A 229,164-nucleotide genomic window follows, 5' to 3' on the forward strand; every position below is an offset into this window, starting at 1 on the left:
CCGCAAGGCGGCGATGGACCTGCTGCCGCATCTGATCGAATGGCAGAAGAAGACCGGCTATGTGATGCGGCTTGCCTGCGAGGCGACGCTCAATATCGCCAAGCGTCCCGAGATCCTCAAGAAGATGCGCGAGGCCTATTTCATCACCATCTTCTGCGGCATCGAGACGCCGGACCCCGACGCGCTGAAGGCCATGCACAAGGACCACAACATGATGGTCCCGATCCTGGAGGGCGTGCGCACCATCAACTCCTACGGCATGGAGGTGGTGTCGGGCATCATCATGGGGCTCGATACCGACAAGCCCAACACCTCGGAGGCGCTGCTCGCCTTTGTCGAGGAATCGCGGATCCCGCTGCTCACCATCAACCTGCTTCAGGCGCTGCCGAAGACCCCGCTATGGGACCGGCTGGCGCGGGAAGGGCGCCTGATCGATGACGAGGGCCGCGATTCCAACGTCGATTTCCTGTTGCCCTATGACGAGGTCGTCGCATCCTGGAAGCACGCCATGGGCGTGGCTTATGAGCCCGAGAAGGTCTATGCGCGCTTCCAGTATCAATGCGACCACGTCTATGTGCATCGCCTCAAGACGCCGGTGCCGGAGGAAATGAAGACCTGGGCCAACATCCGGCGTGGCCTCGTCATGCTGCGCAACATCTTCTGGAAGGTCGGCGTGCGCGGCGACTACAGGCGCGTGTTCTGGAAGTTTGCGCTGGGGCGCCTCAAGCGCGGCGACATCGAGGGGCTGATCGGCTGTACCTTGATCGCGCATCATCTGATCACCTTTGCCCGCGCGGCCTCCAGCGGCAAGCAGAACGCATCGAACTATTCGATCCGGCTGCGCGAAGCGTCCGTTCCCGCCGAATGAGCGACAAGCCCGTTCCGGCGCGCCCGACCGTCGACCTCAGATCGTTCACGCCGGCGCGCGTCGCGCTCGGGCGAAGCGGCGCAAGCCTGCCGACCGGACCGCTGCTCGATTTCACGCTGGCCCATGCCCGCGCCCGCGATGCCGTGCATGCCGCCTTCGATTCGCGGCGCCTGGCGGCCGCGGTGAGGGCGCTTGGTCTCGATGTCACCGAGGCCAGCAGCCGGGTCGCCGATCGCAGGGACTATCTGCGCCGGCCGGATCTGGGACGGCAGCTCGATGCCGGCTCCGCCGCGGCGTTGGCCCATGCTGCCGCCGCGCCGTGCCAGCTTGCGATCGTGATCGGCGACGGATTGTCGGCCGCCGCGGTTCATGCCCATGCGGTCGCGCTGCTGCAAACCCTGCTGCCGCTGCTTGGGGAAGGCGAGGCCGTCGCGATTGGCCATGCCGTCGTCGCCTCAGGCGCGCGAGTCGCGCTCGGTGATCAGATCGGGGCCATTCTCGGGGCCCGCATGGTTGTGATGCTGATCGGCGAGCGGCCGGGCCTGTCCGCCCCCGACAGCCTCGGGGCCTATCTGACCTTTGCGCCGAAGCCCGGCCTGACCGATGCGGAGCGCAATTGCGTGTCAAATATCCACAAGGCCGGTTTGAGCTACGACGAGGCCGCGCTCAAGCTCGCCTGGCTCGTCCGCGAGGGATTGGCGCGCCAGGTCACAGGCGTGGCGCTCAAGGACGAAAGCGCCGACCGCCGACCGCGTGGAATTGGCACAGCTCTGCCGCAATAACGGGAATTCCGGCAAATCGCCGCATCTTGATTGATCTGGAGTCCTCCCGGCGTGCTTGCGAGAAGGGTGATTGACCTGCTAAACCGCTGCCGGCGATTTTCCGCGCATTTTCAAAGGGCAAGCCTCCCATTGGCAAGCCTCCGATTGGTATGGCGTTTTCAAGCCGTTCGCAGGGCGCGCGCACTAAGCTCATAGACCGAGCCGATTGAGGAATTGGACAAGGCATGCTCGAAAAGCACCGCGAGAATGAGGTTCATGTCGACAAGGTCGAGCAGGGGCCTGCCTCCTCCATCGCCTTCGGGCTGGAGCGTCTCGGCCTGATTGCGGTCCGGGCGCCGATCGTCTCCTGCATCATCCTGCTCGCGCTGATCGTCGGCGCGGTGTTCGGTATCCATCGCATCAAGATCGACGATTCGCTGTCGCAGCTGTTCCGCTCCAACACCCCGGAATTCAAGCAGTACGAAGAGGTGACGAAGAAGTTCCCGGCCGAGGAATTCGACGTCCTCGTCGTGGTCGAGGGCAAGACTCTGCTGGCGCGGAACAACCTCGAGAAGCTGCGCGATTTCGTCACCGACATGCAGCTGGTCGAGGGTACCCGCGGTCTGGTCTCGCTGTTCTCGGCTCGCCAGGCGCCGGCGCCGGGCAAGCTGCCGGCCGCGCTGTTCCCGGCCGAACTGCCCGAGGGCGCGGCCTATGATCAGTTCATCGAAACCGTCAAGAACAACGAGATCATCCGCGGCAAACTGTTGTCGGAGGACGGCACGCTGGCGCTGATCGTGCTCTCGCTCGATCCGGAGGTGGTCGCCTCCAGCAAGCTCGGCAAGGTCGTCGGCGACATCCGTGCGCTGATGAAGGAGGATCTCGGTGACACCGGGCTCAGCGTGCAGCTCTCCGGCGTACCGGTGATGCAGCTCGAGATCCGAAACGCGGTCGAGCGCGACGGCCTCACCTACAACATCCTCGGCATTCTCGCCGGCTGCATCATCGCGATCATCTTCTTCCGCAAGATCTCCTTCATGGTGGTGGCGGCGTTCCCGCCGATGATCGCGATCCTGATCGCACTCGGCGCGCTCGGCTGGGCCAATTTCAATCTCAACATGTTCCTGAACGTGATGACGCCGCTCATCATGGTGATCAGCTTCTCGGACTCGATGCAGCTGACCTTCGCCGCCCGTGACCGGCTGATCGCGGGCCAGGACAAATTCACCGCGTTCAAGAATGCCGTGCTGGTGGTGGGCCCGGCCTGCGTGCTGACGCATGGCACCGCCGGCATTTCCTTCATCGCGCTGCAATTCTCGGATTCCGACCTGATCCGTAAGTTCGGCGAGGCGGGCCTGGCGGCCACCATCATCGCGCTGATCACGGTGCTGTCTCTGGTGCCGGTGTTCGGCGTGTTGTTCGTGCGCAACGAAAAGGTCTTTGCGGTCAAGTTCCAGAGCGCGGATGCGGGCGTGCAGGCGCTGCGCAATTTCTGCTACTGGATCGCGGTGCGCATGGTCGGCCGGCCCGGCCTGTTCAGCCTGATCGCACTGCTGTTCGTCGCCGGCCTGGGTGTCGTCTATGCCAATCTGCAGCCGCGCTACCGGCTCGCCGATCAGGTGCCGGACAAGCGCCAGGCGGTTGCCGCCAGCAACCGGCTCGATGCCAAGCTGACGGGCGCCAATCCGGTCAACGTCCTGATCCAGTTCCCCAAGGGTGAAACGCTCTACTCGCCGGAGACGCTGCAGACCATCGCCGACGTGCACGCGACCGTGGAGAAGGCGGCGGGCGTCGGCAACGTCTGGTCGCTGGAGACGCTGCGCCGCTGGCTGGCGGAGAAGGCCGGCAGCGATGACGTCGCGACGCTCAAGGAATATGTGAACGTCATCCCCGAGCATCTGGTGCGCCGGTTCATCGATGCTCAGCAGGATGCGGTGGTCGTGGCCGGTCGCGTGCCGGACAAGGATTCCAGCCAGCTCCTGCCGATCGTCGACAAGCTCGATTCCGAGCTCGACTCGGTCCGCAAGAAGCATCCCGGCTACGAGATCGCCGTCACCGGTCTCGCCGCCATTGCCGCTCGGAACTCGGCCGGCATGATCGAGAAGCTGAACCGCGGCCTCACCGTGGAATTCGCGCTGGTCGCGCTCTTCATTGGCCTCGCCTTCCGCTCCTGGGTGGTGATGTTCGCCTGCATCCTGCCGGGTATCTTCCCGGTGGTGATGTCGGGGACGGTGCTGTGGGCGATGGGCGAGGGCCTGCAATTTGCCAGCGTCGTCGCGCTCACGGTCTCGTTCGGCCTGGGCCTCTCCGCCACCATCCACTTCCTCAATCGTCTGCGATTGGAGAGCAAACCCGGCGTCGGCTCGGCGCTGGCGGTGGAGCGCGCGACCGTGCTGGTCGGCCCGGCGCTGATCCTGACCACGGTGGTGCTGGCCTGCGGCCTCGTCGTCACCGTGTTCTCGGACCTGCCGTCGCTGCGGCTGTTCGGCTGGCTCAGCGCCTTCTCGATGGTGGCGGCGCTTGTCGCCGACCTCTTCATCCTGCGGCCGACCGCGATGTGGCTGATCAATCTGCACGCCAGGCTTCACGGCCCCGACAAGCCGGCGATCTGAGCGAGGTCAACAAATTCCCGGCAGCAAAAAGCCCCGGTTCGCGAGAGCCGGGGCTTTTTTCTTTCGAGGAAGAGAGGACGATCAGCCCCTCGTCATGGTGATGTTGACGCCGCGGATCTCGCCCTTGGACGAGATCTGCACGGTCTGCTTGGAGCCGTTGGTGCGCAGCGACAGATTGGCGGCAAAGCCGTTGGCCTCGACGAACACGTCGATCTGGCCGCCGCCGGCGGTCCCTTGCAGATTGCCGAAGATGTTGCGGTTGGACTCGCTCCAGTTGCCGGAGATCCGCTCGCCCTGGCTGGTCACGTCGCTGGTGAGGTCGAACTTGTAGCTGTCGGATGCGCAGTGCAGCGCCTGCTTGAGGTTGAGGCCGGTGCCGGCGACCTTGTAGTCCGCCTTGCAGCGGATGCGCTCGGTCGAGCCATCGGACAGCGACACCGTGCCGGTGCCGGTCCATGCCCCGTCGAAACCGGCGAAGGGACCGGACGACTGAGCGTGGCTTGCCGCAACTGAGAAGAGCAGCGCCGCGCCAATGCCGGCCGCCTTGATTGCCAGTTCAGATCGCCCAAAGAATTTCATCATCAATATCCCGTTTTGGAACGACGCCTGCTTCATCGCAGATCGTCTCGCCACATCGAACGTTTAGTGTTGTGAGGCGGGGTCAGGTTCAAGAGGCTGGGCCGAGCGGTCTTGCAACGGTCCGTGCCTGGATCCCCTCTGTTTCCATGTGTTTCCGGCCGGAATGGCCGATCTGACAGATGCAGCTCTGCAACAGGTCTGCCGTAAAACGCCGTGCCTCAGAATTTCGACGTAGTATCAAACCCTTACCTCTGCCAATGAAGATCGGGGGAAGACCTGATTTGGTACGCGCGGCGCCAATTTGGCCGCATTTACCAGCGCTTGTGGCCTTCTCCGGTGCCGCTCTCATCCCGCGGTAACTTGCCATCAGAACAATCCGTTCCCGTCGTCTGCCCTGTGCTGTGCGGGATTGGTGCGATTCTGCCGTTAGAATGAAGGAATACAATGCGTAAGCTTTTCGTCGCTCTCACCGTGCTGTCGGCAACCCTGTCCACGGCTGCGTTCGCCCAGCAGGGCGGCCGTGGCACCGAAGCCGAGCAGAAGGCCTGCACGCGCGATGTGCAGAAGTTCTGCCGTCCGGTTATTGATCAGGGCGATTTCACTGTCCTGGCCTGCCTCAAGGAGAATCGGGCCAAGATCTCGCAGGCCTGCGACCAGGTCCTGAAGAACCACAACCAATAAGCTCGGCCACTGGCCCACAAAGGCGGCCCCCAGGGGCCGCCTTTTTCAGGCCGGATCCGCGGGGCTGCCATCGCGAGACAGGATTGGTTTTGCGGCCGTATTCCCCTATATGGGGGCCGCGGCAGCGCCGGCATGAACCCGCGCGCGCGAACAAGCCCTTCCTGTCCAAACGATTGTTGATCAGCCCTCGATGACCTCTGCGAGCGAATTGCGATCCGGCAAGGGTGACCGCGACGAGAATTTTCCCGTCGCGTCCTGGATCATTCACCCGCGTCATCGCGCCCTGATCCTGGCCTATTACAATTTCGTCCGCACCGCCGACGACATCGCCGACCACGCGAGCCTGCCGGCCGAGGAGAAACTTCGTTATCTCGACCTGCTCGAGGCGGAACTGCTCGGCAAGGGCGATACCCAGGCCGAGGCCGTCGCGCTGAGGCGCGCGCTGGCCGATCGAGGCATGGCGCCGCGCCATGCGCTCGACGTGCTCATCGCCTTCCGCATGGACGTGAGCAAGCTGCGCTACGAGACCTGGGACGAGGTCATCCACTATTGCCGCTATTCGGCCATGCCGGTCGGCCGCTTCATGCTCGACGTTCATGGCGAGGCGACCTCGACCTGGGCCGCGTCGGATGCGCTGTGCGCGGGCCTGCAGATCAACAACCACCTCCAGGATTGCGGCAAGGATTTCCGCGAGCTCAATCGCGTCTATCTGCCGCGCGATGCGCTGGCAGCACACGGCGCCACGGTCGAGCAACTCGGGCTTGCACAATCGCCGCCGGCGATGCTGGCCTGCCTTCATGGCCTCGCCGTGCGCAACGAAGCATTGCTCAACGAGGGCAGGTCGCTGGCTGCGGAGATCCGGGATGCCCGCCTCGGGCTCGATGTCGCGGTGATCCAGGCCTACGCCGATCGTATCGTGCGCCTGTTGAAGGTACGCGATCCCCTGCGCGAGCGCGTGCATCTGAACAAGTTCGAACTGCTCATGTTCAGCCTCGCCGGCATGATCGGCGAAGTCGGCCGCCGCGCGATCGGCCGCAAGGCCCTCTCCAATCCGGGGGCTGCCCATGACGCTTGAGGCGACCGCGCCCGGCGCCGATTATGGCTCGTCCGCATCGAACAGTTCCTTCTACGCTGCGATGCGCATCCTGCCGCGCAACCAGCGCGAGGCGATGTTCCAGATCTACAGCTTCTGCCGCCAGGTCGACGACATCGCCGATTCCGACGGTCCGCGCGAGGTGCGGCTCGCCGCGCTTCAGCAATGGCGCAACGACATCGACGCGCTCTACCGGGGCAATCCGCCGCCGCGGCTGAAGGACTATGTCGCGTCGGTGAAGACCTTCGGGCTGAAGCGCGAGGATTTTCTCGCCATCGTCGACGGCATGGAGATGGACGTGCCGCAGGATATCCGCGCGCCCGACATGGCGACGCTCGACCTCTACTGCGATCGCGTCGCCAGCGCCGTGGGACGTTTGTCGGTGCGGGTATTCGGCCTGCCCGAGGATGACGGCATCCAACTCGCTCACCATCTCGGCCGCGCGCTCCAGCTCACCAATATCCTGCGCGACATCGACGAGGATGCGACGCTCGGCCGCCTCTATCTGCCGCGCGAGGCGTTGCTGCATGCCGGCATCACCTCAAACGATCCGAACCGCGTGATCGCCGAGCGCGCGCTGCCGAAAGTCTGCCTGCCGCTGACGCAGCGCGCGAAGGCGCATTTCGAGAAGTCGGACGAGATCATGAACCGCAACAGGCGCCGCGCGGTGCGCGCGCCGAGGATCATGTCGAAATACTACCATTCCATTCTGGACCTCCTGATCGCGCGCGGCTTCAACGCACCGCGCGAGCCGGTGCGTGTGTCGAAGGTCACGCGCTTCGCGATCCTGCTCCGTTACGCTGTCATCTGATGCAAAACACAGCTCACATCATTGGCGCCGGCATTTCCGGCCTCTCCGCCGCTGTGCGGCTCGGCAATGCCGGCTACAGGGTCGCCGTGCACGAGGCGACGCACCAGGCCGGCGGCCGCTGCCGCTCCTATTTCGACGGCGCCACCAATCTCATGATCGACAACGGCAATCATCTGCTGCTGTCGGGCAACAGCCACGCCCGGGCCTATGCGCGCGCGATCGGCACCGAGGCGGGCCTGGTCGGGCCTGACAGTGCGCAGTTTCCCTTCGTCGACGTCAAGACCGGACAGCGCTGGCAGATCGATCTCGGCAATGGCCGCTGGCCTGCCTGGGTGCTCGACGAGAGCCGCCGCGTCCCTGACACGGGTCTGACCGATTATCTCAAGCTGGCGCCGCTGATTTGGGCGTCGGAGCAGACGCCGGTCGGCAAGTCCATTCCTTGCGAAGGCACGCTCTATCATCGCCTGGTGCAGCCGCTGCTGCTCGCCGCGCTCAACGTCGATCCGCCCGAGGGCTCGGCCGGGCTTGCCGGCGCGATCGTGCGCGAGACGCTGCTCGCGGGCGGGCAGGCCTGCCGTCCGCTGATCGCGCGCGATGGCCTGAGCACCGTTTTGATCGAACCGGCCGTGAAATTCCTGACTGAGCGCGGGCACACCGTTCAGCTCGGTCATGAGCTGCGCTCCTTCGTCACCACCGACGGCAACGTCAGCGCGCTCAATTTCGGCGGCGAGGACGTGGTCCAGCTTGCCGCGGGCGATGTGATCGTGATGGCGGTGCCGCCCCGCGCGGCGACGAGCCTGCTGCCGGGCCTGACTGCGCCGACCGAATTCCGCGCCATCGTCAATGCGCATTTCCGCTTTGAGCCGCCGCCGGGTTCGGCACCGATCCTGGGCGTGATCGGCGGCGTGGTGGAATGGCTGTTCGCGTTCCCCAACCGGCTGTCGGTCACCATCAGCAATGGCGACCGTCTCGTCGATATGCCGCGCGAGGAACTCGCGCAGGCGATCTGGAATGACGTCTGCGCGGCGGGCGGCGTCTCCGGCGAGCTGCCCCCATGGCAGATCGTGCGGGAGCGCCGTGCCACATTTGCGGCAACGCCGGCGCAGAATGCCCTGCGTCCAGGGCCGGTCACCGCGCTGAAAAACCTGTTCCTTGCCGGCGATTGGACTGCTACGGGATTGCCTGCAACCATCGAGGGATCGGTCCGATCGGGTGATCGCGCTGCCGATCTGGTTCTGGCCGCAAAGCGGCCCTGACGGGCAATGTCCCGGTCATTTTCAATCGACGCCAGGAGCAATCGAGCGACATGGATTCCGTGAACGCGACCAGCCGCGAAGCTTTGGAATCGAGCATTGCGTCAGCCACGCAAGGCGTCCTCGCTTTCCAGCAACCCGACGGCCATTGGGTATTCGAGCTCGAGGCCGACTGCACCATTCCGGCCGAATATATCCTGCTGCGCCATTATCTCGCCGAGCCGGTCGACACCGCGCTCGAGGCCAAGATCGGCAATTATCTGCGCCGCGTTCAGGGTGCTCATGGCGGCTGGCCGCTGGTGCATGACGGCGAGTTCGACATGAGCGCCAGCGTGAAGGCTTATTTCGCGCTGAAGATGATCGGCGATTCCGTGGATGCCCCGCACATGGTGCGTGCGCGGCAGGCGATCCATGCGCGCGGCGGTGCCGTCAACAGCAACGTGTTCACCCGCTTCCTGCTCGCAACCTTCGGCGTCGTGACCTGGCGCGCGGTGCCGGTGCTGCCGATCGAGATCGTGCTGCTGCCGTTCTGGTCGCCGTTCCATCTCAACAAGATCTCTTATTGGGCGCGCACCACCATGGTGCCGCTGATGGTGATCGCCGCGCTGAAGCCGCGCGCGAAGAATCCCAAGGGCGTCGGCATCGACGAGTTGTTCCTGCAGGATCCGCGCTCGATCGGGATGACCGCCAAGGCGCCGCACCAGAGCATGGCCTGGTTCGTGCTGTTCCGCGCGCTCGACGGCATCCTGCGCGTGATCGAGCCGATGTTTCCGAAGCGCCTGCGTAAGCGCGCGATCGATGCCGCGCTTGCCTTTACCGAGGAGCGGCTCAACGGCGAGGACGGGATGGGTGCGATCTATCCGCCCATGGCCAACATCGTCATGATGTACGATGCGCTCGGCAAGGACGAGAACTTCCCGCCCCGCGCGATCACGCGCCGGGGCATCGACAAGCTGCTCGTCGTCAAGGGCGATGAGGCCTATTGCCAGCCCTGCGTCTCCCCGGTGTGGGACACGACGCTGACCGCGCATGCGCTGTTGGAGGCCGGCGGCGACAAGGCGTTGCCTGCCGCCAAGCAGGGCCTGGACTGGCTGATCCCGAAGCAGGAGCTCGAGGTGAAGGGCGACTGGGCGGTGAAGCGGCCCGACGTGCGTCCCGGCGGCTGGGCGTTCCAGTACAACAATGCGCATTATCCCGATCTCGACGACACCGCCGTGGTGGTGATGTCGATGGACCGCATGCGCCGCGAGCACGGCGTCGCCGGCTATGATGCCGCGATCGAGCGCGGCCGCGAGTGGATCGAGGGCATGCAGAGCGACGACGGCGGCTGGGCGGCCTTCGACGTCAACAACCTCGAATACTACCTCAACAACATCCCGTTCTCGGACCACGGCGCGTTGCTCGATCCCCCGACTGAGGACGTCACCGGGCGCTGCATCTCGATGCTGGCCCAACTCGGCAAGACCGAGAAGACCAGCAAGCAGGTCGCCGATGGCGTTGCCTATCTGCGCAAGACCCAGCACCCCGAGGGGTCCTGGTACGGCCGCTGGGGCATGAACTTCATCTATGGAACCTGGTCGGTGCTCTGTGCGCTGAACATGGCCGGAGTTCCCCACAGCGACCCGATGATGCGCAAGGCGGCCGGCTGGCTGGCCTCGATCCAGAACAAGGACGGGGGCTGGGGCGAGGACGCCGTCAGCTACCGGCTGGACTACCAGGGATGGGAGCCGGCCCCGTCGACCGCCTCGCAAACGGCATGGGCCTTGCTTGCCCTGATGGCTGCAGGCGAGGTTGATCACCCGGCCGTCGCCCGCGGGGTGGAGTACCTGATTGCAACACAGAACGAAAAAGGACTGTGGGATGAACAGCGTTACACCGCCACAGGCTTTCCCCGCGTGTTCTATCTGCGGTATCATGGTTACCCGAAGTTCTTCCCGCTGTGGGCGCTGGCGCGATATCGGAACTTGCGGAACACCAACAGCAGGGTGGTAGGGGTCGGGATGTGACGACGGGGACGGGGGACTATGTGACCGCGGGTCAAGCCATTGATCCGCGCCCGATATTGATTGTGACCGGACTGGTGCAGGAGGCCCGCATTGCGGCAGGGCCCGGCATGGCCGTCATTTGCTCGTCGAGCAGCCCGGCCCAGTTGCGGGCGCTGCTGACGGTGGTGGATCCTGATACGATTCGCGGCGTGATCTCGTTCGGCGTGGCCGGCGGGCTCGACCCGAGCTTGCGCTCCGGCGACGTCGTGGTGGCGACCGAGGTGCTCTCGGGTGATGACCGCTGGGGCGCCGGCCTGTGGCTCAGCGACGACCTCATCGAGAAGCTGACATCCGGCCGCCGCCGCGTGGTGCGCGGCAGCCTCGCCGGTGCCGAGGAAGTGGTCACCGGTTCATCGTGCAAGGCGGCGCTGCATTCCGAGACCGGCGCCTTCGCCGTCGACATGGAAAGCCACATCGCGGCTGCCTACGCCGCCGAGGCCGGCCTGCCGTTTGCCGCGGTCCGCGTCATCAGCGACCCCGCGCACCGTGCGCTGCCGGCGATCGCCCGCGCAGCCATCAAGCCGAACGGCCAGATCGACCTCGCCGCCGTCCTGCGCGGCATCGTGCGCAATCCCGCGACGCTGCATGCCCTGGTCTCCACCGGCATCGACTTCAACCGCGCGCTGCGTTCCTTGCGCGGCTGCCGCGATTTTCTGATCGGGACGGAGCTCGTGGGCAGCGAGGCGCTCGCCGCTGAAGCGGCCTGAAGGGCGTCTTCGAGCTGAACAACACAAAAGGCCCGGTCGCGGTGCGATCGGGCCTTTTGTTTTGAGCTGCGCGATCGTCGTCATAGGCGGGCGGCATACGCACGAGGTGGTCTGCGCAGTGCCGCCGGGCAGCTTGAATGCGAACCGATCCGCACTGTGCCCCCCGCTTTGATTGTTCCTCCGCCATGCGAGAACAGAACGATTGGAAAACGTTCGCGGCGGCGAGCACGCTTCTACTGTGCATGGGGTTGTTTTTCACATCTCGCATAAGTGCGAGGAGGCGAGGGGCGTCGCTTCGCGTATCGTTCCGTCCTGGCGGACCCTCGCGCCGAACAAAAGAAAAAGGCCCGATCGCGATCGGCGACCGGGCCTTGTTCGTTTTCGCCGGCTGACGCCCCTACGCGGCCGTCGAAGCCTTCCGCGCGGCCTTCGCCGCGGCGGCTTCGGCCTCGTCCTTGCGGATCTCGGAGAGCTTCTTCTGGACCTGCTCCGAGAAGATGTACTGCGCCGGGCGCTGCTTCGACATGTCGATCTCCGGCGCCATCGGGCCAGTGGTCTTGATACCGCGCAGCGACACCCACATCGCCTTGATCGGGTTGTTGAGGGCTGCGGTCGCTGCCGTCGGCTCGTAGCCGCAATGGGCCATACAGTCGGCGCACTTCTCGTACTTGCCGGTGCCGTAGGTCTCCCAGTCGGTGGTGTCCATCAGCTCCTTGAAGGTTTTGGCGTAGCCTTCACCGAGCAGGTAGCAGGGCTTCTGCCAGCCGAAGATGTTGCGCGCGGGCATGCCCCACGGCGTGCACTCGTATTCCTGGTTGCCGGCGAGGAAGTCGAGGAACAGGCCGGAGTGCATGAAATTCCACTTCTTGCCCTTGCCCAGCGCGAAGACGTCGCGGAACAGCTTCTTGGTCTTGGCGCGGTTGAGGAAGTGCTCCTGGTCCGGCGCGCGCTCATAGGCATAGCCGGGCGACATCGAGACACCGACGCCGAGCTCGACGGTGAGGTCGAGGAATTTCGCGATCTCCTCGGCCGGATGGCCGTCGAAGATGGTGGCGTTGACGTTGACGGTGAAGCCGCGGGCCTTCGCCGCCTTGATCGCGGAGACGGCGCGGTCGAACACGCCCTGCTGCGACACGGCCTTGTCGTGATGGTCCTTGAGGCCGTCGAGATGGACGGAGAAGAACAGGTATGGCGAGGGCTCGAACAGGTCGAGCTTCTTCTCGAGCAGCAGCGCGTTGGTGCAGAGCGACACGAACTTCTTGCGCGCGACGAGGCCGCGCACGATCTCGCCGATCTCCTTGTGGATCAGCGGCTCGCCGCCGGGAATCGCCACCATCGGGGCGCCGCACTCGTCGGCCGCGTCCCAGCACTCCTGGGCGGTCATGCGGCGGTTGAGGATCGCATCCGGATAATCGATCTTGCCGCAGCCGACGCAGGCGAGGTTGCAGCGGAACAAGGGTTCCAGCATCAGCACGAGCGGATAGCGTTTGCGGCCAAGCAGTTTCTGCTTGAGCAAATAGCCGCCGATACGCATTTCCTTGAAGAAGGGGATTGCCATTACACGTTTCTTTCTGGGCTTCAAATTCGGGTAGGTCAGCTTGCAGCCAGTTCGGCCGGAAGCCGGAATTCGATGTTTTCCTCGCGGCCGGGGAGCACCGAAACCGTCACCGGTCCGATCCGCCGCAGCGCTTCGATCACGTCATCAACCAGCACCTCGGGCGCCGAGGCGCCGGCCGTGAGGCCGACCGACCTGGCACCATTCAACCACTCGGGATTGAGCTCGCTTCCATCGGCGATCAGATAACTCGCGACACCGGCCTCAGTGCCGATCTCGCGGAGCCGGTTCGAGTTCGAGCTGTTGGCGGCGCCCACCACCAAGATCACGTCAACCAGCTTGCTCAAGTCCCTTACCGCAGATTGGCGGTTCTGTGTCGCATAGCAGATATCCCGGATGTCCGGGCCTTGAATATCTGTAAATCTTGCCTGGAGGGCGCCGATAATATCCCTGGTGTCGTCGACCGACAGGGTGGTCTGGGTGATGTAGGCCACTGGCGTATCCGCCGGCAGCGCCAGGGCCCGGGCCTCTTCGACGCTCTGGACCAGCAGAACGGGCCCGGGAACCTGGCCCATCGTGCCCTCGACCTCGGGGTGGCCGGCATGGCCGATCAGGATCAGGGTACGGCCCTTGGTGATGTAGCGCTTCCCCTGATTGTGAACTTTCGTGACCAGCGGGCAGGTGGCATTGAGCACCGGAAGGTCGCGCGCGGCGGCCTCTTCCTCGACACTGCGGGCGACGCCGTGAGCACTGAATACCGTCACGGCCTTCGGCGGAACCTCGGACAGCTCCTCGACGAAGATCGCGCCCTTGTTCTTCAGGCTCTCGACGACGTATTTGTTGTGCACGATCTCGTGGCGCACATAGACCGGCGGGCCGTATTTCTCCAGCGCGCGCTCCACGATCTCGATGGCGCGCACCACGCCCGCGCAAAAGCCTCGCGGCTGCGCCAGATAAACTTCCATTGGACGTCCATCACGCAAATTGCACCAATCCGCTCAATTGTCCCGGGGCACTCTGATAGGGCGCGTGCTGCAATATCCGCACCAATGTTTCGCGACCTCGGCAGGTTGCCCACCCGTGGGTTCCGATGCATGCAGGCGCAGCACTTTGTGTCAAAAAATCGGCAATAAGGGAAGTGTGGGTGACCCGCAGGTTTGGGCGGGACCGGGCGCGGGTATTATAATGCGGTCGTCCGAGTGAGCAAGTCGGCGATGACTGTGCTCACCCCTTCGTCACTTTACCGCCTCAACTCGGCGGCTGTACCGCTGTCCCGCATGCTTTTTGCCATGGTCCTTCGCCGTCTACCTCGAACCTTGTTCGAGCGAGAACGACCCAAACGGCAATAGGTTTCGCCTGGGAACTCCGCTAAAGAGCGGGCGTTTCCGGCAAGCTGTTAACCGCAGAAAGAAAAGAAGTGCTGCAAAGCGTAGTCGTTGCCATCGTCAGGGCCTGTACCCGGTTTGCCTCTCTCGTCGTCGTTCTCGGGCTCCTGCTGGCGGTGGGGGCGGGCTATTACACGTCCCGGCACTTCGCCATCAATACCGACATTAATTCCCTGATCTCGCAGAAACTCGACTGGCGTCAGCGCGACCAGCAGTTCGACCGTGCCTTCGACCGCGATGCGACGATCCTGGCGGTCGTGGAAGGCGCGACGCCGGAGCTGACGACGGCGGCGGCGGACGCGCTGTATGCCAGGCTGAAGGACGACAAGGCCAATTTCGTCGCCATTCAGCAACTCGGCACCGGCGAGTTCTTCGAGAAGAACGGCCTGCTGTTTCTTCCGACCGAAGAAGTCGGCAAGATCACCGGCCAGTTCGAATCCGCGGCGCCCCTGATCGAGATCATGGCCGGCGATCCGTCGATCCGCGGCCTGACCGGTGCGCTGGAGACCGGGCTCGCCGGCGTCAAGCGTGGTCAGGTCAAGCTCGATAGCACCGAGCGGCCGTTCAACCTGATCTCGCAGACGGTCGAGACCGTGCTCAACAAGGGCAACGCGACCTTCTCCTGGCGTGAACTCGTCAGCGACCAGCCGCTGCAGGATTCGGACAAGCGGGCCTTCATCGAATTCAAGCCGATCCTTGACTACAACGCGCTTGAGCCCGGCAAGGACGCCACTGACGCGATCCGCAAGGCGGCGGCGGATCTCGATTTCGCGACCAAGTACCACGCGCGTGTGCGGCTGACCGGTCCAGTTCCGATTGCCAACGAGGAATACGCGACCGTCCAGGAGGGCGCCGTCGTCAACGGCATCGGCACCGTTGTGGTCGTGCTGTTCATCCTGTGGCTGGCGCTGCATTCAGCGAAGATCATCTTCGCCGTATTCGTCAATCTCTTCGTCGGCCTTGCGGTCACCACTGCCGTCGGCCTGATGATGGTCGGCTCACTCAATCTGCTGTCGATCGCGTTCGCGGTGCTGTTCGTCGGCCTCGGCGTCGATTTCGGCATCCAATACAGCGTCCGCTACCGCTCGGAGCGTTACAAGGTCAATGATCTCGGCAAGGCGCTGGTGCTTGCCGCCAGACGCTCCGCAATCCCGCTGTCGCTCGCCGCGATGGCCACCGCGGCCGGCTTCCTCTGCTTCATCCCGACCGACTACAAGGGCATCGCCGAGCTCGGGCAAATCGCCGGCGTCGGCATGCTGGTGGCGTTCATCTCCTCAATCACCGTCCTGCCGGCAATGCTGAAGCTGCTGAACCCGCCCGGCGAAAAGGAGCCGGTCGGCTACGCATTCCTCGCGCCGCTCGATCACTTCCTGGAGAAGCACCGCGTGCTGGTCGTTGGTGGCACGCTGCTGCTCGCGGTCGCCGGCCTGCCACTGCTCTACTTCATGAAGTTCGACTTCAACCCGATGAACCTGCGCAACCCGAACGCCGAGTCGATCGCGACCTTCCTCGACCTGCGCAAGGATCCCAACACCGGCGCCAATGCGGTCAACGTGATGACCACGTCTGAAGAGCAGGCCAAGCAGGTCGAAGCGAAGCTCGAGAAGGTGCCGGAGGTGCTGCGGGTGATGTCGCTCGACAGTTTCGTGCCGGAGGACCAGCAGCCGAAGCTGAAGCTGATCGCGCAGGGCGCCAAGATCCTGAACCCCGCGCTCAATCCGGATCAGATCGACGCGGCGCCGTCGGATCAGGAGAACGTCGATTCACTGAAATCCTCGGTCGACAATCTGCGCCGCACGGCAGGTGACGCAAAGGGCCCTGGCGCGGTCGCCTCGCGCCGCCTAGCGGACGCGCTCGAAAAGCTCGCCAATGCCGACGAATCGACCCGCAACAAGGCGCAGGACGTGTTCGTGACGCCGATGAAGATCGTGTTCGACCAGCTCAGGAAGGCGATGCAGGCCGAGCCTGTCACCCTGAAGTCACTGCCGCCCGATCTCGTCAGCGCCTGGAAGAGCAAGGATGGCATCATCCGCGTCGAAGCTCAGCCGAAGGGCGATCCCAACGACAACGACACGCTGCGCAAGTTCGCGGCGGCCGTGCTCGAGGCGGAGCCGACAGCGATCGGCGGACCGGTCTCCATCCTGAAATCCGGTGACACCGTAGTGCGAGCGTTCATCCATGCCGGCATCTACGCGCTGCTGGTGATCAGCCTCCTGCTGTGGATCACCCTGCGCCGCCTGGTCGACGTTGCGATGACGCTGGTGCCGTTGCTGGTTGCAGGCGCGGTCACGCTCGAGATCTGCGTGCTGATCGGCCTGCCGCTCAACTTCGCCAACATCGTCGCGTTTCCGCTGCTGCTCGGCGTCGGTGTCGCGTTCAAGATCTATTATGTCGTGGCGTGGCGGTCCGGCAGGACAAACCTGCTTCAGACCAGCCTGACGCGCGCGATCTTTTTCAGCGCACTGACGACGGCGACCGCATTCGGCAGCCTGTGGCTGTCGAGCCATCCGGGCACGTCCAGCATGGGCAAGCTGCTCGCACTCTCGCTGGTGACGACGCTTGCCGCAGTGCTGCTGTTTCAGCCGGCCCTAATGGGCAAACCCCGCAATCTCAGGGAGTAGGCAGATGTCGCCGACGGGATCGGGGGCACCTTTCTGACCGGGCTTGGCCGCGGCGGCACTCTTTGGAGCCGCTGTCATCGGTGCAGGTGCTGCGGCGCCCGACGCGGCCTTCGGCGCCGCCCCCGTGGTTTTTGGCCCGCCCTTTGCCATGGCGTTGGCGGGGCTCGAGGGAATCGGGGGACCGACGCGGGTCCAGGTCTCGCCGCCGCACAGGAAGCCCAGCACGCAGCCCTTGATCTCGAGCTGGTCAGCGCCGACAGGCGTGATGGTCGCACTATACATCTGGCCATCCTTGGCGTTGTAGACCTGACCTTCCCACTGCTCGGCGCCGCCCACTTTCTTCATGTTGATCAGGGTCGCCATGCCTAGCGTAGGCCTGTTCTTTTTTGAGACATCCGGATTGTTCTCGTCGCGGCCGCCGGGTTTCTTTTCCCAGGAAACGGCGCCCCACATGCTGCCATTGCATTGGGCGACTCGGATATTGGCGACGCCGTCCGCGACCCGCCAGTCGCCGGTAGGATCGGCCGCGAGCGCTGGTGTCAGGCCGGTGTAACCGCCTGCCAGTATTAGTCCGGTGTAAATAGCCAAACGCATGAGTGTTCCTCGGCAGTGCAACATGGTCTAAAGCTGTGCTTGCGAAGATGGTCCGAAAAAGGGCAAAAGGCCGCACAGAGCGTTTTCCGTTCGCTGACCGTTTTCAGTTGACGAAGCGGCCCTCAACCGAAGTATGTAGCGGATGAACAGTCCAAATCCAGACATGTCCCAGTTGTTCGCGGACCGTCAGGCCCAGCGCAACACCCTGCATAATAGGTACCTGAACGAGCAGTTCGTCCGGGTTCTCAAGACCATCGGCTACGATGTCGGGTTCCAGAAAGGGCAGGGGCAGTACCTCTACGATCGCGAGGGCGCGCGCTATCTCGACCTGCTGTCCGGTTTTGGCGTGTTCGCGATCGGGCGCAATCATCCGGTGATGCGGGACGCGTTGAAAAGCGTGCTCGACGCTGATCTGCCCAATCTCGTCCAGTTCGATGTTTCGGTGCTCGCCGGCGTCCTCGCCGAGCGGCTCCTGAAGTATGTTCCCTATCTCGACAAGGCGTTCTTCGCCAATTCCGGCGCGGAATGCGTCGAGGCCGCGATCAAGTTCGCCCGCGGCGCCACCGGCCGCCCGGGCATCGTCTATTGCGCCCACGGCTACCATGGCCTGACCTACGGCGCGCTGTCGCTGACAGGGGATTCGAACTTCCGCACCGGCTTCGAGCCGCTGCTGCCGGGTTGCACCCCGGTTCCGTTCAACGATCTCGCCGCGCTCGAGAAGGCGCTGGCCTCGCGCGAGGTCGCGGCCTTCGTCGTCGAGCCGATCCAGGGCAAGGGCGTCAACATGCCCTCCGACGAGTTCCTGCCGGGCGCGGCCGCGCTTTGCAAGAAATACGGCACGCTGTTCGTCGCCGACGAGATCCAGACGGGCATGGGCCGCACCGGACGCTTCCTCGCGGTCGAGCATTGGAACGTCGAACCCGACATGGTGCTGCTGTCGAAGTCGCTCTCGGGCGGCCACGTGCCTGTTGGCGCCGTGCTGACGCGCAAGAGCATCTTCGACAAGATATTCAACCAGATGGACCGCGCGGTGGTGCACGGTTCGACCTTCTCCAAGAACGATCTCGCGATGGCCGCGGGCATTGCCACGCTCGATGTGATGGAATCGGAGAAGCTGATCGAGTCCGCCGCCAAGCGCGGCGCCGAACTTCGCCTGGCACTCACGCGTATGGTGCCCGGCTATGAGCTGCTGAAGGAAGTCCGCGGCAAGGGCCTGATGATCGGCATCGAGTTCGGGCCGCCGAAATCGCTGCGGCTGCGGGCCTCCTGGAACGTGCTGGAAGCCGCCAACAAGGGCCTGTTCTGCCAGCTCATCACCGTGCCGCTGTTCAAGGATCACAAGATCCTGACGCAGGTCGCCGGCCACGGCAGCCACACCATCAAGCTGCTGCCGCCGCTCACCATCACGGAAGAAGACTGCAGCTGGATCGAGCGCGCCTTCGACGACGTCATCGCGGGCAGCCACAAGGTTCCCGGTGCGATCTGGTCGCTCGGCAAGACGCTGGTGGACAACGCGGTGCGGCGGTCGGCTTGATCTCTTGCCGCGGCATCGGCAACGACGGCGAGACGACTACCCCTCCACATTCGCCTTGATCGCCGCCTCGAACTTGTCCACGAACTCGGTGAGCTCGTCGCCGCCGATATCGCTCACGGCCCAGAAGTTCAGGCCGCGCTCGCCCCAGCGGCGGCAGTTGAAGCCCTGCATGGTCTGCGTCTTCGGGGGCCGATGCTCGATGCTCGCGGTCTGCGCCACGAACAGGTTGATGATGTGCTGCCGGCGCCGGTAGACGACGGCACCGATGGCGCGGGCATCGACATAGTCGAGCCGGCCGCCGACCAGCGTAAAGCCTTGCGCAGTGAGGTCGATGACGGGCGGGGCGACGTCGAGCTTGCCGTTGAACCAGGGTTTGACGGTGTGTTGGTCGGTCGAGACGACGTCGATGAGGTGGCCGGCCTGGAGCGAACGCAGATGCGCGGAGACGACCTCCGAAAGGATGCGCTGCTGGTCGTCCTGGCGCAGCACCACGGCAAAGACGCCGGAGGCGGCGAGCGCAGAGACCGCCGAGCCCATTGCGAAACCACGCAGCACGGAACGCCGGCTCGGCTGCGGCCGCGCTTGCGGCATCGACGCCTCGATACGGGCACGCAGACTAGCCGGCGCACTGTAGCGCAGCTTGGTGTCGGCCAGCACGCGCTTCATCTCGCGTTGTGCTGCGAATTCGGCCGCGCAGCCCGGACAGCCGGCGAGATGAGCTTCGACCTCGCGCGCGTGGCCGGCATCGAGCTCGTTGTCGAGCAGAGCGTGAAGCAGCATCTTTGCTTCGTCGCAGGTCATTTCGAGTGCTCCTCTTCCGCCGTCCAGGCCGCGCGCAGCATGGCGCGGGCACGAGCGAGGCGGGACATCACGGTGCCGACGGGGACGCCGACGGCTTCTGCAATTTCGCGATAGGACAGGTTATTGATCTCCCGCAGCACGAAGGTCTCCTTGAACGGCTCGGCGAGTGCGTCGATCATGTTGCGGATGGCGCCGGCGTCGCGGTTACGCAAGACTTCCGTCTCCGGGCTCGCCTCGTTCTCCTGCCACATCGGCGTCTGGTCGGTTGCACCGGGCGTGTCCTCGATCGCGGCGGGCGAATGCACGCGCCGGGCATATTCGGCGTTGCAGACATTGCGCAGGATCGCGAACAGCCACGGCTTCATGGCCGGGCCTCGATAGCTGTCAAAGTGCTTCAGCGCGCGCAGATAGCATTCCTGCACCGCGTCCTCCGCGTCGGAGGCGTCGCGCAGCAGATAGCGTGCGAGCGTGTAGACGTCGTCGAGATAGGGCAGGGCCGCCTCGCGGAAGCGCTGTGCCTTCTGGAAATCGTCGCTGACGGGCATCGCCTCTCGCTTTGCCTCTTGCTGCGTTTCGTCCGGGGTTTCGCCTTTGGGCCTGACCGCAGGCACGCGCGCCCGGCCGGCGTGGGACCACCGGCCGGGCAAGACAGAGATGCCTTGGTTGGAGACGTTACTCAACCTTGATCATCCCGGTCATATGCGGGTGCAACGAACAAAAATACTTGTAGTCGCCCGCATCGGTGAAGGTGAACGTGAACTTGTCGTCGGTGTCCAGGGCCTTGGACCTGAACTTGCCGGCCGACACCACGGTGTGCGGGATGTCGTCCCGGTTGGTCCACGTTACGGTCGTGCCGACCTTGATCTTGAGCTCCGCCGGCTGGAAGACGAAATTGTCGATATGCACCTCCATGTTGGTGTCTTCGGCACGGGCGGTTGTGAGCGGCAGCAGGATGGCCGCGGCCAAAGTGAGAAGGTCGCCCCCGAAGTCGCGGCGAGTGAGTGTCTTCATTGGTCTGCTTCCGATCAACCCTGGAGCGGCGTGTCGATGATCGCGAGCCGCTGCTCGTTCTGCTTGAAGTTGATGCTCGCGACCCCGAGCATCGAACGGAGCTTGGCGTCCTCGACCTTCATCGGTCCGGGGGAGGGGGCGGTGCCGGGTGCCGGCTGCGGAAAGGCGGTCGACCGCGCGGTGTGGAAGGTGACGTTGCCCTCGACCTTCTGCATCACCTGGTGGATGTGACCGTTGAGCACGGTGACCGAACCAAAGCCCTTGACGTATTCGAGCGCGCGGCCGCCGTCCTCTGTGCCCCAACCCCATTCCGGATAGACGGTCCAGAGCGGAATATGCGCGAACAAGACGATAGGCGTCGATTTCGACTTGCCACGGAGATCGTCCTCGAGCCAGGCGAGCTGCTCGGCGCCGAGATTGCCGAGGCCGCCGGCCTTGAGGTCGACGACGTTGACGAGGCCGACGAAGTGCACGCCGCCGGCGTCGAAGGAATACCAGCCCGCCCCCTTGGTGCCGCGGCCGTAACGGTCGCGATAGAACTTCACTTCCTCGTCGAGGAAATCATGCTCGCCCGGCACGTAGTGCACGTCCAACTTGGACTGCGAGATTATGCGATCGGCGTTGTCGAACTCGGACGCCTTGGACAGATGGGTGATATCGCCGGTGTGGATCATGAACGACGGCTTGGTGGGCATCGCATTGATCTTGTTGACGGCTTCCTCCAGCGTGCCCAGCGCGTTCGGGTTGGCCGGCTTGTCGAAGCCGACATGGCTGTCGCTGATCTGGAGGAAGGTCATGCCGGGCGCGGCCGCCGTCGCGGCCTCCGCGGAATCGATGATGCCGAGCGAGCGCGGGACGCCGCCCGTGATTGTCCAGAGCACCCCGGTGCCGGCCCAAGTCATGCACTCGAGCACCTTGCGACGGCTGACGCCGTCTTCCCCGTGATCGTGTCCGCTCATCGCACGTCTCCTTTGGCCCGGAATTGGGCTTCGGGGGAGTTGATCGGGGAAGGAGTCGGTTTATTCGCGGGGAGCGATGACGTTTTCGTGAGGTGGGATCGACGGAAAAGCGGTGACTGATCATGATGACGGGAGGCTACCTCGCATCCTCCAGGATCATCGCCGCGCCCTTCTCGGCGATCATCGCGGTCGGTGTGTTGGTATTGCCCGAAGTGATCGTCGGCATGATCGAGGCGTCGACGACGCGCAGACCGCCGAGCCCATAGAAGCGCAGGCGCTCGTCGACCACGGCCATGGGATCGCTCACAGCACCCATCTTGGCCGTGCCGACCGGATGGAAGATCGTGGTGCCGATATCGCCGGCGGCTTTTGCGAGCGAGGCATCGTCGTCGCCGACGGTGGGGCCGGGCAGATATTCGCTCGGCCGATATTTTGCGAGCGCCTTCTGCTGCATCAGGCGGCGCGTGGTGCGGATGGCGTCGGCGCCGACCTGGCGGTCATCGTCGGTCGACAGATAGTTTGGCGCGATGATCGGTTTCTCGTCCGGGATCGACGAGCGCAGCCGCACGGTGCCGCGCGACGTCGGCTGGAGATTGCAGGCGCTGACCGTGATCGCAGGGAAGCGGTGCAGGGGATCGCCGAACTTGTCGAGCGACAGCGGCTGCACGTGAAACTGGATGTTGGCGCGCGCGCGTGTCGCATCGGAGCGCGTGAAGATGCCGAGCTGTGACGGCGCCATGGTCAGCGGCCCACGGCGACGGAAGGCATAGTCGAGGCCCATCAGACCGCGGCGGAACAGGTTGTAATAGGTCTCGTTCAGCGTCCGCACGCCTTCGACCTTGTAGATCGCGCGCTGCTGGAGGTGGTCCTGCAGATTGCGCCCGACGCCGGGCTTGTGCATGACAATGTCGATGCCGAGCGGCGACAGCCAGTCGGCCGGGCCGATGCCGGAGCGATGCAGCACCTGCACCGAGCCGATCGAGCCGGCCGACAAGATCACCTCGCGTTTGGCGCGCGCCTCGACGATCTCGCCGTTCTGGATGAAGCGGGCGCCGACGGCGCGGCCCTGCTCGATGATCAGACGGTCGACCAGCACGTGCTTCTCGAGCCGCAAATTGGAGCGCTTCAACGCCGGCTTGAGGAAGCCTCGCGCCGACGACCAGCGCCGGCCGCGCTTCTGGTTCACGTGGAAATAGCTGGTGCCTTCGTTGTCGCCGGTGTTGAAGTCGGGGATGCGCTTGATGCCCATTTCTTCCGCGGCATCGCCGACCGCATCGAGAACCTCCCACGACAGCCGCGGCGCCTCGATGCGCCAGCCGCCGCCGGCGCCGTGATGCTCGCTTGCGCCGAGGAAGTGATCCTCGAGCCGCCTGAACAGCGGCAACACGTCGTCATAGCCCCAGCCGGTCATGCCGAGCTGGCGCCAGTGATCGTAGTCGGCGGCCTGGCCGCGCATCGAGATCATGGCATTGATCGCCGAGCAGCCGCCGATCACCTTGCCTCTGGGGTAGGCCAGCGAACGGCCGTTGAGGCCCGGCTCGGCCTCGGTCTTGAACATCCAGTCCGAGCGCGGATTGCCGATGGCGAAGAGATAGCCGACCGGAATGTGGAACCAGATCCAGTTGTCGTCACCACCGGCTTCGAGAATAAGGACGCGGTTTTTGGGCTCCGCGGAAAGCCGGTTGGCAAGAATGCAGCCGGCCGTGCCGGCGCCCACGACAATATAATCAAACTCACCTTCGAGCCGCCTTGGCATTCTGCTTCCACCCGGATGATCTCTAAACGTTCCACCCTAATAGGCAGACGGAGACGACCGGGACAAGCCCGGCCATGTCGCACGGGCAGGGCTAGACCCGATCTCGACCAGTTGGGTGGACTGGCGCTTGCATGGTAGACAGGGCTGTATTTTCAACAAAGCTTGAGACCCTCCATGCCCATCGTGAACCGCGTCGCCGACCTTCAACCCGATATTCAGGCTTGGAGACGGGACATCCACCAGCATCCCGAGTTGCTGTATGACGTCCATCGCACCGCAGCATTCGTCGCGGATCGCCTGCGCGAATTCGGTTGCGACGAGGTCGTGACCGGTATCGGCCAGACCGGCGTGGTCGGAGTGATCAAAGGCAACAAGCCGGCCGGGGAGGGGCTCAAGGTGATCGGTCTGCGCGCCGACATGGACGCGCTGCCCGTCGAGGAACAGACCAATCTGCCATACGCCTCGAAGACTCCGGGCAAGATGCACGCCTGCGGCCATGACGGCCACACCGCGATGCTGCTGGGGGCTGCGCGCTACCTGGCCGAGACCCGCAACTTCGCCGGCGATGCGATCGTGATCTTCCAGCCGGCCGAGGAAGGCGGCGCCGGGGGCGCGGCCATGGTCAAGGACGGCATGATGGAGCGCTTCGGCATCGAGCAGGTCTACGGCATGCACAACGGTCCCGGCATTCCGATCGGCTCGTTTGCGATCCGGCCCGGTCCGATCATGGCGGCAACCGACGAGGTCGACATCAATATCGAGGGCCTCGGCGGCCACGCCGCGCGACCGCATAAATGCATTGATTCCGTTCTCGTCGGTGCGCAGGTGATCACGGCGTTGCAGTCGATCGTTGCGCGCAGTGTCGATCCCTTGGAATCAGCGGTGATCTCGATCTGCGAGTTTCACGCCGGCAATGCCCGTAACGTCATTCCGCAAACCGCGACCCTGAGGGGCACCATCCGGACCCTGTCGCCGGAGGTGCGCAAGCTCGTCGAGAAGCGGGTGCGCGAAGTGGTTGCGGGGGTGGCGCAGATCACCGGCGCCAAGATCGATCTACACTACAAGCGCAACTATCCAGTCGTGAACAACCACGCCGCGGAAACCGAGGTGGCAACGCGCATTGCCAAGCAGGTCGCCGGCGAGGCCAACGTGCATCAGATGCCGCCCCTGATGGGCGGCGAGGACTTTGCCTACATGCTGGAAGCGCGTCCCGGCGCGTTCATCTTCTGCGGCAATGGCGACAGCGCCGGCCTGCATCACCCCGCCTACAATTTCAACGACGAGGCGATCGTGTTCGGCACGTCCTACTGGGTCAAGCTGGTCGAGGAACAGCTCGCGGCGTCGTGAGGCGCTCAAGCGAATTTGCAAATGAAAAGGGCCCGTGCATCGCGCGGGCCCTTTTTGTTGTGGTCCGTGTCGTGGCTCAGAACACGTGCGAGAACAGGAAATAGAGCACGCCCGAGATCAGCATCGCGGCGGGCAGGGTCAGGACCCAGGCCATCGCGATGTTGCGGATCGTCGCCCATTGCAGGCCCGATCCATTGGCGGCCATGGTGCCGGCGATGCCTGATGACAGCACATGCGTGGTCGAGACCGGCAGGCCATAGACATCGGCGGCCGCGATGGTGGCGGCCGCGGTGATCTCCGCGCAGGCTCCCTGCGCGTAGGTCAGGTGGGTCTTGCCGATCTTCTCGCCGACCGTGACCACGATGCGCTTCCAGCCGACCATGGTGCCAAGGCCAAGCGCGATGGCGACCACGATCTTCACCCAACCGGGAATGAACTTCGTGGCGCTGTCGAGTGAGCCCTTATAGGCGTTGAGCACGGTGACGTCGGCAGCACTGAGTTCGGCTTCCTTGTCCTTCATCAGGAAGCGCAGCGCTTCCGAAACGAGGTACATGTCGTTGCGGGTGTTGCCGACGAGGTCGGCGGGCACCTTGGCGAGCGAGCCATAGCTCGCCACCTGCCTGGAGATGTCGCGGACGAGCACGGCGAGCGACGGGAATGTACCGGCGTTCACCTCGTGCTGCGCGACATAGTTGGTCACGGCGCGGCGCGGATTGCCGATCACGCTGTAGCCGGCGGCCTTGGCTTCGATGATCTTGCTGGCAGCCTCCGAGTTCTGGCTGAATGCCACGATCTGGCTCTCCGGCAGCGCGCGGTTGAGCGCGTAGGCGGTCGGCACGGTGCCGATCAGGATCAGCATGATCAGGCCCATTCCCTTCTGACCGTCGTTGGAGCCGTGGAAGAAGCTCACCAGCGTGCAGGTGAGGATCAGGATGCCACGGATCCACCACGGCGGCGGCTGGTCGCCCTTCGGCTCGCCGAACAGGGTGGGCGTGACGCGCAGCAGAACGGTACGCAGGATCAGGAGCAGGCCGGCGGCAAGCGCGAAGCCGAACAGCGGCGACAGCAGCAGCGCCTTGCCGATGTTGGTGGCCTGGCTCCAGTCGACGCCGGTGGTGCCGTTGCGGCCATGCAGGACGGCGTTCATGATGCCGACGCCCATGATCGAGCCGATCAGCGTGTGCGAGCTCGAGGCCGGCAGGCCGAAATACCAGGTGCCGACGTTCCAGATGATGGCGGCGATCAACAACGCGAACACCATCGCGAAGCCGGCGCTGGAGCCGACCTGGAGGATCAGCTCGACCGGGAGCAGCGAGACGATGCCGAACGCGACCGCGCCGGAGGACAGCAGCACGCCGAACAGGTTGAACATGCCGGACCACACCACGGCGACGTGGGCGGGTAGCGAGCGGGTGTAGATCACGGTCGCGACCGCGTTGGCGGTGTCGTGGAAGCCGTTCACGAACTCGAAGCCGAGTGCGATCAGGAGCGCGACGAAGAGCAGGAGGAAGGGAGCGAAGGTCTTGACCTGCGCGCCTGATGCATCGACGTCGACCCAGATGCTGTAGGCGACGAAGAGAAGTGCGGCGGCGATCACGCCCATGTAGATCACGCCGGTGAGCGGGTGGAATCCGCGGTTGAGGTCTGGCCCCTTACTCAAGGCCGGCTCGATGGAGCCCGGCAAAGCAACGTCACTCATTGGAAATTCTCCTGTCCCAAGGCCCCGATTTTGCGCGTGGCATGTGACAGGCGGTTGAAATGGCGGCAGGCAGTTGAAATGATGGAGCTTATCCGCGCTCTGTCGCTGAGCGCCGGCAGCGTCTCAGGCGGCGTGGGCCGACTTCTTCTGCACGCCGGCCGCGATCGTCAGGTCTTCGACAAAACGCTGATATTCCTGCACCTTCGCCTGCGGATCAGGGAGCCGCAGCAGGTAGGACGGATGCACCGTCACCAGAGCCTTGCGTCCGTCGGGGAGGTCTATGAGCCGGCCGCGGGTCTTGCCGATGGGTGTGATCTTGCCGAACACGCTCTGCGCGGCGGTGGCGCCCATCGCGACCACGAGATCGGGCTGGATGACTGAGACTTCCCGCTCATACCATTGTCGGCATGCCCGGATCTCGGACGTGTTCGGCTTCTGGTGCAGGCGGATTTTTCCGCGCGGCACGAATTTGAAGTGTTTGACCGCGTTGGTGACATAGACCTTCCTGCGGTCGACGCCGGCCTCCTCCAGCGCGCGATCGAGCATCTGTCCGGCCGGCCCGACGAAGGGATGGCCGGAAAGGTCTTCCTTGTCGCCGGGCTGCTCGCCGACCAGCATGATGGTGGCGCTCTTGGGGCCTTCGCCGAACACGGTCTGTGTCGCGTCCTTGTAGAGCGGGCAGGCGCGGCAATGGCCGGCCTCCTCGCGAAGTGCATCGAGAACATTGGCGGCGTGTTTGCGGCTCATCGGGGCCTCCGGCCGCTTCTGGGGCTTGTGCGGATCCGTTGCGGCGTTGGCGATCATGGCGCCGGTCATGCGTTCGGCGTCCTCGATCAGGGGTTTAATGATCGAAGCCTCGGGCAGGTTCCTCCAGTATTTCTTCGGCATCTCCGCCTGCATCGCCTTCACCTTCAACCGCGCCGGATTGAAGATGCTGGCGTAGTAACGCCGCCAGGTTTCCTCCAGCCGGTCTTCGCCCCGTGCTTCGTTCTTGCTCGCGCCCGGCGTGAACGAAAGCGCGTGGCCATCCCAATGCGCGCAGAGATCGGGCGTCAAAATCGACCACGGCATGTCGGCAAAGCGGCGCGCGAAAAACGGCGCGGCGAGCTCGACGATATGATGCTCCGGCTCGAACCAGGCGACGTAATGGGCGGCACGCTCGCGTCCGATTTCGCGAAAACGAACGAAGGCGTGCATCTTGTGCTCGTCGCGATGAACAGCTCTCGCCATGGCCGTGACCAACGCGACGTCGGTATCCATCGCGACTTCGATGAGGTCGTGATTGTCCTTCAATCGCCAGAGCAGGCGATAGAGGATCGCAAAACGCTCGCCGTCGCGGTGCAGGATTGCCGCTTTCGCCAGCTCGATGAATTTTGCTGATACGCTGAAAGTGCCGTCGTTCACCTCGAGAATCGGAGAGGGCGCGGGCGGCGCGAACAGCTCAGCTTCGCCACCCCGCACGGCCCAGGTGACATCGGCGGGCGCCACGTGATGAAGCACGAGCGTGCGAGCAGCTTTGCGCCAGCCGCCGAAATCGGTCTCGGTGTCGAGGACAATGAACTGCATCAGAAGCCAAACCCCAATTGCGTTGCTTTCGGCTTGAACCGTTCGATCAACCGCGCCTCGTCCAGGCGTTGCGAGGAGGGCCGGTGATCGCTGAGGACGATGAACGGCAGCGCCTTGTGCTTGGGCACGTGCAGCCGCGCGAGATCGGACAGGCGGATCGTGGTGGTGCGCCGCGTCGCGATGATGCGCTCGACCGCCCTGGTGCCGAAACCCGGCACGCGCAGCAGCTGCTCGCGGCTGGCGCTGTTGACGTCGAGCGGAAAGCGGTCGCGATGCCGTAGCGCCCAGGCGAGCTTTGGATCGATGTCGAGCGGCAGCATCGCGGTCTCGTCGACGATCTCACCGACGTCGAAGCCGTAGAATCGCATCAGCCAGTCGGCCTGGTAGAGCCGGTGCTCACGCAGCAGCGGCGGCTGGACCAGAGGCAATGCGCGGCTCGCATCGGGGATCGGGCTGAAGGCGGAGTAATAGACGCGCCTGAGCCTGTAGGATCCATAGAGATTGGCGCTGGTGTGGAGGATGGTGTGATCGTTCGCGCCGTCGGCGCCGACGATCATCTGCGTGCTTTGGCCGGCCGGTGCGAAGCGCTGCGGTCTTGTCCTTGTCTTCGCGCGGCGATTTTCCTCGGCTTCGTCGAGCTTCAGCCGCAATCGGCCCATGGTGCGGCGGATCGCACGTACGTCCTTCTCCGGCGCGAATTGCTGCAGGCTTGTCGCCTCGGGCATTTCGATATTGATGGAGAGACGGTCGGCATATTTGCCGGCTTCCGCGATCAGCGCATCGTCGGCTTCCGGAATGGTCTTGAGATGGATGTAGCCGCGGAAGTGATGGTCCTCGCGCAGTTTTCGCGCGACACTGACCACTTGCTCCATGGTGTAGTCGGGGCTGCGGATGATGCCGGAGGAGAGAAACAGGCCCTCGATGTAATTGCGCCGGTAGAAATCGAGCGTCAGCTTGACCACTTCATCGATGGTGAAGCGGGCGCGCGGCACGTTGGAGGAAGCGCGGTTGACGCAATAGAGGCAATCGTAATTGCAGGCATTGGTCAGCAGCACCTTGAGCAGGGAGATGCAGCGTCCATCCGGCGCGTAGGAATGGCAGATGCCCATGCCGGGCGCGGTCGAGCCCATGCCCTTGCCGTCGCTGGAATCCCGCTTCTCGGTGCCGCTGGAGGCGCAGGAGGCATCGTACTTGGCGGCGTCCGCGAGAATTTCCAGCTTGCGTTGTACGTCCATTCCGGAATCCCTTTGATTTGGCTCATGAATTCGATCGAACGCAATTCGATTTGACTCTTCGGCTGCCGTTAGCTTTATATTAGAACATACCATGAACAAATAAGCCAGCCGTTGGTTTCTCTTTTGAGAGCCACCGGCAATCACCTCTGAGGAGCGGCGAGCATGAACGCACGCATGAGCGCGCTTGCGACCTTGCGCAGCCAGATCGAGCGGATCGAGACGGCGGAGGTCGTGCATCATCACGATCGTGTCGCGCTCGGTCACAGCGAGGTCGATCGCGCGCTGAAAGGCGGCCTCGCGCGCGCGGCGGTCCATGAGGTGTTTTGCGAAGGGCGTCAGGGTGCGGCCGCGACCGGTTTTGTCACCGCGCTGGCGGGTCGCGTCACGGTGCAGCGGCCGCTGCTGTGGGTGCGGCAGGATTTTTCGGAACTCGAAACCGGCGCGCTGTCGATGAGCGGGCTCGCCGAGCTCGGGCTCGATCCACGCCGCGTGGTTATGGTGCGCGCGGCCGATGTGGAGAGCGCGCTGCGGACCTCGGCCGATGCGCTCGCCTGCGATGCGCTCGGCGCCGTCGTGCTCGAGCTCTGGGGCGAGACGAGGCAGTTCGATCTCGTCGCGAGCCGCAAGCTGACGCTCGCCGCGCAATCATCCGGCGTTACCGGTTTGTTGCTGCGGATGGCAGCACAACCGTTGCCCTCGACAGCGGAGACGCGATGGATGCTGCGCGCGGCGCATTCGCCGCCGGGATCGGCTTCAATGCCTGCGGCGCCTTGGGACGTCTGGGGGGCGCCGCGCTTCGATGTCGAGCTGTTGCGCAATCGTCATGGCCCGTGTGGCCGGTGGATCATGGAATGGAAGTGTGATGAGTGCCAGTTCAGTGAACCGTCGGCGTATTCTCAGCCTGTGGCTGCCGCGCCTGCCCATCGACCGGATCCAGCGGTTTTTCAGCAGCGCCGGGCTGGGTAAAAATAATAATGGTCCGAGCATCGTTGTCATCAAGGACAACAATGCGCTGGTGATCCACGCACTGGATGAAACCGCCGAGCGCTTCGGGTTGCATATTGGTCAGCCGCTGGCGAATGCCCGGGCGATGTGCCCGGATTTGAAAGTGTTCGACGCCGATGTCGTGGCCGATGCGAAAACGCTCAGCGACATCGCCGATTGGTGCGATCGCTTCACGCCGCTGGTGGCGCTCGATCCGCCGCACGGGTTGTTCCTCGACATCACCGGCTGCGCGCATCTGTTCGGCGGCGAGGCTGCGCTGTTGCAGACGCTGGTCCGGGCGCTCGGCCGACAAGGCTTTGCCGTCAGCGCGGCGATCGCCGGCACCTCGGTCTGCGCGCGCACACTGACGCGGCAGGGCTCCGGGATCATCGTTGCCGACGGTGGGGAAGCGGCGGCAATCGACCGGTTTCCGGTGTCCGCGCTCGGTGCGGAGGAGACGATCACCACCGGCCTACGCCGCGCCGGACTGAAGACCATCGGCGATGTCGCCTCGCGCAACGCCTCCGAGATCACGGCGCGGTTCGGCGCGCGGTTCTCCACGCTGCTCGCGCATGCGCTGGGGCAGGGCGATGCGCCCATTAGTCCGCGCAAGCCGGTGCCTGACTACATCGTCGAAAAGCGTTTTGCCGAGCCGATCGCGACCGACACCATGATCGCGATGACGCTGTCGCGGCTGGCCGATACGTTGATCGCGTCCATGGAGAAACAGGGCAAGGGCGCGCGGCGGCTGGAGGCCGCGTTCTTCCGCACCGACGGTGTGGTGCGTGCGATCATGGTCGAGACCGGACGTCCCGTGACGCGAAGCAAAGTCGTCGATCGTCTGTTCCGCGAACGGCTCGATGCGCTCGCCGATCCGCTCGATCCCGGTTTCGGCTTCGACATGGTGCGGCTGTCGGCGAGCCGCACCGAGATCGTGGTGCAGGAGCAGCGCGATCTCGATGCCCATGTCCACGACAATGACGAACTCGCCGCGCTGATCGACCGCATCGCCGCACGCATCGGCGGAAAGCGCGTCGTCGTGCACCTGCCGCAGGATACCCATATTCCTGAGCGGGCGGTGCTGGCTGCCCCCGCCCAGCATCATCTCGCGGCTGCCATGCAGGCCAAATGGCCAGATCGTGCCGAGGGCGAGCCGCCGCTGCGGCCCCTGCGGCTGTTCGACAAGCCGGAGCCGGTCACCGTACCGTTCGCGACCGTACCCGATGGCCCGCCGCATCAATTCACTTGGCGCCGGGCAAAACATGCGGTGGTACGGGTAGAGGGACCCGAACGCATCGCGATGGAATGGTGGCGCCAGGACGGCAAGCAGCTGACGCGGGATTATTTCCGTATCGAGGATGCCGAGGGCCTGCGCTTCTGGATTTTCCGCGATGGTCTTTACGAAGGGGAGGTGTTCGACGCCGACGGCAAGCCTGCTCCCCCCAACTGGTATGTCCACGGTCTCTTCGCATGAACGCGCCTGCTTATGCCGAGATCGGCATCACCACCAACTTCTCCTTCCTGCGCGGCGGCTCGGATCCGCGCGCCTATGTGCATCAGGCCGCCAAGCTCGGCCTTCCCGTGATCGGCATCGCCGATCACAATACGCTCGCCGGCGTGGTGCGCGCCTGGAAGGAGCTCGACAATGACAAGGTGCTGCATAAGCCCAAATTGTTGGTCGGTGCGCGCATCGTCTTCATCGACGGCACGCCCGACATTTTCGTCTATCCGCGCGACCGCGCCGCCTATGGCCGGCTCTGCCAGCTTCTCACCAGAGGCAAACGCGGCGACGACATCACGCGGATCGAGAAGGGCGAGTGCCGTCTCTCCTTCGCCGATCTGCTGGAGTTTTCGGAAGGTCAGCTCCTGATCCTGACGCTGCCGCATCGCTTCGAGCCGGCACAAGCGTTGGATATTCTTGCAAGGTTGAAAGCAAGCCGCGCCGAGGGTGTATGGCTGGCGGCGAGCCTGACTTATCGCGGCGACGACCGGCGCCGTCTGGCGCGGCTGGACGATCTCGCCGAAAAGGCAAAAGTGCCGCTGCTTGCGACCAACGAGGTGCTCTATCACGATCCCGGCCGTCGTCCGCTTCAGGATGTGCTCACCTGTATCAGGGAAAAGACCACGATCGAGGCGGCCGGACGAAGGCTGCAAGCCAATGCCGAGCGTTTTCTGAAGACGCCCCGCGAGATGGCGCGGCTGTTCCGCGATGCCCCCGACGCGATCGCGGAGACCATGCGCTTTGCGGACAGGATCGACTTCACGCTCGACCAGCTCAAATACCAATATCCTGATGAGCCGGTGCCGCCGGGCAAGACCGCGCAGGGACATCTGGAGGACCTGACCTGGGCCGGCGTCGACAAATATTTCGGCGGTATCGAGAACATTGACGCGAAGCTGCGCGCGACGCTGAAGAAAGAGCTCGCGCTGATATCAGAGCTGAAATACGCGCATTACTTCCTCACCGTGCACGACATCGTCCACTACGCGCGCAGCCAGAACATTCTGTGCCAGGGACGGGGTTCTGCGGCGAATTCGGCCGTGTGCTACGTGCTCGGCATCACCTCGGTCGATCCGACCAAGGTCGATCTGCTGTTCGAGCGCTTCATCTCCAAGGAACGGCTGGAGCCGCCCGACATCGACGTCGATTTCGAGCATTCGCGGCGCGAGGAGGTGATGCAATATGTCTATCGCCGCTACGGCCGCCACCGCGCCGCCATCATCGCGACCGTCATCCATTATCGTCCGCGCAGCGCCATCCGGGATGTCGGCAAGGCGCTGGGCCTGACCGAGGACGTCACCGCGGCGCTCGCCGACACCGTATGGGGCAGCTGGGGCAAGGGCCTCAATGACATGCAGGTCCGGCAGGCCGGGCTCGATCCGCAAAATCCCATGATCAACCTCGCAGTCGAGCTGGCGACCGAGCTGATCGAATTCCCGCGCCATCTCTCCCAGCATGTCGGCGGCTATGTGCTGACGCAGGACCGGCTCGACACCTATGTGCCGATCGGCAACGCTGCGATGAACGACCGCACCTTCATCGAATGGGACAAGGATGACGTCGACGCGCTGAATATGATGAAGGTCGACGTGCTTGCGCTGGGCATGCTGACCTGCATCAGGAAGTGTTTTGATTTGATCGATCATCACAAGGGTAAACGATGGGTTCTGGCGAGCGTCCCGCAGGACGATCCGAAGGTTTACGACATGCTGTGTGCCGGCGAGTCGCTCGGCGTATTCCAGGTCGAGAGCCGCGCGCAAATGAACATGCTGCCGCGGCTGAAACCGCGAACCTTCTATGATCTCGTTATCGAGGTCGCGATCGTGCGCCCGGGACCGATCCAGGGCGATATGGTGCATCCCTATCTGCGGCGGCGGAACGGCCTGGAGAAGGTGACCTATCCTTCGCCATCGCCCGAGCATGGTCCCGCGGACGAGCTCTACAAGGTGCTGCACAAGACCAAGGGCGTGCCCCTGTTCCAGGAGCAGGCGATGCGCATCGCGATTGAGGCGGCGAAATTCACGCCCGAAGAAGCCAACGGGCTGCGCCGCTCGATGGCGACCTTTCGCAATGTCGGCACCATCGGCCAGTACGAAGAGAAGCTGATCGGCAACATGGTCGCGCGCGGCTATGAGGCCAATTTCGCCAGAAGCTGCTTCGACCAGATCAAGGGTTTTGGCTCATATGGCTTCCCGGAGAGCCATGCCGCGAGCTTTGCCCAGCTCGTCTATATTTCGTCATGGCTGAAATATCATCACCCTGATGCCTTCTGCTGCGGTCTCCTGAATTCGCAGCCGATGGGCTTCTACGCCCCGGCGCAGATCGTCGGTGACGCCCGCAAGAACGGCGTCGAGGTGCGCGACATCGACGTGTCCTACAGCTTTGCACAGAACACGCTGGAAAACACTGACGACAGATATTGTGCCGTTCGCCTGGGTTTTCGCCAGATCGACGGCTTTCACTGGCTAGATCCGGATGAGGAGTTTCTCAAAAGAGAGCAGGCGAAGCAGCAGGGCAAAGTCTATGTCACTCAGGAGGACTGGGCCGATCGCATCATCGCCGCCCGCAATCGTTGCCCCTTCACCTCGCTCGAAGACTTCGCCCGCGATACCGGCCTGCCCAAGCGCGCGCTGATCCTGCTGGCGGATGCCGATGCGTTCCGCTCGCTCGGGCTCGACCGCCGCGAGGCGCTGTGGCAGGTGCGGCGGCTGCCCGACGACGTGGCGCTGCCGCTGTTCGAGGCTGCGACTGCGCGCGAGCAGCCGGACGAGCAGGCCAAGCCGCTCCCGGTGATGCCACGTCCCGAACAGGTCGTTGCCGACTACCAGACCATCCGGCTGTCGCTCAAAGGCCATCCGATGGAATTTTTGCGCGAGGCGTTTACGCGCGAGCGCATCGTTGCCTGCAAGGAGATCAGTCACGAGAACGAGCGGCGTCGCGTCCGCTGCGCCGGCGTGGTGCTGGTGCGTCAGCGGCCGGGCAGCGCCAGCGGCGTCGTGTTCATGACGCTGGAGGACGAAACCGGCATCGCCAACGTCGTGGTGTGGCCCAAGGTCATGGAGCAGTACCGGAAGGAAGTGATGGGTGCGCGCCTCATCGAGGTTCAGGGCTATATCCAGAGCAGCCCAGAGAAGGTAACCCATCTGATCGCGCAACGCATGATCGACCGCTCGCACGATCTGGTCGGCCTTGCCGACGATGCCCTGAGCCGCAAGCATCCGCTGCCCGCAGGCGCCACCGTGGTCGAACCACTCAACGAGGACCCGCGCGCGCTCACGGACATGCCGGCGCAAAAAATCCGCCATCCCCGCAACGTCCGCATCCTGCCCCCGTCGCGGGATTTTCATTGAGGTGTGGCACGGGATGCCGCCACTCCGTCGTCATGCCCGGGCTTGTCCCGGGCATCCACGTCCTTCAGCGTGTGTGGTGGCGCCTGGATGGCCGGACAAGCCCGGCCATGACGGCGGAGCGGGGCTTCAGAAATTCACCCGGTTCGAGATCGCCCCGTCCACGACAAGATTGGCGCCCGTGGTGAACGCCGACACCGGGCTTGCCAGAAACACCGCCGCGCTCGCGATCTCCTGCGGCGTCGCCATGCGCCCCGTCGGATTTCGCTTCATCGCGTCATTGTAACGCTCGGGCATGTTCTGCTCGATCATGTTCCAGACGCCGCCCTTGAAGTAGACGGTGCCGGGCGAGACGACATTCACGCGGATCTTCTTCCTGGCATATTGCCGCGCCAGTCCCTTGGCCATGTGGATCAGCGCCGCCTTGATCGGGCCGTAGGAGCTGGCGAGATCGGCCTGCGCCGCCGAGATCGAGGAGATGATGACGAAGGCGGCATCGCCGCTCTTCTCGCCGCTGGCCTCGAGGAACGGCCGCGCCGCGTCGAATGCATGTACGGCGCCGAGCACGTCGAGCCGGAAATTCTGCTCCCACGATGCGGCATCGTGGCCTTGCGCCATGGCACCGGCATTGGCGAACAGCAGGTCGATGCCGCCGAGCTCCCTGGCCGCGCCCTCGACCCATGCCTTCAGCGCCGCGCCGTCGGTGACGTCAACGGGGCCGCCGGTGGCGTTGATGCCGCTCGCCTTTAATTCGGCAACGGTGGCCGCGACCTGCTCTGCATTGCGCGCACACACCGCGATATTGCTGCCTTCCGCGGCCAGCGTTGCCGCAATCGCTCGCCCGATGCCACGCGTGCCGCCGAGCACGATGGCGCTCTTTCCGTTGAGACCGAGATCCATTGGTTGGTTTTCCTTTTGATGATCGCTGCGGGAGTGTAGCTGCGTAACGACCGTCATCGCAAATGCAGCTGCAAGACCGTCACCCTGAGGCGCCGGAGCGTAGCGCAGGCCTCGAAGGGGGCGACAGCCCGGCTGCCACCTCGGCCGTTCATCCTTCGAGGCTCGACTTGCGATGCGTGGCATCGCAAGCCTCGCACCTCTGGATGACGGGACTCGCAGAAGACTCGGAGCAATTTCCAACCTTACTCCGGCGCAGCCCCCACCGGAGGGCCGCCGGGCGGGCGATGCAGGAAGGTCAGCGAGGCATAGGCGCCGACCCAGGAGCCGATCGCCGCAAAGGCGACATAGACGGCGTTCTCGGTGTAGCTGATCACGGCATAAGAGGAGAGCAGATACCAGATCGCGCTCCAGCTTGCGGCCGGTACGCGCTTGCGCGCGACCACGGCTGACGTAAACATCACATAGACAGCGTCGGTCGCCGCTGTTGCGACGAACACGGCGCCGGCGGTGAGGGGGGCGATGGCAGCCATTGCAATCCTTTCCGTGCTCATGGGATGGTCGCAACAAAGCTACAGCATGATCCGGAAATGTGCGCAGCGGTTTTCCGAAAAGATCATGCTCGCATGACACACAGAGGCACCAATGCAAAGCCCCACCGACATCCTCCGCGACATCTGGACCTCCGCTGGCGGCCACACGGCCGCGCTCGACGGCGTGCATCTCACGGGCGAGGAGCCGCAGATCCCGTCCTCGTTCCGTGTCGCCGTCGCGGGCCAAGCGACAATCGGCGCCTCAGGCCTTGCTGCCGCAGAGATCTGGCGGCTGCGCAGTGGAGAGGCGCAGGACGTGACGGTCGATATGCGCCACGCGGTCGTCGAATGCCGCTCGGAACGTTATCTTCGGCTCGACGACAAGCCGCCGCCACCCGCCTGGGACGCCATCGCCGGCGTCTACAGGACCGGCGACGGCCGCTTCGTTCGCTGCCATACCAATTTCCCGCATCACCGCGACGCCGTCTGCAACGTGCTCGGCTGCGTGCCCGAGCGCGACAAGGTGCAGGCCGCGCTGATGCAATGGAACGGTGAGGATTTTGAAAGCGCGGCCTATGCCGCCGGCGGCGTCGTCGCGCTGATGCGCTCCTGCGACGAATGGTCGGCGCTGCCGCAGGCACGTGCACTTGCCGAGCTGCCGCTGGTCTCGATCGAGAAGATCGGCGATGCGCCGATCAAACCCTGGCCTGAAGGCGATCGTCCGCTCGCGGGCCTGCGCGTGCTCGATCTCTCCCGCGTCATCGCAGGTCCCGTCGCCGGCCGCACGCTCGCTGCCCACGGCGCCGACGTGCTGCTGGTCTCCGGGCCGGACCTGCCGGCGATTCCCTGGCTGACCATCGACACCGGTCGCGGCAAGCTCACCACCTTCATCGAGCTGAAGAGCGAGGCGGGCAGGGCGCAAATGCGTGAATTGCTGAAGGGCACCGACATTTTCTCGCAAGGCTATCGGCCGCGCGCACTCGCTCACCTCGGCTTCTCGCCGGACGAGGCTGCGGAAATCAATCCCGGCATCGTCTACGTCACCCTGTCCGCCTATGGCCATGCCGGTCCCTGGGCCGAGCGGCGCGGGTTCGATTCGCTGGTGCAGACCACGACGGGCTTCAACCATGCGGAAGGAAAAGCAGCCGGTATCCATGGTCCCAAGGAATTGCCGGCGCAGATGCTCGACCACGCCACCGGCTATCTGATGGCGTTCGGCGCGATGATGGCCAAGGCGCGCCAGGCCCGCGAAGGCGGCAGCTGGCACGTGCGTGTCTCGCTGGCGCAGACCGGACGTTGGCTGTGGAATCTCGGCCGGCTCGAGGGCGGTCTCAGCACCCCGGATCTTACGGGTGAGGCCGTACATACTGCGTTCATGGAAACCATGTCATCTGGCTTCGGCACGTTGAGGGCGGTGCGCCATTCGGCCGTGTTGTCGAGGACGCCGGCGCAATGGAGCCGTCCGGCGATGCCGCTCGGCAGCCACCCGGCGCAATGGCCGGCGCGAAGCTGACGTGAAGCTGACATGTCGCAAAATTTTAACGCAAACCGAAGGACGGCCAGCGTTTTTTAGGTTGTCTGAAATCTCAATTCGGCACTATTAGCGCGACCGATGAGGCAGTCGTCTGCCGAGTTCGTCGCAGACACGACCGGGCCCCATGGTAGCTGAAAAGACCAAGCGATTGCAGTTGCTTACAAAACGACGGGTGATCGCATCCGTAGTTTTACTGGCGCTTGCCGGGGCTGGTGCGTACGGCTTCCTCTCTGCCGGCGCCAAGGACAAGAAGAACTCCGAAGTCTCCAGCCAGTCGCGCAAAAACGCCCAGAATTTCAAGCCGACGCCGTCCGAATGGGCGACGCTGACGATCGAGCCGGTCAACGCCAAGACCTTCCGCGCGGAATACGTCACAGAGGGCAAGGTCGCAGTCGATGAGGACCGCTCGACACCGGTGTTCTCGCCCTATGCGGGCCGGGTGACAAAGCTGCTGGCCAAGCCGGGCGAGACCGTGACCCAGGGACAACCGCTGTTCACGATCGAGGCCGCCGACACCGTGCAGGCCCAGAACGATTTCATCGCGGCGATGACATCGCAGAACAAGGCAAAGTCGGCACTCGAGCTTGCCGACATCCAGTACAAGCGCGCCAAGGATCTCTATGAAGGCCGCGCCATCCCGCTCAAGGATTATCAGCAGGCGGAAGCGACCCAGGTTCAGGCGCAGAACGACATGCGCTCCGCGGTGACCGCGCTGGAGGCCGCCAACAACAAGCTGCGTATCCTCGGTTTCACCGACGCGACGATCAAGGCGTTCCAGGACAAGGGCACCATCAACCCTGAAATCACGATCTATGCGCCGCTCTCGGGCACGGTCGTGCAGCGCAAGATCGGCCCGGGGCAATATGTCAGCGCCGGCGCCAGCGATCCCGTCTTCGTGATCGGCGATCTTTCCACGGTCTGGCTCACCGCCTTCGTGCGCGAGAGCGACGCTGCGCAAGTCAGCGTCGGGCAAGACATCTCCATCAACGTGATGGCGCTGCCGGGCCGCCCGCTGACGGCCAAGATCAACTACGTCGCCGCCGCGATCGATCCGAACACCCGCCGCCTGCTGGTTCGCGCCACCATCGACAACAAGGACGGCCTGCTCAAGCCGGAAATGTTCGCCAACGTCACGATCTATTCGGCCGGCGATCGCGCGGCGCCTGCAGTGCCGAAGCAGGCGCTGATCTATGAAGGCGACCAGGTCCGCATCTGGGTCGCGCGTGAGGACAAGTCGGTCGAGCTCCGCCAGATCAAGATCGGCCTCATCAACGGCAACCTCGTCGAGGTCACCAGCAACCTGAAGCCCGGCGAACAGATCGTCGTCAAAGGCAGCCTGTTCATCGACCGCGCGGCGTCCGGTAGCTGATCGACGCCCCGAGAAAACTGCGAAAACCTGAATGGACCGTCTCGTCGCCCTAGCCGTCAACCGGCGCTTCCTGATGGTCGGCATGTTCGTCGCCGTGTTCATCGGCGGCCTGATCGCGTTCAACCAGCTCAACATCGAGGCCTATCCCGACCCGACCCCTCCGATGGTCGACATCGTCACCCAGAGCCCGGGCCTCTCGGCGGAAGAGATCGAGCGCTACATCACGATCCCGATCGAGACCCAGGTCGCGGGCCTGAAGAACCTGACGACCATCCGAACCATCTCGCTCTACGGCCTCTCCGACGTCAAACTGCAGTTTTCCTTCGCCTACACCTATGAAGAGGCGCTGCAGCAGGTCTTGAACCGCCTGGCGCAGCTCGCCCCGCTGCCGGGCAACGTGCAGCCGCAGATCTCGCCGCTGAGCCCGATCGGCGAAATCTTCCGCTATCGCCTGGTCGGCCCGCCGAACTACAGCGTGCTCGACCTCAAGACCATCCAGGACTGGATACTGCAGCGCCGCTTCCGCTCCGTGCCCGGCGTGATCGACGTCACCGGGTGGGGCGGCAAGAGCAAGACCTATGAGATCCAGGTCGACAACAACAAGCTGGTCGCCAACGGCCTGACGCTGCCGCAGCTGCTGCAGGCGGTCAGCAACTCCAACGTCAATGTCGGCGGCAACACCGTCGATATCGGCCAGCAATCGGCCGTGGTGCGCGGCGTCGGCCTGATCCGCTCGATCGACGACCTCGCCAACACCATGGTTGCCCAGACCAACGGCAATCCCGTGCTGGTGAAGGACGTCGCCACCGTCACCGTCGGCCAGAAACCGCGACTTGGCATCGCTGGCCTCGACGATTCCGACGACATCGTGCAAGGCATCGTGCTGATGCGCCGCGGCGAGCAGAGCACGCCGACCATCAATCGCGTCGAGCAGCTCGTGAATCAGATCAACGGCTCGACCATCCTGCCGCCGGGCGTGCGCATCGAGCGCATCTATGACCGCAAGGACCTGATCGACCTCACCACCCACACCGTTCTGCACAACATGGTGGTGGGCATCCTGCTGATCGTGCTGCTGCAGTGGATATTCCTCGGCGATCTCCGCAGCGCGCTGATCGTCGGCGCCACGATTCCGTTCGCGTTGTTCTTCGCGGTGATCATTCTGGTGCTGCGCGGGGAATCGGCGAACCTGCTCTCGGTCGGCGCCATCGATTTCGGCCTGATCGTGGATGCCACCGTCATCATGGTGGAGGCGATCTTCCGCCGCCTGACGCAGACCACCCCGCCTTCGGAATCCGAGCACATGTCGCAAGAGACGCTGTTCGGCATGAAAAGTCACGCCATCCTCAGCGCCGCGGCCGACGTCTCGCGCTCGATCTTCTTCGCCGCCGCGATCATCATCGCGGCCTTCCTGCCGCTGTTCACGCTCTCGGGCGTCGAGGGCAACATCTTCGGACCGATGGCGCGCACCTATGCCTATGCGCTCGCCGGCGGCCTGCTTGCGACCTTCACCGTGACGCCGGCGCTATCGGCGATCATCCTGCCGGCGCATGTCGAGGAGACCGAGACCAGGGTGATGCAGGTCCTGCACCGGCTCTACATGCCGTTGCTGAACTGGGCCGTCGCCAACCGCACCATCGTGCTCGGCGGTGCCGTCGGCCTCGTGGTGATGACGATCCTCTTCGGGCGGCTGCTCGGCCTCGAATTCCTGCCCAAGCTCGAAGAGGGCAACCTCTGGATCCGCGCCACGCTGCCGCCGACCATTTCGCTCGAGGAGGGCAACACCTACGTCAACGAGATGCGCAAGCTGATCCGCGCCCGGCCCGAGGTCGAGTCCGTGGTGTCGCAGCACGGCCGCCCCGACGACGGCACCGACGCCGCCGGCTTCTTCAACGCTGAATTCTTCGCGCCGCTGAAGCCCGCGAGCGAGTGGCCCGGCACGCATGACAAGGAAGAGCTGACCGCGGAGCTGTTGAAGCAGCTCGACGATCGCTTCCCCGGCGTCGAGTTCAACTTCTCGCAATATCTCCAGGACAACGTCTCGGAGGCCGTCTCCGGCGTGAAGGGCGAAAACTCGATCAAGCTGTTCGGCAGCGACCTTCAGGCGCTGACCGACACCGCCAACAAGATCAAATCGGTGCTGGCGACGGTGCAGGGCATCACCGACCTCGCGGTGTTCACCTCGCTCGGTCAGCCGACCGTGCAAATCGACATCGACCGCGCCAAGGCCGCGCGCTATGGCCTGGCGCCCGGCGACATCAACGCCACCATCAAGGTCGCGATCGGCGGCGACACCGCCGGCGATCTCTACGAGCCGGGCAGCGATCGCCACTTCCCGATCATCGTTCGCCTTGCGCCGGAATATCGCCGCAGTGCGGAGGCGATCCAGAATATCAGGATCGGGGCGCCCGGGCCGAACGGCTCGATCACCCAGATTCCCCTCAGCGAGGTCGCTACGATCAACCTGGTCTCCGGCGCCGCCTACATCTATCGCGAGCAGCAGGAACGCTATTTGCCGATCAAGTTCTCGGTGCGTGAGCGCGATCTCGGCAGCGCGATCCGCGAAGCGCAGCAGAAGATCGCCGATCAGGTGCAGCTGCCGCCCGGCTCGCACATGGAATGGGTCGGCGAGTTCGGAAATCTCCAGGATGCGATCCGGCGCTTGTCGATCGTGGTGCCGATCTCGCTGGCGCTGATCGCCGTCCTGCTCTGGTTCAATTTCGGCTCGATGACTGACACGCTGCTCGCCATGAGCGTGATCCCGATGGCGATCTTCGGCGGCGTGCTCGGCCTGCTGATCACCGGCACCGCTTTCAGCGTCTCGGCGGCGATCGGGTTCATTGCGCTGTTCGGTATCGCCGTGATGGACGGCATCATCATCCTGTCGCAGTTCAACCAGCTGATTGATGAAGGCATGGACCGCCTGGGCGCGGTGATCCGTACCGGCGAATTGCAGCTCAGGCCGGTGCTGATGACCTGCGTCGTTGCCGGCGTCGGCCTGCTGCCGGCCGCGCTGTCGGGAGGTATCGGCTCGCAGGTGCAAAAGCCGCTCGCGGTCGTGGTCGTCACCGGCATGATGCTGGCGCCGCTCGTGATCCTGGTGACCTTGCCGGTGCTGATCTCGTTCTTCTCCCGCCGCGCGCGCTGACGCCGCCCTCAAAATCCGTAGAGCCGCGCCGGATTGTCGACCAGGATCTTCTTGCGCACATCGGCATCCGGTGCCCACACCGGAAGCTGGTTGAGCAGGCGGCCGTCGTCGATCTGGTGGAACGGCGCGATGTCCGTGGCCTTGCGGCCTTCGACCTGCGCCGAATCCGGATGCGGCCAGTCGGTGCCCCAGACGATGCGGTCCGGATTCGCAGCGATCAATGCGCGCGCATACGGCGCCATGTCCTGATAGTCGGGCGCGAGATGTGAGGAGCGATAGGCGCCGGAGATCTTCACATAGGCCTTGCCGGATTTGACGAGCGCGATGAGGTCGGCAAAGCCGGGCTGCGCGAGTCCGTGCGCAGCCTCGAGCCCACCAAAGTGGTCGAACACAGCGTGCACCGGTGAGGCCAGCACGAGATCCTTGATCGCCGAGATCATCGCCGGCGTGGTGTACAGCTGCACATGCCAGCCGCGGGCCGTCATGCGCTCGACCGCAGCGGTGAAGCGGGCGCGGCCGACATCGTGATTGTTGATGCCGTCGGTCGCCAGATTGATGCGGATGCCGCGAAAGCCGTCCGCATGCATCGCGTCGAGCTGGGCTTCCGTGGTGTTGTCGTCGATCACGGCCACGCCGCGCGCGGTGGCGCCGCGGGCCTTGATGCCGAACAGGCTGGCGGAATTGTCGGTTCCGTAGACGCTCGGCGTGACGATCACCACGCGCTCGATATGCAGCGCCTTGTGCAGCGCCGCCATCTCTTCCGGACTCGCAGGTCCCGGCGTATAGACGCGCCCCGCGAAGAACGGAAACTGTTCGACATCGCCATGGATGTGCGTATGGCAATCGCAGGCATGCGCAGGCATGTCGAAATCGACCGGCGTCGCGGGTTGCGCGGCTCGCGCGTAGATCTTGTCGGTCATGGCTGCTCCGGCGTTGCGACAGGCGCCGAAAGATAGCATATCAGCCTGGCCGTCCCGCCACGTCACTGCATAGCTGCTCGACCAGCTCCGCAACCGGCCGCGAACCGTCGACGCGGACGACCGGACGGGGCAGACCCGCAAGCCAGGCCTCATGCTTTGCGAGACTGCGGCCCTCGCGATCACCGGCTTCGTAGTGGCAGGCCCATTCGACGAAGTCTCCTCGCTCGACCCGAGGATTCGAAATTACTGCCCCGACGGCGTGCGCAGGCCGTGCCAGGCGTCGCGGACCTGATGGTAGTGCACCTCGGGCAAATAGTCCGGCGTGTTCAGGCTCAGCGTCTTGACGTCGAGATGGCCGACGGCGCTGAGCAGCGTGTAGGAGGCGATGACGCGGTCGCGCAGTGCGCCGATCAGGCGAGCCTTGGCCTGGATCAGGTCAGCCTGCGAGTTCAGCACGTCCACCGTGGTACGCTGTCCACCGGCGGCCTCGCGCTGCACGCCCTGGAGCGCAACCGTTGCGGCCTTCACCTCGGACTCCGAGGCGGACACCGCGATCTTGGCGCCCTCATTGGCGACCCATGCGCTGACAGCCGCGGTGCGCGCCTGGTTGCGCACCTGGTCGAGCACCAGGCGGCTCTGCGCCGTCACCTCCTTGGCCTGTCGCGTCTGTGAAGCGGCCTGGCCACCGTCATAGATGGGCGCGGTGACGTTGGCGACGATCGAGGCCTGGTCGGTGCCGAAGGTGCCGAGCGTCTGGTCGCTGTCGCGGCTGCGGCTGACGCTGCCCTGGAGGCTGGCGCTGGGCAGCAGCGCGCCTTCGGCCACGCGGATGTTGGTCGAGGCGACGTCGACGTCGAAGCTAGCCGCCATCACCGCCGGATGTTCGTGGATCGCCATCGCGATCGAATCCTCGCGGCTCTTCGGCAGATAGCGATCGACAACCTCGGCGGGCCGAAGTGCGGAGGGCGCATTGCCGATCACCTGCGAATAAGTCGCCTGGCTCACCGCGAGCGCGACCTCGGCGGCGTTCAGATCGGAAAGGCCTCGATTGAGGCGGGCCTCGGCCTGCGCGGTATCGGTCGGGGTGACGTCGCCGGCGTTGAGGCGGCGCTGGGTGATGGACAGCGTCTCGCGCAGGAAGGCGACGTTGGAGCGTTGCGCTTCAACCAGCGACTGGTTCGCCAACACGTTGGTGTAGGCGGTCACCGCGTCGAGCAGCACGCCCTGACCGACATTGCGCAGGGCTTCGCGGCCGGACTGCACCTGGAGTTCGGCAACCCGCACGCTGTTGGCGGTCCGGAAGCCGTTGAACAGCGTCTGCGACACCGTGACCCCGATGGTCCAGGGCTTCAGAGTTGCTGTCTGGATGGTGTTGTCAGGAAGCAGGTTGCGCACCGCCTGCAGGCCGGCGCTGAGGCTAGCCACGATCTGCGGCCGATAACCGGCCAGCGCCTGGGGCACGTTCTCGTCGGTGGCGCGCTGCCTTGCGCGCTCGGCATTGAGCTGTGGATTGGTCTGGTAGGCCTTGACCAGCGCTTCCGGCAGGGCCTCCGCACGGGCCGTCGCGGGCAGGCAGCAGAGCGCCAATGTCGTCCATGCCGCCAGGACAGGACCCACGCCCGATCGATGCCGCGTCATCACGCGACCAGCTCTGGCGGCACGCCCAATCATGTAATCCTGCAAAACCCCGGCTGTCCGCCCCCGCCGACGGCGGCTCTCTTAACTGTTTACCCAGCGGCGGTCCCGCAGGCAAACTGCCGCGGGGAAAACCTCCATGTATTCCGTGCTTGTTGCAGGTGCGTCACACACCCAACCCAGCCCAAATGCGCTATAGGGTCCCACAGTCCAATTCTGTCAGGTGCCTGTCATGCGGTCCGGACGCCACGGATGACGCCGACGTTCTTCTCCGATCCCGATGCGCTCGCCGAGGAGATCATTCGCGACGTCGGAACCGATCTGGTGGTCGGACTGCCGCTTGGCCTCGGCAAGGCCAATCATGTGGTCAACGCGCTCTATGCGCGAGCCTGCGCCGACTCTGACATCAAGCTGACATTGCTGTCGGCGCTGACACTGGAGAAACCAAGGCCGAAGGCCCTGATCGAACAGCGGTTCATCATGCCCGTGATCGACCGCCTGTTCGGCTCGTATCCCGATCTGGCCTATGCCGATGCGCTGCGCGAAAATCGGCTGCCGCCCAATATCAACGTCGTCGAATTCTTCTTTCTCGCCGGGCGCTGGCTGCACGTGCCGATCGCGCAGCAGAACTACATCTCGGCCAATTATACCCATGCGGCGGGCTATCTGCTGGCGCGCGGGATGAACGTGGTGACACAGTTGGTGGCCAAGCGCATCATCGACGGCGTGCCGCGCTACAGCCTGTCCTGCAACACCGACACGACGCTGGATGTGCTGCGCGAGCGCCGTGCCGGACGCGCGGCGTTCAAGCTGATCGCGCAGGTGAATTCCGAACTGCCGTTCATGCCGGGCGAGGGCGATCTCGCGGCCGACGAGTTCAGCGCCGTGCTGGACAGCGCAGCGACCGACTTTCCGCTGTTCGCGCCGCCCTCGGCGCCGATCTCGGATACCAAATATGCCGTTGGCCTCAACGCGGCGGCCCTCGTGCGTGACGGCGGCACGTTGCAGATCGGCATCGGGCAGGTCGGCGATGCGGTGGCGCAGGGCCTGATCCTGCGCCATCGCAACAGCACGGCGTTTCGCGAGATTGTCGCTCGGTTGTCTCCAACGCGACCAGCCGTCGCGCAGGAAGCCGGTGCTTTCGAGGCCGGCCTTTACGGCGTCAGCGAGATGGTCACGGAGGCGTTCATCGGCCTGATCGACGCCGGCATTCTCAAGCGCGCCATCGACGGCGTGGTGTTGCACGGCGCCTTCTTTCTCGGCCCCAAATCGTTCTATCGCGCGCTGCGCGAGATGCCGCCGGACCGGATCGCGGGGATCCGGATGATGCCTGTGTCGTTCACGAACGAGATCTACGGCGCGGAGGATGAGAAGCGGCGCGCCCGCGTCGATGCACGCTTCATCAATGTCACCATGATGGCGACGCTCCTGGGCGCGGCTGTGTCGGACGGGCTTGACGACGGGCAGGTCGTGAGCGGTGTCGGCGGCCAGTACAATTTCGTGGCGCAGGCCTTTGCGCTTCGTGGGGCGCGATCGGTCCTGACCTTCGAAGCGACCCGGCAGACCGGCGGCGCGCCGCAATCCAATATCCTCTGGCATTACGGACACGAGACGATTCCGCGGCATCTGCGCGACGTCTTCGTCACCGAGTACGGCGTTGCCGATCTCAGGGGAAAATCGGACGCCGACGTGATCGCGGCCATGCTGGGGATTGCTGACTCGCGCTTCCAGGACGAGTTGGTGCGGATGGCTAAGGACGCCGGCAAATTGCCGCGCGGCTACGAGATCCCTGCGGCCCGGCGCGAAAATCATCCTGAGCGGATCGCGGCAGCGCTCAAGCCCGCACGCGAGGCCGGGCTGCTGCCGTCATTTCCGTTCGGCTCTGATTTCACCGAGGTGGAGCAGCGCCTCATTCCGGCGCTGGAGATACTGCAAAACGCGCAACATTCATCGCGTGCGCTGGCGAGCCTGCTGTGGCTGGGGGTGATGCGAAAGCCTGATACGGCCGATCAGGCCTGTCTCGCACGCCTCGGCCTCGATCGCCCCAAAACCTGGCCGGAGCGCTTCTATCGCGCGCTGGTCAGCGCGGCCCTCGAGCAGAGCCGCGCCTGATCTCGGTGTCGTCCCGGCCTTCGGCGCGACGACGGAGCTATCGGTTCTTGTTCACCGGCTTGCGCTTCTCGATGAACGCGGCCATGCCCTCGGAGCGGTCTTCCAGCGCGAAGGTCGCGTGGAATAGATTGCGCTCCACGCTCATGCCTTCGGCCAGCGTGGTCTCGAAGGCGCGGTTGACTGCTTCCTTGGCCATCGCCACCGCGGGCCGTGACATCGCCGCGATCTTCTCCGCGGCCGCCATGGTTTCGTCCATCAGCCTGTCGGCGGGTACGATGCGGCTGACGAGGCCCGAGCGCTCGGCTTCCGCCGCATCCATCATGCGACCGGTGAGGCAGAGATCCATCGCCTTGGATTTGCCGATCGCGCGGGTCAGGCGCTGGGTGCCGCCGATGCCGGGGATGGTACCGAGCGTGATCTCGGGCTGGCCGAACTTGGCGGTATCGGCGGCGATGATGAAATCACACATCATGGCGAGCTCGCAGCCGCCGCCGAGCGCGTAGCCCGCGACCGCCGCGATGGTCGGCTTCCGGCAGCGCGCGATGCGGTCGCCGCCGATCGCGGCGAAATCCTCGGAGAACATGTCGATGAAGCTCTTCGGCTGCATCTCCTTGATGTCGGCACCGGCGGCAAAGGCCTTTTCGCTGCCGGTCACGACGATGCAGCCGATCGCGTCATCGGCTTCGAGATCGTCGACGGCCGCGGCAATCTCGCGAAAGACGCCGAACGAGAGCGCGTTGAGCATCTTCGGCCGGTTCAGCTTGATGAGGCCGACCGCGCCCTGGCTTTCGACGATGATGTGTTCGAACGTGCTCATGCTCCACCCACGCGTTTGATTGGGCGGGCAATGTGCCCGCTGGCGCGGATGCCTTCAAGGGGCTGGAACGCGCGAGGTGAGCGCGTCCCGAGGACTCAGGCCATGAACATGCGCGCGGCGGAGGCCAGCGTCAGCAGCGTGCCGACGCCGATGAAGATCTTGCCGATCAGGGAGCTCTGATCCCAGGCCGAGCTCGGCTGGCTGCTCGCCATCACTGGCGCCGGGCGCGGCTGTGCGTCGGTTGCTGCGATCACCGTCTTTTGCGCCCCCGGGTTGTCCTGTTGCAGGGCTCGGTCGAGGTCGTTGAGCTGATCGGCGGCCACGACCTGGTTCTCGGCGCCAGCCGCAGCGGGACTATCGGCCGCCGCCTGCATATCGTCGTTGGCGCGGCCAGTCATCGCCGACGCCGCGGCCGCAGGCGTCGTGTCGGCCGCGGCGACCTGCGCGTTGGCATTGGCAACTTCGGGCGGCATCTGGTTCGACGGCGGGGCGTCGGTGGCGGCCTTGTTGTCTGCCTGTTTGTCTGTCTTGGCCTCGTCCGCAGGGGGCGTCGCGTCCGCGTTGTTGGTCTTGTCGTCGGATTTCTGCGCCGTCTTGCTGTCGGTGTGGCGGCGAGAGGCGTGGTGCCGGTGCTTGCTTGGCTTGGCCGCATCGGTCTGTTTGCTCGCCCCTTCCGGCTTTGAGCCTGTGGCAGAACTCGGCGCGGCCTGCACTGCCGCTCCGAACAGCAGCAATAGTCCGGCCAAAACGATCCATGCCGCGCGCCCGCTGGCTTTCATCATGTTGACGATCTCCCCAATTCGCCCGTCCCGGTACCGAACAGAGACCCCGCTGCATGACGACAGCGGGGCAAAATATGGGAATCTTCGGGCCACACCGGGCAAATCCGGGGCAAACCGGCCGGCCGCGGCGGCCTGCCGGATGCGGGAGGCTTCGATCGGTGTTATGAGCCCTGACGCAGCTTCTGCGGCTGCTTCGGGGCAGGATCCGGCTATGATCACGACTTCGTGATCGTGCGAGCCGGGGCGTAACAAATTGAAAAAGCGGCCGAATTGCAATGATGAGGGGCGCGAGTGCGCGGACGTGAGGACGAATGGACCGGCCTGATGCGGTCGGCCATGGCAGGCGATGATGCGGCGTATCATCGGCTGTTGAAGGCGGTCACGCCGGTGCTGCGCGCCGCCGCGAGGCGCGGCCTGGCCCGGGCCGGGCAGCCCCCTGACCAGGCTGAGGATATCGTGCAGGAGATTTTGTTGGCGGTGCATCTGAAGCGGCACACCTGGGACAGCGAAGCGCCCTTCGCGCCCTGGCTGTTCGCGATCGCGCGCAACAAGCTGATCGATGCGCTCAGGCGCCGCGGTCGGCGCATCTTCGTCAACATCGACGATTTCGCCGAGACGCTGCCCGGCGAAGCGCCACAGGAGACGGCCTCGACGGGGGAGATCACCACGCAGCTCAACACGCTGCCGCAGCGCCAGCGCGACGTGTTGCAGTCGATCGCGGTCGACAGCGCCTCGATCAAGGACACGGCGGCGAAATTTGCGATGAGCGAAGGTGCGGTGCGGGTCGCGCTGCATCGGGGGCTTGCGGCCCTGACCGCCAAACTACGGGACCGCTAGGCATGGACACCGATCAACTCATTCGCACGCTCGCGGCCGACAACGCCCGCCGCGCCCCGCGCGTGGGCGCCTTGCTGACCACGGGACTGCTGGTCGCGGCGCCCTTGTCGATCCTGATCTTCGCGACGTTCCTCGGCGTGCGCTCGGACGTGATGAGCGCCATGCACAACCCGTTCTTCGACATGAAGTTCGCGGTCACGCTGTCGCTCGCGATCCCCGCGATCATCATCAGCCTGCATCTGTCGCGGCCGGAAGCCTTGATGCGCGGCTGGGGCTGGCTCCTGCTGCTGCCTGTGGGATTGCTTGCAGTCGCGATCGGCAGCGAGGCGATGATGGCGCCGGCCATGCCGATGGCGATGCGTCTCGTCGGCAAGAACTCGCGGGCGTGCCTGTCTGCGATTCCCGCAATGTCGCTGCCCTTGCTGGCGGGCGCGTTGTTCGGCCTGCGCCACGGCGCGCCGTCGCGGCCTGCGCTGGCCGGCGCGCTGGCCGGCCTGTTGTCGGCCGGGCTCGCCGCCACCCTTTACGCCTCGCATTGCACGGACGACTCGCCGCTGTTCGTCGCGACCTGGTACACTATCGCGACCGCGCTGGTGACCGCGATCGGCGCGGTGGTCGGGTCGAAGGTCTTGCGGTATTAGGCCGCCGACGTCGTGCCCTGCATGCGGTGGAAGCGCAGCACCTGCTGGGCAGTGGAGCTGCGCAGGCCCTCATAGGTGTCGCGCAGCGTCAGCATGTCGGCCTTCGGCCCGCCCGAGAGCTTTTCGCGCATGGCGATGATCGCGCGAACGCTCGCCCATTGCATGCCGGCGACCTTGGCGAGGATCATCAGACCCTCGACCTGGCTCTCGATCATCATGTTCTCGGCGGTCTCGACCGGAACGTCGGCGAGCGCCGCGAGCCCGGCATTGGCCTCGTCGAACTTGCCCTGCTCGGCGAACGTCGCGACCTGGATTTCGGTCAAACGGCCGTCGTCATGGAGCGATTTAACCAGCGCGCGTGCCATCTCGGTCTGCTTGGTCATGGCAGCGGCGCGGACCCGCTGCGCGGCCTCCTGGACCACGCTGGAGACTTCGTCCGCGAGTCCAGGATGGGCGGCCTCCAGCTTCCTGCGGACGCTCAGCGACGCCTTGGCGACCAGTTTCAGATAATGATGCCGCGGCAGGTCGGGCCGCAGGCCGATGCAGGCGGCAAGGTCGTCGTCGCGCTCGGCGCGGGTGACGAGATCGGTCAGGCTGCCCTGGGAGAGCCGCGCGCCCGGATTATTGACCGTCGACTGCACCACGTCTTGGTTGCCGCGCGTCACCAGCACGTCGGTCAGTGCTTCGGACAGCACTCGCCGCAGCGAGATCGCCTTGAGGTGGGCCTGGCTCTTGCGGCGCGCGATATCGATCAGGGTCGTTTCGTCCAGCCGCTCTGATTTCGACAGCACGGGACCTGCGACCTCGATGACGTCGTCGAGCGCAAGCGTACGGATGATCTGCGGCGGCGCGGCTGCGACCGGGGCGAGGCGGTCGGCGAGCAGCGCCCTCGCCGAGGTCTCGATCTGCTCGATCAGGCATTGGAAGACGTCGTCGAACACCCGGACATGGTCCTCGGTATAATCCGCCACGTTGTTGAGGAAGAGATCGGTGACCCGGCGCAGCGTCTCGACCCGTCGGGCTACGGTGCCGTGCGCGAGCGCCGACTGCAATTCGTCGAGGATGTTTTCTGATGATTTGACGGATTTGGATGTCATGGCCCTGTCCTGGAGCGTTCGGTCCGGCGCGTTCATGCCCGCCGGCAAAAAATGGATTGGTCAGCTCGTGGCAATGCGGTTGCGCCCCTGAGCCTTGGCGGAATAGAGCGCGCTGTCGGCGCGCGCGAGAAATGTGTCGGCAGTATCATTGTCGCGCAGCGTCACGACGCCGGCGGAAATCGTCACGCGCATGCCGGGCGAGAATGCGCTCCAGTCGAGATCGGCGACGATGCCGCGCAGCCGGTCGAGCATGTGCGATGCGGCGTTGCTCTCGGTGCCCGGCAGCAGGAGCAGAAACTCCTCGCCGCCATAACGACCGAAACGGTCGCCGGGGCGGATGTTGGCGAACATGGTGATGGCGAAGGTCCGCAGCACCTCGTCGCCGATGGGATGGCCGTGGGCGTCGTTGATGCGCTTGAACCAGTCGAGATCGATCAGCGCGATGGCGCATGGCGCGGCGGCCTGCCGCGAGTTCTCGATCTCAGCATCGAGAAGCCGCATGATGCTGCGGCGGTTATAGGAGCCGGTCAGCTCGTCGAGCTCGGCGAGCTCCTCGATGCGCCGATAGGCCGCCTTCAGCTCGATGCTGCGCCGATACAGGATCTTGCGGAGCGTGGCGCCGAACAGGCCGAGGAAGGCGCACTGGCCGATCACCAGCACGAAGCACAGCATCGACGCGATCCGTTCGAGCCGGGTCGCAACCGGCATGCCGATCGGCAGATCGGAGCCGAGGAACACGGCCGCAAGCGCGACCGTCGCGATTGCCCATGTCAGCATCGCCTGGGCCGGGGTCATGCGCAGCGTGCCGAAGGCGAAGATCAGGAACAGCACGCTGATGAAGGCGATCCCGATCGTCGGCACCGACACCAGGAAAATGAATTGCAGCGCCATGTGCGCCGAGATCTGGAAGACCGTGAGATAATGGTCGTCGCGCTTCTCGCCGACGCCGGCCTCCGACATCACGGTGAAGATGCCGATGATCAGGAGGCCGCCGACCCAGAACAGCGATGGAACGTTGATGTGGATGGCGCCGTCATAGGCATAGAGCAGCAGCACGGCGGCGCCGAGCGAATAGCTCACGGCCTGGCCGATATACATCTGGCGGCGCTGGCGGGCCCGGCGCGCCAGCACTGCCGGTGCGGCCGCCTCGGGCGCGAGGACGATATCCGCGACCTCTGCGGCACTCCTCTCCGGAAAGGACGTCGCGGCCGTGCTCATGGTCCTCGCCAAAGGGTGGATGTCAGCCTAAAAAATCTACGTGGCAAGCCTTTAGGTTTGGTATCCTTTTGCACCGAATCCCGGAGGCGCCGCGCGGAGAAGGGTCTTGTGGCAGCGCGGGATTCGGCGGTCATTAGGGCATCCCCAGGCGATATCGCCGGACCAAATCCGGCGCCGCGCGACAAATGGTTCACATGGCCGTGACGCATCGGCGCGATCGAGCCGTCCGCCTCGGCCACGGTGAGTCCGCAACAGAGTATTTCCGTATTATGTTACCGTCCTCGAGCCCCAAGACCGACCGCCTCCGGTACGACGAGAAAATCGCGCGCATGTGCGGTAGATCACACAGTTCCCGGCATGACTTGGATAGGTTGGAGAATTTCGCGCCTCCCGTCGAACCGTCCCCCGCCTCGACTCGACCAATCTTGCGAGACCGGCTTTGAGCGTGACACAGGCGGCTACGGACGAGGTCCTGATCGCCAGGATCGCCCAGGGTGACCGGCTCGCCATGCAGGTGCTGTACGGGCGGCACCATGTCAGGGTTTACAGGTTCGGGCTGAGGCTCGTGCGGGACGAGCAGACGGCGGAAGACCTCATCAGCGAGGTTTTTCTGGATGTCTGGCGTCAAGCCGGCAAATTCGAGGGCCGATCCGCCGTTTCCACCTGGCTGCTGGCAATCACCCGATTCAAGGCCCTCTCTGCGCTTCGTCGCCGAAAGGATCTTGAATTGGACGACGAGGCCGCCAATGCGATCGAGGATTCATCCGACAATCCAGAAACGGCGGTTCAGAAGAAAGATACCAGTGAAGCGTTGCGGGAGTGTCTGACGGGCCTCTCGCCGGACCATCGGGAAATCGTCGACCTCGTCTATTACCACGAGAAATCAGTGGAAGAGGTGGCCGAGATCGTCGGCATCCCGGAGAACACGGTAAAGACGCGCCTCTTCTATGCGCGCAAGAAATTGGCCGAACTGCTGCAGGCAGCCGGCATTGAGCGAGGCTGGCCATGATGGCTTTGAGCAAGAAGATGCTGGAGCGAGAGCCCGGGGAGATCGAGTTGCTGCTGCCGTGGTACGCCGCCGGAACGCTGAACCCGCGCGACACCCGACGCGTCGAGGAAGCGCTTGCCGGCGATCCGGAGCTCGCAAAGCAATATGCGGCGATCCGCGGCGAATACGAAGAGACCATCCACCTGAATGAGAGCCTGGGTGCTCCGTCGGCGCGCGCGATGCAGAAGCTGTTCGCCGCAATCGACGCTGAGCCCGCGCGGGCGACCCGTTCGTTGCCGCTCCCGGCGCGTATCGCCACGTTCTTCGCGAGCCTGTCGCCGCGCACGCTGGCCTGGTCCGCGACCCTTGGCGCGATCGCGCTGCTGCTCCAGGCCGGCATCATCGGCGCCGTCTTGATGCAGACCCAGCCCGCGACCTTCCAGACTGCTTCGCTCTCGACCGGTGCGCCGGTCATGCGCGAGCTCGGGGCGGCTACACCTTCGCGGGCGCTGGTGCGCTTCACGCCGGAGGCGCGCGTCGCCGACATCACCGCGCTGCTCGACAATTACCAGGCCTCGATCATCGGCGATGCCAAAGGCGGCATGTTCCGCCTCCAGTTCGACAAGGCGATGAGCCAGGACGAGCTCACTGCGTTGCTCGCCAGAATGCAGCGCGAGAAGTTCGTCAACCTCGCCGTCGCGGCGCCTTAAGGCCGCCCCTGCAGCGATGACGCGCAAGTCCCAGAGCCTGTTGCGAACCGGGGCCTATGCTTCGTCGCTCGGGGCCGCGCTCCTGCTTGCCTGTCCCGGTCTCGAGGTCGCCCACGCCCAGGCGATCATGCGCACGCCGACGATCAGCATTCCCACGCGTACGCCCACGATCTCACCGGGCGTCGCGGCGCGTGTCGCGGGAGGCGATCACGGTCCGCATGTGACGCCGCACGTGACGCCCACGGTTCATAGCATCGCGCGGATCGCCCCGAATTCCGTCAACCCCGTGCTGCCCTACGCGCGCTACTCGCCAAATCTCTATCCGGCCTGCTCTAACGCCTCTCGCGATGCCGATGGCGAGTGCCTCGGCCAGCCGAATGGCGGCGGCGACGGCTCCGGCAAGTCGGCCAAAAAGAGCGCCCGCAAGGGACGTGGCAACGCGACGCCGGTTGCCATGACCTCGCGCAGTTTCGCCAATGAATTCGTGGCCGAGATCGATGGCGCGCTGTCGCCGACCGAAGCCGACGAGCTTGCGCGACGCCACGGCTTGATCCGCATCTCTTCGGAGAATTTCCCGCTGATCGGGGCTACGGTCGGCCTGTTTCGCATCAGCGACGGCAGGCCGTACGAGACGGCGCGCCGCGAGTTCGCCGCCGATGGCAGCGTACGCTCGCTGCAGCCGAACTTCCGCTATTTGCTGCAGGACGAGAAGCCGGCGGTGCCGACCGAAGGCGATCCGGCGCAATACGCGCTCTCGAAGCTGCGGCTGCCGCAGGCGCACACGCTGGTGCACGGCGCCAACGTGATGGTTGCAGTGATCGATTCCGGGATCGACGCAAAACATCCCGAGCTCGCCAATTCCATTGCCGACGTCTTCGACGCGCTCGGCAGTGGCGAGGGCGCCCATATCCATGGCACCGGCATTGCCGGTGCGATCGTGGCCCATGCCAAGCTGATGGGCAGCGCGCCGGAAGCGCGCATCATCGCCATCAGGGCGTTCGGCGGCACTATCGGCGGTGCCGAGAGCTCGTCCTACATCATCCTGCGGTCGCTCAATTATGCCGCGGAGCACGGCGCCCAGATCGTCAATATGAGCTTTGCCGGTCCCAAGGACGCGGTCATCGAGCGCGCGATCGCGGCGAGTGCCGAGCGTGGCCTCGTGCTGATCGCGGCGGCCGGCAATGCCGGCGCCAAATCGCCGCCGCTCTATCCCGCGGCCAATCCCAACGTGATCGCAGTGAGCGCAACCGATCGGCAGGACAAGTTGTTCACCGCGTCGAACCGCGGCAACTACGTCGCGCTGGCCGCGCCGGGCGTCGAGATCTTCCTGCCGGCGCCCGACGGCAAATATCAGATCACGTCGGGTACCTCCTTCTCGGCCGCCTACGTCTCCGGCGTCGCGGCATTGCTGCTCGAGCGCAACTACGCGCTCAAGCCGGAAGCGCTGCGCATGACGCTGGCCAAGACCGCGCGCGACCTCGGTTCACCCGGGCGTGATGATCTCTATGGCGACGGCGAGCCCGATGCGTTTGCTGCGGTGATGGCCATTCCGGTCGACGGCACGACGCCGGTCGCCGCCGCGTCCGCTACAACTAAACGTGAAGATGCCGAGAAGCGTCGCGAGGACCCCGGCATCCGCGCCCTCGAGCAGCGGCCCTCGCTGTCGAATTCCGGCGATAAATCCACGATTTTTCAGGCGGATAGGCCGCCAGCGCAGTAACGGCCGCGACAACATTGCGCGTCGGCCCAGGGTCGAAAAATCGAACGCCGCATTGAACGTTCAGCGTGCTGCCACGACCAAATTACGTGGGAGCGGTCATCCCTCCCCATCAGTCATATCAGGCGCGAGCGCCCATCCACCCCAAGCGCCCATATGGCTCGACCCGTCCGGTTGTCCCCCCGGACGGGTCTTTTCTTTTGGGCCCATCCGATGTCTTGAAGTGCGATGTGCAAGCGCCAGGTCTGATCAGCCTGCGGTTGAGGCCGCAGCTGCGGTCGTCGTCGCAGGGCCGGCGTGGGACGCGGCAAGCCCGCTATGCTTGTTCGAAGCTTGACTCGCAAACCCCTGAGAACTCCGCACGACTACGGTATTTCGTGACGAGAGCCGTGGCGTTGCTGGACAAGTCAAAACTTTTCCACAAAATATTCACGTCGCGTCTAAATTGATTCGTGTGCGTTGCGTCGCGTCCGTATTTTCTCCTGACGGGCTGGTTTATGACACATCGCCAAAGCACGGCTGTTGACCGCGACCTTGCGGCACGCTGGTGCGTTCTTGCCGAACAGCGGCTGGAGCATCTCTCCGAAATGTTCGAGACCGGACGCTGGCGCCGCTACCATTCCGAGCTCGCATTCCTTGAAAACATTCAGGAAGCCAAGCGTGCGGTCCAGACCTGGCGCGCGCTTGCGAGTGGCGGGGACGTCGCCGCGGCTGCCGCGAGCGTGACCTCCGCATTCGGCTGGTCGCCGGCGACCATGCCGCGCGTGCTTCCGCGCGAGCAGGCTCAGACCGTGCAGCCAAAGGCCATGCACATCGCGCCCGAGACCACCGTGTCGGTCACGCTCGAGCCGACGCCGGGCGTGCTCGCAGATGTCGTCGAGGCGCCCATCGCACCGCTCGTCCCGATGGCGCCGCCAGCTCGAATGGCGCCGACTGCGCCGGCGGAGTCGATCGTCGCGTTCCTGCAGACCTTCGCGCCCCCCGCTGACAACATCGTCGCCGCCCCCGAACGCGTCGTCGAATTCACCTTCAGTCTCGATGGCATCGAGGCAAAGTACCCGCTGCTGCGCAATGCGTTCTAGGCTGAACGTTCCAGAGACCGCCGCGCTCTTCTCCATTCCGGCATCCTGAGGTGCGAAGCATGGGACGCAACGCGTCCCATGGAGAGCCTCGAAGGATGCACGGCCCGACTGCCTACGCGGCGCTACTGCCGCACCGCGTTGCCGCCGATCATCACCTGCGTAAAACGCTGCGCGCCGTCCGCCGACAGGTCCGAGGTCACGGCACGCGCGTGGTCCAGGCCGACGACGGCGCCGCGTGGGGTTTCCGAGATCATGTTGTTGTTGACGAGTGCGGCGCCGGCGCCCGGCGCGACGGAGACGCCGATGCCGGCGAGCGCCTTGCGGATCACATTGCCCGTGATCGCGACGTCGCGCAGATATTGGCCCCAGCCTGCGACGATGCCGTAGGACGGCGCATTCTCGATCACATTGCCTGTGACCGACGTGTCGGCCTCGACGTAAATGCCGATGCCGGCATCGTCATCCGGCGCCGTGCCGATCGGCCGCTTCGGGATCAAATTGCGGATGATGTTGCCCTGGACCACCGCGATGCGGCCGCCTTCGTTGAAATTGCAGACGGAGATGCCGACGGCCGCGCCATCGACCGTGTTGTTGGCGATCACTGCTGCCTCGAACGAAAACTCGGAATAGAGCGCGACCTCGCGCACGTCGCTGACGCTGTTGCCTGATATGTGGATGTTCGAAGCCGAGTTGCCGCGCACCGCGGAGTAGTCGCAATTCCTGATGCGGTTGCCGCGCACGATGACGTTGGCGGCGCGAAAGGCGTTGATGGCGTTGCCATACTGGCCGGAGCCGCCGGGGCCTGCCTTGATGTCCTCGATGCGATTGTCGGCGACGAGAGTGCCGTCGTCGCCGATTGCGGTGCGCAGGATTTCGATGCCGTTGTCGTTGGTGCCGGCGATGGTGTTGCAGGAGACGCTGAGACCCTTTGCGTCGAACGAGACCACGGCAGTCACCGCGATGTCGGTGAAGATGTTGCCGGCGATTTCGCCCGACACCTGCTCGAGCCAGATGCCGCTGCCGCCGGAGCCGGTGATCTCGCAATCGGTGATACGGACATCGCGGCCGCCCAGGACATGGATCAGCCCGCGCCGGGTCGGCAGTGGAATGCCGGCTCCTTCGAAGGTAATGCCAGTGAGGCCGATCGCGTCAGCGCCGTCGCTCTGTATCGCAGATGCTCCCCCGGTGAAGACGAGTTTCGTCGCGCCGCGCACGCCGATCAGTTGCGCTCCATCAGGCAGCCGCAACAGGCCAGTGCGATAGACACCGGGAGGCAGAGCAAGAGGCATCCGTCCGCGCGAGGCTTCGTCGATGGCCCGCTGGAGCGCGCGGGTCTGGTCCTCGCTGCTGCCGGGGCGCACGCCGTATTGGGTGGCATCGCGGCCGAGCAACGACGTCAGCGGCGCGGCGCGCGCGGCGTCGACCGGCATCGCGAGCGCGCCGGCCACGCCGGCGGTCGAAGCTCCAATGAGATGGCGGCGGCTGAGGTCCATGATGCGTCCTTCGGCGGACGCGGGATGTCCGCGAGAGTTAGGTAGCGCAGGGCGGAGGAGGCCGTGAGGATTGTTCGTGGTAGGGTTAAATGTTTACGCAACCGAATGTGCGTTCCTTGCGGGCCAAGTGCACCATCTCCATCAACATCGCTTCGCCGGCATCCACCAGTTCCTCGAGCGTGATCCGGGGCGCGCCCTTGCGCCGCACTGCGCCGCTGCGGGCAAGCAGCGGAATGTGGATGAATGCCGCCAGCCTCGGGCCGCCTGCCTTCACATTCTCGATCGCGCGCCAGCTCAGGTAATTGCAAAGATAGGCGCCGGCATCGCGCGAGGGCCGCGCATCGATGCCGGTGAGGCGCGCGGCGCGCAGCAGCCTTGCCGTATGCGGACCGAACGTCATGGCGTCGGCATGACCAGCGATGCCGCGCTTGCTCGACCGCGTGTTGGCGGCATCGGGCCACAGCATGGTGACGGCGTTACGCGCGCGGCTCTCGATGCGCAGGTAAGGCGTGCGTGCGGCGAGGCCGAACATCAACAGCGCATCCGGCTTCACCTGCGCCAGCACATCAGGCAATTGGCGGTCGACTGCGGCGTAGGTCACCGGAAAGATATGGCTGAAAATCTCGACGTCATCGAGCGCGGGACGGCGCAGTTGCGCCAGCCGCGTCACCAGGGGCCGGGTCGGATTGTGCGGCGCGCCCGGAAACGGCCCGAAGCCGGTGAGGAGAAGGCGGAGTTTTTCGCTCATTGCAGCAACTCCAGAATCCGCTCGGCGGCGAGCGCCGGGGTGAGATGGCCGTCGGCGACTTCCGCCTCGATCTTTTTGACCCTGGTGCGCACCGACGCCTCGCTCCGCAACCGCGACAGCATGCGGCTTTCCAGCATCGACCACATCCATTTCACCTGCTGGTCGCGCCGGCGCGCGGCGAACTCGCCGGAGGCATTCATCGCCGTGCGGTGATCCAGAACCTTCTGCCAGAGCTTTGCGATGCCGTCGCCGGTCAGCGCCGAATACGTCTCGACAGGGGGATGCCAATGCGCGGATCGGGGGCTCAGAATATGCAGCGCGCCGCGGTAATCCGCGGCCGTGATGTTGGCGCGCTTGACGTTGTCGCCGTCGGCCTTGTTGATCGCGATCATGTCGGCGAGCTCGACAAGGCCCTTCTTGATGCCTTGCAACTCGTCTCCGCCGCCCGGCAGCATCAGGGCCAGGAAGAAATCAGTCATGTCGCAGACCGCGGTCTCGGACTGGCCGATGCCGACGGTTTCCACCAGCACGACGTCGAAGCCGGCCGCTTCGCACAGAAGCATCGCCTCGCGCGTCTTGGCCGCGACACCGCCGAGGGTGCCTGATGACGGCGAGGGGCGGATGAAGGCATCGCGGGACGCCGCGAGTCGCGCCATCCGCGTCTTGTCGCCGAGGATCGAGCCGCCGCTGCGCGCCGAGGAGGGATCGACCGCAAGCACCGCAACCTTGTTGCCCCGTTCGATCAGGTAGCTCCCGAGCACATCGATGGTGGTGGATTTGCCGACACCGGGCGAACCCGTGATGCCGACGCGAAATGCCTTGCCGGTATCGGGCAGCAGCATCTGCACCAGCTCGCGCGCCTGCGCCTGGTGATCGCCGCGCCGGCTCTCCACGAGCGTGATGGCGCGCGCCAGCGCCGCACGATGGCCGGCGCGCAAGTCGCGGGCGAGGGCGGTGATATCAAGCGACGTCTTCTTCTCAGCCATGCCCTGCTTTACAACGGCGGAAGCGGGCGGGCGAGGGCCCCCAGACCTGGTAAATCAGGCTTTGGCAAAGCCGGCCGCCTTCATGGCCCGTCCCATCCGGCGATCCGCCTGGTCCATGAAGGTCGCGAACTGGCCGGCATCGCGCCAGACGGCGCCGAAACCGCGTCCGGTCATGAAGTCCTTGAATGCGGCGGAGTCGTATACCTTCTTCAAGGCTGCGGTCAGGCTGGTGGCGACATCGGGAGGCAAGCCCCTGGGTCCCCCGATGCCGCGCCATGAACTGGTGGAGTAGTCGACGCCCAGCGCCTCCTTCAGCGTCGGGACGTCGGGGAAGATCGGATTGCGCGCCGGCGCCATGATCGCAAGGCTCCGCGCCTGTCCGGCATCGATGGTCGCGCGCGCCTCCGGCACCGAGCAAGTGGTGAGATCGAGGCTGCCCGTGACGAGATCCTGCATCGCCGCTGCCGCGCCATTCGACGGCGACCACGCGACCTGGTTGGCCGGCAGTCCCATCGCCTGCATCCAGCCGACCAGCGCAAGATGCCAGATGCCGCCTTGTCCGGTTCCTGACGCCTTGAAGCGTCCCTGCGGCGCCAGTCTCATGGCCTCCATGAGCTCCTTCGCCGTCTTGTATGGCGAGGAGGTGGACACCTGGATGCCTGGCGGATCTTCATTCATCATCGCCAGCGGTTCAAAATTCCGCGGTGTCAGATGCGTCGCAGCCTGCCAATGCAGCATCGCGATTTCCACGGTCAGCATGCCGATCGTGTAGCCATCGGGCGGTGCGGTTGCGATCTCGGCGTGGCCGATGACGCCGGACCCGCCGATGCGGTTGACGACGTTGAACGGCTGGCCGAGTTCCTTCTCCAGCAGCGTCGCGATCATGCGCGCCGTCGCGTCCGAGCCGCCACCCGCGCCCCAGGGCACGATCAGGCTCACCGGCCGCGCCGGATAGGCTTGTGCGCGTGCACGCGGGAGAACAGCGGACGTGGCGGCAGCCACCGAAGAAGCCGCAAAAACGCGGCGGGTGATTCCTGGCATCAATAGTTCCGGCGGCGCCCTCGGGAATCGGGCTCGTGTCAATGCAATAAGCTACGCAGTTTTGCGCTGATGTCGCAAGCGGCCGTCCCGCGGCGCGGTAAGCAATGGTTTCCCTAGTGTTGCTCGTCAGCGTCGGCTTTGCGCCGCGCTCCGCCGAAAATGCGTGCGCCTTCCGGCGCGAGATAGGGCTTCAAAGTCTGCCACGGAACGAACGCGACATATTGCCCCTCGGCATAGGGGCCGACGGCATAGGGCGGGTAGTGAAACGTAAGACCGGAGCTCTTGTCCGGTTCGGTCGAGGGCGCGAGCGTCACCGCGCCGATCTTGGACAGGCTCGGCTCGACGCCCTTGAACCGTTCAGTGGTCGCGGTGTCGCTGCCGTCGCGCTTCTTCTTCTCGATTTTCAGTGAGGCGATGATGGCCTTTGCCATCGCTTTCATGGTTGGGCCGTTGTCAGCAGTCTCGGCGAAGAACGGCCGGATCGAGATCCGCTTGCTCTCGGACTTGTCCCAAAGAATCGTGTTCACGTCCGAGTTGGGATGAGCGCCATGGGTATCCATGTAGTCGTCGCGCAGCACGCTGACATAGCGATCGGCAACGACGGAGCGGATCGAATATTTGCGCTCGAAATCCCAGCCACCTGCCGTGAAGAATTGCGGATCCTGCTTGCCCCTGTTTGCACGATGATACGTCACGTCAGTATCCATCAACTCTCTATCCGAACGTCGTCGAGGCGCACGGACGTTTGCTTGAGCGCAACGATCGCAAGATGAACCAGCGCAGAACGCGCAGCGCGCACACCAGGACGTGATGATTGTCGCGACAGCACGCCTGCTGGTTTGATGCTGGGAGCCTGAAGGCGGCGGAATTACTCCGCCGCCTCGCTGTGCCCGAGCCGGGCATTCAGCTTGCGGATCAGTTCCTCGGCGGCATCAGCGATCACGGTGCCGGGCGGGAAGATCGCTTCGGCGCCGGCCGCGTAGAGCGCGTCGTAATCCTGCGGCGGGACCACGCCGCCGACGATGATCATGATGTCCTCGCGGCCCTGCTTTTTGAGCGCGGCTTTCAATTCCGGCACGGCCGTGAGGTGCGCAGCCGCGAGCGAGGAGACGCCGAGGATGTGGACGTCGTTCTCGACCGCTTGCCGCGCCGCCTCATCGGCGGTGGCGAACAGCGGCCCGATGTCGACGTCGAAGCCGATATCGGCAAAGGCGGAGGCGATCACCTTCTGGCCGCGGTCGTGGCCGTCCTGGCCGATCTTGGCGACGAGGATGCGCGGACGGCGGCCCTCTGCTTCCTCGAACGCATCGATCAGCGCCTGAACCTTGTCGACCTGGTTGCCCATGCTGGACGCCTCCCGCTTGTAGACGCCGGTGATGGATTTGATCTCGGCGCGGTGGCGGCCGAACACCTTCTCCATCGCGTCCGAAATCTCGCCGACGGTTGCCTTGGCGCGCGCCGCGTCGATCGCGAGTGCGAGCAGATTGCCCTTGCCTTCGCCGGCCGAGCGCGTCAGGGCAGCGAGCGCGGCATCGACGTCCTTCTGGTTGCGCTCGGATTTGAGCCGCGTCAGCTTGTCGATCTGCAAGCGCCGCACATTGGTGTTGTCGACCTTGAGGATCTCGATCGGCGCCTCATCCGTAGGCTTGTACTTGTTGACGCCGATCACCGCCTGCTTGCCGGCATCGATGCGCGCCTGGGTCTTCGCCGAGGCCTCCTCGATGCGCAGCTTCGGCACGCCGGCCTCAATGGCCTTTGCCATGCCGCCGAGTTCCTCAACCTCCTGGATGTGGCTCCAGGCCTTGGCCGCAAGATCGCGCGTCAGCCGCTCGACGTAATACGAGCCGCCCCAGGGATCGATGATGCGGGTGGTGCCGCTCTCCTGCTGCAGGAACAGCTGGGTGTTGCGGGCGATGCGCGCGGAGAAGTCGGTCGGCAGCGCCAGCGCTTCGTCGAGCGCGTTGGTGTGCAGCGACTGGGTGTGGCCTTGCGTGGCCGCCATCGCCTCAACGGTCGTGCGCATCACGTTGTTGAACACGTCCTGGGCGGTCAGCGACCAGCCCGAGGTCTGGGAATGCGTGCGCAGCGACAGTGAGCGGGGGTCTTTCGGGTTGAACGGCTTCAAGAGCTTCGCCCAGAGCAGCCGTGCGGCGCGCAGCTTGGCCACCTCCATGAAGAAGTTCATGCCGATCGCCCAGAAGAACGACAGCCGCGGCGCAAAGCGGTCGACGTCGAGCCCTGCGGCAAGCCCGGCGCGCAGATATTCGACGCCGTCGGCAAGCGTATAGGCGAGCTCGAGGTCCTGCGTCGCGCCGGCCTCCTGCATGTGATAGCCGGAGATCGAGATCGAATTGTACTTCGGCATCTTTTGCGAGGTGTACGCAAAAATGTCCGAGATGATCCGCATCGAGGGCGCGGGCGGATAAATGTACGTGTTGCGCACCATGAACTCCTTCAGAATGTCGTTCTGAATGGTGCCCGACAGCTTCTCCGGCGGCACGCCCTGTTCCTCGGCGGCGGCAACGTACAGCGCGAGGATCGGCAGCACCGCGCCGTTCATGGTCATGGACACGCTCATCTGGTCGAGCGGAATGCCCGCAAACAGCGTGCGCATGTCGTAGATGGAATCGATGGCGACGCCGGCCATGCCGACGTCGCCGCCGACGCGCGGATGATCTGAGTCATAGCCGCGATGCGTGGCGAGATCGAAGGCGACCGAGAGGCCCTTCTGACCGGCAGCCAGGTTGCGGCGATAAAACGCGTTGGAGTCCTCCGCCGTCGAGAAGCCGGCATATTGCCTGACCGTCCAGGGCTGGTTGACATACATCGTCGGGTAAGGACCGCGCAGGAACGGCGCGATGCCCGGATAGGTCTCGAGGAAATCGAGCCCGGCGAGATCAGCCTCGCCATAGACGGGCTTTACCAGAATGCCCTCGGGCGTCAGCCACGGCTCGGCGCTGCCCGACGGCGCAACGGTTGCGGTCGGCTCGAACGCGACATCAGCGAAATCAGGAATGCGGCTCATCGCTTCAACCATATCCTCAATCATGGTCCGGATGCTGATGGCTGACGATGGTCGCCATCTTCTCCGGCCCGTAGTTCTGCTGCGTGGTCTGGCTCGGCAGGTTGGAGATGCCGACCACCCAGCCGAGGCGGGACTCGGTGCCGAACTGACGCGTCGGCACCAGGCGATCCGGCCGGTCGAAAGCGCCGGTCATGATCTCGATCCGCTCGCCGTCGATGCGGCCAAAACTCAGCGGCGTGCCGCAAGCCGCGCAATAGCCGCGATCGGCGATCGTGGAGGAGCGGAAGAACGACGGCTCTCCCTTTGTCCAGACGAAGTCCGTGCGGTTGATGTCGGCGAAAGAAGCGAACGGCGCTCCGCTCGCTTTCTGGCACATCCGACAGTGGCAGATCGAGACCCGGTTGGGCGTGGCCGAGATCGCAAAGCGCACTGCGCCGCATTGGCAGCCGCCGGTGAGAACGGGTTTGCTCGCGTCGGTCATGCCTGCTCCATCCGCAAATAAGCGTCCTGCAACATGGCAAGCGCATCGCCGCCGGCAAACACGAAGCCGGTGACACCGGCGGCACGCAAGGCCGCCTCGGCTTCCGCGGGGCGGCCTGCCAGATAGATATGTCGCGCCCCCGCGGTTTGCAGGGCGCCGGCGGCGGCCTCGGCGTGTTCCGCATAGATCTTGTCGCTGGAACAAACGCAGACGAGTGGGGCGCCGGAGGCCTTGAAGGCGGCAGCCAGCGTGGCGGGATCGGCAAAACCCTCGCTGTCGATCGCCTGGATACCGCCGGCCTCGAAGAAGCTTTTTGCAAAGGTTGCGCGCGCGGTGAAATCCGCAGGCGTGCCGAGAGTGGCCAGGAACACGCTCGGCCGTGCGCCGTGCGCCTTCAGGATCGCGTCGGACTTATCGCGCAACGCCTCGAACGGTTGTGCCAGCCGGATCGGGGCAAGTGCGTCGAACTTGTATTTTGGCTCGCCGTAAGGCGCGAGCGCGATCGGCGTCGCCTTCAGCACCGCCGTCTCGTTCTCATGCAGGTTCGGAAACTCGCTCGCGCCGGTCAGCACGTCGCGGCGCTTGGCGATGTTGGCGTCGCGCGCGTTTCGCGCGGCTGCGACCTTGCCCTGGAACAGCCCCTGCCGAAGCGCGGCGAAGGCGCCGCCGGCTTTCTCCGCCTCCTGGAACAGCGTCCAGGCGGTGTCGCAGAGCTGCGCAGTCAGTGTCTCGACGCCGCCCGCGCCGGCAGCGGGATCACTGACCTTGGCGAGGCTGCTTTCCTCGAGCAGCAGAAGCTGGGTGTTGCGCGCGACGCGCCGCGCGAACGGATCCGGCAGACCAAGCGCCAGCGTATGGGGCAGCACGGTGACCGCATTGGCGCCGGCAAGTCCTGCGGCAAACGTCGCGATCGTTGCACGCAGCATGTTCACATAGGGATCGCGCTGCGTCAGCATGCGCCAGGCGGTATCGGCCGCAACGAACAACGGTTTTGGCGTGAGCCCACACGCGGCCTCGATGCGTGCCCAGAGCAGTCGCAGCGCGCGGAACTTCGCCATGGTCAGGAACTGGTCGGCGTCGGCCGCCAGCCGCGCATAGACCATGCCTTGCGCCTGCTCCAGCGGAATGCCCGCGCTTTCGATGACACGCAGATAAGCGACGCCACAGGCGAGCACGAAGGCGAGTTCCTGAACCTCGGAGCCGCCGGCGTCGTGGATCACGCGCCCATCGGCTGCGGCAAACGGCCCTTTGAAGCCGAGCGCGGCAAGGCCCTTGATGGCGCCGGCGACGGCGGGCGTGATCTCCTCCCAGGTGAAGGGGCTATGACCCCACACTGCGCAGGCCGCGAGCGGATCGAGTCCGAAGCGGATGTTGCAGGCGGCGGGATCGAGGCCTGTGCTCTTGACATATTCCGCAATATGGATCGCGGCCATCCGCGATTGCGGTCCGACCTGGAGCTCGATGCCGATGCCGGCGTCGAGGTGAATGTCCCTCAAGACTTTCGCGATCGCCTCGGCCGTCGGTTCCAGGCCGAAACCGTGGCTGCCGCTGCCGCCGGCGAACACGAGCGCGAGCCCGGTCGCACCGTTCTCGAGATCGGTCAGCGCTTGCGTATTGGCCATGCCTGCATCGGGATGATCGATCCGCTGGACGATCTGCCACGGCGCCGCTGCAGGCCGTCCCACCACCGGCGCGACGTCCTTGGCGCGGGGATAAAGTGGATCGATCTTCAATCCGTCATAGGTCTTGCCGACCAGCTTCTCGAACGGCCCGCCCTTCAACACGCCGTCGACCAGCTTGCGCCAGTCGTCAGGCGTCGCCTTGGGAAAATCAGCCGCCAGCGGCAGATCGTCGGTCACGGAGGTCATACGGCCAAGGGCTCCCAAACGTATCGACATTCGCAGGCGAAATTGCCACGGCGGAGCGCCCCTGCAAACGGTTGTTTTTGGTTAACCGGTATCCGAAAGCCGCTCAATGCCTTGCGTCGAGACGCTGGCGAGCCCGTCACGCACACGAATGCCTGAGATCACGCGGTCCGGCGCGATTTCGGCCAACGGCACCAGCACGAAGGCGCGCTCGAACAGCCGCGGGTGCGGCAAGGTCAGATCGGGCTTCGCCATCGACACATCGTCATAGGCGATCATATCGAGATCGAGCGTGCGCGGGCCCCAGCGCCGAGCCTTGCTCCGCGTGCGTCCGAATTTCTGCTCGACCTTCTGCATCACGAACAACAGCGCGTGCGGATCGAGATCAGTCTCGATCTCGACACAGGCATTGATGAAGGGATCCTGGTCCTCATCGCCCCAGGGCGGCGTCGTGTAATCCGACGAGCGCGCGATCACTGCTGCCTGCGCCATGCCGCAGATGTGGGCGATCGCCTTGGCGAAGGTCGTGCGGACATCGCCGACATTGCCGCCCAGTGCGATCAGCACGCTTGCCATATCAGGGATGCCGCGAGCGCGTCAGCACGACGCCGACGTCGTCGAAGATCGCGGCGATCGGCGCATGCGGCTTGTGCACGGTGATCTTCACGGCGCGGATGCGCGGAAAGTTCGACAGGATCGCATCGGCGACGGCGCCGGCCGCGCGTTCGAGAAGCTTGTAATTGGTGTTCTTGAAGGCCGCCGTCGTGGTCGCCACCACATCGGCATAGGAAACGGTGTCCGCGAGGCGGTCGCTGCGCGAGGACTCCGACAGATCGGTGTAGAGTTCGAGGTCGATGACAAACCGCTGGCCGACTTCGGTTTCGTGATCCAGCACGCCATGGCGCGCATGGATCGAGAGGCCGCTGACGAAGATCGTATCGGTCATTGCTTGCTCTCGATTGCGTGCGCCACCCGCAGGGCCTGCAAGGTCTCGGCGACGTCATGGGTCCGGATGATCCTAGCACCCTTTTGCGCGGCGATCAGATGCGCGGCGATCGAGCCGGCGAGGCGTTCCTTCGGTTGCGAGGGCGACACCGAAGCGATGAAACGCTTGCGCGAGGCGCCGACCAGGACCGGCAGGCCGAACATGTCCAGCTCCTGGAGCCGTGCAAGTGCGATCATGCTCTGCTCGGGGGTCTTGCCGAAGCCGATGCCGGGATCCAGCACGATCTTGTCGCGCGCGATGCCGGCCTTGGCGGCGATATCGAGCGAGCGCAGGAAGAACGCCTTCATGTCGGCGACGATGTCGATCGCAGGGTCCGCACTGTCGCGATTGTGCATGACGATGACAGGCACACCTCGCGCTGCGACCAGCGGCGCCATGTCGGTGTCGCGCTGCAACCCCCAGACGTCGTTGGCGATGGCCACACCCTGGTCGAGCGCGAAGGCTGTAACCTCCGCCTTCATGCTGTCGATCGAAACCGGCACGCCGAGCGCCACGATTTCAGCCAGCACCGGTTTCAGCCGGGCCAGCTCGTCCGCTACCGTCACCGGCTTGGCGCCTTTGTAAGGGCGGGTGGATTCGGCGCCGATATCGATGATGTCGACCCCGGCCTCGATCATTGCCCGCGCCCGCGCCAGAGCCTGATCCGGCGCGACGAAATCGCCGCCATCGGAAAAGGAGTCCGGCGTCACGTTGAGCACGCCCATCAGCACCGGCAGAGGCCGGCCCACGAGCGTCCGTAGCGCATCCGGCCCGGCCGAGCCGGCCGGCGGGACGGATGGGGAGGGCGAGGCGTTCATGCGGGTGGCTTTGCGCGGTCAGAGAGGGGGAGTCAAGACGGGATCGGCGGCTGAGCCAATGCCACGCCGTAGCGCCAGCCCCGCGCAATGACGAAGTCATTGTCGCTGGAGGTGCGAGTCTCTTCGGCGAGCCTCGAAGGACGACGCCCGGCTCTCTCCGTGCAGATGTGGCGGCGGCCGCGCATCGTGCAACGCTCCCGGCGGCGCGATGCATCGCATCGCGCCAATCGCACCTCCAGCGACAGCCGCTTCGCGGTTGCGCGGGATGTCGGATCAAGACGGCGCTACGATCAATAGGTAATCTTCGGCGGCAGCTTCTTGGCCTTGGCGATGATGTCGCCGACCGACTTCTCGGAAGGAAGAATGCGGACGAGCTTCTTCCGGTCGTTGGCCTCGCGCATGCTCTGAGCCAGCCTTGCCGGATTCCGATAGGCGAGCTCGCGCACGGTGGTCACGCCGGCGGCGCGGACCAGGCCGATCTTGGCCCGGCCCATGCCGGGAATCCGCATGTAGTCGGAGACGTTGGCCCACTCGAGGAGCTGCTGCTCGCTGATGCCGGTGCTGGCCGCGAGCGCCTTGCGTCCCTTGGCGGTGCTTGCGGCTTCCAGCAGCGCGTCGGTGGTGCGGATTCCCTGCGCCTTCAATTTGTTGGCAGCAAAGGCCGGCAGGCCCTGAATCTCGGAGATCGGATATGTCATGGTACTCGGCGTGAAATGACGACAGCTTCAGGCGAACTGGCTAAGGCCTGGCGTCCCTGCAATGATCTTGCCCATGTGATCCGCTCCGACTTTGTCTCGGCCATAGCGGAAAAGTTCACGGGCCACGTTCTGAATGTCGGACATGCCGAGACCAAGTCCCATCAGGCGCGTGCCGACCGCCATCAGACCGCCGCCCATCAGCCGCGACAGTCCGCCGCCGCTGGTGGACGCTTCGATCGCGCCTTCTGCACCAGGGATCTGGTCGATCAAGGCCTGCACGCTGTCGGAGGGACCTTCGCTGCGGAGGAATCCCAGGATAATGCCGACGGTCTTTTCAGCGACAGCACTATCTATACTGGCGCTTGTCGCCAGCCGTCCGATCAGCTCGTCCATATGGGCCTGCCCCTCAGCCGGTTCACATGCCGGAGATTATCTTCGAAAAATGATCTTGAGCCGGTGCGATGTGAAATTCAAGCGATGAACGCGCGCTACGTTCCGATTCATTCTCGAATACGGGAAAGGTGTTGCAGCAATGCAAGATCGAAGAAGAAATGGTTGCAAAGTTGCCGCGAGGCGAATGTATCGCTCCGACTTTCGACGCATACCGCGCGCGGTGTCTCCGACAAAGTCTTGATGTCAACGCGGTTTTTGAGCGGTTTCAATCGCCCTGCGACATGCGGTAGACTACGGAACTGGCGGGCTCGAGTTTCGATCCGCGAAACAACCATAGAGAAACTGATGACGGCGCAGGACAATAAGCTCGGCGATACCGACGACAAGATCTTCGTCGGCAAGGGAGACGAGCAGGCCTGGCTGACGCTGGCACTCGCCAATCGCCATGGCCTCGTCACCGGCGCGACTGGAACGGGCAAGACGGTCACGCTGCAGGTGATGGCGGAAGGATTTGCGCGCGCCGGTGTTCCGGTGTTCGCCGCCGACATCAAGGGCGACCTCTCCGGCATCTCCGAGGTCGGGCAGGCAAGGGATTTCATCATCAAGCGTGCCACCGAGATGGGGCTGAATTTCCAGCCGGACCAATTCTCGACCGTGTTCTGGGACGTGTTTGGCGAGCAGGGCCATCCGGTGCGGGCCACCATCACCGAGATGGGGCCGCTGTTGCTCGCCCGCATGCTCGATCTCAACGACGTGCAGGAAGGCGTGCTCAACGTCGCCTTCCGCGTCGCCGACGATAATGGCCTCGCCCTGATCGACATGAAGGATGTGCGAGCGCTGCTCGATGCCATCGTGCCTGACGGCGGCAAGAAGGGGCCGGACGCGGAGGAGGATCCGCTCGCGCCGATCCGCAAGGCAGCCCAGGGCTTCGGCAACGTCACCAAGGCGACCGTCGGCACCATCCAGCGCCAGTTGCTCGTGCTGGAGAACCAGGGCGGCACCAAATTTTTTGGCGAGCCGGCGCTGACCCTGAAGGACTTCATGAAGACCGACCGCGACGGCCGCGGTATGGTCAACATCCTCGTTGCCGACAAGCTGATGCAGAGCCCGCGGCTTTACGCGACGTTCCTGCTATGGATGCTGTCAGAGCTGTTCGAGGAACTGCCCGAGGTCGGCGACCTGCCCAAGCCCAAGCTGGTGTTCTTCTTCGACGAGGCGCATCTCTTGTTCAACGACGCGCCGAAGGCGCTGATGGACAAGATCGAGCAGGTGGTTCGCCTGATCCGATCCAAGGGCGTCGGCGTCTATTTCGTCACGCAAAACCCGATCGACGTGCCGGACCGCGTGCTCGGGCAGATGGGAAACCGGGTCCAGCATGCGTTGCGCGCCTTTACCCCGCGCGACCAGAAGGCGGTCGCCGCCGCCGCCCAGACCTTCCGGCCCAACCCGAAGCTCGATACCGCCAAGGTGATCATGGAGCTCGGCAAGGGCGAGGCGCTGGTGTCGTTCCTCGAAGGCAACGGCACGCCGGCGATGGTCGAGCGTGTCATGATCCGCCCGCCTTCGGCCCGCATCGGGCCGATCAGCCCGGAGGAGCGCAAGGCGATCATGGATGCGAGCCCGGTGAAGGGCAAATACGATACCGCTGTCGATGCCGAGTCGGCGTATGAGATTATCCAGAAACGGATCGCGGGCACCGCGGCGCCGGCCGACGCTCAGGCGGGCGGAAGCAGCGGCATCCTCGGCCAGATCGGCTCGATCGTGGGCACCGTCTTCGGCACCAATACCGGGCGCAACCGGCTGACGACGGGACAGCGCATCGCGCGCGACGTCACGCGTACGGTCACCGACAAGGTGGTCGGCGGCGTCGTGGCCGATCTCGGCAAATCGGTCGGCGGCCAGCTCGGCGGCTCGGTCGGCCGCGCGCTCGTCCGCGGTGCGCTGGGCGGCCTGCTGCGAAGGTAGGCAGCCGAGGGAATCCTTGAAACGGCTTTCCGCGCCGTCGCCGCTCACCTCGCGGCGTATGGGAGGAAGTGCGCACTTGCGGCATGTGTCTGTCTGGACATATACCGACGTTTCCCCCGGCCGCAGATTGAAGGCATTGTGACCGCATCCCGTCCGTCCAATAAGCCCGGCGCGCTCAGATCGCTGTCGCTGCGCGCGCCGCTCGATCTGCTTTTCCTGGCCTGCTGCGTTCTCCTCACCGCCGATGTTCTCGGTCCGGAGATATTCGGCCACGGCAAGACCAAGGATTATGCGCTGTGGTACTGGGCCGGGCAGCAGGTGCTGGATGGCGGCCCGCTCTATCCCCGCGACTTCCACGAATATTTCGAGTTCATCTATCCACCGCTGTCGGCGATTTTGCTCGCGATCCCGAGCTGGTTCGGCAAGATTCCGCTCTACCTCGTGCTGTCGGTGCTGAACGCGGTGGCGTGGTGGTACACGGGGATGCTCTCCAATGCCATGACCGGATCGGACCGCAAGCCCGGCCCGTGGCTCGAAGCCTTGCCTGCGCTCGTCACCGTGACCTTCGTGTTCGACATGTTCGATCTCGGTCAGCCCAATCTCGTTCTGCTGGCCATGACGCTCTATGGCTTCTGGTGCCTGCAGCATCAGCGGCCCTGGTTGGCGGGCTTCGCGTTCGCGCTCGCCACCGCCATCAAGGTGTTTCCGGTCGCTGTGCTGCCCTATCTGGTCTGGCGCAGGCAGTGGGCGGCGGTGGTCAGCATGCTCGCCTTTGTCGGCATTCTTCTCTATGTGGTGCCGGCGCCGATCCGCGGCTTCGAGCGCAACGCCGCCGAGCTCAACACCTGGTATCAGGGCATGGTGGGGTCGAGCTCGGAGAAGGGCTTCGGCCAGCGCGACGAGCAGAACTGGTCATGGGTCAACCAGTCCATCATCGCGATGACGCACCGTCTGGTCAGGCCGATCAACTACAATCAGGAGGACCCCAGTAAGCCGGCGCGCACGATGAATCTCATCGACGTCGACTACAGGACGGCGAACTGGATCGTGCTGGCGATGTCGACGTTGCTCGGGCTCGGCTTTGTCGCCGTCATGCCGCGGCAGGCGCAGCGAAATGCGCGCTCGGACGCCGAGGAGCTCGGCATCCTGTTCTGCCTGATGACGGTGGCCTCTCCGCTGGCGCGGCAATACTACTTCATGTGGCTGTTCCTGCCGTTGACGGTGCTGATGCATCGGGCCGCCTTCGATGTACGGCCGAAGGTTCGGCTGGGAACCTGGTTTGCGCTCGTCGCAGCCGGCATCCTCATGCTGCTGTCGCTGCCGCCGTTTCCCAATGTCCTCCAGGCCTGGGGCAATAATCTGATCGCCACGGCGATCCTTGCACTTTGCCTTGCCTGGCACATCAGGCATCCGCCTGATGCGGCTAGCTCCGACGCCGCGGCAGAGCTAAAATCCAAAGCAGCTCGAAACTCAAGCGGTCTCGAGACTCGAAACGTCAGGGAATCCGACCATGGCCAACGCGCAGCTTCAATCCGTGCTCGACCACATCGACAAGGACTTTGACAACAGCCTCGAGCGCCTGTTCTCGCTGTTGCGGATCAAGTCGATCTCCGCCGATCCGGCCTTCGCCGGCGATTGCAAGGCGGCGGCCGAGCATCTGGCCAGGGACATCGCAAGCCTCGGCGTCGCGACCGAGGTGAGGCCGACCGCCGGCCATCCCGCCATCGTCGGCAAGACCGCGGCCGGTGGGCGGCCGCATGTGATCTTCTACGGCCATTACGACGTGCAGCCGGTCGATCCGGAAAATCTCTGGCACCGTCCGCCGTTCGAGCCCGTCGTGACCGATCATGCCGACGGCCGCAAGATCATCGTCGCGCGTGGCGCCGAGGACGACAAGGGCCAGGTCATGACCTTCGTCGAGGCCTGCCGGGCCTGGAAGAAGGTGACGGGCTCGTTGCCGATCGACGTCACCTTCCTGATCGAAGGGGAGGAGGAGGTCGGCTCGAAGAATTTCGTGCCCTTCATCGAGGCCAACAAGGACGAGTTCAAAGCCGACTACGTGCTGGTCTGCGACACCGGCATGTGGGACCGCGACACGCCGGCGATCACGACGTCGCTGCGCGGGCTGCTCTATGAAGAGCTGAAGATCACCGCGGCCAATCGTGATCTGCATTCCGGCGTGTTCGGCGGCAGCGCGATGAACCCGATCCGGGTGTTGACGAAAATCCTGGGCGGCCTGTTCGACGACGACAATCGCATCACCATCCCCGGCTTCTACGACGGCGTGAAGGATCTGCCGCCTGATATTCTGGAGCAGTGGAAGAAGCTCAACCTCACGCCGGAGATGTTCCTGAAGCCGATCGGGCTGTCGATCCCGGCGGGCGAGAAAGGACGGCTGTTGATCGAGCAGGCCTCTTCGCGTCCGACCTGCGATGTCAACGGCATCTGGGGCGGCTATATCGGCGAAGGCTCCAAGACCGTGATTCCGTCGCATGCGTCCGCCAAGGTCTCGTTCCGCCTGGTCGAGGGGCAGGACCCGCAGAAGATACGCAAGGCATTCCGCGATTACGTCACGGCGCGGCTGCCCGGCGATTGCAAGGTCGAGTTCGGCGACCATTCCGCCGCGCCTGCGGTCGCGCTCGACTGGAACATGAAGCCGCTCGCCGCCGCCAGCAAGGCGCTCGCCGAGGAATGGGGCAGGCAGACCGTGCTGATGGGCTCCGGCGCTTCGATTCCGATCGTGGCCGATTTCAAGCGCACGCTTGGGCTGGACTCGTTGCTTGTCGGCTTCGGCCTCGACGACGACAACATCCATTCGCCGAACGAGAAGTACGATCTGCGCAGCTTCCAGAAGGGCATTCGCTCTTGGGCAAGGATTCTCGCGGCGTTGGCTGAGGTAAAATAGGGGCGAGCTGCGTAGGGTGGGTTAGCGAAGCGTAACCCACCAACTGCGCTACGCAATCGCCGAGGCGTGGTGGGTTACGCCTTCGGCTAACCCACCCTACGAAGTCACCCCCAAAATAAAAACGCCGCCCGGAATTGGGCGGCGTTTCATTCCATGACGTGCAGAGGTAGTTGATCGCTACCCTACACGAAATCCGCAAAATCTCAAGACCGGTAACCCGGCAGCTCGCGGTCGAGCTTGCGCAGCAGCGGCGGCCACACCAGCGTCGTGGAGCGCAGCTCGGCGCGGTCGCGGTTGGCAAGCAGCTCGGTGTTCTTCTCGATCGCGATCTCCTCGACCGGGTAGACCGGCGTGCCCAGCGCGCGTGTGCGCACCTGCATCGAGCAGGCGCGCTCGAGGTGATACATGCGCTCGAAGGCCGAGGCGACCGAGCGGCCGACCGTCAGCGTGCCGTGATTGCGCAGCAGCATGTGGTTGTGGTCGCCGAGATCCTTCTGCAGCCGCGGCCGCTCGTCGTGGTCGAGCGCGATGCCTTCGTAGTCGTGATAGGCGAGGTCGTGGGTGACGAGCTGCGCCGTCTGGTTCAGCGGCAAGAGGCCCTCGGCGCTGCTCGACACGGCGGTGCCGTCGAGCGTGTGGAGATGCAGCACGCAGATCGCGTCCTCGCGCACCTCGTGGATCGCCGAATGGATGGTGAAGCCGGCCGGGTTGATGCTGTACTCGCTCTCGGAGAGCTGGTTGCCGTGCAGATCGACCTTGACCAGGCTCGAGGCCGTGATCTCGTCGAACATCAGCCCATAGGGGTTGATGAGGAAGTGGTGGTCGGGGCCGGGCACGCGCGCGGAGATGTGGGTGTCGACCAGATCGTCCCAGCCATACAGCGCGACGAGACGATAGCAGGCGGCGAGATTGACCCGTTGTTGCCACTCGGCCTCCGTCATGTCAGACGGCACTTCCTTCAGGCGCGCTTCCGCTGGTGACATGGCATTTCTCTCCGAACCCAGTTGTTTCGGACAGGAGCCTAGTCTTGCAAACTGCTGGCCGCAAGGTGACGAGATCGCAGCAGCCAAGCGTAGCCCGCATGGAGCGCGAGCGGAATGCGGGTTGCCTCACGAGCGGTCCCGGATTTCGCTCCGCTCCATCGCGATCAAGAGAGAAAATTACTACGGCGCCGGGATCGACAGCAGGCTGGAAATGCTGCGGCCGCGGATGTCGTAGACCCGCGCGAACACCACGTCGTCGCGCTTGATCTCGACCATCACGGGCGCGGTGAGGCCCTTGCAGTAGAACTCGCCGAGCGTCATGGCGAAATCGGCCGCATGCGAATCCCAGCCGATGGTGAAATCGGGGCCGAGCGCGACCTGGGCCGGACGCTGCGGACCGCACACCGCGACCTTCCATTTGCGATTGCGCGGCGGCACTTCCTGCCGCTCGACCAATTGCTCGCGCAGGCCGTCGGAGGCCTGCTTCAGCGCCAGGCCCCAATAGTCCAGCATGAAGCGGTCGTCGGCGGCGCGCACGGTGCCGGCGATGTGGTTGAAGTGGGTGTATTGATAGGGATGCAGCCGGATCATCTCGGCGAGCGGCAGCGCCAGGCCGAAGCAGAAGAGGGCGAGCATCGCCGGCTGCCAGGCGCGATGCTTGGCGCGCAGGCGCTCCATGGTCCAGGCGAAAGCGACGCCGCCGAGCACCGCCATCGGCGGGATCACGAACACGAAGTGGCGAATGCCGTTGTAGAGCGCCGGACGCTTCACCATCGCGATCGCGAGCGGCAAGGTAGCCGCCAGCGTCACCATCAGCAGAATGGTCTTGCGGCGCGCCGGAACCTCGCTGCGCGCCAGCATCGCGAAGGTGCCGACCACGCAGCCGGCCATCAGCACCAGCATGACTTCGGGCAGCTGCAGCGCGAACAGCGTCGGCAGATACGACCAGGGCATGTCGGGCACGGAGACGATCGCGCCGTCGAACATCTCCTTCCAGGGCTTCTCGAAGAACTGCGAGAAATAGGTCAGGGCTTCGAAGGGATTGCCGGGCTTCATGATCGACCACGGCCAGATCAGGCCCATCACGAGGTAACCGAGCGCGAGGCCCGGCAGCAGCACATAGACGACATGGGCGAAGCGCCTGATGGCCTCGCGCGCGCCGCCGGTGCGCAGTTCCTCGAGGAACAGCGGGACGAAGCCGATCATCGCATAGACCAGCGCGAGCCCGCCGAGAATGCGCGTGCCGAGCGAGAGGCCGGCACCCAAGCCGACGATCAGGATCGTGCGCGGCGATGGTTGCGGATATTCCTCGGCAAGACGAACCAGGCCCAGCATCAGGATGATCATCGCCACCGCGAACGGCGCATCCTTCGGGTTCATGAACATGTGGCCGTAGAAGATCGGGCAGAGCGCGAGCAGCAGGAGCGAGCCGAGGCCCGCAAGAGGTCCACCGATGCGGCGGCCGAGCCGCCACGTCACGGCAAGTCCGATCACGCCGACGATCGCGCCGACCAGGCGTCGCGTCTCGAACAGCTCGAGCGGAATGACCTTGTGCAGGAGGGCGGCGATCATGTCGAAGCCGCCGCCATACATGTAGAGGTTGGCGAAGGAGAGGGCCGATGTGTCGCGGAAACCGGAGCCGTACATGCGCAGCAGCAGGTCGGCATATTCGGCGTGGGTGTAGTCGTCCCAGCCGAGACCGTAGTCGCGAAAGGTCAGGCCTGCGATGACGGCGACGGCAGCCAGCACCAGCATGGCGAGATCGTCGCAAGTCCGCTCAACCGAGCGCCGGAGAGGCGTGTCGATCGCCGAAGTCGTGATAGATGTCATGGCTATTGGTGACCCGGAATCCCCTCGTGGCCCTGCTGTTGCGCGCGGGCCTGCTCCCCGGAATCCCTATAGCGCAGTTCCGCTACCAAGTAATTGGGCATTATGGCTAAATTCCTGATGCGACGCAGCAATTTCTGGCCAATATGGAGCCCCTGAGAGGTAGCGGACCGTTGCTGAAGGGAATGTGAATGGTCCCTGATATCCTTCCCCCCTGTTGGGAATGGCGGCAATTGGTCATTGGCGAGGAACGCGGTATGACAGTATTGTGGCGTAACGGGCGTCGCGCATGGATGCGCGGCCGGGGGTGTGTTCGATGAGCTTGGCTTTGTTGATTGCAGGGATTTTCGCCGTGGCGGCGGGCCTCCTTGCGGTCGCCTTCGGCTATTCGATCAGGGATTTCAGCCTCGGCAGCACCCTCATAATCTCCGGTGCGATTGGCGTCTGCTCCGGAATGTTACTGGTCGGCCTCTACGTCGTGCTGCTGGAACTGCAAGCCATCGCTCGCCGGTTGGCCGGCACGGCTGCAGCATCGGAGGTTCGGGTCAGGCCGGTGCTGCCGCCGGGCCTCGCCTCGCCAAGCGGGCCTGCTGCCGCGCCGGTGCCTGTTCCCGCAATGCGTGTTGAGCCGCAGCCATCGCCAGCCGCGCCGCCATGGCAGGACGATGTGCCCGCAGCGGCGCTCCCGCGTGAGCGCCCGCGCGCCGAGGCACCGGCCGAGCCGGAAGCGCCGCAGCCCCCCGCGGCCCCGGAACCACCGCGCCGGCGCAACCTGATGTTCGCCTCGAGCTCGCGCAAGGAGCGCGAGCGCGCCGGGGCCAAAGAGACCAAGGCAGCCGAGAGCGTGCCGCCGCAAGCCCTTGCCGAGCCCACAGAGGCGGCCGCGCCCGAGGCTCCGCCGGCGCCGGCGAGCTTCGACGACGCCTGGCCGAAGCCGGACCGCGCGCGGCCGCCGGAGCCGCCCGCCGCGCGTCGCCCGCCGCCACCGCCACTGCGTCCGTCCTCGAGCTTCGAGCCGGTTGCACCCCAGCCCGCCACCGCACCGCCCGCACCCGAGCCGCCGCCCGCACAGCCGGCGGTGACGGTGCTCAAATCCGGCATCGTCGACGGCATGGCTTATTCGCTCTATTCCGACGGCTCGATCGAGGCGCAGATGCCGGAGGGCATGATGCGCTTTGCCTCGATCGACGAGCTGCGTGCCCATCTCGACCAGCGCGGCTGAAGGCCTTTGGCGTTGGAGCCCAGGCTCAAGTAAAACGGCGCACTCGTTGTCGCGAGTTCAGTAATCGGCTCATATTCGCCAGTCGTCGTATTTCGGCCAAACGTATTGTTGACAGAGATTACTTCGCTGCCGCCAATGCAACGCGACGGAATCGGATTGAAGAGAGGTCGCCCCGATGTCGGATGCCGCCGGCAAAAATTTCATTGAGCTGACGGCGAACATCGTCTCGGCCTATCTCAGCAACAACCCGACGCCGGCCGCCGAGATTCCGAATTTGATCAGTCAGGTGCACGGCGCGTTGACGCGGGTGTCGTCGGGGCGCGTGGAGGCGCCGCTCGAGCCGGCAAAGCCGGCGGTCTCGCTGAAGAAGTCGATCGCGCCTGACTATCTCGTGTGTCTGGAAGACGGCAAGCGCTTCAAGTCGCTGAAGCGTCATTTGCGCACCCAGTACAACATGACGCCCGAGCAGTACCGGGAGAAATGGAGCCTGCCCGCGGACTATCCCATGGTCGCGCCGAACTACGCGGTGGCGCGTTCGCATCTGGCAAAGAAGATGGGCTTGGGACAGCAGCAGCGGAAGAAGGGGAAATAGCTTCCTACGAAGCTTCCGCGAGCGCCTCTTTCGCATCGGTCTTGATGCGCTCGACCATCGAGCGCAGGCCGTTGGAACGCTGCGGCGTCAGATGGTCGCGGAAGCCGAACTCGTCGAACACCGAGATCGCATCGGTGGCAAGAATCTGCTGCGGCGTGCGTCCCGAATAGAGCGCGAGCACGATCGCGACCAGGCCCCGCACGATATGCGCGTCGCTGTCGCCGCGGTATTTCAGGATCGGCGTGCCGCCATCGCGCTCGACCAGCTTCTGGAGCCAGACCTGGCTGACGCAGCCATTCACCTTGTTGGCGGCGGAGTGTTCCGCCTCGGGCATCGGTTCCAGGGTGCGGCCGAGCTCAATGACATACCGGTAGCGGTCGTCCCAATCTTCGAGCAGCTCGAAATTGTCCCTGATGTCGTCGATTGCAGTCATTGATGGCCCATCATTTCTCGCTTGCCGCCAATATAGGGACGGGGGCTCTCGAAATCGATAGGATTCAAGCCCTAATTGGCCGTCTCCGGGCCGTGCCATTCCAGCGCAAGATCGTCCTGGGTCAGCGTGTCGCGCGGCGCCTCGGTGGTCACTGCATCGCCTTCACCGGCGACCGTGATCGAGCCGGTGTGGTCGGGCGCCTTCTTGGTGTCGTTCTTCTCGTTGGTGATCTGCTCTTTCTTGTCGTTGATGATCTGGTAGATCTTGCGCGCGCCGTCCTGCGCCCGCTGGCCGATGATGGTCGCGGCTTGTCCGCCGACCTCGCAGGCCGCCGGCTGGCGCTTGCAGAATTGGCTCATGTCGGACACGGCCGCGGTCGCGGCCTGCACGGCGTCGGCAGCGCCGATATTCGGCAGCTTCTCCGATTCGGGCGTCTTGTCCCGCGGCAGGAGCACCAGCACCAGCCCGAGCCAGAATGTGATGCGGAGCAGAAAGCGCATCTTGCGACCTGTCTGTTAGATCTGGCCCGCGGCGATCCCCGCGCGGCGCCAGCGACCTAGCAACTCTCGATAAATCGCAAGTGATTGCCTTGAGCTTAATTCGCGGAAAATCGACGCAAAAATCTTCGCGGATCAAGGCCTCGTGAATTTTCGATTGATTCCGGCCACCGTGGTCGTCCGGACGGCATCTCCACCAATTCGAAACCATGAGCGCGACGGCGAAACCCTGTGTTCACCATCCCGGCCGAAGACGCCGCGAAATCGTCTAAAAAGCCGCGTGACGACATCGTGTCCGGCAGCGGGCCGATCGGCCTTAGCACTCGTTTAAGGTCGCTCTGACACGGTGGCTCAACGACAAGGAGGCGTTCCGGCGCGTCTTCTCGACGAATGAGCCGAAGCGCGAGACCCGTGACAGTTTTGAGTATCATCCGCGATTGTCTCGATGCGCTGCTGCATCCCTCCGCGCGTTCCGACGCGCTGACGCGTGCGCGCCATCGGGCCTTCATGGCGCCGCGGCTTCTCGGAAGCCTGGCCGCCTTTGCCGCATTTCCCGCTTATCTCGTCCTGCGCGGCGCGCCGAGCGCGATCGAGGTCGCTGCCTTCGCCTGGTTGATCGCACCGATCCTCTTGTCCTGGTTCCTGTCGCGCACCGGTCGTTACGAAGGCGCCCATGTGCTGTCGTCGCTGGCGCTCGCCGGCCTGATCATGGCGATCGCGGCCACCACCGGCGGCATCGAATCATTCGCTGCGATCTGGCTGGTCGTGGTTCCCCTGGAGGCCGCGCTGTCGGCCTCGCGTCGCGTCGCCGCCTTTGCATCGATGCTCGCGCTGTCCTGCGCGGGCCTGTTGATCCTGCTCAGCCAGTTCGGCTGGCTGCCGGCCGGCGATCTCGGCAGCGCGGAACGCGGCGTGATGATGGCGTTCGGCGTTGCTTCGGCAACGCTCTATGCCGCAGGCCTTGCCTTCGGCGCCGAGTCGCTCGCCCGCACCAGCGTCACGCTGCTGTCGCGCGAGGAGGAGCGCTATCGCCTGCTGGCGCGCAACATGAGCGACGTGATCTCGCGGCATCAGCGCAATGGCGCGGTGCAGTTCATCTCGCCGGCGGCGGAAGCCATGCTCGGCATGCCCGTCGCACAGCTGCAGGGCCATGGCCTGTTCGATCGTGTCCATGTCGCCGATCGTCCGGCCTATCTCACGGCGCTGTCGGACGCCGCGCGCGGCGAGGTGCGCAGCGTCGAATTCCGGCTGCGGCGGGAGCCTGATGGCTCCGAGCGTGGCCAGGTCGACTTCATCTGGGTCGAGATGCGCTGCCGGCCGTTCGATCAGGATCTCAGTCGGGATCTCACGCGCGAGGCCGAAGTCGTCGCCGTGATGCGCGATATCACGGATCGCAAGCTCTCGGAGCAGGCGCTCGACCAGGCGCGCAGCGCGGCGGAAGCCGCCGATGCCGCCAAGACGCGCTTCCTCGCCACGATGAGCCACGAGTTGCGCACGCCGCTCAACGCCATCATCGGCTTCTCCGACATGATCGCGCAGGAGCAGGCCTTGATGCTCGCCGCGAGCCACGCGCAAGGAATATGCAGAACTGATCAACGCCTCCGGCCAGCATCTATTGTCGGTCGTCAACGGCATTCTCGACATGTCCAAGATGGAATCGGGGAATTTCGAGATTTCGTCGGAACCGTTCGCGCCGCGCGCGGCGCTGATGCATTGCTGCAACCTGCTGGCGCTGAAGGCGCGCGAGAACGGCATCGATCTCATCACCGATGCGCCGCAGGATCTGCCCGTGATGACCGGCGATCCCAGGGCCTTCAAACAGATCGTGCTCAATCTCGTCGCAAATGCCGTCAAGTTCACGGAGCGCGGCGGTCAGGTCACGGTGTCCGCGTCGGCATCCGCCTCGCAGCTCACGCTGCGCATCAGCGATACCGGCGTCGGCATCGCGCCTGACGATCTCAAGCGCATCGGCGCGCCGTTCTTCCAGTGCGGCAAGACCTATGAGCGTCGGCACGAAGGCACCGGCCTCGGCCTTTCGATCGTGAAGAGCCTCGTGACGTTGCATCTCGGCGAATTGACGGTACAAAGCAAGCTCGGCGAGGGCACCGCCATCACGGTCAAGCTGCCGCTCGTCCATACGCCGCCGCAGGCAAAGCCGGTCGAGAGCAAGATCGCGACGCTGACGCCGGTGTCGCGTCATGAAGTTCAGGACCAATCCGCTCTGGTGAAGAAAAGTGCCTAGAAAGTCTGCCAAGGACGAAGCCGCTCCGCGCCGCCGTGCTGCCAAAGCCGCGGTCGTGGACGTCGAGACCGAGCGCAATCTCGTGATGCGCGCGCTTTTGCACAGTCCCAAGGACACGCTGGCCGGTTTGGTCGCCGCAGCCGCCGTCAGCGCCATCGTTGCGAACGCGCTGTTCCTGCAGACCGGCCGGCATCCGGCGCCGATGTTCGGGACCGTGATCAATCTGCCCGCGCCGTCGCCTGTGTCGCTGTCCAGTCCCTTGCCGCGCCCGCGCCCCGTCGGCGCCGATACGTCGCCGCTAGAGCCCAAAGCCACCGAGTTCCGCGTCGAGCCGAAGCCGGCTGAGAAGACGCCGGAGAAGCCCGCCGAGACGACGGCTTCGACGCCGCGCGGGGGCGATCCCATGACCAATCTGGTCATCAAGTCGACCGCACCGACGCCGCCCGCCGTCGCCATCGCCCGTCCGCCGGCGCCGATCCCGGTGCAACAAAGCCCGGCCGTGCGTCGCCTCGCCGGCGTGCAGCGTGCGCTCGCCGAATACGGCTACGGGAATTTGAAGATTACCGGAGCCATGAACGGCGAGACCCAGGCGGCGATCCAGGCGTTCGAGCGCCAGCACAAGATACCCGTCACCGGCCAGCTGTCAGACCGCCTGCTGCGCGAGCTTGCCGCCGCGATCGGTCATCCCGTCGAATAAACGTCGTCCGATCGAGAAGGCTCAAGGCTGGTGCTGGTTGCAGCCCTGGCCTATCGTGCGCTCATGCGTTTGAAATCGAACATCTGGGTCTCAGCTTACCTGCGGCGGTGCCAGACCGAAGGCGTGTTCGGCGCGGTGCGCCGTCGCGGCGCCGAGGAGGCGGGCGCGGTGTTCGTGAAGGTGTCGCTGCTCGACGGCAACGCGATGCTCTACGTGCCGGCGCCGCAGACCGTCTACGACGAGGGCCGGCCGGTCGATCGCTTCTTCGTGCCGATCGCGCCGCAGCCCGTGCCTGAGCCGGCCGTCGAAGAGCGCCTGACCAAGGAGCTGCGTTTCGATCCCGATGCCTGGATCGTGGAGACCGAGGATCGCGCGGGGCGACACTTCCTCGATCTGGCGAAGAGCTGACCAGCGACGCGGATTTATTGAGCCGCAGTAGGGGGCTGGGACCGAAGCCGCCATCGATTCAGGATTGATCGCTGGGCCCCGGATACTCGGGAGCCATCATCACGGGTGACCAGTGGACATGGGGATTTTCGTCCATTGTCGGAACTGCCGCGAACGATCGGCGGCATGCTCAGCCGCATGGAGCAGATTGGCGGCAGCATGGTCGCCGACAGCCCGGACGAGGTCCGCGTCCGCGTCCGCGAGCAACTCATGCAAGGTGCCTCCCAGATCAAGCTGACGGCCGGCGGCGGTGTGTCCTCGCCGTTCAGCCCGATCGCTCAGGTGGGTGCGCTTCCTAGCTCTCCGACGAGCCGCCGCTGCCCGTGCGCACGGCCGGGCTCGAGCCGGGCTGCACGCTCGGCCGCGACTGGCTGGACGTGCCGCGGACGCGCTGGCGCTCGCTGTCGTGCAGCGACGGCTGATACTTGGCGCGCGTGACGGCGAGCGTCGAGCCGCGCCAGGCGGCCAGCATCACCAGCGCGGAGCGCTCGCTGAGACGGTCATACAGCCGCGACAGCCGGTAGACCTCGTTCACGGAATTGCCGATCGCGGGCTTGAAGAACAGCAGGATGCGCTGAAAGTTCGGGCTCGGCATGTCGATCGCGCGCGCAGCGACCGCGAGCGCCTCGCCGCCGGCATCGTCGGCGATCTGCGCCGCGACCCGTGAGGAGAGGATCAGGGTATCGCTGAGCTCGTAGGTGAAACTCTCGACATCGCCGGCGATCGCGGCCATTTCCAGGATCTGGATCGCGCGCTTGGCGTGCACGGTCGGAATCCGCGGCGCGGCCTTGAGCGGCGACTGCGCCAGATTATGCAGGATCTGCGCACGTTGGCTCGCATCGGCGCGGAAGAACATGTCGTGGATCTCGGCCGCCTCCTTCGGCTGCATCGCCATGTCCGCGGCCATACGCGCTTCCGCATCGGTTGGCGTGCGGGCAGGCGGGGGACCGGGCGTCGGCTTCGGGATTGCGCGCGCGAGCGGCACCCTGCGGCCTTCTTGCGCCGCGACCAGCCCCAGCTTCTGGAGCACGGGGACGGGTGTCTGCGGATAGATCGCAAGCTTCGCCTTGACGGAAGCGCGTGTCGCGTCGTCGACCTGGTCGATCAGCCGCGTCGCAAGCTCGATGAATTGCCGCTGCTCGTCCTCGCTGTGGGTGCTGGCCTGGACATACAGGTCGGTCAACACGCGCAGCAGCGTGGGGCGAACATCGACGCCCTCACGGCGGGAGAGTGTCATCAACCCGTCGAATCCGGGAAACAGCGACTTGGTCATGGAGGCGTACGCAACTCGGGAAATATCTGTTGCCTCAGCCTATCAGCGCTTCGTTTAAAGGCTCCTTAAGGAAAACGAAGTGTGAAGCAAACCCGCTCATTTCGACCGTTTTCCTGCGGCTCACCGGATGGCGCCGGCGGCCCGTGCGGTTACGGTCCAAAGCCCGTGTTTACATCCCGTTAACCATAAACTGATCCTAATGACCGTCATGTTGCAGGGGCGCACTTGTCGCGCGGCAATTGAGAGAGCTGACATGGGGACCATCATCGAATTTCCGGCCGGTCGCCGGGTGGGCTCGTCGGGGGACGTCACACCGCGCGCGGACATGGGAACGATTTTCATCCTTCCCGTCGTCCGCATCGAGCGCGAAGCGGACGAGACCAGCGGCGATCGTGGGCCGGAAGCGGGCACAGCGCCGGGGCGCCGTCGTCGTCGCCGCTAAGTTGCGGTTCTTGCAATGCCGCGCTCCATCCGCCAGATTCGCAACCTCGTATCGGCCATCCTGCTCGCAGCTTCGGGCGCGACGCTTGCCGCCTGCAGCGGCGGTGATTTCGGCCGCACCCGCGCCGACATGCGCAGCGACGACATGCATCGCTGGCTTGGCCTCGAGGCCACCGGCAGCCTCGGCCTGCAGGCGTCCCAATTCCAGCTCACCGAAGAGGAGCGTCAGCTTCGCGACCTCGCCTATCCCATGATCGAGCCGCCGCTGTCGCGACCGGCCTGGAAGAGCGTGTTCGGCGACTACAAGGCTTTGCCGTCGCCATGGCGCCAGAAGGTCGTGTTCGACCGCACCATGTACGGGCGCACGCTGATCGATGAGCCGCATCGCTCGCACGCCTCGCGCTACGCGCAGCTGATCGAGGACGTCCGCAACGACATCACGCGTTTTGAACCGTTCTTTGCCTCGGCGATCCGCGTCATCGATCTCGACAGGAAGCGTGAGGCCAGCATGGCGCGCGTCTCCGAGCTGTCGCCGAGGGAGAAGGCGGACGCAGTCGCGCGCATGCAGGAGAATTCGCTGATCATCCAGTGGGTGCAGCTATCCCTCGAGCAGCGCGTCTCGTCCTATCGCTGGGCGCTCGAGCGGCTGGTGATCCAGGCGCCGGACGGCATGGCCGCCGACGCCGATCGTCTGATCGGCGAACTCGCCGCCCAGACCGCCAATCCCCCGGTTCAGTCGCAGCCGGCCTACGGCCACGCCGTCGTGTCGAAGGGCTGAGCCTCGGCCGCTACGGCCGTCCTGGCATGGCGCGATCGAGGAACTCGAACAGCCTGCGCCGGGAATCGTCGGTCACGTCCTGGCGAAAATGATACTCGACCTGACTGCCGCGGATGTCGATCTTGCGCAAGCCGTCCAGTTGTCGGCAGTCCCAGCAATGCGTTGTGCCGGCGTAGAGATGCCATTCGACCGGAGCGCCGCCGCGCTTCAGGACTGCGAGCTTGTCGAGACATTCCTGCGCCGGCGTCTCGGTATCTGCATCGCCCATCAGGACCAGCAATGGTCGTGAGACATCTTCATTGACCAGATCGAAAGGCGGCCGTTGTTGCGGCGTGATGCGGAAGCAGCCGGGATAAAGGCTCGCGACAGCCGCAAATCCCGAGCCCGCCTTCAAGGCATCGACGTAATGAGTGCTGGCGGCCAGCAAGCCGACCATCGCCCCCCACGAAAAACCGACGAGTGCAATTCGCTTGCTGTCGACATCAGGCCTTCGGCGCAGATGTTCGGCCGCTTGTAGCGCATCCCGCGCACCTCGAAAGAAGTTCACGCCGTTTCTTGGACCGAAGCAGACGCTCCTGACATCGCGCGGCCCCAGGCTGTCGACAAGCAGGACGACATAGCCATGTGAGGCGGCGGCGCGAGCCCAGGCTGCAACCGCAGGGTTCAGCCCACCGCATTGATGCATCAGAACGACGGCCGGAAACGGGCCGGGACCGGTCGGCTTGATCAGCGCCATCCGCGGTGACACAAGGCTGTCGGCGGTCTCGACGACGTCGGGAAGAACGAGGTCAGGGGCGATCGTTGCGCCCCGATAGATCGCATCGGCATCCCAGACCGCGGCCTTACGTTCCTGCTCGTCCGCCGCGCCTGCGAGATCCAAGCTTCCGATCAGCCCGACAAGCAGCGCGATCAGCCCGAGCGGTCCCATCCGGCATGCGAGCCCGGGAAACCGGCGTCCATCGCTGCCGCCAACCCTCTTGAGCATTCCGCCATCCTACTGATTGGTGATTGTCCTTCAGGGCAATAGGGGTAAAACTATCGCGTTTCTTCAAGTGATTTCACCAAAAGGCCCTTCGAGATGAGCTTAGACGCCGCGAGTCCGTTTAAGAGCCGCCTGGATGTCACCTTCCCGCGACAAGTGCTGGTCCTCGCGGTCCTGCTCGGATCGACCGGGTCCGCCGCCGCGCTGACCAAGGAGGCGGCGCTCGAGACCTGCCGGATGAGCGTCGGCAAGCCGATCGTGCAGGCCTGCATGCAGGCCCAGGGCGGCCGCAAGGCCGGTGCCGATATCGAGGGGTGCCGCGCCAAGGCCAAACCGCAGGTTCGCGCTTGCGTGCTCGCTGCCCTCAACGCCGCGAACGGACGCGCCAACATCGCCGTTGAGGTGCCGAAGGAAGAGGCGCCCAAGCTCGCGGCAGGGACCGCACTGCCCAAGGACTTCATCGCGCCGCCGCGCACGATCTCCGACATCACCGCGATTCTCGACAGCGAAAAGCCGAACGAAAAGCTGATTGCGGAACTGAAGGCGGATGCGGATTCGACGCCCACGGGCAAGGAGTCCCGCGAGGATCTCGCCCAGTTCTATTTCGATCGCGCCAATGCGCGCGCCCAGCTCGGGCGGCTTGCCGAATCCATCACCGACGCCAACAAGGCGGTCGAGGTGGGACGCGGCGCCGTCAGCGCAAGCATGATGGGTCGCCTGACACAGCTTGCCGCCCTGCAATATTCGACCGTCGGCGATCCAAAGCGCGCACTCGAGATCATGCAGAGGCAGTTGCGCGAGGTCGCCACCATGCCGGGCGCGAAGGGGTATCTGTTCAATGCCAATCGCTCGATCGCCGGCATTCTCATTCAAATGGGCGACATCCCGCAGGCCGAAGGCTATCTTCGCCGCAGCTTGGCCGGCATTCAGGAGGCTCGCACCAGCGGCCTCCCCGGATGGCGGACCTCATATGCGAAGATGGGGCAGAATTGGGAGGCGGAAATCGAGGCCGCCCGCGCCATGATCTTCGAGGCGCGCGGCCAGTTCAGCGAAGCCGAAGCCTCCTATCGCCTCGCCGAGCAGCGCAAGCGCGCCGGCATGAAGGCCATCATGGACTCGGACAATCCTCCCGCCGAAACCGTCGTCTTGCAGTCAATCGACTTTATGGTTCTGAACCAGGCGCGCATGAAGGCGCGGCAGGGCAGGCTTGCCGAAGCCGAGGTCGATGCGCGGCGGGCGTTGTTGTCGCGCCTGAAGGACACCGGCAAGTATAATCCGGTGATGCCTCGCTATGTGATGGGATTGGCCGGCGTTCTGGTCGACGAGGGCCGTTACGAGGAAGCCGAGCAGCTCGGCCGCGTCGCGCTCGAGATCAACAAGACGGTCGGCGTGCCTGATGACTCGCAGTCGACCGTGCAGCTGCTGTCGCAGCTCGCCGGCATTCTGAACCTGCGGCGCAAGAATGCCGAAGCCAACGAGATGTTCGCGCGGATCGACACGGCTGTCGCCAATTGGGATCCGCAGCGCCGCCAGGTCATCGAGCTCAATCCGGGGCGCATTCTCGCGCTCTACAATTCCGGACAGCTCGACGCCGGCATCGCCGCCGCCGAGCAACTGGTCAAGAAGCAGGTCGGACGGGTCGGCGAGAACCATTTTGATGCGGCTTCGGCGCGCGGCACCCTGGCGATCGGATTGATGCGCGCGCGGCGCGACGCCGACGCTATCCGGGAGTTCAAGGCGGCCATTCCGATCATGATGGCGAGCGCGAACGAGAATGCCGACGACGAGAACACCACCGTGGTGGCCGCGCGCAGCCAGCGGCTGCAGACCATCGTCGAGAGTTACCTGCTGCTGCTCGCGCGGTCCGAGGGCACCGGCGGCGCGGTCGGCGAGGAGACCTTCAGTCTGGCAGATGCCATCCGCGGCCGCTCCGTGCAGCAGGCGCTGGCGGCCTCCAGTGCGCGCGCGGCGGCAAAAGATCCCGCCCTGGCCGAGCTCGTCCGCAAGGAGCAGGATCTGACAAAACAGGTCAACGCCCAGCTCGGCACGCTCAACAACGTCCTCGCCATTCCCTCGGCCGAGCGTGACGAGAAGGGGGCGCAGCAGATCCAGGCGTCGATCGCCGCCCTGCGCGGCGAGCGCGACAAGGCGCGCCGGGAGATCAAGCAGAAGTTCCCTGTTTACGCCGATCTGGTCTCGCCGAAGCCGCCGAGCGTTGCCGATATCCGCGCGACGTTGTCGGATAACGAGGCCATGCTGTCGTTCTATTTCGGACAGAACGGCAGCTTCGTCTGGGCCGTGCCGAAGTCTGGCCCGGTGGCGTTCGCCGCCGTCAACGCCAGGAGTGGTGAGATCGAGACCAAGATCCGCAAGCTGCGCGAGGCGCTCGAGCCGCAGGCGGCGATGATCTCTGACATTCCGCCATTCGATCTCAAGCTCGGTTACGAACTCTACGCGCTGTTGCTGAAGCCGGTCGAGAGCGGATGGAAGCCGGCCAGGAATTTAATCGTGGTGACCAACGGCGCGCTCGGCCTGCTGCCGCTGTCGCTGTTGCCGACGGCGCCGGTCGAACTGGCGGCAGACGAGGATCCGCTCTTCGTCGGCTATCGGAACGTGCCGTGGCTGGCGCGAACCCACGCCGTCTCGACGGTGCCATCAGCTGCCGCGTTGCGCACGCTGCGGCAATTGCCGCCGGGCAAGCCGGGCCGCGGCGAACTCGTGGCGTTCGGCGACCCCTATTTCAACAAGGATCAGGAAGCCGAGGCCGAAGTGAGCGACGGCAAGGTTCAGGTGGCCGATGTCGGTGGCAACGTCACCCGCGGCATGCCGCTGAAGCGCCGCAGCAGCCCGAAGCTCGACGGCGTCGACAGCGCTGAGCTCGGCCTCTTGCCCCGCCTTCCCGATACAGCCGACGAGCTCAAATCGATCGCGCTGGCCTTGCAGGCAGACCCCTCGAAGGTGCTGTTCCTTGGCAAGAATGCGACGGAGAACGCCGTCAAGACGATGAATCTCTCCGGCTTCAGGATTCTCGCCTTCGCCACGCACGGTCTTGTTCCCGGCGAGCTCAACGGATTGACGCAGCCGGCCCTCGCGCTGTCATCGCCGGCTGTAACGGGTGAGGGCGGAGACGGCCTCCTGACCATGGAAGAGATTCTGGGCCTCAAGCTCGACGCCGACTGGGTCATCCTGTCGGCCTGCAACACCGGCGCCGGCGCCGGTGCCGGTGCAGAGGCCGCCTCCGGCCTTGGCCGCGCTTTCTTCTACGCGGGAACGCGGGCCTTGCTCGTGACGAACTGGTCGGTCCATTCGCAGTCGGCCCGGCAGCTGGTAACCGATCTGTTCAAGCGGCAGGCGGACGACCCAAAACTGTCGCGAAGCGAGGCGCTGCGGCAGGCGATGATGGCCTTGGTCGATGGTCCCGGTTATCTGAACAGCGAGGGCAAGACCGAGTTCGCCTATGCGCATCCGCTGTTCTGGGCGCCCTATACGATCATTGGTGATGGCGGCGTGCGTTGATCGACGAGAGAAGGTTGGAAGGACAATGATGCGGAATGTCTTGCTGGGGCTGGTTGCGGCAGGTCTCCTGTTTTCGGGAACGTCGCGGGCCACGCAATTGATCACAGAGGAGGAAGCCAAGCTGCCACCGCCGAAGGGTGCGGTCGCGGCTGACCGGCGTGGTATCCTGCGCGGTCCGAAGGTGGAGTTCGTCTCGCCCGGCGAATCGGTCGCCTCTCCCTTGAAACTCCAACTGAAGTTCGAGTCGTTTGGCGGCGCCAAGATCGATCCTGATTCGGTCAAGGTGACTTTCCTCCGCACGCCGAACGTCGACTTGACGTCGCGGGTCAAGCCGTTCGTGCAGCCTGACGGGATCAACATGCAGGACGCGGAATTACCGCCCGGCGATTACACCGTGCGGGTGGACATCAAGGACAGTGACGGGCGGCCCGGCACCGCCATCTTCACCCTCAAGGTCGCACCGAAGTGACGTGTCCCTACTGCCAGGCGGAGAATGCGGATAAGGCGCTGGTTTGCGCGTCCTGCGGGCGCGACATCGCCGTCCCGGCGACGCTGATTGCAGAGCGCGACGATCTCCTGCGCAAGCGGGATCAGCTGCGCGACGAGCTGACGCGGGCCAGGGACGAGGTCGAAGCCATCATGCGGCGCAGAAAGTCGCGCTGACGATGGAATGTCCCTTCTGCGCCGAGACGATCAAGGACGAGGCCATCGCCTGCAGGCACTGCTCGCGCGATCTGCGCGTCGTGCGGCCGACGCTTCTGGAGATCGATGACATCGTTGGCGAGCTGGACAGGCTCAGGCGCGATCTCGATCGCGTCAACGTCCGGCTCGAGCGCCATAAGAACCCGCTGCGCTATTTCGCAACGCATGCCTTTCTCTACGTCGTCGTTCCCGCCGTCCTTCTGACGATCACGCATATTCTGATCACCATCACCTTCAACCTCTCTCCGATCCCGCTCCGGATCGCGTCGATCGTCGTCCCCCTGCTATTCGGGTTCGCAGCCTATCCCCTGCATCGGGTCTCGGCGCTGGGAGCGCTCGTGCTGGGCTTGCTGCTCGCCAGCGTCAGCATCCAGGCAATGCTGACCGTGACGGGCCTTCACGATGGCGTTCCGATCCTGCCGACGGTGTGGGTCGAATGGCGCGAAGTATTCGAATACGGTGCAAGCATCCTGCTCGCCTTCGTGTCCGGAAACATTCTGGGAGTCGTGGTCTTCCAGGTTTTGCCGCGCGTTCTAGGCCAGGGCGGGAAACCCAATGCTTTCGCCTTTCGGCTGGCGCGCCTGCTCGGGCAGCATGTCGGCGACGAGCAGCTGCGCCGCCGGGCGCGGTTGATCCAGGACCTGATGCAGACCGTCGGGCCTCTGGCCGGCGTCGCCGCGACGGCGATCGGCTCGATCTATGCCGGCCTGAAGGGCTTGCTCGGATAGCGGGTATGTCGACGGGATCGGCGGGCGCGGACTCGGGCTCGTCGACCGTCCTGCCCCGGCGGCAGCCGCGACAACCGGAAACAGTGGCTGGTGCCGCCGGCCTTCTGCGTCCGTTCCAGATGGATGCCGCGCGCTGCGTAGGCGTCGCGGCTAATTTAGGCTTCGGTTGCAACAAGACGCGTCGTCTTGGCCAGCGCCACCTGACATTCGCAACGTGCAACGGGAGCGCACTGGCAGCCTGTGCGCGTCCAGGCCTTCTGCGGGTGTTTTTCGCATACCCAACCCAGTCCCTCGCACACGCGGCAATTCGGATTAATCATTGCTGCCCTAGAAAAGCATTGAGAGGTATTTGCGCCTCGTACTGGCGAGCCTTTTCAAGAAGAACGTCTCGCAGCTGTCCATTCGGGAGAAGCTCTGCCTGCTCGCGCGCTTCGCGAGCCGCGTCAGCGAGTCTCTCGCTCAAGGTCTTCTCCTGCCAAACTCTTCGTCGTACTTGGCTCATCTACGCCTCAACGCAGACCGCGTCTTCGGGTTCCAGTAGGGAGCACGCCTCCGGGCCAGATCTCCTCGGCTCGGATTGGTGAGCTAAGTCGATAGTCTTACCTGCCTTGATCGGCTGAGTGACAGGAGCGGGTGATCGGAGCGTTCCAAACCCTCGGCGTCGCCGGGCCGTTTCGACCCGCAGCGTCCGTTGTCCACACCCACGATACGCAGTAGCGGCTTGAGGATCCGACCTACCAGCCATCGATAATTTGCCAACGCGCCTCCGCATCGCTTTGATCGCGGCATGAGCACCAAATCACGCGAAGTCATCTGGAGCGGCCGCATCATGGGCGCGGAAATCTCCGCCAAGCACGCCCGTGAAGAGGCGAAAAAGGCCGTGCGTGAGGCCGACCGCGCCGAAGCTGAAGCCTGGTCGGTTCGCATGGAAGGTTACGGCGGTCCCGCGCAGCCGTCGCCGACGATCGCGCAATGTCTCAACGGCGGCCTGGGCTGGCTCGAGGTCGAGTGCGTCAGATGCAAGACGCGCGCGAGCCTGCCGCTCGACGCGATCCGTCGTCCGCGCGACACGCCGATCTGGAAGCTGGAGGCCTCGCTGAAGTGCCGGTCATGCCGGAAGGGACGGTCCGCGCCGCCCGTTCACATGATCAAGCTGACCGCAACGCGGAGCATCACGCCCTACAAATGGGTGCACCCGACGGAGGAGCGTTAGCACCGCGATGGCAACACCATGATGAACGATCGCCGGCCGTCGTGAGCGGTACCATTGTGTGTTAGGAAGGAACATTTACCGAATGCCAAGCGTTTGGACCGATCCCTCCCTTGAGTTCGATCAATGCAAACGACATCCGGCGAAGATCCCCGCAGCCTCGAACTGCTGATCAACGCGATTGTCGATTATGCCATCTTCATGCTCGACATCGACGGCGTGGTCAGGACCTGGAACAAGGGAGCCGAGCGCCTCAAGGGGTATGCCGCCGAGGAGATCATCGGCAAACATTTTTCGACTTTTTACACCCCGGAAGACCGGGATAAGGGGTTGCCCGACCGAGCGCTGGCAACAGCCGCCGAGACTGGCCGCTTCGCGTCCGAAGGCTGGCGTGTCAGGAAAGATGGCAGGCAGTTCTGGGCGCTCGTCGTTCTCGACGCCATTCGCGACGAGGAGGGCGCCCTGATCGGATTTGCCAAGGTCACGCGCGACATCACTGAACGACACCAGGCTCACGTCGATCTCCTGGAGAGCGAAAGAAGATATCGCCGGCTTGTTGAAGCTGTGGTCGACTACGCCATTTTTCAGCTCGATCCCTCCGGGCAGGTCGCGACCTGGAATCCCGGAGCCGAGCGCATCAAAGGCTATCGGCCCGAAGAGATCATCGGTCGGCATTTCAGCACGTTCTACACGCCTGAAGATCTTGAAAAAGAAGTGCCCAAAAAGGCCCTGGCAGAGGCCGCCGAAAACGGACGGTTCGAAGCCGAGGGTTGGCGCATACGCAAGGACGGCACGCGGTTCTGGGCCTCCGTCATCATCGACCGGATTACCGACGAGAGCGGCGCGATCGTCGGCTTCGCGAAAGTCACGCGTGATCTCACCGAGCGCAAGCAGGCCCAGGACGAACTTCAGCGGGTGCAGGAACAGCTAGTCGCATCCCAGAAGCTGGAGGCGGTCGGACAGCTCAGCGGCGGCATCGCCCACGACTTCAACAATCTGCTGATGATCGTTCTCGGAAACCTCGAGAATGCCGAACGCAACAGCCGCAACCACGGAGGGCCCAACCTCCACCGCGCGCTGGCGAACGCGAAACGTGGGGCTCAGCGCGCTGCGGCACTGACAAGCCGGTTGCTGGCCTTTTCGCGCCGCCAGGCTCTCGATCCCAAGCCGATCAACCTCAACGGCTTCCTGAGTGGCCTGCAGGAGTTCCTGCAGCGCACGCTGGGCGAACGTATCGAGGTGCAGACCGTCGGCGGCGCCGGCCTTTGGCAGATCGAAGCGGACGTGAACCATCTGGAATCGACGATCGTCAATCTGGCGATCAATGCCCGTGACGCGATGCCGAACGGCGGAAAGCTGACCATCGAGGCGGCGAACGTCTCCGCCGACGAAGATTATTCGCGTGCCAACCCGGAGCTCGCGGCAGGCCAGTATATCGTGATCAGCGTGAGTGACACGGGCTCGGGCATGACCCCGGAGGTTCTAAATCATGCATTCGAGCCTTTCTTCACGACGAAGGAGCCGGGGCAGGGAACCGGACTCGGTCTCAGTCAGGTTTATGGCTTCGTCAAACAGTCCGGCGGACATGTGAAGATCTACAGCGAGGTGGGGGAAGGGACCAGCATCAAGATGTATTTCCCCCGCTACTTCGGCCATATGCAGCCAGCGCCGGATGAAACCGACGAGTTCACGGCCGAAGGCACCAGCGTCGAGACCATTCTCGTGGTTGAAGACGATGCCGATCTCAGGGGTTACGTTTCGGATGTGCTGCGAGAGCTCAACTATCGGGTTTTATCTGCCGCAAGTGCTCAGGCCGCTTTGACGATCCTGTTGCAGGAGGATCAGCAGGTTGATCTCGTTCTGACCGATGTGGTCATGCCCGGCATGAACGGCCGCGAGATGGGCAGGCGAGCGCAGCAGATCAGGCCGCATCTCGGCATCCTCTACATGACCGGTTACTCGCGCAACGCCGTCGTTCACCAGGGACGGCTCGATGAGGGCGTCGATCTCCTGGAAAAGCCGGTCACTCAGGCCAAGCTGGCGCTGAAGGTGCGCGAGATGCTGGATCGGCGAAATCCGGGTGAATGACGGAACGCTTGCGTGCGCGAGCACGACGATCGCTACACGAAGAGATCGTGCGCGTGTGCGTGATGAAGGGCGCCTTGCTCCGCGCCTGAAGCGCCGATCAGCTCGATATCCTGGATCGGCGGCAGAACGTCGTTTCCGGTCGTGTGCGCACCATGTTCAACGAAATCTGGAGCGTGGCCACCATGGGCCTCAGACAGATATGAAGAGTTGGACGGCGCATTTTCATTCTTGAAATGAAAGGAATCTCCGAGTTCCGGCGCGGCTGCCTTGTGGGCCTGACGGGAGTCCTCGCCGGTTTGGTCCTCGGCTCCAGCGTGCTGGCTCAAACTCGCGTGGGGGTCGGCGGCATTTTGAGACGCCTCGTGCGACTCGCGGTGAGATTGGTCGGAATTCGTGCCGCCCGCCGGCTTCGAGTCATCATTGGCATGCTGCTCGGCAGCGGCTGGACGGCCTTGTGAACCGTGTGAATCACGCTGCGTTTGTCCAGGATCGGAGTCGTCTCCCGTCGTGTCGTGCTTGGAATGCTGCGTGGCGGCGACCGGGCCGTCTTTCGATTCGTTCAAATCACGCTGCGATTGTCCGTGAGTGGAATCGTCGTCCGCTGAGTCCTGCTTTCCGTCCTGCTTGCCGTCCTGCTTTCCGTCCTGCTTGGCGGCTGCGCCGCCGTCCTCACCCTGAGAACCGTGTTGCGATTGAGCGGGATTGGACTCGCTTCCCAGGCTCGCTTGCATTCCGTCATGTTCGGTTTTTCCAAACACGTCGGTCGCGGCCGCCTGCTCGCAACCGCCGTGATCGATCGGTGCGTCGATGAATCCGGATCCGACATGCGGATTGCCGTTGCCGCTGGCGCCCTTGTCACCCGCATCTGCGCCGATGATCTGAGGGGCGTCGTCATGTCTGACAAGGGTATCGTTTGGGTGGGCCACGAAGGCAAATGCTTGATGGTCTGTTTCAGGATGCCACCAAGAGAGGTTGTTGGGGCTGTCGAGATTTGCAGCGATGCCGAGGGAACTGACAGGAGAATGGACGGCTGCCAATTCGCCTGTACCGCTTCCTGTCGCTGATGCAAGAACGGTCAGGGTATCGTCAACCTTGGACGCTTGCGCGGCGCTGTGGAGCAGGTCGGAAATCCAGACCGCGGCCGCCGTCATCATGAAACTACCGAAACTGCTCAGGGCAGGTCCTGCAGAGCTGGCCGCCGGCAGCGTGATCGTGCTGAAGGCACTATCGACACTGGATTGGATGGCCTTGCTGGCCCGTGCCGGCATCTCAGCGACGGGATTCTCGATGCGGCCGCCCTTGAACACGGATTTGGCCGTCTTCTCCGAAGCGGATGTCGTCGTTTTGGGGCTGATTTTGAGGGTGATGACCCCGGCGCTCCCGTCTGGGGTCAACATCGTAAAGGTATCGGTGGGCTCGTGGCCGGCTGCGGCTGCGTTGGCCGGCTGAACGTCGTCCAGCGCGGCGTAAAGCAAAGCCGCAAGAGCGCCGATTCCGCCGTAAAGCCGCGACAGTGCGAACACTGCCATCTCGGCCCGGCTTCTGATCTCGAGCTGTGTCGAGAGGTGATCGAGCCGCGCCTTGATGATGTCCGGGGAGACGTCGAGCTGGCGTGCGATCTGCTTGTTCGACATACCGTAAGCGACCAGGCGCATGATCTTGCGCTCCTGGTCCGTCAGCGACGCCGCTCCATTTTCGCCCAACCCGCCATTTTTCTTCCGGCCGGCAGCCGCCCGAACGGGCGGGGGTGCCACCAGCCGCAGCGATTGCACCAAGGTTTCGGGCTCCTCGCGCATTGAAATCGCGCAGCAAGAACCCGCTGCGATGGCGGCGGCGAGATCGCCATGGGCAACGGATGCCGTGTAGAAGACCAGCCGTGTCGGAATTTTTTCGGCCTTGACGATCGCGAGCATGTCAGAGGCCGTCACGTCAGAAAATCCGTCCTCGACGAGGACCAGATCCGGCGTCAAGCTCCGAACTGCCTTGAGGCAACCGGCTCCATCGAGACACGATGCGACGATCGCGAAATCGCGCTCTGCCGCAAACAGCGACGCAAAGCCCTGCAGAACGATCGGGCGCCGATCTGCTATCACCAGACGGATGGGAGCCATGTGCGCTTTCATCGCCTGCAGCTCAATGAATGCGTTTTGAAGTTCAGCGGCGTGCCACTTTCAAGAACGTCGCGGCAACGCATGATATCCCCCAGTGTTCCTAAGGAAAAGCCCCACCTTCAGGACGGTGCCGCGAGAGCACGTCCCGATCCCCCGATCACGGAAATCCGGGCCGTTGATTTCTTTGCCCTCTTTCGCGGAGCCGGGTTGACAGCCCGGTCATCAGGGCCTTTATTCGTGCCACGGGGAATTGCGATCTCCCCGCGAGGCGACATGCCAAAGAATCGCGTCCTGTTCACCAAGGGCGCCGCATGTCATCATATACCTCCATCTCACCCGACAAACTTTCCCGCCTGATCGGCACGGCCAACGCGCCTGCGCTCATCGATGTCCGCATCGACGAGGATTTTGCGGCCGATCCACGCTTGATACCCGGCGCGGTCAGACGCTCCCATGTCGACGTTCAGGACTGGGCCTCGCGCTTGACGGGACAGTCCGTGGTCGTCGTCTGCCAAAAGGGGCAGAAGCTCAGCGAAGGAACGGCCGCGTGGCTCCGCTATGGCAAGGTTGCCGCGGAAGTCCTGGAAGGCGGCCAGCTCGCCTGGACGGAAGCGAAGCTTCCAACAGTTCCGATGGACAAAATCCCGAAGCGGGACGGGCGTGGCCGCACGGTCTGGGTCACACGGGCGCGCCCCAAGATCGACCGCATTGCCTGTCCCTGGCTGATCCAGCGCTTCGTCGATCCCGCCGCCGTCTTCCTTTACGTGGCATCCGCGGAAGTCGAGAACACGGCCGAGCGCTTCAACGCCACACCGTTCGACATTGAGAACGTGTTCTGGAGCCATCGCGGCGAACGCTGCACCTTCGACGTAATGGTGCAGGAGTTCGGTCTGTCGACGCCGCCGATGGAACGGCTCGCGGAGATGGTGCGGGCCGCGGACACGGCCCGGCTCGATCTCTCTCCGGAAGCTCCAGGCCTGCTTGCCGCTTCGCTCGGCTTGTCGCGCATGTTCGACGACGACCTCGAACAGCTGAATGCAGGCATGCTGCTCTACGACGCGTTCTATCGCTGGTGCCGCGATGCCACCAGCGAGACGCACAACTGGCCGACCAATAAGGTCAAGCGATGATGGACACGGCTGTTCGTTTTCATTGCATCGTGCCGTCGTCGCCCGGGCCGCGGCGACACCGATCGAACTGGGCGGGAGCAACACCAGGAGAACCATCATGCCGAAGCAGATCATCTCGTTTGCAGCTCTGCTCTTGGTGAGCGCCTGCGTCGCCATCCTCGGCGCGAATGGCCAGAAAATCGACCGGGATATGTTCGCGCCATTCGTTTCGACCGCCCATGCGGCGGATGGCGTCGATTGGCCAAAAATCGACGAGACGCTCGGCCGCAAGCCGGCCGTCTCCGACGATGTCCACCGCTACGGCTTTCCCCGCACGGACCTCTCTGTGACTTTGGACGGTGTGACGATCAAGCCGGCGCTGGCGCTCGGCGGCTGGGTGGCGTTCAAGCCCGCTCACGGCGGCGCCATGGTGATGGGCGACCTCGTTCTGCTGGAGACCGAGATCAACCCGGTAATGGCAAAGATGATCGCGAGCGGGCTCGAGATCACTGCTGTTCACAATCATCTGCTGCGCGCGAGCCCGGCAACCTTCTACATGCATATCGCCGGACATGGCGACCCCGTCAAGCTGGCCTCGGCGATCCACGATGCGCTCGCCGAAAGCAAGACCCCGCTCACCGTCGCAGCTCCGACGAGCCCGCCGCCACCTGTCGATCTCGACACCGCGAAGCTCGACCAGATCATCGGCGTCAAAGGTCTGGCGAATGGAGGCGTGTACCAGTTCAACGTGAAGCGGCGCGACCCGATCACGGAAGAGGGGATGCCGCTGACGCCTGTCGGTCCGATGGGCGTTGCGATCGGCATCAACTTTCAGCCGACCGGCGGCGGCAAGGCCGCGATCACCGGCGACTTCGTTCTGACGGGCGACGAGGTCAACCCGGTGATCCTGGCGTTGCGGACACACGGCATCGAGGTGACCGCACTCCATAGCCACATGCTGGACGAGCAGCCGCGCCTGTTCTTCATGCATTTCTGGGCGAACGACGACGCGGTCAAGCTCGCCGAAGGCTTGCGGGCGGCGCTCGACAGGACGGCCAGCACCAAGAGTTGAGGCAAAGGTCGCAAGACCGGGCGGTAGGCTGCATATTGCGGTAACGGGGACAAGTGATGACGACGACAACGACGGACATCGAGCGTGGAAACATGGGCGAACTGGTCCGCTATTTCCTGCGGCTGGGCTTTCTCGGGTTCGGCGGACCGGTCGCGTTGGTCGGCCAGATGGAACGTGAGCTCGTCGACGGCAAGAAGTGGCTCACCAAGGAGCAGATGCGCGAGACCATCGCCATTTGCCAGTCGCTGCCGGGGCCGCTCGCCATTCAAGTCGGCATCTTCATCGCCTATCTGCGCGGCGGCTTCTGGGGGGCGTGGGCCGGTGGTTGGTCCTTCATCCTGCCCAACTTCGTCATCGTCGCGGCCCTCGGCGCGCTCTATGTCCATCTCGGAGATCTCAAGGCGGTCACCGGAATCTTCTATGGCGTCAGCCCCGCCGTGATCGCCCTGATCCTGCATTCCTGCTATCGGCTCGCCAAGCTCGGCATGGAAGACTGGCTGCAATGGGCAATCGCCGCGGTCTGTCTCGCCGTGACCGTGATCCTGAAGGCTGAGGTCGCATTTCTGTTCATCGGGGCAGGGATCGTCGGGATTATCTATTACGGACACATCAAGCGCGCGCCGGTCGCACTCCAGCTTGCGGTGATCCCGGCGGCGGCGCCCGCGGCGATGCCGGCTGCGACGGGCTCGACGCTCGGCAAGTTGCTGCTGTTCTTCCTCAAGGCGGGCTCGCTGACTTTCGGCAGCGGTCTCGTGATCGTTCCGTTCCTCGAACAGGGGCTGGTGCAGCAATATGGCTGGCTCAACGAGCGCGAATTCCTGGTGGCCGTCGCGATCGGCATGATGAGTCCCGGGCCCGTCGTGATCACGGCGACCTTCGTCGGCTATCTGGTCGCAGGCTTCTGGGGCTCTCTCGTGTCCACGGTCGGCATCTTTCTTCCGTCCTTTCTGTTCGTCCTGATCGTGGCGCCCTTGCTGGCAAGGCATCGCAAGAATCCGAACGTGCAAGGTTTCGTGAAGGGCGCCTATGCGGCGGCGATCGGAACCATCCTGGGGGCGAGCTTCCTGCTCGGCAAGATCGCGATCGGCGACTGGCTGACCGCGCTGATCGGCATCGTGTCGCTCGCCGCGCTGTTCCGCTGGAAGATCAGCAATCCATTGTTGATCGCTGCCACGGCAGTCATCGGGCTAATCGCCTATCCGATCCTCCAGCCGGCGTGGGTGCTGACCGGCCTCAAATGAGGACGATGCACACGGTGAAATGGCTTGCGGCTGGGAATGTGCAGCCTACCCATGAGATGGACCTCCATCCAGTGTCAGTGCGCGGAGAGGAGCAGGCGCCGCTCCTGCAGCGGCCAGGTGCGGCGCCTGATCGACGGAATGGCCTGAGATCACCGATTGTCGCGCCAATCAGAGAACGAAGACCTCCGGGCCTCCGCAATCATCGTTCTCGTCACGCCAATGTCTGCGAGGAACCGATCGTCGAGATCGAGAAGCTCGTTGTATTGGCGCCGACGTTCTATTCCGTTCAAGATCGCGAGCGGGATCTTCCAGAGCCAGCTCAGATTTGGAGAAGAGCGATGGGCTGCGAGGGATGTGTCGGCCGCGCCGATGGCGCTATTGCAAGACATGTTTCACCTCCGGAGTGGAGCGAAACAACGCTTGGCTCGAAAGCTCGTCGGGCGGTTGTATGTGGCCCGAAGCCCATATTTATCATGCGTCACATTCGCGTACAAGCGATCCCCGCGATCTGCCGGTCGCGACCGGCTCGGCGCGGTCCAGCAGCGGCTTCTACTACATCTCTGCGCTGAAGCTGTTGCTGTGGCGACGAGCGTCGCCCAGCTCAGTAAAAGGCCCGGGCCGCTGACCCGTTCGGCCCCGAGTGTTTTTCATGAAGCTTTCGGCCTTGCCATAGTCGAAGGGATTGCCTCGCGAGGTCCGCACGAAAGAAGCTACGCGAGCCGGGCGAGATCATGGCCGGCGCATTGATCGCCGCCATCGCTGTGGCTGTTGCCTACAATCTATTCCTCGATCGCTTCATCGCCGGCGGCGCCGTCAAGTAGCTGCAGGAGTGAAGCGGTCACGGGACCCGGCGGCCGATCACCTTCTCGCCGGCTGTGGCGCCTCTGACGCGGCGCCCCATGGCCCAAGGTCCGGCATCCTTGGAGACTCCGGTCACCGCACCCGCAGGCGAGGAATTGAACGGGCTTGAATACCGTTGCCCACGGCCTCGCGGTTGTTCCAGATTTAACTTTCCGCGGCGACATCAAGCTTAACCCGCGTCTTTGATTGCACCGGGGTCACGAAAGGCTAACCTCTCCGCACCGGACATTGCCCTTGGTCCGGGTCCCAAGTGGCGAAGCCGTTGCGCCAATATACTCGGCGCGGCGGCTTCGTTTGATCGTAGGGCTTTTGCGCGAGCTTGATTTGAAAAAGCAGACGGACCATGAAACGCTCGATCTCATCGAGATGCGTCGGCAGCTCACAGCACTGCGCTCGCGACACTCGGACAATCTTCCAATTGTGTCGGTGTTGAACCGCTTCCTTGTGAAGGTCGCATTTCTGACCGAGCCGGCAGATCTCGCGCACGAGCAGTATCTCCGATCGGAATTCGAAAGAACCCTGACAAGGGTCCAAGAGATTTGTGCACGGACAAAACCCGACTGAGCCACTGCTGCGCAGGACGGCGCGGGCGGATGGCAACCGGTGCTGCCGGGCGAGTTCGATCAGGCGCTTGCGATTGTAATTGAAGAAAGGTGACGCAAAGGTTGCGACACCGTTCGCACCACGCGTAACAGCTGCAGGCCGACGCGCTTCGGGCCAGTTTCAGACTGGCGCGCCGCAGCGCCCAGCCCAATTGCAAACAGAGTCAGCGTGCGTGACCTGACCGCTATTTGTGCGCCTGTGATGTGAAATGCTTCACCGTGGTTTTGCAACTCGGTGCTAAACTCGGTCAGCGATGAGACTTGGAAGAGCGAATCGCGCCTTTGAAAATTTCGCGCCCGTATTGTCTGCAACATTGAATTGATCTGAGCTATTTTCGCGGAGGTCTTCCCATGGAATACCTTGGTGAGCATTCTGCACGCGTTTTCAGACAACCTGAACCTACCAACGAACAAGACAGGATCACCCATCACCGTTGGACGAGAGCGGTACTGGCCTTCTACGGCGGCCTGGTACTGATCGGGGCGACAATCATCGGTGTGCAAAGCCACAGCAGCACACCATCAATTGCCCTGGAACAACATGCCAAATTGAACCGCTAACGAGGGATTCAAGCCATGGCAATGTTCACAACAAGCACGTCGCCCCATTTCGACGAGCGGAGGGTCATCGCTGGCTACAGCGTGGCCCTTGTTCTGGTCGCGGTTGCTGCGCTCTGTTTTGCCGCAGCTGGTCCGGGCAATAACGAGGCGACCCTCGCATTGATGACGGCTTTGCCCTAGCCTGAGGTCTGAGATGAGGGGATTTCTCATCCTCGTTGTCGTCTTCGCAGTTATGCTGGTCGCGCGAGGGCATGATTTCACGATGCTTCCGACTGGCCCTATGCCAGCGGTCAACGTGCCGTAGCGCAGCCGCATGGATGCTTGGCCAATCAAAACGCCGCCCGCTCGAAATCTAGCGCAGGCGGCAACCTTTCCAGCCGCGGGTGGGTATGATGCAAACCTCAGCAAAGGTGGGCAAGAACCGGATTTACCTAGTCTTGGAATTTGGCACTACTTGATATCGCGTGAGCCCATACAGCCCACACGGACACAGGTGGATCACTCACGTCGCGCAGGGCAAGTTCCCCAAAGGACAATTGTTGAAGTGTGCAGCGTGATCGATACTGAATTCGAAATGGCTGGCGCGTGTCACTGTCCTGCAAGCAATGGGGCGAAACAATGCGGGCATTCAACGAGCAGCTTGAAGCGCTTCGTATCGAAGCCATCGAATGCGCATTGATCCGCGACTTATCCACCGACAGTAGGAAGCGCGAGTTCTTTGCCAAACTAGCAGATCACCTGACCCAATTAGCCGACGATGTAGAAGGCGCGATAGAGAAGAGTGAGCGCCAGCCTGCTTAGTCGTCCAGGTTGTCAGGTTTCTTCCGCACTTTTGTCCTGCTCGTTCCCAAGCCAGGTCGTTAAGGCGCTTGACGGAATGATTTGTTTGGGTGCATGCGGATTGAGGGTGCCCGCTGTCACTACCAGCCCCTGATCGAGCTTCTCTTTCGCAAACAGCTTGGCTTCCATTTCCGTTTCAAACGTTTTGGTCAGCCGTGGGTGTCTTGGCCTTGGCAAGATGCCGGTACTTTGTACCTCAAACGTCACGTACCAACTGTGTCGCATCATTTGCTCGACATGCAACGGGTCGCACAGCTGCCTTGCTGGGAAGTGCTGCGCACGTGACCCGCAACCCGGCATTACCGCCGCACTCCTACACGATTGACACCGCCGTTGGCATTGCCACCGACGTTATGACGAACCGCAGCGCGCGCCACCGGACGAGGTCTGAGCACGACACCAGCTCGCGCGACGCAGCCCGCCGGGTAGTCAACATACGTGCAGTAAACCACTGCCTGAGCCGGGGCCGAGCTGAGAGCGACACCAGCGAGCCCAAACATAGCGCTGACAGCAATCCCTGTCACTGTCATTGACCGAATCGAAAGATGGCTCCCTCGTTGCATGGTAGTCCTCCTCACATCTTGAAGGTGGCGGCCGCCTGAATGCGGCTGAAACCTAATGTGAGAAGCATGAGAGGCAGCCAGGGCTCTTGATTTGAATCAAGGGGTTTTCAACGGCCTACATCAGGCTTTATGGGTCCTACCGGCGCGGGCAGCGCTGCAAAGCGCAATGGGGACGCCGTCTGCAATTCGAGAGCAGAGGAACGGTGCAAGAGGCGCCGCCGTCGCGGGTTGTTCGGACGGTGTGCTGCGCCATGGCAGCGTGTGATGTCGACAACGACCGGAGGCAGCGATGGCCGAGTCCGAAGGCATGGGCATTCCTGCGCGGTTGTGGAGGCTCCCTGCGCAGTTTCTGCTGGCGATTAAGAAATGGCGCAAGTGAAGGAGGCGTTGAACGCCTTAAGTGTTAGCATCGACCGGCTCGGCAGCGCCAACTTGGGGCAGTCCAGCAAGAGAGGCAGTCATGATTTCTCGACGAAAGCTTCTTTCTTCCTTGGGCTTGGCGACCACCTTAGCCGCGCTCCCGAGCGTGCTGATGGTACCCGACGCCGAGGCGCAGACCGCCGGCATGGAAAGGCGGCAAGATCGACGTGAGGGGCGCCACGAGCGCCGCGAAAATCGTCGTGACGCGCGCCAAGTGCGCCGCGAGGGTCGCCGTGACGCGCGCGAAGTGCGGCGAGGAGGCACACCCGGGACGGCAGACACAACTGCGACAGGAGTTACGACGGGAACAGCTAAGTAGCTGAGCCTGGTGTCCTGCCTAGCCATCATCCTGCTCACGGTCCTGCGCAGCCTCGATGAGTAGGTCGCCTGCGTGAAGGGAAGTTGGTCTAAACGCGTGAGCGCACTTCCCTTTACCCAGCGGTCCTATCAACGCGGGCTCCGCACTGTCGTTGCCGACTTTGCGGCGCGTGAGAACAGCAGGCATCGCGCGACTTCCAAGCCAGCCAACCAGCAACGAAGATTTGACAGCGAACAGAAAGCTAGGTCCCCCAGACACGGAGGTCAGGGTTTTTGAGGCTTCAACAAATCATGCTTGTCAAATGTCGGGATTAGCGCTGAGACCATGGCCATACCGGTGATTGCGGTTTGCTCGCCTGCGGTCGCGCCGCTGCTGACACCGGCTTGTGTGTCTGGGCGAGATTGGTCGGCCGCGGACGCGGCACTGGTGTTTCGGGCACTGCCTTCGGCTCTTCGGGACTGCCCTTCGGCTCCTCAGGGCTCATCTTCGGCTCCGAACTGTTGGCGATGATGAGGGCCAGCTGTTTCTGGCTTTCGTTAAGGCGCTCGGTAACCGCTTGGCTTTCGCGCTCTGCCTGTGTTTGGGAAGCCTTGATCTGCTCGACGACAACGTTGTTGCGCGCGATTTCCGCCTGGCTCTCCTTGAGCTGGCTCGCGACATTTTCATTGTCGCGGACCAGTTGTCCTTGCCTCATCTCGAGCTGTGCGACCGCTTGCCTCAAGGCAGCGAGATCGTGCTCCATCGGTTGAAGCTGCTGCGCGAAGTCGGGAGCCGGTGCGACCGGAGTCGCCGCGGGCTGTGTCAGGGGTGCTGGGTCTGGGCGGGCCATGGTTTCGGTATGAGCCGAGGACGACCACCACCAGGCGGCGACACCGATGGATGCTGCCAACAGAGAACCGACGCAAGCCAGATAGCGCCAATTGGCCAATTCCTGAATCGTTGGCGGAGAGCTAAACGTCTTCATGCCGGTCGGCAGCTCCGAAGGATTGCCGCCGGCTTCGCGCGCCAGGTTCAGAAGTTGCTCTTCCAGGCTCGCAAACATTCCTTCCGAGAGTTTGTTGTCCAGCGTGGAATCCATTGGCTGCTCCGTATCAAACGCGCGGTATGACGATCTAACATTGAACGGGACGCAGATAGTCTTTGCAGGCTACGAACCTTCGCAGGGATTGGATCATGCAGCCTGCATGTCCCATCCTCGTTTTTTGAGGGGCGCGTCCTTGAACTATTCCTGCGGGTTTAACCCAGCCGGCGCGGCAGAACTATGTTCACGGCGAGAGAACTACGAAATTACCAGGAAACGCCCGATGCGAAGCCGTCGCGCTTGGCGTCGATGGCATCTCAGATTTTGGGCGCTCTCCACCCGCGCACGCACGAGCTTCCCTGCAAAGCAGAGCGTCGAGAGCTATTTCCGGATTGTCGGACTGGCGACGGCTGATCGGGGCAAGCCGTGCTCCCACACGAAATCGCCCGCGACGGATTGCTCCACGCGGGCGATACGAATTTCCAATGGTGCCATATTGCCGTTGTTTTGCCCGACGTGTCAAACCGTCCAGATCGCGGGCGCCGCGGCTCCGCCGCTAGTCGAGTGATTTCAACACGCCGCTACTGTGCATGGGGTTGTTTCCAGCTTTGTTCGAGGCCGCCTCGACCGCTCGCGCGTCAGCGCCGGCCGCGCGGCGTCTCGGCCTTCGCGGGCGCTTCGGTCTGCGGCGCGCAAGTGGCAGCGGCGAGCGTTGCCTGGGCCTGCGGCATCAGGCCGGGCTCGGCGGCGAGCGCCTTCATCAGGATCAGGCCTGTCGTCGTCGGGGAATCGATGATCAGACGGTCGGCCGCGGTGACCTCTTCGTCTTCGGGCAGCTCGTTGTGCTGCGCTTCCGTCATCAGGTCGAGCTCGATCACCTTCTTGCCGGCCGAGCGGTCGTTGATCGCGTAATAGGCGATCTCGTTGCGCGTGTAGAACGACACCGACGTATAAGCCTGACTCACCGGGACAGTGAGCTTGATCGGGCCGCCCGAAAGATCGTAGCGGCAGATCGCGAGTGCAAAGGCGGGATCCATGAACGGCATCGGCGAGGTCTGCGGATCGGCGAGCGGCAGCTGCGTCACGCCATTGAGCTTGGTCATCGGCGTCAGCCGCGAATAGGCGTCTTGCGTCGCGATCCGCGGCAGGGCGAGCACGCTGACGAGATGGACCACGAGGCCCAGAACCACGCCCGCGAGGATGGTGAACGCGAGGCGGATCATGAGCAGCCCACCGTCGCGATGGCAGGCATCGGCGCGTCGCGCTTGGTGCGGGTCGCGACACCGACGGGGGTGTCGTAGAGGCGGAACATCAGCGCATAGCGCTCGATGCCGCCGGTCGGCAGCCAGTTGCCGGCGCGCGAGCGCGCGGCGATGTGAATCTCGAACGAGCCGTCGGACTGGCGCACGATCTCCTGGCTGGTGAAGCCGTAGCGTTGCAGCGAGTTGGCGACGAGATGGCCTTTGCGGTCGTAGAGTGTCAGGGTCCAGAACCGCGCCGGCGGCGTCACGCCTGAGACGACGACGTCGCAGCGGCCGTCGAGCGCCTTCTTGTTGTCATCGGTGGTTGCGGTGAACGCGACGCCGTCACCGGTGCCGATCGGCAGCTCGCCGTTGCGCACGATGGTGGCGCGCGAATAGGGATCGACGTCGGCGGTGCCGGTGCGGGGGCGGGCGGTCCAGGCGCCGATAGTCAGCGCGCCGATCTCGGTGCCGCGCGTCGTCGTCATCCAGGTTGCACCAACGCCGACCACGGTCGCGAGCAGCAGGGCCGTCAATATGATCAGGATCAGCCGCACGGAATCAGATCAGTTCTTGCGCGGGGTGGATGAATTCGCGTTCTCCTCCGCCGCATAATTCTGCGGGAACGCGAGCGCGCTCGTCGACGACGCGGGCTTGGCCGGGCCGCTGTCGTCGGCCGCCGATTTGGTCGCGGTCCTGGCGGCGTCGTCGAGCATCTTCTCGACCCGCACCAGGACGTCGGCGCCGCGCTTGGTCAGCACCGGCGGCGGGCCGGGTTTGGTCTCCAGTACCTTCGGTGCCGCATTGGCCTGCGCGTTGGCAACCTGCTCGCGCGGCAGCTTCTGGCCCATGCCGACACCGGGAATTTCTCTGATCTCGACGCCCTGATGCGCGGCGACCATGATGTCGTGCCAGGTCTGCGCCGGCAGCGAGCCGCCGGTCATGCGGTTGGTCGGCGAATAGTCGTCATTGCCGTACCAGACCGCACAGGTGAAGTTGCCGGTGTAGCCGACGAACCAGGCGTCACGATACGCATTCGTCGTGCCCGTCTTGCCGGCGGTCGGAATGCCGTCCAGCGCGGCGCGGCGCGCGGTGCCTTCGCTGACGACGTGGCTCATCATGCCGGCCATGTCGGCGGCGATATTAGGCGGAATCGCCTGCTTCGGCTTTGGGCCGTCGCGGTCCCAGCGCCAGACCAGATCGCCTGCGCCGGTCCGTACTTCGAGGATCGAATGTGGCGTCACCGCCTTGCCGCGGTTCGGGAAGGTCGCATAGGCCACCGCATGCTCGAGCACGGTGACCTCGTCCGAACCGATCGGCAGCGACGGCGTATCGGGCAGCGGCGCCTTGAGGCCGAAACGGCGCGCGACCTCGACGATCTTGGCCCGGCCGATCTTGGCCGGGTTCGGCGCCTTGGGTTGTTCCTTCTGGCCGATCGCGATCGACAGCTTCACCGGCACGACGTTGATCGAGCGCGTGATCGCCTGCGTCAGCGTCACCGCACCGGAATAGGAATGGCCATAATTCTGCGGGCACCAATTTCCGATGCAGACAGGCCCGTCGACCACGACCGAGTTCGGCGTGAAGCCGTTGAGGAGCGCCGTGGTGTAGACGTAAGGCTTGAACGACGAACCGGGCTGGCGATAAGCATCGACGGCGCGGTTGAACTGGCTGGCGCCGTAGTCGCGGCCGCCGACCATGGCGCGGATACCGCCGTCGAGGTCGGACACGACGGTCGCGGCCTGCGTCGCGTGATAGTCGCGGCCGAACTGGCGCAGCTGGTTCTCGATCGCGTCTTCCGCCGCCTTCTGCACGTTGGTGTCGATCGCCAGCCGAACCACGAACACGCGCTCGGTGTAGGATTTCGGGAAGGTGTCGACGAGCTTGCGCATCTCGTCGAAGGCGTAGTCGAGATAATAGTTCGGCGAGGCCTCGTCGCGGCGGTCGACCGCGAAGGCGGGGTTGCGGCGGGCGCCGAACACCTGGCCCTCGGTCATGAAGCCGGCATCGACGAGATTGTCGAGCACGACATTGGCGCGGGCGCGCGCGGCAGGCAGGTTGATGTGGGGCGCGTATTTGGTCGGCGCCTTGAACAGGCCGGCGAGCATCGCGGCCTCGGCCAGCGTCACGTCGCGCGCCGATTTGTTGAAGTAGAAATGCGCGGCGCCGTCGACGCCGAAGGTGCCGCCGCCCATATAGGCTCGGTCGAGATAGAGCTTGAGGATCTCGTTCTTGGTCAGGCGCCATTCCAGCCAGACCGCCAGGAAGGCCTCGTTGATCTTGCGCTCGATGGTGCGCTCGTTGCTGAGAAACAGGTTCTTGGCGAGCTGCTGGGTGATCGACGAGCCGCCCTGGCGCACGCCGCCGGCTTGCGCATTGGTGACGAGCGCGCGCGCGGTGCCGGCGATGTCGATGCCGAAATGCTCATAGAAGCGGCGGTCTTCGGTCGCCAGCGTCGCCTTGATCAGCACGTCGGGAAAATCTTCCAGCGGAATCGAGTCGTTGTGCTTGATGCCGCGGCTGCCGATCGGGTTGCCGTAGCGGTCGAGGAAGGTCACGGCGAGATCGGACTTCTTCAGCCAGTCCTCGTCCGCCGTCTCGCGGAAGGCGGGGATGGCGAGAATGAGCATGAGCACCATGCCGCCGAGGCCGATGGTCGCCGCTTCCGACAGCGGCTCGATGAAGACCCAGCGCTTCCACCGACCGACATAGAAGCGGTCCATGAAGGTCGAGTAGCGCTCGTAGAGCTCGCGGATGCCCTTCGCCGAGGAGAACAGCGAGGAGTCGATACGCGCATCGAGGTCCAGGAAGAAGTTCCTGATGCGAGTCTTCCAGTTGGATGGTGTGTTCTGGACCACCTAGAACCCTTGAGGCTCGCTGTGAAAGCGTTCAAGCACCCGGCGGGGCGGCATCGAGACGTCTTGCGGGATTGTTGCGGCAAACCCAAGGCGCCCGTTTCGCGTCCGAGGGGACTTGCTGTTGTTCTAGCCGAGCGGGGCCTATAAACCAATGGTCAGGCTCGCAATTTTGAACAAACGGCTTAATTGAACCCCGGTTCATTACGGGCCTTTCGGGGACGTTCCTTGCAGCCTGGCGGCTACGCGCCCTAGATGGCCCGACCGTAGCTCTTTCGAACCGTAATAGGCGCATGACCGCAGCTCCCAAACGACCTTCAGACCAGGATGGATTCTTCTGGAAAACCAAGAAGATGGAGGACATGTCGACGGCCGAATGGGAGAGCCTGTGCGACGGCTGCGGCCGCTGCTGCCTGAACAAGCTCGAAGACGAGGATACCGGGGAGATCTATTTCACCGATGTCAGCTGCAAGATGCTCGATTCCTGCACGTCCGGCTGCAAGGACTACGCGAATCGCTTCGACCATGTTCCCGACTGCGTTGTCATGACGCCGGCGAGCGTCCGGGACCTGAAATGGCTGCCGCCGAGCTGCGGCTACAAGCTGGTCGCGGAAGGGCGCGATCTCTATTGGTGGCACCCGCTGATCTCGGGCGATCCCAATACGGTGCACGAGGCCGGCGTCTCCGTGCGGGGCCGGGTCGCCGGCACCGAGGTCGAGATCCCGGACGACGAACTGGAGCACTATCTGGTGCAATGGCCCGGGCAGCTGCCGAAACGGGCACGCCTGAAGCGACGCCCCAAGGACTGATCCCCCGCTCTCGCAGATCAATTGTTCGGGATGACCGCGGTGCGGGATGCACCCATGCGCGGTGGTGCCTGCCCGAGAAGAACTTTGCTGTCTAGATTGCCGTCATAGGCCGATTCTTTCGCGGCTTTGCGCCGCAATACGCTCCATCTGACACGCCCCGAGATGAACCAGTTCACACGGCAGAGCAGCCAGTCTGCCGACATCCAGACGTTGCCCGACGATATCGCGGAGGAACTGACCCGCCTTCCGGGGGAGGTCACGTGCGTCCGCAACTCGCCGCCTCCGACGCTGTCGTCGGATGAAGTCCGCACCATCGTCATCAGCCTGATGCTGACGATGTTCCTGGCTGCGCTCGACCAGACCATCGTCGCCACGGCGCTGCCGACCATCGGGCGCCAGTTCCAGGATGTCTCGAACCTGTCCTGGGTCATCACCGCCTATCTGCTCGCCTCGACCGCCGTCGCGCCGGTGTTCGGGACGCTGAGCGACATCTACGGCCGTAAGGCCATGATCATCGTCTCGTTGAGCCTGTTCATCGCCGGCTCGATCCTGTGCGCGGTCGCGCCGAGCATGCCGATGCTGATTCTTGCACGCGGTCTGCAGGGACTGGGTGGCGGCGGCATCATGCCTGTCGTGCAGACGGTGATCTCCGACGTCGTGAGCCCGCGCGAGCGTGGTCAGTATCAAGCCTATTTCTCCAGCGTCTGGATGGTCGGCGGCATCCTCGGCCCCGTCATCGGCGGCGTGTTCGCCGAGCATCTGCACTGGTCGATGATCTTCTGGATCAATTTGCCGCTTGCAGCCGCAGCGCTCGCGTTGTTGCTGCCGAAGATGAAGAAGATCCCGGTGTTCCACCGCAAGCGCAAGGTCGACTGGCTCGGCGGCGTGCTGCTGATGGCTTCTGCCGTGGTCTTCATGCTGGTGTTGACCTGGGGTGGCACGCGCTATCCCTGGCTCTCGCCGACCGTGCTGTCGATGGTGGGCGGCGCAATCGCGCTGGCGCTCACCTTCGTCTGGCATGCGCGCCGGGCCGACGAGCCGTTCCTGCCCCTGCCGCTGCTCTCGGGATCGGTCGCGCCGTTCGCGCTGACTGCCGGCGGCTGCGGCCTCGGCGCGATCACCGGCCTCACCGTGCAGCTGCCGCTCTATTACGAGTCGGTCTATCACCTCAGCGCCAGCGAGGCGGGGCTTGCGCTGATTCCGCTTGCCGCGGTCTCGACCTGCGGTGCGGCGATCGCGGGCCGCACCATGGCGCGCGCCAAGCACTACAAGCGCGTCGCCATCATCGGCACCTCCTGGGCTGCCATCTGCGCCTTAGGCCTGACCGTCACCACGCTGCCGCTGTGGGGATTGCTGACGCTGATGGCCGCGTTCGCGCTCGGTCTCGGCACGACCTTCCCGGTCTGCGTGGTCTCGCTGCAGAATTCGGTGGCCCGTCCGCAGGTCGGTACCATCACCGGCGCGATGAACTTCTTCCGCTCGCTGATGTCCTCGTTCACGGTCGCAGCGTTCGCCGCAATCCTGCTGATTGCGCTCGGCGCCGACATTCCGCTGGCCGGCGAGCATCACGCCGCCGGCAGCATCCCTGCGATCCCCACTGAAGACATGCGCCGTGCCTTCCGCTACGTCTTCGCGGCCGCGACCGCGCTGATGACGACGGCCTCGCTCTGCCTGATCATGATGGAGGAGCGGCCGCTGGCCGGTCCCACCACGACGCATGCCGTCGAGATGGCGGAGTAGGCGGCGCTAGCCGCCCCGGTTGGAGTAGGCGTCTTCGTCGGCATTGCCCGCGGCGCCTTTCCGCGCCTCCGCTGCAAGATGGCTCTTCAGCCGCGCCAGCGCCTCAGCGGACCAGTCATGGACATCGGTGACAGCGACCCAGGCATCGACGTAGTGCTCGGGCGCATAGACATGGCCATAGCCCAGCGGTGTGCCGTTCGCGACCGCCATGTCGAGCGCGAGCTGCAGCATCGTCACGATCGGATACCATCGCAATTCCGGCGACACGTCGGGCCCGCGCGGCGTCGACATCCAGGCCGGCGCCTGGAACGCGTCGCCGTAGTCAAAGAACGTGATCGCGTCGCTGGCATATTGCAGATAGACCACGCGCATCGGCCCCCAGGGCGCATTTGCGGGCACTAGCGGCCCATTCTGGTTCATGAAGCGGACCAAGCGGCCGTCGCGGAACTCCGGCAGCCACGCCAGCGAGCCCGGATTGCGGTTCGCAACGATCGAGCGCCAGATGCGGCTCGCGAACGGCGGCCCGCTCCAAAGCGCGCCTGCAATGGGATCGCCGATCGTCTCGAACAGCTCTGCGGATTTTTCCGAGTTGAGGGCGCCCAGACTCAGCCCATGCAGATACAGCTTCGGCCGCATCTCCCTGGGTAGCGTGGTCCAGTAGCCGTAGATCTCTGCAAACAGGGCCCGCGCCGCTTCCGCGCCGTATTCGGGCTGAAACAGCAGTGACAATGGGCTGTTGAGATAGGAGTACTGGACTGCGACGCTCGCGACGTCTCCATGATGGAGATATTCCACCGAATCCATCGCGGCCGGATCGATCCAGCCGGTGCCGGTCGGCGTGACGACGATCAGGGTCGAGCGCTCAAAACCGTGCTGCCGCTTGAGCTCGTCGAGCGCAAGCCTCGCGCGCGCCTGCGCCGTGTCGGCGCCGGCGAGGCCGACATAGACGCGGACAGGTTCCTGCGCACTCTGTCCGGTAACGGCGCTAATCTCGGCTCGGGTCGGGCCGGAGGCAATGAACCGGCGACCCATGCGCCCGAGCTCCGTCCACTTCACCAGCGATGCCGCGCTGCCCGTCTTCCCGGGGCTGGTCGGTTGCGGCCGCTCGGGCTCGAACAGGCCGTCGAATTCGCGAAAGGACGAATCGAGCGCGCGAAACGCCATGCCGATCAGGAGATTGTTGGCGATCGACCAGAACAGCAGGCCTGCCATCACGACGCCGAGGACATTGGCGACCTTGCGCGGAATGATGCGCTTCGCGCCGACGGTGAGGAACCGCGAGGCGAGCACGAACAGCCGGCCCAGCGCCAGCAGCACCACGAAAGTGATCAGGGCGATGGCAGAAATCTTGAGCGGATGGGCGGTCTCGACCGGTGGCATCTTCATGACGGCGCGGATCGAGTTCTGCCATCCGGCGGCCCGCCATAGATAGACGATGACGACGATCACGCAGCCGGCCGCGACCAGCGCATTTGCGCTGGATCTCAGCTGCGCCGAGGGCTCGGGCAGTTCGAGATAGTGCCACAGCCAGCGCCAGAGATTTCCGGCGAGGTAGCCGATCGCAAAACAAGCGCCGGCTAGGGCGCCTTGCGTGAGATAGCTCCGCGGGATCAGGGTCGGCGTCAGTGCGGCGGCGAAGAACAGGGCGCCGAGCACCAGTCCGACGCCGGACAGCGACTGCATTTGCCGCCGGATTAGCCAAACCGGTTTCTGGAAGGCTCCTGGCGGCAACGCTAGCCCCTGTTGTTGTCTGAAAACCCACTCTTCCGCGGCAGCCGAATCGTAAACTCCGTGAACACGCCGGGCTCCGTCGCGACCTCGATGGCGCCGCCATGCTGCTTCACCACGATGTCGTGGCTCATCGACAGCCCGAGACCGGTGCCTTCGCCGGCCGGTTTGGTGGTGAAGAAGGGATTGAACATCTTCGCCTTCACCTCATCGGGAATGCCGGTACCGTTGTCGCGGATACGGATCTCGATGCTGTCGCCGCGGTCGCGCGTCGTGGCGGTCACGACCGGCTCGAAAGCGCCGGCATCGCCTTCGGCCCGGCGTTTTGCCAGTGCGTAAAACCCGTTCGAGACCAGGTTCAGCAACACCCGCGTGATCTCCTGCGGGAACACTTCGGCGACGCCTGCTGCCGGATCGAGGTCGCGCTTCACCGTGACGTCGAAATGCGGCTGCTCGGCACGGGCACCGTGATAGGCAAGGTCGAGGCTCTCCTCGACCAGCGCGTTGATGTCGGCCGCCCGGTGTTCGCCACTGCCTTCGCGCGAATGCAGCAGCATGTTCTTGACGATGGAATCGGCGCGCTTGCCGTGCTGCACGACCTTTTGCAAATTGTCCTTCAGCATCCCCGTCAACTCGTCGACATCGTTGCGGACATCGTCGCCGAGCGGAACGGGCGCAAGCACCTCGTTCAGCTCGTCCGTCAACTCGGCGGAGAGCGCCGCGAAATTATTGACGAAGTTGAGCGGGTTCTTGATCTCGTGTGCGATGCCGGCGGTGAGCTGGCCGAGTGAGGCCAGCTTCTCGGTCTGGATCAGCCGGTCCTGCGCCGCCCGCAGATCGTCGAGCGATCTGGCGAGCTCCTGCGTGCGGGCCTGCACTTCGTCGAAGAGGCGCACATTCTCGATCGCGATGACGGCCTGGTCGGCGAAGCTGGTAACGAGCTCGATCTGCTTTTCGCTGAACGGCCGGATTGCGCGACGTGCGAGAACAATTGCACCTACCGTGCTGCCTTCGCGCAGCAAGGGCACACCGAGGAAGCTACGCGGATTGCCGCTCAATTCCTGGCCTTCAAAGAAGTACTCGGGGTCTTCGAGCACGTCGGTGACATGGACCACCTTGTCGCCGAGCAAAGTCCGACCCGTGATGGTGCGCCTGTCCGGCCTGACCGGGAGATCTCTTACATATTCGACGAATTCGGCTGGGAAGCCGTAGGAGCCCGCCCGGAAATAGCTGCTGCCGGACTTGCGGGTAATCGCCGCCATATCGGCTTCGCATAGTCGCGCCGCCGATTCGACCAGCGTATCGAGCACGGCCTGCAGGTCGAACGCCGAGCGGCTGATAACCTTGAGCACCTCGGCTGTCGCCGTTTGCTGTTGCAGCGACTCGGTCAGATTTTCGGTGCGCTGACGCAATTCGCCGAGCAGTCGCGCGTTCTCGATGGCGATCACGGCTTGCGCCGCGAACTGGTTCAGCAAGGTGATCTGCTTCCGGGAGAAGGGCCGGTTCTCCTGCCGGAAGATCATGACGTTGCCCACTACGCGCTCGTCCTGGAGCAACGGCACCGCGAGCAGGCTGCGCGCGCCGCCGAGATCGACCAACGCCCGCCGGTTCGGCTCTCCGCTGCGATAGACGTCCGATTCCAGGAGGTCGATCATTTCGACGAACGGTTCGCCCCTCAAAAGGCGCGCCGGTGCGGTGGCCGGACCATAGTTGAGAGGCGCCTTGCGCCGGAATTCATCGTAGGCGGGAGGCAAGCCGTAAGTGGCGGCTGTGTGGAACTGCGTGCCGTCATAGGTATTGAGCACGCCGAAACTGGCGCCGCAGAGCTGCATTGCCTTGCCGAGCATCGCCTCGAACACGGGCCTGAGATCGCCATTCGACCGGCTGATGACGCTGAGCACCTCCGATGTCGCGGTCTGTTGCTCAAGGGATTCGGTAAGCTCCCGCGTGCGGTCCTGGACTTCGTTGAACAGCCGTGTGTTCTCGATCGCGATCACGGCCTGGTCGGCAAAGGTCTTGAGCAGACTGATCGCCTTGTCAGGGAAAGAGCCGGCCTCGCGCCGCGTCACGCCGATGGTGCCGATCGCAACGCCGTCGCGCAGCATCGGGACGACGAGGATGCTGCGGTAGCCGCGGGTCCGCGCCAGCTCCCGCATGGCCTCGGTCAGGTCTGGCTCGTTCTGCATGTCGCTGCGGAAGGCGTACTCACCGCCGGTTGCGACGCGGCTGTGAATGCCTGACGAGGCCAGCGGCGCCGGGAACGTGCTCAGCAGCTCCGCATTGCCCGCTTCGTTGTCGGTGGTGAAGGCCGCCAGATGCAGCATGCCGCCGATGACGCGGGTGACGGTGGAGGAATGTCCGCCGACCAGCGCCTTGGCGCTGTCCGAGATCGCCTGGAACACCGGCGTGACGTCGGCCGGCGAGGCGGCAATCACCTTGAGGATGTCGGCGGTCGCGGTCTGCCGTTCCAGTGCCTCCCTGGTGGCGTTGAACAGGCTGACATTCTTGACCGCGATCACCGCCTGGTCGGCAAAGGTCTGCAGCAGCCGTACATGATGTTCGGGGAATGCGCCGGTCGTGCGCCGCGTCGCGATGATGACGCCTCTGGCTTCACCTTCGCTCATCAGCGGCGTGAACAGCATGCTGCGAAAGCCACGGGCGCGCGCGATGTCGCGGGTGGCCGGTTCGAGCTCGGTGTCGGGTACTTGCGCCGAGTCACCGTTGGCCGTGAGCTCGTAGGCGGGAAACTGCGCGAACGGCACCGGGAACGAGGCCTGCAGCACACGGTCGCCCTCGGGATCGACGGGCGTGAACGCCGCCAGGTGCGCTGCGCCATCGATGTAGCGCAGCACGGCGGTGGAGAAGCCGTCGATCAGCCTGTTGGCATTGGCCGCGATGGCATCGAACACCGGCTGCACGTCGGATGGTGAAGCCGCCATCACCTTCAGGATGTCGGCCGTCGCGGTCTGGCGCTCGAGCGTCTCGCGCGTCGCGTTGAACAGGCGCGCATTCTCGATCGCGATCACGGCCTGGTCGGCAAAGGTCTGCAACAACTGCACCTGATCGGGCGCGAATGCGCCTGTTACGGTACGCGTGACGCTGATCATGCCGACCGCCGTGCCGCGGTTCATCAGCGGCATGAACAGCACGCTGCGAAAGCCGCGCAGTCGCGCCAGGTCACGGTTCAGCTCGGGGACGTCAGCGGCCTCGCTGTCCGGAAACTGGATCGTTTCGCCGCCGCGGACCAGTGCGAAGGTTGGAAAATCCTCGATCCGGCGCGGGAACGACGCCTTCAACCCTTCGTCGCCTTCCGGGCTGGTCGGCGTGAACGCCACCAGATGCAGCTCGTCGCCGATGAATTGGAGCACGGTTGCGGAGAAGCCGCCGAGCAGGCGCTTTGAGCTCGACGCGATCGCCGCGAATACGGGCCGCGCGTCCGACGGGGAGGCCGCGATGGTGCGCAATATCTCGGCGGTGGCACTCTGGCGATCGCGCAGCCGCGCGTTCTCGGCTGCGGCCGACAGCAATTGCCGCTTGAGCTCGTCGATCCCGGCAGCATCGTTGGAAGGGGAGGTCATTCGCATTCCGGCTGAATGCCGCGGCAGGCGCGGCACGGGGCCGGATTATCACATCTCCTGCGGCGCGTGCCAGCGCCTGCGGCACTGCGGCTGGTTCAGGTGCCCGGCCGCGACACCTCGGTCTCCTTGCTGGTGATGAACTCCAGCAGCACCGGCACGCCTTCCCTCGTTTTCTGGATGCCGCGCTTGATCGCGGGGATGATGTCCTCCGGGTTTGTCACCCGCTCGCCATGGCCGCCGAAGGCGCGCGCCATCGCGGCGTAGTCGCCGGAAATGTCGGTCGAGCGGTACTTTTCCGTCGAGATCGGCATCACCTTCAATTCGATCGCCATGGAAAAATTGTTGAGCAGGATCGACATGATCGGGATGCGCTCGCGCACCGCGGTCTCGAAATCCATGCCGGTGAAGCCGATCGCCGCATCGCCCCAGACATTGATGCAGAGCTTGTCGGGTTTGGCCAGTTTTGCGCCCATCGCGAGGCCAAGGCCGTAGCCAAGCTGCGTCGTCTTGCCCCACCCGAGATAGGAGAGGGGTGTGACCGCTTTCCAGAACGGCGAGAGCTGGTCGCGCGGGCTGCCGGCATCATGGGTGATGATGGTGTTCTCGACGTCGACGGTGTGTTGCAAGTCCCAGAGGACGCGATAGGGGTTGAGCGGTGCATCGTTGCTGGTGAGTTTCGGCATCCACTTCGCCAGCCACTCCTTGTGCGAGGCCGCGATCTCGGCCGCGATCGCCGAAGCATCGCGATCGGCGGTCACGGTCTTGCTGATCTCCTTCAGCAGCGCATCGAGCACGAGACCGGCGTCGCCGACGAGACCGATCTTCGCTTCCACATCCTTGTTGAGATGATTCGGATCGAGCGTGGAGTGGATGATGGTCTTGCCCTTCGGCATCGCGATGCCGAAGCTGGTCTCGGTGAAGGAGCAGCCGATGCCGAAGATGACATCGGCTTCAGTGAGGAACTTCGGCACCGCGCGGGGCACCGCAAGGCCGCCCGAGCCGAGCGAGAGCGGATGCGTCTCTGGAAACGATGATTTGCCGCCGAGGCTGGTAGTGACGGGGATGGCGAGCCGCTCCGCAAGTCGCTTCAGCTGCGGCCACGCCTGCGCGTAATGCACGCCCTGGCCGGCATAGATCACGGGGCGCTCGGCGTTGATGAGCAGGTGCGCGGCTTCTGTCACATGGACGGGGTCGGCACCGTAGCGCGTGCGCAGCACCGGCGTGTAGTTCAGCGGTTCCGGCACCTCCTCGTTCCACATGTCGGCAGGGATTTCGACGATCACAGGACCGCCACGGCCGTTCTTCAACTTGGTGAAGGCGCGTCGAAAGATGCTGGCGACCTCCGCCGCCAGGATGATCGGCTCGGACGATTTCGAGAACGGCCTCATCGCTTCGCTGGAATTGAAGTTCGGCTCGATATGCGCGAGCCGGCGCTGATAGCCCATCGGCAGCACCAGCACGGGCACGGATTCGCCAAAGCATTGCGCGACGCCGCCCATCGCGTTCTCCGCGCCAGGGCCGTGCTGCATGCAGAACGCGCCGATCGTGCGCCCCGAGGTCACGCGTGAGATCGCATCCGCCATGTGCAATCCGACGCGCTCCTGCCGCACCATCACGGGCCTGATCTCGGCCTTTGCCGCGTGCTCGATCAGATGATTGACGGGGTAACCACAGAGGATCTCGATCCCCTCTCGCCGCATGATTTCCGCAATGGCGGTGCCGAGCTTCATGGCGTCTCTCTCCTTGATGTGGCCGGTTGGTCCGGCTGTTGGGAAGAGAGGATCAGGAAATAGGGGAAGGGTAAAGCGTGAGCAAGTGACCGCCAGCTATGCAGCGAGCCGCCGGCCCGCTATTTGCAGTTCTTGCAAATCGTCAGCTTGCGCTTCAACGCCTCGTCTTCCTGATCGACCAGCGTCTGCGCGTCGAGGCCGGTGTCTCTTGCTGCGCGCGACCTCGCAGGCGGTGTCAGCCGGCTCGGTGCGTCATTTTCGTCGGTACCGGCGTTGAAGCCGTCATAGTCGGCGGCCGGATTTGGCAATGCCGCCAGCCCGCCGGTCACAGCTGGCGAAGGCTCTTTGCCGGACGCGGCCGGCTTGGCGTTTTTGGCGCTCGCATGCGGCGGTGCATTGGGTGCCGCCAGCGAAACGGGCGGCGCGGTCGAACTCTGTCCTCGCGCGCGGTCCTGGGACCCCACGCCAACCACCATGAGGCTAAGAGCCAGGAGCGCCACGCGTCTCATCCGCATCCTTCGAGCAGTTCCGGTCCAACGATTGGCAGCAGAATATCAGGCCTCGCATGGCCGTCAAAGTTGACGGAAATGGGTCGCTATCTCCGTCGGTATCGAAGCGCATCGACAAGCAGCGAGAAGGCCGGCGAGGGCTGGCGGCGGCTCGGATAGTAAAGGTGATATCCGGAGAACGGCGGGCACCAATCGGAGAGCACGCGAACCAGCTGTCCGCGGGACAGGTAAGGCTGCACGTGTCCCTCGGTGAGATAGGCAAGGCCGAGCCCCTTCAGCGCGCCGTCCAGCAGCAGGCCCGCGCTGTTGAACACGAGTTGCCCTTCCACGCGCACGTTGAGCTCACGGCCATTCTTTTCGAACTCCCACGCATAAAGGCTGCCGCCGTGGGTAGGCAGGCGAAGGTTGAGGCAGTTGTGCTGGGTCAGGTCCTGGGGAATTTTGGGCTTCTTGCGCGCCGCAAAATAGGATGGCGAGCCGACGACCGCCATGCGCAGGTCGGGACTGACGCGGACCGCGATCATGTCCTTGGCGACAAGCTCACCCGGACGGATGCCGGCATCGACCTGCTGCGCGACGATGTTGGCGAGCCCGTAGTCGACGATGATCTCGACATGAATGTCAGGGTATTTCGGCAAAACCTTCCCGAGCGCCGGCAACAGGATCTCGCGCGCGGCATATTCCGTGGCCGTCAGCCTGACAGTTCCGGCCGGCTTCTCGCGGAATTCGCCGAGCGCGGCGAGATCCCGATCCATCTCGTTGAACTTGGGGCCGATGCTCTGGAATAGCCGCTCCCCGGCCTGGGTCGGCGTCACGCTTCGCGTCGTTCTGTTCAGGAGGCGCACGCCCAGCCGCTCCTCGAGATTGCGGATGATCTGGCTGAGCGCGGATTGTGTCATGCCGAGCTTCGCTGCCGCCCGCGTGAAGCTGTGTTCCCGCGCCACGGCGAGGAAGGCGAGTAGATCGCTCGCGTCGTCCCGGTGCATTGATTAGCTGTCCTAATGACTACATGCGAAATCTATCACCTAATCACGGGTGCGCGGAAGTCTTAGGTTCGGAGCGGTCATCAGGAGCTCTGAATCGGCATGTCAATCACGGCCATCCAGCCCGTCGTGTCGTCTCGCGTCACCGTGACGTTGCTGCCGATCATGGCGGTGGTGTTCGCCGCCTTCCTCGTCATCGGCGTCGCGATGCCCGTGCTGCCCGTTCACGTCCATGACGGATTGGGGCTTGGCACGTTCGTGGTCGGTCTGGTCGCCGGCAGCCAGTTCGCGGCCTCCCTTGTCTCGCGGCCTTGGGCCGGTCATTTCTCCGATCGCCGGGGTGCGAAGCGCGGTGTGATCGCGGGCCTCATTGCGGCTGCGGCTTCGGGGCTGCTGTACTTGCTGTCGCTCGAGTTCACCGGGGCGCCGCTGACCTCCGTTGCGATTCTGCTGCTCGGGCGTGGTGTGCTGGGTGCGGCGGAAAGCTCCATCATCACGGCGGCGGTCAGCTGGGGACTTGCAAGGGTCGATACGGGCAATACCGGCAAGGTCATAGCCTGGGTCGGCTCGGCCATGTTCGCCGCGTTCGCGATCGGCGCGCCGGCGGGCTCGGCGCTCTACGCCGCCTACGGCTTTTCCGCGATCGCGGTTGCCACCGCGATCGCGCCGCTCCTTGCTCTGTTGCTTGTCGTGCCGCTTCCAGCTGCCGCTCCGATGCAGCAGGCGCGTTCTTCATTCGCCAAGGTGCTCGGCTCGGTGTGGGTGCCGGGCCTCGGCTGCGCTCTCGGCAGCGTCGGCTTTGGCGCGGTGACGACGTTCGTCGCGCTGCTGTTCGCGAGCCGGGGATGGGCCAACGGATGGCTTGCCTACACCGCCTATGCGGTCGCCTTCATCCTGGCGCGGGTATTTTTCAGTCATCTGGCCGATCGGATCGGCGGCGCTAGGGTCGCGCTTGTGTGCGCTTTGGTCGAAGCCGCCGGACAAGCTCTCATCTGGGTGGCTGTCCGACCTGAAATGGCGCTGGCGGGCGCCGCGCTCACCGGCTTCGGCTTCTCACTGGTCTACCCAGGCTTCGGTGTCGAGGCGGTGCACCGCGTTCCGGCACAGAGCCGGGGCCTCGCCATGGGCGCCTACACCGCCTTTCTCGATCTCGCCCAAGGGCTCGCCAGCCCGGCGCTTGGATTGATCGCGACAAGCGCGAGGCTGAACGTCCTGTTTCTCGCCAGCGCGGTCACCGTGCTCTGCGCCGCGCTGGTGGCGGGGTGGCTGTCGGCACATCCGTTCAGGATGGAAGGACGTCCGCAATGAGAGCGTTCATAACTGCATTGTTCTCGGTCTGGCTGGCTGCCGGCAGCCCGGGCGACGCTGAGCAAGAGAAATGTCGGAGGAGAAAATTCCATGTTGACGTCGGAAGACATCCGCGCCGTGGCGCCCGCGCTTGAAAAATATGCACATGATTTCGTTCTCGGTGAACTCTGGAAGCGGTCCGGCCTTTCGCCGCGCGACCGCAGCATCGTGACGCTCGCGGCGCTGATCGCGCGCGACCAGAGGGCAGAGCTGCCATTCTATCTCGGTGCCGCGCTCGACAACGGCGTGACGCCCGCCGAGATCTCCGAGATCATCACGCATTTGGCGTTCTACACCGGCTGGGCGAACGCGATGGAGGCTATTCCGGCGGCGAGGGACGTCTTTGCCACACGCCACATCGGCGCGGATCAGCTTCCGCCGGCGTCCGGGCCCCAGCTTCCGCTCGATGAGGCCGCGGAGAACCAGCGCGCCAGCCGCGTCGGGGAGCAATTCGGCGCCATCACGCCGAGTCTCGTTCAATACACGGCCGATGTGCTGTTCCGCGATCTCTGGCTGCGACCGGGGCTTGTGCCGCGGGACCGAAGCCTCGTCACGGTCAGCGCGCTCGTCGCGACGGGGCAGGTCGCCCAGATCACCTACCATTTGAACCGGGCGATGGATAACGGATTGACCCGCGAGCAAGCCGGCGAGCTGCTGGGCCACCTCGCGTTCTATGCTGGCTGGCCCAACGCATTCTCTGCCGCTCCTGTGGTCAGGGACGTGATCGAAAAGCGGCGGTGATCACCCGCAGAGGCGTGCTGATCTGCGGCAACGCAGCCGTGTTGATCGATGATGGCCGTTGGAGGCGCAGTCGTTGGTCGTTCAAAGGAGGGTAGCATGGATATCGATGTCAAGAGAAACGGCGCCCGGCCCTCGCAGAAGGGCCCGCCGGACTGGTTTACGGGCACCGTTCGGATCGACCCGCTATTCCAGGCCCCGGATCCCGCGCGCGTCGGTGCGGGCGAGGTCACGTTCGAGCCCGGCGCGCGTACGGCCTGGCACACGCATCCGCTCGGGCAGACGCTGGTCATCACGGCCGGGCTCGGCTGGGTGCAACGCGCGGGCGGCGCGGTCGAGGAGGTCCGTCCCGGCGATGTGGTCTGGTTTCCGCCAGGGCTGAAGCACTGGCACGGCGCCTGCGCGACGAGGGCGATGACGCACATCGCGATCCAGGAATCCCTTGATGGCAAGAACGTCGACTGGATGGAAAAGGTCAGCGACGAGCAATATCGGAAGTGAGCTCGCGCACGCGCGCTGCGTCACAAATGATGACGCCTCGGCGTTACTTCATGGCCGTGCTGATCGCGTTGAACTTGTTGCTGAGGAGGGCGCTGCCCGTGTTGGTCACGACGGTGACGATGGCGAGTGCGATACCGGCGGCGATCAGGCCGTACTCGATCGCGGTGGCGCCCTTCTCATCGGCAAGAAAAGACCTGAGCACAATCATCGCCAACTCCTGTTCGTCCGGTCCAATGTAGGCGCGCGTCGTTATCAAACTGGTAAGGTGATCGGCGAGGCGCTTTTCGCGCATCAAAATCGGGTGCGGCCGACGTAGCCTGTCGTTTCTTAACGTAACAGCCGTTAAACGAACGTTTCATTATCCAATTCAAATGGACGGAAGCGGGACGTGCTCAACTCGAGGTGGAGCGTCCGGGCGCAACCTTTGCAGGGCGTCCCAGCGCGGCCGCAAGGCGACCGACCAGATAGTTCACGACATGCGGCTGCGCCTGCACCGCCGTGTCGGCGATGCGATCGTCCTCGGCGGTGTCACTCACGATGCCGATGTAGTTCTTTCTGGCGTCCTGTTGCGGCACAGTCGTGCGACCCCCGGTTTTTCGACGGCCGGACATTGATGCACGCAAGGGGAATCATCGGTTAATTTTGCGTCGCGTAGGAATACCCGGTGCGGCGACAAGTGATCCAGCCGCTTAAGGGTTTGTTGAGGCTGTTCGTCGAGCGGTCGGGCCAGCATGCCGAGCGCGGCTCATCGATGCCTGCTATCCGCGTTCAACGCGCGTAGCATGGCGATGCGAGCGAATATCCGCCAGCCGCCGCCGGCCTCGGCTGCGTTGATCAGCATCTCGATCGCGGTCTGCCAACGCGGCTCCTGCTGCTCAGCCTCGGGCAGCTGCATGATGAAGTCGGCAGCTTCTTGCAAGGTGCGCAGCTTGGCGCCGCCGCGCAGGCCGATCGGATCGTCGAACGGCGTCGACCAGGGCATGTCAGGACGCCGGATCGGTGAGGGAAGACGTCACGGCGCGATCGGCGATGCGATGGCGTCAGCCGGCCTTCTTCGCTCGCGTTGTCGCACGCACCTGCTTGTCGGCCTTCCTGGGCGCCGCTTCCCTGCCGGCTGCGTCCTTGCCGGCTTTGCCCGAGATCGGCAGCAGCATCTCGCGCTGGCCCGCCACGCGCTTCTTCGGCTTCTTGCCCTTGACCGTCTCCTTGGCGACCTTCGCGGCGGGCGCCGCTTCCTGTTCGCTGGCGAGGCTCTTCTTCAGCGCGTCCATCAGGTTGATGACGTTACCGCCGCTCTTCGGCGTGGACTTGACCGCGATCGGCGCACCGCTGCGCTTCTTGTTGATGAGATCGATCAGCGCGGTCTCGTAATGATCCTCGAACAACTCCGGCTCGAACGCCCCGGACTTCTTCTCCACGATGTGCTTGGCGAGGTCGAGCATGTCCTTCGTCAGCTTCACGTCCTGGATCTCGTCGAAATATTCGGTCTCGCTGCGCACCTCGTAGGGATAGCGCAGCAGCGTGCCCATCAGCCCGCTCTCGAGCGGCTCGAGCGCGATGATGTGCTCGCGATTCGTCAATACCACACGGCCGATCGCAACCTTGTCCATGCTGCGGATGGTCTCGCGGATCACCGCATAGGCGTCGTGGCCGACCTTGCCGTCGGGAACGAGGTAATAGGGGCGGATCAGATAGCGGTTGTCGATGTCGGTCTTCGGCACGAACTCGTCGATGTCGATCGTGTGAGTGGAGTCGAGCGCGATATCGTCGAGCTCGTCCTTGGTGACCTCGATGTAGGTGTCGGTATCGACCTTGTAGCCCTTGACGATGTCCTCGGAGGTCACCTCGTCGCCGGTCTCGGCGTCGACCTTCAGATATTTGATCCGGTGGCCGGTCTTGCGATTGATCTGGTTGAACGAGACCTTCTCCGTATCCGATGTGGCCGGATACAGCGCGACCGGGCAGGTCACGAGCGAGAGACGCAGAAAACCCTTCCAATTGGCGCGGGGGGCCATGGGCTACTCCAAACGCAACGGGGACAGACCTATGAGAATACCATCGGGGAACCCCGAATCCTACACAGGTTGGATCGGAATCTTGCAACTGCGTTAACCAGTCGCTGCCCCTGCGGTTCGGGCCGATTCAGTCCCAAAAACCGGAACATCAAATCGGATCGGGCGTTGGCTTCCGACACTGGCTGCGAAGAACTCGCGGTCACCGGGGGCGGCACCGAGAGATTGAGGGCGTCATGGCAACCACGCGAGAGCAGAACCGGATCGTCGAAACCGCGACCGAGGCACGCCAGGGCGAACCCGGGCCCTCCGTGGCCGCGCTGCTCGCCATCTCGACCGGGCTTGCGATCCTGATTCTTGCCGTCATCTGGTTCGTATTCTTCAGGACCTGACGGCTCAAACAGCGGGAAGGGCGGACCTTCCGACCAGCCGCTATCGGCGGCACATTGCGCCCGCCATGCCTCCGGTCCGTCCGGTGGGCTGGCGGGCGTAGTCGCGTTTGTTCCTGACACGTCGTATATGACCAAAAAGTAACGCCGGTGGTTCCCCGCGTTCATATCCAGTTCACGCCGGAATTGATCATCTCTGGCAATCGATCGTGCAGTCTATTTCTGGAGAGAAGCGTGCGCCTGCTTGTTGTTGAGGACGACCCCGATCTCAATCGCCAGCTCACAAAGGCGCTGACGGACGCCGGTTATGTCGTCGACCGTGCCTTCGACGGAGAGGAGGGGCACTATCTCGGCGACAACGAACCGTATGACGCCGTGGTGCTCGACATCGGCCTGCCCAAGAAGGACGGCATCTCGGTGCTGGAGGCCTGGCGCCGCAACGGTCGCACCATGCCGGTTTTGATCCTCACCGCGCGCGACCGCTGGAGCGACAAGGTGCAGGGCTTCGACGCCGGCGCCGACGATTACGTGCCAAAACCGTTCCATCTGGAGGAGGTGCTGGCGCGCATCCGCGCGCTGCTGCGCCGCTCCACCGGCCATGCCCAGAGCGAACTCAGCTGCGGCCCCGTCACTCTCGACACCCGCACCGGCCGCGTCAGCGTGTCGGGCAATCCGGTCAAGATGACCTCGCACGAATATCGCCTTCTGGCCTACCTCATGCACCATTCCGGGCGGGTGGTTTCGCGCACCGAGCTGGTCGAGCATCTCTACGACCAGGACTTCGATCGCGACTCCAATACGATTGAGGTCTTCGTCGGCCGCATCCGCAAGAAGCTCGATGTCGACATCATCCAGACCGTCCGCGGCCTCGGCTATCTCCTGACCCCGCCGCCGACGCCGGGTGCTTGAGCGGTGTGGGCTTGACGGGCGGCCCGACACGGGCCTTGGTCCTTGATATGACCGCCGATGCCCTGCCACCACCTCGCGCCTCCGGGATCATTCCGATGCCCGCCAGCTCGCTTGCGAACCGCCTGTTCCTGTCGGCGACCGCCTGGCTCGTGGTCATTCTGGCCATAACCGGCGTGGTGCTGTCGTCAGTCTACAAGAATGCGACCGAGCGCGCCTTCGATCGCCGGCTCAACCTTTATCTGCGCACCCTCATCGCAGAGGTCGCAACCCCCGATGAACCGCCGGATCGCCAGTTCCAGTCGCTGGGCGAGCCCCTGTTCGAGCTGCCGTTGTCCGGCTGGTACTGGCAGATCACACGCACCGACACCGAGAAGCCGGAGGTGCGCTCCTCACGCTCTCTCTGGGACAAGAAGCTGCCGAAGCTGGAAGACCAGGGCGCCGAGCTCACCGCAGCCGGCATTCGTCTCGCTTACGTCGACGGGCCCGAGGGGCAGAACCTGCGCATGGTCGAGCGTCCCGTCGATCTCGGCGCCGACGGCAAATACCTTGTCAGCGTCGCCGGCGACGACACCGAGATCTTCGATGAGACACGCAGCTTCGACTACTATCTTGGCGGCACCTTCACCGCGCTCGGGATCGTGCTGCTGCTGACGACCGTGTTCCAGGTCCGCTTCGGCCCTCCTTGCGCCGCTCAAGCGCATCTCCGAATCCATCGCCGATATCCGCTCCGGACGGGCCGAGCGGCTCGAAGGCGAATTTCCGGTGGAGATCGCGCCGCTGGCGCGCGAGACCAATGCGCTGATCGATGCCAACAGGGAGATCGTCGAGCGCGCCCGCACCCATGTCGGCAATCTCGCCCATGCGATCAAGACGCCGCTGTCGGTGATCGTCAACGAGGCCGGCGCGCATGCCGCCGATCCGTTCTCGGCCAAGGTGATGGAGCAGGCCGATGTGATGCGTAACCAGCTCGCCCACCATCTGGAGCGCGCTCGCATCGCAGCCAGGGTCTCGATCGTCGGCACCGTGACGGAGGTTGCGCCGGCCATCGAGGCGCTGCGGCGGACCATGGAGAAGATCCACCGCGGCCGCGGCATCACTGTGGAGGCCAAGGCGGATCCGGCCGCGAAATTCCGGGGCGAGAAGCAGGATCTGGAGGAGATGGTCGGCAACCTCGTCGACAATGCCTGCAAATGGGCGGCCTCGCGCGTTCTCATCGAGGCGCTGGTGGAGGCCCCGACCCGTGCAGGCACAGGCCCCAGGCTGCGGCTCATCGTCGATGATGACGGGCGCGGCCTCTCCGAGGCCGAGCGCGCCCAGGCCTCCCGCCGCGGCCAGCGGCTGGATGAATCCAAGCCGGGCTCGGGACTTGGGCTGTCCATCGTGACCGACCTCGCTGCGCTCTACGGCGGCAGTCTTTCGCTCGGCAGCGCGCCGATTGGCGGCTTGCGGGCCGAGCTGGTGCTGCCCGGAATATAATGGGACCTATATACCAGTTGACACAGAACTAAAATTCCCCTATCTTTCTCATCATAAGGGGAAAGCAGATGCTCACGCAGTTCAAAACTCTGACCGATCTGATGATCGCCTTTCAGGACCCACAGACTGCGATTGACCATTTCACTGCCATCCGTTGGCCGGAAGGCGCGGTCTGCCCCTACTGCGATTGCGCCAAGACCTACACTCTGAGCCGGAAGAACAAGTTCCGATGCTCGGATTGCCTGCGCAATTTCTCGGTGACTGTCGGCACTATCTTTGAGGATACCAAGCTCCCGCTGCGCGTTTGGTTCGGCGCGATCTGGCTGATCACCAACCATCCGAAAGGGATTGCTTCAACCACGTTGGCGCGGGACTTGGGGATCACTCAGAAGTCAGCCTGGTTCGTTCTGCATCGCCTGCGTCACGCCGCGCGCACTCGCTCGTTCAATAAGCCGCTCACTGGCGTTGTTGAAGTGGATGAGACCTACGTGGGCGGCAAGGCCATCAACCGTCACAAGCGCCGCAGTGGTGCTGGCGGCGGCCCGAAAGACAAGACGCCGGTCATTGGCGCGGTCGAGCGCGATGGCGAGATTGTCGCCAAGGTTCTGCCGATCGCCAACAAAAAGACCATGCACGAGTTCGTCAATGAGACCGTGGCGAAGGATGCGACCATGCTCGCGACCGATGGCCATCCTGTCTACCAACGCCTTGAGGGCTACCAGAACCACGAGATCGTCAACCATCAGCATGGCGAGTACAAGCGCGGCGAGGCTCACACAAACAGCATCGAAAGCGTTTGGGCGCTTCTTAAACGTCAAATCGTCGGTACCCACCATTGGGTGAGCGAAAAGCATCTGCAACAGTACGTGCAGGAAATGACTTGGCGGCTCAATCGGCGTAGCATGACGGCGGCCGAACGCATGAACGACTTGTTCGAAGGCGTTGCCGGGGCGCTCCCGTACAAGGTTCTGATCTCGTGAAAAAGACGAAGATTCGAAGTCAGCCGCCAGAGCCGCCGTTCGGTCTTGATATGCCGTTTGACGAGGCTCTGAAGCGCTTCATCGGGACCGATCCGAGGGAAGTGCAGGCCAACATCGACAAGTCTAAAAAAAAGAAACCGCCGGGCACGAGGCCCGGCGGCAAGAAGGTAGATCAGAAAAACGTCGTCTCCTTACGCAGCCGAAGGATGCGGAAACGAAATGACGGTGGCTGATCCGCAACGCTGAGGCCAGCGCCGCCAGTGTCCGCGCACGTGTTGAACTTTGCCATCACGCACGCGGTAGTAAGTTTCGACCCAAACCTTTGGCATGGGTGTTCCTTTTCAAGTGTGACGTTACGCACACTTGAGCCGATGAGCAGGAAGTGGTATATTCCCCAACGGAACTTAGGGGGTCACTTCCTGCTTCCATCCGTTGCGGTAGTGCTACGGACACCGCTTCGGAACCTAAACATCGGCTCGCTCTGGGGACTGCAATTCCCCTCGGCGAGCCGAAGTCGTTTAGGACGGCGTTCATCAATATACCGGCGAAGATACACTTTTCAAAACTGAATCTGGTTCCGCTTGCACGTATCCACCGCATTGCAGTACAATGGGTGAACACGGAGAGGCGCTATGTCCGATCATGTCCTAGATAATGCCCAAAGACGGCGCGACGAGATCGCCGCCGAGATTAACAAGCATAATCAGAAGCTTGAGGGACTACGTAAAGAACTGGCGGCGGTGCAAATCTTCATCAATAGCTGGCACCACTTCGCGAACATCCGGGCAACTACGGATACAAATGAAGATACCAATCCCCGTAATTCACCGGATACTGATCACGGGCATTTGAAGGAAGATGTAATGATCGGGACTGCTTTCGCTGGGCTTCTGGCTAATGCCAAGGTCGATTCGCCGCCGTTACCGCCGCCAAAGACGACTCGCAAAAACCCAGACCGAGCTGAGGTTGGCCGCTTAGCACAGCAGATCATCCGAGAGCGCGGCAAGCCGGTCACGCGTCGAGAACTGATGGAAGCCCTGAACCAGCGCGGAGTAGTCATCCGCGGCAAGAACCCGGATATGGTCCTGAGCACCATGATGTGGCGAATGCCGCAGGACTTCATCCGTCTCGCGGGGCACGGCTATTGGCTTCGTGAACTTCCATATTTGGCTGCTGAATACGAGGGCGGGCGTCCTCCTCATCTTGAGGACGAGGAGCCGGACATGTTGCAGATCACTATCCTCGATCCGGAAAGCGTGTCGGATGCTTAAACAACAAAACCCCGCCTTTTGAGCGGGGTTTTGCGTATTAAGACTCGCGTCTCCAGCTGAGCTAGAAGCCCAACAATGTCACGGCGACACGGGCAAGCCCGGTGGTGTTGTCATCCATGACGCAGTGAATCATATAGACCACGATTTTCGTGAACAAGGGGTGAAGGCTAGATACGTGCCTGTACGGCAAACGTATCTGAAGAAATAAAAAGAAAGAAGGAAGGGAACTTGGGAGAGAGGAGTGGGGCGAGTTATGTGGCACCTCGCCCCGTATTCCTAGCGTCCAGAGAACTGGAGACGCGAGTGGGAGTCGAACCCACTACCCCACCACAGGGTGCTACGGTTTTCAAAGCCGACCCGTTCACCGTTCCGGCATCGCGTCACCGAGCAATGTAGGACGCGATTCGATAAAAGTCTACCTGTGTCAACTCGTATATAGGTCCCAATATAATCCTCTGTTCCCAAACCGCTATTTGGGCTGTCGGGCGAAACCGGAGAGGTTTCGGAGCGACTTCCTCAACGGCTTCTTAAGGCGCGCCCGCCTATGATCGGGGCGGGACGCATCCTACGTCGCCAGTTTACCGTGCATTACCCGGGCGCATGAGCCAGACATCGATCGAGCGGCTGAGGGACTATCTCGCGCAGCTCCCGCCGCAGGCGCAGGCGCTGCTGATGCGGGAGTTCGAACGCGCGCTCGAGCGCGGCCAGGACACGGCTGTGGCGACCTTGGTGCTCGAGCAACTTCGCAAGATCGTGCGCAAGACGGAGGCCGACGAAGCAGCGCCGCCGCGTACCGACGACCTGTCACGGCTGCTGTTCCGGATTGTGGAACCGTTCCTGGTCGAGGCCGGCGCTCCGATCCGTGTCGGCCAGATCCGGCGGTCCTCGTTGAATCCGATCTGGCAATGGCTTGGCCGCGACGGTGCCCCGGACAAGATCAACGAGTTCGAAGCAGTCCTGGCGCGCATGCCGGCAACTGACAGTTCGGGCCAGGTCGAGGCACTGACGCTCAAGCTCCAGGCCGTGGCTGCGGACGCCATCTTCCAGCTGACGGGACCGGGCGGCGGCGACAAGTCGCGCGCGCTCGCCCGCGTCGGTCCGCCCAACGTGATCGAGGATCTCTATTCGATCGGCGCGGTGCTCGCCGTTCGCGAGGCCATGGCCACGCTGAACGAAAAACTGCCGCGCTTCCTGCGTACGTTCGGCGATCCCCAGATCGCCTCCGTGACGTCTGCGCTGAATATTCCCGTGCTTCAGACCCCGCAGATGCTGCCCTTTGCGCTATCGCTCGTCGTCCAGCGCATGACCGCGCCGTGGCAGATCATTCGTCTTGCCATCAAGATCGCCGCCTCCGATGACGAGATCCGCGTCGCGGCCACGCCCTATGGCGTCGCCGTCACGATGGCCCTGCACGATCTGTCCCGCGTGGCCGCCAATCTGCGCATGGACATCAAGCGCGGCCATTTCGAGACGGTCGCCGACAATCTCAAAGCGCTGCACGACGGCGTCCGCGGCCTGCGCACGGAGCTCGACCTGCGCAACGATTCCCCCTGGGGCAAGCAGCTGACCTCGATCCGCGCCGACATCTCCAACGCCCTGCAATCGGAGATCGACAGTGTTCCCGGCCGCGTTCGCCGCATCCTGCGCCAACGTCCGGAGAAGGACATTCCGCCGGGCGCCCGGGTCGATACCACAGAAGTCGAGGAAACCGTCGCGCTGATCGACTTCGTCGCCACCTGTCGCAACTATGCCAGCGAGCTTGCGATCAACGAGGTGACGCTGCGTACCTATTCCGACCTGCAGCAATATGTGGAGCGGTCGACCGAGCAGGCGGTGCAGTCGCTGCGCGGCGCCGATCACAAGGTTCGCACCTACCGTCAGCAGCAGGTGCAGGCCGCGATCCGCTTCTGCCAGGTGCTGTTCGGCGACGATTACGCCTCGCTGATGAGCCGTGCCGCGGAGAACGCGGCCACGGGCGAGCGAAAATCGACGCGCGCAAGCTGATCCAGGTGCATTTTATTGAAATCACAATTTCTAATTGACGATGCCAGGTGAGGGCCCTACGGTCCCGTGCAAGTTTTTGGAATTGCTATCTGCGGGCGCATGAAACCCATTATCAGCTCCATCGAAATCGAAAACCGTATCATTGTTGCCAAATATCAGCGTCTGATGGTCGGCGCGAAGCTGGTGCTGGTCGAGAAGGCAAGCGGTCGGCGGCTGCCCGAGACCGCCACACGGATCACATCCCAGGTTCCGCTTGGCGCGCTGCGCATTCGCCTGCCCGACGCAATCGCGCCCGGAACATACTTCCTGAAGGCCATCAACGGGCACGGCGAGGACGCCGCTCGAAGCGCCGACTTCGAGATCATCTAAGCCGTTGGATTGTCACCATTTCGGGACTGTGTGCGCTCGCGCCAAATTGACAATTGTCAATTGCCGCATTGTCCGGCCGTGGTGTAAAGCCACCTGTAGGCGCGGATCGCGCGCCCCCGGAAGCTTGCCAGATGACGCTATGGTTCGTGTTCGCGCTGATGACGGTCGCGGCGATATTCGCCGTGCTCTGGCCGCTCGGCCGTGGCGGACGTCCTGACACTCAAGGCAGCGAGGTCACGGTCTACAAGGACCAGCTGGCCGAGATCGAGCGTGATCTCGCCGCGGGACTGATCGCGCGACCCGAAGCCGAGGCCGCGCGCGTCGAGATCAGCCGCAGGCTGCTCGCCGCCGCGGGCAGCGAGGCGGAGCTGGTGTCGACCTCCAGTCTGAAATGGCGCCGCGCGGCTGCCGTGCTGGCGCTGATCGGTCTGCCTTTGGCGGCGGTGGGGATCTACGTTCCGCTCGGCTCGCCCGCGCTTGGCGACTTCCCGCTGGCGCAGCGCGAGCGCGGGGCCGGCTCCAACATGGCGCAGTCGCTCGAGAACCTCGTCGAACAGGTCCAGCAACACCTGGAGAAGAATCCAACCGATGGCCGCGGCTGGAACGTGCTTGCGCCGGTGCTGGAGCGGCTCGGCCGCTTCGACGAGGCCGTGCGCGCCTATCGCAATTCGATCACCTATAACGGCGAGAGTGCGGAGCGCCGTTCCGACCTGGGCGAGGCGATTGCAGCCGCAGCCAGCGGCGTGGTGACGGCAGAAGCCAAGACCGAGTTCGAGCGCGCGCATGCGCTCAATGCCGACGACCCCAAGGCGAACTACTTCCTGGGCCTTGCTGCCGAGCAGGACGGGCGCAGGGATGACGCGGCCGATATCTGGCGCGCGCTGCTGGCGAAAGCACCGGCGAATGCGCCGTGGCGCCCCCTGGTACAGACCTCGCTCGCGAGGGTCGGGGGTGGCGGCGTGACGATGCCGGCACTGTCCGACGAGACCATCGCGGCTTCCAGGGACATGAACGACGGTGATCGCAACGCGATGATCCGCGGCATGGTCGAACGCCTCGCCACGCGCCTCAAGCAGAACGGCGACGACGTCGAGGGCTGGCTGCGTCTGGTACGCGCCTATCTGGTGATGGGCGATCGCGACAAGGCCATGGGCGCCTCGGCCGATGCGCGCCAGGCGGTCGCGAAGGATTCCGAGCGGCTGCGCCAGCTCAACGAAGGCCTCAAGACTCTCGGGCTCGACGGATGACGGTTGCAGCACGAGACGAGCGGAGAACCGATACGCCATGACGCGCAAGCAGCGACGTATGATCATCATCGGCGGTTCGCTTGCCGTGCTCGCGCTCGCGGCGGCGCTGGTGCTCAACGCGTTGCGCGACTCCATCGTGTTCTTCTCGACCCCGACCATGGTGGCCGAGAAGCACGTTCAGCCCGGCAAGCGTTTTCGCCTCGGCGGATTGGTGCAGCCGGGTTCGCTCCAGCGCGGCGACGATCTCGCGGTGACGTTTGAAGTTGCCGATGGCGGTGCCAAGCTGCCCGTCGCCTACAAGGGCATCTTGCCCGATCTGTTTCGTGAAGGGCAGGGCGTGGTCGCCGAGGGCGCGCTCGACGCCAATGGCGTATTCAAGGCCGACACCGTGCTCGCCAAGCACGATGAGACTTACATGCCCAAGGACGTCGCAGACGCCCTGAAGAAGCAGGGGCACTGGAAGGACGATTACGGCGCCAAAGCTTCCAACGGCATCACGCCTGCGGCGACGACCGCGCAGGGCAATTCGCAGGGAGCCGTGCGGTGATCGCGGAAGCCGGACATTACGCCCTGGTGCTGGCTCTCGCGCTGGCATTGATCCAGTCCATCGTGCCTGTCATCGGGGCGCGTTTGCGCGATCCCGCGCTGATGAACGTGGCGCGCTCCACGGCGCTCGCACAATTGCTGTTCGTCGGTGCCTCGTTCGTTGCGCTGGTGACGCTGCACGTGATCTCGGATTTCTCCGTCGCCAACGTCTACGAGAACTCCCACTCCATGAAGCCGTTGATCTACAAGATCACCGGCGTGTGGGGAAACCACGAAGGCTCGATGCTGCTGTGGGTGTCGATCCTGGCCCTGTTCGGCGGGCTCGTTGCGGCTTTCGGCAACAATCTGCCGCTGTCGCTGCGCGCGCACGTGCTGGCCGTCCAGGCCTGGATTGCGAGCGCCTTCTATCTGTTCATCCTGATCACCTCCAATCCGTTCCTGCGCATCGTCAATCCGCCGATCGAGGGGCGCGACCTCAATCCGGTGCTTCAGGACATTGGTCTGGCCGTGCATCCGCCGATGCTCTATCTCGGCTATGTCGGCTTCTCGATCTCGTTTTCCTTTGCGATCGCGGCGCTGATCGAGGGGCGGATCGATGCGGCCTGGGCGCGCTGGGTGCGGCCGTGGACGCTGGTCGCCTGGATTTTCCTGACGCTCGGCATCGCGATGGGATCCTACTGGGCCTATTACGAGCTCGGCTGGGGCGGCTGGTGGTTCTGGGATCCGGTCGAGAACGCCTCGCTGATGCCGTGGCTCGCCGGCACTGCGCTGCTGCATTCGGCGCTGGTGATGGAGAAGCGCGACGCGCTGAAGGTCTGGACCATCCTTCTTTCCATCCTGACCTTCTCGCTGTCGCTGCTCGGCACTTTCCTCGTGCGCTCGGGTGTCATCACCTCCGTGCACGCCTTCGCCAATGATCCGACCCGCGGCGTCTTCATCCTGCTGATCCTCTGCCTCTTCATTGGCGGCAGCCTGTCGCTGTTCGCGGCTCGCGCGACGTCGTTGAAGCAGGGCGGCCTGTTCGCGCCGATCTCGCGCGAGGGCGCGCTGGTGCTGAACAATCTTCTGCTCACCGTCGCCTGCGCAGTCGTGCTGTTCGGCACGCTGTATCCGCTGGCGATGGAAGTGCTCGCCGATTTCAAGATGTCGGTGGGCGCACCGTTCTACAATCTCTCCTTCGTGCCGTTGTTCGCTCTGCTGCTGATCGCCGTCCCGTTCGGGCCGATGCTGGCGTGGAAGCGCGGCGATTTGCTCGGGGTCACCCAGCGCCTGCTCGCGGCGGGCGTCGCTGGCCTCATCGTGGTTGCCATTGTCTGGGCTTGGACCCGTGGCGGCAGTGCGCTCGCGCCGTTGGCCATCGGGCTTGGTGTCTTCGTCGTCGCTGGCGCCGCAACCGACCTGACCGAGCGAACCGGCCTGTTTCGCCTGCCGTTTGTCACGGCGCTGCACCGCGCCCGCGGCCTGCCACGTTCGACCTGGGGGGGCGCCCTTGCGCATGCCGGTCTGGGCATCGCATTGATCGGGATCGTCTGCGAGACCACGTGGAACAGCGAATATATCGCGACCATGAAGCCGAACGACGTCGCGCAGGTGGCTGGCTATGATCTGAAGCTCGACGGGCTGCTCGAGCGGCAGGGGCCGAACTACCGCGAGATGGTCGCCAAGTTCAACGTCAGCCGGGGTCGCGATGCGCTCAGCGTCATGACGCCGTCAAAGCGCAGTTTTACCACGCGCGGCTCCTCGACCACCGAGGCTGCGCTGCTGACCCGCGGTGCGAGCCAGCTCTATATCTCGCTCGGTGACGTCACCGCTGATGGCGCGATCGCCGTGCGCATCTATCACAAGCCGATGGTGCTGCTGATCTGGTGGGGGCCTGTGCTGATGGCATTCGGCGGCATGCTGTCGCTGTCGGACCGGCGCTTGCGCGTCGGCGCGCCGAAACCGGCGCGGGCCAGGCAACGCCTGCAACCGGCGGAGTGAGCCGATGCGCCGGATGATGGCCGCGATCGTTGCGCTTGTGCTGCTGGCTGCGCCTGCGGTGCATGCCGTGCAGCCCGACGAGATCATGTCGGATCCCGTGAAGGAGGCGCGCGCGCGCGAATTGTCGCGCGAGCTGCGCTGCATGGTCTGCCAGAACCAGTCGATCGACGATTCCGATGCGCCGCTCGCGCGCGATCTGCGGCTGCTGGTGCGCGAGCGCATCGCAGCGGGCGACAGCAATTCCCAGGTGCTGGACTTCCTGGTCGCGCGCTACGGCGAGTTTGTGCTGCTGAAGCCGCGCTTCGAGCGGCAGACCATGCTGCTGTGGCTGCTCGCGCCTGTGCTGCTGGCTGCCGGCGGGCTTGCGCTGTGGTGGCAAAACCGGCGCCGCGCGCGAAGTGGCGCTGATGGTGCAGCATTGCCGCTCACGCCCGACGAAGAGGCGCGGCTCGCCGCCCTGACGTCCGACGACGCCACATCGCGGTAACGGCCTCGGCTCGTTGGCGTCAGCGAACCGGCGACAAGAGCGCTTCGGCGGCGGTTGCCGGAACCCTCATAAGTTCCTGAAAATCTGCGCTTTTTTAACCTGCGCCAAACTGCCGCAGCGCTGGCGGCCTTCATTACAAAAGTTTAACCTCGCAGCCAGCCCACGGTAAGGCGGAGATCCCCATGTTCAGGTCCGTAAGGTGCCGCTGTCAGGCATCGCATGAATTTCAAGGCCCTGGAGACCTCCGTATGACCGACCGTCCCGACCTCACGAACCTTCCGTCCTACCGGCAGCCCCGCCGTTCGGTGTTTTCCGCGCGCAGAATTGCGCTGATGGCCTCGGTCGTCGCCGGTCTCGGCGTCGCCGTTCATGGCTTCAGCCCGTCGACGTCGCCCGCCGATTTGTTCTCCAGCCCGGCGCATGCGCAGGTCAACAACGAGGTCAAGAAGGTCGAGCGTCCGATCGGCTTTGCCGACATCGTCGAGCGGGTGAAGCCCTCGGTGATCTCGGTGAAGGTCAACATCAAGGAGAAGACCGCGAGCAATGATGACGGCGATGATTCCGCCTCGCCGTTCCAGCCAGGCTCGCCGATGGAGCGCTTCTTCCGTCGCTTCGGCGGTCCTGATGGCATCCCCGGTCTGAAGGGCGGCCGTGGCCGCGTCGTGCAGGGCCAGGGCTCCGGCTTCTTCATCTCGGCGGACGGATTTGCCGTGACGAACAACCACGTCGTCGACGGCGCCGACAAGGTTGAGGTCACCACAGACGACGGCAAGACCTACAGTGCCAAAGTGATCGGCACCGACCAGCGCACCGACCTTGCCCTGATCAAGGTCGAGGGCGGCTCCAACTTCCCATTCGCGAAACTTGCCGACGGCAAGCCGCGGATCGGTGATTGGGTGCTCGCGGTCGGCAATCCCTTCGGCCTCGGTGGTACCGTGACCGCCGGTATCGTCTCGGCCAGCGGCCGCGACATCGGCAACGGCCCGTATGACGATTTCATCCAGATCGACGCCCCCGTGAACAAGGGCAATTCCGGCGGTCCGGCCTTCAACACCGACGGCGAGGTGATGGGCGTCAACACGGCGATCTACTCGCCTTCCGGCGGCAGCGTCGGCATTGCGTTCTCGATTCCCGCCAACACGGTGAAAAGCGTGGTCGCCCAGCTCAAGGACAAGGGCTCGGTCAGCCGTGGCTGGATCGGTGTGCAGATCCAGCCCGTGACATCCGACATCGCCGACAGCCTCGGCATGAAAAAGGCCGAAGGTGCGCTGGTGGCCGAGCCGCAGAAGGATGGCCCGGCTGCAAAAGCTGGCATCGAATCCGGTGACGTGATCACGTCGGTCAACGGCGAATCCGTCAAGGATGCCCGCGAGCTCGCCCGCACTATCGGCGGCATGGCGCCCGGCGCGTCCGTGAAGCTCAACGTTCTGCACAAGGGGCAGGACAAGGTCGTGAACCTCACCCTCGGCCAGCTGCCGAACACGGTCGAGGCCAAGGCCGACACCGATAACGACAGCGGCAGGGGCGCGAGCAAGGGCACCGATGTGCCGAAGCTCGGCATGACGGTTGCGCCCGCCAACTCCGTCGCCGGCGCCGGCAAGGACGGCGTTGTGGTCACCGAAGTCGATCCGAAGAGCGCCGCGGCCGAGCGCGGCTTCAAGGAGGGTGACGTGATTCTCGAAGTCGGCGGCAAGAGCGTGAGCACTGCCGGCGACGTCCGCGAGGCCATCAATACGGCCCGCTCCGACAACAAGAACAGCGTCCTGATGCGCGTGAAGAGCGGCGGCCAGTCGCGCTTCGTCGCGGTGCCCATCGCCAAGGGCTAAGGCGCCTCAGGAGGCTTACGAAATGAAGGTGTCGCCGGCATCAGTCGCCCCCGCCGTCGGCACTCTTCCGGGGAGCAGCGCAACGCTTGCTCCCCGCGCCTACCTTCCGGTGGAATTACGCCCCCCTCCGTCGGAAGGCCTAGGGCGGTGAGGTCCCCCCAGCTTCACCGCCCGCCCTTTTTGCCTGGCCAGGTCTGGTTCGCCTGGCTTGCATGCGATTGCCGCTCGCGCCATGTTTAGAGAAGGTTGACCTCCTTGACCGCCGCCGAACGCACGATGCGCCTCCTCATCATTGAAGACGACCGCGAGTCCGCCGACTATCTCGTGAAGGCGTTTCGCGAGGTCGGGCACATTGCCGACCACGCCGGCGACGGCGAGGAGGGCCTCGCCATGGCCGAGAACGGCGATTACGACGTGCTGGTGGTCGACCGCATGCTGCCCAAGCGCGACGGGCTGTCTCTGATCGGTGCGCTGCGCGACAAGGACGACCCGACGCCAGTGCTGATTCTCTCCGCGCTGGGCCAGGTGGACGATCGCATCAAGGGACTGCGCGCCGGCGGCGACGACTATTTGCCGAAACCGTATTCGTTCGCCGAGTTGCTCGCCCGCGTCGAAGTGCTGTCGCGCCGCCGCGGCGGCCCGGCGGAAGACACGCTCTACCGTGTCGGCGACCTCGAGCTCGACCGGCTCTCCCACCGCGTCGCCCGCGGCAAGGACGAGCTGACGCTGCAGCCGCGGGAATTCCGCTTGCTCGAATATCTGATGAAGCATGCCGGACAGGTTGTCACGCGCACCATGTTGCTGGAGAACGTCTGGGACTATCATTTCGATCCGCAGACCAACGTGATCGACGTGCACATTTCGCGGCTGCGCTCCAAGATCGACAAGGGATTCGAGCGGCCGCTGCTGCACACGATCCGCGGCGCCGGGTACATGATCCGTGACGGCATTCGGTAGAGAAGGTGGCTTGAGCTCTGATGCCCCACCAACTGGACCTCTTCCTTCGGGAGCTAAGACAGACCGTCGAGCGCGAAATCGATGAGTGCGTCTACGACGTGCCTAAAGGTGCGCACGGCAATCCGTGGTCTCCCGAAAAAGTGGAACGGGAGCTTCGTGTCTTCAGGGAGGCGCTTGTTGATCCTTATTGGATCGAGGTTGTCGACGACGTCAAGACGAGAAGGTCCTGTGTTGCCGTCGCGGACGACAAGAAAAGCTATCTGCTTGTCTTTGAGCCCGAAGATCAGAAATTCATGCTTGTCACGAAGAGTAAGCTGAGTAGCGATTTGATCAGTTTTGGCGTCGTTGGCGATGCAGTCGGCTGCTTTCTGTCGCGATAGTCGGGGTATGATCCGTGACGGCATTCGGTAAACTCGTCCGCACCACGGCATTCCGGCTGACGCTGGTCTATCTGCTGCTGTTCGCGATGTTCGCCGCCTCGCTGCTCGGCTATTTCGCCTGGAACACGCGGCGGCTGATCACCGAGGAGATCACCCAGACGGTCAATTCCGAGACCGCGGAGATCAACGAGATCTACGGACGCCGCGGCCTGTTCGGCCTCGTGCGCACGATCGAATATCGGGCGCTGCGACCGGGCGCCAATCTCTACCTCGTGACCACGCCGACCGGACAGGCGGTCGCCGGCAATGTCGGCTCGCTGGCCCCTGGCGTGATGGCGACGCGCGGCTGGTCGGAGACCGCCTACCGGCGCCTCGAGGATGCGGATGACCGCGACCATCGCGCGCTGGTGCGCGTCACCGAATTGGAAAACGGTTTCCGTCTCCTGATCGGCCGCGACCTCGCCGAGCGGCGACGCTTGTTCAGCATCGTCGCCAAGGCGGCGCAATGGTCGATCCTGATCGTCGTCGTGCTTGGTCTCGGCGGCGGCGTCTTCGTCGCGCGCCGGGTGCTGACGCGCATCGACGCGATGTCAGGTACGGCGCATCGCATCATGACCGGAGATCTCAGCGAGCGCTTGCCGGTCGGGCGCAGCGGCGACGAGCTCGACCGCCTCGCCGAGAACCTCAACGCCATGCTGGAGCGGATCGAGGCGCTGATGGCGGGGTTGAAAGAAGTCTCGGACAACATCGCCCACGACCTCAAGACGCCGCTGACGCGCCTGCGCAACCGCGCCGAGGAGGCGCTGGCGAAATCGGGTTGCGAGACCGATTATCGCGCGGCGCTGGAACGCACCATCGAGGAATCCGACGGGCTGATCCGTACCTTCAACGCGCTGCTGATGATCGCGCGCGCGGAGTCCGGCCAGGCGCGCGGCAACATGGATGATTTCGATGCGGCCGATGTCGCCGGCGGAATCCACGAGCTTTACGAGCCGCTCGCCGAAGACGACGGCATGACCTTGAAGGTCAAGACCCAGGCTGCACCCATTCACGGCAACCGCGAATTGATCAGCCAGGCGCTCGCCAACCTCGTCGAGAACGCGATCAAGTACGGCAAGCCCGCCACCCAGTCGGCGGGGTCAGTGATCAGCATGGACGCACGTCAGATCACGATCGAGGCCAGGCGCGAAGGCGATCAGGTGCTGCTGAGTGTCACCGACCACGGCCCCGGCATCCCCGAAGCCGACCGCAAGCACGTCGTCGAGCGGTTCGTGCGGCTGGAGGCGAGCCGCACCATGCCGGGCTCGGGCCTCGGCCTCAGTCTCGCGTCTGCCGTCGCCACCTTGCATGGGGGCGAATTGCGGCTGAGCGACGCGCAGCCCGGTCTCGTCGCCACGCTGCTGCTGCCGGCGCGCGCCGGTGCGGGCGACAGGGTTGCTCCTCCAGTAGCGGATGTGCCACAGAAGGTGGCATGAACCACTCCGCGCCGGGAAACGCGGACAAGCATGGTGAGAGCCTCGCCGCCCGCTTCGCGGAGGCTCCCCATATTGCCGCTTCCGCATCAGACGAACGACGTTTTGAAAGTTGGCTGACCGAACTCGAGCCCGCACAACGGGCCCGTGTTGAAGCGCTGCTGGTCCATCGCTTTGCCCGGCCTGTTCTCTGCGGAATCGCGGAATTCTCGCCTTATTTGTTTGATCTGATGCGCGCTGATCCATCGCGCCTGGTCCGGCTGCTCGAATGCGAACCGGATACGCATCTCGCTACGTTGATCGCGGAAGCGAGGGCCGCTGTGCTGGCCGCACCTGACGAAGCCGAGGTGATGCGTCTGCTCCGTCGCATGAAGGCGGAGGCGGCGCTCCTGATCGCGCTGTGCGACATCGGCGGGGTCTGGCCGGTGATGCGGGTGACGGCCGCGCTGACCGACCTCGCTGTCTCCGTGGTGCAGGCTGCGCTCCAATATTTGCTGCGACAGGAAGCCGCACGTGGAAAAATCCAGCCGCCGGATCCGGAGGCGCCGGAAGAGGGCTGCGGCCTGATCGTGCTTGCCATGGGCAAGATGGGTGCGGGCGAGCTGAACTATTCCAGCGACGTCGATCTGATCGTGTTCTTCGACCCCGATTCCACGACGCTCGCGCCAGACATCGAGCCGCAACCGTTCTTCGTCCGGGTGACACAAGGCATGGCGCGCATCCTCCAGCAGCGCACCTATGACGGTTATGTGTTCCGGGTGGACCTGCGGCTGCGGCCCGATCCCTCCTCGACCCAGGTCGCGATCTCCCGCGACGCGGCGTTGAACTATTACGAGCGGGAAGGGCGCACCTGGGAACGCGCCGCGATGATCAAGGCGCGGGCCTGCGCCGGCGATCCCAAGGCAGGCGAGGCGCTGCTGGCCGAAATCGCGCCCTTTGTCTGGCGCAAGCATCTCGATTTCGCCGCGCTTGCCGATGTGCACGATATGAAGCGGCAGATGCAAACCTACCGCGGCCAGAGCGAGATCGCCGTCGAGGGCCACAACGTCAAGGTCGGCCGCGGCGGTATCCGCGAGATCGAGTTCTTCGCCCAGACCCAGCAACTCATCGCCGGTGGCCGTAATCCGGAGCTGCGGGTGCGGCCGACGCTCGCCGCGCTCGACATTCTCGCGTCCAGCAACTGGATCACGGATTCCGCACGTGACGAGTTGACCATCGCCTACGAATTCCTGCGCCGGGTCGAGCATCGCCTCCAGATGATCGCGGACGAGCAAACCCATGCGCTGCCTGAGGACAAGGAGGCGGTCGAACGTTTCGCCTGGTTCTTCGGGTATGAGAGCCGCGAGACGTTCGCGCGCGATCTGCTGCGCCAGCTCGAGATCGTCCAGGGCCATTACGAAAAACTGTTCGAAGGCGACGATCCGGCCGGCTCAGCGAGCCTGCCCCCGATCGACTATCGGGCTGGCCCGGACGATCCGCGCCTGCTTCAGCATTTGGCAACGCTCGGCTTCAAGAAGCCCGCCGCCGTGGCGCAGACCATCTGCGACTGGCTCATGGGCGACTATCGCGTGTTCCGCAACGAGCAGACGCGGAACGCCTTTGTCGAGTTCGTGCCGGCGCTGATTGACGGTCTCGCGCATGCCGAGGAGCCGGACCGCGCCGTCGTGGCGTTCGACCATTTTCTCCGGGCGCTCCAGCGCGGCGGCCGGCTGATCACGCTGCTCGGCCAGAACCGCGACCTCGTCGCGCTCGTGGCTCTCGTGCTTGGCGCGGCGCCCCGCTTGGGCGAGATGCTGGCGCGGCAGCCGCAGCTGATGGATGGCCTGATCGATCCGCGCTTCTTCGGCGCGATGCCGAACAAGCAGGAATTGTCGGCGCGGTTGGCGACCACGGTGCAGGACGCGAGCTCCTACGAGGAATTTCTGGACCGCCTGCGTCTGTTCGGACAGGAGAGCCTGTTCCTGATCGGCACGCGCATTCTCTCGGGCACCGTGTCGGCGCAGCAGGCGAGCACGGCCTTTGCGGATGTCGCGGAAGGCATCGTCGACACCGTGCACGGCCTCGTCGCCGAGCGTTTCGCCGACCAGCACGGGCGGATCAAGGGCCAGCAGACCGCCATCATCGCGATGGGCCGGCTCGGCAGCCGCGAGATGACGGCGTCCTCGGATCTCGATTTGATCCTGCTTTACGATTTCGACAGCGACAATCCGGACTCCGACGGCGAGAAGTCGCTCCAGGGCGCGCATTATTTCGCGCGTTTCACCCAGCGTCTGATCAGCGCCTTCACCACCCGCACCAATTACGGCGTGCTCTATGAGATCGACATGCGGCTGCGGCCCTCGGGGCGCGCAGGTCCGGTGGCATCGAGCCTCGTCTCCTTCGCGGACTACCAGGCCAATGAGGCCTGGACCTGGGAGCACATGGCATTGACGCGCGCGCGCGTGGTCTCGGCGTCGCCCGAATTTTCTGCGCGGATCGAGCGCATCATCCGAGAGGTCCTGACCCGCCGCCGCGACCCCGTGATCACCGCCAACGACGTCGCCGACATGCGTCGTGCCATCGCACAGGAGAAGGGCGAGACCGACCATTGGGACCTGAAATACGCCTCCGGCGGCATGGTCGATATCGACTTCATTGCGCAATATCTCCAGCTCGTGCACGCCCATCACAAGCCTGACATTCTCGACGTCGGAACGGTGCAGGTGCTGGAAAATGCCGCAAGGCTCGGCGTGCTGTCGCACTCGGAAGCGGAAATCCTGCGCGCGGCGGCGCGAATCTATCACGATCTGACGCAGATCCTGCGGCTCTGCGTCAGCGACCGCTTCAAGCCGGAGACGGCGGGCACCGACCTTCAGCGCGTGATGGCACGCGCCGGCGACGCGCCGGATTTCTCCTCGCTGGAGGCGCGGGTGCGGGAAACGCAGGCCGAGGTGAGAAGGGTATTCCGGGAGATCGTGGAAGGTGGCGCTTCATAGGCCGAGGCATTGCATCGCCGAGCTGCAGCGATCCATCGACGCGTCCAAGTTCTCGTCTTTGGCTGGACAGGTGACTGGCAGCCGGCCGCTCGGATTGACGTCGCCAAACAGGACCGCGGCCAAGGCCGCAGCGCCGTGCGATCGAGCCATGGCCGGTCGTCGGCGAGAGCTTTGCCGGCGGTCCAGCTGAGTCCAAGTGCAAGCCAGGTCGCAGCCGTCAGGCGCATCGCGATGGGGCGAAGCCGGATGTTCCGCGTCATGAAAATCCATCCTCGTGGCGGGTCCCAAAAGGATGGGGCATTCAGCCGAGAAAAGGAAGCGCAGCGCGAGCTGCGGCGCGTGTTCAGTGCGCTTCCGGAAGGGACGTCGTCTGCTTGAGCGAGGTCAGGGCTTCGAGCACGTTCGGCTCGAGGCCCGCGCCGCCGGCATCGAGATGTGCGAAGATCGCGCGCTTCATGCGGGGATCCCAGAACTTTTTGATGTGGTCGGCGATCCCAGGCACGGCCTTGTCGTGGCCCTGGCTGCGAAAAAACGTACCGATCTGGTTGGCCATGTAGATGAGGCGGTCAGCAGGCGACGACATCAATAATCTCCGGAGCACGATGAGCCGTGATGCGGCCCTGGTGCGTGAACGCTTCAAACCCGTCGCTGCGGGCAATTGCAATCAGCGTGATGCCGGCCGCAGCCGCGGTGCGCACGGCAAGCGCGGTAGGGGCGGAGACCGCGACCATGACGGGCGCACCGATGGCGGCCGTTTTCTGCACCATCTCGACCGAGACGCGGCTCGTCAGCAGCACGACCCCGGTGCTTGCGTCCGTCCGGCTGCGCGCCAGCGCGCCGGCGAGCTTGTCGAGCGCGTTGTGACGGCCGACATCTTCGCGCAGCGCCACGATGCCGTTCGAGGCCGACCAGAAGGCGGCTGCATGCACCGCGCGGGTCTGCATGTTGATCGATTGCAGGGGCGCGATCGCCTGCATCGCCGTCATGATCTGTTGTGGCGCGAAGGTCTGCCCCTGCGGCACGACAGCGGCGGGCCGCACGGCCTCGGCGATCGACTCGACGCCGCAGATGCCGCAACCGGTGGGACCGGCGATGTGGCGGCGGCGTTCGCTGATGCGTGCGGCGTTGTCCTGCCCGAGCCACATGCGCAGCTCGATGCCGTCATCGAGGCGAACGACATCGAGGGACTTGATGTCGTCAACCGATCCGATGATGCCCTCGTCCAGGCTGAAGCCGACGGCGAAATCTTCCAGGTTCTGCGGCGTCCCCATCATGACGGCGTAGGTGCCGCCATTGTAGGTCAGCGCCAGCGGCGTTTCCTCAGGGATCAGCCGCGTGCCTTCGGACGTGACACCGTCGCGCCAGATCTCGCGGTCGAGGGCCTGGACCGGCACGTGCATGCGGCTACTCCGCGGCCTCGGCGGGCGCGATGCGGCGGGACTGCCGGGCCTGCTCGTCGTAGCTCTTCTGCCAGTCGGACGGGCCGTTCGAAGGCGAGATCTGCACCGCCGTCACCTTGTATTCGGGACAGTTGGTCGCCCAGTCCGAATAGTCGGTCGTGATCACGTTGGCCTGCGTGTCCGGATGATGGAAGGTGGTGTAGACGATACCAGGCGATACGCGGTCGGTGATCTCCGCGCGCAGCGTGGTCTCGCCGGCGCGGCTCGCCAGCCGAACCCAGTCGCCGTCGCGCACGCCGCGCAACTCGGCATCGTGCGGATGGATCTCCAGCCGATCCTCGGCGTGCCAGACCACGTTCTCGGTGCGCCTTGTCTGCGCGCCGACATTGTACTGGCTGAGGATGCGGCCTGTGGTGAGCAGCAGCGGGAAGCGGGGGCCGGTGCGCTCGTCGGTCGCGACATATTCGGTGATGATGAACTTGCCCTTGCCCCGGACGAAACCGTCGATATGCATCACCGGCGTGCCCTCCGGCGCCGTCTCGTTGCAAGGCCACTGCACCGAGCCGAGCTCGTCGAGCTTGGCGTAGGAGACGCCGGTGAAGGTCGGCGTCAGGGCCGCGATCTCGTCCATGATCTCGGAGGGATGGCTGTAGTTCATCTCGAAGCCCATCGCCTTGGCAAGGCCGATGGTGACCTCCCAGTCGGCCATGCCGTTCTTCGGCGACATCACCTTGCGGACGCGCTGGATACGGCGCTCGGCATTGGTGAAGGTGCCGTCCTTCTCGAGGAAGCTCGAGCCGGGCAGGAACACGTGAGCGTAGTTCGCGGTCTCGTTGAGGAAGAGGTCGTGAACGATGACGCATTCCATCGCCGACAGCGCCGCCACCACGTGCTTGGTGTTGGGGTCGGACTGGAGAATGTCCTCGCCTTGCACGTAGAGGCCCATGAACGTGCCTTCGATCGCGGCATCGAACATGTTGGGGATGCGCAGGCCCGGCTCGGGGTTGAGCTTGACGTCCCACATCGCCTCGAACTGCTCGCGCACGGCATCGCCCGCGATGTGGCGATAGCCGGGTAGCTCGTGGGGGAACGAACCCATGTCGCAGGAGCCCTGCACGTTGTTCTGGCCGCGCAGCGGATTCACGCCGACGCCGGGTCGGCCGATGTTACCGGTCGCCATCGCAAGGTTGGCGATCGCGATGACGGTGGTCGAGCCCTGGCTGTGTTCGGTGACGCCGAGGCCATAATAGATCGCACCGTTGCCGCCGGTGGCGTAGACGCGAGCCGCTTCGCGCAACGTTTTCGGATCGACGCCGGTGAGGATGGCGGTGGCTTCCGGGCTGTGCTTCGCTTGCGTGACGAAGGCGGCCCATTCCTCGAACTCGCTCCAGTCGCAGCGCTCGCGCACGAAGGCTTCGTCGACGAGGCCTTCGGTGACGATGACATGCGCCAGCGCGGTGACGACCGCGACGTTGGTGCCGGGCATCAAGGGCAGATGCAGCGCCTTCACGTGCGGCGATTCCACCATTTCAGTGCGTCGCGGATCGATCACGATCAGCTTGGCGCCCTGACGCAGCCGCTTCTTCAGGCGGGAGGCGAAGACGGGGTGAGCCGAGGCCGGATTGGCGCCGATGATGACGGCGACATCGGTGTCCTCCACCGAGTCGAAATCCTGCGTACCGGCTGACGTGCCGAAGGTGACCGAAAGCCCGTAGCCGGTCGGCGAGTGGCAGACGCGCGCGCAGGTGTCGACATTGTTGTTGCCGAAGCCGGCTCGGATCAGCTTCTGCACCAGATAGGTTTCTTCATTGGTGCAGCGGGACGAGGTGATGCCGCCGATGGCATCGCGCCCGTACTTCTTCTGGATGCCGCGCATCTTGGCCGCGGCAAACGAGAACGCTTCGTCCCAGGACACTTCCTTCCAGGGATCTTCGATCCGTTCGCGGATCATCGGCTTGAGAATGCGTTCCCCGTGGTTGGTGTAGCCCCAGGCAAAGCGTCCTTTGACGCAGGAGTGGCCGCGATTGGCCTTGCCGTCCTTGTACGGCACCATGCGCACCACTTCCTCACCGCGCATCTCGGCCTTGAACGCGCAGCCGACGCCGCAATAGGCGCAGGTGGTGACCACCGAATGCTCGGGCTGGCCGATCTCGATGACGGACTTCTCCGTCAGCGTCGCAGTCGGGCAGGCCTGCACACAAGCGCCGCAGGAGACGCATTCCGAGCCGAGGAAACTCTCGCTCATGCCGGGCGAGACGCGGCTGTCGAAGCCGCGGCCGGAGATGGTCAGCGCGAAGGTGCCTTGCACTTCCTCGCAGGCGCGGACGCAGCGGGAGCAGACGATGCATTTGGACGGATCATAGGTGAAGTAGGGATTGGACTCGTCCTTCGGCATCCAGGCGGCATTTATCTCGCCGTCGGACTTGGCGAAGACGTGGTTCTCGCCCTCATAGCCGTAGCGCACCTCGCGCAAGCCCACGGCGCCGGCCATGTCCTGCAATTCGCAGTCGCCATTGGCGCCGCAGGTGAGGCAGTCGAGCGGATGGTCGGAGATGTAGAGCTCCATCACGCCCTTGCGCAGCTGCTTCAACCGCTCGCTCTGGGTGTGGACGACGAGGCCGTTCATCACAGGCGTGGTGCAGGAGGCCGGGGTGCCGGCGCGGCCCTCGATCTCGACGACGCAGAGCCGGCAGGAGCCGAACGCATCGACCATATCGGTCGCGCAGAGCTTTGGAATCTGGTGGCCGGCATCCATCGCGGCGCGCATGATCGAGGTACCCTCGGGCACCGTGACCTCATTGCCGTCGATGGTCAGCGTCACCATCGTTTCCGACTTGGAGCGCGGCGTGCCGAAGTCGATTTCTTCGATCAGGGACATGGTCGTTCTCCTATTCCGCGGCCTGAAGCGTGGTCGGGGCCGGGACAAAATCCTCCCGGAAATGCCTCAATGCGCTGAGCACGGGGTAGGGCGTGAAGCCGCCGAGTGCGCAGAGCGAGCCGAACTTCATGGTGTTGCAGAGGTCTTCGACGAGCGCCAGGTTTTCGGTGACCCGCTCGCCGCGGATGATCTTGTCGATGGTCTCGACGCCGCGGGTCGAGCCGATGCGGCAGGGCGTGCACTTGCCGCAGGACTCGACGGTGCAGAACTCCATGGCGAAGCGCGCCTGCTTGCGCATGTCGACGCCGTCGTCGAAGACGACGATGCCGCCATGGCCGATCAGGCCGTCGCGCGCGGCGAAGGCCTCATAGTCGAACGGGGTGTCGAACAGCGCGCGCGGAAAGTAGGCGCCGAGCGGGCCGCCGACCTGCACGGCGCGAACCGGTCGGCCTGTGAAGGTGCCGCCGCCGATATCATCGACGAGTTCGCCGAGTGTCACGCCGAACGCGGTCTCGAACAACCCACCGTGGCGGATGTTGCCGGCGAGCTGAATCGGCATGGTGCCGCGCGAGCGCCCCATGCCGAAATCGGCATAGGCCCTGGCGCCTTCGGCAAGGATGAAGGGGATGGCGGCGAACGACAGCACGTTGTTGATGACCGTCGGCTTGCCGAACAGGCCGTGATGCGCCGGCAGCGGCGGCTTGGCACGCACCAGGCCGCGACGGCCTTCGAGGCTTTCCAGCAGCGAGGTCTCTTCGCCGCAAACGTAAGCGCCGGCGCCGACGCGCACTTCGATATCGAAACTGCACGTCGAGCCGCCGATCTTGTCGCCGAGATAGCCGCCCCGCCTTGCCGCTGATATCGCGGCCTTCATCGCTTCGACCGCGTGCGGATATTCGCTGCGGATGTAGATGTAGCCCTTGGTGGCGCCGACCGTGATGCCTGATGTCGTCATGCCCTCGATGACGAGGAAGGGATCGCCTTCCATGATCATGCGGTCGGCGAAGGTGCCGCTGTCGCCTTCGTCGGCATTGCAGACGATGAATTTGCGATCGGCCTTGGCTTGCGCGACCGTCTTCCACTTGATGCCGGTCGGGAAGCCGGCGCCGCCGCGTCCGCGCAGGCCTGATGCCGTTACTTCGTTGAGGATCGCGTCCGGGACCAGCGACAGCGCGCGCTCGAGACCCTTGTAGCCGCCATGGGCACGGTAATCCTCGAGCGAACGCGGATCGATCACGCCGCAGCGGGCGAAGGTGAGGCGGGTCTGGCGCTTCAGCCAGGGAATTTCGTCCGCAACGCCGAGCCGCAGCGCGTGCGGTCCGTCGCTCGCCATGGACTCGAATACGGAGGCGACGTCTTCTGCGCTGACCGGGCCGTAGGCGATGCGACCCTTCAGCGTTGCCACCTCGACCATCGGCTCCAGCCAGCAGAGCCCGCGTGATCCGGTCCTGATGATCTCGACCGGCAGGCCGCTGATGGCCGCGACCTGCTCGAACGCGACGGCAATCTCATCGGCGCCGACGGCAATGGCTGCGGCATCGCGAGGAATGAAGATCTTCATGTTCATCGCTGCGCCTCCGCGACCAGCGCGTCGATGCGCTTCTCGTCGAGCCGGCCAACGAGGCGGCCATCGAGCATCGCGGACGGCGCGGTCGCGCACAGCCCGAGGCAGTAGATCGGTTCCAGCGTGACGCGATCATCCGCCGTGGTGTTGCCGAGCGAGACCCCAAGCTTCGCCTCGGCGCGCGCTGCCAGCGCATCGCCGCCGGCGGCCTGGCAGGCCTCCGCGCGGCACAGCTTCAGCACATGGCGGCCGGCCGGCTCGTGGCGGAAGTCATGGTAGAAGGTGAAGACGCCGTGGACCTCGGCGCGCGACAGGTTCAGCGCCTGCGCCACCATGGGAATCGCGGCCTGCGGCACGTAGCCGAATGCCTCCTGAAGCGCGTGCAGAATCACCAGGGTCGCGCCTTCCTGACCGGCATGTTCGGCGATGATCTCCGCGCCGCGCGTCTCTTCCCAAGAGTCGTAACAAGGCTCGTAAACCGCTGTCATTCTTCGTTCTCAAATTGAGCGTCCGTTCCGCGCAAACTATTTGGAATCGTTCGAAGATCAATAAAGCTGTCTCATGCTGCGATTGCGAATTCAGATCGATTGGAAACCGCAATCGATCGATACGATCAGGTAATGAAACTTGAATCGCTCGAGGGTTTTTGCGTGTTGATGCAGGCCCGGCGTGATAGCTTGCATGCCACGACAGATGCGCAGGGGACGGACGGTTGATCGACAAGCTTGAACTGCTGCTGGCGCTGGCCAAGGAGCGGCATTTTGGACGGGCCGCGGAGGCCTGCGGCGTCACCCAGCCGACCATGTCGACCGGGCTCAAGCAGCTCGAGGAGATTCTGGGCGTGATGCTGGTGCAGCGTGGGTCTCGGTTTCAGGGCTTTACCCCCGAGGGCGAGCGAACGCTGGACTGGGCGCGGCGGATCGTGGGCGATGCGCGCGCGATGCGCGACGAGATCAACGGACTGAAGCACCAGCTCTCCGGCGAGATCCGCATTGCGGCGATTCCGACCGCGCTCGGCATGGTCGCGTCGCTGACGACGCCGTTCCGCGCGCGGCATCCCGAGGTGCGTTTCAGCATCCGCTCGACGACCTCATCGGAGGTGCTTGGGCTGCTCGAGAATCTCGAGGTCGATGCCGGGCTGACCTATATCGAGAACGAGCCGATCGGGAAGGTGCGCACCATTCCGCTTTACAACGAGAGCTATCGCCTGCTCACCGCGCCCGATGGGATGTTCGGCGACCGCGAGACGGTGACCTGGACCGAGGTCGGGCAGGTGCCGTTGTGTCTGCTGACACCTGATATGCAGAACCGCCGCATCATCGACCGTGCGCTGCGCTCGGTCGGCGCCGAGGCGACGCCCACCCTGACCTCGAACTCGCTGCTGGTACTGTTCACCCATGTCAAGACCGGACGATGGGCCAGCGTGATGCCGGCCAAGCTCGCCGAGACCCTCGGTCTGTCCGACAAGGTCCGCACGATTCCGATCGTCGACCCCGAGGTCAATTACAGCGTTGGCCTGGTGATTCCGCAGCGCGACCCGATGACGCCGCTGATCGCAGCGCTGGTCAATGTCGCGCGCGAAGTGGCTCCGAGCCTGCAATCGTAAAGCTGATCGCATCTGGTGTGCACGATGGGGCGGCATCGGCACTGGGCTCGCTTCCCGATTGCGGGAGAGGGTTGGGGAGAAGGTGTCTCCGCAACGGGACAATCCCCAAGAGGAAAGAACCCTCGCCCCGCCACGCTCTGCGAGCGTGTCCGCCTCTCCCGCAAGCGGGAGAGGCGGAGCAAACAGTCCTCGTGAAATTCACGCTGCCGCCGATATCCCGGCGCCGGCCTTGATCGCATCGCGCGGCAGCGTCACGCGGACCACGGTGCCGGCTTCCAGCCTGGAGCGCAGCCGCATCGAGCCGCCGTGGAGCTGCGCCAGCGAGCGGGCGATCGCAAGGCCAAGGCCGGAGCCGTGATAGGTCTTGGTGAGCTGGCTCTCGACCTGCTCGAACGGGCGTCCGAGCCGGGCCAGCGAGTGCGGCGCGATGCCGATCCCGGTGTCGGCGATCATCAGCACGATCTTGTCCTCGAGCTGCCGGCTGCGCACCACGATGCGTCCGCCGTCGGGCGTGAACTTCACCGCGTTGGACAGCAGGTTCACGACGATCTGCTTGGTGGCGCGGCGGTCGGCGACGACGGAGATGGATTTCTCGATGTCGGCATCCAGCGTCAGGTTCTTGTCCTGGGCCCGGCCGGAGACGACGCGCAGGGATTCGGCCAGCGTCCGCGACAGGTCGAGCTCTTCCATGTCGAGCTTCATCCGGCCGGCCTCGATCTTGGACATGTCGAGGATGTCGTTGATGACCTCGAGCAAATAGTGCCCGCTGGTCAGGATGTCGTGGCAATATTCCTGGTACTTCTCTGAGCCGAGCTCGCCGAACATGCCCGAGCCCATGATCTCGGAGAAGCCGATGATGGCGTTGAGCGGCGTGCGCAGCTCATGGCTCATGTTGGCGAGGAATTTCGACTTGGTCTGGTTGGCTTCCTCGGCCCGGGTCTTCTCGCGTTGGTACTTCTCGGCGAGATCGGCGAGCTCGATCGTCTGGCGTTCCAGCGCCGCCTGCGAGCGCTTGAGATCGATGACGGTGGCGCGCAGGCGCAGATCGTTGTCAACGAGCTTCTGTTCGTGCTCCTTGATCCTGGTGATGTCCGTGCCGACGGAGACGTAGCCGCCGTCCTTGGTGCGGCGCTCGCTGATATGCAGCCAGCTGCCGTCGTCGAGCTGCGCCTCGAAAGTCCGTGCGCCCGGGCCTTGGGCCGCGGTCTCGTTGTGGCGGGTGCGGACTTCAGGCATGCGGCCGACTTCCAGCACGGTCTCGTAGGAGGTGCCCGGAATCACGGCCGTATCGGGTAGCTTGTGCAGGCGCTGGAAGTGCGAATTGCAGAGCACCAGGCGGTCGCTCGCGTCCCACAGCACGAAGGCTTCCGGAATGGTCTCGATCGCGTCGCGCAGGCGAAGGTCGGCTTCCACGGTGCGCTCGGCGAGGCTCTTCTGCTCGGTGATATCGACCGCGATGCCGATCAGGTGCATGCCGGCATCGCTGGCGCCGCGGGTCCGCTCGCAGCGGACGCGCAGCCAGATCCAGTGGCCATCGACGTGCTGCATGCGGAAGATCTGGTCGATGTGGTCGATCTTCCCGGAGATCAGCTGGTCGGCGATCTCGAACAGGTCGATGTCGTCGGACTTCACCAGCGCGTTGACCTCGCCGAAGGTCAGGAGCTCGTTGCGGCCGTCGAGGCCGAGCATCGAGAACATCGACTGCGACCAGAAAATCCGGCCGCGCGACAAGTCCCAGTCCCACAGCCCGCAGCGGCCGCGATTGAGCGCAGTGTCGATTCGGCCGCGCACGGCATCGTTGATGAGGTCGCCTTCGCGGGCGCGGGTCGACTGCCAGTGGAAGGCGAAACCGAGGATCAGGACGACGAAGCCTGTCGTCGCGGACAGCGTCACCGACAGCGCCGCGTCCGAGCCCCAGATCGGTTCGTTGCGCTCCTGGATCACGGTGACAAGGCCCGGCAGCGACTTGATCGGCCGCGAGGTCGCCAACGCGGCGTTGCCATCAGGCAGCGTCATGCTGGAGACGTCATTGTCGCGCGGCGGCGCGGCGAGCAGCTGGGCGGTGGTGATCGCATCGAGCAGGCGGTCGTTGCCGGCGGGATCATTGTCGATCGGGATGCGGGCAAGGATGCGGCCGTTCACGCCCGCCGAGGTGACGACGACATGGCGGCCCGAGATCCTGGCCCGCGACGGAATCATGTCGGGGAGCAGTGCCGGCAAGTTCTCGATGTTCTTCAGTCGCTCGCCGCGCACGGAGGTGACGCGGTCGATGCGTTCGGCGAGCAGCTCGGCGAGGGATGAAATGTCGTTCTGGATGACCAGGCGCTTCTGGCGCGTCTGGTCGACGACCTGGACGAACGCGCCGAGGCAGATCGTGATGAGGAAGGCGATGATGAGCGTCGGCACCGCGCGACGTAGCGCCGGCTCTGCGATCAGGAGCCGGTGATAGGCAGGTTTCGCGATCGATTGCGCCAATCCCTTGATCGAATCGGATTGGACGCACGCGTTCGCGGCGTCTGCGCGCGCCATGCCTTCGGCCCCCTGAAAACCTGCTTGCGACGAATTTCGAAAGCAGCCCCACGTCGCTTTCGAATCACAGCGATTTGAATCCACTTTGCGCAGGCTGTCGAGAGTCAACGAAACGTTAACGCGAAATAATTCTTATCCAATGGAGAGTTTCGTGCTGCGAGCCCGCAAACCCACGTGGACGAGGAGTCCGAAACAGGAACGTGCGACTCCTCACACCGTCGCCATCACGCGCGCGGCGGCTCGGCGTGACTGATGACGCGCTTCACGCTCGGGAATGCGCGACGCAGCCGGCGTTCGATCGCGTCGACGTGCTCGTGCACCTTGATCACGCTCATCGATGGCGTGGCGCGGCAGTGGAAGTTGACGATCTCGCCGGCTTCGGTGTTGCGAACGCGCACGTTATGGATGTCGTGGATCTCGCCGCCGGCGGCATATTCGGTCAGCGCCGCGGCGATGGTCTGCACCCTCTCAGGCGCAACGTCGACGCCGAACGGCAGTTCCGGTTCCAGCGGCTCGATATGGACGTCGACCTCGACGTCCGCACCGAACTCTTCCTGGATGTTACGTTCCAGCATGTTGGCGACGTCATGGGCGGCGTCGAGCCGCATCTCGGCGTCGACTTCGAGGTCGATGCTGACGATCAGCTTGGTGCCGAGATCGTGCACCGTGACGTGGTGGATGGCGAGCGCCGAATTGCGCGCGATCACCATGATGCGGTCGCGCACGGTCTCGTTGTCGCGGGCGACGGGGATGGCCGCGAATGAGAGGTCGGCATCGCCGAACGCCTTGCCGAGAGCGGCCTGGGCGTTGCGCTTGATGCTCTCGACGCGGTCGATCGGGTAGGTCCTGGGCACCTTGACGATGCTGTCGATGAAGGTGGTCGCCCCGACCATGCGCACGCGCAGCCGCTCGACCTCGATCACGCCGGGCACGCTGCGGATCGCGACCGTGGCCTTCTCCAGGGCCCCTTCCGGCGCGCGGTCGACCAGCGTGTGCACGGTGGAGCTCGCCATGCGCAGGCCGAGAGCCGCGATCATCACGGCCACGGCGGCGGCTGCCGCGGCGTCACCCCACCAGAAGCCGAAGGCTGCGAGAATCAGGCCCACGATCACGGCACATGAGCCCATCACGTCCGACGCAAAGTGCAGCGCGTCCGCAGCGAGCGCTTCGCTCCTCGTCTCCCGGGCGGCGCGGTGCAGGGCACGGGCGCGCCAGAGATTGACGACGATATCGACGACCAGCACGACGAACGGGACGGCCGAAATCGTCGGCGGCGGGGTTCCCTCACGCAGATGGCTGTAGGACTGGACCAGAATGCCGCCGGCGAGCACGTAAAGCAGCGCGGTGACGCCCAGCGCCGAGATGCTCTCGAGCTTGCCGTGGCCGTAATGGTGCTCGTCATCGGCGGGCTTGTCGGAGACCCGCACCACCGCCCAGGTGATGATGGTCGCGACCAGGTCGATCGAGGAGTGCAGCGCTTCCGAGATCAGCGCCAGCGATCCGATCGCGATGCCGACGATGAGTTTGGCCGCCGCCATGCCGCCGCTGGCCAGGATCGAGATGGCCGCGACCGATGTCTTGTCGTGTTGTCCGCTCATGGCGGGGGATTTAGCAGCCTAACGGCGAACATCAAGCGACCATCCACAAGCTGTAGTCGCAAGTGAGTTGCAGGAGCGAAGCTGTTGCGAATGCTTCTGAATTGAAGGGCGGTCTACTATGCCACGAGTTCGGTCTTGTAGGGTGGGTTAGCCTTGGGGCTGCGCAAAGCGCAGGCGCTGGGCGTAACCCACCGGTTTGAGCTCCACGGCCAAAGAAGTGGTGGGTTACGCTTCGCCAACCCACCCTACGAGACCGCCTTCGGAACGCCGACTACGGCAGCGTCACCACGATCTTCCCCAGATGCTTGTTCGCCTCCATGTGCTCGAACGCCTTGTCGATGTCGGAGAATGGATAGACCTTGTCGATCGGCAGCTGGAGTTTTCGCGATTCCACCGCGCCCCAGATGTCCTTCCTGACCGCCTCGAAGATCGCGCGGACTTCCTCGAGGCTGCGGGTGCGGAAGGTGACGCCGATATAGCTGATGCGGCGGGCCGCATGCAGGTCGAAGTTGAAATCGGCATGGGTGCCGCCGAGCCGGCCGACATTGACGATGCGGCCGAGCACCTTCGTCGCGGCGAGGTTCTGGTTGGCGACCCGGCCTGACACCTGATCGACGGTGAGGTCGACGCCTTCGCCGCCGGTCGCCTTCAGCACCTCGTCGACCCATTTGGGGTCGGAGGAGTCGACCGCGAGGTCGGCGCCATATTCCTTCAGCCGGCCGCGGCGATAGGCATCGGTCGAGGAGCCGATCACGAGCCTGGCGCCCTTGAGTTTGGCAATTTGCATCGCCATCAGGCCGACGCCCGAGCTGGCGCCCTGGATCAGCACGGCCTGGCCGGGCTGCATGCCGCCGACTGTGACGACGGCATGCAGCACGGCCTGGCCGGGCTGCATGCCGCCGACTGTGACGACGGCATTGTGCATGGTCGCGAGCCCGACGGGCAGGGTCGCGGCCTCCTCGAACGTCATGTCGGAGGGCAGGCGGAACAACCTGCCGTGGTCGGCAAGCGTATACTCCGCGAACGCCGCGCCGCCCGAACCCATGATGCGATCGCCGACCTCCAAGCCCTTGGCGTCCGCTCCGAGCTCGGCAACTTCGCCGGCCCATTCCATGCCAAGCACGGTGCCGACGCCGCCGGCCGCACCGTGCGCGTGGCCCTTGCGCATGCCGGTATCGGCGCGATTGAGACCACAGGCGCGGACCTTGACGAGCACCTGCGTGCCCTCAGGCTTTGGTTGAGCGACGTCGGAAATCCGAGCGCCTTCAGGACCGTAGACATAAGCCTTCATGAATTGCTCTCGCTTCTTGCAGTGATTATTCCGCGGCCTGCGCGTTTGGTTGAGCGATCATGCCTTCGAGCCTGGAACGTATGATGGCCTCCGCTTCGCGCACGATGCGCGAGATGAGCTCGCCGCAGCTCGGGATGTCCTGGATCAGGCCCTGCACCTGGCCGGCCGACCAGATGCCTTCATCCGAATTGCCTGTCGCGTAGACCATCTTGCCGCGGGCGCCGGCGACGAGCTCGCGGATGTCCTCGAACTTGGCGCCCTCCTTCTCCATCGCAACGACCTTGGTCGATATCTCGTTCCTGGCGACGCGCGAGGTGTTGCGCATGGTGCGGAAGATCAGCTCGGTCTCGCGCTCGTCATTGGCCACGATCTTTTCCTTGATGAGCTGGTGGATCGGGCTCTCCTTGGTCGCCATGAAGCGGGTGCCCATGTTGATGCCTTCGGCGCCGAGCGCGAGCGCCGCGACGAGGCCGCGGGCGTCGGCAAAGCCGCCGGAGGCGATCATCGGGATCTTGACCTTGTTGGCGGCGGCCGGGATCAGGATCAGGCCGGGGGTGTCATCCTCGCCGGGATGGCCGGCGCATTCGAAGCCGTCGATCGAGATGGCGTCGACGCCCATCCGCTCGGCCGACAGCGCATGCCGTACGCTGGTGCATTTGTGCACGACCTTGACGCCGTGCTTCTTGAATTCGTCGACATGCTCCTGCGGCTTGTTGCCGGCGGTCTCCACCACCGTGATGCCGCTGTCGATGATGGCGGCGCGGTATTCGGCGTAAGGCGGCGGCTTGATCGCGGGCAGGATGGTGAGGTTGACGCCAAACGGCTTGTCGGTGAGGTCGCGGCAGCGCGCGATCTCCCTGGTCAGGTCCTCCGGCGTCGGCTGGGTCAGCGCGGTGATGAAGCCGAGGGCGCCGGCATTGGCGACCGCGGCGACCAACTCGGCTCGCCCGACCCATTGCATGCCGCCCTGGACGATCGGGTGCTCGACCCCGACGAGCTTCGTGAACCGTGTCTGCAGCATGTGTTTCCCCCGCCTGCGTGGCAGGCTCTGTTATCGGTTGATGGGGAAGAGGATGCCGCCGGGGCCGGGAAATGTCTATTGTTGGGGCGTGCGGTGTGGGCGGGGCTGCCTAGCGAAGCAATCCAGGCTGTGCCGTCGCGGACGGCCGGATTGCTTCGTCGCCAGCGCAAGGTTGCCTTGCAATTTTGACGCGGCGTCCTCGCAATCACGGCGGCTACTCCGCCGACAACCGCACCATCTGCCGGCCGCCGTTCATCTCTTTCAGGCTGTTGACGAAGTTTTCGGGGCGCTGCCAGCGATTGGGGACTTTCAAACCCATATACTCGGCGATATCGCCGATGAAGCCCGTGCAGTTGGTCGTCTCTGCGTTCCAGACCGGAGAGCTCGCTTTCAGCTTCTCGATATAGGCGAACACCCGCTTGGCATCGGCCTCGTTGAGGTACACGCGATAGCTCGCGGTCAGATAGTCGGGATCGAGGTCGCCGTAGCTTGCGCCGGTCTCTGACGGTACCCAGGTGAAGTAGCCGAGCACGTAACTCCAGGTGTCACCGGCCGGCGTAAGGCCCGCAACCTCGACCGCGCGCTCGCTGGTCTTGCCGTACCAGACGAAGGCATGCCCCCAGCTCGCCGCCGTCCGCGCGCGGAAGTCGACGTAATAGGGGCCTTTCTCGGCGCGCGCCAGCGAGCGCCGCGCCGCTTGCGGTGAGGAGCGCGCCGCGGTGTCGGTCGTGACAAGCGCACTGGCATCGGCCATGCGCTTGTTCGTTTCGCGGTTCGCGCCTTGGTTCGTACCTTGCGCCGAAGCCGAGGCCATCATGCATGCGATCAAGGTCGCAAGCGCGAGGCCCGCAAGGATGCAGGATCCCGATCGATCAGGTTTGTTCGTCACCTTGAGCCCCTCGACTGTCGGCCGCTTCTCGCAGATCCCGCGCGTCGTTTGCGGTGCCTCAGTAGCGCGCGGCGACCGGGGCGGGCGCCTTGCCGATCGGAGCCTTGCCAACCGGGCTCTTGCCGATCGGCATCTTGCCGATCGGGGCCTGTTCGGCCGGATAGACCGGCACGGGCTGGCGGCGCGGCAGATCCGCAGCGTTTGCTGCCGTCACCAGAGCAAGCGTGGCACCCAGAACAATTGCAATCTTCTTCACAGTCATACCCCTAGAAGGTTTGGTCCAAACACGGCTGGTCCGTGCCCCCAGACACGCCTTACAAAAGGGCTGCCGAATGCGTCCACAGTGCGGCATCCCTGCGACAAGTTGGCGGCATTGATCGGCGCGCAGATGTCATGTGTTTCGAAATGTGCGTGGGCACATCAGGCGGCGTCAGGCTGACGGCGCGGTGGCGCGTCTTGTACGTCAGCGAGGCCGTGGAAATGATCGCCCGGCGGTCGCCATCATGTGCGCGCCGAGCCCGCGAGCGCGCCGAGCAGACCGGAGAGGAAGCCGAGGATGAAACGCATGGGCTGTTGGTCGCAGGCAGGCCCATCGTGGTTCGAACCGGATTGTAATTCCGGCCTCCCCCCCCCCGAAGCACTGCCCGTGCAACTACAACCTGAACTCGTTCGTCAGTTCGCCGATGCCGTCGATCGCCACCGTCACAATGTTCACCGGCTCCTTCATGACGCCGACGCCGACCGAGGTCCCGACGGCGATGAGGTCGCCGGGCAGCAACGTCATGTCATGTGAGATCTTGCTGACGAGCGCTTGCGCGCTGAAGATCATGTCGGAGATCGGATAATTCTGCCGCTCGGCGCCGTTGAGGATGGTGCGAACCGCGAGCCTGGCCGGATCGAGGCCGGTCGAGATCACGGGGCCGAACGGGCCGTAATCGTCGATGCCCTTGGCGCGGGCCCATTGCGGGAAGGTGGGATCGCTGGTCAGGATGTCGTTGGCGGTGATGTCGTTGACGCAGGTGTAGCCGAAGATGAAGCCGTCAGCTTCGTCGGGCGAAACACGCGCGCAGGTCTTGCCGATGACGATGCCGAGCTCGCCCTCGTAGGTGGTCTTGCCGTCGTAGTAGGAGGGACGGCGGATCACGGCACCCGGCCTCGTGATGGTGGTGGTGGCCTTGAGCAGATAGAGCGGCTCCGGTGGCTCGGGCTGGTTCAGCTTGGCCGCGAGCGCGTGAAAATTATTCCAGAGCGCGACGATCTTGCTGGGGGCGCTAGGAGCGAGCAGCTCGACCTCCGACAGCGCCAGCGTCTTGCCCGTCGCAGTATTGCGGCCGAACATCTCGCCCTCATGGACGCTGATTTCAGCTGCGGTCAGCGTGCCGAAGCCGGTGCTGCCGGCGTGGCGGAAGCGCAGCCATTTTTTCGTCTCGGTGCCCATCACGCCACCGCCAGCGCGCGAGGATCAGACCGCGCGGAGACGCCGTCATAGAGGCCGGCGACGCGGGCGCGCTGGGTCACCATCGCCAGCACGGAATCCAGCGCCGGGGTGGGGATTTTGGTCAACCGGCCCATCTCCTGCACCACGGTGACGAGAGGGTCGATCTCCATCGGACGGCCGCGCTCGAGATCCTGCAGCATCGAGGTCTTGTGCGCGCCGACCTTGCGGGCGCCCTCGATGCGGCGCTCGACATCGACGCGGAACTTGACGCCGAAGGTTTCGGCGATGGCTTGCGTCTCCACCATGATCGCCCGCGACAGCGCCCGCGTGGACGGATCGGTGCAGATCACGTCGAGCGTTGCATGGGTCAGCGCGCTGATCGGGTTGAAGCAGACATTGCCCCAGAGCTTGAGCCAAATTTCGTCGCGGATGCGGTCGAGCACCGGCGCCTTCAGGCCGGCCGCGACGAACAGGTCGGCGAGCCGCTGCACGTCCGAGGTGATCTCGCCGGAGGGCTCGCCGAGCGGGAAATTGGTGCCGTAGACGTGGCGGATCACGCCGGGCGCCTCGATCTCGGTGGCGGGATAGACGATGCAGCCGATGGCGCGTTCGGCCCCCAGCTCGCGCCATTGCCGCCCGCCGGGATCGATGCTCTCCAGCGTCGAGTTCTCGTATTCGCCGCCATGCTTGTAAAAATACCAGTAGGGAATGCCGTTGACGGCGGTGACGATGCGGGTGTGGGGCCCGAGCAGCGGCGCCATCTTCTCGATCACGCCGGTGATCGAATGCGCCTTCAGCGTGACGATGACGTAGTCCTGCACGCCGAGCTCGGCCGCGTTGTCGGTGCAGCGGGGACGGACGGTGTGCGTCTCCTCGCCGGCGAGCAGCGTCAGGCCGCGCTCGCGCATGGCGGCGAGATGCGCGCCGCGCGCGACCAGGCTGACATCGGCGCCTGCGCGCGCCAGCTGCACGCCGAGATATCCGCCGATCGCGCCGGCGCCGTAGATGCAGATCTTCATGAAATCCTCGCGGGGGTAGCGGAATTTGGCGACGAGAGATCCGGTCCGGCTCGGATGTGTCCGAGCCGGCCAGGCAGTTGCAGGGAAGAGGCGTGGCCGCTTTAGGCGGCTTGCGGCGTGCTGTTGGTCGCCTCGTCGACGGCGGCCGCGATGTCGCGCATGCTGATGACGGAGACGAGGCTGTAGTCGTCGATCACCGGCAGGTGCCGGATGTGATTCCGATTCATCAGATGCCGGACATGCTCGATCGTGTCGGAGGAGGTGCAGGAGACGAGCTGCTGCACCGACACGAGCTGCGAGACTTTCACGTTGACTGCATTGGCGCCGTGCTCGGCAACCGCGCGCACCACGTCGCGCTCGGTGAACATGCCGACCGCAGTGTTGCCTTCCGAGCGGACCACGTCCTTCACCACCAGCGCGCTGATGTTGTTGGCCCGCATCAGCTTGGCGGCAATACCCACCGTTTCGTTCATTCGCACCGTGACAACGCGCGGCGTCTTCTTGCGCAGAATGTCTCCGACCAGCATGGCAACCTCCCTGGGGTGAACGTGGAGGGAGTGTGGTATACATAATGCCAATCGTCAAGCGCTGGATTTGGCTGATCCGAGAAATCTTGCGGCAGCGATGCTGACGTTTGTTCTCGCAAAACAAAGAAAAAGGGGCGCATCGCTGCGCCCCGTTTCATCAGTCGTATATGGGGGTCTGGCGGCTCAGGCCGTCCCGGTCTTGGCGCGGGTCTTGGCAGGTGTCTCGGCGCTGCCGGCAGCCGCATTGGCGCTCTCGGCTTCGTTGCCCAGGATGAAGGAGCGGCGCATGGGCTTGATCACGAAGATGGCCATCAGCGCCGCCGTCGCGTTCAGCGCCACGGCCACCACGAACACGGCCTTCCAGCCATAGGCGGCCGAGATCACGCTTGCGAGCGGAACCAGCAACGCGGCGGTACCCTTCGCGGTGTAGAGCATGCCGTTGTTGGTGGTCGCATATTTCGAACCGAAGGTATCACCGCTGGTGGCGGGGAACAGCGAATAGATCTCGCCGAACACGCCGAAATAGACCGCGGTCGCCAGCACGAAGACGAGCGGGATGTGGCCATAGGTCGACAGCGTCAGGAGCATCAGCGCAGCAGTGCCGAACGCGATGAACATGGTGTGCTCGCGGCCGATCGTATCCGACACGAAGCCGAAGAACGGACGTCCGAAGCCGTCGAAGATGCGGTCGAGCGAGATCGCGAAGGTCAGGGCCGCCATCTCGAAGCCGGCGAGCGAAACAGGCGTATCGGCGATCTTGAAGTCGTGCGCGATCGGCGCGATCTGCGCCGCGGTCATCAGACCGCCCGAGGCGACCATCACGAAGACGAGGTACATTACCCAGAAAATAGGGGCGCGCAGCACCTGCGGCGGGGTGAAGTCGACCTGGGTCTGCGGCAAATTGAGCCGCTTCTTCTTCGGCGGGATCGAAAGCCGCGGCGGCTGGATGAAGAAGGCGAGCAGGAACACGATCACGCCCTGGCCGATGCCGAACGTGAAGAACGCGCTCTGATAGCCGCTCGCTGCGATCATGTGCGCAATCGGCACCACGGTGAGGGCTGCGCCCGCGCCGAAGCCCGCGGCCGTGGCACCGGCGGCGAGGCCGCGGCGATCGGGAAACCATTTCAGCGCATTGCCGACGCAGGTGCCGTACACCGCGCCCGCGCCCATGCCGCCGAACACGGCCGCCGCGTAGAGCAGGGGAAGCGAGTCAGCATAGGAGTTGAGCACCCAGGACAGCGTGATCATCACGGCACCGAACATGATGACGATGCGCGGGCCGTATTTGTCGACGAACCACGCCTCGACCGGCACCAGCCACGTCTCCGTGATGACGAAGATGGTGAAAGCGAGCTGGATCGAGGCGCGACCCCAATGGTGTGCGTGATCGATCGGATCGACGAACAGGGTCCAGCCATATTGCAGGTTGGCAATCATCGCCATGCAGGCGATGCCCATGGCGAGCTGGAGCCAGCGGAAACCTGTGCGAAGAGGCGCAGCGGTGACGGCGCCATCCGTGCTGGAAATCATCAACAACCTCCCAAGCGCCTGTCTGTCACGACAGCGCCGCCTACATGGCGGAGTGTCGCAAATATTGTGGCTTATGGTGCAAGCGCGGCAGGCAGCTTGGTATACCATATTCCAGAATGCAAGCCCTATGTCGGGGGTAAGCTCAAGAAAAGTGCAGGATTCCCCGGGGTTTCCGGTATCGGGGTATTTTCGGGAAGCCGAAACGCCCGGCCAAGAGGCGGGCGCGATGCGCGAGATGGAAGCGAGGTCGGATGTTGATTGCGCCGCCACCACCTTGCGCCAGCGCTTGAACGCCACGAGCGCCAGCAGCAAGGTCAGGATCCGGCCGCGAGGATGAGCACGTGGATCTCGCGGCGGGCGAAGAACACGAGGCCCGACAGGACCACGAACCAGATCGGATCATGGCCCCGGGTGCGCTTACAGGCCGAAGCGGGGGAGATCGCCGTTCTGGTTGGAAATCTCGGCGCTCGCCATCAGGAAGCGGTCGACGGCCGCCATGAAGCGGGCGAACAGCGAGGCGGAGGGCGCAAGCGCGACGGAAGCGGTCTTGGACATCGGAATTCCCTTTCTTAAAGACAGTCAGCAATACTGTCTCATTTCGAAGGTTGTTCTATGTATACCAGATGCCAATGTCCACACACGCCATTGCATAACAGCATGTGAATGCCGCATTGCAGCATACTACCTTCGTTAAAGCAGGCCGTTTAGGCCTGGAAACGGGGCTTTTTCGGCCTCAGAACAGCGAGAGGTAGGTCCGGGCTACTCCGGACCCGGCCGTGCCGGGCTCTTGGCACCGCAGTGCAAAACCGTTAGTGGTTCGCCCCCTTTTCCTATCATCAGTCAGAGTGGTTCATGTCGAGCGCCTCGCCCGCCGTCTCGATCGGCATCGATTTTGGGACCAGCAACACCGTCGTCGCACTTGCCGCGGACGATCGCCGGGTCGAGGCCATCAGGTTCGACCACGGCGGACAGCGCCACAGCACTTACGTCTCGGCACTGTGCTTCTGGGAGGACCGGCCGGGCGCCGGCGCCCAGGCCGAAGGCGGACCGTGGGCGATCGAGCAGTTTCTCGAGGGGCGCCACGTCTATCGTTTCCTGCAGTCGTTCAAGACCTTTGCGGCAAGCTCGAGCTTCAACACCACGCAGGTGTTTCGGCAGCGCTTCAAGTTCGAGGACATTCTGGCGGCATTCCTGCGCACCCTGGCGCGTCATGGCGGTGACAGGTTCGGCTTCGAGGCCGCCAACATCACGGTCGGCCGTCCCGTGCGCTTTGCCGGCGGCAATCCCGACGACGATCTCGCCATGCAGCGCTACCGCGCCGCGTTCGAGCGCCTGGGCGCCGGTCACGCGCGTTATGTCTACGAGCCCGTCGGCGCGGCGTTCTCCTTCGCCCGGCGCCTCGAGCGCGACGCCACCGTGCTGGTTGCGGATTTCGGCGGCGGCACCAGCGATTTCTCGGTGATGCGGTTCTCCCGCGCCGGCGGCCATTTGCGGGCCGAACCGCTCGGACACGCCGGCATCGGGATTGCGGGCGACACGTTCGATTATCGCATCGTCGACCACGTGGTCTCGCCGCGGCTCGGCAAGGGTTCGAGCTTCCGCTCGTTCGACAAGGTGCTGCCGATCCCGAACAGCCACTACACCAACCTCGCACGCTGGCATCAGCTCGCGCTGATGAAGAGCAACGGCGATTTGCGCGAGCTCAGGGAGCTTGCGCGCACGGCGGTGGAGCCTGAACAGCTCGAGGATTTCATCACCATCGTCGACCTCGATCTCGGCTTCTCGCTGTACCGCGCGGTGTCTGACGCCAAGGTCGCGCTGTCGGCCAAAGACGAGGTGGATTTCCGCTTCAAGGGCGGCGGCGTCGATATCGGCTCCGCCATCACGCGGAAGAAATTTGATAGCTGGATTGCCGACGACATCGCGCGGCTGGGCGCTACCGTCGACAAGGTGCTGGGCGAAGCCCGCATCACCGCGCGCGAGGTGGAGAAGGTGTTCTTGACCGGCGGCACCTCCTTCGTTCCGGCGGTTCGAAAACTGTTCGCCGACCGGTTCGGCAACGAGCGGCTGATGTCGGGCGACCAGTTCGAATCGATCGCCTACGGCCTGGCGCTGATCGGACACAGTGCCGAACCGGATCGCTGGACCGCGGATGGTGGGTTGAAGTCGAAGGCCGGCGCATAACCCTCGTTGCGATCAGCGGCCGCACACCCGGTGCGGGTTATTCTCGCGGAGGGTTCCTCATTCTCCGTGATTGCGACGAGCTCTTGCGGCGAAGCAATCCAGGCTGCCACCGCGGAGGGATTCTGGATTGCTTGCCGGCGCCCTCATCGGGCCGCGCTTCGCGCGGACCCGCTGGCTCGTTATGACGACGTGCGGAGATGCGCGCATCCGATCGAACAGATTGACCCGCGGCTTTCATTCGGATCGCACCCGACGGCGCGCTACAAGCTACTGATTGATCTCGGGCTCGACGAGCTTGGCAAGATTGCGCAGCGATTCCTGCCAACCGAGATAGCAGGCCTCGACTGGAATGGCGTCGGGTAGGCCGGCCTGCGTGATATCGACTTCGGTGCCGACCAAGACCTTCTTCAGGGTTACGGTCACCTCGATCACGCCCGGCAGGTTGGGGTCGTCGAATCGATCCGTGTAGCGCAGGCGCTGGCCGGGGACGAGCTCGAGATATTCGCCGCCAAACGAATGGCCGTTGCCCGTGGTGAAGTTCCGGAAGGACATCTTGAACGTGCCCCCGACCTTCGGCTCGAGATGATGCACGGTGCAGGTGAAGCCGTTGGGCGGAAGCCATTTCGCCAATGCATCCGCCTCCACGAAGGCGCGATAGACTTTTTCCGGGCTGGTCGTGAGAACGCGGTGCAGGCGTACGGTGCCGGGCATGTTTGTCATTCCTTATAAGCTGATGGGCTCGACATTATCGTCTGTTGGCCCTTCATGCACCGAGGACGAAGGAGAGGCTCTCGATCCGACAAAGCATTGCAGAAAAAGAGAGCCGCCGGAACCGGCGGCTATGTCGCCTGGCTGATCTGCGGCTCATCGCGTGCAGTCTTCACCTGCACACAACGTTCCCATGCGGCCCCGGCCGTTGAGATTGCCTGGCGGCAGCAGGGGTCACCGTGCTCGCGGAAGTCTTGCCATCGTCCGCATTGTAGTTCCTGCCCGACGACTTCCTGGCGCCGGCGCATGCATGTCGATGAAGAGGGAGATGCCGACCGTCTTCCGGCCGCGCAGCGCCGGATCGGAAATCTCGCCGCAATCAAAATCCCTTCCAGCTCTGTTAGTCCGGTAGAAGCAAAGCAGCCCGTAGCGCCCGCAAGACGCCGTCAATCGAGCGCCTCAACGGCGAGATCAAGCCCCGCGGCGAGCCTTCGGGGTCTTCCCAACGGGGATGCCATCGTCCGGTTCATCGGCGCGATGCTGCTCGATCAGGATACACCCGCTACACCACGCCGACACAACCGGTTATTGACATTGACGCACTTAAAAATTGCATATCACACATAGGCAATTAAGAGTTGCATCTGTCCGCCGTGCCCGCTATAGGGCGGTAGTGACAGAGGGAAGCAAGCGTGAAGCAGCATTGGAGACAGAACCAAAGAAGCAACCGGGAAAAATGCGCGTGGCTTTTGCGGGGTGCGCTTGATGCGGAACGTCGGAGATCTTCAGGAAATCTCGGCCGATGTCCCGTGTCGCTCGCCTGTGAAGAGAGCGGTGAAAGCCGGTGCAGGGCGCACGGACTGATGAGTTCGCCGTTCAAGTGAGCCGATGGGCCATCAACATGTGGGATGCCGCGGCATGACCATGCTGACCCGTGATCCTAACTATCGTTGCCGCTGGTTTTCGGCTGAGAGGATCGTCGCATCTTTTGGTTGTGTTCCTGAGTTCCTCTGGGGCATCGGATGATCCGCGATCTGCTGGCGTCTCGTGAGTTCATCGTTTCGCAGGACTGGCCGAAGAGTTTGGCGCGGACCTTCCCGGCACTCTCCAGACGCGAGCAGCCCTCAGTCGCCCGGGGCACGATCGCGGACGATCTCCGGTCGCATGGCCTGCCGCGACAGCAATTTCGAACCCCGCTGGAGCCGAAAGCGACGCGCGTCTCGATGGACGATCCCGCGATCGACCTGCCTGATTTGCAGATGAGCGAGCGTGGCCTGCGTGGTCAAGCGACGCGCGGGGGAAGGTCACCATGAGCAATCCCTATTCATTGGCGCACCTGACGGCTTTGGGACTTCCTCCACCCCAGTTGATCGAGGCCGCAAGCGATGCCGGTTACCAATATGTGGGCCTGCGGCTCAACCGGACGACACCCAACGAGCCATTGTACGATCTGCTTCATGATCCGAAGCTCATGAGGGAAACAAAGGCGAGCCTCGCCAATTCCGGGTTGGAGGTCTGGGACATCGAGGCGGCCCGCATGGATCCACCACGTGATCATCTGCACTATCGGGAGTTTCTCGAAGCCGGTGCCGAACTCGGAGCTCGGTACATCCTCGCCCAGTTGCCAGATCCCGAAAAGAATCGCGCGATTGACCGGTTTGGGTCCTTATGTGAGATGGCCAAGCCGCTCAATCTGAATGTTAGTCTCGAGTTCGTGTCGTGGACGGAGACGCCGGGTCTCGTCGATGCCGCTTATATCGTGCGCGAGGCCAATCGTCCTAACGCCAGTATCTTGCTCGACACGCTGCACTTCGATCGTTCTTGCTCGAGCCTGGAGCTTCTAAGGGCGCTCCCGCCCGAATGGTTCAAGTGGGCTCACGTTTGCGACGCTCCGGCGCATCATCCGCCTGATCCCGAAGGGGTGATCTATGCGGCGCGGTGTGAAAGACTTGTTCCCGGTGAAGGAGGAATAGACATAAAGCGTATCCTCGCCTGCTTGCCGGACGACATCGTATACGCTCTCGAGATACCCAACGACGCCTCCGTGTCGAAAATCGGATTTCGCGAACATGCTCGCCGGGCAATAGGTGAAACCAGATTTCATTTGGAAGACGATCGAGTCTCCAAAAAGTTCGATGCAAGACGGTAGTGCAAACACTCGGTGCTGAGCTCAGTCATGTCGCTGCATCTGCAATCGCAATCGAACCGACGTCGAGCCGATGCAGATCAAGCGTACACCCTGACGTTGACAGGCATCTGCGGACCTCTGCCATGCGGAGTGACGGCTATGGCGGTAAAGGGTGCAACACATGAACCATGAACGAATACTCGAATGCGACGTGCTTGTGCTCGGCTCCGGCGCGAGCGGCTTGTCGGCGGCGGTCACTGCCGCAACGCATGGCCTGCGTGTGATAGTGATGGAGAAGGAAGAGGTTTTCGGTGGAACGAGCGCGTGGTCGGGAGGCTGGATGTGGATTCCTCGCAATCCGCTGGCGAGGCGTGCCGGCGTCCGGGAAGAGATTGATGCGCCACTGACGTACCTGAAAAGTGAATTAGGGACACAATTCGATGCCGCTAAGGCGACCACGCTGCTTGAACGTGGCCCCGAAATGGTTGATTTCTTCGAGCGTCACACCTCAGTGCGCTTCGTCGAAGGCAATATTCCGGATTTCCATCCGACACCTGGTGCCGCGGCAGGGGGGCGGTCGGTTTGTGCCATGCCATTCGACGCGCGCGAACTTGGCCCATTGCTCGACAAGCTACGCGAACCCTTATCGGTCATTACGATCAAGGGCATGGGGATTGCGGCCGGCCAAGACATCACACATTTCTATCGAGCGACGCGCTCGATAGAGTCCGCGCTCTACGTAGCTCGCCGGCTGCTCGCATTTGCTTGGCATAAGCTCCGGTACGGACGTTCGATGCACCTCGTCAATGGCAACGCGCTGGTCGCCCGCCTGCTGAAATCGGCGGTCGATCGCGAAGTCGACTTGCGCACTCGTGCGCGCGCCGTTGCCTTGCTGAGGAATGATCGCCGCGTGACGGGAGCCATTGTCGAAGTCGCCGGTACCAGGCATGAGGTGCGCGCGACGCGCGGCGTCGTGCTTGCCTGTGGTGGCTATCCACACGACGTAGAAAGAAGGGCTCAGACGTTTGCCTATACACCCTCTGGTCTCGACCATTGGTCTGCGGCTCCGCGCACAAATACCGGAGACGGCATCCGTCTTGGGGAGGCCGTCGGGGGGCGCTTCAACAATACACTTGACGCGCCTGCCGCGTGGGCGCCCGTTTCGCTGGTTCCTCAGCGCGGGGGCGCGGATATCGTCTTTCCCCACTTGCTCGACCGTGCAAAGCCTGGCGTGATTGCGGTGACGCGCGCCGGCAGACGTTTTGTCAACGAAGCCGCGTCATATCGAGACTTTGTCTCCGCGCTGCTGGCAAGCACGCCATCCGGCGAAGAGGTGTGCGCCTGGCTGATCTGCGATCATCGTTTCCAGCGACGCTACGGTCTCGGCTTCTCCAAGCCATTTCCGTTTCCCGTAGGCCCATATCGGCGCTCGGGATATCTCGTGCAGGCCGCGAGCTTGAGCGAACTCGCGATGAAATGCCACATCGACCCGCAAGCGTTGAAGAACACCGTAGAAAGCTACAACACGCATGCCAAGGAAGGCACTGATCCCCAATTCCACAAAGGCTCTACAGTCTATAACCGCGCGCAGGGAGATGCCGAACATCAGCCGAATCCCTGCCTCGCCCCGATCGAAGAGAGTCCGTTTTACGCGGTTAAACTGTTGCCCGGGAGTCTCGGCACGTTCGCGGGATTGGCGACCGACATCGACGCGCGGGTGCTCGATGAGAACAATTGCGCTATTCCCGGCCTGTACGCGGTAGGCAACGACAGCGCCAGCATGATGGGCGGCTTTTATCCGAGCGGCGGCATAACTCTGGGTCCCGCAATGACGTTCGGATACCTCGCGGGGCTCGCGCTTGCCCGTAGAAATGGGGCGCCGCAGCGCGATTTCTTCGCAGCTAAAGACAAAGCGGCTGCCGACAGCCCAGTTTGATTTCGAGAGCTAAGTGGAAAGACGAACCATGAACAATACTGTCATCAAATCCCGCCAGCTGAACATGCCGAAACTCGGCTTGGGGACGTGGCCAATGGTCGGCGAAGAATGCACCCGGGCCGTGCTTCAGGCGCTCGAGCTCGGATACCGTCACGTGGACACTGCGGCGGCCTACCAAAACGAAGATGCGGTGGGCCGAGCGCTCGTCGAAACCGACGTGCCGCGCGAAAACATCCATGTGACAAGCAAGGTCTGGTGGGACAAGTTGGCCCCGGACGACATGCGTCAGTCGTTTGACAACACGCTCCGGGCGTTGCGGAGCGAGTACGTAGATCTGTTTCTGATTCACTGGCCGGGAAAAGGTGGCGACCTGGCGCGCTCGATCGAGACGCTGGTCTCGCTCAAAGAGCAGGGGCGCGCGCGCAACATCGGCGTGGCAAACTTTCCCCTGCCATTGCTGCGCCAGGTCGTGGAGGGGATGGGGGCTCCCTTGGCCGCCATCCAGGTCGAGTATCACGTCACATTGGGCCAGAGAAACTTGCTTCAATTCGCTCGTGACCATGAAATGGCATTGACCGCCTATAGTCCGCTCATGCGCAACAAAGCGCACGAAATACCTGAGCTTGTTCGCATCGCTGAGAAGCACGGGGTGCTTCCGACCCAGGTGGCCCTCAAATGGCTGCTCGATCAACCGAATGTTGCCGCGATTCCCAAAGCCAGCAGCAGGAAAAACCAGTCGAGCAATCTGGCGTCCTTCGACGTGCAACTCGCCGATGAGGATCGCGCATTGATTGCGACCTTGCCGAAGGATCAACGGGTGGTTAGTCCGGAGTACGCACCGCAGTGGGACCCGCCGGTCTGATCGCGGTTCCGAGGACGCCTCGGCAGCAGGCCGCCGTCAATCTCGCAGTCGGGTACGATGAATTTGGGATTTCTTTACGCGCTGATCGCCTTCACGATTTGGGGGCTTTTTCCGTTCTATTTCAGGTTGCTGAAGGTCGTCCCACCTCTCGAAGTGCTTGCGCACCGGATGGTATGGTCGCTTGTCTTCGTAGCCGTTGCGCTTGCGATACGTCGCGACACGCGTTGGCTCGTCACTGCGCTTCGCGAGCCAGGCAATTTGGTGCGTTTCGGAGCGTGCGCTGGGCTGCTGTCTGCGAATTGGGGCTTATATATCTGGGCGGTCAACAGCGGCCGCATCGTCGAGGCGAGCCTTGGATACTTCATCAATCCACTCGTCAGCGTGCTATTCGGGTTCGCGTTCTTGCACGAGCGTCTGCGGCCTCTGCAATGGGGGGCAATCGCATTCGCAGTAGGGGGCGTTCTGTGGCTTACGTGGGAAAATAGTGCGCTGCCATGGATCAGCCTGGTGCTCGGGGTCACGTTCGGTGCATATGGCCTGTTGCGCAAGACCGCGAAACTCGGTCCCCTCGATGGGCTGGCATTGGAAATCACGCTGCTCTTTCCTGCCGCGTTTTTCTATTTGTTATGGCTCGCAGCGCACGGCGACAGCCATTTCGGCAGCGTGCATCCCGGCCTGCAGCTGCTGCTGGCCGGAGCCGGTCCCGTGACGGCGGTACCACTGTTGCTGTTCGCGGCGGGAGCACGTCGCATCCCGCTGTCAACACTGGGGATCATGCAATACATAACGCCTACGCTGCAGCTGCTCCTGGGCGTATTTGCTTATGATGAGCCGTTCGGTCGTGTGCAGCTGATCGGCTATGGTGCGATCTGGATCGCGCTCATGTTGTACTCGGTCGAAAGTCTGTGGCCTCGGGAAGCGAAGGTGGAGGCGAGGGCGCACTGATCCTGAAGGGTGGGGCGATCAGCCTCGGAAGCACGTTCTGCAAGGCACAGGTTGTTCACGCCGGGCATGTCCAGTTTGTAAGCAGGACGAAGGCGGACATCAGGACGTGGACTCATTACGGCTGTCTGCCTTGACCTGCTGGCCGACTAGGTGACGCACGATTCAAATTTTGTTTTTTGACCTTGAGGCAGGCAAATCTCCGCCCACTTGGTCGTTGTCACGGTGCGCGGCGATGAACATGGCGACGGCCGACCGGCAATAGGATTCGATTTCGTTGTCGTCCTCTGCTTTCGCCTGATCGAAGCGTGCGATCATCAGGAGATCGGATCCTTTGAAAAGCGCGGCGAACAATCGGGCGGACCGGAGAGGATCGGGCACGTTCAGAACCGCCTTCGCGTGCAACTGACGCAACAGGGCCTCGATTTCGGCGATGACATGGGCGGGGCCGGCTTCGAAATGGAGCTTGCTTAACGCGTTTTGACTCGTCTTGTCAGCCATGACCATGGCTTCGAGGCTGCGGACGTCTGATCTCAACAGCGTGCGAAGCAGTGATGATCCCACCGCCACGAGCTGATCTTCGACCGAACCGTCTACGCCTTCAAGAAGGGGCTGTGGTGCAAACAACTGATGGCAGCCGGCCGCCATGGCCGCGCTGAACAGCGCCTCCTTGTTCTCGAAGTGCCTGTAGATGCTGAGCTTGGATATCTTCGCTCGCTGGGCGACCTTGTCCAATGTCGTCGCTTGAAAACCCAACTCCACAAAGAGCTCGCGCGCGGCGTCGATGATGGTTTGGCCAAGCGCCTCGTTGGCGGGCCGGCCGCGCCGGCCCTGGCTGTTTTCGGTCACGGAAATTCCAGTACTTGACAGTATCCTAATTCTTGAATTATGATACCATGAAGTATCTGAAATGTGCAAGCCAGGGGGAGGGTGACTCCTTCGATGCAAAGACGAGCCCTGCTGAAGTTGGCTGCGCTTTCCCATCGACCTCGCCCGCGCTCAGGCCACCGCCAAGCCCAACTCGTCTCCCTCCATCCACAACACGGAGCCCATCACCATGGATGACGTCATCATCATCGGCGGCAGCTTTGCCGGTCTCGCCGGCGCCCTTCAGCTCGGCCGCGCCCGCCGCAAGGTCACCGTTCTCGATACCGGTCTGCCACGCAACCGCTTCGCCGGCCACTCGCATGGACTGCTCGGCCACGATCACAAGCCGCCGCTGGACATCCTGGCGGAGGCGCGGCGGCAGTTGGCGCGTTATCCCGCGATCAAGCTTTTCAGTGCCCGGGCCGACAGCGTCTCCGGCGCCATCGACAATTTCTCTGTCCTTACTGGCGATGGTGAAAGCCTTCCGGCGCGTCGTCTGATCCTGAGCTATGGAGTAGCCGACCAGATGCCTGATGTTCCGGGCTACGCCGAAAGCTGGGGCACGTCCATCGTGCCATGCCCCTATTGCGACGGCTTTGAAGTCGCCGGCCAGCATTGGGGCCTCGTCTGGTCCGGCCCGCAGTCGCACAATCAGGTCAGGCTGTTCCACGATTGGACCGACAAGTTGACGCTCTTCGCCGATGGTCATGACATTCCGGCTGATATCCAGGCCGATCTGGCGCGCCGCAACACACCGCTCGTCGATGGCCGGATCATCGAGATCGCCCATCACGCGGGCCATATAGCGACCGTCAATCTCGATACCGGCCGCAAAGTCGCGGTCGACATCCTGTTCGCCAATCCGCGCAACAAGCCGTCCGCAAGCCTGCATGAATCACTGGGCCTTGCCACCGTGGCTACGGCCGCTGGCATCGTCCTCAAAGTCGACGAGCGCCGTCAAACCAGCACGCCCGGCATCTACGCCGCCGGCGACCTCACCACGCCCTTCTTGCCCTCGGTCACGCAGGCATCATCGCAGGGCGCGATGGCGGGTATCTTTGTCCAGCAGTCGATGGTGGTTTGAGAGGACCAATGAACAGCTTCGCAGGAAAATGGGCCCTGATCACTGGGGCGTCGAGTGGCCTCGGCCTCGACTTCGCAGATCTCCTGGCTGCGCAGAAAGTCAATCTCGTATTGGCGGCCCGAAGGCGGGAGTCGATGGAAAAGCTTGCCGCCGATCTTCGCCGCAAATACGGGGTGGATGTGCTGGTCGAGGCGATCGATCTTGCCGCGCCGGGCGCGGCCAGCCACTTGAAAAGCAGTCTCGATGCGAGGTCGGTGACGATCGACATCTTGCTGAACAGTGCCGGATACGGCTTGCACGGCGCTTTGTTGGACATGCCAATCGAGCGCACGACGGACATGATCCAGCTCAACATCACGACGCTTACAGAGCTGACCTACCTGTTCGGCCGTGACATGGCCGCGCGGCGATCTGGACATATCCTTCTCGTCGCCAGCCTCATGGCCTTCCAAGCCGTTCCAAGCTACGCGGCCTATGCGGCGACCAAGGCGTATGTCCTAGCCCTTGGCGAGGCCCTGCACGACGAACTCCGCTCGCATGGTGTGGTTGTTACCACTCTCTGCCCGGGGCACACCGCGACGGGCTTCGATGCGGTTGCCGGTGCAGCCACAACCGCCTTGCTGCGCCTCCTCACCATGAAGCCTCGTCCGGTCGCCGCGAGTGGTATCGCGGCGCTCTCAGAAGGAAGGGCGATAGTGATCCCGGGCCTGGCGAACAAGATGGCAGCCTTTTCTAATCGCCTGACGCCGCGATCAATGCAAAGGGCCACGTTGAAAAGAATAGTGAACGCTTAACTCCTGGAGCGCTGGCGCGGCTCATCGAAAAAAGCGCGGGTTCTGAAGGCCAAAAGATGCAGACGGGCGTCGGTCCGGACCTGATCGTTCCTCCAGCGGAGAATGGATCGATTCATCCCGTTCGCCCTCGCTACTCGTTAAAGACGATGCGCGCTTTGGCATCGGACAGCTTAGAGAACAAGGATATGTCATGGCGCAGCAAAATGCCGATGGTCCCGATTGGAATGGCCAAAGCGGGGAGCGCTGGATCGTCCACCAGGCCCAGCTCGACGCCAGGCTGGCGGTGTTCGGCGAGGCCGCGATCGAAGCCGCCGCGCCCGCGGCGGGCGAGCGCGTGCTGGACGTCGGCTGCGGCGCGGGCACGTCAAGCCTGGCTCTGGCCGTCCGCGTCGGCGCGGGGGGCCAAGTGCTGGGCGTGGACATATCCGAGCCACTGATCGCCCGAGCGCGCGCGATTGCGCCACCGGATATGCCGGTCGTGTTCCGCGTGGCCGACGCCAGCAGCGCCGAGCTGCCAGAGGGGGCGTTCGACATTTTGTTCTCGCGTTTCGGGGTGATGTTCTTCGGCGATCCGACGGGGGCGTTTGTCCATATGCGCCGCGCGCTCAAGCCGGGCGGGCGGGTCGCTTTCGTCTGCTGGCGCGGCGCGGCCGAGAACGATTGGATGCGCCTGCCGATGGGCGCGATTAAGGGCATCGTCCCGGCGACCGCGCCGCCCGATCCCGAAACGCCCGGCCCGTTCTCGTTCGGAGACCGGGGGCGGGTGGCGCGCATCCTGACGGGGGCCGGCTTCAACGATATCGCTATCGCGCCCTTCGATGCTTCCGTTCCGTTTGGCGAGGGCGCGATGCGGGACGCGGCGATCGACGACGCGGTGAAGATGACGTTCGAGGTCGGCCCGCTGTCGCGCGCGCTTGTTGATCAGCCCGACGACATCCGCGCCCGCGCCTCGGCCGCGGTTCGTGCCGCCTTCGCGGACTGCCCCGGCGAGCGGTCGGTGATGATCGACGGCGCGACGTGGATCGTCACGGCGCGCAATCCCGCGCAAGCTGATAGCGATTAGCAGGGGGAGACGCCGCCTCGCTGGCGTTGATGGCCGCTGCGCTGGCCGGGTGCAAGGATACCGTGGCGCAAAAAGCCGAACCGCCCCGGTCGGTTGTGGTTGCGACCGCGCATTTTGACGCCCAGACCCCAGAGCGCATCACAGCTGGTTAATGAGTACACAGCCTGGCCTTTTTCGAGTGATGGCATCATGCCCCTGTTTTGCCCGACGCGTCAACCGATAATTCGAAAAATACGAAGTTGCATTTGGCGCGGGGGGCTACGGTGCATGGGGTTGTTTTCGGGTTTTGGTGTGAGCCCGTGGCCGGACGGTCTCATCGCACGCAAAAAAGGGCCGCCCGGAAGGCGGCCCTTTCGTCTCGCTCGAAGCGGCTCCGCGTTACTCGGCGGCCTGCTTCTGCGGCGGGTCGAGTGCGCCTGACTTGTGGATATCGGCGACCTGGTGGTCGCTGAAGCCGAGCACGCTGCGCAGGATCTCGTCGGTGTGCTCGCCGAGCAGCGGAGAGCGGGTGACCTCGGCCGGGCTATCCGACAGCTTGATCGGGTTGCCGACCGAGATGTACTTGCCGCGGGTGGGGTGATCGACCTCGACCACCGTGCCGGTCGCGCGCAGCGACTGGTCCTCGGCGATCTCCTTCATCGACAGAATCGGGCCGCACGGGATGTCGTCCTTGTTGAGGATCTCCATCGCCTCGAACTTCGTCTTCGTCATCGTCCACTGTTCGATGCGGGCGAAGATCTCGTTCAGGCGCGGCAGGCGCGCCGCCGGCTTGGCATAATTCGGATCGGTCTTCCAGGTCGGCTCGCCGATCACGTCGCAGATCTTCTCCCAGACCGGCGCCTGGGTGATGAAGTAAATGTAGGCGTTGGGATCGGTCTCCCAGCCTTTGCACTTCAGGATGCGGCCGGGCTGGCCGCCGCCGGAATCATTGCCGGCGCGCGGCACGGCATCGCCGAACGGAATGCCTTCGCCGAACTGGCTGTACTCCTTAAGCGGGCCGTGGGCGAGGCGCTGCTGGTCGCGCAGCTTGACGCGGGCGAGGTTGAGCACGCCGTCCTGCATCGCAGCCGTGACGCGCTGGCCCTTGCCCGAATGCGTGCGCTGATAGAGCGCGGTGACGATGCCGAGCGCCAGATGCAGGCCGGTGCCGCTGTCGCCGATCTGCGCGCCCGTGACGAGCGGAAGGCCATCGCGGAAGCCGGTGGTGGAGGCGGCGCCGCCGGTGCATTGCGCGACGTTCTCATAGACCTTGCAGTCTTCGTACGGTCCCGGGCCGAAGCCCTTGATCGACGCCACGATCATCTTCGGGTTGATCGCCTGGATCTTCTCCCAGGGGAAGCCCATGCGGTCGAGCACGCCCGGGCCGAAGTTCTCGACCAGCACGTCGCACTTCTTGATCAGCTCGGTCAGGACTTCCTTGCCCTTGGGGTTCTTGGTGTCGAGCGTGATCGAGCGCTTGTTGTGGTTGAGCATGGTGAAATACAGGCTGTCCACGTTCGGGATGTCCTGCAGCTGGCCGCGGGTGATGTCACCCACGCCCGGGCGTTCCACCTTGATCACGTCGGCGCCGAACCATGCCAGCAGCTGCGTGCAGGTCGGTCCTGACTGGACGTGCGTGAAGTCGAGAATGCGAACGCCCTCGAGCGCCTTGGTCATGATGTTGCTCCGTACTCTGTCTGCCCCTGCAAACCACAGGGAATAAGGGTTGAAGGGGAGGACTTACTTCTTCTTCTGCAGAACGCTCTGCGGATTGAGGTTGCCGATGCGGCCGCTCTCGGAACCTGCGGCCGGATCGATCACGGCGTTGATCAGGGTGGGCTTGCGTGACGCCATCGCCTCAACGACGGCGCGCTTCAGCTCGTCCGGCGAGGTCGCGTTCACGCCGACGCCGCCGAAGGCTTCCATCATCTTGTCGTATCGCGCGCCCTTGACGAACACCGTGGTTGCGGGATCGGCGTTGGCACCGTTGACGTCGGTGCCGCGATAGATGCCGTCATTGTTGAAGATGACCACGCAGATCGGCAGATTGTAGCGGCAGATCGTCTCGACCTCCATGCCGGAGAAGCCGAAGGCCGAATCGCCTTCAACCGCCAGCACGGGATGGCCGGTCTCGAGCGCAGCCGCAATCGCCTGGCCCATGCCGATGCCCATCACGCCCCAAGTGCCGACGTCGAGACGCTTGCGCGGGCGGTACATGTCGATGACGCCGCGGGCGAGGTCGAGCGTGTTGGCGCCTTCGTTGACGAGGATCGCTTCGGGATGATCCTTGATCACGTTCTTCAAAACGCCGAGCGCGCCGTGATAGTCCATCGGCGATTTGTTGTTCATGAGCTTCGGCGCCATCTTGGCGACGTTCTCGTCGCGCTTGGTCGCGATCGCCTTCGTCCATTCGGCGGGCGGAGCCGTCCAGCCCGAGGCGATCGCCTGATTGAAGGCTGAGACCACCGAGCCGATGTCGCCGACGACGGGCGCGACGATCTCGACGTTGGAGTCCATTTCCTTCGGCTCGATGTCGACCTGGATGAACTTCTTCGGAGCTTCGCCCCAGCTCTTGCCCTTGCCGTGCGAGAGCAGCCAGTTCAACCGCGCGCCGATCAGCATGACGACGTCGGAATCCTTCAGCACCGTCGAGCGCGCAGCGCCGGCGCATTGCGGATGCGTGTCGGGCAGGAGGCCTTTGGCCATGCTCATCGGGAGGAACGGCACGCCGCTCTTCTCGACGAAGCTCCTGATCTCTTCATCGGCCTGCGCATAGGCCGCGCCCTTGCCGAGGATGATGAGCGGACGCTTCGCGTTCTTCAGGACATCAAGGGCGCGCTTGACCGAAGCGGGCGAGGGGATTTGCGCGGGCGCCGCGTCGATCACCTTGACCAGCGACTTCTGGCCGGCATCGGCGCTCATCACCTGGCCGAACAATTTTGCCGGCAGATCGAGATAGACGCCGCCCGGACGGCCCGAAACCGCGGCGCGGATCGCACGGGCAAACGCGATGCCGATGTCTTGGGCGTGCAGCACGCGATAGGCCGCCTTGCACAGCGGCTTTGCAATCGCGAGCTGGTCCATCTCTTCGTAGTCGCCCTGCTGGAGGTCGACGATCTCGCGCTCGGAAGAGCCCGAGACCAGGATCATCGGGTAGCAGTTGGTGGTGGCGTGGGCGAGCGCGGTGAGACCATTGAGGAAGCCGGGGGCGGACACCGTGAGGCAGACGCCGGGCTTCTTGGTGAGATAGCCGGCGATGCCCGCGGCGTAGCCGGCGTTCTGCTCGTGACGGAAGGAAATCACGCGAATGCCGGCAGCCTGCGCCATGCGGCCCAAATCCGTGATCGGGATGCCCGGCACATTATAGATGGTGTTGATGCCGTTCAGCTTGAGCGCGTCGATGACGAGATGAAAGCCATCCGTCAGTTCCTGCTCGGTGCCCGGTGCTTCGGACTTGGTCGCGGTGTTCAGCATGGGCCTTGTCTCCCTGGTCTCAGGATACGGGGCGAGTGCTTCGCCCTTCTGGTGAATGTTGCTAGGTGAAGAGTTACGTGAACAGTTCCTGACCGTGCTCTTCGACGTAAGCGGCAAGCCCAAGGGTGTGGTCGCGGGCCCGCTTCTCGGCGAGTTCGGTGTCGCGCGCTTCCAGCGCCTCGATCATGGCAAGATGCTCGGGCAGCGACACCGCGATGCGGTCCTTGCGGCCGATGGTCAGCTGGCGATAGCCGCGCACGTGCAGCAAGAGGTCGTTGGTGAGATCGACAAGAACAGGGGATTCCGACAACGAGATCAGCGACTGGTGGAAGGCGATGTTGGCGCGCGAATATTCCTCGACGTGGTCCTCGGGCAGGCGGTCCTTGCCGAAGTCCTTGAAGAAGTCGCGCAGCGCCGAGATATCCTTCTTGCGTGCGGTGGTGGTGATGAGGCGCGCCGCCATGCTCTCCAACGCCGCCCAGGCGCGGATCATGTCGACGATCTCGCTCTTGGTCCTTCGCACCACCATGATGCCGCGGCGCGGCACGGTCTTCACGAAACCGTCCTGCTCCAGCATCGCGATGGCTTCGCGGATCGGCGTACGGCTGACGCCCAGGCGTTCGGACAGTGCGCGCTCGTCCAGCATCACCGGTTCGGGCGTCGAGTAGATGTCCATCCTGAGGATGGCTTCCTTCAAGGCGTCATACGCCTTGTTCTTGAAGCTGCTCTCCGGGGCGATACGAACGATTGCGATGTCTGCCTCGGCCATGTTCGGCAACGCCTTGGTTGTTTTCCGCAGTGACACGACGATTCTCCTCCAGTGGGAGTCGTCTTTTACAGGAATATTTACCGGAAAGTTTTTGGCATACCACATGCCAGAATGTCAAGCCGGCTATTTTTTGCGGCGTTCTGGGTGATGCTGTGACTTGACAAGTTGGCTTCTGGCATACCAAATGCCATCGTCAGTGATTTATGATCCAGAGCTGGCGGACTCATCAAGGCATTTCGCCGCTCCGTTCCGCTGGATGGAACAGAGCGCGTCGACGGCAGGTATCACGGCAGCCGCATCACGCGCGCTTTGCAAAGCAAGAACTGAAGGTCAAGGGAGAAGCTCATGTCCAATTCCAAAGACGTCGTCCGCAGGGTCCTTGACCAGGTCAAGGCCGATAACCGCACCAGCCTGACCGCGCCGGAAGGCAAAATGGTCTGCGACGCCTATGGCATTCCGGTGCCGAAGGAGGGCGTGGCGAAGTCGGCGGGCGAGGCCGGCAGGATGGCGTCCTCGATGGGCTTCCCGGTCGTGATGAAGATCGTCTCACCGGACATTCTCCACAAGACCGAGGCCGGCGGCGTCATCGTCGGCGTCAAGACGGCCGAGGATGCCGAGAAGGCCTACGAGACCATCCTCGGCAACGCCAAGAAGTACAAGGCGGACGCCAAGATCGAGGGCATCCAGGTTCAGCAGATGCTGGCCGGCGGCACCGAAGTCATTGTCGGTTCGATCACCGACGGCTCGTTCGGCAAGTTGGTCGCCTTCGGCCTCGGCGGTGTGCTGGTCGAAGTGTTGAAGGACGTCACCTTCCGCCTCGCGCCCGCGACCAAGGAAGACGCGCTGTCGATGCTCGATGGCATCCAGGCACACGAAATTTTGAAGGGCGTACGCGGCGGCGAGCCGGTGAACCGCACGGCGCTTGCTGACGTCATCGTCAAGGTCTCGCAACTCGTGACCGATTTCCCTGAGATCGTCGAGCTCGACCTCAACCCCGTCTTCGCCACCGCGAAGGACGCGATCGCGGCCGACGTGCGCATCGTCGTCGACTTCGCCTATGTGCCGAAGCCGAAGCCGCGTCCGACCGCAGAGATTGTCGCAGCCATGAGCCGCATCATGCAGCCGAAGGCGGTCGCCGTTGTCGGCGCCTCCGCTGAGGACGGCAAGATCGGCAACTCCGTGATGAAGAACCTCATCAACGGCGGCTACAAGGGCGAGATCTATCCGATCCACCCCAAGGCATCCGAGATCCTCGGCTACAAGGCGTACAAGAGCGTCAAGGACGTGCCCGGCGTGATCGACACTGCGGTGTTCGCAATCCCCGCGAAGTTCGTGGCGGCGGCGCTTACCGAATGCGGTGAGAAGAAAATCCCGGGCGCGGTGCTGATCCCGTCGGGCTTCGCGGAGGCCGGCGCGCCGGAACTCCAGGCCGAGATCGTCGAGGTCGGCAAGAAGTACGATATCCGCCTGATGGGGCCGAACATTTACGGCTTCTATTATACGCCGGCGAATCTGTGCGCGACCTTCTGCACAGCCTACGATGTCAAGGGGCACGCAGCGCTGTCGTCGCAGTCGGGCGGCATCGGCATGGCCATCATCGGTTTTTCGCGCTCGGCGAAAATGGGTGTGTCGGCGATCGTCGGCCTCGGCAACAAATCCGACATCGACGAGGATGATCTGCTCGCCTTCTTCGAGCAGGATCCGAACACGAACCTGATCGCGCAGCACTGCGAAGACCTCAAGGACGGCCGCGCCTTTGCGGAAGCCGCCAAGCGTGTCTCCAAGAAGAAGCCAGTCGTCGTGCTCAAGGCCGGCCGCACCTCGGCGGGCGCGAAGGCGGCCTCGTCGCACACCGGCGCGCTGGCGGGTAACGACAAGATCTATGAGGACGTCCTGGCGCAATCGGGCGTGATCCGTGCGCGCAGCTTGCGTCAGCTGCTCGAATTCGCCCGCGGCGTGCCGGTGCTGCCGACGCCGAAGGGCGAGAACGTGCTGATCATCACCGGTGCCGGTGGCTCGGGCGTGCTGCTGTCGGATTCCTGCGTCGACAACGGCCTGTCGCTGATGTCGATGCCGCCGGATCTCGATGCGGCCTTCCGCAAGTTCATCCCGCCGTTTGGCGCCGCTGGAAATCCCGTGGATATCACCGGCGGCGAGCCGCCGATCACCTATGTCAACACGGTGAAGCTCGGTCTGTCGGACGAGCGCATCCACTCGCTGATCCTTGGCTACTGGCACACCATCGTCACGCCGCCGATGGTGTTCGCCCGCAATATGGTCGAGGTGAAGAAGGAGATGGAGGCCAAGGGGTTTGTGAAGCCGATCGTCGCCTCGCTCGCCGGCGACGTCGAGGTTGAGGAGGCCGCCGAATATCTCTACCAGAACGGCATTCCGGCCTATGCTTACTCGACCGAGCTTCCAGTCGAAGTGCTCGGTGCCAAGTACAAGTGGGCCCGCGGCGCGGGCCTGCTCTAGGCTAACTCTCCTGTCGTCCCGGGGCGTCGCGAAGCGTCGAACCCGGGATCTCGAGATTCTGGGGTCGCGCTCATGCGCGCCCCGGAATGACGCCAGCCGAAGCGGCAGGTCGCGATGGGCAAGAACGTGATCCGGCGTAAATCCATCGAGCCACGATCGGCATCCGAGGCCGACCGGGACGGCGGCGTGCAATCCGTCGACCGTGCGCTGTCGATCTTGGAAACTCTGGCTGAGGACGACGAAGGCTATCGCCTCAGCGATCTCGCCGTCCGCACCGGCCTGTCGGCCTCGACGGTGCATCGCCTGCTGGCGACGCTGGAAAGCCGCCGCTTCGTGCAGTTCGACCGTGTCGAATCCAAATGGCATGTCGGCGTGCGCAGCTTTACCGTGGGCGCAAGCTTTGCGCGCCGGCGCAATTTTACCGCGCAGGCGATTCCCTATTTGCGCAGGCTGCGCGACCTCACCCGCGAGACCGCCAATCTTGCTGTGGTCGACGACGAGTTCATCATCGTGCTGACCCGCATGGAGAGCCGCGAGATCATGCGCTCGCTGACCAAGGTCGGCGGCCGCGTCCCGATGGTGACATCGGGCGTCGGCAAGGCGGTGCTCGCGACCTATTCCGACGAGGACGTCAGCGCCGTCATTCGCCATCACGGCATGCCGAGGTTGACGGAAAAATCCATCGTGCGGCCGGGCGATCTGTTCAAGGAGCTCGCATCGGTTCGCAAACAGGGATTTGCCGTTGACGACGAGGAGGCGGAAATCGGTCTGCGTTGCGTCGCCGCCGTCGTCTATAGTGCGCTCGCTGAGCCGCTTGCCGCGATCTCGGTGTCCGGCATGACCAGCCGCATCACCGATGCGCGGCTGCCGGAGATCGGCCGCGTGGTGCGGGAGGTCGCGGCGGAGCTCACGGCGGTGCTCGGCGGCGTCGTGCCGGCGATGAAACAGGGGTGAGTTAAGGGAGCGGATTTGGGTCAAACCCGCCACTGCACCACGACCGAGAGATGGAACTCGCGCAGATCTGCGAGGTGGGGGACAGCCGGCGGTTCGCCGCCTACAGCTTAAGCAGGCGTGCTGCTATATTTGAGCTTGCCCGCTATGGCGCAGAGCGTAACGATTGTGGGGGTGTAAAGCCACGCAAGGGTTCTAATGACCAAACTCACCCGGTTTGCCGTCGCGCCACTGCATACGATGACACGGCGTCTCGCCGATGTCGCCTCCGCGCGTATCGCGCCCGACCTTGTCATCACGGGCGCGCGGGTGCTCTCGACCTATTCGGAGCGGATCCACCCGGGCCGGGAGGTCTGGATCACCGCGGGCCGCATCGCCGCGGTGAAGCCGTCAGGCACGGCGAAGAAGGCTTGGAACGATGTGCCGCAGTATGACGCCGCTGGGGGCATCCTCGCGCCGGGGCTGGTCGATCCGCACATCCACATCGAATCCTCGATGGTGACGGCCTGCGCCTACGCGGAGGCCGCGCTGCTGAACGGTACCACCACGATTTTCTGCGATAGCCACGAGATCGGCAACGTCATGGACGTTGCCGGCGTCGAGGCGATGCTGGAGGACGCTCGCGAGGCGCCGCTTTCGATCTTCTTGACGGTGCCGAGCACGGTGCCGGCGACCTCGGCGGAGCTCGAGACCGCCGGCGGGGACCTCACGCCCGAGAAGATCGCCGGCCTGTTCGATCGCTGGCCTGAAGCTGTCGCACTCGGCGAGAAGATGGATTTCGTCCCCGTGACTATGGGCGACGAGCGCAGCCACGCTATCCTCGCGGCGGCCTTGAAGCGCGGGCGGCCAGTGTCCGGCCATGTCTACGGCCGCGAATTCGTCGCGGCCTACGCAGCCTCCGGTGTCACCGACACCCATGAAGCGATCGATCGCGACATTGCCGACGATCTGCTCGACGCCGGCGTCTGGGTGTTTTTGCGCGGCGGACCACCGACCACGCCGTGGCATTCGTTGCCGCAGGCGATCCGGACGATCACCGAGCTTGGAGCCTCGCACAAGCGGACTGCTGTTTGCACCGACGACCGCGATGCCGACGATCTGCTGCTCTTCGGCCTCGACTGGGTGGTGCGCGAGGCCGTGAAGGCGGGGATGTCGCCGGAGCAGGCCTGGTCGATGGGCTCGCTGCACGGCGCCACGCGTTTCAACATGGACGGCGACATCGGCGGGCTCGGCGGCGGCCGCCGTGCCGATCTCGTGCTGATGGACGATCAGCTCAAGCCGCAATGCACCTGGTATGGCGGTGAGTTCGTGGTCGAGCACGGCAAGATTACGCCGCTTCTCGACCGAGCGCTGTCGCAGCGCTATCAATATCCCAAGGCGGCCTATGCGACCGTCAAGCTGTCGGACAAGCTGAAGCTTACGCCGGAGCTGCCGGCGAAGGCCTGCACCGTCAATGCGATCAAGACCGCGCTGCCGGGCATTACGCTGATTCATGAGAAAGTCGCGATCGAGCCCGCGAAGGATTGGCCGTCGCTGTTTGCGCGTTACGGCCTGTGCTTCGTCACGGTGGTCGAACGGCACGGCAAGTCGGCCGGCAACGTTGCTCATGGCTTGCTGAAGGATTTTGGCCTGAAGCGCGGCGCGGTCGCGTCCAGCGTCGGCCACGATAGCCACAATATCATCGTCGCCGGAACCAACGAGGGCGATATGCAGGTCGCGATCTCAGCGATTAAAGCCCAGCAGGGTGGCGTCTGCGTCGTCGCTGATGGCAAGGTGAGGGCGCTGGTCCCCCTCCCCATCGCCGGCCTCTTGTCCGACAAGCGCGTCACCGAGGTGGCCGAGGAGGTCAAGGTGTTGAAGAAGGAATGGGCGGAGGCGGGTTGCACCATCCCCTACATGGGCTTCAACCTGATTCCGCTATCGGTCATTCCGGAAATTCGCATCACCGACAAGGGCCTCGTGCTGGTGCCGCAGATGGAGCTGGCGCCGCTCTTCGAATGATCTTCCTTGACGTATTTTCTTTCACGTATTTTTCGGTCTAACTGCTTGAGCCGGATGTGGTTTTCTCGCAGCTGCCGCATCGTGGAAAATAATTTCCATCTCGTTGAGATCGGCTTCCACGCACCCGATGATCTCGCTCGCTGACTTAAACCGAGCGAGGTCCGATATGGCGAAGATGCGAGCTATCGATGCGGCCGTGCGCATTCTGGAGAAGGAAGGCATCTCGACGGCCTTCGGCGTCCCCGGGGCTGCGATCAATCCGCTTTACTCGGCGCTGAAGAAGCGCGGCTCGATCCGTCATATCCTGGCGCGCCATGTCGAGGGCGCCTCCCACATGGCCGAGGGCTATACCCGGGCCAAGGCCGGCAATATCGGCGTCTGCATCGGCACATCGGGGCCGGCGGGCACCGACATGATCACCGGACTCTATTCGGCGATCGCCGATTCCATTCCGATCCTCTGCATCACCGGACAGGCGCCCCGTGCGCGGCTCTACAAGGAGGATTTCCAGGCGGTCGACATCGAGTCGATCGCGAAGCCCGTGACCAAATGGGCCGTGACGGTGCGCGAGCCGGCGCTGGTGCCGCGTGTGTTCAGCCAGGCCTTCCATGTGATGCGGTCGGGCCGTCCAGGGCCGGTGCTGATCGACATGCCGCTCGACGTGCAGCTTGCCGAGATCGAGTTCGACGACGAGACCTACGAGCCCTTGCCGGTCTATAAGCCGACTGCAACGCGCAAGCAGATCGAGAGGGCGCTGGAGATGCTCAACGCCGCCGAACGGCCGCTGATCGTGGCGGGCGGCGGCATCATCAATGCTGATGCCTCGGAGCTGCTGGTCGAGTTCGCCGAGATCGCGAACGTGCCTGTCGTGCCGACGCTGATGGGATGGGGCGCGATTCCCGACGATCACGTCCTGATGGCCGGCATGGTCGGCCTTCAGACCAGCCACCGTTATGGTAACGCCACGATGCTGGAGTCGGACTTCGTGCTCGGCATCGGTAATCGCTGGGCCAACCGTCACACCGGATCGGTCGAGACCTACACCAAGGGCCGCACCTTCGTGCATGTCGATATCGAGCCGACCCAGATCGGGCGCGTGTTCAATCCTGATCTCGGCATCGTCTCGGACGCGAAGGCCGCGCTCGAGCTCTTCGTTGCCGTCGCCAGGGAGTGGCGACGTTCCGGCAGGCTCCGCGAGCGCCAGGCGTGGCCCGCGGCCTGCCGTGACCGCAAGAAGACCATGCTGCGCAAGAGCCATTTCGATAACGTTCCGATCAAGCCGCAGCGCGTCTATGAGGAGATGAACGAGGCGTTCGGCCGCGATACCTGCTACGTCTCCGTGATCGGCCTGTCGCAGATCGCTGGTGCGCAGTTCCTCGGCGTCTACAAGCCGCGCAACTGGATCAATGCGGGGCAGGCGGGGCCTTTGGGCTGGACGCTGCCGGCGGCGCTGGGCGTGCGCGCGGCGTGCCCGGATCGCGAGATCGTCGCGTTGTCAGGTGATTACGACTTTCAGTTCCTGATCGAGGAGCTCGCGGTCGGGGCGCAGTTCAATCTGCCTTACATCCACGTCGTCGTGAACAATTCATATCTCGGCCTGATCCGCCAGGCGCAGCGCGGCTTCGACATGGACTATCACGTCCAGCTTTCGTTCGAGAACATCAACGCGCCGGAGATCGGCGGCTACGGCGTCGACCATGTCGCCGTCGCCGAGGGGCTCGGCTGCAAGGCGATCCGCGTCACCAGCCCTGGGGACACGCAGGCGGCATTCGCCACCGCACGCGAGTTGATCAAGCAGCACCGCGTGCCCGTGGTGGTCGAGTTCATCCTCGAGCGCGTCACCAACATCGCAATGGGGACGGAGATCGACAACATCGTCGAGTTCGAGGAGGTGCTGGACCTCCCGCTCGACGAGGTCGGGGTCGCGCGCGTGTTGCAGCCGGCAGAATAAGGGAGCGCATCATGCCGAAATTCGCCGCCAACCTGACCATGCTCTTCAACGAGATGCCGTTCATCGACCGCTTCGCTGCTGCCAAGGCGGCCGGTTTTGCCGGGGTCGAATACCTCTTCCCCTATGATTTCGACAAGGAGCTGTTGCGCGAGCAGCTCGAAGCCCACGGGTTGACGCAAGTTCTACACAATCTGCCCGCCGGCAACTGGGGCGCCGGCGAGCGCGGCATCGCGATCATGCCCGATCGCGCTGCTGAATTCCGCGATGGCGTGTTCCGCGCCATCGACTATGCCAAGGCGCTCGATTGCGACCGGCTCAACTGCCTCGTCGGCATCGCGCCTGCAAATGCCGATCCGCGCGAGCTGCGGGAAACGCTGGTTGGAAACCTGCGTTTCGCGGCCTCGACGCTGGCGCGCGAGAACATCAAGCTGCTGGTCGAGCCGATCAATACGCTCGACATTCCGGGCTTCTTTCTCAACGGCACCGAGCAGGCAGTGCAGCTGATCTCCGAGGTGCGGTCGAACAATCTGTTCGTCCAGTACGACATCTATCACATGCAGATCATGGAGGGCGATCTCGCTCGCACCATGCAGAAATATCTGCCGGAGATCGCGCACATCCAGCTCGCCGACAATCCGGGCCGAAATGAGCCCGGCAGCGGCGAGATCAATTATCCTTTCCTGTTCCGCCATCTCGACGCGCTTGGCTATCGCGGCTGGATCGGCTGTGAATACAAGCCGCGCACCACGACGCTGGAAGGCTTGTCCTGGCACGCGGCGCAGACTTTCGAGACCTGAGGACATCTGACATGATCGACATCGGCTTCATCGGACTTGGCACCATGGGACGGCCGATGGCCGGCCATCTTCTGGCCGCGGGCCATCGCGTTCTCCTGCATGACGTCGCGCCTGTCGCGCCGGATCTGATCGCCGCCGGCGGCATCGCGTGTAAATCGGCCAAGGAGGTCGCGGAGGAGGCGGATGCCGTCATCATCATGGTGCCGGATACGCCGCACGTCGAAGCCGTGCTGTTCGGCCAGGACGGCGTTGCGGGCGGCATCTCCAAAGGCAAGATCGTGGTCGACATGAGCTCGATCTCGCCGCTGGCGACCAAGGAGTTTGCGAAGAAGATCGCGGCGCTCGGCGCGGACTATCTCGATGCGCCGGTGTCGGGCGGCGAGGTCGGCGCCAAGGCCGCGAGCCTCACCATCATGGTCGGCGGTCCCGAGCGGGCCTTCGGCACCATGAGGCCTGTTTTCGACAAGATGGGCAAGAACGTCACCCACGTCGGCGCCAATGGCGACGGTCAGACCACGAAGGTCGCCAACCAGATCATCGTCGCGCTGACGATCGGGGCGGTCAGCGAGGCGCTGCTGTTTGCGTCCAGGGCAGGCGCCAATCCCGCGCTCGTACGTAAGGCGCTGATGGGCGGCTTCGCCTCGTCGCGGATCCTCGAAGTGCATGGCGAGCGCATGGTGAAGCGCAATTTCGATCCAGGTTTCCGCATCGAACTGCACCAAAAGGACCTCAATCTCGCGCTCGAAGGCGCGCGTGCGCTTGGCCTGTCGCTGCCCAGCACAGCAGTGGCGCAGCAATTGTTCTCGTCCTGCACCGCGCATGGCGGCAAGGGCTGGGATCATTCTGCAATGATACGCGCCCTGGAACTCATGGCAGGCCACGAGATCGCTGCGTCCTGAACTGTTACGCCGTAACAGTCGCCCGTGCTGATGTGTGTTTCATCATGCGGGAACCGGAACAATGATCCGGTCCCGCGGTTGATGGCGCATAACAATCACTGGAGACATCAGGACATGAAAACCCGTTTTGCGATTTCGTTGGCTGCCGCGTCGCTGCTGGCGTCGAGTGCAGCCTTTGCTCAGTCGACGACCGCCGAAGGCGCAGCGAACGGTGCGCGTGCGGGCGGCGACATCGGCGGCCCGGTCGGTGCGATGGTCGGCGGCACTGTCGGTGCGGCCGTCGGCGCCGGCCTTGAAATTCCGAATGCGATTCTTGGCGGCATCCCGCGCGACGACTCCGTCGTGGTGCACGAGCGCGTCGTGGTCGGCGAACCGCTGCCTGATACCGTGGTGTTGCGCCCGGTGCCGAATTACACGCAGTATCGGTATGCGGTCGTGAACGATCGCCGCGTGATCGTCGAGCCGCGCACGCGCCGCGTCGTCAAGATCATCGACTGATCGGCAAAGCAGGCGACTAGAAATGGAGCCCCGCGGACGTTCCGCGGGGCTTCTCGTTGATGACGAAGGCCTAAAGCGGCTGGCGCACGCCAAGACCGTGCATGAAGCGCTCCCGAATCTGCACGGGATCCCGGCGGGTGGTGCCGACGCCAGGCTTGTCGTCGATGCGCAGCGCGATCAGGCTTGGCTCGTCGACCGCCATGGCCTCGTCGACAAGCCGCTCGAAATCCTCCTCGTCCGCAGCCCAGGCGCTGTTGCTGAGGCCCGAGCCCGAGGCGATTGCGACGAGATCGGCAACGCCCGCGGCCGGCGTCGGCTGCGCACCGGTGATCTGGTAGATGCCGTTGTCCATGACGATCATGATGAGGTTCTTCGGCTTCAAGGCTGCGATGGTCGAGAGTGCGCCGAGTTGCATCAGCAGCGAGCCGTCGCCTTCGAGCGCGAACACGCGGCGCTCGGGCTGCGCCAGTGCGACGCCAAGCGCGATCGGGAAGGCGAGGCCCATGCTGCCCAGCATGTAAAAATTCTGCGGGCGGTGGCCGGCAGCCCAGAGATCGAAATTGGTGTTGCCGATGCCGCCGATCACCGCTTCCTCGTGCTTGAGTTTCGCAATCAGGCGCGAGGTCACATCGAAGCGGTTCATCACCTTGGTGTTGCGCGTGGTCATGACCGGGCTCACTTGTCGAAAACCTTGCCGCCGGTGAGCAGCGGATTGAGGATCAGCGCCACCGGCGCCTGCGTGGTGACGGCCTGCTTGATCGAGCGGTCCGCGATGAATTCGAGCTCGTCGAGCCGGGTGATCGTGTGATGCTCCAGCGCCAGCGAATCCAGCACCGGACGCATGGTACGGCAGACCAGCGACTGGCCGTAGTTGAATTCGCCGAGCGTGCCGCGCTCGGAGACGAACATGATCAGCGGGATCTGGTAGGGCACCGCGAGCGAGGCGAGCGTATTGGCGAGCGTCGCAAAGCCCGAGGTCTGCATCAGCACCGCGCCGCGGCGTCCGCCCATCCAGGCGCCGGAGACGATGCCCACCGCCTCTTCCTCGCGGGCGGTGGCAAAGGTCGTGAAGAAGGGATCGGCGTGCAAACTCTTGATCAGCGGCGTCAGCACGCGGTCGGGCACATAGGGGATGAGGCTGATCTCGTTCCGCTTCAGGGTATCCAGGACGATGCCATGCCAACTTCTGTCGCCGGACGCCTGCGTCACCTGGGACGAGGTCTGCTGTTCCGCAATCGCCATCGCGCTCTCCCTTCAGCCACGCATGCTTCTTCCTTGTCAGCCGCAGCGATCGGCCGAACTTGACGGAGCGGGCGGGATTGTCAACATGTCCGGGCCGACACCGTGATCTGCGCCAGACGGCCTGCCATAGCCAGCACCGCCATGTCATAAGCGGGGCAATGAGAAAGCGGGGAGAACGCGGGAAGGGGGCGCGCATTGCGCTGAGCTTGCGGGTCTCCATGAGAGAGCCGGAAGGGTCCTGATGTCAGCCAACAGCAAGCGCGTCTTCTATGTCAAATACCTTGCCAGTCCCGTCTATATCGACATCCTGAAGGCGCGGCCCGACGTCCGGCTCGATCGCATCGAGAACGACAGTCCTGAAGAGTTCTACGCCCCGACCCTGAGTGCGGCGCATGTCTACCAGATTGGCGCTGCCCGCGACGAGCTGGCGCCACATTTCCACGTCGACGCCGCGTTCCTGAAGCGCACGCCGAACCTGCTGCTGGTCTCCAGCAATGGCGCGGGCTTTGATCCCGTCGACGTCGAGGCCTGCACGGATGCGGGCGTGCTGGTCGTCAACCAGTCCGGTGGCAACGCGCATTCGGTGGCCGAGCACGCGCTGGCGATGATGCTGACGCTGTCCAAGCGCATCATCCAGTCGGATCGCAAGCTGCGCAGAGAATCCAACGTCAACCGCAATGAGCTCATCGGTAACGAGGTCGAGCACAAAACCGTCGGCATCATTGGCCTCGGCAATGTGGGCCGCCGCATCGCGGCGTTGTGCAAGGGTCTGCTGGGCATGACGGTGCTGGCTTACGATCCCTATCTCTCGAAAGAGGTGATGGCCGAGCGTGGCGGTGAGAAGGTCGAGCTCGACGAGCTGCTGCGCCGCGCCGACTTCGTCTCGATCTCCTGCCCGCTGAACAGGGGTAGCCGCAACATGATCAGCGTGCGCGAATTCGGCCTGATGCAGCCGCACGCCTATTTCATCACGACCGCGCGCGGTTTCATTCACGACGAGGATGCGCTGCTTGGGGCGCTGCGCGACAAGCGGATCGCGGGTGCCGGCCTCGACGTCTGGTCCAAGGAGCCACCGCCGCCGGAGCATCCGCTGCTGCAGTTCGACAACGTGCTGGCGAGCCCGCACACCGCGGGCGTCACCGTCGAGGCGCGCCAGAACATGGGCCGCATCGCCGCCGAGCAGGTGCTGGAGACGCTCGACGGCAAGCGCCCGCCGCGCATCATCAATCCCGAGGTCTGGCCTGTTTATGCCGAGCGCTTCAGGCAGGCGTTTGGTGTCTCGCCCGGGTAGCGGCGCTTCGATCCTCGGCTACAAGGATAAAAACAGCAGTCGGCGGATTTTGCCGACGGCGTGAGCGTGGGTTACGGGAACCTCGCCAGGGCTTTTTGATCCACCTCAAAATCTCCATCCCCCATTCGGCCTAAATGGGATTAGAGTGCCGCCGGGGCAGCAGGGAGGTCCCATGTCCACTTACGTCGTCAAGTTCATGAAGGACGTGCTTGGTCAGTACGGCCGGCAGATCGAAGTTTGCCAGGGGGCACTCGAGATCGACGCCGCCGACGAGGACGAAGCCAGGGAGCGGGCGAAGGCGAGGTTTTGCAAGGACCAGGCGTTGCATCACTGGTCCCTGCACGCCGACCGCATCCAGGTCAGACCGGCTGACTTTCCTTCGTAAGGTTTAGCGGCCGGGAGCGGTGAGCGATGGCGGCGCGGTGACGCCGGCGCCAAGCGAGCGCTGCACCATGGCCGTATCCGACCAGTGGCCGTGCCGGTAGGCCACGCCGCAGAGCAGGCCGACTCGCGCAAAACCGAACTTTTCGTGTAGCGCCAGCGACGGCGCATTGTCGGCATCGATATAACCGATCATCTGGCGGAAGCCGGCGGCCGCACAGGCGTCGATCAACTCCCGCAGCAGCAGCCGTCCGACGCCGCGGCCGAGATGCGCGTGGTGGACGTAGATCGATTGCTTGGCCGTGTAGCGGTAGGCCGGGCGCTTCCGAAACAGCACCGCATAGGCATAGCCGACAACATCGCCGTGCCAGGTCGCGACCAGATGGGGCAGGCGGGTCTGTTTCAGATTCTTGCGCCGGTCGCGCAGATCGTCCGGCTCCGGCGCGACGGTTCCTTCGACCTCGCGCGGCACGCCATTGCGGACGTGATGACGATAGATTGCCAGCATCGCCTCGACATCGCTCTCGCGTGAGGGCCGGACCAGGACCGGTTCGTCCTCGGAGCGTGGAATCGCTGTCTGGTTCATCGGCACCTACTCGGCAACGACATAAGTATAGAGCCCGATGCGACCGCGTGCATCCACCTCCTTGTAGACGCCCTGGATTTCCACATCGAAGCCGGGAAACCTGTTGAAGCAGGTCTCGAACATCTTGAGATAGTCCACCATGGGCTTGGCCCGCTCCGTCAGCCGCTCGCCGGGTACGATGGTGGCGATCCCCGGCGGATAGACCACGAAGGGCGTGGTGGCGATGCGGCCCTCAATCGCCTCGATCGGCAGATAGTCGACGTCGTTCTTGAACAGGTAACGCGCCGCATCGCGTGGCGACATGGCGATCTCGGGCATCTGCTCGGGCTTGAACTGCCGCGCCTGGAGTGCGCTGACATCGGCTGAGCGGAAGAAGCGGTGCATCTCGCCGCAGAGATCGCGCAGTCGCACTCCGGCATAGCGCGCCTGCCGCCGCTGATAAAATTCCGGGATGGCATCGGCCAGCAGGGCATTGTCATCGTGCAGCCTCTTGAACGCGACGAGCCCGGAGATCAGCGTGCCGGCCTTGCTCGCCTCCACGCCGGGCGTGAGCAGGAAGAGCAGCGAGTTGAGGTCGTTCTTTTCGGGCACGATGCGGTTTTCGCGCAGATATTGCGCGACCACCGGGGCTGGAATGCCGTGCTCGGCATAGGCGCCGGTGGCGCGGTCGAAGCCGGGCGTGAGCAGCGTCAGCTTGTTCGGATCGGTCATGGCAAAGCCTTCCACCAGATCGGGAAAGCCGTGCCAATTGCCGTCGGGCGAAAGCTGCCAAAGCACGGGATTGGTGGCGAGCTCGTCGGTCGACAGGGTTTCCCAGGCGACGTTATGCGCCGCGTCGGGGCGGCTGACGTCGGGGATGGCGATGCGATCCGGAACGAAGGGTTCGAAGAACCAGCGCCGGTCCGCGTTCTGCTCCTTCTCCTCGAATTCCCGGCGCATGGCTCGGATTTTTTTGCGGAGCTCGATGCCGAGACGAATCGTGTCGTCCCACAGCACCTCGCCGGAGCGGCCCTTCATCATCTGCGCACCGACATCGAGCGACGCGAAGAGTGGATAGAACGGCGAGGTTGATGCGTGCTGCATGAAGCTTTCGTTGAAACGGCGGTGCTCGACGCGCCGCTTCTGGCCGCGGATGTGGCGGTCCTTGATGTGGATCTGCGAGGCCTGTGAGAAGCTCGCGAGCTGCTTGTGGGTCGATTGGGTCGCGATGATACCCGGCGCCTCGGGGGGAAGGTTGGTGAGGCCCATGGCGAAGCGGCCGGCATAGAGAGGGTGGAATTTCATGAAGCCGGCCCACGCTTCGTCGAACAGGATGTATTCGCAGAGATGGCCGATGCGCTTCAGGATCATCTCGGCATTGTGGATCGTACCGTCATAGGTGCATTGCTCGACCACGGCGACGCGGAATGGCCGTTCCTTGCGCCACGCCTCCTTGTCCGAGACCAGCGGATGATTGCGAATCGCTTCCCGCAAGGCTTTTTCGTCGAGTGCATCCCAGCGCATCGGGCCGATCAAGCCCCAGGCGTTGCGGATGGTCGGGACATAGACCGGGATGCCGCCATTGATCATCAGCGCGCCGTGATGCGCCGCCTTATGGTTGTTGCGGTCGAACAGCACGAGGTCGCCATCGGTGACGAGCGCGCCGAGTGCGACCTTGTTCGAGGTCGAGGTGCCGTTGAGCACGAAATAGGTCTTCTCCGCGCCGAAGATCTGGGCCGCTTCCTTCTGCGCCTTGAGTGCCGGGCCCTCATGGGTGAGGAGGTCGCCGAGATCGAGCACGGAATTGTCGAGATCGTCGCGGAACACGGACTCGCCGAGATGCTCGACGAAGACCCGGCCGATCGGGCTGCGGTTGTAGAACACCCCGCCATTGTGGCCCGGACAGGTCCAGAGTTGGTTGCCTTCCTCGGCATAGTCGACCAGCGCGCCGAAGAACGGCGTCTTCAGCGTCTCGGCATATTGCTTGAGCCGGCTGATCAGGTTCTTGGCGATGAAGGTCGGCGTCTCCTCGGACAGGAAGACGTAGCCGTCGATGAAGTCGAGCACCTCGACCGGCAAATCCTCGAACCGCTTGCGCCGGATCAGCAGGATGATCGGGAAGTCGAGGCCCCGGCGACGCATCAAATTGATCAGTGCCGAGGTCCTGCCCTCAAGCCCCTTCTTGCCCCAGTCCACCACCATGCAGCCGATCGCGGCATCGGTTTGCACCGCAATTTCGGCGTCCTCCAGCTTGCGGGCCCGAACCACTTCGAAGCCGGAGCGCTGGATTTCCTCGATGATCTGGTTGAAGCGGATGCCCTCGAGATCGTCGGCGTCGAACACGGGTGCGGCGAACAGGAAGTTGAAGCGCTTGAAATAGTCCATGGCGTGTCCCGAATGAGCGAGACGGACAGGTCTCTGCACATTCGGTGACAGTTATATGACAGGGGTGGCGATTGAGCGCAGGAAGCGCTCTACCGCTTCGCTTCGCCGAACACGACGGTCGGTACCGCGCGATTGACGACCTCGCGCAGCGCGAAGCTCGATTGCACGCGCGCCACCCGCGGCAGGCGCGACAACTCGGTGCGGTGAATGCGCTCGAAATCCTGGATGTCGCGGGCGAGCACGATCAGAATGTAGTCGTCGGTTCCCGACATCAGGAAGCAGCGCACGACCGAGGGGCACTTTACCACCTCCGCCTCGAACGCGCGCAGCGCCTCGTCGCTCTGGCTCTCCAGTGCGATGCGCACCAGCACCGTCGTGGTGAGCCCGAACTGCGCCAGATCGAGCGCCGCCTGATAGGCCTGGATGTAGCCATCGTCCTCCAGCGCCTTCTGCCGCCGCGCGAGTGCCGTGCTCGACAGGCCGATCTTGTTGGCGAGCTCTGTATGGCTGGCTCGCGCATTGGCAGTGAGTTCCGCGAGGATTGCGAGGTCTTTGCGGTCCAGGGCCAAGGTTTCGTTTCCAGCGTGAAAGGGCGTTTGCGCGCTCACAACCGGCGCGGAGAGGTTGAAGCTAGCGGATATTTGCACGAAACCAAACCCGCGACGTCGTTACGATCATGGGGTGAATCGAAAGGAGCCCAGGATGCGCGTCGGTGTGCCCAAGGAGATCAAGGTTCAGGAATATCGCGTCGGGCTCACCCCGGGCGCTGTCCGCGAATATGTCGCGGCCGGGCATCAGGTGATGGTCGAGACTGCCGCCGGCAGCGGTATTGGCGCCTCCGACGAGGTCTACCAGCGGGCAGGGGCATCCATTGCTGCGAGTGCGAGCGACATCTTTGCCAGGTCAGACATGATCGTGAAGGTGAAGGAGCCGCAGAAGAGCGAATGGGGTCAGCTCCGCGAAAACCAGATCCTCTTTACTTATCTCCATCTCGCGCCGGACCCTGATCAGGCCAAGGGCTTGCTTGCCTCCGGCTGCACTGCGATCGCTTATGAAACCGTCACTGACGCGGCAGGTCACCTTCCCCTGCTTGCGCCGATGAGCGAAGTCGCCGGCCGTCTCGCCATCGAGGCCGCCGGCGCCGCGCTCAGGCGACCGGCCGGCGGTCGCGGCCTGCTGCTTGGCGGCGTCCCCGGCGTCCAGCCCGCGCGTGTCGTCGTGCTGGGTGGTGGCGTGGTGGGAACGCAGGCCGCGCGCATGGCCGCAGGCCTTGGCGCGGAGGTCTCTGTGATTGATCGCTCGATTCCGCGTTTGCGCGAGCTCGACGATCTCTTTGCCGGACGCGTGCGCACGCGCTTCTCGACCATCGAGTCCGTCGAGGAGGAGGTGTTCGCGGCCGACGTCGTGATCGGCGCGGTGCTGGTGCCGGGCGCCAGCGCACCAAAGCTCGTCACGCGTGCGATGCTGAAATCGATGCGGCCAGGCGCCGTGCTGGTCGATGTCGCGATCGACCAGGGCGGTTGTTTCGAGACCTCGCATGCGACGACGCACGCGGAGCCGACTTACGAGGTCGACGGCGTCGTGCATTATTGCGTCGCCAACATGCCCGGCGCGGTGCCGGTGACGTCGAGCCAGGCGTTGAACAATGCGACGCTGCCGTTCGGGCTGATGCTGGCCAACAAGGGCTTTGCCGCCGTGTTGGAGAACCCGCACTTACGCAACGGGCTGAATGTGCATCGCGGGCGCATCACCAACAAGGCGGTGGCGGAAAGCCTCGGCCTGGAATTCGCGCCAGTCGGTGGTGGGCTGGCGGCGTAACTTACTTTCCTTTTCCCGTTGCGGGAGAAGGCGGCGCGAAGCGCGGGATGAATAGCCTCACCCGGCTTCGCTTCGCGAACCCCGGCTCGGAAGCTGACCCCTCTATGGGCGAGATTCGCACAGGGGCGGCGACCGTGCCGGCGAGATCGTTGCCCTCGCTTCGGTGCCCAGATCGGCCAGAAGAAGAAAACTATTGTCGCGACACCGTCCCACGGAAGGACTTTCCCCTCGGAAGGACAAAAACGCCAATCGCTTCCATTGCCGTTTAGGCCCGAAACGACGACATTCAACCAGGATTTGATGGATTGACGGCCATGGAACGCACTGGATTTGAGCCCTTCGGCGAGCCGCTGGTGTCCTCAGCGGACACCCAGCCGCAGTCGCGCGCATCAAAGCTGCTGCTGCGGGCCGGCACGGGCGTGTTCTGGACGCTGGTGGCGGGCATCGTGCTCGCGCGCGCGGCGTTCTTCCAGCCGGGCGTCTACGACAGCTTCAGCCACGTGGCTTCCCTGGCCAAGAACCTGTTGTTCTGAGCCCGATTATTCCGGGCTGAGGATACGACTTCCCTCGGCCCTGATATGCCGAAAACTTATTCCCCAACCCGAGCGCCGTGCGTATAAATCTTTCTCCTCTGGGAGAGATTTGTGTCGCAGAATCAAGCATCCAGCCCGGCCGGCGCCAAGCCGACCACAGCCTTTGGCCGCGTCGTCGCGCTGATTCCCGGCATTCTCCTGTGCATCGCGGTGGCCGGCGTCTCGGCTCTTCTGGAACGGGCAGAACTCGGCGTGTTCGAACATCCTTACGTCGAGGCCCTGGTCATGGCGATCCTGCTGGGAATGGCCTTGCGCAGTTTCTGGAAGCCGGCGCCGCGCTGGCAGGCCGGCATCGCCTTCAGCGCCAAGCAGCTGCTCGAAGTCGCCGTCATGCTGCTGGGCGCCTCCATCAGCTTTGCCGCGATTGCGGCCTCCGGCATTGCGCTTCTGGCGTCGATCGCCGCTGTTGTCGTGATCGCGCTCTCCGTCTCCTTCGGCCTCAGCCGGCTGCTGGGCCTCTCCACGCGACTGTCGATCTTGATCGCTTGCGGCAACTCCATCTGTGGCAATTCCGCGATTGCGGCAGTCGCGCCGATTATCGGCGCCAACAGCGACGAGATCGCATCCTCGATCTCCTTCACCGCCATTCTCGGCGTGATGATGGTGCTGGGCCTGCCGCTGTTGATTCCGCTGTTGCAGCTCACCGCGACGCAATATGGCATCCTCGCAGGGCTGACTGTCTATGCCGTGCCGCAGGTGCTCGCGGCGACGGTACCGGCGGGGCTGGTATCCACGCAGATCGGCACGCTGGTCAAGCTGATGCGTGTGCTGATGCTGGGACCCGTGGTCGTCGGTCTCTCGCTGATCGCCTCGCGCTGGCAGGCCGGCGCCAAGAAGACCAATGTCGGCTTCTTCCGCCTGGTGCCCTGGTTCATTCTCGGCTTCCTCGCGCTGGCGACGTTGCGGTCGCTCGAGATTGTCCCGGGTACGGTGGTTGGTCCCGTGACGAAGATCACGAGCTTCCTCACGGTGGTATCGATGGCCGCGCTGGGCCTTGGGGTTGATGTTCGCGTGCTCGCCAATGTCGGAGGCAGAGTGACGGCGGCGGTGACGCTGTCGCTGATGCTGCTGCTCGGCATCAGCATCGCCCTGGTGCACTGGTTCAAGTAAGGCACGCGAAGCGCGTGCACTGGCTCTCCGTGCAAGCCGGGCCGAGTAAGCTAAATCACATCCGCCAGCGAATGGCCGTGCAGCTCTATGTTCAGCCCCTGCATACCCAAGTCGTTGATTTCGCCACCCATCGCTTTCAGGCTCTCCTCGCGAATCAATGACATCAGCCCGCGACGCAGCGCCAGAAATTCAGACGACATCATCATCGACTGCTGCCGCGGCCGTTCCAGGGGAATCGGGATCTCCGCCTTGATCGAGCCGGGGCGGGCGGTCATGCAGTAGACGCGGTCGGACAGGAAGATCGCTTCATCGATGTCGTGGGTGACGAACAGCACCGAAATCTTCAGTCGCTGCCACATGTTGGTGAGGATCTGCTGCATGATGACGCGCGTCTGCGCGTCCAGCGCGCCGAAGGGCTCGTCCAGCAGCAGCACTTTCGGGCCGGTCGCGAGCGCGCGGACGATGCCGACGCGCTGCTTCATGCCGCCGGAGAGCTTTTCTGGATAGTGCTTTTCGAACGCTTCGAGCCCGGCTAGCCCGAGCAGGGTGCGCGCGGCTCGCTCGCGCTGCGAGCGAGGCATGCCGCGCATCTTCAGGCCGAATTCGACATTTTCCCGCACCGTCTTCCAGGGAAACAGCGAATATTGCTGGAACACCATGCCGCGCTCGGCGCTCGGGCGCCGTTCACGCGCTCGCCATCGACGGTGACAATACCCGTGGTGGGCTTGAGGAAGCCCGCGACAGCGTTGAGCAGGGTCGACTTTCCGCAACCGGAGGGCCCGACGATCGAGACGAACTCGCCGGGCTTCACATGGATCTGCGTGTCTGTGACGGCCTGGACGGGCCCCTCGATGCTGTCGTAGCTGAGAGAAAAATTCCTGACCTCGATATGGCCTTTCGGTTCGCTCGCAAGCATCTCGCTCATCTCGTCGACCTCCACGGCATCACCAGATGTCCCGCGCCCCTGATCAGCAGGCTCGACCCGAGACCGAGCACGCCGATCGCGATCATGCCGAGTGCGATGTCGGCATACTGGACCAGCGAATAGGCCTCCCAGGTGAAGTAGCCGATGCCGTACTGGCCGGAGATCATCTCGGCGGCGATCAGCGACACCCAGGCGACGCCCATACCCACGGTGAGACCAGTGAAGATGTGCGGCAACGACGCCGGAAAATACACCTCGCGGAAAATCGAGCGTTCGCGTGCGCCAAGACATTGAGCCGCGCGCACCAGCACGGGATCGACCAGCGTCATGCCGTGAAGGGTATTGACCAGGATCGGGAAGAACGAGCCGAGGAAGGTGATGAAGACGATGCTCTGCTCGTTGGTCGGCCACAGCATGATCGCCATCGGGACCCAGGCAATTGCCGGAATCGGCCGCAGCACTTCCGCGACCGGGAAGATGACCTCGTGGACCAGCTTGAATCGACCCATGATCAGGCCGAGCGGCACGCCGACGATGGCCGCGAGGGAGAAGCCGACGAGAATGCGCCGGCAGCTCAGCACGATGTGCATCAGGAACTTGGGATCGTGGATCGCCTTGGTGAAACTCCCATAGACTGCGACCGGCGAGGGCACGTTGGTGAAGCGCACGAAGAACACGACGCGGTAGGTCGTGAGCAGGTGCCAGACCAGCAGGAACGCAAGCAGCGAAATGATGCCGATCGCGGTCGCGCGGAGCCGGCCCTGGTTCAGCCGGTACCAGCGCAGCGCGAGCGTGCCGAACGAGGGCGGAGTCACCGGGGGCGTGACGGCGGGCACGCGCGCGGCCTCGGCAATCGATGCCGGCATGTTGCTGTCCTCAGGGTGTCTGACGAGGGCGGGACTGCTCACGTCTTGCCTCCGCCGACTGCCGCTTTCACCGCATCGTCGAAACCGAGCACCTTGCCGCTGATCTTGGCGGCGTAGGCCTCCGCGTCCTTCTTCAGCAGGAACGGCGCGACCTCGCCATTGCCGACCGCGAAGAAGGCCTGGTCGGCGAACAGCTTGATGCCGCGGGTGGTGTCGAAGACGTAGGCGACGTTGATCTTCTTGCCCTTGGCCTTGAAGTCGGCATAGGCCCCCAAGGTGCAGGCGGCGGATGAGAACGGCATGATGCCGGCCTCATCCACCCAGACTTCACCGGCCTTGCGCGGATCGGTGATCGGCTTCTTGCAGAAAGCGTCTTCGCCGGTGATTTCGTAGTTCTTGGTGCTGCCAAGCTGCGCGTCATAGTCGAGCTTCATCTCGGCATAGGCCTTGCGGACGTAGCTGTCGTCGACCCATTTCTTCGGATCGAACTCCTTCATGCGTCCGAGGTTTTGCAGCACCTTGACGTCGGTGGCGGCCGCATCGACCAGCGCCGGCTTGACGGTGGGATCGGTGATCATGTTTCCACCCGGGCCCAAGAAGATGTAGACGACCTCCTTGTTGATGCCGGTCCATTCCTGGATTTTTTCAGATGCAAGCTTGGGATCGTCGCGTAGCCATTGATTGGCGGCGATCAGCGCCTTCATGTAGGCCACGACGACTTCGGGGTACTTTTCGGCGAAGTCGGTACGGACGACGATGCCGTGGAAGGTCGGCAGATTGGTCTCGACGCCGTCAAAAATCTTGCGCGCAAAGCCGCGGAAAGGCAGCAATTCGGCGAAGGGAACGAAGTCGGCATGCGCGTCGATCTTTTTTTCCTGGAGATTGGTTGAGCCGACTTCAGGGCTCTGGCTCACGAGCTGGAAGAAATCCGATGAATAGCCGCGGTCCTGCATCGCCTTCAGCACCATGCCGTGCGCGGCGGAGCCGAAGGGCACGCTGACCAGCTTGCCCTTGAGATCGGCCAGATCGTAGTACGGCGAATCCTTGTGGACGACGATGCCATTGCCGGAGCCGGAGAGGCTGTAGGCCGCGATGCCGATCAGCCGACTCTTGCTCTCGGGATTGCTGTCGAAAGTGAAGCCGTTCACGATCAGCGGGTAGTCGCCCATCATGCCGATCTGCAACTTGTTCGCCATCATCGCGTTGGTGACGGGCGGACCTGACGTGAAATTCTGCCATTCCAGCTCGAACTTGATGTTCGCGTATTTGCCGTCCTTGGGCAGGTATTTTTCCAAAAGATGAAGCTGCCGGATGACGACGCCTGCGGTCACCGTGTTGGTGGTGGTGTCCTGCGTTCCGATACCGAGCGTGACGGTTTCCGCCGCGGCCGGCTGCGCAATCAGAAGCGCCAGCGACGTCACCGACATCGCGATCGAGGGTGTGGGAAGATGGCGGACCATTCTCATCCTCATCAGGTTGGATGTGCTGTGGTTGCCATGATTGGGGGAGGGCGTGGACAGGGCAAATCCGGAATGTTGACGGCAGTCGATTAGTTGCCGGGAAAAGCTGATTGCATACTCCTTGAGCAATCCTGCACTATAAAGCCGCTTGCCTGGGCAGTGATCTTGCCCGCAAACTCGTTCAGTCAGATGCGTGGCCGCGCATCTCTTCCAGTACGTCGGTCCGACAGACCACGATCTGGGACCGCCTGGTCACGACGATTCCCTTCTCCTGCATCCGCTTCAGGCTGATCGTGACCCATTGCCTTGTCGCGCCGACCATATGGGCGATGTCGGCATGGGTGAATGCTGCCGCGATCACCCGGCCCTCCCCATCCTCTACGCCGTAGAGCTCGACGAGGTGCAGCAACAGATGTGCAAGGCGCTGCGTAATCGAGCGCGTTCCCAACATCTGCGCCAGTGCCGAATAGCACTTGCCCTTGAAGGTGAGGCCTTCGATCAGACCGATCGCAAGGTTTGGGATCTCTGCAGCAAGGGACCGCAGTTCCTTTCCGGGCAGGTGCACCACGCTGCAATTGCTGGACGCGACGCCGGACCATTGATGGACGGTGCCCTCGAACACCTCGGGACCGCCGACGAAATTGCCGACGTGCCAGTAGGCCAGCGTGATCTCGCGCCCGAGCGGGGAGCTGTAGAACACGCGGATGCGGCCACTTTCGATCAGCCAGATACCGTCATGCTTCCCGCCCTGGCTGAACAGCGTCTGACCGCGGTTAAGCACCTTTCGCCGGCCCTGCTTCAGCACCAGTTCCCGCTCGCGCGGTGAGAGCTTGTCCATCAGAGGCGGCGGCCCACCGATGGATTGCTGGTTCTCGGTCAGCAGCAGCGAGGAACTGCCCGCAGGCCGGACTGCCGGGGGAACAGTCCCGCGAACCGCACTCGCCGCCTGCAACATCGTCTGCCTCCGGACCGTTCAAGTCGTTCCAAAGAGGAGCAATGTCCGTGCCAGATGGGTGGCAAGCGGGTCGCTAGGGCCCTGCAAGGCTTGGCAAATAGGACTTTGGGTAGATTCCGCGATTATGCCCGTCCGAGAACGAGATGTTGAGCCCATAGCCGAGATCGCCGATCCCGATGATGGCGATCCCCGGAAACCGTTCGGGAAAGCGCTCGTCGAAGCGGGCGCGGGTGCAGTGAGCGCACTTGCAGGACAAACGGAGCCGCTCGGCGGAAACGCTGAGCGTTTCGCCGTCGGTGGTCCGCACGAGAAGTGTCGCCAGATCGGCGCTTGCTTCGTAGCCGGTCACCGTCGGTGCCACCAGGGTCATGTTCATGACGAACCTCCGACTCCTCTCTAGGCGCAGGTCGTCACGCGGGGATAGCAACTAATTGCCGGCCCAAGTGCGCAGTCGACCCGGCAGTGTGCCTCCGCTTCGATCATCGCCGACGAAATGTGAAACTAATCCACCGGGAATTTCACTTCCGAATTGCGGGACTCCGCTCTCTCCGAAACTTTCTGCGTCGTCGAGAGGAGAGACCATGAGCGCATTTCAGAAGGAAACGGTTTTGTCGGTCAGGCACTGGACCGATTCCCTTTTCAGCTTCACCGCGACGCGCGATCCCGGCTTCCGCTTCCAGAACGGCCAGTTTGCGATGATCGGGCTGGAGGTGGAGGGCAAGCCCGTGATGCGCGCCTACAGCATGGCGAGCGCCAATCACGAGGAAGCGCTCGAATTCTTCTCGATCAAGGTGCAGGACGGTCCGTTGACCTCCCGCCTGCAAAAGATCAGGGAAGGCGATATCATTCTGGTCGGTCGCAAGGCGACAGGCACGCTGATCACCGGTAACCTCATTCCTGGCAAACGCCTGTTGCTGCTTTCGACCGGCACGGGACTCGCGCCCTTCGCGAGCTTGATCAAGGACCCCGACGTCTACGAGAATTACGAGACAATCGTGCTCGCTCACGGCTGCCGCCAGGTCTCCGAGCTTGCTTATGGCGAGCACCTGGTCGATGGACTGCGCAACCACGAGTACTTCGGGCCGCTGATCCGCGACAAACTCGTCTACTACCCGACCGTCACCCGCGAACCGTTCAGGAATCGCGGTCGCATCACCGATTTGATCGCCTCCAGCCAGCTGTTCGACGACATCGGCCTATCGGGCCTGGATATCGAGACCGACCGCATCATGCTGTGCGGCAGCCCGGCGATGCTGGAGGAACTGCCCGCGATGTTTTCAGCGCGCGGCTTTGTCGAGGGCAGCCACAGCCAGCCCGGCCATTTCGTCATCGAGAAGGCCTTCGTCGAGCGGTGAGCGCAAATCGCGTCCCGGCGACAACTAATTGCTATCGGCGGGACGCCACCTGAACAAATCTGATGCAAAGGCGCCGGCTATCGGCGAACCAGGAGCAAGTGATGGCACTAGATCAGATCGTCGATGGGCTTTCGGAAGTATCTTGCGATGTGCTCGTGATCGGCGGCGGCACGGCCGGCCCGATGGCGGCGCTGAAGGCGAAGCTGAAGAACCCGAAGGCCAACGTCGTCCTGCTCGAAAAGGCCAACGTCAAGCGCTCCGGTGCGATTTCGATGGGCATGGACGGACTGAACAACGCCGTCATCCCCGGCTACGCGACGCCGGAGCAGTACACCAAGGAAATCACCATAGCCAACGACGGCATCGTCGACCAGAAGGCGGTCTACAAATACGCGCAAAACTGCTACAGCATCATCGAAGAGCTCGATAGTTTTGGCATTCGCTTCCTGAAGAACGAGAATGGCGACTACGCCGTCAAGAAGGTGCACCACATCGGCACCTATGTTCTGCCGATGCCGAACGGCGAGACCGTGAAGAAGGCGTTGTACCGCCAGCTCCGCCGCGCCCGCATTCTGATCTCCAATCGCTACATGGCGACGCGGCTGCTGAAATCGTCCGACGGCCGCATCGCCGGCGCAATCTCCGTCAACACCCGCACCGCCGAGATTCTGGTGATCAAGGCCAAGGCCGTGATCCTCTGCATGGGCGCCGCCGGCCGCCTGGGCCTGCCGACCTCCGGCTACATGTTCGGCACCTACGAGAATGCCGCCAATTCCGGCGACGGCTATTCCATGGCCTATCACGCCGGGGCCGCGCTCGCGAACCTCGAATGCTACCAGATCAATCCGCTGATCAAGGACTACAATGGCCCGGCGTGCGCTTATGTCGCCGGTCCCTTCGGCGCCTTCACGGCCAACAACGAGGGCTCGCGCTTCATCGAATGCGACTATTGGTCGGGCCAGATGATGCTGGAGTTCTACAACGAACTGCTGTCAGGCAAGGGCCCTGTGTTTCTCCAGCTCAAGCACCTCCATCCCGACACCATCTCCGAGATTGAATCCACGCTGCACAAGGTCGAGCGTCCCACGCGCGGCCTGTTCCAGCAGGGGCGCGGCGTCGACTACCGCAACGACTCGATCGAGATGCACATCTCCGAAATCGGCTTCTGCTCCGGCCACAGCGCCTCTGGCGTGTTCGTCGACGACAATGCCCGCACCACCGTGCCCGGCCTTTACGCCGCCGGCGACATGGCGAGCGTGCCTCACAATTACATGCTGGGCGCCTTTACCAACGGCTCGGTCGCCGGCATCGACGCGATGGAATTTGCCGAGAACCATGACTTCGCGGAGTTCGATGCGCAGGACGTGGCCAGGGAACAAGAGCGCGTGATGGCACCGACCAGGCGCGAGGACGGCATTCCACCCAACCAGCTCGAGTACAAGACCCGCCGTTTGGTCAACGACTATCTGCAGCCGCCGAAGGTCACGCGCAAGTACGAGCTCGGCATGCGTCGCCTCGCCGAAACCCGGCAGGACATGCAGGAGCATATGATCGCGCGCAACGCGCACGAGTTGCTCCGCGCCCTCGAAGTACAGTCGATCATGGACTGCGCCGACATGGCGGTGCATGCCTCGTTGTACCGTGAAGAGAGCCGCTGGGGCCTCTACCACTGGCGCACGGATTTTCCGGACAAGGACAACGAGAACTGGTTCTGCCACACGCTGCTCAGCAAGGAGAACGGCAAAATGACCAGCCAGAAGCGTGCCGTAGAGCCCTATGTCGTGCCGATCGCCGACGACGAGAAGGACCTCTACGACAAGCAGCGCATTCGCGCCACCGCCTGATCCACCGCACGATCAACAGGAGACATGAAATGCCTCTCGCGTCCCATCAGACATCGGTTCCGGTCGTCGTCGACGACGCCAAATGCATTGCGGACAAGGGCTGCACCGTGTGTGTCGACGTCTGTCCGCTCGACGTGCTGCGCATCAGCGATATGACCGGCAAGGCCTACATGGCCTATGACGAGTGCTGGTACTGCATGCCCTGCGAGGCCGATTGCCCGACCGGTGCCGTCACCGTCAATATTCCCTATCTGTTGAGGTGATCATGTCGAGCCCGTTCGAATCCTACGACGATCTCGAAGACGCCGACGAGCGGCTTCAGGCGGCAGATCCCGCCGAACGCCGCGTCGCCATCATCGCGCTCGGCCATTCCGGCGATCCCGCGGCCGTGGTCCATCTCACCAACATGGTCGCCGATCCCGACGCCGGCGTGCGCCAGCAGGTGGCGATGGCGCTCGGTGAGTTCGACGGGCCGGAAGCCGCAAGTGCGCTGGTCAAGCTGCTGGTCGATCCGGAACGGATCGTGGCGGCGGCGGCGGCCGACAGCATGGCCGAGTTCAAGGATCCCGCTTGCGCCAACGTCGTCCTGCCGCTGGTCAAGCATGCCCATGCCTTCGTTCGCATGGGGGCGCTGCGTGCGCTGAAGGAGCTGCGCTGCAAGGATACCCTGAAGCCGGCGCTGGAGGCGCTGCAGGATTCCGATGCTGCGGTGCGCGTGCAGGCGATCGGCGTGATCGGCTTCCTCAAGCTGGAGGAATCCATCCCCGCGCTGACCGCGCTGATCAACGATCCCGACGCACATGTCCGCCGCGCCGCGGTTAGCGCGCTGGCATTTTCGCAGATGAAGCCGGCAGCCGAGACCATCACGCGTGCGCTGAAGGACAGCGACTGGATGGTCCGCGAAATGGCCGCGGAGACGCTCGGCCTCAACGTCAACGGCTCGCTTGCCGCCGACCCGCTCGTTAGCTCACTCTCCGACGAATACTGGCAGGTGCGGTTGAAGGCGATCCGCAGCCTCGGCAAGATGAAAATCGAGCGGGCGGTGCGCCCGATCGGCAACTGCATCAACCACGATCAGGCGAATTTGCGGAAGGAAGCGGCCGCCGCGCTCGGCGAGATCGCCCATCCCGACGGTGAGGCATTCTTGGCCGTCATCGCCGACGATGCCGATCCCGATGTCCGCAAGAACGCGCGCTGGGCGCTGCAACAGATTGCCGCCCGGAAGGCACGCGCAGGCGCATAGCAGCGGGGCATCCTGCCGCTCTGGACTTCCCATGCCAGACGTTTATTGGTCTTCGCCAATCTGATCGGCCGTCGTTCGAACGCGGCCGATCCAAAAACAGCGAGGACGCCGGCCATGACCATTTTGACGGTTGAAGATCTTCTCCCCGAGGATGGAACGAAGGGAACGCTGGTCGGTCGGGTCTGGCTGCCGCAGGCGAACGGTCCGGCCGTTGTCGCCGTGCGCGGCGATGGTGTCTTCGACGTCACTGCGACGTTTCCGACCATCAGCGCGCTCTGTGAAGAGGACAATCCGGCCAAGGCGCTCGCCACGACCAAGGGCGAGCGTATCGGCGATCTCGAGGCGATCGTCGCCAACACTGCGCCGGATGGCCGTGATCCCAGCAAGCCCTGGCTGCTTGCGCCGGTCGATCTCCAGACGTTGAAAGCCGCCGGCGTCACCTTCGCGATCTCAATGCTCGAGCGCGTGATCGAGGAGCGGGCAAAGGGCAATCCGGCCTCGGCCGAAGCGATCCGCAAAGAGGTCACGCGGCTGATCGGTGACGATCTGTCAAAACTCAGGCCGGGCTCGGACCAGGCGATGCACCTGAAGCAGGTGCTGATCGATCAGAACGCCTGGAGCCAGTATCTCGAAGTCGGCATCGGCCCCGATGCCGAAGTCTTCACCAAGGCGCCGACCTTATCCTCGGTCGGCACCGGCATGGATGCCGGCCTGCATCCGAAGTCGACCTGGAACAATCCGGAGCCGGAGCTGGTGCTGTTCGTATCGAGCCGCGGCAACATCGTCGGCGCGGCGCTTGGCAACGACGTGAATCTGCGAGACTTCGAAGGCCGCTCGGCGCTGCTGTTGTCGAAGGCCAAGGATAACAATGCGTCGTGCTCGATCGGTCCGCTGCTGCGGCTGTTCGATGACGGCTTCACGCTGGATGATGCGCGCAAGCTCGACATCAGCCTGAACGTGAAGGGCACGGACGGCTTCGTTCTCGACGGCCATTCCTCGATCAGCAAGATCAGCCGCGATCCGACCGACCTCGTCGCGCAGACCATCGGTAAGGTGCACCAATATCCCGATGGGTTCGTGCTGTTCCTCGGCACCATGTTCGCGCCTGTAAAGGATCGCGATGCGCCGGGGCAGGGGTTCACCCATAAGCGCGACGACATCGTCACCATTGCGGCCCCTCAGCTCGGCAAGCTCGTCAATCGCATGCGCACCAGCGACGAGTGCGAGCCGTGGACCTTCGGCATCGGCGCGCTGATGAAGAATCTGGCGCAGCGGAAACTGATCTAGCGCCTCGCCTCTGCCTCTTGCGGCTGCAGAACTGCGCGCACTTCCTTTTATGAGGCCGTTATGCCCGGGGCTTGTCCGGACATAACGCGTTGCCGAGCGGCTGGACGGCGCACGGAATCGCACGCAACTATAAATTGAGCTTTGTTCGAAAAATCTTGCTAAGCGTGTGTTTGCGCGTACCCCCTGTCTCCCCATCATTCGGCTCAATAGTCAAATAATATGACTATACAGCAGCGAACTTCCGTGAAATGGTGCCCTCCGCCGCCGCAGGGGCCGGCCCGAAGGTGCCATATTACCAAATGGTGCCTCGGTTAACATTCTTGGGAGATACGCCTGATGACCCTCAAAGCCCTTTTTGCGGCCAGCGCCACGGCCGCGTTGCTGCTTTCGCTGCCGGCCAATGCCGCCGAGCTGACTGTCGGCTTCTCTCAGATCGGATCGGAATCCGGCTGGCGCGCCGCCGAGACGTCGGTCACCAAGCAGGAGGCGACCAAGCGCAAGGTCAACCTCAAGATCGCCGACGCGCAGCAGAAGCAGGAGAACCAGATCAAGGCGATCCGCTCCTTCATCGCGCAGAACGTCGATGCGATCTTCCTGGCGCCGGTCGTCGCGACGGGTTGGGATGCGGTGCTGAAGGAAGCCAAAGAAGCCAAGATCCCGGTCGTGCTGCTCGACCGCGACATCGACCCGTCGGGCAAGGACCTCTATCTCACCGCCGTCACCTCGGACAGCGTGCACGAAGGCGAGGTCGCCGGCGACTGGCTGGCCAAGACCGTCGGCGACAAGGCCTGCAACATCGTCGAATTGCAGGGCACGGTCGGCGCGAGCGTCGCGGCCAACCGCAAGAAGGGCTTTGACACTGCCATCGCCAAGCACGCCAACCTGAAAATCGTGCGCAGCCAGACCGGTGACTTCACCCGCGCCAAGGGCAAGGAAGTCATGGAGAGCTTCATCAAGGCCGAAGGCGGCGGCAAGAACATCTGCGCGGTCTACGCCCACAACGACGACATGATGGTTGGCGCGATCCAGGCGATGAAGGAAGCCGGTCTCAAGCCGGGCAAGGACATCCTCACGGTGTCGATCGATGCCGTGCCAGATATCTTCAAGGCGATGGTGGCCGGCGAGGCCAATGCGACGGTCGAGCTGACGCCGAACATGGCCGGCCCGGCCTTCGATGCTGTTGCGGCGTTCAAGGAGAAGGGTACCGTTCCACCGAAGTGGATCCAGACCGAATCCAGGCTGCTCACCGCCACAGACAATCCGCAGAAGGAATACGACAGCAAGAAGGGCCTCGGTTACTGAGGCGGGCGTCTCGCCGGACCACGTCCTGTGGTCCGGCACCCCCTTCGCAATCGTTGCGCGAACGAATAGGCTGGGCGTCCGCAGCATAAGCGGGCGCCGGTGGGAGTGACGTCGTTATGGAGAACAGCCTCGATCCTGCTCCGCCCCTCCTGGAGGTGCGCGGGATCAGCAAGAGCTTTGGCGCGGTGCGCGCGTTGCAGGAGGTCGACTTCACGCTTCGCGCCGGCGAGATCCATGCGCTGCTCGGCGAGAACGGTGCCGGCAAATCCACGCTGATCAAGGTGGTTACCGGCGTGTTTCCGCGCGATGCCGGTGTCGTCAGGCTGGGCGGTGAAGAGGTCGCGCCGCGTTCGGCCAAGGCGGCGGTGCAGGCCGGCATTGCGACCGTCTACCAGGAAGTCAATCTGCTTCCAAACCTTTCGGTGGCACAGAACCTGTTTCTTGACCGCCAGCCGATGCGCTTCGGCGTCGTGCGCGAAGGCGAGATGCGCCGTCGCGCCAAAGCGCTGCTCACGGAGTTCGGACTCGATATCGACGTCGCGGCATCGCTCGGCGATTATTCGGTGGCCATACAGCACGTCACTGCGATCGCGCGCGCGGTCGATCTCTCCGCACGCGTGCTGATTTTGGACGAGCCGACGGCGAGCCTTGACCGCCATGAGGTCGAGATCCTCTTCCGCATCATGCGCCAGTTGGCCAAGCGCGGCATCGGTATCGTCTTCGTCAGCCATTTCCTCGATCAGGTCTACGAGATATCCGATCGCATTACCGTCTTGCGCAATGGCCGCCTGGTCGGCGAGCGCGAGATCGCGTCGCTGCCGCGGCTCGAGTTGATCCGGATGATGCTCGGCCGGGAGCTCGCCGAGACCACCAACGCGCGGGCTGCCGCCGGCGAGCACATGGTGCGCGAGGTCTGCGCGCGTTTCGACAATTACGGCAAGGCCGGCTATGTCGCCCCCTTCAATCTCGAGCTGCGCCATGGCGAGGTCGTCGGCCTCGCCGGGCTCCTCGGATCGGGTCGGACCGAGACGGCGCGGTTGGTGTTCGGTGCCGAGCGCGCTGACGTTGGGCAGGCGAGCGTTGAGGGCGCCCCCGTACGCCTTCAGTCGCCGCGCGACGGCGTGCGCCACGGCTTTGGCTATTGCCCGGAGGAGCGCAAGACCGACGGCATTGTCGCCGAGCTCACCGTGCGCGAGAATATCGTGCTCGCGCTTCAGGCCAAACGCGGCCTGCATCGGCCACTGTCCCGTCGCGAGCAGGACGAGATTGCACGTCGCTACGTGAAGATGCTCGACATTCGTCCGCCCGATCCCGAGCGTCCGGTGGGCCTGCTCTCCGGCGGCAATCAACAGAAGGTTCTGCTGGCGCGTTGGCTCGCGACGTCGCCGCGGCTCCTCGTGCTGGACGAACCCACCCGTGGCATCGATGTCGGCGCGCATGCCGAAATCATCCGCCTGATCCGCGAACTCTGCGACGACGGGCTGGCGCTGCTTGTGATCTCCTCCGAACTGGATGAAATCGTGACTTATTCCGACCGCGTGGTCGTGCTGCGCGACCGCGCCCATGTCGAGGAGCTCTCGGGCGAGGCAATCGACGTCACCAACATTCTTGCGGCGATCGCCGCCGATGGCGCCGCGATGCAAGAGGTGCGGGCATGACAGCGCTGTTGCCGCGCCGCGGCCTTGCCCAGATCCTGGCCTTGATCGTCATCCTCGCGGTCGACCGCGTGGTTTCGCCGCAATTCTTCGACCTGCGCCTCCAGGACGGCCGTCTGTTCGGTAGCCTGATCGACGTGCTCAACCGAGGCACGCCGGTGGCGTTGCTCTCGCTCGGTATGGTGCTGGTGATCGCGACGCGCGGCATCGATCTTTCCGTCGGCGCGGTGATGGCGATCTCCGGTGCAATCGCTGCGAGCCTTGCCGACAGCCACGGCTTGCCGGTGGTGCTGGCCGCGGCGCTCGGTATCGGCATCCTCTGCGGCCTCTGGAACGGTTTTCTTGTCGCGGTCCTTGGCATGCAGCCGATCGTGGCGACGCTGATCCTGATGGTGGCGGGGCGTGGCATCGCCCAGCTCATCACAGAAGGGCGGATTGTGACCTTCACGTCGCCGGACCTGGTCTGGCTCGGCAACGGTGCCATTCTCGGGGTGCCGGTTCCGATCACGATTGCGGTCGGCATGTTGATCCTCACCGGCGCCATCGTACGCGGCTCCGCGCTCGGTCTCCTGATCGAGGCGACGGGTGGCAACGCCCGCGCGAGCGAGCTTGCCGGTGTCGGCACGCGCGCGATGATTCTGGCGGTCTATGTCTGGTGCGGGGTCTGTGCGGCGCTCGCCGGCGTGATCGCCGCGGCCGACATCATGGGCGCGGATGCCAACAATGCCGGCCTCTGGCTCGAGCTCGACGCCATTCTGGCCGTCGTGATCGGCGGCACCTCGCTGTTCGGCGGGCGCTTCAGCCTGATCCTGGCAGTGTTAGGCGCGCTGATCATCCAAACCATGAATACCGGTATTCTGCTATCGGGCTATCCGCCGGAGTTCAACCTGCTGGTCAAGGCCGTGGTGGTGCTCGCGGTGCTGCTGCTGCAATCACCGAAGCTGTCGGGCTTTTCCGGTATCATGGCGCGGCTGCGGGGGACGAAACCATGAAAGGCCTGCCGCCCGTCCTGATCACGGCCATCGTGCTGGTCGCCGGCTTCGCAGCCTGCGCACTGCAGTTTCCCAACATCGCCTCGACCCGCGTCGTCGGCAATCTTCTCACCGACAACGCCTTTCTCGGCATCGTCGCGACCGGTATGACCTTCGTCATCATCTCCGGTGGTATCGATCTGTCGGTCGGGTCGGTGATTGGCTTCACCACCGTGTTCGTCGCGCTTGCGATCGAGCGCTGGGGCATGCCGCCGCTGGTCGCGTTTGTCGCCATCCTCGTGCTCTCGGCGGCCTTTGGCGCTGCGATGGGCGCCATCATCCACGTATTTGATCTGCCGCCGTTCATTGTGACGCTGGCCGGGATGTTTCTGGCGCGCGGCGCGAGTTTTCTGCTTTCGACAGAATCGGTGCCGATCACCGCGCCGGTCTATTCGACCGTGTCGGATTTTGCGCTGCACATGCCCGGTGGCGGGCGGCTGACGGCGATAGCGATCATCATGCTGGTGATCGTGATCGGCGGCATTCTGCTGCTGCGTCTCACCCGGTTCGGCGCCAATGTCTATGCGCTCGGCGGCGGCCGGGCCACCGCAAGCCTGATGGGTGTTGCGGTAGGCAAAATGACGGTGAAGATCTACATGCTGTCGAGCCTGCTCGCGGGCATCGCCGGCATCGTGTTTTCCTTCTATACCAGCGCCGGCTATTCGCTCTCCGCCGTCGGTGTCGAGCTCGATAGCATCGCGGCCGTGGTCATCGGCGGCACGCTGCTCACGGGCGGGCAGGGCTCGGTGATCGGCACCTTCCTCGGCGTGCTGATCCAGGGCATGATCCAGACCTACATCAATTTTGACGGTACGCTGTCGAGTTGGTGGACGAAGATCGCGACCGGCATCCTGCTGTTCGCCTTCATCGCACTTCAGCAGGGGCTGGTCGCGCTGGCGCGCCGGCCGGTGTCGAACCGCGCGGGAGCCGTCCCATGACCTCGCGTATCGTCGTCATCCCGACACGGCGGGCCCATTCGAACCATGCGGAGGTGGCCCGCTCGATCGGCGTCGACATCATCGCTGGGCGCTATGCGGAAGGGGTGCGGCTTCCGGGCGATGCCGAGCTGACGGCAATGTTCGGCGTATCGCGGCCGGTGTTGCGCGAGAGCGTGAAGACGCTGGTCGCCAAGGGGCTTTTGACGACCAAGGCGCGGGTCGGCACAGTCGTGCGCGGGCGCGCGGCCTGGAACATGTTCGACGCCGACGTGCTGGCCTGGCATCTCGACGCCGGCATCGACAGACACTTTCTCAACGATCTCGCCGAAATACGTCTTGCGGTCGAGCCGCGCGCGGCGGCGCTCGCGGCCAAGCGTCGTTCCGAAGACGACATTGCCGAGCTTCAGCGCAGCATGGATTGCATGCGGCAGGAGACGTCGGAATCAGTCGGCTTTGCCGAAGCCGATCTCGCCCTGCATCTTGCGGTCGCGCGAGCGTCGGGCAATCCGTTCATGCGTTCCATCGGTCACGTGATCGAGGCTGCGTTACGTACGGCTTTCATGCTCAGTGCACCGGCCGGTTCGGAAGACCGCGAGATCGCCTTGATCTGGCACCAGAAGATCGTCGATTCGATCGCAGCCGGGGATGCCGACGCGGCGGCCGAGGCCATGGCCTTCGTCATTCACAACGGCATGCGCCGGCATAAGGGGATGGCGGCCGAAACAGCTCCGGCGGCACCTGCAGAACCTGGAGACAATTCGTGACAGCCCTTCGTATCGCCATCGTCGGTTTCGGTAAAATCGCCCGCGACCAGCATGTCGGCGCTATTGCTGCGACAGCTGGCGCGACGCTTGCCGCCGTTGCCAGCCGCAACGCCTCGCTGCCGGGCCTGCCGCATTTTGCGACCATCGAGGAACTGCTGGAAAAGGGTCCGGAGATCGATGCGGTGTCGCTCTGCACACCACCTCAGGTGCGCCGCGCCCAGGCTGCTGCGGCGCTCGCGGCCGGCAAACATGTCATGCTGGAGAAGCCGCCCGGCATCGGCGTGGCCGAACTCGATCCGCTGATCGCAATGGCGGCGGATGCAAAGCGCACTTTGTTTGCGACCTGGCATTCGCGCCATGCGCCGGCGGTCGAGCCGGCCCGCGAATGGCTGGCTACGCGCCGGATCAACTCGGTGCACATCAATTGGAAGGAAGACGTCCGCGTCTGGCATCCCGGCCAGACCTGGATTTGGGAGCCCGGCGGCCTCGGCGTGTTCGACCCCGGCATCAACGCGCTCTCGATCCTGACCCGCATCCTGCCAAAGCCGGTGTTCGTCACCGCGGCGGAGCTGGCCTTTCCGGCCAATTGCCAGTCCCCGATTGCCGCCAATCTGACGCTGACCGACATCAGCGGCCTGCCGATCACGGCCGAATTCGATTTCCGCCAGACCGGGCCGCAGAGCTGGGATATCGTCGCGGAAACCGACCAGGGCCGGATGACGTTGTCCCGTGGTGGCAGGATTATGGCGGTCGACGGCAATGTTGTTGCCGACGCGCCCGATGAGGAATATCGAGAACTCTACCGGCACTTCGTCAAGCTCGCGGCATCAGGCGCGAGCGATGTCGATCTGGCACCGCTTCGTCTCGTCGCCGACTCGTTCCTGCTCGGCAAGCGCAATATCGTCGAACCGTTCGTGGACTAGGCATGGTTGGTGCGAAAATTGCAAAGGACGTGTTCGGAACGCTGCCGGACGGGCGCCATGTCGAGCGTATCGTGCTGCGTGGGGAGGGCGGGTTTGAGGTCCGCATCATCACCCATGGCGCGGTGATCCAGGCGCTCGTCGCGCCGGATGCCAAAGGCGGCTACGACGATGTTGTGCTCGGTCATGACGCCTTTGCCGGCTATCTCGCCGAACGTAAGTTCTTTGGCGCGACCGTCGGCCGCTATGCCAACCGCATCGCCGACGGGCAGTTCTCGCTCGATCGCGAGACCTTCCAGCTTGCAATCAACAATGGTCCGAATGCGCTCCATGGCGGCCTCGACGGCTTCGACCGCAAGCTCTGGGACGTTGCCCAGATCGACGACGGGGCTAACCCTGCGGTCACGCTAACCTACACGAGCCCGCATGGCGAGGAGAACTACCCCGGCAAGCTCGACGTCCGCCTGACCTATCGCGTCACCGGCCCGACAGAGCTGTCGCTGACGATGGAGGCAAGGACCGATCGGCCGACCATCGTGAACCTGACCAACCACAGCTTCTTCAATCTGGAAGGCGCCACGTCAGGCACGTCTGCACTCGACCACAAACTGACGGTCGCGGCCGAGCATTTCCTGGCCATTGACCCCACTGCCATTCCGTTGCCGGAACCGCCCCGTGCGGTGGCTGACACACCGTTTGACTTCCGACACGCTCACGCCGTCGGCGCGCGCATCCGCGAGAGCGATCAGCAATTGCACAACGGCAGGGGCTACGACCACACTTATTGCCTCGCGCGCGATGGCAAGCTCGCGCTCGCGGCCCGGCTGGAGGCCCCGCGCTCGGGGCGGGTGATGGAGCTGTTCACCGACCAGCCCGGCTTGCAAGTCTATTCCGGCAACTATCTCGACGGCACGATCTCGGGCAAGGGCGGCAAGCTGATCCGCCAATCGGACGCGTTGTGTCTGGAGCCGCAAATGTGGCCCAACTCGCCGAACCGGCCGGACTTTCCGAGCCCTCGCCTCGATCCCGGCGAGGTCTATCACCATCACACCGTCTATCGCTTTGCGGTGAGGTCGCCATGATGGAGGAGGTGCCGACATCCGTTCTTTCGGATCATCCCTGCCATCTTGGCGAGGGGCCAACCTATGACGTGACGACCGACACCGCCTGGTGGTTCGACATTCGTGAGGGGAAGCTGTTCGAGGCGCATCTTGGCCGCGGTGACATCCGAATCCACGCGCTCGGCCGGATGGCGAGCGCGCTGGGGCGGATCGACGCGGCACGGCAGTTGGTCGTCGCGGAGGATGGTTGTTACGTCCGTACCGTGGCCGATGGCGCGATGACACTGTTCTGTCCGCTCGAAGCGGATGATCCCACCACGCGCTCCAATGATGGCCGCGTGCACCAATCCGGCACGTTCTGGATCGGCACCATGGGGCGCAAGGCCGAGCGCGGGGCGGGGGCGATCTACGCGCTCCACCGCGGCAAGATCTCGACGCTGTTTCCGGGCATCAGCATTCCGAACTCGATTTGCTTCTCGCCGGATGGCGCGACCGGCTATTTCGCCGACACCGCCCGCGCCGTGCTCTATGCCGTGCCGCTCAATCCCGATACGGGGCTGCCGCGCGGCGAGCCGGAGGTATTGCTGCGCCACACCGGCGTCGGAGGGCTCGACGGGTCGGTGTGCGATGCCGACGGGCAGATCTGGAACGCCTGCTGGGGCGCAGGCCGGGTCGATGTCTATTCTCCGCAAGGCGAGCGCCTGCGCTCGCTGCGCGTGCCGGCCAGGCAGGCGAGCTGTCCCGCTTTCGTCGGTCCGGATCTGTCGCGGCTGCTCGTCACGTCTGCCTGGCAGGACATGGATGCGGAGGCGCGCGCCGCCGATTCGCTGGCCGGCTCCACTTTTGTGCTACAAGCCTCCGCGCACGGTCGCGCGGAGCCCGACGTCAAGCTTGCATAGGAGATCCGAAACCGACCTCTACCTGCGTACTGGACCAAAACCCAACAAACAGTCTGACACCCAAAGGGAGTGAAGCATGTTGAAATTGAAGACCACGTTTCTCGCGATGGCGCTGGCCGGCGCCGCAACTATGGCCTCGGGCCTCACCGCCTCCGCGCAGGACAAGGCAACCGTCGGCATCGCCATGCCGACGAAATCCTCCGCGCGCTGGATCGCAGACGGCGACAACATGGTGAAGGTGCTGAAGGAGCGCGGCTACAACACCGACCTGCAATATGCCGAGGACGACATTCCGAACCAGCTCTCGCAGGTCGAGAACATGGTGACCAAGGGCGCCAAGGCGCTGGTGATCGCCGCGATCGATGGCACCACGCTGTCGGACGTGCTCAAGCAGGCCAAGGCCAAGGGCATCACGGTCATCGCCTATGACCGCCTGATCCGCGGTACGCCGAACGTCGATTACTATGCGACCTTCGACAACTTCCAGGTCGGCGTGCTCCAGGCGGAATCGATCGTGAAGGGACTCGGCCTGAAGGACGGCAAGGAAGGACCGTTCAACATCGAACTGTTCGGCGGCTCGCCCGACGACAACAACGCCTTCTTCTTCTACAACGGCGCGATGTCGGTGCTTCAGCCCCTCATCGACAGCAAGAAGCTCGTCGTCGTGTCCGGCCAGATGGGCATGGACAAGGTTGCGACCTTGCGTTGGGACGGCGCCACCGCCCAGGCCCGCATGGACAACCTGCTCAGCGCCTACTACGGCAACAAGAAGGTCAACGCGGTGCTGTCGCCCTATGACGGCCTCTCGATCGGTATCATCTCCTCGCTGAAGGGCGTCGGCTACGGCAGCGCCGATCAGCCAATGCCGATCATCTCGGGTCAGGACGCCGAAGTGCCCTCGATCAAGGCGATGCTGCGCGGCGATCAGTACTCGACCATCTTCAAGGACACCCGCGATCTCGCCAAGGTGACCGCCGACATGGTCGATGCCGCGCTCGCCGGCAAGCAGGTCACGGTGAACGACACCAAGACCTACGAGAACGGCGCCAAGACCGTTCCGTCCTATCTCCTGAAGCCGGTCGTGGTGTACAAGGACAATTGGGAGAAGGTCCTGGTTGAGAGCGGCTACTACAAGAAGTCGCAGTTCCAGTAAGACTTTCTTCCCTCTCCCCGCGTGCGGGGAGGGGGTAGGGTGAGGGGCTCTCCACGGGGCGGTGACAGCCGCTCTCGCGGGGCCTGCGCCTCACCCGTACCAACGGCCGCGACCTCTCCCCGCAAGCGGGGAGAGGTGAATTGAATAGACGGGACGAAACCAATGACCGCCATGCTGGAGATGCGGAACGTCAGCAAGAGTTTTGCTGGTGTGCAGGCGCTGCGCGACGTCAACTTCTCGGTCGAGGCTGGCCAGATCCACGCCCTGGTCGGCGAGAACGGCGCCGGCAAATCGACCTTGATGAAGGTGCTGAGCGGGGTCTACCCGGCAGGCAGCTACGAGGGGACCATCGTCTTCGAGGGCGAGGAGCGCCGCTTCCGCGACATCAACGATTCCGAGGCGCTCGGCATCATCATCATCCACCAGGAGCTGGCGCTGATCCCGCTGATGTCGATCGCTGAAAACATCTTTCTCTCGCACCCGCCCTCCAGGCTCGGCGTGATCGATCGCGACGAGGTTTACCGGCGCACGCGCGAGCTGCTCGCGCAGGTCGGCCTCAAGGAGTCGCCGGATACGCTGATCACCGATCTCGGCGTCGGCAAGCAGCAGCTGGTCGAGATTGCGAAAGCCCTATCCAAGCGCGTGCGGATGCTGATCCTGGACGAGCCGACCGCGAGCCTCAACGAGGCCGACAGCGCCGCGCTGCTTGAACGGCTGATGAAGTTTCGCGAGCAGGGCATCGGCTCGATCCTGATCTCCCACAAGCTGAACGAAGTCGCCCGCGTTGCCGACCACATTACCGTGCTGCGCGACGGCCGCACGGTCGACGGTATCGACTGCCGCGCCGAGCCGATTCAGGAAGACCGCATCATCCGCAGCATGGTCAACCGCGATCTCGCCCATCGCTTTCCCGAGCGCAAGCCTCAGATCGGCGGGCCTGTGCTTGAGGTTTCGAACTGGTCGGTCTACCACCCCATTCATCCCGAACGGCAGGTGATCAAGAACGTCAATTTCGGCGTGAAGCGCGGCGAGGTCGTTGGAATCGCCGGGCTGATGGGGGCAGGCCGCACCGAGTTCGCCATGAGCCTGTTTGGCCGCTCCTGGGGCACCAATATCAGCGGCCGGATCGTGCTTGAGGGCCATGAGATCGCGCTGCCGAGCGTTGCCGCCGCGATCGACGCCGGCCTTGCCTATGTCACCGAGGACCGCAAGCAGCTCGGCCTGATTCTGGCTGACGATGTCCGCAAGAATATTACCCTGGCAAGCCTCGACCAGGTCGCGCCGCGGCGGGTGATCGACGATATCGCCGAGCTGAAGGTCGCCAGCGACTACCGCAACCGCATGCGGATCCGCTGTTCCGACGTCTACCAGGAGACCGGCCAGCTCTCCGGCGGCAACCAGCAGAAGGTCGTCCTGTCGAAATGGCTGATGACCGACCCCAAGGTGCTGATCCTGGACGAGCCGACACGGGGCATCGACGTCGGTGCCAAATACGAGATTTATTGTATCATCAACGAGCTTGCGGAGGCCGGCCGCGGCGTGGTGGTAATCTCTTCGGAGATGCCCGAGCTGCTCGGCATCTGCGACCGCATCTGCGTCATGAACGACGGCGCCTTCGTCGGCGAGTTCCGGGGCGCGGATGCGACACAGGAAAAGATCATGCGCGCCATCATGCGCAACGAACGAAGCAACGGTAACGGCGCGGTCGAGGCCGCGGAGATGGGAGGGTCGCAGCCATGACCGACAAGACGGTTTCGCTGCCTGAGGAGCGCCGGCACGGCAGCTTCATCAAGAACAATCTGCGCAACTACGGCATGCTGATGTCGCTGATCGCGATCATGCTGTTTTTCCAGGTCATGACCAGCGGCACGCTGCTGCAGCCGCTCAACCTGACCAACCTTGTGCTGCAGAACAGCTACATCGTCATCATGGCGCTGGGCATGCTGCTGGTGATCGTCACCGGGCACATCGACTTGTCGGTCGGATCGGTCGCCGGCTTCGTCGGCGCAGTCGCCGCTCTCCTCATGGTGACCTACAAGGTCGACTATACCCTCGCCTTCATCGCCTGTCTCATCGTCGGCGCGGCCATTGGTGCCGCGCAGGGCTATTGGGTGGCCTATTTCAAGATCCCGTCCTTCATCGTGACCTTGGCCGGCATGCTCGTGTTCAAGGGTCTCGCGCTCGCGGTGTTGCAGGGCCAATCGCTCGGGCCGTTCCCGTCGACATTCCAGAAACTGTCCTCGGGTTTCATTCCGGAACTGCTGCCCGAGACCGGTACGCTGCATCCGACATCGATGCTGATCGGCGCGTTGCTGGCGCTGGGGCTGGTCTACGCCAGCGCCAAGGGCCGCGCGCGCGAGGTCTCGCACGGCATCGAGGTCGAGCCCTACGCGTTCTTCCTCGGCAAGAGCGTGGTGCTCGCCTGCGCCGTGCTGTACTTCACCTATCTGATCGCGACCTATCGTGGCCTGCCCAACGTGCTGGTGATCATGAGCGTCCTGATCGCGCTCTATGGCTTCGTCACCCGCCGTACCGTGATCGGCCGGCATATCTATGCCGTCGGCGGCAACGCCAAGGCGGCTGGCTTGTCGGGTATCAAGACCGAGCGGCTGACTTTCTTCACGTTCGTCAACATGGGCGTGCTGGCCGCGCTCGCCGGGCTCGTCTTCGCCGCACGCCTCAACACCGCGACGCCGAAAGCGGGTCTCGGCTTCGAGCTCGACGTCATCGCCGCCTGCTTCATCGGCGGTGCCTCGGCCTATGGCGGCGTGGGCCGGGTCGGCGGCGCCGTGGTCGGCGCCATGATCATGGGTGTGATGAACAACGGCATGTCCATCCTCGGCATCGGCATCGACTACCAGCAGGTCATCAAGGGCCTGGTCCTGCTCGGAGCCGTCTGCATCGACGTGTATAACCAGCGGCGGTAGGTGGTCTCGTGGGTGGGCATCGGCGCGCAGCACCGGCCCCACCATCTTTCCCCGATTAAAAAGAAGTGGTGGGCGCGCCTCTGCCCTCGCTCCTTCGACCGACGGCGGACAAGTCGCTTTGCCCGCCTACCTGACGGAAAGGCCCGCCACGCCCCGAGACGCTCTGTTCCCTTGTGAGCTATTGCTCATCATCTGGGTATATGATCGAATGCGGGGATGGACCAGCGCCGGCCTGAACCCGATCTCATCATCTTCGATTGTGACGGCGTGCTCGTCGACAGCGAGTTGCTCAGCTGTCGCTGCCTGTCCGACGTCTTGGCGGAGTTCGGCTTTCAACTCAGCGTGGAGCAGGCGCTCGAGCTATTTCTCGGACGCAGCACCAAGGCGATCGAGGAGCACTATGGCGATCTCGGCCAGGCCTTGCCTGACGACTTTCTTCCGCGCCTGAAGGCCCGTGTGCTCGAGACGTTTGCGGGCGCGCTCCAGCCGATCCCCGGCGTCGGCGCGCTCCTGTCCGAATTGAATACGCCGCGCTGTGTCGCATCGTCGAGCGACCTCGACCGTGTCTCCTTGTCGCTTGACGTCACCGGCCTCGCGCCGCATTTCGGCGATCGGCTCTACACCGCGCAGATGGTCAGGCGCGGCAAGCCGGCGCCGGATCTCTTTCTGCACGCCGCCGGGAAGATGCAGGCCAGCCCTTCGCGCACGCTGGTGATCGAGGACAGTGTCAGCGGCGTACAGGCCGCCAAGGCGGCGGGCATGACGGTCTGGGGATTTGTCGGCGGTGGCCATTATCGCGCCCGCGATGGCCGGGCTATATTATCCGCTGCCGGAGCCGATCGGGTCTTCGCGCACATGAGCGATTTCTGGGAGGCGTGAGGCCGTATGGCCGCGGAGAACGAAAAATCAAGGCTCGATGACGCGGCGCGCGCCGGCTGGCTCTATTTCATTGCCGGCCACACCCAGGACGAGATCGCAAAGATGCTGCAGGTATCGCGCGCCTCGGCGCAGCGGCTGGTGTCGCTGTGCCTCGCCGAGCGGCTCATCACCTTCCGACTCGATCATCCGATCGCTGCCTGCATGGAACTGGCCGCACGGTTGAAGGAGCGGTTTCACCTCAGCCATTGCGAGGTCGTGCCGGCCGACTCTGCTGCGCCCCAGGCCACGGCCGGTATCGCCGAGCGGTGCGCCAACCTGCTCGATGCGACGCTACGCTCGGAGACGCCCGTGATCGTCGCGCTTGGCACGGGGCGGGCGGTGCGCGCCGCGGTCGAGCGCGTCACGCCGATCGACCGGCCCAACCATCAGATCGTCTCGCTGGTCGGCAACATCTCGGCCGACGGCTCGGCGAGCTTCTACGACACCGTCGGCCGTCTCGCCGACCGGACCGGCGCGCGGCACTATCCGATGCCGCTGCCGTTCCTGATGTCGTCCGAAGACGAGCGCAACAAGATGGTACGGATCGAGCCGATCGCCAAGGTGAAGGCGGTCGCGGCCAAGGCGGATCTGCGCCTCGTCGGCATCGGCCAGATGGACCAGAAGGCGCAGGTCCATGTCGACGGCTTTGTCACGCGTGACGAATTGTTCGAGATGATGCGGCAGGGTGCCATCGGCGAGATCACCGGCTGGGCCTATGATTCCAAGGGGCGACTGCTCAAGGCCGGCACCAACAAGCGCCTCACCAGCATTCCGCCGGAGGTGCCGGCGAAGACCACGACGATCGGGGCTGCAATCGGTGCGGCCAAGGTGCCGGCGATTGCGGCCGCCCTGAACGGGCGGCTGATCAACGGCCTGATCACCGACGAGGCCACCGCCAGGGCGATCCTGGAGCGCTGAGCTGGCGCGGCAACGGGATTCGGCTCCGTCTCCCGCTTGCGGAAGAGGTCGAGCAAGCCGTGGGCGCTCGGCTCGAATAATGATCATCATCCGCGCACGCACTACGCCGTCCGCTCCCGCACCGCAGCACTCATAAGTTGCCGAGATGCGTGCGCGCCTGCTTGACATCTGCCGCACCTCGGCCGAACATACGCTCAACGCGTGGGCATATGCTCAAAGCGCGAGTTGAGGGAGGACACCGTGAAACACGTTCTGGGCGCCGTCTGCGGCGCATACGTACTGCTTGCCGTCCCCGCGATGGCTGAAACGACCCTGACGATCGCCACCGTCAATAACGGCGACATGATCCGGATGCAGGGCCTGACCGGCGAATTCACCAAGGCAAACCCCGACATCTCCGTGAAATGGGTGACCCTCGAGGAAAACGTGCTGCGCCAGCGCGTCACCACCGACATCGCCACCAAGGGCGGCCAGTTCGACGTGCTGACCATCGGTACCTACGAGGTGCCGATCTGGGCCAAGAAGGGCTGGCTGGTGCCGCTCGCCAATCTCGGCGCCGATTACGACGTCGCCGACCTCCTGCCGAAGATCAGGGATGCGGTCTCCGTCGACGGCAAGCTCTATGCCGCGCCGTTCTACGGCGAGAGCTCGATGGTGATGTACCGCACCGACCTGTTCGACAAGGCCGGCTTGAAGATGCCGGAGAAGCCGACCTGGGACTTCATCATCGACGCCGCCAAGAAGCTGACCGACAAGAACGCTGGCGTCTACGGCATCTGCCTGCGCGGCAAGGCCGGCTGGGGCGAGAACATGGCCTTCCTCTCGGCCATGGCCAATTCCTACGGCGCGCGCTGGTTCGACGAGAAGTGGGAGCCGCAGTTCAACACGCCGGAATGGAAGACGACGCTCACGACCTACGTCAATTTGATGAAGGAGGCCGGCCCTCCCGGCGCGAGCTCGAACGGCTTCAACGAGAATCTGGCGCTGTTCAACGCCGGCAAGTGCGGCATGTGGATCGATGCGACGGTGGCGGCATCCTTCGTCACCAATCCAAAGGACTCCAAGGTCGCCGACAAGGTCGGTTTTGCGCTCGCGCCCAACGCCGGACTCGGCAAGAACGCCAACTGGCTGTGGGCGTGGAGCCTCGCCATACCCGCCGGCTCGAAGAAGGCCGAAGCCGCCGAGAAGTTCATCGCTTGGGCCACCAGCAAGGACTACACCAAGCTCGTGGCCTCGAAGGAAGGCTGGGCCAACGTGCCGCCGGGCACGCGCACCTCGCTCTACGAGAACCCTGAGTACCTGAAGGCCGCCCCGTTCGCCAAAATGACCTTGGCCTCGATCGACGCGGCGGACCCGAACCATCCAACCGTGAAGCCGGTGCCGTATGTCGGCGTGCAATACGCCGCGATCCCCGAGTTCCAGGGCATCGGCACGCAGGTGGGGCAGCAGTTCTCCGCCGCGCTTGCGGGCTCGATGACGGTCGATGCGGCGCTCGCCGCTGCGCAATCCGCAACCGAGCGTGAGATGAAGCGCGCCGGCTACATCAAATGAACCCGAGCTCTCCCTGAGCTCAAACTCGCGGCCATCCACTCCTTGCGCGATGGATGGCCGCCTTCTTCCTCCAAGCGGAGAGCCTGAGGATGGCAACCCGGCAGACGCAATTCCTGGCGCGGTCGCTCCTGACCCCGGCCGTCGGACTGCTGTTCATCTGGATGATCGTTCCGCTCGCGCTGACGATCTATTTTGCGACGCTGCATTACAGCCTGCTCGATCCCGGCTCGGAATCGTTCGTCGGGCTTGAAAACTTCCGCTACTTCCTCACCGATCCGGCCTTCCTCGCGTCGCTTCAGAACACGCTGGTGCTGGTCGGTTCGGTGCTGGCATTGACGATCCTGCTGGGTATTCCCCTGGCGCTGTTGATGGACCAGCCCGTCATCGGCCGTAACTTTGTCCGGCTCATGGTGATCGCTCCATTCTTCGTCATGCCGACGGTGAGCGCGCTGGTCTGGAAGAATTTGCTGATGCACCCGGTGTCTGGCCTGTTCGCCTGGCTCGCCAAGCTGATCGGGCTGACGCCAGTGGACTGGTTCAACGACCTGCCGCTGTTCTCGGTGATCCTGATCGTGGCCTGGCAATGGCTGCCATTCGCGACCCTGATCCTGCTCACTGCGCTGCAATCGCTCGACGAGGAGCAGAAGGAGGCAGCCGAGATGGATGGCGCCAGCGCCATCTCGACCTTCATCTACATCACGCTGCCGCATCTGGCACGCCCGATCACCGTGGTAATCCTGATCGAGACCATCTTCCTGTTGACCGTGTTCGCCGAAATCTTCGTTACTACCGGCGGTGGGCCCGGCCTGCAAACCACCAACATCGCCTTCCTGATCTATTCGCAGGCGCTGATCCAGTTCGACGTCGGCAGCGCATCCGCAGGCGGCCTCGTGGCTGTGGTCATCGCCAACGTCGTCGCCTTCTTCCTCGTCCGCATCGTCGGCCGCAACCTGGAAGCCTGACATCATGGCGCGCAAGTCAACCACACAGCAGGTAGCGATCTCGACGATCGGGGCATGGTTCTTCGGCTTCCTGATCTTCTTCCCGATCCTCTGGATGGTGCTGGCGAGCTTCAAGACCGAGCTCGAGGCCTTTGCCATCCCGCCATCCTTCCTATTCTTCCACTGGACCACGGAAAACTATGCGACGGTGCAGGAGCGCAGCGACTATCTGCTCCACGCCATGAACTCGATCATCATCGCCGGCGGTTCGACGCTGGTTGCGCTCGTGATCGCGGTCCCCGCGGCCTGGTCGATGGCGTTCTCGCCGACCAAGCGCACCAAGGATCTCCTGCTCTGGATGCTGTCGACCAAGATGATGCCGCCGGTCGGCGTTCTGGTCCCGATCTACCTGATCTACAAGATGTTTGGATTGCTCGATTCCCGCATCGGCCTCGTCTTTATCCTTTGCCTCGGAAATCTTCCGATCGTCATCTGGATGCTCTTCACCTATTTCAAAGAGATCCCGCGCGACATCCTCGAAGCGGCGCGCATGGACGGCGCCACGATCGGCCGCGAGCTCGTCTACGTGCTGACGCCGATGGCGATCCCGGGGCTCGCGTCGACCTTGCTGCTCAATCTGATCCTGGCTTGGAACGAGGCGTTCTGGACGTTGAACCTGTCGACCTCGAATGCCGCGCCGCTCACGACGTTCATCGCGTCCTATTCCAGTCCGGAAGGACTGTTCTGGGCAAAGCTGTCAGCGGCATCCACGCTGGCGATCGCTCCCATTCTCGTCCTCGGTTGGTTCAGCCAGAAGCAGCTCGTGCGCGGGCTCACCTTCGGCGCGGTGAAGTAAAAGGGGCTGGCGGAACATGGGTCAGATCACACTTCAGGGCGTACAGAAATCGTTTGGCCCGGTGCACATCATCAAGGGCGCGGATCTTGATATCGCCGACGGATCTTTCGTTGTCTTCGTCGGTCCGTCCGGCTGCGGCAAGACTACGCTTCTCCGGCTGATAGCGGGCCTTGAGGATGTCACGGGCGGCGCCATCCTGATCGATGGCAAGAATGTCGTCGACACGCCGCCCGCCAGGCGCGGGCTGTCGATGGTATTCCAGTCCTACGCGCTCTATCCGCATATGAGCGTGCGTGGCAATATCGGCTTCGGCCTGAAGATGGCGGGATTGCCCAAGGACGAGATCAACCGCAAGGTCGAGGCCGCCGCTGCGACGCTGAACCTCACGCCTTACCTCGACCGCAAGCCGCGTGAGCTCTCCGGCGGCCAGCGCCAGCGCGTCGCGATCGGCCGTGCCATCGTTCGCGAGCCCAAGGGGTTCCTGTTCGACGAGCCGCTGTCCAATCTCGACGCCGCATTGCGCGTACAGATGCGCATCGAGGTGACACGGCTCCAGAAGCAGCTCGGCACCACGGCGATCTACGTCACCCACGACCAGGTCGAGGCCATGACCATGGCCGACAAGATCGTCGTGCTCAACGCCGGCAAAATCGAGCAATACGGCTCGCCGCTGGAGCTGTACGAGCGGCCTGCCAACCTTTTCGTCGCCGGCTTCATCGGCTCGCCCAAGATGAACTTCGTGACAGGCGAAAGCGCCGCGCAGCAGGGCGCCGCTACGATCGGCGTTCGGCCGGAGCATCTCAAGATTGAGCGCGACGGTGGTGGCGGCTGGCAGGGCACGATCGCGGTGGCCGAGCACCTCGGCAGCGACACCTTTCTTTACGTCGATGCGGGGCCGCTCGGGATGTTGACGGCGCGTTACATCGGCGAATTGAGCCTGCATGCCGGCGACCGCGTGTCGCTGGTGCCGGACCCCGCCCGCATTCACCGCTTCGATGCCAGCGGCAATGCGATCAGGAACTAACAAGAAACGGGAAGACGACCATGTATCTGGAGAAATTCAAGCTGAGCGGCAAGACCGCGTTCATCACCGGCGGCGGGCAGGGCATTGGCCTGGCCTGCGCCGAAGCGCTGGCCGAGGCCGGAGCCAAAGTGATCATCGGCGACCGCGACAGCAAGGTCGCTGGCGATGCCAG

199 protein-coding genes, 1 tRNA gene and 6 pseudogenes (2 of these 206 cut by a window edge) are annotated in these 229,164 nt (G+C 64.0%); 117 read left to right on the forward strand and 89 right to left on the reverse strand.

The genetic code is table 11. From position 1 onward, the window contains the following. The 3 genes from ACVIIW_RS21460 to ACVIIW_RS21470 form a co-directional block, all read left to right on the forward strand. A protein-coding gene (locus ACVIIW_RS21460; RefSeq protein ID WP_456702549.1) for a B12-binding domain-containing radical SAM protein crosses the window boundary here: on the forward strand, positions 1-868 show its 3' portion. Its footprint begins 719 nt before the window's first position; the window shows 868 of its 1,587 coding nt (coding positions 720-1,587); its start codon lies beyond the left edge, outside the window; its stop codon occupies positions 866-868. Then, a complete protein-coding gene (gene eutC / locus ACVIIW_RS21465; RefSeq protein ID WP_456702550.1) occupies positions 865-1,650 on the forward strand; it encodes an ethanolamine ammonia-lyase subunit EutC in 786 nt (261 codons plus the stop codon). The genes ACVIIW_RS21460 and eutC overlap by 4 nt, the downstream gene beginning before the upstream one ends. 224 nt (positions 1,651-1,874) lie before the next feature. Then, complete coding sequence (locus tag ACVIIW_RS21470) at positions 1,875-4,241, forward strand: efflux RND transporter permease subunit (protein ID WP_456702551.1); 2,367 nt, start codon at positions 1,875-1,877, stop codon at positions 4,239-4,241. 81 nt (positions 4,242-4,322) lie between these two features. Here the strand turns inward: ACVIIW_RS21470 and ACVIIW_RS21475 are convergent, their stop codons facing one another. Then, the gene (locus ACVIIW_RS21475) at positions 4,323-4,820 is read right to left on the reverse strand and encodes a hypothetical protein (RefSeq protein ID WP_456705219.1); all 498 of its coding nucleotides are present in this window, start codon (positions 4,818-4,820) and stop codon (positions 4,323-4,325) included. A gap of 444 nt (positions 4,821-5,264) precedes the next feature. Between ACVIIW_RS21475 and ACVIIW_RS21480 the strand changes: the two genes are divergently transcribed. The 6 genes from ACVIIW_RS21480 to ACVIIW_RS21505 all read left to right on the forward strand — a co-directional run bounded on the left by ACVIIW_RS21480 (position 5,265) and on the right by ACVIIW_RS21505 (position 11,410). Beyond that, the gene (locus tag ACVIIW_RS21480) at positions 5,265-5,501 is read left to right on the forward strand and encodes a cysteine rich repeat-containing protein (RefSeq protein ID WP_456702552.1); all 237 of its coding nucleotides are present in this window, start codon (positions 5,265-5,267) and stop codon (positions 5,499-5,501) included. Between the two features lie 190 nt (positions 5,502-5,691). Next, the gene (gene hpnC / locus ACVIIW_RS21485) at positions 5,692-6,576 is read left to right on the forward strand and encodes a squalene synthase HpnC (RefSeq protein ID WP_456702553.1); all 885 of its coding nucleotides are present in this window, start codon (positions 5,692-5,694) and stop codon (positions 6,574-6,576) included. Beyond that, complete coding sequence (gene hpnD, locus ACVIIW_RS21490) at positions 6,566-7,405, forward strand: presqualene diphosphate synthase HpnD (RefSeq protein WP_456702554.1); 840 nt, start codon at positions 6,566-6,568, stop codon at positions 7,403-7,405. The genes hpnC and hpnD overlap by 11 nt, the downstream gene beginning before the upstream one ends. Then, a complete protein-coding gene (gene hpnE, locus ACVIIW_RS21495; protein WP_456702555.1) occupies positions 7,405-8,661 on the forward strand; it encodes a hydroxysqualene dehydroxylase HpnE in 1,257 nt (418 codons plus the stop codon). The genes hpnD and hpnE overlap by 1 nt, the downstream gene beginning before the upstream one ends. A 50-nt stretch (positions 8,662-8,711) precedes the next feature. Next, the gene (gene shc / locus ACVIIW_RS21500; RefSeq protein ID WP_456702556.1) at positions 8,712-10,664 is read left to right on the forward strand and encodes a squalene--hopene cyclase; all 1,953 of its coding nucleotides are present in this window, start codon (positions 8,712-8,714) and stop codon (positions 10,662-10,664) included. Then, positions 10,661-11,410 carry a phosphorylase gene (locus ACVIIW_RS21505; RefSeq protein ID WP_456702557.1) on the forward strand — a complete coding sequence of 250 codons (750 nt, stop codon included), beginning with the start codon at positions 10,661-10,663 and terminating at the stop codon, positions 11,408-11,410. The genes shc and ACVIIW_RS21505 overlap by 4 nt, the downstream gene beginning before the upstream one ends. 397 nt (positions 11,411-11,807) lie before the next feature. Here ACVIIW_RS21505 and hpnH read toward each other — a convergent pair whose 3' ends face one another. Next, on the reverse strand, positions 11,808-12,968 hold the full coding sequence (hpnH, locus tag ACVIIW_RS21510) for an adenosyl-hopene transferase HpnH (RefSeq protein ID WP_456702558.1): 1,161 nt from the start codon (positions 12,966-12,968) through the stop codon (positions 11,808-11,810). 35 nt (positions 12,969-13,003) lie between these two features. Next, positions 13,004-13,930 (reverse strand): 4-hydroxy-3-methylbut-2-enyl diphosphate reductase, encoded by a 927-nt coding sequence (gene ispH, locus ACVIIW_RS21515; protein WP_456702559.1) that lies wholly within the window; start codon positions 13,928-13,930, stop codon positions 13,004-13,006. A gap of 452 nt (positions 13,931-14,382) precedes the next feature. On the opposite strand from ispH, the gene hpnN reads away from it, so the two are divergent. Further along, positions 14,383-16,971: a hopanoid transporter HpnN gene (gene hpnN, locus ACVIIW_RS21520; protein WP_456702560.1), complete on the forward strand. Its 2,589-nt coding sequence runs from the start codon at positions 14,383-14,385 to the stop codon at positions 16,969-16,971. Here hpnN and ACVIIW_RS21525 read toward each other — a convergent pair. Then, the gene (locus tag ACVIIW_RS21525; protein ID WP_456702561.1) at positions 16,939-17,565 is read right to left on the reverse strand and encodes a DUF2147 domain-containing protein; all 627 of its coding nucleotides are present in this window, start codon (positions 17,563-17,565) and stop codon (positions 16,939-16,941) included. The two genes, hpnN and ACVIIW_RS21525, sit on opposite strands and share 33 nt — an antisense overlap. Positions 17,566-17,707: 142 nt before the next feature. Here ACVIIW_RS21525 and hpnO point away from each other — a divergent pair, with 142 nt between their 5' ends. After that, positions 17,708-19,099, forward strand: coding sequence for an aminobacteriohopanetriol synthase HpnO (hpnO, locus tag ACVIIW_RS21530; protein ID WP_456702562.1), 1,392 nt, complete (start codon positions 17,708-17,710; stop codon positions 19,097-19,099). Positions 19,100-19,135: 36 nt separating this feature from the next. Here hpnO and ACVIIW_RS21535 read toward each other — a convergent pair whose 3' ends face one another. From ACVIIW_RS21535 to ACVIIW_RS21555, 5 genes are all read right to left on the reverse strand, one after another. Next, positions 19,136-19,900, reverse strand: coding sequence for an anti-sigma factor family protein (locus tag ACVIIW_RS21535; RefSeq protein WP_456702563.1), 765 nt, complete (start codon positions 19,898-19,900; stop codon positions 19,136-19,138). Beyond that, positions 19,897-20,445, reverse strand: coding sequence for a sigma-70 family RNA polymerase sigma factor (locus ACVIIW_RS21540; RefSeq protein ID WP_456702564.1), 549 nt, complete (start codon positions 20,443-20,445; stop codon positions 19,897-19,899). The genes ACVIIW_RS21535 and ACVIIW_RS21540 overlap by 4 nt, the downstream gene beginning before the upstream one ends. 127 nt (positions 20,446-20,572) lie before the next feature. Continuing rightward, positions 20,573-20,911: a cupredoxin domain-containing protein gene (locus ACVIIW_RS21545; RefSeq protein ID WP_456702565.1), complete on the reverse strand. Its 339-nt coding sequence runs from the start codon at positions 20,909-20,911 to the stop codon at positions 20,573-20,575. Between the two features lie 14 nt (positions 20,912-20,925). Then, positions 20,926-21,870, reverse strand: coding sequence for a metallophosphoesterase family protein (locus ACVIIW_RS21550; protein WP_456702566.1), 945 nt, complete (start codon positions 21,868-21,870; stop codon positions 20,926-20,928). Positions 21,871-22,006: 136 nt separating this feature from the next. After that, positions 22,007-23,626 (reverse strand): GMC family oxidoreductase, encoded by a 1,620-nt coding sequence (locus ACVIIW_RS21555; protein ID WP_456702567.1) that lies wholly within the window; start codon positions 23,624-23,626, stop codon positions 22,007-22,009. Positions 23,627-23,800: 174 nt separating this feature from the next. Here ACVIIW_RS21555 and ACVIIW_RS21560 point away from each other — a divergent pair, with 174 nt between their 5' ends. Next, the gene (locus ACVIIW_RS21560; protein WP_456702568.1) at positions 23,801-24,973 is read left to right on the forward strand and encodes a M20 aminoacylase family protein; all 1,173 of its coding nucleotides are present in this window, start codon (positions 23,801-23,803) and stop codon (positions 24,971-24,973) included. A gap of 76 nt (positions 24,974-25,049) precedes the next feature. Here ACVIIW_RS21560 and ACVIIW_RS21565 read toward each other — a convergent pair whose 3' ends face one another. From ACVIIW_RS21565 to ACVIIW_RS21575, 3 genes are all read right to left on the reverse strand, one after another. Continuing rightward, the gene (locus tag ACVIIW_RS21565) at positions 25,050-26,672 is read right to left on the reverse strand and encodes an inorganic phosphate transporter (RefSeq protein ID WP_456702569.1); all 1,623 of its coding nucleotides are present in this window, start codon (positions 26,670-26,672) and stop codon (positions 25,050-25,052) included. Positions 26,673-26,795: 123 nt separating this feature from the next. Further along, entirely contained in the window at positions 26,796-28,238 is a 1,443-nt protein-coding gene (locus ACVIIW_RS21570; protein ID WP_456702570.1) for a UdgX family uracil-DNA binding protein, read from the reverse strand. Next, on the reverse strand, positions 28,238-29,473 hold the full coding sequence (locus ACVIIW_RS21575) for a putative DNA modification/repair radical SAM protein (RefSeq protein ID WP_456702571.1): 1,236 nt from the start codon (positions 29,471-29,473) through the stop codon (positions 28,238-28,240). The genes ACVIIW_RS21570 and ACVIIW_RS21575 overlap by 1 nt, the downstream gene beginning before the upstream one ends. 162 nt (positions 29,474-29,635) lie before the next feature. Between ACVIIW_RS21575 and ACVIIW_RS21580 the strand changes: the two genes are divergently transcribed. The 3 genes from ACVIIW_RS21580 to ACVIIW_RS21590 are packed head-to-tail and all read left to right on the forward strand — an operon-like array spanning position 29,636 to position 35,308. Further along, positions 29,636-30,439 carry an ImuA family protein gene (locus tag ACVIIW_RS21580; protein WP_456702572.1) on the forward strand — a complete coding sequence of 268 codons (804 nt, stop codon included), beginning with the start codon at positions 29,636-29,638 and terminating at the stop codon, positions 30,437-30,439. Continuing rightward, entirely contained in the window at positions 30,336-31,931 is a 1,596-nt protein-coding gene (locus ACVIIW_RS21585; protein ID WP_456702573.1) for a Y-family DNA polymerase, read from the forward strand. The genes ACVIIW_RS21580 and ACVIIW_RS21585 overlap by 104 nt, the downstream gene beginning before the upstream one ends. Next, a complete protein-coding gene (locus tag ACVIIW_RS21590; RefSeq protein WP_456702574.1) occupies positions 31,928-35,308 on the forward strand; it encodes an error-prone DNA polymerase in 3,381 nt (1,126 codons plus the stop codon). Before ACVIIW_RS21585 ends, ACVIIW_RS21590 begins: the two co-directional genes overlap by 4 nt. Positions 35,309-35,434: 126 nt before the next feature. On the opposite strand, the gene ACVIIW_RS21595 is transcribed toward ACVIIW_RS21590, so the two are convergent. Continuing rightward, positions 35,435-36,205 carry an SDR family NAD(P)-dependent oxidoreductase gene (locus tag ACVIIW_RS21595; protein WP_456702575.1) on the reverse strand — a complete coding sequence of 257 codons (771 nt, stop codon included), beginning with the start codon at positions 36,203-36,205 and terminating at the stop codon, positions 35,435-35,437. Between the two features lie 242 nt (positions 36,206-36,447). After that, on the reverse strand, positions 36,448-36,735 hold the full coding sequence (locus ACVIIW_RS21600; RefSeq protein ID WP_456702576.1) for a hypothetical protein: 288 nt from the start codon (positions 36,733-36,735) through the stop codon (positions 36,448-36,450). A 112-nt stretch (positions 36,736-36,847) separates the two neighbouring features. Here ACVIIW_RS21600 and ACVIIW_RS21605 point away from each other — a divergent pair, with 112 nt between their 5' ends. The 3 genes from ACVIIW_RS21605 (at position 36,848) to ACVIIW_RS21615 (ending at position 42,786) form a co-directional block, all read left to right on the forward strand. After that, entirely contained in the window at positions 36,848-38,248 is a 1,401-nt protein-coding gene (locus ACVIIW_RS21605) for a CoA transferase (protein WP_456702577.1), read from the forward strand. Positions 38,249-38,393: 145 nt separating this feature from the next. Then, on the forward strand, positions 38,394-39,638 hold the full coding sequence (locus tag ACVIIW_RS21610; protein WP_456702578.1) for an efflux RND transporter periplasmic adaptor subunit: 1,245 nt from the start codon (positions 38,394-38,396) through the stop codon (positions 39,636-39,638). Between the two features lie 31 nt (positions 39,639-39,669). Further along, positions 39,670-42,786, forward strand: coding sequence for an efflux RND transporter permease subunit (locus tag ACVIIW_RS21615; protein WP_456702579.1), 3,117 nt, complete (start codon positions 39,670-39,672; stop codon positions 42,784-42,786). Positions 42,787-42,794: 8 nt separating this feature from the next. Here the strand turns inward: ACVIIW_RS21615 and ACVIIW_RS21620 are convergent, their stop codons facing one another. Together ACVIIW_RS21620 and ACVIIW_RS21625 are read right to left on the reverse strand one after the other, a co-directional pair. Further along, positions 42,795-43,745, reverse strand: coding sequence for an amidohydrolase family protein (locus tag ACVIIW_RS21620; protein ID WP_456705220.1), 951 nt, complete (start codon positions 43,743-43,745; stop codon positions 42,795-42,797). A gap of 204 nt (positions 43,746-43,949) precedes the next feature. Continuing rightward, positions 43,950-45,377, reverse strand: coding sequence for a TolC family outer membrane protein (locus ACVIIW_RS21625; protein ID WP_456702580.1), 1,428 nt, complete (start codon positions 45,375-45,377; stop codon positions 43,950-43,952). Positions 45,378-45,593: 216 nt separating this feature from the next. On the opposite strand from ACVIIW_RS21625, the gene ACVIIW_RS21630 reads away from it, so the two are divergent. Then, on the forward strand, positions 45,594-47,453 hold the full coding sequence (locus ACVIIW_RS21630) for an acetyl-CoA hydrolase/transferase C-terminal domain-containing protein (protein WP_456702581.1): 1,860 nt from the start codon (positions 45,594-45,596) through the stop codon (positions 47,451-47,453). Positions 47,454-47,490: 37 nt separating this feature from the next. Here ACVIIW_RS21630 and ACVIIW_RS21635 read toward each other — a convergent pair whose 3' ends face one another. Further along, positions 47,491-48,270 carry an enoyl-CoA hydratase gene (locus ACVIIW_RS21635; protein ID WP_456702582.1) on the reverse strand — a complete coding sequence of 260 codons (780 nt, stop codon included), beginning with the start codon at positions 48,268-48,270 and terminating at the stop codon, positions 47,491-47,493. Between the two features lie 95 nt (positions 48,271-48,365). Beyond that, positions 48,366-49,052, reverse strand: a complete 687-nt coding sequence (locus ACVIIW_RS21640; RefSeq protein ID WP_456705221.1) for a hypothetical protein — start codon at positions 49,050-49,052, stop codon at positions 48,366-48,368. A 291-nt stretch (positions 49,053-49,343) separates the two neighbouring features. On the opposite strand from ACVIIW_RS21640, the gene ACVIIW_RS21645 reads away from it, so the two are divergent. Beyond that, complete coding sequence (locus ACVIIW_RS21645) at positions 49,344-49,889, forward strand: sigma-70 family RNA polymerase sigma factor (RefSeq protein ID WP_456702583.1); 546 nt, start codon at positions 49,344-49,346, stop codon at positions 49,887-49,889. A 2-nt stretch (positions 49,890-49,891) separates the two neighbouring features. After that, positions 49,892-50,530: an NrsF family protein gene (locus ACVIIW_RS21650; protein WP_456702584.1), complete on the forward strand. Its 639-nt coding sequence runs from the start codon at positions 49,892-49,894 to the stop codon at positions 50,528-50,530. On the opposite strand, the gene ACVIIW_RS21655 is transcribed toward ACVIIW_RS21650, so the two are convergent. Further along, positions 50,527-51,627: a DUF2336 domain-containing protein gene (locus ACVIIW_RS21655; RefSeq protein WP_456702585.1), complete on the reverse strand. Its 1,101-nt coding sequence runs from the start codon at positions 51,625-51,627 to the stop codon at positions 50,527-50,529. The two genes, ACVIIW_RS21650 and ACVIIW_RS21655, sit on opposite strands and share 4 nt — an antisense overlap. Positions 51,628-51,687: 60 nt before the next feature. Then, positions 51,688-52,845 (reverse strand): GGDEF domain-containing protein, encoded by a 1,158-nt coding sequence (locus ACVIIW_RS21660; protein WP_456702586.1) that lies wholly within the window; start codon positions 52,843-52,845, stop codon positions 51,688-51,690. Positions 52,846-53,284: 439 nt separating this feature from the next. On the opposite strand from ACVIIW_RS21660, the gene ACVIIW_RS21665 reads away from it, so the two are divergent. The 4 genes from ACVIIW_RS21665 (at position 53,285) to ACVIIW_RS21680 (ending at position 57,342) form a co-directional block, all read left to right on the forward strand. Then, on the forward strand, positions 53,285-53,854 hold the full coding sequence (locus ACVIIW_RS21665; RefSeq protein ID WP_456702587.1) for a sigma-70 family RNA polymerase sigma factor: 570 nt from the start codon (positions 53,285-53,287) through the stop codon (positions 53,852-53,854). Then, positions 53,851-54,543, forward strand: coding sequence for a hypothetical protein (locus ACVIIW_RS21670; RefSeq protein ID WP_456702588.1), 693 nt, complete (start codon positions 53,851-53,853; stop codon positions 54,541-54,543). The genes ACVIIW_RS21665 and ACVIIW_RS21670 overlap by 4 nt, the downstream gene beginning before the upstream one ends. Positions 54,544-54,559: 16 nt before the next feature. Next, positions 54,560-56,263 (forward strand): S8 family serine peptidase, encoded by a 1,704-nt coding sequence (locus ACVIIW_RS21675; RefSeq protein ID WP_456702589.1) that lies wholly within the window; start codon positions 54,560-54,562, stop codon positions 56,261-56,263. Positions 56,264-56,757: 494 nt separating this feature from the next. After that, positions 56,758-57,342 (forward strand): TIGR03809 family protein, encoded by a 585-nt coding sequence (locus ACVIIW_RS21680; protein ID WP_456702590.1) that lies wholly within the window; start codon positions 56,758-56,760, stop codon positions 57,340-57,342. Between the two features lie 122 nt (positions 57,343-57,464). On the opposite strand, the gene ACVIIW_RS21685 is transcribed toward ACVIIW_RS21680, so the two are convergent. The 13 genes and pseudogenes from ACVIIW_RS21685 to ACVIIW_RS21745 form a co-directional block, all read right to left on the reverse strand. Next, complete coding sequence (locus ACVIIW_RS21685) at positions 57,465-58,835, reverse strand: TIGR03808 family TAT-translocated repetitive protein (protein ID WP_456702591.1); 1,371 nt, start codon at positions 58,833-58,835, stop codon at positions 57,465-57,467. 85 nt (positions 58,836-58,920) lie between these two features. Continuing rightward, entirely contained in the window at positions 58,921-59,583 is a 663-nt protein-coding gene (locus tag ACVIIW_RS21690; RefSeq protein WP_456702592.1) for a pyroglutamyl-peptidase I family protein, read from the reverse strand. Continuing rightward, positions 59,580-60,569, reverse strand: a complete 990-nt coding sequence (meaB, locus tag ACVIIW_RS21695; RefSeq protein WP_456702593.1) for a methylmalonyl Co-A mutase-associated GTPase MeaB — start codon at positions 60,567-60,569, stop codon at positions 59,580-59,582. Before meaB ends, ACVIIW_RS21690 begins: the two co-directional genes overlap by 4 nt. A gap of 54 nt (positions 60,570-60,623) precedes the next feature. Continuing rightward, entirely contained in the window at positions 60,624-61,610 is a 987-nt protein-coding gene (locus ACVIIW_RS21700) for a tripartite tricarboxylate transporter substrate binding protein (RefSeq protein ID WP_456702594.1), read from the reverse strand. A 113-nt stretch (positions 61,611-61,723) separates the two neighbouring features. Continuing rightward, a pseudogene (locus ACVIIW_RS21705) lies at positions 61,724-62,290 on the reverse strand (RsiV family protein); the annotation flags it as partial. Positions 62,291-62,478: 188 nt separating this feature from the next. Then, a complete protein-coding gene (scpA, locus tag ACVIIW_RS21710) occupies positions 62,479-64,635 on the reverse strand; it encodes a methylmalonyl-CoA mutase (RefSeq protein ID WP_456705222.1) in 2,157 nt (718 codons plus the stop codon). A 16-nt stretch (positions 64,636-64,651) separates the two neighbouring features. Beyond that, on the reverse strand, positions 64,652-65,116 hold the full coding sequence (locus ACVIIW_RS21715) for a GFA family protein (protein ID WP_456702595.1): 465 nt from the start codon (positions 65,114-65,116) through the stop codon (positions 64,652-64,654). After that, positions 65,113-66,984 carry a methylmalonyl-CoA mutase family protein gene (locus ACVIIW_RS21720; protein WP_456702596.1) on the reverse strand — a complete coding sequence of 624 codons (1,872 nt, stop codon included), beginning with the start codon at positions 66,982-66,984 and terminating at the stop codon, positions 65,113-65,115. The genes ACVIIW_RS21715 and ACVIIW_RS21720 overlap by 4 nt, the downstream gene beginning before the upstream one ends. A gap of 81 nt (positions 66,985-67,065) precedes the next feature. After that, positions 67,066-67,557, reverse strand: a complete 492-nt coding sequence (gene folK / locus ACVIIW_RS21725) for a 2-amino-4-hydroxy-6-hydroxymethyldihydropteridine diphosphokinase (protein WP_456702597.1) — start codon at positions 67,555-67,557, stop codon at positions 67,066-67,068. A gap of 1 nt (position 67,558) precedes the next feature. Next, positions 67,559-67,927 (reverse strand): dihydroneopterin aldolase, encoded by a 369-nt coding sequence (gene folB, locus ACVIIW_RS21730; RefSeq protein ID WP_456702598.1) that lies wholly within the window; start codon positions 67,925-67,927, stop codon positions 67,559-67,561. Beyond that, positions 67,924-68,784, reverse strand: a complete 861-nt coding sequence (gene folP, locus ACVIIW_RS21735; protein ID WP_456702599.1) for a dihydropteroate synthase — start codon at positions 68,782-68,784, stop codon at positions 67,924-67,926. Before folP ends, folB begins: the two co-directional genes overlap by 4 nt. A gap of 290 nt (positions 68,785-69,074) precedes the next feature. Further along, entirely contained in the window at positions 69,075-69,482 is a 408-nt protein-coding gene (locus ACVIIW_RS21740; protein ID WP_456702600.1) for a DUF4332 domain-containing protein, read from the reverse strand. Between the two features lie 27 nt (positions 69,483-69,509). Beyond that, positions 69,510-69,875: a DUF2267 domain-containing protein gene (locus ACVIIW_RS21745; protein WP_456702601.1), complete on the reverse strand. Its 366-nt coding sequence runs from the start codon at positions 69,873-69,875 to the stop codon at positions 69,510-69,512. Between the two features lie 345 nt (positions 69,876-70,220). Here ACVIIW_RS21745 and ACVIIW_RS21750 point away from each other — a divergent pair, with 345 nt between their 5' ends. The 3 genes from ACVIIW_RS21750 (at position 70,221) to ACVIIW_RS21760 (ending at position 74,745) form a co-directional block, all read left to right on the forward strand. Continuing rightward, on the forward strand, positions 70,221-71,840 hold the full coding sequence (locus tag ACVIIW_RS21750) for a helicase HerA-like domain-containing protein (protein WP_456702602.1): 1,620 nt from the start codon (positions 70,221-70,223) through the stop codon (positions 71,838-71,840). 138 nt (positions 71,841-71,978) lie between these two features. Beyond that, positions 71,979-73,403: a glycosyltransferase family 87 protein gene (locus ACVIIW_RS21755; protein WP_456702603.1), complete on the forward strand. Its 1,425-nt coding sequence runs from the start codon at positions 71,979-71,981 to the stop codon at positions 73,401-73,403. Then, positions 73,351-74,745 (forward strand): M20/M25/M40 family metallo-hydrolase, encoded by a 1,395-nt coding sequence (locus tag ACVIIW_RS21760; protein ID WP_456702604.1) that lies wholly within the window; start codon positions 73,351-73,353, stop codon positions 74,743-74,745. Before ACVIIW_RS21755 ends, ACVIIW_RS21760 begins: the two co-directional genes overlap by 53 nt. Positions 74,746-74,948: 203 nt before the next feature. Here the strand turns inward: ACVIIW_RS21760 and ACVIIW_RS21765 are convergent, their stop codons facing one another. Both ACVIIW_RS21765 and ACVIIW_RS21770 read right to left on the reverse strand, forming a co-directional pair. Beyond that, positions 74,949-75,728, reverse strand: coding sequence for a class II aldolase/adducin family protein (locus ACVIIW_RS21765; protein ID WP_456702605.1), 780 nt, complete (start codon positions 75,726-75,728; stop codon positions 74,949-74,951). 180 nt (positions 75,729-75,908) lie between these two features. Beyond that, a complete protein-coding gene (locus tag ACVIIW_RS21770) occupies positions 75,909-77,558 on the reverse strand; it encodes a glycosyltransferase family 39 protein (protein ID WP_456702606.1) in 1,650 nt (549 codons plus the stop codon). A 313-nt stretch (positions 77,559-77,871) separates the two neighbouring features. Between ACVIIW_RS21770 and ACVIIW_RS21775 the strand changes: the two genes are divergently transcribed. Together ACVIIW_RS21775 and ACVIIW_RS21780 are read left to right on the forward strand one after the other, a co-directional pair. Then, the gene (locus ACVIIW_RS21775; RefSeq protein WP_456702607.1) at positions 77,872-78,777 is read left to right on the forward strand and encodes a DUF308 domain-containing protein; all 906 of its coding nucleotides are present in this window, start codon (positions 77,872-77,874) and stop codon (positions 78,775-78,777) included. A gap of 175 nt (positions 78,778-78,952) precedes the next feature. Then, positions 78,953-79,369, forward strand: coding sequence for a MucR family transcriptional regulator (locus ACVIIW_RS21780; RefSeq protein WP_456702608.1), 417 nt, complete (start codon positions 78,953-78,955; stop codon positions 79,367-79,369). Positions 79,370-79,373: 4 nt separating this feature from the next. Here the strand turns inward: ACVIIW_RS21780 and ACVIIW_RS21785 are convergent, their stop codons facing one another. Then, the gene (locus ACVIIW_RS21785) at positions 79,374-79,802 is read right to left on the reverse strand and encodes a SufE family protein (RefSeq protein ID WP_092226763.1); all 429 of its coding nucleotides are present in this window, start codon (positions 79,800-79,802) and stop codon (positions 79,374-79,376) included. Between the two features lie 71 nt (positions 79,803-79,873). Continuing rightward, positions 79,874-80,302, reverse strand: a complete 429-nt coding sequence (locus tag ACVIIW_RS21790; protein ID WP_456702609.1) for a DUF5330 domain-containing protein — start codon at positions 80,300-80,302, stop codon at positions 79,874-79,876. 387 nt (positions 80,303-80,689) lie between these two features. On the opposite strand from ACVIIW_RS21790, the pseudogene ACVIIW_RS21795 reads away from it, so the two are divergent. The 4 genes and pseudogenes from ACVIIW_RS21795 to ACVIIW_RS21810 form a co-directional block, all read left to right on the forward strand. Continuing rightward, positions 80,690-82,541, forward strand: a pseudogene (locus ACVIIW_RS21795) (ATP-binding protein). Then, positions 82,534-83,238, forward strand: a complete 705-nt coding sequence (locus ACVIIW_RS21800) for a peptidoglycan-binding protein (RefSeq protein ID WP_456702610.1) — start codon at positions 82,534-82,536, stop codon at positions 83,236-83,238. Before ACVIIW_RS21795 ends, ACVIIW_RS21800 begins: the two are co-directional and overlap by 8 nt. A 63-nt stretch (positions 83,239-83,301) precedes the next feature. Beyond that, the gene (locus tag ACVIIW_RS21805; protein WP_456705223.1) at positions 83,302-83,646 is read left to right on the forward strand and encodes a DUF1491 family protein; all 345 of its coding nucleotides are present in this window, start codon (positions 83,302-83,304) and stop codon (positions 83,644-83,646) included. Between the two features lie 37 nt (positions 83,647-83,683). Next, positions 83,684-83,961 (forward strand): annotated as a pseudogene (locus ACVIIW_RS21810) (amidohydrolase family protein); the annotation flags it as partial. Positions 83,962-83,980: 19 nt separating this feature from the next. Here ACVIIW_RS21810 and ACVIIW_RS21815 read toward each other — a convergent pair. Beyond that, positions 83,981-84,958: a DUF2336 domain-containing protein gene (locus ACVIIW_RS21815; protein ID WP_456702611.1), complete on the reverse strand. Its 978-nt coding sequence runs from the start codon at positions 84,956-84,958 to the stop codon at positions 83,981-83,983. Positions 84,959-85,211: 253 nt separating this feature from the next. Here ACVIIW_RS21815 and ACVIIW_RS21820 point away from each other — a divergent pair, with 253 nt between their 5' ends. Then, positions 85,212-85,400 (forward strand): hypothetical protein, encoded by a 189-nt coding sequence (locus ACVIIW_RS21820; protein ID WP_456702612.1) that lies wholly within the window; start codon positions 85,212-85,214, stop codon positions 85,398-85,400. Positions 85,401-85,415: 15 nt separating this feature from the next. Continuing rightward, positions 85,416-86,177, forward strand: coding sequence for a hypothetical protein (locus tag ACVIIW_RS21825; protein ID WP_456702613.1), 762 nt, complete (start codon positions 85,416-85,418; stop codon positions 86,175-86,177). 10 nt (positions 86,178-86,187) lie between these two features. Here the strand turns inward: ACVIIW_RS21825 and ACVIIW_RS21830 are convergent, their stop codons facing one another. Next, positions 86,188-87,162, reverse strand: a complete 975-nt coding sequence (locus ACVIIW_RS21830; protein ID WP_456702614.1) for a dienelactone hydrolase family protein — start codon at positions 87,160-87,162, stop codon at positions 86,188-86,190. 93 nt (positions 87,163-87,255) lie between these two features. On the opposite strand from ACVIIW_RS21830, the gene ACVIIW_RS21835 reads away from it, so the two are divergent. The 6 genes from ACVIIW_RS21835 to ACVIIW_RS21860 all read left to right on the forward strand — a co-directional run bounded on the left by ACVIIW_RS21835 (position 87,256) and on the right by ACVIIW_RS21860 (position 95,403). After that, entirely contained in the window at positions 87,256-90,675 is a 3,420-nt protein-coding gene (locus tag ACVIIW_RS21835) for a CHAT domain-containing tetratricopeptide repeat protein (RefSeq protein WP_456702615.1), read from the forward strand. Between the two features lie 25 nt (positions 90,676-90,700). Beyond that, entirely contained in the window at positions 90,701-91,144 is a 444-nt protein-coding gene (locus tag ACVIIW_RS21840) for a hypothetical protein (RefSeq protein WP_456702616.1), read from the forward strand. Next, a complete protein-coding gene (locus tag ACVIIW_RS21845) occupies positions 91,141-91,338 on the forward strand; it encodes a hypothetical protein (protein ID WP_456702617.1) in 198 nt (65 codons plus the stop codon). The genes ACVIIW_RS21840 and ACVIIW_RS21845 overlap by 4 nt, the downstream gene beginning before the upstream one ends. A gap of 2 nt (positions 91,339-91,340) precedes the next feature. Next, positions 91,341-92,105 (forward strand): hypothetical protein, encoded by a 765-nt coding sequence (locus ACVIIW_RS21850; protein WP_456702618.1) that lies wholly within the window; start codon positions 91,341-91,343, stop codon positions 92,103-92,105. Between the two features lie 787 nt (positions 92,106-92,892). Next, complete coding sequence (locus ACVIIW_RS21855) at positions 92,893-93,318, forward strand: hypothetical protein (RefSeq protein WP_456702619.1); 426 nt, start codon at positions 92,893-92,895, stop codon at positions 93,316-93,318. A 123-nt stretch (positions 93,319-93,441) separates the two neighbouring features. Beyond that, the gene (locus ACVIIW_RS21860; protein ID WP_456702620.1) at positions 93,442-95,403 is read left to right on the forward strand and encodes a PAS domain S-box protein; all 1,962 of its coding nucleotides are present in this window, start codon (positions 93,442-93,444) and stop codon (positions 95,401-95,403) included. Between the two features lie 32 nt (positions 95,404-95,435). Here the strand turns inward: ACVIIW_RS21860 and ACVIIW_RS21865 are convergent, their stop codons facing one another. Then, complete coding sequence (locus ACVIIW_RS21865; protein ID WP_456702621.1) at positions 95,436-97,526, reverse strand: LuxR C-terminal-related transcriptional regulator; 2,091 nt, start codon at positions 97,524-97,526, stop codon at positions 95,436-95,438. Between the two features lie 299 nt (positions 97,527-97,825). Here ACVIIW_RS21865 and ACVIIW_RS21870 point away from each other — a divergent pair, with 299 nt between their 5' ends. The 3 genes from ACVIIW_RS21870 to chrA all read left to right on the forward strand — a co-directional run bounded on the left by ACVIIW_RS21870 (position 97,826) and on the right by chrA (position 100,936). After that, entirely contained in the window at positions 97,826-98,644 is an 819-nt protein-coding gene (locus ACVIIW_RS21870; RefSeq protein WP_456702622.1) for a chromate resistance protein ChrB domain-containing protein, read from the forward strand. 190 nt (positions 98,645-98,834) lie between these two features. Next, positions 98,835-99,695: a DUF1259 domain-containing protein gene (locus ACVIIW_RS21875; RefSeq protein ID WP_456705224.1), complete on the forward strand. Its 861-nt coding sequence runs from the start codon at positions 98,835-98,837 to the stop codon at positions 99,693-99,695. Positions 99,696-99,751: 56 nt separating this feature from the next. After that, a complete protein-coding gene (gene chrA / locus ACVIIW_RS21880) occupies positions 99,752-100,936 on the forward strand; it encodes a chromate efflux transporter (protein ID WP_456702623.1) in 1,185 nt (394 codons plus the stop codon). A gap of 149 nt (positions 100,937-101,085) precedes the next feature. Here chrA and ACVIIW_RS21885 read toward each other — a convergent pair whose 3' ends face one another. Then, positions 101,086-101,325 (reverse strand): DUF1127 domain-containing protein, encoded by a 240-nt coding sequence (locus ACVIIW_RS21885; protein WP_456702624.1) that lies wholly within the window; start codon positions 101,323-101,325, stop codon positions 101,086-101,088. Positions 101,326-102,121: 796 nt separating this feature from the next. Here ACVIIW_RS21885 and ACVIIW_RS21890 point away from each other — a divergent pair. The 4 genes from ACVIIW_RS21890 (at position 102,122) to ACVIIW_RS21905 (ending at position 103,761) form a co-directional block, all read left to right on the forward strand. Beyond that, positions 102,122-102,361 (forward strand): hypothetical protein, encoded by a 240-nt coding sequence (locus tag ACVIIW_RS21890; RefSeq protein ID WP_456702625.1) that lies wholly within the window; start codon positions 102,122-102,124, stop codon positions 102,359-102,361. A 389-nt stretch (positions 102,362-102,750) separates the two neighbouring features. After that, positions 102,751-102,960: a hypothetical protein gene (locus ACVIIW_RS21895; protein ID WP_456702626.1), complete on the forward strand. Its 210-nt coding sequence runs from the start codon at positions 102,751-102,753 to the stop codon at positions 102,958-102,960. A gap of 15 nt (positions 102,961-102,975) precedes the next feature. Next, the gene (locus tag ACVIIW_RS21900; protein ID WP_456702627.1) at positions 102,976-103,140 is read left to right on the forward strand and encodes a hypothetical protein; all 165 of its coding nucleotides are present in this window, start codon (positions 102,976-102,978) and stop codon (positions 103,138-103,140) included. A 438-nt stretch (positions 103,141-103,578) separates the two neighbouring features. Further along, positions 103,579-103,761, forward strand: a complete 183-nt coding sequence (locus tag ACVIIW_RS21905; protein ID WP_456702628.1) for a hypothetical protein — start codon at positions 103,579-103,581, stop codon at positions 103,759-103,761. A gap of 12 nt (positions 103,762-103,773) precedes the next feature. On the opposite strand, the gene ACVIIW_RS21910 is transcribed toward ACVIIW_RS21905, so the two are convergent. From ACVIIW_RS21910 to ACVIIW_RS21935, 6 genes are all read right to left on the reverse strand, one after another. Further along, positions 103,774-103,929 carry a hypothetical protein gene (locus ACVIIW_RS21910; protein ID WP_456702629.1) on the reverse strand — a complete coding sequence of 52 codons (156 nt, stop codon included), beginning with the start codon at positions 103,927-103,929 and terminating at the stop codon, positions 103,774-103,776. A 170-nt stretch (positions 103,930-104,099) separates the two neighbouring features. Then, complete coding sequence (locus ACVIIW_RS21915; protein ID WP_456702630.1) at positions 104,100-104,363, reverse strand: hypothetical protein; 264 nt, start codon at positions 104,361-104,363, stop codon at positions 104,100-104,102. Positions 104,364-105,412: 1,049 nt separating this feature from the next. Next, a complete protein-coding gene (locus tag ACVIIW_RS21920; protein WP_456702631.1) occupies positions 105,413-106,180 on the reverse strand; it encodes a hypothetical protein in 768 nt (255 codons plus the stop codon). Positions 106,181-106,761: 581 nt separating this feature from the next. Next, on the reverse strand, positions 106,762-107,346 hold the full coding sequence (locus ACVIIW_RS21925; RefSeq protein ID WP_456702632.1) for a DUF1254 domain-containing protein: 585 nt from the start codon (positions 107,344-107,346) through the stop codon (positions 106,762-106,764). Next, entirely contained in the window at positions 107,343-107,921 is a 579-nt protein-coding gene (locus tag ACVIIW_RS21930) for a DUF1214 domain-containing protein (protein ID WP_456702633.1), read from the reverse strand. The genes ACVIIW_RS21925 and ACVIIW_RS21930 overlap by 4 nt, the downstream gene beginning before the upstream one ends. 9 nt (positions 107,922-107,930) lie before the next feature. Continuing rightward, positions 107,931-110,222, reverse strand: coding sequence for a transglycosylase domain-containing protein (locus ACVIIW_RS21935; RefSeq protein ID WP_456702634.1), 2,292 nt, complete (start codon positions 110,220-110,222; stop codon positions 107,931-107,933). Positions 110,223-110,512: 290 nt separating this feature from the next. On the opposite strand from ACVIIW_RS21935, the gene ACVIIW_RS21940 reads away from it, so the two are divergent. Both ACVIIW_RS21940 and ACVIIW_RS21945 read left to right on the forward strand, forming a co-directional pair. Continuing rightward, the gene (locus ACVIIW_RS21940) at positions 110,513-111,028 is read left to right on the forward strand and encodes a YcgN family cysteine cluster protein (protein WP_456702635.1); all 516 of its coding nucleotides are present in this window, start codon (positions 110,513-110,515) and stop codon (positions 111,026-111,028) included. Positions 111,029-111,190: 162 nt separating this feature from the next. After that, positions 111,191-112,768 (forward strand): MDR family MFS transporter, encoded by a 1,578-nt coding sequence (locus ACVIIW_RS21945; protein WP_456702636.1) that lies wholly within the window; start codon positions 111,191-111,193, stop codon positions 112,766-112,768. Positions 112,769-112,774: 6 nt separating this feature from the next. Here the strand turns inward: ACVIIW_RS21945 and ACVIIW_RS21950 are convergent, their stop codons facing one another. From ACVIIW_RS21950 to ACVIIW_RS21970, 5 genes are all read right to left on the reverse strand, one after another. After that, a complete protein-coding gene (locus ACVIIW_RS21950) occupies positions 112,775-114,451 on the reverse strand; it encodes an alpha/beta hydrolase (RefSeq protein ID WP_456702637.1) in 1,677 nt (558 codons plus the stop codon). Positions 114,452-114,501: 50 nt separating this feature from the next. Continuing rightward, positions 114,502-118,074 (reverse strand): GAF domain-containing protein, encoded by a 3,573-nt coding sequence (locus tag ACVIIW_RS21955; protein WP_456702638.1) that lies wholly within the window; start codon positions 118,072-118,074, stop codon positions 114,502-114,504. A gap of 95 nt (positions 118,075-118,169) precedes the next feature. Further along, complete coding sequence (locus ACVIIW_RS21960) at positions 118,170-119,822, reverse strand: thiamine pyrophosphate-requiring protein (RefSeq protein WP_456705225.1); 1,653 nt, start codon at positions 119,820-119,822, stop codon at positions 118,170-118,172. A 101-nt stretch (positions 119,823-119,923) separates the two neighbouring features. Continuing rightward, positions 119,924-120,268: a hypothetical protein gene (locus tag ACVIIW_RS21965; RefSeq protein WP_456702639.1), complete on the reverse strand. Its 345-nt coding sequence runs from the start codon at positions 120,266-120,268 to the stop codon at positions 119,924-119,926. A gap of 131 nt (positions 120,269-120,399) precedes the next feature. Then, positions 120,400-121,299, reverse strand: a complete 900-nt coding sequence (locus tag ACVIIW_RS21970) for a LysR family transcriptional regulator (RefSeq protein WP_456702640.1) — start codon at positions 121,297-121,299, stop codon at positions 120,400-120,402. Between the two features lie 99 nt (positions 121,300-121,398). Between ACVIIW_RS21970 and ACVIIW_RS21975 the strand changes: the two genes are divergently transcribed. The 3 genes from ACVIIW_RS21975 to ACVIIW_RS21985 all read left to right on the forward strand — a co-directional run bounded on the left by ACVIIW_RS21975 (position 121,399) and on the right by ACVIIW_RS21985 (position 123,882). Then, entirely contained in the window at positions 121,399-122,604 is a 1,206-nt protein-coding gene (locus ACVIIW_RS21975; RefSeq protein WP_456702641.1) for an arabinose transporter, read from the forward strand. Positions 122,605-122,694: 90 nt separating this feature from the next. After that, on the forward strand, positions 122,695-123,384 hold the full coding sequence (locus tag ACVIIW_RS21980) for a carboxymuconolactone decarboxylase family protein (RefSeq protein ID WP_456702642.1): 690 nt from the start codon (positions 122,695-122,697) through the stop codon (positions 123,382-123,384). A gap of 102 nt (positions 123,385-123,486) precedes the next feature. Further along, on the forward strand, positions 123,487-123,882 hold the full coding sequence (locus ACVIIW_RS21985; RefSeq protein WP_456705226.1) for a (R)-mandelonitrile lyase: 396 nt from the start codon (positions 123,487-123,489) through the stop codon (positions 123,880-123,882). 43 nt (positions 123,883-123,925) lie between these two features. On the opposite strand, the gene ACVIIW_RS21990 is transcribed toward ACVIIW_RS21985, so the two are convergent. The 4 genes from ACVIIW_RS21990 to ku all read right to left on the reverse strand — a co-directional run bounded on the left by ACVIIW_RS21990 (position 123,926) and on the right by ku (position 125,897). Continuing rightward, positions 123,926-124,090, reverse strand: coding sequence for a Flp family type IVb pilin (locus ACVIIW_RS21990; RefSeq protein WP_456705227.1), 165 nt, complete (start codon positions 124,088-124,090; stop codon positions 123,926-123,928). Between the two features lie 184 nt (positions 124,091-124,274). Continuing rightward, a complete protein-coding gene (locus tag ACVIIW_RS21995; RefSeq protein ID WP_456702643.1) occupies positions 124,275-124,457 on the reverse strand; it encodes a hypothetical protein in 183 nt (60 codons plus the stop codon). 170 nt (positions 124,458-124,627) lie between these two features. Continuing rightward, positions 124,628-124,864, reverse strand: a complete 237-nt coding sequence (locus ACVIIW_RS22000; protein ID WP_456702644.1) for a hypothetical protein — start codon at positions 124,862-124,864, stop codon at positions 124,628-124,630. 58 nt (positions 124,865-124,922) lie between these two features. Further along, positions 124,923-125,897 carry a non-homologous end joining protein Ku gene (gene ku / locus ACVIIW_RS22005; RefSeq protein ID WP_456702645.1) on the reverse strand — a complete coding sequence of 325 codons (975 nt, stop codon included), beginning with the start codon at positions 125,895-125,897 and terminating at the stop codon, positions 124,923-124,925. 233 nt (positions 125,898-126,130) lie between these two features. On the opposite strand from ku, the gene ACVIIW_RS22010 reads away from it, so the two are divergent. The 6 genes and pseudogenes from ACVIIW_RS22010 to ACVIIW_RS22035 all read left to right on the forward strand — a co-directional run bounded on the left by ACVIIW_RS22010 (position 126,131) and on the right by ACVIIW_RS22035 (position 130,919). Next, positions 126,131-126,286, forward strand: coding sequence for a hypothetical protein (locus tag ACVIIW_RS22010; protein ID WP_177242965.1), 156 nt, complete (start codon positions 126,131-126,133; stop codon positions 126,284-126,286). 231 nt (positions 126,287-126,517) lie between these two features. Continuing rightward, complete coding sequence (locus tag ACVIIW_RS22015) at positions 126,518-127,192, forward strand: response regulator transcription factor (protein WP_092226734.1); 675 nt, start codon at positions 126,518-126,520, stop codon at positions 127,190-127,192. A 95-nt stretch (positions 127,193-127,287) separates the two neighbouring features. Then, positions 127,288-128,668: pseudogene (locus ACVIIW_RS22020) on the forward strand (sensor histidine kinase). Between the two features lie 68 nt (positions 128,669-128,736). After that, complete coding sequence (locus ACVIIW_RS22025; protein WP_456700808.1) at positions 128,737-129,648, forward strand: IS1595 family transposase; 912 nt, start codon at positions 128,737-128,739, stop codon at positions 129,646-129,648. Next, positions 129,645-129,881 (forward strand): hypothetical protein, encoded by a 237-nt coding sequence (locus ACVIIW_RS22030; RefSeq protein ID WP_456700807.1) that lies wholly within the window; start codon positions 129,645-129,647, stop codon positions 129,879-129,881. The genes ACVIIW_RS22025 and ACVIIW_RS22030 overlap by 4 nt, the downstream gene beginning before the upstream one ends. 399 nt (positions 129,882-130,280) lie before the next feature. After that, positions 130,281-130,919 carry a hypothetical protein gene (locus tag ACVIIW_RS22035; protein ID WP_456700806.1) on the forward strand — a complete coding sequence of 213 codons (639 nt, stop codon included), beginning with the start codon at positions 130,281-130,283 and terminating at the stop codon, positions 130,917-130,919. 292 nt (positions 130,920-131,211) lie between these two features. Here the strand turns inward: ACVIIW_RS22035 and ACVIIW_RS22040 are convergent. After that, positions 131,212-131,301, reverse strand: a tRNA-Ser gene (locus ACVIIW_RS22040). A gap of 218 nt (positions 131,302-131,519) precedes the next feature. On the opposite strand from ACVIIW_RS22040, the gene ACVIIW_RS22045 reads away from it, so the two are divergent. From ACVIIW_RS22045 to ACVIIW_RS22095, 11 genes are all read left to right on the forward strand, one after another. Then, entirely contained in the window at positions 131,520-132,923 is a 1,404-nt protein-coding gene (locus tag ACVIIW_RS22045) for a hypothetical protein (protein WP_456702646.1), read from the forward strand. Positions 132,924-132,989: 66 nt separating this feature from the next. Continuing rightward, complete coding sequence (locus ACVIIW_RS22050; protein WP_456702647.1) at positions 132,990-133,292, forward strand: hypothetical protein; 303 nt, start codon at positions 132,990-132,992, stop codon at positions 133,290-133,292. A 131-nt stretch (positions 133,293-133,423) separates the two neighbouring features. Then, entirely contained in the window at positions 133,424-134,539 is a 1,116-nt protein-coding gene (gene ccmI, locus ACVIIW_RS22055) for a c-type cytochrome biogenesis protein CcmI (RefSeq protein WP_456702648.1), read from the forward strand. A gap of 37 nt (positions 134,540-134,576) precedes the next feature. After that, complete coding sequence (gene ccmE / locus ACVIIW_RS22060; protein ID WP_456702649.1) at positions 134,577-135,086, forward strand: cytochrome c maturation protein CcmE; 510 nt, start codon at positions 134,577-134,579, stop codon at positions 135,084-135,086. Further along, positions 135,083-137,065: a heme lyase CcmF/NrfE family subunit gene (locus ACVIIW_RS22065; protein WP_456702650.1), complete on the forward strand. Its 1,983-nt coding sequence runs from the start codon at positions 135,083-135,085 to the stop codon at positions 137,063-137,065. The genes ccmE and ACVIIW_RS22065 overlap by 4 nt, the downstream gene beginning before the upstream one ends. Positions 137,066-137,069: 4 nt before the next feature. Continuing rightward, complete coding sequence (locus ACVIIW_RS22070) at positions 137,070-137,552, forward strand: cytochrome c-type biogenesis protein (RefSeq protein WP_456702651.1); 483 nt, start codon at positions 137,070-137,072, stop codon at positions 137,550-137,552. A 248-nt stretch (positions 137,553-137,800) separates the two neighbouring features. Continuing rightward, a complete protein-coding gene (locus ACVIIW_RS22075; protein ID WP_456702652.1) occupies positions 137,801-139,378 on the forward strand; it encodes a Do family serine endopeptidase in 1,578 nt (525 codons plus the stop codon). A 276-nt stretch (positions 139,379-139,654) separates the two neighbouring features. Next, on the forward strand, positions 139,655-140,335 hold the full coding sequence (locus ACVIIW_RS22080) for a response regulator transcription factor (RefSeq protein WP_092226828.1): 681 nt from the start codon (positions 139,655-139,657) through the stop codon (positions 140,333-140,335). Positions 140,336-140,355: 20 nt separating this feature from the next. Next, positions 140,356-140,715 carry a hypothetical protein gene (locus tag ACVIIW_RS22085; RefSeq protein WP_456702653.1) on the forward strand — a complete coding sequence of 120 codons (360 nt, stop codon included), beginning with the start codon at positions 140,356-140,358 and terminating at the stop codon, positions 140,713-140,715. A 14-nt stretch (positions 140,716-140,729) separates the two neighbouring features. Then, the gene (locus ACVIIW_RS22090; protein ID WP_456702654.1) at positions 140,730-142,190 is read left to right on the forward strand and encodes an ATP-binding protein; all 1,461 of its coding nucleotides are present in this window, start codon (positions 140,730-140,732) and stop codon (positions 142,188-142,190) included. Next, positions 142,187-145,162 carry a bifunctional [glutamine synthetase] adenylyltransferase/[glutamine synthetase]-adenylyl-L-tyrosine phosphorylase gene (locus ACVIIW_RS22095; protein WP_456702655.1) on the forward strand — a complete coding sequence of 992 codons (2,976 nt, stop codon included), beginning with the start codon at positions 142,187-142,189 and terminating at the stop codon, positions 145,160-145,162. The genes ACVIIW_RS22090 and ACVIIW_RS22095 overlap by 4 nt, the downstream gene beginning before the upstream one ends. On the opposite strand, the gene ACVIIW_RS22100 is transcribed toward ACVIIW_RS22095, so the two are convergent. From ACVIIW_RS22100 to ACVIIW_RS22125, 6 genes are all read right to left on the reverse strand, one after another. Next, positions 145,157-145,432 carry a glycoside hydrolase family 3 C-terminal domain-containing protein gene (locus ACVIIW_RS22100; RefSeq protein WP_456702656.1) on the reverse strand — a complete coding sequence of 92 codons (276 nt, stop codon included), beginning with the start codon at positions 145,430-145,432 and terminating at the stop codon, positions 145,157-145,159. The two genes, ACVIIW_RS22095 and ACVIIW_RS22100, sit on opposite strands and share 6 nt — an antisense overlap. A 73-nt stretch (positions 145,433-145,505) precedes the next feature. Continuing rightward, positions 145,506-145,745, reverse strand: a complete 240-nt coding sequence (locus ACVIIW_RS22105) for a formate dehydrogenase subunit delta (RefSeq protein WP_456702657.1) — start codon at positions 145,743-145,745, stop codon at positions 145,506-145,508. Then, on the reverse strand, positions 145,729-146,562 hold the full coding sequence (gene fdhD, locus ACVIIW_RS22110; protein WP_456702658.1) for a formate dehydrogenase accessory sulfurtransferase FdhD: 834 nt from the start codon (positions 146,560-146,562) through the stop codon (positions 145,729-145,731). The genes ACVIIW_RS22105 and fdhD overlap by 17 nt, the downstream gene beginning before the upstream one ends. Before the next feature lie 4 nt (positions 146,563-146,566). Beyond that, positions 146,567-149,440, reverse strand: coding sequence for a formate dehydrogenase subunit alpha (gene fdhF, locus ACVIIW_RS22115; RefSeq protein ID WP_456702659.1), 2,874 nt, complete (start codon positions 149,438-149,440; stop codon positions 146,567-146,569). A 10-nt stretch (positions 149,441-149,450) separates the two neighbouring features. Then, positions 149,451-151,007 carry a formate dehydrogenase beta subunit gene (locus ACVIIW_RS22120; RefSeq protein WP_456702660.1) on the reverse strand — a complete coding sequence of 519 codons (1,557 nt, stop codon included), beginning with the start codon at positions 151,005-151,007 and terminating at the stop codon, positions 149,451-149,453. Continuing rightward, entirely contained in the window at positions 151,004-151,492 is a 489-nt protein-coding gene (locus ACVIIW_RS22125) for a formate dehydrogenase subunit gamma (protein ID WP_456702661.1), read from the reverse strand. Before ACVIIW_RS22125 ends, ACVIIW_RS22120 begins: the two co-directional genes overlap by 4 nt. Positions 151,493-151,716: 224 nt before the next feature. Here ACVIIW_RS22125 and ACVIIW_RS22130 point away from each other — a divergent pair, with 224 nt between their 5' ends. Next, complete coding sequence (locus ACVIIW_RS22130; protein WP_456702662.1) at positions 151,717-152,610, forward strand: LysR family transcriptional regulator; 894 nt, start codon at positions 151,717-151,719, stop codon at positions 152,608-152,610. A gap of 198 nt (positions 152,611-152,808) precedes the next feature. Here the strand turns inward: ACVIIW_RS22130 and ACVIIW_RS22135 are convergent, their stop codons facing one another. The 11 genes from ACVIIW_RS22135 to ACVIIW_RS22185 all read right to left on the reverse strand — a co-directional run bounded on the left by ACVIIW_RS22135 (position 152,809) and on the right by ACVIIW_RS22185 (position 165,007). Then, entirely contained in the window at positions 152,809-155,139 is a 2,331-nt protein-coding gene (locus ACVIIW_RS22135) for a PAS domain-containing sensor histidine kinase (protein WP_456702663.1), read from the reverse strand. A gap of 224 nt (positions 155,140-155,363) precedes the next feature. Next, positions 155,364-156,737 (reverse strand): cation diffusion facilitator family transporter, encoded by a 1,374-nt coding sequence (locus ACVIIW_RS22140; RefSeq protein ID WP_456702664.1) that lies wholly within the window; start codon positions 156,735-156,737, stop codon positions 155,364-155,366. A 271-nt stretch (positions 156,738-157,008) separates the two neighbouring features. After that, positions 157,009-158,028, reverse strand: a complete 1,020-nt coding sequence (locus ACVIIW_RS22145; protein WP_456702665.1) for a zinc-binding dehydrogenase — start codon at positions 158,026-158,028, stop codon at positions 157,009-157,011. Positions 158,029-158,053: 25 nt separating this feature from the next. Then, a complete protein-coding gene (locus tag ACVIIW_RS22150; protein ID WP_456702666.1) occupies positions 158,054-159,049 on the reverse strand; it encodes an NAD(P)H-dependent flavin oxidoreductase in 996 nt (331 codons plus the stop codon). A 214-nt stretch (positions 159,050-159,263) separates the two neighbouring features. Next, complete coding sequence (locus ACVIIW_RS22155; RefSeq protein ID WP_456702667.1) at positions 159,264-159,938, reverse strand: hypothetical protein; 675 nt, start codon at positions 159,936-159,938, stop codon at positions 159,264-159,266. 58 nt (positions 159,939-159,996) lie between these two features. Next, positions 159,997-160,200, reverse strand: coding sequence for a hypothetical protein (locus tag ACVIIW_RS22160; protein ID WP_456702668.1), 204 nt, complete (start codon positions 160,198-160,200; stop codon positions 159,997-159,999). 390 nt (positions 160,201-160,590) lie between these two features. Next, entirely contained in the window at positions 160,591-161,376 is a 786-nt protein-coding gene (locus tag ACVIIW_RS22165) for a fumarylacetoacetate hydrolase family protein (RefSeq protein WP_456702669.1), read from the reverse strand. Further along, positions 161,376-162,395, reverse strand: coding sequence for a 2-dehydropantoate 2-reductase (locus ACVIIW_RS22170; RefSeq protein ID WP_456702670.1), 1,020 nt, complete (start codon positions 162,393-162,395; stop codon positions 161,376-161,378). The genes ACVIIW_RS22165 and ACVIIW_RS22170 overlap by 1 nt, the downstream gene beginning before the upstream one ends. Positions 162,396-162,496: 101 nt before the next feature. Then, positions 162,497-162,922 carry a CBS domain-containing protein gene (locus ACVIIW_RS22175; RefSeq protein ID WP_092226710.1) on the reverse strand — a complete coding sequence of 142 codons (426 nt, stop codon included), beginning with the start codon at positions 162,920-162,922 and terminating at the stop codon, positions 162,497-162,499. A 183-nt stretch (positions 162,923-163,105) separates the two neighbouring features. Beyond that, on the reverse strand, positions 163,106-164,452 hold the full coding sequence (gene oxlT, locus ACVIIW_RS22180) for an oxalate/formate MFS antiporter (protein ID WP_456702671.1): 1,347 nt from the start codon (positions 164,450-164,452) through the stop codon (positions 163,106-163,108). Between the two features lie 417 nt (positions 164,453-164,869). Then, complete coding sequence (locus ACVIIW_RS22185) at positions 164,870-165,007, reverse strand: hypothetical protein (protein WP_237859263.1); 138 nt, start codon at positions 165,005-165,007, stop codon at positions 164,870-164,872. A gap of 297 nt (positions 165,008-165,304) precedes the next feature. On the opposite strand from ACVIIW_RS22185, the gene ACVIIW_RS22190 reads away from it, so the two are divergent. Next, entirely contained in the window at positions 165,305-166,636 is a 1,332-nt protein-coding gene (locus ACVIIW_RS22190; protein ID WP_456702672.1) for an Hsp70 family protein, read from the forward strand. 267 nt (positions 166,637-166,903) lie between these two features. On the opposite strand, the gene ACVIIW_RS22195 is transcribed toward ACVIIW_RS22190, so the two are convergent. Beyond that, positions 166,904-167,347, reverse strand: coding sequence for an SRPBCC family protein (locus tag ACVIIW_RS22195; RefSeq protein ID WP_456702673.1), 444 nt, complete (start codon positions 167,345-167,347; stop codon positions 166,904-166,906). A 1,019-nt stretch (positions 167,348-168,366) separates the two neighbouring features. On the opposite strand from ACVIIW_RS22195, the gene ACVIIW_RS22200 reads away from it, so the two are divergent. The 5 genes from ACVIIW_RS22200 to rarD all read left to right on the forward strand — a co-directional run bounded on the left by ACVIIW_RS22200 (position 168,367) and on the right by rarD (position 173,215). Further along, entirely contained in the window at positions 168,367-168,657 is a 291-nt protein-coding gene (locus tag ACVIIW_RS22200; RefSeq protein WP_456702674.1) for a hypothetical protein, read from the forward strand. Further along, positions 168,654-169,493 (forward strand): sugar phosphate isomerase/epimerase family protein, encoded by an 840-nt coding sequence (locus tag ACVIIW_RS22205; protein ID WP_456702675.1) that lies wholly within the window; start codon positions 168,654-168,656, stop codon positions 169,491-169,493. Before ACVIIW_RS22200 ends, ACVIIW_RS22205 begins: the two co-directional genes overlap by 4 nt. Before the next feature lie 160 nt (positions 169,494-169,653). Continuing rightward, positions 169,654-171,408 carry an FAD-dependent oxidoreductase gene (locus ACVIIW_RS22210; RefSeq protein ID WP_456702676.1) on the forward strand — a complete coding sequence of 585 codons (1,755 nt, stop codon included), beginning with the start codon at positions 169,654-169,656 and terminating at the stop codon, positions 171,406-171,408. A 28-nt stretch (positions 171,409-171,436) separates the two neighbouring features. Further along, positions 171,437-172,270 (forward strand): aldo/keto reductase, encoded by an 834-nt coding sequence (locus ACVIIW_RS22215; RefSeq protein ID WP_456702677.1) that lies wholly within the window; start codon positions 171,437-171,439, stop codon positions 172,268-172,270. Between the two features lie 57 nt (positions 172,271-172,327). Beyond that, entirely contained in the window at positions 172,328-173,215 is an 888-nt protein-coding gene (gene rarD, locus ACVIIW_RS22220) for an EamA family transporter RarD (protein WP_456702678.1), read from the forward strand. 162 nt (positions 173,216-173,377) lie between these two features. On the opposite strand, the gene ACVIIW_RS22225 is transcribed toward rarD, so the two are convergent. Further along, positions 173,378-174,061 carry a TetR/AcrR family transcriptional regulator gene (locus ACVIIW_RS22225; RefSeq protein WP_456702679.1) on the reverse strand — a complete coding sequence of 228 codons (684 nt, stop codon included), beginning with the start codon at positions 174,059-174,061 and terminating at the stop codon, positions 173,378-173,380. Between the two features lie 208 nt (positions 174,062-174,269). Here ACVIIW_RS22225 and ACVIIW_RS22230 point away from each other — a divergent pair, with 208 nt between their 5' ends. The 4 genes and pseudogenes from ACVIIW_RS22230 to ACVIIW_RS22245 form a co-directional block, all read left to right on the forward strand. Beyond that, positions 174,270-175,163, forward strand: a complete 894-nt coding sequence (locus ACVIIW_RS22230; RefSeq protein ID WP_456702680.1) for an NAD(P)/FAD-dependent oxidoreductase — start codon at positions 174,270-174,272, stop codon at positions 175,161-175,163. Between the two features lie 8 nt (positions 175,164-175,171). Further along, the gene (locus tag ACVIIW_RS22235) at positions 175,172-175,957 is read left to right on the forward strand and encodes an SDR family NAD(P)-dependent oxidoreductase (protein ID WP_456702681.1); all 786 of its coding nucleotides are present in this window, start codon (positions 175,172-175,174) and stop codon (positions 175,955-175,957) included. A 190-nt stretch (positions 175,958-176,147) separates the two neighbouring features. Then, on the forward strand, positions 176,148-177,020 hold the full coding sequence (locus tag ACVIIW_RS22240; protein WP_456702682.1) for a class I SAM-dependent methyltransferase: 873 nt from the start codon (positions 176,148-176,150) through the stop codon (positions 177,018-177,020). A gap of 29 nt (positions 177,021-177,049) precedes the next feature. Next, positions 177,050-177,169: pseudogene (locus ACVIIW_RS22245) on the forward strand (efflux RND transporter periplasmic adaptor subunit); the annotation flags it as partial. A gap of 229 nt (positions 177,170-177,398) precedes the next feature. Here the strand turns inward: ACVIIW_RS22245 and frc are convergent. The 3 genes from frc to ACVIIW_RS22260 all read right to left on the reverse strand — a co-directional run bounded on the left by frc (position 177,399) and on the right by ACVIIW_RS22260 (position 181,278). Continuing rightward, positions 177,399-178,676, reverse strand: coding sequence for a formyl-CoA transferase (gene frc / locus ACVIIW_RS22250; RefSeq protein ID WP_456702683.1), 1,278 nt, complete (start codon positions 178,674-178,676; stop codon positions 177,399-177,401). Between the two features lie 63 nt (positions 178,677-178,739). Further along, positions 178,740-180,473, reverse strand: coding sequence for an oxalyl-CoA decarboxylase (oxc, locus tag ACVIIW_RS22255; RefSeq protein ID WP_092226699.1), 1,734 nt, complete (start codon positions 180,471-180,473; stop codon positions 178,740-178,742). 73 nt (positions 180,474-180,546) lie between these two features. After that, positions 180,547-181,278, reverse strand: coding sequence for a GntR family transcriptional regulator (locus ACVIIW_RS22260; protein ID WP_456702684.1), 732 nt, complete (start codon positions 181,276-181,278; stop codon positions 180,547-180,549). A 309-nt stretch (positions 181,279-181,587) separates the two neighbouring features. On the opposite strand from ACVIIW_RS22260, the gene ACVIIW_RS22265 reads away from it, so the two are divergent. The 7 genes from ACVIIW_RS22265 to ACVIIW_RS22295 all read left to right on the forward strand — a co-directional run bounded on the left by ACVIIW_RS22265 (position 181,588) and on the right by ACVIIW_RS22295 (position 190,814). Further along, complete coding sequence (locus ACVIIW_RS22265) at positions 181,588-183,717, forward strand: acetate--CoA ligase family protein (protein ID WP_456702685.1); 2,130 nt, start codon at positions 181,588-181,590, stop codon at positions 183,715-183,717. 114 nt (positions 183,718-183,831) lie between these two features. Next, complete coding sequence (locus tag ACVIIW_RS22270) at positions 183,832-184,671, forward strand: IclR family transcriptional regulator (RefSeq protein ID WP_456702686.1); 840 nt, start codon at positions 183,832-183,834, stop codon at positions 184,669-184,671. 195 nt (positions 184,672-184,866) lie between these two features. Further along, positions 184,867-186,669, forward strand: coding sequence for an adenine deaminase C-terminal domain-containing protein (locus ACVIIW_RS22275; protein ID WP_456702687.1), 1,803 nt, complete (start codon positions 184,867-184,869; stop codon positions 186,667-186,669). 166 nt (positions 186,670-186,835) lie between these two features. Next, a complete protein-coding gene (gene gcl, locus ACVIIW_RS22280; RefSeq protein ID WP_456702688.1) occupies positions 186,836-188,620 on the forward strand; it encodes a glyoxylate carboligase in 1,785 nt (594 codons plus the stop codon). An 11-nt stretch (positions 188,621-188,631) separates the two neighbouring features. Next, a complete protein-coding gene (gene hyi / locus ACVIIW_RS22285; protein WP_456702689.1) occupies positions 188,632-189,417 on the forward strand; it encodes a hydroxypyruvate isomerase in 786 nt (261 codons plus the stop codon). Between the two features lie 11 nt (positions 189,418-189,428). Further along, positions 189,429-190,316 carry a 2-hydroxy-3-oxopropionate reductase gene (locus ACVIIW_RS22290; protein ID WP_456702690.1) on the forward strand — a complete coding sequence of 296 codons (888 nt, stop codon included), beginning with the start codon at positions 189,429-189,431 and terminating at the stop codon, positions 190,314-190,316. A 114-nt stretch (positions 190,317-190,430) separates the two neighbouring features. Beyond that, positions 190,431-190,814: a DUF1236 domain-containing protein gene (locus ACVIIW_RS22295; protein WP_092226691.1), complete on the forward strand. Its 384-nt coding sequence runs from the start codon at positions 190,431-190,433 to the stop codon at positions 190,812-190,814. 70 nt (positions 190,815-190,884) lie between these two features. Here the strand turns inward: ACVIIW_RS22295 and ACVIIW_RS22300 are convergent, their stop codons facing one another. Together ACVIIW_RS22300 and ACVIIW_RS22305 are read right to left on the reverse strand one after the other, a co-directional pair. Continuing rightward, positions 190,885-191,481, reverse strand: coding sequence for a thiamine pyrophosphate-dependent enzyme (locus tag ACVIIW_RS22300; protein WP_456702691.1), 597 nt, complete (start codon positions 191,479-191,481; stop codon positions 190,885-190,887). 8 nt (positions 191,482-191,489) lie between these two features. Further along, positions 191,490-192,056: a thiamine pyrophosphate-binding protein gene (locus ACVIIW_RS22305; protein WP_456702692.1), complete on the reverse strand. Its 567-nt coding sequence runs from the start codon at positions 192,054-192,056 to the stop codon at positions 191,490-191,492. A gap of 241 nt (positions 192,057-192,297) precedes the next feature. On the opposite strand from ACVIIW_RS22305, the gene ACVIIW_RS22310 reads away from it, so the two are divergent. Together ACVIIW_RS22310 and ACVIIW_RS22315 are read left to right on the forward strand one after the other, a co-directional pair. After that, complete coding sequence (locus ACVIIW_RS22310; RefSeq protein ID WP_456702693.1) at positions 192,298-193,347, forward strand: hydroxyacid dehydrogenase; 1,050 nt, start codon at positions 192,298-192,300, stop codon at positions 193,345-193,347. Between the two features lie 172 nt (positions 193,348-193,519). Then, on the forward strand, positions 193,520-193,732 hold the full coding sequence (locus ACVIIW_RS22315) for a hypothetical protein (protein WP_177242959.1): 213 nt from the start codon (positions 193,520-193,522) through the stop codon (positions 193,730-193,732). A 3-nt stretch (positions 193,733-193,735) separates the two neighbouring features. Here the strand turns inward: ACVIIW_RS22315 and ACVIIW_RS22320 are convergent, their stop codons facing one another. The 3 genes from ACVIIW_RS22320 to ACVIIW_RS22330 all read right to left on the reverse strand — a co-directional run bounded on the left by ACVIIW_RS22320 (position 193,736) and on the right by ACVIIW_RS22330 (position 197,247). Then, a complete protein-coding gene (locus tag ACVIIW_RS22320; protein ID WP_456702694.1) occupies positions 193,736-194,314 on the reverse strand; it encodes an N-acetyltransferase family protein in 579 nt (192 codons plus the stop codon). Between the two features lie 6 nt (positions 194,315-194,320). Then, positions 194,321-196,678, reverse strand: coding sequence for an Orn/Lys/Arg family decarboxylase (locus tag ACVIIW_RS22325; protein WP_456702695.1), 2,358 nt, complete (start codon positions 196,676-196,678; stop codon positions 194,321-194,323). 89 nt (positions 196,679-196,767) lie between these two features. Continuing rightward, complete coding sequence (locus ACVIIW_RS22330) at positions 196,768-197,247, reverse strand: Lrp/AsnC family transcriptional regulator (protein WP_456702696.1); 480 nt, start codon at positions 197,245-197,247, stop codon at positions 196,768-196,770. Between the two features lie 133 nt (positions 197,248-197,380). On the opposite strand from ACVIIW_RS22330, the gene ald reads away from it, so the two are divergent. From ald to ACVIIW_RS22345, 3 genes are all read left to right on the forward strand, one after another. Next, the gene (gene ald / locus ACVIIW_RS22335; RefSeq protein WP_456702697.1) at positions 197,381-198,496 is read left to right on the forward strand and encodes an alanine dehydrogenase; all 1,116 of its coding nucleotides are present in this window, start codon (positions 197,381-197,383) and stop codon (positions 198,494-198,496) included. Between the two features lie 314 nt (positions 198,497-198,810). Then, positions 198,811-199,029, forward strand: a complete 219-nt coding sequence (locus tag ACVIIW_RS22340; protein ID WP_456702698.1) for a hypothetical protein — start codon at positions 198,811-198,813, stop codon at positions 199,027-199,029. Between the two features lie 111 nt (positions 199,030-199,140). Then, positions 199,141-200,199 (forward strand): YeiH family protein, encoded by a 1,059-nt coding sequence (locus tag ACVIIW_RS22345; RefSeq protein ID WP_456702699.1) that lies wholly within the window; start codon positions 199,141-199,143, stop codon positions 200,197-200,199. Positions 200,200-200,249: 50 nt separating this feature from the next. Here the strand turns inward: ACVIIW_RS22345 and ACVIIW_RS22350 are convergent. From ACVIIW_RS22350 to ACVIIW_RS22370, 5 genes and pseudogenes are all read right to left on the reverse strand, one after another. Then, positions 200,250-201,124, reverse strand: a pseudogene (locus tag ACVIIW_RS22350) (ABC transporter ATP-binding protein). Continuing rightward, positions 201,121-202,032, reverse strand: coding sequence for an ABC transporter permease (locus ACVIIW_RS22355; RefSeq protein WP_456702700.1), 912 nt, complete (start codon positions 202,030-202,032; stop codon positions 201,121-201,123). The pseudogene ACVIIW_RS22350 and the gene ACVIIW_RS22355 overlap by 4 nt, the downstream one beginning before the upstream one ends. Continuing rightward, entirely contained in the window at positions 202,029-203,450 is a 1,422-nt protein-coding gene (locus ACVIIW_RS22360; protein WP_456702701.1) for an ABC transporter substrate-binding protein, read from the reverse strand. The genes ACVIIW_RS22355 and ACVIIW_RS22360 overlap by 4 nt, the downstream gene beginning before the upstream one ends. A gap of 181 nt (positions 203,451-203,631) precedes the next feature. Beyond that, a complete protein-coding gene (locus ACVIIW_RS22365) occupies positions 203,632-204,405 on the reverse strand; it encodes a Crp/Fnr family transcriptional regulator (RefSeq protein WP_456702702.1) in 774 nt (257 codons plus the stop codon). 73 nt (positions 204,406-204,478) lie between these two features. Further along, positions 204,479-204,775 carry a DUF971 domain-containing protein gene (locus ACVIIW_RS22370; RefSeq protein WP_456705228.1) on the reverse strand — a complete coding sequence of 99 codons (297 nt, stop codon included), beginning with the start codon at positions 204,773-204,775 and terminating at the stop codon, positions 204,479-204,481. A 211-nt stretch (positions 204,776-204,986) separates the two neighbouring features. Here ACVIIW_RS22370 and ACVIIW_RS22375 point away from each other — a divergent pair, with 211 nt between their 5' ends. From ACVIIW_RS22375 to ACVIIW_RS22485, 23 genes are all read left to right on the forward strand, one after another. Further along, on the forward strand, positions 204,987-205,760 hold the full coding sequence (locus tag ACVIIW_RS22375; protein WP_456702703.1) for a ferredoxin--NADP reductase: 774 nt from the start codon (positions 204,987-204,989) through the stop codon (positions 205,758-205,760). Positions 205,761-205,861: 101 nt separating this feature from the next. Next, complete coding sequence (locus ACVIIW_RS22380) at positions 205,862-207,604, forward strand: fumarate reductase/succinate dehydrogenase flavoprotein subunit (protein WP_456702704.1); 1,743 nt, start codon at positions 205,862-205,864, stop codon at positions 207,602-207,604. Between the two features lie 29 nt (positions 207,605-207,633). After that, complete coding sequence (locus ACVIIW_RS22385; RefSeq protein ID WP_092226673.1) at positions 207,634-207,867, forward strand: 4Fe-4S dicluster domain-containing protein; 234 nt, start codon at positions 207,634-207,636, stop codon at positions 207,865-207,867. Between the two features lie 2 nt (positions 207,868-207,869). After that, positions 207,870-208,847, forward strand: a complete 978-nt coding sequence (locus ACVIIW_RS22390; protein WP_456702705.1) for a HEAT repeat domain-containing protein — start codon at positions 207,870-207,872, stop codon at positions 208,845-208,847. A 114-nt stretch (positions 208,848-208,961) separates the two neighbouring features. Continuing rightward, entirely contained in the window at positions 208,962-210,134 is a 1,173-nt protein-coding gene (locus tag ACVIIW_RS22395; protein ID WP_456702706.1) for a fumarylacetoacetate hydrolase family protein, read from the forward strand. 336 nt (positions 210,135-210,470) lie between these two features. After that, positions 210,471-211,436, forward strand: coding sequence for a galactofuranose ABC transporter, galactofuranose-binding protein YtfQ (gene ytfQ, locus ACVIIW_RS22400; RefSeq protein ID WP_092226671.1), 966 nt, complete (start codon positions 210,471-210,473; stop codon positions 211,434-211,436). Positions 211,437-211,552: 116 nt separating this feature from the next. Next, a complete protein-coding gene (locus ACVIIW_RS22405; protein ID WP_456702707.1) occupies positions 211,553-213,094 on the forward strand; it encodes a sugar ABC transporter ATP-binding protein in 1,542 nt (513 codons plus the stop codon). Next, entirely contained in the window at positions 213,091-214,083 is a 993-nt protein-coding gene (locus ACVIIW_RS22410; protein WP_456702708.1) for an ABC transporter permease, read from the forward strand. Before ACVIIW_RS22405 ends, ACVIIW_RS22410 begins: the two co-directional genes overlap by 4 nt. Then, complete coding sequence (gene yjfF, locus ACVIIW_RS22415) at positions 214,080-215,060, forward strand: galactofuranose ABC transporter, permease protein YjfF (protein WP_456702709.1); 981 nt, start codon at positions 214,080-214,082, stop codon at positions 215,058-215,060. The genes ACVIIW_RS22410 and yjfF overlap by 4 nt, the downstream gene beginning before the upstream one ends. Further along, positions 215,057-215,824 (forward strand): FadR/GntR family transcriptional regulator, encoded by a 768-nt coding sequence (locus ACVIIW_RS22420; protein WP_456702710.1) that lies wholly within the window; start codon positions 215,057-215,059, stop codon positions 215,822-215,824. The genes yjfF and ACVIIW_RS22420 overlap by 4 nt, the downstream gene beginning before the upstream one ends. Next, complete coding sequence (locus tag ACVIIW_RS22425) at positions 215,821-216,747, forward strand: Gfo/Idh/MocA family protein (protein ID WP_456702711.1); 927 nt, start codon at positions 215,821-215,823, stop codon at positions 216,745-216,747. The genes ACVIIW_RS22420 and ACVIIW_RS22425 overlap by 4 nt, the downstream gene beginning before the upstream one ends. A 2-nt stretch (positions 216,748-216,749) precedes the next feature. After that, positions 216,750-217,826 (forward strand): aldose epimerase family protein, encoded by a 1,077-nt coding sequence (locus ACVIIW_RS22430; protein WP_456702712.1) that lies wholly within the window; start codon positions 216,750-216,752, stop codon positions 217,824-217,826. After that, positions 217,826-218,704 carry an SMP-30/gluconolactonase/LRE family protein gene (locus tag ACVIIW_RS22435; RefSeq protein ID WP_456705229.1) on the forward strand — a complete coding sequence of 293 codons (879 nt, stop codon included), beginning with the start codon at positions 217,826-217,828 and terminating at the stop codon, positions 218,702-218,704. Before ACVIIW_RS22430 ends, ACVIIW_RS22435 begins: the two co-directional genes overlap by 1 nt. A gap of 76 nt (positions 218,705-218,780) precedes the next feature. Beyond that, the gene (gene chvE / locus ACVIIW_RS22440; protein WP_456702713.1) at positions 218,781-219,857 is read left to right on the forward strand and encodes a multiple monosaccharide ABC transporter substrate-binding protein; all 1,077 of its coding nucleotides are present in this window, start codon (positions 218,781-218,783) and stop codon (positions 219,855-219,857) included. 162 nt (positions 219,858-220,019) lie between these two features. After that, the gene (gene mmsA / locus ACVIIW_RS22445; protein ID WP_456702714.1) at positions 220,020-221,597 is read left to right on the forward strand and encodes a multiple monosaccharide ABC transporter ATP-binding protein; all 1,578 of its coding nucleotides are present in this window, start codon (positions 220,020-220,022) and stop codon (positions 221,595-221,597) included. Next, positions 221,594-222,784 (forward strand): multiple monosaccharide ABC transporter permease, encoded by a 1,191-nt coding sequence (gene mmsB / locus ACVIIW_RS22450; RefSeq protein WP_456702715.1) that lies wholly within the window; start codon positions 221,594-221,596, stop codon positions 222,782-222,784. The genes mmsA and mmsB overlap by 4 nt, the downstream gene beginning before the upstream one ends. Before the next feature lie 216 nt (positions 222,785-223,000). Next, positions 223,001-223,663 carry an HAD family hydrolase gene (locus ACVIIW_RS22455; RefSeq protein WP_456702716.1) on the forward strand — a complete coding sequence of 221 codons (663 nt, stop codon included), beginning with the start codon at positions 223,001-223,003 and terminating at the stop codon, positions 223,661-223,663. 6 nt (positions 223,664-223,669) lie between these two features. Continuing rightward, complete coding sequence (locus tag ACVIIW_RS22460) at positions 223,670-224,620, forward strand: sugar-binding transcriptional regulator (RefSeq protein ID WP_456702717.1); 951 nt, start codon at positions 223,670-223,672, stop codon at positions 224,618-224,620. 297 nt (positions 224,621-224,917) lie between these two features. Next, positions 224,918-226,171: an ABC transporter substrate-binding protein gene (locus tag ACVIIW_RS22465; RefSeq protein WP_456705230.1), complete on the forward strand. Its 1,254-nt coding sequence runs from the start codon at positions 224,918-224,920 to the stop codon at positions 226,169-226,171. Positions 226,172-226,260: 89 nt separating this feature from the next. Continuing rightward, entirely contained in the window at positions 226,261-227,133 is an 873-nt protein-coding gene (locus tag ACVIIW_RS22470; protein WP_456702718.1) for a carbohydrate ABC transporter permease, read from the forward strand. Between the two features lie 4 nt (positions 227,134-227,137). Next, positions 227,138-227,968, forward strand: a complete 831-nt coding sequence (locus ACVIIW_RS22475; RefSeq protein ID WP_456702719.1) for a carbohydrate ABC transporter permease — start codon at positions 227,138-227,140, stop codon at positions 227,966-227,968. A gap of 16 nt (positions 227,969-227,984) precedes the next feature. After that, complete coding sequence (locus tag ACVIIW_RS22480) at positions 227,985-228,992, forward strand: ABC transporter ATP-binding protein (protein ID WP_456702720.1); 1,008 nt, start codon at positions 227,985-227,987, stop codon at positions 228,990-228,992. Between the two features lie 20 nt (positions 228,993-229,012). After that, positions 229,013-229,164, forward strand: partial view of an SDR family NAD(P)-dependent oxidoreductase gene (locus ACVIIW_RS22485; RefSeq protein WP_456702721.1) — the beginning only. It continues 622 nt past the right edge of the window; only the first 152 of its 774 coding nucleotides appear in the window; its start codon is at positions 229,013-229,015; the stop codon falls past the right edge of the window.

The organism is Bradyrhizobium sp. USDA 4449 (assembly GCF_054056275.1).

Excerpts from the sequence above, each read along its gene's own strand:
- eutC (WP_456702550.1), top strand. The coding sequence starts at position 865 with ATGAGCGACAAGCCCGTTCCGGCGCGCCCGACCGTCGACCTCAGATCG.
- ACVIIW_RS21470 (WP_456702551.1), top strand. The coding sequence starts at position 1,875 with ATGCTCGAAAAGCACCGCGAGAATGAGGTTCATGTCGACAAGGTCGAG.
- ACVIIW_RS21475 (WP_456705219.1), bottom strand. The coding sequence starts at position 4,820 with ATGAAATTCTTTGGGCGATCTGAACTGGCAATCAAGGCGGCCGGCATT.
- ACVIIW_RS21480 (WP_456702552.1), top strand. The coding sequence starts at position 5,265 with ATGCGTAAGCTTTTCGTCGCTCTCACCGTGCTGTCGGCAACCCTGTCC.
- hpnC (WP_456702553.1), top strand. The coding sequence starts at position 5,692 with ATGACCTCTGCGAGCGAATTGCGATCCGGCAAGGGTGACCGCGACGAG.
- hpnD (WP_456702554.1), top strand. The coding sequence starts at position 6,566 with ATGACGCTTGAGGCGACCGCGCCCGGCGCCGATTATGGCTCGTCCGCA.
- hpnE (WP_456702555.1), top strand. The coding sequence starts at position 7,405 with ATGCAAAACACAGCTCACATCATTGGCGCCGGCATTTCCGGCCTCTCC.
- shc (WP_456702556.1), top strand. The coding sequence starts at position 8,712 with ATGGATTCCGTGAACGCGACCAGCCGCGAAGCTTTGGAATCGAGCATT.
- hpnH (WP_456702558.1), bottom strand. The coding sequence starts at position 12,968 with ATGGCAATCCCCTTCTTCAAGGAAATGCGTATCGGCGGCTATTTGCTC.
- ispH (WP_456702559.1), bottom strand. The coding sequence starts at position 13,930 with ATGGAAGTTTATCTGGCGCAGCCGCGAGGCTTTTGCGCGGGCGTGGTG.
- ACVIIW_RS21525 (WP_456702561.1), bottom strand. The coding sequence starts at position 17,565 with ATGCGTTTGGCTATTTACACCGGACTAATACTGGCAGGCGGTTACACC.
- hpnO (WP_456702562.1), top strand. The coding sequence starts at position 17,708 with ATGAACAGTCCAAATCCAGACATGTCCCAGTTGTTCGCGGACCGTCAG.
- ACVIIW_RS21535 (WP_456702563.1), bottom strand. The coding sequence starts at position 19,900 with ATGACCTGCGACGAAGCAAAGATGCTGCTTCACGCTCTGCTCGACAAC.
- ACVIIW_RS21540 (WP_456702564.1), bottom strand. The coding sequence starts at position 20,445 with ATGCCCGTCAGCGACGATTTCCAGAAGGCACAGCGCTTCCGCGAGGCG.
- ACVIIW_RS21545 (WP_456702565.1), bottom strand. The coding sequence starts at position 20,911 with ATGAAGACACTCACTCGCCGCGACTTCGGGGGCGACCTTCTCACTTTG.
- ACVIIW_RS21550 (WP_456702566.1), bottom strand. The coding sequence starts at position 21,870 with ATGAGCGGACACGATCACGGGGAAGACGGCGTCAGCCGTCGCAAGGTG.
- ACVIIW_RS21555 (WP_456702567.1), bottom strand. The coding sequence starts at position 23,626 with ATGCCAAGGCGGCTCGAAGGTGAGTTTGATTATATTGTCGTGGGCGCC.
- ACVIIW_RS21560 (WP_456702568.1), top strand. The coding sequence starts at position 23,801 with ATGCCCATCGTGAACCGCGTCGCCGACCTTCAACCCGATATTCAGGCT.
- ACVIIW_RS21565 (WP_456702569.1), bottom strand. The coding sequence starts at position 26,672 with ATGAGTGACGTTGCTTTGCCGGGCTCCATCGAGCCGGCCTTGAGTAAG.
- ACVIIW_RS21570 (WP_456702570.1), bottom strand. The coding sequence starts at position 28,238 with ATGCAGTTCATTGTCCTCGACACCGAGACCGATTTCGGCGGCTGGCGC.
- ACVIIW_RS21575 (WP_456702571.1), bottom strand. The coding sequence starts at position 29,473 with ATGGACGTACAACGCAAGCTGGAAATTCTCGCGGACGCCGCCAAGTAC.
- ACVIIW_RS21580 (WP_456702572.1), top strand. The coding sequence starts at position 29,636 with ATGAACGCACGCATGAGCGCGCTTGCGACCTTGCGCAGCCAGATCGAG.
- ACVIIW_RS21585 (WP_456702573.1), top strand. The coding sequence starts at position 30,336 with ATGAGTGCCAGTTCAGTGAACCGTCGGCGTATTCTCAGCCTGTGGCTG.
- ACVIIW_RS21590 (WP_456702574.1), top strand. The coding sequence starts at position 31,928 with ATGAACGCGCCTGCTTATGCCGAGATCGGCATCACCACCAACTTCTCC.
- ACVIIW_RS21595 (WP_456702575.1), bottom strand. The coding sequence starts at position 36,205 with ATGGATCTCGGTCTCAACGGAAAGAGCGCCATCGTGCTCGGCGGCACG.
- ACVIIW_RS21600 (WP_456702576.1), bottom strand. The coding sequence starts at position 36,735 with ATGGCTGCCATCGCCCCCCTCACCGCCGGCGCCGTGTTCGTCGCAACA.
- ACVIIW_RS21605 (WP_456702577.1), top strand. The coding sequence starts at position 36,848 with ATGCAAAGCCCCACCGACATCCTCCGCGACATCTGGACCTCCGCTGGC.
- ACVIIW_RS21610 (WP_456702578.1), top strand. The coding sequence starts at position 38,394 with ATGGTAGCTGAAAAGACCAAGCGATTGCAGTTGCTTACAAAACGACGG.
- ACVIIW_RS21615 (WP_456702579.1), top strand. The coding sequence starts at position 39,670 with ATGGACCGTCTCGTCGCCCTAGCCGTCAACCGGCGCTTCCTGATGGTC.
- ACVIIW_RS21620 (WP_456705220.1), bottom strand. The coding sequence starts at position 43,745 with ATGCTATCTTTCGGCGCCTGTCGCAACGCCGGAGCAGCCATGACCGAC.
- ACVIIW_RS21625 (WP_456702580.1), bottom strand. The coding sequence starts at position 45,377 with ATGATTGGGCGTGCCGCCAGAGCTGGTCGCGTGATGACGCGGCATCGA.
- ACVIIW_RS21630 (WP_456702581.1), top strand. The coding sequence starts at position 45,594 with ATGACGCCGACGTTCTTCTCCGATCCCGATGCGCTCGCCGAGGAGATC.
- ACVIIW_RS21635 (WP_456702582.1), bottom strand. The coding sequence starts at position 48,270 with ATGAGCACGTTCGAACACATCATCGTCGAAAGCCAGGGCGCGGTCGGC.
- ACVIIW_RS21640 (WP_456705221.1), bottom strand. The coding sequence starts at position 49,052 with ATGATGAAAGCCAGCGGGCGCGCGGCATGGATCGTTTTGGCCGGACTA.
- ACVIIW_RS21650 (WP_456702584.1), top strand. The coding sequence starts at position 49,892 with ATGGACACCGATCAACTCATTCGCACGCTCGCGGCCGACAACGCCCGC.
- ACVIIW_RS21655 (WP_456702585.1), bottom strand. The coding sequence starts at position 51,627 with ATGACATCCAAATCCGTCAAATCATCAGAAAACATCCTCGACGAATTG.
- ACVIIW_RS21660 (WP_456702586.1), bottom strand. The coding sequence starts at position 52,845 with ATGAGCACGGCCGCGACGTCCTTTCCGGAGAGGAGTGCCGCAGAGGTC.
- ACVIIW_RS21670 (WP_456702588.1), top strand. The coding sequence starts at position 53,851 with ATGATGGCTTTGAGCAAGAAGATGCTGGAGCGAGAGCCCGGGGAGATC.
- ACVIIW_RS21675 (WP_456702589.1), top strand. The coding sequence starts at position 54,560 with ATGACGCGCAAGTCCCAGAGCCTGTTGCGAACCGGGGCCTATGCTTCG.
- ACVIIW_RS21680 (WP_456702590.1), top strand. The coding sequence starts at position 56,758 with ATGACACATCGCCAAAGCACGGCTGTTGACCGCGACCTTGCGGCACGC.
- ACVIIW_RS21685 (WP_456702591.1), bottom strand. The coding sequence starts at position 58,835 with ATGGACCTCAGCCGCCGCCATCTCATTGGAGCTTCGACCGCCGGCGTG.
- ACVIIW_RS21690 (WP_456702592.1), bottom strand. The coding sequence starts at position 59,583 with ATGAGCGAAAAACTCCGCCTTCTCCTCACCGGCTTCGGGCCGTTTCCG.
- meaB (WP_456702593.1), bottom strand. The coding sequence starts at position 60,569 with ATGGCTGAGAAGAAGACGTCGCTTGATATCACCGCCCTCGCCCGCGAC.
- ACVIIW_RS21700 (WP_456702594.1), bottom strand. The coding sequence starts at position 61,610 with ATGCCAGGAATCACCCGCCGCGTTTTTGCGGCTTCTTCGGTGGCTGCC.
- scpA (WP_456705222.1), bottom strand. The coding sequence starts at position 64,635 with ATGAGCCGCATTCCTGATTTCGCTGATGTCGCGTTCGAGCCGACCGCA.
- ACVIIW_RS21715 (WP_456702595.1), bottom strand. The coding sequence starts at position 65,116 with ATGACCGACGCGAGCAAACCCGTTCTCACCGGCGGCTGCCAATGCGGC.
- ACVIIW_RS21720 (WP_456702596.1), bottom strand. The coding sequence starts at position 66,984 with ATGACCTCCGTGACCGACGATCTGCCGCTGGCGGCTGATTTTCCCAAG.
- folK (WP_456702597.1), bottom strand. The coding sequence starts at position 67,557 with ATGGCAAGCGTGCTGATCGCACTGGGCGGCAATGTCGGCGATGTCCGC.
- folB (WP_456702598.1), bottom strand. The coding sequence starts at position 67,927 with ATGACCGATACGATCTTCGTCAGCGGCCTCTCGATCCATGCGCGCCAT.
- folP (WP_456702599.1), bottom strand. The coding sequence starts at position 68,784 with ATGAACGCCTCGCCCTCCCCATCCGTCCCGCCGGCCGGCTCGGCCGGG.
- ACVIIW_RS21740 (WP_456702600.1), bottom strand. The coding sequence starts at position 69,482 with ATGACATATCCGATCTCCGAGATTCAGGGCCTGCCGGCCTTTGCTGCC.
- ACVIIW_RS21745 (WP_456702601.1), bottom strand. The coding sequence starts at position 69,875 with ATGGACGAGCTGATCGGACGGCTGGCGACAAGCGCCAGTATAGATAGT.
- ACVIIW_RS21750 (WP_456702602.1), top strand. The coding sequence starts at position 70,221 with ATGACGGCGCAGGACAATAAGCTCGGCGATACCGACGACAAGATCTTC.
- ACVIIW_RS21760 (WP_456702604.1), top strand. The coding sequence starts at position 73,351 with ATGGCCAACGCGCAGCTTCAATCCGTGCTCGACCACATCGACAAGGAC.
- ACVIIW_RS21765 (WP_456702605.1), bottom strand. The coding sequence starts at position 75,728 with ATGTCACCAGCGGAAGCGCGCCTGAAGGAAGTGCCGTCTGACATGACG.
- ACVIIW_RS21770 (WP_456702606.1), bottom strand. The coding sequence starts at position 77,558 with ATGACATCTATCACGACTTCGGCGATCGACACGCCTCTCCGGCGCTCG.
- ACVIIW_RS21775 (WP_456702607.1), top strand. The coding sequence starts at position 77,872 with ATGAGCTTGGCTTTGTTGATTGCAGGGATTTTCGCCGTGGCGGCGGGC.
- ACVIIW_RS21780 (WP_456702608.1), top strand. The coding sequence starts at position 78,953 with ATGTCGGATGCCGCCGGCAAAAATTTCATTGAGCTGACGGCGAACATC.
- ACVIIW_RS21785 (WP_092226763.1), bottom strand. The coding sequence starts at position 79,802 with ATGACTGCAATCGACGACATCAGGGACAATTTCGAGCTGCTCGAAGAT.
- ACVIIW_RS21790 (WP_456702609.1), bottom strand. The coding sequence starts at position 80,302 with ATGCGCTTTCTGCTCCGCATCACATTCTGGCTCGGGCTGGTGCTGGTG.
- ACVIIW_RS21805 (WP_456705223.1), top strand. The coding sequence starts at position 83,302 with ATGCGTTTGAAATCGAACATCTGGGTCTCAGCTTACCTGCGGCGGTGC.
- ACVIIW_RS21815 (WP_456702611.1), bottom strand. The coding sequence starts at position 84,958 with ATGACCAAGTCGCTGTTTCCCGGATTCGACGGGTTGATGACACTCTCC.
- ACVIIW_RS21820 (WP_456702612.1), top strand. The coding sequence starts at position 85,212 with ATGGGGACCATCATCGAATTTCCGGCCGGTCGCCGGGTGGGCTCGTCG.
- ACVIIW_RS21825 (WP_456702613.1), top strand. The coding sequence starts at position 85,416 with ATGCCGCGCTCCATCCGCCAGATTCGCAACCTCGTATCGGCCATCCTG.
- ACVIIW_RS21830 (WP_456702614.1), bottom strand. The coding sequence starts at position 87,162 with ATGCTCAAGAGGGTTGGCGGCAGCGATGGACGCCGGTTTCCCGGGCTC.
- ACVIIW_RS21835 (WP_456702615.1), top strand. The coding sequence starts at position 87,256 with ATGAGCTTAGACGCCGCGAGTCCGTTTAAGAGCCGCCTGGATGTCACC.
- ACVIIW_RS21840 (WP_456702616.1), top strand. The coding sequence starts at position 90,701 with ATGATGCGGAATGTCTTGCTGGGGCTGGTTGCGGCAGGTCTCCTGTTT.
- ACVIIW_RS21850 (WP_456702618.1), top strand. The coding sequence starts at position 91,341 with ATGGAATGTCCCTTCTGCGCCGAGACGATCAAGGACGAGGCCATCGCC.
- ACVIIW_RS21855 (WP_456702619.1), top strand. The coding sequence starts at position 92,893 with ATGAGCACCAAATCACGCGAAGTCATCTGGAGCGGCCGCATCATGGGC.
- ACVIIW_RS21860 (WP_456702620.1), top strand. The coding sequence starts at position 93,442 with ATGCAAACGACATCCGGCGAAGATCCCCGCAGCCTCGAACTGCTGATC.
- ACVIIW_RS21865 (WP_456702621.1), bottom strand. The coding sequence starts at position 97,526 with ATGAAAGCGCACATGGCTCCCATCCGTCTGGTGATAGCAGATCGGCGC.
- ACVIIW_RS21870 (WP_456702622.1), top strand. The coding sequence starts at position 97,826 with ATGTCATCATATACCTCCATCTCACCCGACAAACTTTCCCGCCTGATC.
- ACVIIW_RS21875 (WP_456705224.1), top strand. The coding sequence starts at position 98,835 with ATGTTCGCGCCATTCGTTTCGACCGCCCATGCGGCGGATGGCGTCGAT.
- chrA (WP_456702623.1), top strand. The coding sequence starts at position 99,752 with ATGACGACGACAACGACGGACATCGAGCGTGGAAACATGGGCGAACTG.
- ACVIIW_RS21885 (WP_456702624.1), bottom strand. The coding sequence starts at position 101,325 with ATGTCTTGCAATAGCGCCATCGGCGCGGCCGACACATCCCTCGCAGCC.
- ACVIIW_RS21895 (WP_456702626.1), top strand. The coding sequence starts at position 102,751 with ATGGAATACCTTGGTGAGCATTCTGCACGCGTTTTCAGACAACCTGAA.
- ACVIIW_RS21900 (WP_456702627.1), top strand. The coding sequence starts at position 102,976 with ATGGCAATGTTCACAACAAGCACGTCGCCCCATTTCGACGAGCGGAGG.
- ACVIIW_RS21905 (WP_456702628.1), top strand. The coding sequence starts at position 103,579 with ATGCGGGCATTCAACGAGCAGCTTGAAGCGCTTCGTATCGAAGCCATC.
- ACVIIW_RS21910 (WP_456702629.1), bottom strand. The coding sequence starts at position 103,929 with ATGGAAGCCAAGCTGTTTGCGAAAGAGAAGCTCGATCAGGGGCTGGTA.
- ACVIIW_RS21915 (WP_456702630.1), bottom strand. The coding sequence starts at position 104,363 with ATGCAACGAGGGAGCCATCTTTCGATTCGGTCAATGACAGTGACAGGG.
- ACVIIW_RS21920 (WP_456702631.1), bottom strand. The coding sequence starts at position 106,180 with ATGGATTCCACGCTGGACAACAAACTCTCGGAAGGAATGTTTGCGAGC.
- ACVIIW_RS21925 (WP_456702632.1), bottom strand. The coding sequence starts at position 107,346 with ATGATCCGCCTCGCGTTCACCATCCTCGCGGGCGTGGTTCTGGGCCTC.
- ACVIIW_RS21940 (WP_456702635.1), top strand. The coding sequence starts at position 110,513 with ATGACCGCAGCTCCCAAACGACCTTCAGACCAGGATGGATTCTTCTGG.
- ACVIIW_RS21945 (WP_456702636.1), top strand. The coding sequence starts at position 111,191 with ATGAACCAGTTCACACGGCAGAGCAGCCAGTCTGCCGACATCCAGACG.
- ACVIIW_RS21950 (WP_456702637.1), bottom strand. The coding sequence starts at position 114,451 with ATGCAGTCGCTGTCCGGCGTCGGACTGGTGCTCGGCGCCCTGTTCTTC.
- ACVIIW_RS21955 (WP_456702638.1), bottom strand. The coding sequence starts at position 118,074 with ATGACCTCCCCTTCCAACGATGCTGCCGGGATCGACGAGCTCAAGCGG.
- ACVIIW_RS21970 (WP_456702640.1), bottom strand. The coding sequence starts at position 121,299 with ATGCACCGGGACGACGCGAGCGATCTACTCGCCTTCCTCGCCGTGGCG.
- ACVIIW_RS21975 (WP_456702641.1), top strand. The coding sequence starts at position 121,399 with ATGTCAATCACGGCCATCCAGCCCGTCGTGTCGTCTCGCGTCACCGTG.
- ACVIIW_RS21980 (WP_456702642.1), top strand. The coding sequence starts at position 122,695 with ATGTTGACGTCGGAAGACATCCGCGCCGTGGCGCCCGCGCTTGAAAAA.
- ACVIIW_RS21990 (WP_456705227.1), bottom strand. The coding sequence starts at position 124,090 with ATGATTGTGCTCAGGTCTTTTCTTGCCGATGAGAAGGGCGCCACCGCG.
- ACVIIW_RS22000 (WP_456702644.1), bottom strand. The coding sequence starts at position 124,864 with ATGCCCTGGTCGACGCCGTTCGACGATCCGATCGGCCTGCGCGGCGGC.
- ku (WP_456702645.1), bottom strand. The coding sequence starts at position 125,897 with ATGGCCCCCCGCGCCAATTGGAAGGGTTTTCTGCGTCTCTCGCTCGTG.
- ACVIIW_RS22010 (WP_177242965.1), top strand. The coding sequence starts at position 126,131 with ATGGCAACCACGCGAGAGCAGAACCGGATCGTCGAAACCGCGACCGAG.
- ACVIIW_RS22025 (WP_456700808.1), top strand. The coding sequence starts at position 128,737 with ATGCTCACGCAGTTCAAAACTCTGACCGATCTGATGATCGCCTTTCAG.
- ACVIIW_RS22035 (WP_456700806.1), top strand. The coding sequence starts at position 130,281 with ATGTCCGATCATGTCCTAGATAATGCCCAAAGACGGCGCGACGAGATC.
- ACVIIW_RS22045 (WP_456702646.1), top strand. The coding sequence starts at position 131,520 with ATGAGCCAGACATCGATCGAGCGGCTGAGGGACTATCTCGCGCAGCTC.
- ccmI (WP_456702648.1), top strand. The coding sequence starts at position 133,424 with ATGACGCTATGGTTCGTGTTCGCGCTGATGACGGTCGCGGCGATATTC.
- ccmE (WP_456702649.1), top strand. The coding sequence starts at position 134,577 with ATGACGCGCAAGCAGCGACGTATGATCATCATCGGCGGTTCGCTTGCC.
- ACVIIW_RS22070 (WP_456702651.1), top strand. The coding sequence starts at position 137,070 with ATGCGCCGGATGATGGCCGCGATCGTTGCGCTTGTGCTGCTGGCTGCG.
- ACVIIW_RS22075 (WP_456702652.1), top strand. The coding sequence starts at position 137,801 with ATGACCGACCGTCCCGACCTCACGAACCTTCCGTCCTACCGGCAGCCC.
- ACVIIW_RS22080 (WP_092226828.1), top strand. The coding sequence starts at position 139,655 with ATGCGCCTCCTCATCATTGAAGACGACCGCGAGTCCGCCGACTATCTC.
- ACVIIW_RS22085 (WP_456702653.1), top strand. The coding sequence starts at position 140,356 with ATGCCCCACCAACTGGACCTCTTCCTTCGGGAGCTAAGACAGACCGTC.
- ACVIIW_RS22095 (WP_456702655.1), top strand. The coding sequence starts at position 142,187 with ATGAACCACTCCGCGCCGGGAAACGCGGACAAGCATGGTGAGAGCCTC.
- ACVIIW_RS22100 (WP_456702656.1), bottom strand. The coding sequence starts at position 145,432 with ATGGATTTTCATGACGCGGAACATCCGGCTTCGCCCCATCGCGATGCG.
- ACVIIW_RS22105 (WP_456702657.1), bottom strand. The coding sequence starts at position 145,745 with ATGTCGTCGCCTGCTGACCGCCTCATCTACATGGCCAACCAGATCGGT.
- fdhD (WP_456702658.1), bottom strand. The coding sequence starts at position 146,562 with ATGCACGTGCCGGTCCAGGCCCTCGACCGCGAGATCTGGCGCGACGGT.
- fdhF (WP_456702659.1), bottom strand. The coding sequence starts at position 149,440 with ATGTCCCTGATCGAAGAAATCGACTTCGGCACGCCGCGCTCCAAGTCG.
- ACVIIW_RS22120 (WP_456702660.1), bottom strand. The coding sequence starts at position 151,007 with ATGAACATGAAGATCTTCATTCCTCGCGATGCCGCAGCCATTGCCGTC.
- ACVIIW_RS22125 (WP_456702661.1), bottom strand. The coding sequence starts at position 151,492 with ATGACAGCGGTTTACGAGCCTTGTTACGACTCTTGGGAAGAGACGCGC.
- ACVIIW_RS22135 (WP_456702663.1), bottom strand. The coding sequence starts at position 155,139 with ATGGCGCGCGCAGACGCCGCGAACGCGTGCGTCCAATCCGATTCGATC.
- ACVIIW_RS22140 (WP_456702664.1), bottom strand. The coding sequence starts at position 156,737 with ATGAGCGGACAACACGACAAGACATCGGTCGCGGCCATCTCGATCCTG.
- ACVIIW_RS22145 (WP_456702665.1), bottom strand. The coding sequence starts at position 158,028 with ATGAAGGCTTATGTCTACGGTCCTGAAGGCGCTCGGATTTCCGACGTC.
- ACVIIW_RS22150 (WP_456702666.1), bottom strand. The coding sequence starts at position 159,049 with ATGCTGCAGACACGGTTCACGAAGCTCGTCGGGGTCGAGCACCCGATC.
- ACVIIW_RS22160 (WP_456702668.1), bottom strand. The coding sequence starts at position 160,200 with ATGACTGTGAAGAAGATTGCAATTGTTCTGGGTGCCACGCTTGCTCTG.
- ACVIIW_RS22165 (WP_456702669.1), bottom strand. The coding sequence starts at position 161,376 with ATGGGCACCGAGACGAAAAAATGGCTGCGCTTCCGCCACGCCGGCAGC.
- ACVIIW_RS22170 (WP_456702670.1), bottom strand. The coding sequence starts at position 162,395 with ATGAAGATCTGCATCTACGGCGCCGGCGCGATCGGCGGATATCTCGGC.
- ACVIIW_RS22175 (WP_092226710.1), bottom strand. The coding sequence starts at position 162,922 with ATGCTGGTCGGAGACATTCTGCGCAAGAAGACGCCGCGCGTTGTCACG.
- oxlT (WP_456702671.1), bottom strand. The coding sequence starts at position 164,452 with ATGATTTCCAGCACGGATGGCGCCGTCACCGCTGCGCCTCTTCGCACA.
- ACVIIW_RS22185 (WP_237859263.1), bottom strand. The coding sequence starts at position 165,007 with ATGTCCAAGACCGCTTCCGTCGCGCTTGCGCCCTCCGCCTCGCTGTTC.
- ACVIIW_RS22190 (WP_456702672.1), top strand. The coding sequence starts at position 165,305 with ATGTCGAGCGCCTCGCCCGCCGTCTCGATCGGCATCGATTTTGGGACC.
- ACVIIW_RS22195 (WP_456702673.1), bottom strand. The coding sequence starts at position 167,347 with ATGCCCGGCACCGTACGCCTGCACCGCGTTCTCACGACCAGCCCGGAA.
- ACVIIW_RS22200 (WP_456702674.1), top strand. The coding sequence starts at position 168,367 with ATGATCCGCGATCTGCTGGCGTCTCGTGAGTTCATCGTTTCGCAGGAC.
- ACVIIW_RS22205 (WP_456702675.1), top strand. The coding sequence starts at position 168,654 with ATGAGCAATCCCTATTCATTGGCGCACCTGACGGCTTTGGGACTTCCT.
- ACVIIW_RS22210 (WP_456702676.1), top strand. The coding sequence starts at position 169,654 with ATGAACCATGAACGAATACTCGAATGCGACGTGCTTGTGCTCGGCTCC.
- ACVIIW_RS22215 (WP_456702677.1), top strand. The coding sequence starts at position 171,437 with ATGAACAATACTGTCATCAAATCCCGCCAGCTGAACATGCCGAAACTC.
- rarD (WP_456702678.1), top strand. The coding sequence starts at position 172,328 with ATGAATTTGGGATTTCTTTACGCGCTGATCGCCTTCACGATTTGGGGG.
- ACVIIW_RS22230 (WP_456702680.1), top strand. The coding sequence starts at position 174,270 with ATGGATGACGTCATCATCATCGGCGGCAGCTTTGCCGGTCTCGCCGGC.
- ACVIIW_RS22235 (WP_456702681.1), top strand. The coding sequence starts at position 175,172 with ATGAACAGCTTCGCAGGAAAATGGGCCCTGATCACTGGGGCGTCGAGT.
- ACVIIW_RS22240 (WP_456702682.1), top strand. The coding sequence starts at position 176,148 with ATGGCGCAGCAAAATGCCGATGGTCCCGATTGGAATGGCCAAAGCGGG.
- frc (WP_456702683.1), bottom strand. The coding sequence starts at position 178,676 with ATGACCAAGGCGCTCGAGGGCGTTCGCATTCTCGACTTCACGCACGTC.
- oxc (WP_092226699.1), bottom strand. The coding sequence starts at position 180,473 with ATGCTGAACACCGCGACCAAGTCCGAAGCACCGGGCACCGAGCAGGAA.
- ACVIIW_RS22265 (WP_456702685.1), top strand. The coding sequence starts at position 181,588 with ATGTCCAATTCCAAAGACGTCGTCCGCAGGGTCCTTGACCAGGTCAAG.
- ACVIIW_RS22270 (WP_456702686.1), top strand. The coding sequence starts at position 183,832 with ATGGGCAAGAACGTGATCCGGCGTAAATCCATCGAGCCACGATCGGCA.
- ACVIIW_RS22275 (WP_456702687.1), top strand. The coding sequence starts at position 184,867 with ATGACCAAACTCACCCGGTTTGCCGTCGCGCCACTGCATACGATGACA.
- gcl (WP_456702688.1), top strand. The coding sequence starts at position 186,836 with ATGGCGAAGATGCGAGCTATCGATGCGGCCGTGCGCATTCTGGAGAAG.
- hyi (WP_456702689.1), top strand. The coding sequence starts at position 188,632 with ATGCCGAAATTCGCCGCCAACCTGACCATGCTCTTCAACGAGATGCCG.
- ACVIIW_RS22290 (WP_456702690.1), top strand. The coding sequence starts at position 189,429 with ATGATCGACATCGGCTTCATCGGACTTGGCACCATGGGACGGCCGATG.
- ACVIIW_RS22295 (WP_092226691.1), top strand. The coding sequence starts at position 190,431 with ATGAAAACCCGTTTTGCGATTTCGTTGGCTGCCGCGTCGCTGCTGGCG.
- ACVIIW_RS22300 (WP_456702691.1), bottom strand. The coding sequence starts at position 191,481 with ATGACCACGCGCAACACCAAGGTGATGAACCGCTTCGATGTGACCTCG.
- ACVIIW_RS22305 (WP_456702692.1), bottom strand. The coding sequence starts at position 192,056 with ATGGCGATTGCGGAACAGCAGACCTCGTCCCAGGTGACGCAGGCGTCC.
- ACVIIW_RS22310 (WP_456702693.1), top strand. The coding sequence starts at position 192,298 with ATGTCAGCCAACAGCAAGCGCGTCTTCTATGTCAAATACCTTGCCAGT.
- ACVIIW_RS22315 (WP_177242959.1), top strand. The coding sequence starts at position 193,520 with ATGTCCACTTACGTCGTCAAGTTCATGAAGGACGTGCTTGGTCAGTAC.
- ACVIIW_RS22320 (WP_456702694.1), bottom strand. The coding sequence starts at position 194,314 with ATGAACCAGACAGCGATTCCACGCTCCGAGGACGAACCGGTCCTGGTC.
- ACVIIW_RS22325 (WP_456702695.1), bottom strand. The coding sequence starts at position 196,678 with ATGGACTATTTCAAGCGCTTCAACTTCCTGTTCGCCGCACCCGTGTTC.
- ald (WP_456702697.1), top strand. The coding sequence starts at position 197,381 with ATGCGCGTCGGTGTGCCCAAGGAGATCAAGGTTCAGGAATATCGCGTC.
- ACVIIW_RS22340 (WP_456702698.1), top strand. The coding sequence starts at position 198,811 with ATGGAACGCACTGGATTTGAGCCCTTCGGCGAGCCGCTGGTGTCCTCA.
- ACVIIW_RS22360 (WP_456702701.1), bottom strand. The coding sequence starts at position 203,450 with ATGGTCCGCCATCTTCCCACACCCTCGATCGCGATGTCGGTGACGTCG.
- ACVIIW_RS22365 (WP_456702702.1), bottom strand. The coding sequence starts at position 204,405 with ATGTTGCAGGCGGCGAGTGCGGTTCGCGGGACTGTTCCCCCGGCAGTC.
- ACVIIW_RS22370 (WP_456705228.1), bottom strand. The coding sequence starts at position 204,775 with ATGACCCTGGTGGCACCGACGGTGACCGGCTACGAAGCAAGCGCCGAT.
- ACVIIW_RS22375 (WP_456702703.1), top strand. The coding sequence starts at position 204,987 with ATGAGCGCATTTCAGAAGGAAACGGTTTTGTCGGTCAGGCACTGGACC.
- ACVIIW_RS22380 (WP_456702704.1), top strand. The coding sequence starts at position 205,862 with ATGGCACTAGATCAGATCGTCGATGGGCTTTCGGAAGTATCTTGCGAT.
- ACVIIW_RS22385 (WP_092226673.1), top strand. The coding sequence starts at position 207,634 with ATGCCTCTCGCGTCCCATCAGACATCGGTTCCGGTCGTCGTCGACGAC.
- ACVIIW_RS22390 (WP_456702705.1), top strand. The coding sequence starts at position 207,870 with ATGTCGAGCCCGTTCGAATCCTACGACGATCTCGAAGACGCCGACGAG.
- ACVIIW_RS22395 (WP_456702706.1), top strand. The coding sequence starts at position 208,962 with ATGACCATTTTGACGGTTGAAGATCTTCTCCCCGAGGATGGAACGAAG.
- ytfQ (WP_092226671.1), top strand. The coding sequence starts at position 210,471 with ATGACCCTCAAAGCCCTTTTTGCGGCCAGCGCCACGGCCGCGTTGCTG.
- ACVIIW_RS22405 (WP_456702707.1), top strand. The coding sequence starts at position 211,553 with ATGGAGAACAGCCTCGATCCTGCTCCGCCCCTCCTGGAGGTGCGCGGG.
- ACVIIW_RS22410 (WP_456702708.1), top strand. The coding sequence starts at position 213,091 with ATGACAGCGCTGTTGCCGCGCCGCGGCCTTGCCCAGATCCTGGCCTTG.
- yjfF (WP_456702709.1), top strand. The coding sequence starts at position 214,080 with ATGAAAGGCCTGCCGCCCGTCCTGATCACGGCCATCGTGCTGGTCGCC.
- ACVIIW_RS22420 (WP_456702710.1), top strand. The coding sequence starts at position 215,057 with ATGACCTCGCGTATCGTCGTCATCCCGACACGGCGGGCCCATTCGAAC.
- ACVIIW_RS22430 (WP_456702712.1), top strand. The coding sequence starts at position 216,750 with ATGGTTGGTGCGAAAATTGCAAAGGACGTGTTCGGAACGCTGCCGGAC.
- ACVIIW_RS22435 (WP_456705229.1), top strand. The coding sequence starts at position 217,826 with ATGGAGGAGGTGCCGACATCCGTTCTTTCGGATCATCCCTGCCATCTT.
- chvE (WP_456702713.1), top strand. The coding sequence starts at position 218,781 with ATGTTGAAATTGAAGACCACGTTTCTCGCGATGGCGCTGGCCGGCGCC.
- mmsA (WP_456702714.1), top strand. The coding sequence starts at position 220,020 with ATGACCGCCATGCTGGAGATGCGGAACGTCAGCAAGAGTTTTGCTGGT.
- mmsB (WP_456702715.1), top strand. The coding sequence starts at position 221,594 with ATGACCGACAAGACGGTTTCGCTGCCTGAGGAGCGCCGGCACGGCAGC.
- ACVIIW_RS22455 (WP_456702716.1), top strand. The coding sequence starts at position 223,001 with ATGGACCAGCGCCGGCCTGAACCCGATCTCATCATCTTCGATTGTGAC.
- ACVIIW_RS22460 (WP_456702717.1), top strand. The coding sequence starts at position 223,670 with ATGGCCGCGGAGAACGAAAAATCAAGGCTCGATGACGCGGCGCGCGCC.
- ACVIIW_RS22465 (WP_456705230.1), top strand. The coding sequence starts at position 224,918 with ATGGCTGAAACGACCCTGACGATCGCCACCGTCAATAACGGCGACATG.
- ACVIIW_RS22470 (WP_456702718.1), top strand. The coding sequence starts at position 226,261 with ATGGCAACCCGGCAGACGCAATTCCTGGCGCGGTCGCTCCTGACCCCG.
- ACVIIW_RS22475 (WP_456702719.1), top strand. The coding sequence starts at position 227,138 with ATGGCGCGCAAGTCAACCACACAGCAGGTAGCGATCTCGACGATCGGG.
- ACVIIW_RS22480 (WP_456702720.1), top strand. The coding sequence starts at position 227,985 with ATGGGTCAGATCACACTTCAGGGCGTACAGAAATCGTTTGGCCCGGTG.